A 223,755-nucleotide genomic window follows, 5' to 3' on the forward strand; every position below is an offset into this window, starting at 1 on the left:
CATGTGCGCGACGCGGGCATCAACGTGTGTTGCGGGGGGATCGTCGGGATGGGCGAATCGCGTCGCGAGCGCGCGGGGCTGATTTCGCAACTGGCGAACATGGAGCCGTATCCGGAGTCGGTGCCGATCAACAATCTCGTGCAGGTGGCGGGCACGCCGCTGACCGGCACGGAGGCGCTCGATCCGTTCGAATTCGTGCGGACGATCGCGGTCGCGCGCATCACGATGCCGAAGGCGATGGTGCGGCTGTCCGCAGGGCGCGAGCAGATGGATGAGGCGTTGCAGGCGCTTTGTTTTGCGGCGGGCGCGAATTCGATTTTCTATGGCGATCAGTTGCTCACGACGAGCAATCCGCAAGCTGAGGCGGACAGGAAGCTGATCGAGCGGCTCGGGATGCGCGCAGAGGCGGCGGGGAATGTGAACGCCGGATAAGACGTGTGCGGGGCTTGCATATCGGATGCGGGCCCCGCAAGGATCACTTCCGGTCCACCACCGCCTGATCGAACGTCCCACCATCGGCGAAATGCGTCTGCTGCGCCTTCTGCCAGCTCCCGAACATCTCATCGACGGTAAAGGTTTTCAGCGGCTTGAACTCGCTCGCATGCTTCGCGAGCACTTCCGCATTACGCGGACGCAAGTGATGCCGCGCGATGATCTCCTGAGCCTGCGGCGTATAGAGGAAGTCGAGATAAGCCTGCGCCTCCTTGCGCGTGCCGCGCTTGTCCACCACCTTGTCGACGATGGAGACCGGCGGCTCCGCCAGCAAGCTCGCCGACGGATACACCGCATCGAAATCCTTCGCGCCCGCGCCGCTTCCAATCAGGCCGACTTCGTTCTCGAACGTCACCAGCACGTCGCCGATGCCGCGCTGCGTGAACGTCGTCGTCGCGCCGCGTCCGCCGGTATCGAGCACGGGCACGTTCCTGAAAACGGCCTTCTCGAAGTCCTGCGCCTGTGCATCGGTCGCGCCCTGCCGCTTCTTGTATCCCCACGCGGCGAGATAGGTATAGCGGCCATTGCCCGATGTCTTCGGATTCGCGATGATCGCCTGCACGCCGGGCCGCGCCAGATCGCTCCAGTCCTTGATGTTCTTCGGGTTGCCCTTGCGCACGAGAAAGACCATCGTCGTCGTGTAGGGCGAACTGCCGTTCGGCAGGCGCGTGCGCCAGTTCGCGGGCACGAGCTGGCCGCGCTCGGCGAGCAGATCGATATCGTTCGGCTGGTTCATCGTGACGACATCGGCCTGAAGACCCTGCATCACCGACAACGCCTGCGCGCTCGATGCCCCGTGCGACTGCCGCACCGACACCGTCTCGCCCGTGCGCTTCCTGTAATCGGCGACGAAGGCCGCGTCGATATCCTTGTACAGCTCGCGCGTCACGTCGTAGGACACGTTGAGCAAGGTGGTCTCCGCGTGCGCGATGCCCGCCGCCATGCACCACGCCGCGCCCGCCGCGAGCGCGAGCTTCCTGAATGCCGCCATGTGACTCCCCGAAAGAACGGTTGCAATAAAGACGCGAAAGGCCGCGCGAAGGCGGCCATCGAGTGTATCGGACGGTGGGCGGCGCACGTCATCCATACGCGTGTTCGCGCAGGAACAGGTCTTCCGCGCCAAACTCCGCAGGCGGCGCCCAGTGCGCGAGCGTATCGACGAGATACTTCGCGTGCGGCCACGGCCCATAGCCCGCCGACGTGTTGATATGCCCGGCATCGCCCAGATTGACGAACGCGCTGCCCAACTGACGGGCGAGATCGCGTGCGTCGTCGAGCGGCATCCACGGATCGGTTTCGCTGCCGACGAGGATCGACGGCACCGCAAGCCGCATCGGCTCGAAGCGCCCGGCGAGGCGAAACTTCGCCGGACTCGCGGGCGCGACGAACAGCACGCCGACGACCTTTGTCCCCAGGCTTCCACGCAACAGCGCATGCGCCGTCGCGAGACAGCCGAAGCTGTGCGCCGCCAGCACGACGGGGCGGCGCATTTCATCGAGCCGCGCTTCGACCGCGCTCGCCCACGTGTCGAGATGCGGCGCGTCCCAATCCGCCTGCTCGACGCGCGCCGCCTCCACGTACTGCCGCTCCAGCCAGCTCTGCCAGTGCGCGCCCTCGCTGCCATGCAGCCCCGGCACGGTGACGAGCATCGGCCGCCTGAAGGGTTCGTCGATCGTGTTCATGCGTGTTCCGCCCGCAGCGTTCTGTCCATGCGCCATTGTCCCGTGATGCATCGCATGCGCGAACGATTCAATCGTCATTTCCATATGCGCGATGCGAACGCCGCCTGTATCCGCACGTAGAATGTCCCAAAACATCACACGGAGGCCGTATGTCCGATCTGCCCGACGAATCCGCCGACCGCTTCGAGCACGCGGATCATTCGCGAACACAGCGCACGCTGCAACCGTTCCATCTCGCCTTTCCCGTCACGAGCCTCGATAACGCGCGCGCGTTCTATGGCGAACTGCTCGGCTGCCCGGAAGGCCGCAGCTCGCCCGACTGGGTCGACTTCGATTTCTTCGGTCATCAACTGGTCGCGCATCTTTCGCCGGACGAGGCGCGGCCAGCCGCCCGGAACGCCGTCGATGGCGACGACGTTCCCGTGCGCCATTTCGGCGTCGTGCTCTCGATGAGCGACTGGCACGCGCTCGCCGAGCGTCTGAAGGGCGTCGGGACGAAGTTCATCATCGAGCCGCATGTCCGCTTCAAGGGCCAACCCGGCGAGCAGGCGACCATGTTTTTCCTCGACCCGTGCGGCAACGCGCTGGAGTTCAAGGCATTCAACGACATCGGCCAGCTCTTCGCCAAATGAGCCGCATGAAAATCATCTTCTACGAACAGAACACCGACATCGAAGCATGGCTGCGCGGCTTCGCCCGCGAGTTGCCGGACGCCGACCTTCGCGCATGGGAACCGGGCGATACCGCGCCCGCCGATTACGCGATCGTCTGGCGCGCGCCGCGCGAGTTGTTCGCGAACCGGCCGGATCTCAAGGCCGTGTTCAACCTCGGCGCGGGCGTCGACGCGATCCTCGATGTCGAGCGCAAGGAACCCGGCACGCTGCCGCCCAACGCGATGCTCGTGCGTCTCGAAGACACGGGAATGGCGCAACAGATGGTCGAATACGCGACCTATGCGGTGCTGCGCTACATGCGCCGCTTCGACGAGTACGAAGCGCTGCAACGCGAAGGCCGCTGGGAAAAGCTCACGCAACACGCGCGCAAGGATTTCACGGTCGGCGTGCTGGGCCTCGGCGTGCTCGGCGCGGAAGTGGCGCAGGGTCTTCGGCGGCTCGGCGTGCCCGTGCGAGGCTATAGCCGCACGCCGAAGGACATCGAAGGCGTCTCGGTATACGCGGGCCGCGATCAGCTCGACGCGTTTCTCGACGGCACGCGCGTCATCATCAATCTGCTGCCGCATACGCCGGACACCGAAGGCATCCTGAACGCGCGCGCGTTCGGCAAGCTGGCGCGCGGCGCCTATCTGGTGAACGTGGCGCGCGGTCCGCATCTCGTCGATGCCGATCTCATCGATGCACTCGACAGCGGCCAGCTCGCCGGCGCGATGCTCGATGTGTTCCATGTCGAACCGCTGCCGAAGGAGCATCCGTTCTGGCGGCATCCGCGCATCGGCGTGACGCCGCACATAGCGGCGGAAACGCTGCGCGAAGAGAGCATCGTGCAGATTGCCGCGAAGATTCGAGCACTCGCACGCGGCGAGACGATAAGCGGCGTGGTGGATTACAAGCGCGGCTATTGAGCGCGAGCCAGAACATTCGAAGGAGACAAGCATGATCCCATCCAGAGTAAAGATCGTCGAAGTCGGGCCGCGCGATGGCCTGCAAAACGAAAAGACGTTCGTGCCCACGGAAACGAAAATCGAGCTGGTGAACCGCCTCGCGCGCGCGGGCATCGTCAACGTGGAGTCGACCTCGTTCGTATCGCCGAAATGGGTGCCGCAAATGGCCGACGCCGCCGCGCTTCTCGCCGGCATCGAGCGCAGGCCGGGCACGATCTACTCCGTGCTCACGCCGAACATGCGCGGCTTCGAAGGCGCGCTCGAAGCGAAGGCCGACGAGATCGTGATCTTCGGCGCGGCCAGCGAAGCGTTCTCGCAGAAGAACATCAATTGCAGCATCGCCGAAAGCATCGCGCGGTTCGAGCCGGTCGCCAAAGCGGCGAAAGACGCGGGCATGCGCCTGCGCGCCAGCATTTCGTGCGCGCTCGGCTGCCCATATCAGGGTGAAGTGAGCGTCGAATCCGTGGTCGATGTCGTCGAGCGCATGAAGGCGCTCGGCTGCGATGAAATCGACATCGCCGATACCATCGGCGTCGCCACGCCCACGCGCACGCGCGAAGTGATCGCGGCGGCGTCGAAGGTGTTTCCGCGCGAACGGCTCTCCGGGCACTTTCACGATACCTACGGCCAGGCCATCGGCAACATCTATGCGGCGCTGCTGGAAGGCATCGAGATTTTTCATGCGTCGGTCGCGGGGCTCGGCGGCTGTCCGTATGCAAAAGGCGCGACCGGCAATGTCGCGACCGAGGACGTCGTGTATCTGATGAACGGACTCGGGATCGAAACCGGCGTGAATCTGGACGAACTCGTGGACATCGGCGACTTCATTTCGCGAGCGATCGGCAAGCCGAGCGCATCGCGTGCGGGCAAGGCGCTGCTCGCGAAGAAGGGCGGCGTGGAAGCATGTGCATGAAAGGACAACAACGATGATCGAACCGACAGAACTCGACGCCCTGCCCGATTCCGCGCGCCGCGTGGCGCTGCTGCTGAAAGAACGCGGCCATCCGCATCCGGTCGTGATGCTGCCGGAGACCGGGAAGACATCGGCGGAAGCGGCGGCCGGCCTCGGCTGCGCCATCGCGCAGATCGCCAAGTCCATTCTCTTCCGACGCCGCGAGGACGACGCGCCCCTGCTGGTGATCGCGAGCGGCGCGAATCGCGTGGACGAGAAGAAGGTCGCCGCGCGCGTGGGCGCACTGGCTCGCGCGGACGCGAAGTTCGTGCGCGAGAAAACGGGCTATGCGATCGGCGGCGTTTGCCCGATCGGTCACGCGGTCGAGCCGGTCACGCTGATCGACGAAGACCTTCTCGCGCTCGACAGTCTGTGGGCTGCGGCCGGCCATCCGCATGCGGTGTTCAATCTGTCGCCGCGCGAACTGGTCGAACTGACGGGCGCGCCGGTCGTCGATGTCGCATTGCGCGAGACGGCGTCGTCATGAACGGCGTGGCGTCGCCTTGCGTCGATGTCTGCCGCATGAACGCGGAGACCGGCTTTTGCGATGGCTGCTTTCGCACCCTCGACGAAATCGCCGCGTGGTCAGCGTATGACGACGACGCAAAGCGCGCCGTGCTCGATCGCGTCGAAAGCCGCCGGCAGGGCGCGCGTGTCGTGATGATCGGCGAATCGTTCGAAGCGACGCTTTCGCTGCCGCCCGACTCGATCCGCCATTTCGCGACGCTCGTCGACGATCGCAATCCGCTGCATCACGACGAAGCCTACGCGCGGGCGAGTCGCTTCGGCACGCTGATCGCATCGGGCACGCAGCCGACCGCGCATCTGATGGCGATGATCGCCACGCATTTCTCCCGATACGCGCAGCCGCTGGGGCTGGAATTCGGCATCAGGCTGACGCGCGCGGTGAAAGCGAACGATGTCATCACGATGCGCTGGCAGGTCATCGAAGCGCAGTGGAAAGCGAGCTTGCGCGGCGATCTCGTGAAGCTCGCGGGCGGTGCGATGAATCAGGCGGGCGACACGGTAATGAAGGCGACGGCGACCATCGTCGTGATGCCGGCATGAAGACGCTGCCCGACTCGATGACCGTTTTCGAGCGCGGCTGGCTCTCGTCGAACAACGTGCTGTTCACGAGCGACGACAACACCGCGCTCGTCGATACCGGCTACGGCTCGCACGCGCCGCAAACGCTCGCGCTGGTGCAACGTAAGCTGGGCGCGCGCAAGCTCGACCTGATCGTGAACACGCATCTGCATTCGGACCACTGCGGCGGCAACGCGCTGCTTCAGGCGGCCTACGGCTGCGGCACGCTGATCCCATCGGGCGAAGCCGAAGCGGTTCGCGACTGGAACCGCGACGCGCTGACTTTCGACGCGACGGGGCAGAACTGCGAGCGCTTTGGCTTCACAGGCGTCATCGAAAACGGCGCGACGCTCGTGCTCGGCGGCCTGCCGTGGTCCGTGCTCGGCGCGCCCGGCCACGACCCGCATTCGCTGATGCTCTACTGCGCCGACGCGCGCGTGCTCATCAGCGCCGACGCATTGTGGGAAAACGGCTTCGGCGTGATCTTTCCGGAACTGGAAGGCGAAAGCGGCTTTGCGGAAGAACGCGCGGTGCTCGGTCTGATCGCGCGGCTCGATATCGATATCGTGATTCCCGGCCACGGCGCGCCGTTCAGCGATGTCGCGCGTGCGCTCGATGTCGCGTCGTCGCGGCTCGACTACCTGCAGGCCGATCCCGCGCGCAACGCAAAGAACGCGCTGAAGGTGCTGATCGTCTTCAAGCTGATGGAAGTGCGCGCGATGAGCTTCGACGCGCTTCTCGCGATGACGTCGAACGCCCGCGCCATGCGCGCCGCCGCGGATGCGCTCGCCGCGCCCAGCGAGCGGCGCGCGTTGATCGAGAAAGTCGTCGGGGAACTGGCGAAGGCGGGCGCGGTGACGGTCAGCGCCGGTGTCGTATCCGCGAGTTGAAGCACAAAAAAAGAAAGCCGCTTGTCAGCTACGGCAAGCGGCGAACATAGACGTGATCAACGTCGAGACCATGCTAACCCGACGCTATTACGCGTGCATCGGTGCTTTCCCTACAGAAGTTTAACGGTCAGCTAAAGACCGGATGACTGCCCGTCTTCTTTACCGGTTTCACCTCACGACGCGTCCGCTTTGAAGAACGCGAGCATCTCGTCGATCAGCATGTTGGGCTGTTCCTCGGGGATGTAATGGCCGCACGGCAACGCCTGGCCGCTCACATCGCGGGCGACGCGCCTCCATTCTTCCAGCGCGTCGAAGCATCGCTCGATCACGCCTTCCTTGCCCCACAAGACGCGCAGCGGACACGCGACCCTCGCGCCGCGTTCGAGGTCGGCGCGATCGTGCTCCAGGTCGATGCTCGCCGACGCACGATAGTCCTCGCACATCGCGTAGATGGCGCCGGGCTGCGCCAGGGCATCGCGATACGCCTGCAACGCATGCGGCGCGAACGGGGCGAGGCCGGCGTGACGATTGCCCATCACGCGATCGATATACGCGTTCGGATTGCCGCCGATCAGCAATTCCGGCAGCGGCGACGGCTGGATCAGCAAGAACCAGTGAAAGTAGGCGGTTGCGAATTCACGGTCGGTCGCTTCGTACATGGCGAGCGTCGGCGCGATGTCGAGCAGCATCAGGCGATCGACGGCATCGGGAAAGTCCATCGCCATGCGATGCGCGACTCTTGCGCCGCGATCGTGCGCGCAGACGAGGAATCGCTCGAAGCCGAAGTGACGCATCACCGCGATCTGATCGGCGGCCATTGCGCGCTTCGAATACGGCGTGTGATGCTCGTCGCTCTCAGGCTTGCCCGATGCGCCATAACCGCGCAGATCCGTTGCGATGACGGTGAAGTGGCGCGCGAGAACATCGGCGCACTTGTGCCAGATCTCGTGCGTTTGCGGGTGGCCGTGCAGCAGCAGAAGCGGCGGGCCGTCGCCGCCCTTCACGCCGGCAATGGCGACGCCCGCATCGGCGCCTTCGATCCGGAACGGCTCGTAATCGGCGAATGACATGGTGTGTTCTTGTTGTGAGGTTCGACTCATTGTAGGCGTGGCGTCAGAACTGCTTCACGTCGATGGCCGCCTTTGCCCCGAAACCGAAGAAGTCCTCGGAATTTGCGGATCGCTCGGAGACGCGTCGTGCCTATAATCGAACGATCGTTCTCAGACGGCGTCCCGGTGCATGCTTATAAGCGCCGCTTCGAGGGCCGCAAGAACATCAATCTGGAGACTCGCGCATGGCACTTCCAGCCGTCCTGCAAAACCTCGCGTTGCCGGTCATCGGCTCGCCGATGTTCATCGTCAGTTATCCCGAACTCGTGCTCGCGCAATGCAAGGCGGGCATCGTCGGATCGTTTCCCGCGTTGAATGCGCGGCCGGCCGAATTGCTCGACGAATGGCTCACGCAGATTCAGGCGTCGCTCGCGGAATACCGGGCGGCGAATCCCGATGCCGTCATCGGGCCGGTAGCGGTAAATCAGATCGTGCATCAGTCGAACGCGCGGCTCGAACACGACATGCGCGTGTGCGTCGAGCATAAGGTGCCGATCTTCATCACGAGCCTGCGTGCGCCCGTCAAGGAGATGATCGACGCGGTGCATTCCTACGGCGGCATCGTGCTGCACGACGTCATCAATCTGCGTCACGCGCAAAAGGCGCTGGAAGCCGGCGTCGATGGACTGATTCTCGTCGCGGCGGGCGCGGGCGGGCACGCGGGCACGACTTCGCCGTTTGCGCTCGTCGGCGAAGTGCGGCGCATGTTCGACGGGCCGATCGTGCTGTCGGGTTCCATCGCCAATGGCGGATCGATTCTCGCGGCTCAGGCGATGGGCGCGGACCTCGCCTACATGGGCACGCGCTTCATCGCGACCCGCGAGGCGCACGCACTCGAAAGCTACAAGCAGGCGATCGTCGATTCGAACGCGTCCGATATCGTCTATACGAACCTGTTCACGGGCGTGCACGGCAATTACATCCGCCAGAGCATCGTGAATGCGGGGCTGGACCCGGACGCGCTCCCTGAATCCGATAAAACCGCGATGAACTTCGGCGACGGTTCGAGCAAGGCAAAAGCGTGGAAGGACATCTGGGGCGCGGGCCAGGGCGTCGGCCTGATGAACGACGTGCCGAGCGTGGCCGAACTGGTCGCGCGGCTCAGGCGCGAATACGACGACACGAAAGCGCGCCTCGCGATTCGCTGACGCGTTCGTCGTCCGGACAAAAAAACACCGCGTACTCGACGCGGTGTTTTCGTTTGTGCCCGGCGTGCTTCAGAACTTCGCGCGGACGCCGACGCCGAAGGTATCGCCCGACGAGATGCCCGAGTATTTGTCGTTCAGGTAGGCCGCATAGACATCGGTGCGCTTCGAGAGCGGATAGTCGTAACCGACGGCCCAGCTCTTGTGCGTCTGGTCGAGGCCGCCGTTGCTGCGCGAGTACGCGTACGACGCCATCACCGTGCCCGGGCCGACCGGCACCGTCACACCGCCCTGCCCCGTGTTGACGTGGAACGAAGTCGGCTCGATGTCGTTCTTCGTGTACATGTACTGGGCGAAGAACTTGACGTACTTCATGTCGTACGACGCGCCCAGTTGCGCGACGCTCTGGCTCTTGAAGCCCGGCGTGACGAACGCATTCGACGTGGGCAGGTCGCCCGGCGTCGCATTGAAGTTGACGTACTGGTACACGCCGGTCGCCGCAAACGGGCCGTGGAAGTACAGGAACTGTGCGCTCCCCTTCTTCGAGCGGCCATCGCCCGCGTTGTTGCCGAACGCGTACATCGCGCTGCCCGACAGGCCGTTGAAGTCCGGCGTCGTGTACTGGACGGCGTTATTCCAGCCGGAGTCGCCCGTCACGCCCTGATCCGTCGTGTAGGTCGGAAACGTGCCCTGGCCGAGGAACACGTGCGACACCATCGGCGAGAAGACGTACGAGTCGACGAACGGGTTGAAGAGAATCGTCGAGACGAAGAGCTGCGTAGTCAGGCGGCCCGCGGTGAACGTGCCGATCGGACCTTGAATGCCGACGTACGAGTTGCGGGCGAAGAACGTGTCGCCGTCGAAGCGGCCATAACGGCCGTTCTGCGCGCGGAAGAAGCTCTCGAGGGTGAAGATCGCCTTGTAGCCGCCGCCCAGGTCTTCCGCACCCTTCATGCCCCAGTACGACGTCGACATGCCGCCGCCGCTCACGTTCCAGGCGCGGTCGCTGCCGGGAAATTTCGTTGCGCCGACCCATTCGTCGACCTGGCCGTAGAGCGATACGCTCGATTGCGCGTGAGCGGCGCCTGCCGCGAAAAAGCCGATCATCGCTGCGACGACGGTCGCCTTGACCGTTGCTTTTACCGTTTTCTGCGTCGCACGGTTGACGGTTGGCTTCATGAACTCTCCTGTCTTTGTCAAAAATTAAAAGCGTGGCGAGCGAGGGACGTTAATCGCCATCGTCTGACCGGCGTGATGGGCTTCTGAGCGAGGGCGTCGCGTGGGGAGCGGCACCATCTTTACGGACCATTTATCCGGTCAAAAATGTTTCTGGTTATCGCGGGTATAGCGGTTTCGTTACTCCGTGGCGCATCTGTCGATGACGCCGCCTGCTCTCATTCACAGTCACGCGTTACAGCGACGTGTTTTGCCGCACCGGAGCATTGAACCGGCGGGCCTGAGAACGCGATGAAAGGAGTTTGGAAACTACTGGATGCACGCAATCAGCCGAAGGCCGCATTGTCCGTGCGCGCAAAAAGGAGGGGAATGTCTGGGAGGAATTGTGACGCGTCACTGTGGCGAGATTACGTCACCGTGACACGCGTGCTGGACGCGCCAATTATTTTTAGATAACTGCGCTTGAGCCGTGATCGACGCATGGCGGCCATCGCCGCCTATGCCGCCGCGATCAGTTACGGAAGTTGGAAGTGGCCGGCGCACGGCCATCGTCGGATGGGCGGCCCTGTGAGCGCGGCACGCTGCGCTCCTGGTTGTAGCGCGTGATGTCCGCGCGTATCGACCCTGCGGCACGGAACGGCGCGGCCTGCTCGGCTTGAGGAACCGGGCGCACTTCGGCGCTGACCGGCGTGAGCCCGTCCTTCGCGGACACCGGCATGTAGCGAAGCGACTGACGGTTGGCGGGCGAATCCGCATAGGTCGCCGGCGACACCCACTCGCCGCGCGGACCGGCGAGCGCGAACGAACCCGCAACCGCCAGCGCAGCGAGCGCGGAGGAAGCCAGAAGCCGAGTGGTTTTGCGAATGCCAGTGAGCGCCATGTCGAAACTGCCTGCATCCAACACGAGTCTTCGACCGCGCATCGGCTAAAAAGCACAATCCGATTACGCGGGACGCCGGCCGCCGTTGGAGCACGCGAGACACGCATCGAGCGATGCACGGTCTCGTCGACCGGAGTATCAACAATTTATTTCGCCCGGCCGTGGCCGTCGAGCCAAAAAGTGTTATGCCGTCTCGATGGTTGTAACACCATGTTACGTCAGAGTTTTTTCACTTCGCCGTACTGAACGCTTTAGCGCTTTCTTAGGACGATACGACGGCACACCCGCGCATCCCGACGGCCCAAATGTTGCTGGCCACCGTTCGCGCTGAAACTACGTCCAAGCGGCCTATGCAAAAACAGAATCAATCGATCGATGAAATGAATTTGCCAATTCAATCGACTGCGGGCCAAAATCATGGTTTTCCCGGACGCGATGCGGGTTACGGCTGCATGCGCCGCCCGGCGATCGCCCGAGTGTGAGATTTCTGATGGCACGGCCAAAATATCTTCCCGACAATTTCACGCTGGCGCTGATCGGCACCGTCACGATCGCAAGCCTGCTGCCGTGCCGCGGCAGCGCCGCCGTCGCGTTCAACTGGATCACGAACGTCGCCATCGGGCTGCTGTTCTTCCTGCATGGCGCGAAGCTCTCGCGTGAAGCCATCGTCGCCGGCGCGATGCATTGGCGGCTTCACCTGATCGTGCTGCTCAGCACCTTCGTCATGTTCCCGCTGCTCGGTCTTGCGCTGCGGCCCGTGCTAAGTCCGCTCGTCACGCCCGCGCTGTATGGCGGCATCCTGTTCCTGTGCACCTTGCCGTCGACGGTGCAGTCGTCGATCGCTTTCACGTCGATGGCCAAGGGCAACGTCCCTGCCGCCGTGTGCAGCGCATCGGCGTCGAGCCTCCTTGGGATTTTCATCACGCCCGCGCTGGTCGGTCTGCTAGTGACCGATCACGGCGGGGCGACCGGCTCCCCGTGGCACACCGTCGGCAATATTGTGCTGCAACTGCTGGTGCCGTTCGTTGCCGGTCAATTGCTGCGCCCGGCCATCGGAAAATGGGTGGACCGCAACAAGGCCATGCTCAAGTTCGTCGATCAGGGATCGATTCTGCTCGTCGTCTATGTGGCGTTCAGCGAAGCGGTCAACGAAGGCATCTGGCATTCGATCCCGTTGTCGGCGCTGGGCGGTCTCGTCGTGGTGAACATCGTGCTGCTCGCGGTGGCGCTGCTTATCACCGCGTTCGCCGCGAAGCGCCTGGGGTTCAGCCGCGCCGATCAGATCACCATCATCTTCTGCGGCTCGAAAAAGAGCCTTGCGTCCGGCATTCCGATGGCGAAAGTCATCTTCGCCACGCACGCGGTCGGCGCCGTGGTCCTGCCGCTGATGCTGTTCCATCAGATTCAGTTGATGGTCTGCGCGGTGCTCGCGCAACGCTGGGGTTCGCGTAAGACGATGGTCGAACCGGGGCGCAACAGCAAGCAAGTCGGCGCACCCGCGCGCCGCTGAACCAGGCAGCATTTCCCTTTCCTCCGCTCCAACGAGGCCGCCGTGTGCGGCCTTTTCTCATTTGAGCGCTTCGGCATCGCGCCGTCGATTCGGCCAAATGGCATAGGCAAAAAAACCTGCTCATCGGCAGCGTTCCGCGCGATCGCCTGACGCCGTCCGACGCTTTGGCTTATGTCTTCCGGCCGAATGTCGCTCGGGAACAACCCTTGCCACACTTGACTTCATCCACGCGGACGACCGCGCTCAATCGAACATAGCTCTGGAGGATGCCTCGCATCATGCCGATTGCCTCGTCGACCGAACATCGCGCGACATCATTCGCGCGGCGCGCTTTTGCCTGCGATCGCCCCGACCGGCGTCATCCCGGCAGGAACGCGGGCGATCGATCGTACTCGACGCTCATTGCGGCATCCCGCCTGGATCTGCCCGCCGCCGCGCGATCCGCCACCGCAGTCGGGAGCGTGCCATGCCACGCGTAACGACACGCGATTCGATCACGCGCCGCGCGGACGGCAGCGCGGCGGAGCGCGTCCTGTCCGGCAGCGGCACGCCCGAAGCGACGTGGCAAGGCTGGCCGCGTCTTGCCGCGCTGCCCGAAGTCGCGCCTGCGGAACTGGTGCCTTCCGGAGGACGAGCCGTGGTCATCGCACCGCATCCGGACTACGAAGTGCTCGGTATCGGCGGACTGCTCGCACTGCTGTCGAAACTCAGCCGAAGCGTGCTGATCGTCGCGGTCACGGACGGCACCGCGAGTCATCCGCATTCCACTCAATGGTCGCCTGAAAGGCTCGCCGCCGCGCGTCCACTTGAAACCCGCGAGGCGCTGCAGCGGCTCAAGCTGCAGCAGGTTCAGGTCGCGCGGCTCGGCCTGCAAGACGGCGCCGCGGAACAGATCGAGCCGGGCTTGCTAGGCGGTCTCTCGAAGTGCCTTCAGTCCGATGACATCGTGTTCGCGCCCTGGCGCTGCGACGGCCATCCCGACCACGAAGCGGTAGGGCGCGCGGCCTGTCTCGCGGCGGATGCGCTCGGGCTGCCGTTCGTCGAAGTGCCGTTGTGCGCTTGGCACTGGGCGTCGCCCGACGACGCGCGCGTGCCGTGGAGCCGCGCCCGCCGTATCGTGCTGGACGATGCGACGCACGCCCGCAAGCTGCTGGCGGTGCAGGCGTTCAGGAGCCAGCTGGAACCCGACGCGACGGCGGGGCGCGCGCCGGTACTCGAAGCACATACATTGGCGCGCCTGACGCGACCGTTTGAAGTCGTGCTTATCTAGACCACACGCCGCTGTTTCCCCGGTTTTACTAAACAATACAAATTCTTTCAAAGCCATTTAGGACGTGGGTTTACTGGTTTTCTCTAGTCCACGGATAGCGCGTTTTCGCGATCTTTTACTATACAATCCGGCGAATCGAGCGAATCCTTTGCGTGCGATAAACAGCGCGCTTCGGCTCCAGGACAGAGAACACCACGATGGCCACTACCATCCGCGACGTCGCCCGCGCGGCAAGCGTTTCGATCGGGACGGTTTCACGCGCGCTCAAAAATCAGCCGGGCTTGTCGGAGGCCACGCGCGTGCGCGTCGTCGAAGTGGCGCAGCGGCTCGGTTACGACTCCGCGCAACTGCGCACCCGCATTCGGCGCGTCATGTTTCTGCTGCATCGTCAGCACAATAATTTCGCGGTCAGCCCGTTCTTCTCGCAAGTGCTGCACGGCTTCGAGGAGGCGTGCCGCGAGCGTCGCCTCGTGCCGTCCGTCCTTACGGCCGGGCCGACGCAGGATCTCGGGCAGCAAATGCGGCTGCACGCGCCCGACGCCATCGCGGTGGCGGGCTTCGTCGAGCCTGAACTGCTCGCGCATTTGCAGACGCTTGCGCGGCCCATCGTGCTGATTGACCTGCACGCGCCTGGCTTCCGCTCGGTGAACATCGACAACGCGAAAGGCGCGTCGATGGCGATGGCGCATCTCTTCGCGACGGGCCGCAGGCGCATCGCGTTCATCGGCGGATCGCTCGCCCATCACAGCATCGCGCAGCGGGCGCTCGGCTATCGGAAGGCGTATTTCGATGCCGGCCTGCTATTCGACCCGACGCTCGAAATCAACGCGCAAGCCGGCTTGCCCGCCGATCTCGCCGCCGCCGACGCGATGGAGCGCCTCCTCGCCGACGCGCGCGCGCGATCAAATCCGTTGCCCGACGCCGTTTTCGCCTATAACGATGCAGCGGCCCTCGCCGCGATGCGCGTCTGTCTCGCGCACGGTCTGCGCGTGCCGGAGGACATCGCGTTCGTCGGTTTCGACGACATTCCCGCCGCCGCGCACAGCACGCCGCCGCTCTCGACGGTCGCCGTCGACAAGGAAGCGCTCGGGCGACGGGGCGTGGAGTTGCTGCTCGAAGATCATCCGAACCCGCTGGCCCAGACCGATTCGCTGATGAGCGTCGAATTCATCGCTCGCGCCAGTTCGCGCCAGAAAGAGGACATCCGCACGCCATGAACCTGACCGCCTCCCCCGCCATCGCCGCTGCAAGCGAGCCGGCAGCCGATCAGCGCATCGACTTCCGCAGCCGCGACTTCCTGCTTTCGCACGTGCGCGACACGCTCGCGTTCTACGCGCCCGTCGCCCGCGATCCGTCCGGCGGCTTCTTCCACTTCTTCAAGGACGACGGCACGGTCTACGACCGCACGACGCGCCACCTCGTCAGCAGCACGCGCTTCGTCTTCAACTACGCGATGGCGTACCGGCATTTCGGCGACGCCGGTTATCTGGACGACGCGCGCCACGCCTTGCGCTTCCTGCGCGACGCGCACTGGGACGCCGAACACGAAGGCTACGACTGGGAGATCGAGTGGCGCGAAGGCCAGAAGCGCACGCTCGACGGCACACGCCATTGCTACGGCCTGGCCTTCGTGCTGCTCGCGTGCGCGCATGCCGCGATGGCCGGCATCGAAGAAGCCAGGCCGATGATCGACGAGACTTTCGCGCTGATGGAGCACCGCTTCTGGGACGCCGGCGCGGGCCTCTACGCGGACGAAGCCACGCCCGACTGGCGGCTCTCGGACTATCGCGGCCAGAACGCGAACATGCACGCGACCGAAGCGCTGCTCGCCGCTTTCGAAGCGACCGGTCACGTGCTGTATCTGGATCGCGCGGAGAAGATCGCGGGCAACATCACGCTGCGGCAGGCGCGGCTGTCGAACGGGCTGGTGTGGGAGCACTTTCATCGCGACTGGACCGTGGACTGGCATTACAACGAATCGGACAGTTCGAACATCTTTCGTCCGTGGGGTTTTCAGCCGGGGCACCAGACCGAGTGGGCGAAGCTGCTGCTGATTCTCGAGCGGCATCGCGCGCTGCCGTGGCTCGCGCCGCGCGCCATCGAACTGTTCGATGGCGGCTTTTCGCGTGCGTGGGACGACCGTCACGGCGGCCTCTACTACGGCTTCGGCCCCGACGACAGCATCTGCGATCACGACAAGTACTTCTGGGTGCAGGCCGAAAGTTTCGCGGCTGCCGCGCTGCTCGGCGCGCGCACCGGCAGCGAACGCTTCTGGGACTGTTACGACGAACTGTGGCGCTATAGCTGGGCGCACTTCGTCGATCACCGGTACGGCGCGTGGTATCGCATCCTCACGTGCGACAACCGCAAGTACAGCGACGAGAAAAGTCCAGCCGGCAAGACCGACTACCACACGATGGGCGCGTGCTACGAAGTGCTGAACGCGCTCGGCTCCCCGAAGAACAACGCACGGTGACAACGATGGCGACCGATCAAACCACTTTCCCGCAATTCGTCTCCGCCGGCGACATCCTCACGGACATGATCCGCACCGGCGAATCGAGCTGGCTGTCGCGTCCGGGCGGCGCGGGCTGGAACGTTGCGCGCGCGGTCGCGCGGCTCGGCCTGCCGACCGCCTGCGCCGGATCGCTGGGCGTCGATAACTTCTCCGACGATCTGTGGCAAGCGAGCGCCGCCGCCGGGCTCGACATGCGCTTCATGCAGCGCGTGGAACGGCCGCCGCTCCTCGCCATCGTCCACAAGACGCAGCCGCCGACCTATTACTTCATGGGCGAGAACGGCGCGGACCTCGCCTTCGATCCTTCGAAGCTGCCGCAAGGCTGGATGGAGCGCGTGAAGTGGGCGCATTTCGGCTGCATCAGCCTGGTGCGCCAGCCGCTCGGCCGCACGCTCGCGAGGCTCGCCGCGCAACTGCGCGAGCACGGCGTGAAGATCAGTTTCGATCCGAACTACCGCAACCTGATGGAGCACGGCTACGAGCCGATCCTGCGCGAGATGGCGGCGCTGGCCGATCTCATCAAGGTATCCGACGAAGATTTGCACATGCTTTTTCGCGGTCTGTCCGAAGACGACGCGCTCGCCCGCATCCGCGCGATGAATCCGCAGGCGACCGTGCTCGTCACGCGCGGCTCGTCGGAAGCGACGCTCTACGCGGGCGATCAAAGCTACAGCGCCCGGCCGCCCGCCGTGGAAGTTGCCGACACGGTCGGCGCGGGCGACGCGTCCATCGGCGGTCTGCTTTACAGCTTGATGTCGCGCCACGGCGGCTGGCCGGATCACCTGAAGTTCGCGCTGGCCGCAGGCGCGGCGGCGTGCCGTCACTCGGGCGCGCATTCGCCGACGCTTCCGGAAGTCGAGGAACTGCTGCAACGCTAGCGCAACGCGGCCGTCATACGCTTCGCATAACTGCGTGCTAGCATGAATTCGATAGTGACGTTCCGGCCTCAAGGCGAATCGATCATGGAAGACACCACGTACACGAAAGGCATCTACACGGCGACGATCGGCGTGCGCGCCATCGATGGCGGCAAGTTCCAGGGCCTCGTTTCGCTCACCCGCGACGACGGCGAAGCGGCCGACGCGACGCTCTACGAAGTCGAAGCCGCATCGGAGAACGAACACGAGGCGCTCGACGAAGCGCGGGCGCTGGCGCATCGCATCCTCGGGGAAATCGAACTGTAGAACTGCACGGTCAGTGCTGCAGGCGGAAGGCATCGGAGGGGCATCATGGCGGAGCAGGTCTTCCTTTACGGCGTCTATTCGATTCACGTGAGACCCATCGAGCTACAGGGCCCGAAATGGGACGCCGAGTACGAGATTCGCCATCTGGACCACGCCGTGAAGGCGTGGACGACCGTCGGCGGCGACGATGGCCTCTTCAATCCCGCCGATGCCGTCAAGCTGGCGCACGAGCGCGCAGTCGCCGACATCGAAGCCGGCGCGGGCATCCCGAAGCCGCGTGCGTTTCCCTAATCCGCCGCTTTCACGTGCGGCTTGAGGCCTAGCCGCTCCGCCTCCAGCCGATCGATTTTTGCGGCGCGCTCGTAGCCGTCGCGGGCGATCGCCCGTTCGACGTAATCGAAGAGCACGCCCTGCGGCTCGATGATCCGCGCGAGAAAGCCGATTTGCAGCGTGCTCGCGAGAAGCAGGTCCGCCGCCGTGAACTGCTCGCCGAGCAGCCATTCCCCTTCTTCGAGCGCGCTTTCGATCGCATGCTCGACGCGCGCCAGATCGCCCCATCCGAAGCTCACCGTATTGCCCTGTGCGCCGGTCATGCGCTCGGCCATGGCGGGTTCGAGACATGAGCCGGTGAAGAACATCCATTGCAGAAAACGGCCGCGCGCCGGATCGGCGAGCGGCACGCCTAGCTGCGATTGCGGATAACGGTCCGCGAGATACAGCAGCACCGCGCCGGATTCCGCCACGCGCACGGCGCCGTCTTCGAGCGCGGGCAGCTTCGCCATCGGGTTGACGCGGCAGAACGCGCTGTCGTTCTGCGCGCCCGCGCGGATATTCACGCGCACGAGTTCATACGGCACGCGCATTTCTTCGAGCATCCACAGCGCGCGAAAGGCGCGGGTCTTCGGCCAGTAGAAGAGCTTCATCGCCGTCCTTTTCCGTCATCGGTCGAGCCAATCAGGTTAGTCCCAAACGGTGCGGCCACGCATACGAACCGGCTCCGGGTTTACGCGAAGCGCCGCCGTTTCGAGAAGAATTTTCTCGCTTATCCCGAAAATCATCTCGTTACGTTTCCATGCGTGCGAGATTGAAGCGAGTGCGCAAAAACATTTCGATATCGTCGGCCAAGAATGGCGTATCGCCTCTATCCCAAAAAAGAGACACGCCCATGAACGCACGCGTCCCCGCCGATGCTCTCTCCACCCCGCACGTTCCCGCGCTTTCCGACTACCAGCTGAGCAACAACCTGAGCGCCACGAGCGGGCGCATCTTTCTGACGGGAACGCAGGCGCTCGTGCGCCTCGTGCTGATGCAGCGCGCCCTCGACCGGGCCGCGAATCTCAACACGGCGGGCTTCGTCAGCGGCTATCGCGGCTCGCCGCTCGGCATGGTCGATCAGCAATTGTGGAAAGCGAAGAAACTGCTCGCGTCGCATGACGTGCGCTTCCTTCCCGCGATCAACGAGGAACTCGGCGGCACCGCCGTGCTCGGCACGCAGCGCGTGGAAAGCGATCCGGAACGCACGGTCGATGGCGTCTTCGCGATGTGGTACGGCAAGGGGCCGGGCGTCGACCGCGCCGGCGATGCGCTGAAGCACGGCAACGCCTACGGCTCGTCGCCGCATGGCGGCGTGCTCGTCGTCGCGGGCGATGACCACGGCTGCGTGTCGTCGTCGATGCCGCATCAGAGCGATCAGGCGATGATCGCGTGGCACATGCCGGTGGTGAATCCGTCGAACATCGCGGACATGCTTGAATTCGGGCTTTACGGCTGGGCGCTGTCGCGCTTCTCCGGCGCGTGGGTCGGCTTCAAGGCGATTTCGGAGACGGTCGAATCCGGCTCGACGGTCGATCTCGACGCAGTACAGACCGTCTGGAAAGCGCCGGACGATTTCGCCGCGCCCGCCGGCGGCCTGCACAACCGCTGGCCCGACTTGCCGAGCCTGACGATCGAAGCGCGGCTGCACGCCAAGCTCGACGCGGTGCGCCATTTCGCGCGAACGAACAGCATCGACAAATGGATCGCGCCGAGTCCGCAGGCGAACGTCGGCATCGTGACGTGCGGCAAGGCGCATCTGGATCTGATGGAAGCGCTGCGCCGCCTCGAACTCACCGTCGATGATCTCGAGGCCGCCGGCGTGCGCATCTACAAGGTCGGGCTGTCGTTTCCGCTCGAAACGACGCGGCTCGACGCGTTCGTCGACGGGCTTTCGGAAGTGCTCGTGATCGAAGAGAAAGGCCCGGTCATCGAGCAGCAGATCAAGGATCACCTCTACAACCGCGCGTCGGGCGCGCGGCCTGCCGTCATCGGCAAGGCGACGCAGGACGGCGCGCCGCTGCTTTCCGCGCTCGGCGAGTTGCGGCCGTCGCGCGTGCTGCCCGTGTTCGCGCAATGGCTCGCGCGCCACAAGCCCGCGCTCGATCGCCGCGAAAAAGTGGTCGATCTCGTCGCGCCGCAAATCCTCTCCAATATCGCCGATGCCGTGAAGCGCACGCCCTATTTCTGCTCGGGCTGCCCGCACAACACGTCGACGAAAGTGCCGGAAGGGTCGGTCGCGCAGGCGGGCATCGGCTGTCACTTCATGGCGTCGTGGATGGAGCGCGACACCACCGGCCTCATTCAGATGGGCGGCGAAGGCGTCGACTGGGCGTCGCACGCGATGTTCACGAAGACCCCGCACGTCTTCCAGAACCTCGGCGACGGCACCTATTTCCATTCGGGCATTCTCGCGATCCGTCAGGCCGTGGCCGCAAAAGCGAACATCACGTACAAGATTCTCTATAACGATGCCGTCGCGATGACGGGCGGCCAGCCGGTCGACGGCAGCATCTCCGTGCCGCAGATCGCGCGGCAAGTGGAAGCGGAAGGCATTGCGCTGCTCGTCGTGGTCAGCGACGAACCCGAGAAGTACGACGGTCATCACGATCAGTTTCCGAACGGCACGACGTTCCATCACCGCAGCGAACTGGATGCCGTCCAGCGCCGTCTGCGCGACACGCCCGGCGTGACCGTGCTCATCTACGATCAAACCTGCGCCGCCGAAAAGCGCCGCCGCCGCAAGAAAGGCGAGTTCCCCGATCCGGACAAGCGGCTGTTTATCAACGAAGCCGTCTGCGAAGGCTGCGGCGATTGCGGCGTGCAATCGAACTGTCTTTCCGTCGAACCGGTGGAAACGGAACTGGGCAGAAAGCGGCGCATCGATCAGTCGTCCTGCAACAAGGACTATTCCTGCGTGAACGGCTTTTGCCCGAGCTTCGTCACGCTCGAAGGCGCCAGGCTGAAGAAGGCCGAAGGCCACGCGTTCGATCCCGCCGAACTGGCTCGCCGCGTCGATGCGCTGCCGATGCCGCGCGCCCATCTCGATCACGCGCCCTACGACATTCTGGTGACGGGCGTCGGCGGCACGGGCGTCGTGACAGTCGGCGCGCTGATCAGCATGGCGGCGCATCTGGAGGGCAAGAGCGCGTCCGTGCTCGATTTCATGGGCTTCGCGCAGAAAGGCGGATCGGTGCTGTCGTTCGTGCGCTTCGCCGCGACCGATGCGCTGCTGAATCAGGTTCGCATCGACACGCAGCAGGCCGACCTGCTGCTCGCCTGCGATATGGTCGTCGGCGCGAGCCCCGAAGCGTTGCAGACGGTGCGGCACGATCGCACGAAGATCGTCGTGAACACGCACGCGATCCCGAACGCGACCTTCGTGCAGAACCCCGACGCGAATCTCCACGCCGACGCGCTCATCGACAAGATGCGCCACGCCGCAGGACCGAACGCCGCCGACGCGCTGCGCACCTGCGATGCGCAATCGCTCGCGGCGCGCTTTCTCGGCGATACCATCGGCGCGAACATTCTGATGCTCGGCTTCGCGTGGCAACTCGGGCTCGTGCCGGTGTCGCACGGCGCGTTGATGCGCGCGCTGGAGTTGAACAACGTCGCGGTATCGGCGAACAAGCTGGCGTTCGCGATCGGCCGGCTCGCAGCAGTGGACATGAGCGCGCTCGATTCGCTGGCGGCATCCGCGCAGCCGAAGCGCGTCGCGATGGACCGGATGCCGCTCGCGGACCTCATCCGCGATCGCGAGGAACGGCTGCTGGCGTATGGCGGTGCGAAATACGTGAAGCGGTATCGTTCGTTGGTCGACAAGGCATCCGCGAATGCAGACGTGCAGCCCGCCGTCGCGATCACGTTCTACAAGCTGCTCGCGGTGAAGGACGAGTACGAAGTCGCGCGCCTGCACGCGGACCCGGCGTTCCGCGCCGCGCTCGCTGCGCAATTCGAAGGCACGGCCGGCGACGACTACACGGTGAAGTTCAACCTCGCGCCGCCGGTTCTGGCACGGGGCGGCGTGCCGAAGAAGAAGACCTTCGGCCAGTGGATGTGGCCCGTGTTCGGCGGATTGTCGAAGGTGCGGGCGCTGCGCGGCACGGCGCTCGATCCGTTCGGCAAGACGCTGGAACGCCGCATGGAACGGCAGTTGGCGAACGACTACGAAATCACGATGCAACGCGCGCTCGCGACACTCGACGCCCACGACGCGAAAGACGTGCAGGCACTTGCTGCGCTGTTCGAGCGCGTGCGCGGCTACGGTCACGTGAAGCTCGCGAATCTCGCGATGGTCAAGCGCAGCGAGCGCGATATCGTCGCGCGCCTCGGCATCGAAGCGGCGACGGGCGATGCGGTGCGCGCCGCCATCGACACGATGAAGGGCGCATCGTCGCTGAAGGGGATTCCCGTCGTCGTCGCGAAGTGATCAGTCGTCCTCGGGCAGCCAGTCGATGTCGCCGCACAGGACGCAGCGCTTGCCGCCCGAGCGCGTTTCGACGGAAAGCGTGACGCACGGCATCGCTTCGTTGATCGACAAATAAGGCTTCGTCACGTGTACGCGCTCGGGATCGCCGAGCGCCGCGCGAAAGTAAGGACGACGCAGCCAGTTCGCGCCCTGCGCATCGACGAGCGGCAGAAAGCGCGCCTCGTGGGCCGCGCGATCCGCGCGCAACACGACGTTGCGGCCCGACTGCCGGCCGTTTTGATCGAGCAGGAAGCAGCGTGCGGCGTTATCGAGCGCCAGAAAATTCCAGCAGACTTCATCGAGTGGCTCGCCTGCTGCAAGCCGCTCCGCCGCCCGTTCGAATGCCCGGACGTAGGGCTGAAGCCGCGTCGCGTCGCGCCGCTCGCGCGCTTCGGTTTGCAGGCGATACCGCTCGGTGAGATCGCTGATGATGGTCTGCGCGTGCGCGCCATCCGTGAGACCGGGATGCGGCCGCGCGAAGAAGAAGCCCTGAACGAAGTCCGCGCCGCTCGCGAGCGCAAGCTGCGCTTCGTGCTCGGTTTCGACGCCTTCGATCAGCACGAGCTTGCCCGCTTCGTGCAGCAGCGAGACGATGCCCGACAGCACCGCCTCCATGTTGCGCCGCTGCTTGACCGTGCGTTTGGAAAGCGGCGCGTGGACGTTGTGTCCGGCGTGCGAGAGCATCACGCGATCGAGCTTGACGATATCCGGATCGAGCTGCCAGATGCGTTCGATGTTCGTATGACCCGCGCCGAAATCATCGAGTGCGATGAGAAAGCCGTGATCGCGGAACTGCTGCACCGCCTGCGCGAGACGCTCGATATCCTCGGCGCTCTGCTCCAGCACTTCGAGCACGACGCGCCGCGGCTCGATATGCAGGCGCTTCAGGTTCGCGAGCAGCGCGGCCGCGTGATAGGGCTCGGTCAGCGCGCCGGGATGCACGTTGAGGAAGAGCCATTCGGTTTCCGCGCCGAGCATCTTGAAGTTCTCGAGATGCAGCGCCTGCGCGAGCCGGTCGATCTGCAGCGCTTCGCCGACGCGCGCCGCCTGTCCGAAAACATCGACGGGCGATACCGGTCGATCCAGCGCATCGTGCGCGCGCAGCAGCCCTTCATAGCCGACCGCGCGCATGTGCGACAGGCTCAAGACCGGCTGGAACACGCTCGACAGTGTCCACTCGCCGTGCTCGACGGAATAGCGGTCGAGTCCCGACATCACGCCCAGCTCGAAGCTGCGCGGGGAGATCGTCGTCTTTTCGGGATTGGCGATCACCATGTCGATGCCCCTGCCATAACCCGCGCAACCGCGATCCATCGCACTGGCCCCGCGCCAGTCCCGCTCGATGTGTCTTTCATGAACAGCCCTCGGTAATGAAGCCCGGAGTCTTGGGTAGCCCGGAGTCTTGGGGTCTGTCGATAAAGCAATGTCCATGCGCGCGACGCCATCGTATTTGTCGGCGTTTTTCGCTTCCTGTGCACCTTCAGCAGGCGAATCCCGCACTTCGACGCACCGCACCGGTGCGCCTCGCAAAATGCCGTCGCCGGCGCGAACGGCTACACTTTTGCGTCACCCTGTCCTTAGAAAGGAAACCGGACGCCGCGCGCGTCCGGCATTTCCCATTGCCTGCATGGAAATCGTCTTTACCGTCCTCATCCTGCTGATGATCGTCGCGCTGTCGGGCGTCGGCCTGTCGCTGCTGCCCGTCAAGCTGCCGCTTCCGCTGATTCAGATCGCCATCGGCGCGATGCTCGCGTGGCCCGGCTTCGGGCTGCATGTCACGTTCGATCCCGAGCTGTTCATGCTGCTGTTCATTCCGCCGCTGCTGTTCGCGGACGGCTGGCGCATTCCGAAGCGTGAGCTGTACATGCAGCGCCGCGCGATCCTGATGCTCGCGCTCGGACTCGTGTTCATCACCGTGGGCGCGCTCGGCTATTTTCTCCACTGGATGATTCCGGAGATGCCGCTGCCCGTCGCGTTCGCGCTCGCGGCCGTGCTCTCGCCAACCGATGCGGTTGCGCTGACGGGCATCGCCGGGCGCAATCGCATTCCGGCGAACCTGATGCATATCCTCGAAGGCGAAGCATTGATGAACGACGCATCCGGTCTCGTCGCGCTGAAGTTCGCCATCGCCGCCGCGCTCACCGGCATGTTCTCGCTGCGCGAGGCGGCGGTGAGCTTCGTGATGATCGCGGCGGGCGGACTCGTGATCGGCGCGGCGATCAGCTATGCCGTCACCGAAATCCCGGCGCGCATCCTCAAGTTCTCCGACGACGACGACCCCGCCGCCGGCGTCATCCTCACCGTGCTGATCCCGTTCGCCGCCTATGTGATCGCCGAGCGCGCGGGCTGCTCGGGGATTCTCGCGGCGGTATCGGCGGGCATGATGATGAACATCCAGAGTCTGCGCGCCAGCATTCCGAGCGCGGTGCGCGTGCGCATGACGAGCACGTGGACGATGATCGAGTTCGTCTTCAACGGCATGGTGTTCCTGCTGCTCGGGCTGCAGTTGCCGCACATCATCGGACAGGCGCTGGTCGAGGCGCATCACGACGGCAACGCACGCGTGGGCCTGCTGATCGGCTACGTGCTCGCGACCGTCATCGCGCTCTATGCGCTGCGCTTCCTGTGGGTGTATTGCCTGCGCTGGTTCGCGAGCCGCAGCGCGGCGAAGTCGGGACTCGAAAGCGCCGCGCCCGGCATCCGCACGCTTGGGATGACGACCATCGGCGGCGTGCGCGGCGCGGTGACGCTCGCGGGCGTGCTGTCCCTGCCCGTCACGCTCGATAACGGCGCACCGCTCGCCGGGCGCGATCTTGCGATTTTCATCGCGTCGTCGGTGATTCTGGTGTCGTTGCTGGTGGCGGTCGTCGGCTTGCCGGTCATGCTGCGCGGGACGAAGCGAGAGCGCAATCCGCACGCCGCCGAGGAACGCATGGCGCGCCTGCGCGCGGCGCAAGCGGCGATCCGCGCCATCGACAATACGCACGACGTGCTCATCGAAGAGATGGACGAAGCGGCGTCCGCCCGTTGCGCCGATACGACCGCACGCGTGATGAGCATATACCGGCGCCGGCTGGCATCGCTCGGCGACGACGAAGCGCCGCGCGCGGCGGCGAAACGAAGCGAAATGGTGGAAACGCGGCTGAAGATGGCGGCGCTGCGGGCCGAGCGCGCGGAGCTGCTGCGTTTGCGCTCGGAACAGACGATCAACGACGAAACGCTGAACAAGCTGATGCGGGAGCTCGACTTGTCGGAGACGGCGATCGTGAACCGCAAGCGCGGAATGGCGGGGTGATTCGCCGGAAGCCCGAGCGGTTCGGGCTTCCTTGTCGTCATCGGCTCAAACGACGCCCGAGCCGCGACGGCGCAGCAGCGCGTAGAAGATGATCGCGCCGAACGTCGCCGTCCCGATGCCGCCGAGCGCGAAGCCGCCCAGCTTGAGCGTGAAGTCGCCCGCGCCGAGCACGAGCGTGACAGCCGCGACGATCAGATTGCGGTTATCCGAGAAGTCCACCTTGTTGACGACCCAGATGCGCGCGCCCGTCACCGCGATCAGACCGAACACGACGATCGACACGCCGCCGAGCACCGGCCCCGGGATGGTCTGAATGACCGCGCCGAACTTCGGCGAGAAGCCGAGCACGATGGCGAACAGCGCCGCGATCACGAAAACGAGCGTCGAATAGATCTTCGTGACCGCCATCACGCCGATGTTCTCCGCGTAAGTCGTCACGCCCGTGCCGCCCGCGAAGCCCGACACGATGGTCGCGAGGCCATCGCCGATGAAGGCGCGGCCGATGTACTTGTCGAGGCTGCGTCCGGTCATCGCGCCGACGGCCTTGATGTGGCCCAGATTCTCCGCAACCAGAATGATCGCGATGGGCGCGAGCAGGGTCATCGCTTGCGCATCGAAAACCGGCGCCGTGAAATGCGGCAGGCCGAACCAGGCGGCGTTGGAAACGATCGAGAAGTCGATCGGCTTGCCCATGCCCATGCCGTTCGTCAGCACCGCATAGACGATGTACGCGATCGCGAGGCCGATCAGGATGAGCAGCCGCTGCGCCATGCCCCGCGCGAACACCGCGACGCCGCCCACGCACAGCACGGTGACGAGCGCCATCCAGGAATCGAAGTTGCTGCCGCTCACGCCCTTGACCGCGATCGGCGCGAGATTCAGTCCGATCACGCAGACGATCGATCCGGTGACGACCGGCGGCATCAGCGTTTCGATCCATTTCGTGCCGACCGCCGCAACGATCAGCCCGATGATCGCGTAAGCCACGCCGCACGCGATGATCCCGCCGAGCGCGACCGCGATGTTCATGTTCGGCCCGTGTCCGCCGTAGCCGGTAATCGCGATCACCAGACCGATGAACGCAAAGCTCGAACCGAGATAACTCGGCACGCGCCCGCCGACGAGCACGAAAAACAGCAGCGTGCCGATGCCCGACATGAAAATGCACAGATTCGGATCGAAGCCCATGAGCAGCGGCGCGAGAACGGTCGAGCCGAACATCGCGACGACGTGCTGCACGCCCATCGCGATCATTTGCGGCCAGGGCAGCCGTTCGTCGGGCGCGACGACGCGGCCGCCTTGCGCATCCGGCTGGACCGGCCAGCGCGGGAAATATGAATCGGACATGGCAACGCTCCTTCTCGGCGATCTTGGACAGGCGCGAGTGTACGGAGTGGGTCGGGCAGTGGCAAGCGAAGCGAAATTACGCGTCGCTTACGGGACGATGCGAGATTTTGAGGTGGGTTCGGCGGGGAGCGCGTGCTCTCGTTTCCAGCCAATGCGCCATCTAGCTGACTGGAAGCAAGCAGTTAGGAACCTTCTTAGTTTTAGGAAAAGTCGTATGTAACGGTTCGAGCGCGCCGCGTATGCTGACCGTGTGCGTATCCCCGTGTATATGCACGAAGTCGTTGCAACTCTCCGATTACCGCCCTCGTTCCCCGGCTTGGGCGGTTTTTTTTGCGCCGAGCTTTTCTCGCGCGGCGCGCGTCGGCAAAGGCGCTTACTGACGCACTGGCTTCTTGGCCAGCTTGCGCTGCAACGTCCGCCGATGCATGTTGAGCGCGCGCGCCGTCGCCGAAATATTGCCGTTGTTCTCCGCGAGCGCGCGCTGAATGTGCTCCCATTCCAGCCGCGCGACCGACAGCAGCGTCGGATTCTCGATCGCTTCCTCGGCCGTCAGCTCGCTCGCTTCTTCATGCAGCGCCGCCAGAATCGATTCGACGTTCGCCGGCTTCGCGAGGTAATTGTCCGCGCCGTCCTTCACCGCCTGAACCGCTGTCGCAATGCTCGCATATCCCGTCAGCACGAGAATGCGGGCGTCCGGTTGCAAATCGCGCAGCGGCGCGACGAGCCGCAAGCCGGAATCGTTGCCGAGATGAAGATCGACGGTGATCTGCCCGAACTTGTGCTGATTGGCGAGCTTCACCGCTTCGTCGGCGTTGTGCGCCTGATGCGGGGTGTAGCCGCGCCGTGTCAGACCGCGCGCCAGGATGCCCGCGAAAACCTCGTCGTCGTCGATGATCAGGAAGTTGGTGTCGCTCATTTTGGTTTCTCCTTGTTGACCGCAACCGGCGCTTCAGCGCTTGTGCGGTCCCTTGCAATGTTTCAATTTCCGCAAGCGGTTCACGTCGCGCCGCTCGATTCCGTCCGCGCGGCCTGACCCGATCCCGCGACCGCCCCGCGATCCGGCAGCCGCAGCACGGCGCGCGTGCCAGGTGGCTCGTCCGCGACCAGTTCGATCGATCCGTCGAGCCGCGCCGCCGCCGCAAACGCCAGATAGAGCCCGACGCCATGACCGCCCTGCGTACTGTCGACGGGGCCCGCGCCCAGCGAAGCGCGCAGCGCGGGCGGAATGCCGGGACCGCGATCGCACACCTCGAAGCGCACGACGCGCGCGCCGTCGACCTTCTCGGCCACCGCTTGCAGCGACACGAACTCGTTGCTCGCACGCGCGGCGTTGTCGAGAAGAATGGTGAGAATCTGGCCGACGGCGACGGCATCGTCGATCGACGTGCCCGCCGGTGTCTCGCCGACCTGTCTGAACTTCACGTGCGGATGACGCAGCCGCCATTGCTCGATGAAGCTCGCGAGCCATTCGTCGAGCGCCTGCCGGCTCGATGGCCCGCTCGCGCGGCTGCGCAGACGCGCGAGCGCCGACGTGCACAGCCCCATCTGCTGCTCGAGCAGTTCGAAATCGGCGGCATACGGAGCGAGGTTGCGGTCGTGCGCGGCGGCGTCGCGAAGCTCTTCGGAAAGCATCGCGATAGTGGAAAGCGGCGTGCCCATCTCATGCGCGACGGTCGCCGCCTGCACACCGAGCGCGACCGCGCGTTCGTCACGCAAATGGCGCTGCTGGGCATCGGCGAGCGCGGAGTCGCGCAGGCGCAGTCCGCGTGACATGCGGGCCACGAACCAGCCGATCAGCCCGACGCTCACCATGAAGTTGACCCACAGGCCGGTGCGGAAATAATCGAAGAGATTGGCCGGATTCTCGATGTTGAGCGGCACGTAGTTGTAGCTCAGCAGCGCGTAACACGCGACGGCGAAAAGCGCGAGGCAGGTCATCATCGTCCACGGCAGGATGGCCGCGGCGATCGCGAGCGACGGCAAGTACAGCGTCACGAACGGATTCGTTGCGCCGCCGGAGAGAAAGAGCAGCGCGGAGAGCGCGCCGAGATCCACGCACATCTGGCCGAACAGCTCGAGATTCGTCTCGGGCCGCGCCCGCGTCACGCGCAGCCACGTCAGCCCGTTGAAAAGCATTTCGAGCATGATGACGAGCAGCATTGCGGGCAACGGGAGCTTCGCGCCGTAAAAAATCTGCACGACGGCGATGGTCGACAACTGGCCGATGATCGCGAGCGAGCGAAGCCAGAAAAGATGGCCCAGGTTGACGCGTCCGGTATTGGTTATGCGGTGCATGTTCCGTCGATTGCGTGCCGCGCAGCGCAAGCGCCTGCCGGCGTTTCGTGTTCCATGCGGCATTATCCCGCTTGCGCGCACCCCGAAACCGCCGATGGCGCGATTTGTCGCACTTTGCGCGGCGCAGGCGCGGCTAATCGGAGCCAGCGGCGCGCGTCTCGTCGATCAGCGCAAGGAGGCACGCGCGGCACAGGCACGGCTCGCCGGGCCGCAGGCGATCGAGCGGCAGCGCGGGGAGCGCTGCGCACCAGCAGGCGGCGTCGCCCGCGAGCGAACCGCATCGGAACGGCGCGCCGCATCGTGCGCAGACGAGCGCGCCGTCGACAGCCGGTTCGCGTGTGGATTCGATGTTCGTCATGATGACGTGTTGATGACAGCCAGAAACATCACCGATGATTGCACGCCGGACGCCGTGCCGGAAAGCATGGTGGCGTCGCGGGAAAACCATCCTGTTGCGCTGCGTCAGTCCTGTACAATTCGGCGTGTTTAAACGCTCTTCGCCTCGACTGCCGCCATGTCCGACCTTCCCGACCTCACGCAGATCGCGCCTACCCTGAAGGCTGAAATTCTGGCCGAGGCGCTGCCTTATATCCGTCAGTATCACGGCAAGACGGTCGTGATCAAATACGGCGGCAATGCAATGACCGAGGAGCGCCTGAAGCAAGGCTTCGCGCGCGACGTGATTCTGCTGAAACTGGTCGGCATCAATCCGGTCATCGTCCACGGCGGCGGCCCGCAGATCGACCAGGCGCTCAAGAAGATCGGCAAGCAAGGCACGTTCATCCAGGGCATGCGCGTCACCGACGAAGAGACGATGGAAGTTGTCGAATGGGTGCTCGGCGGCGAAGTGCAGCAGGACATCGTCACGCTCATCAATCATTTCGGCGGCCAGGCGGTCGGGCTGACCGGCAAGGACGGCGGCCTGATCCACGCGCGCAAGCTGATGATGCCGGACCGCGACAACCCCGGCCAGTTCATCGACATCGGGCAAGTGGGCGAAGTGGAATCGATCAATCCGGCTGTCGTGAAGGCGCTGCAGGACGACGCGTTCATTCCCGTCATTTCGCCGATCGGCTTCGGTGAAGACGGCCTGTCGTACAACATCAACGCGGATCTGGTCGCGGGCAAGCTGGCCGTCGTGCTGAACGCGGAAAAGCTCGTCATGATGACGAACATTCCCGGCGTAATGGACAAGGAAGGCAACCTGCTGACCGACCTCTCCGCGCGCGAAATCGACGCCCTCTTCGCCGACGGCACCATCTCCGGCGGCATGTTGCCGAAGATTTCCTCGGCGCTCGATGCCGCAAAGAGCGGCGTGCGCTCGGTGCACATCATCGACGGGCGCATCGAGCATTCGGTGCTGCTCGAGATTCTGACCGAGCAGCCGTTCGGCACGATGATCCGCTCGCACTGAGCCTCGCGCTTATTTATCGACGCTACCGACGCCCGCTGCCACGCGGGCGTTTCTTTTGATGCCACCGACAATGCGCCCCCATTCGCGCCGCCCGTCCCGCCGCCGTCCCGCCAAAACGCGCGGCCCCGTCTGGCTCTTCGACCTCGACAACACGCTGCATCACGCGTCGCATCAGGTCTTCCCGGCGATCAATCGCGCGATGACGCAGTACATCATCGATCGCGTCGGCGTGGATATCGACGAGGCAAACCGGCTGCGCGTCGGCTATACGGTGCGTTACGGCGCGGCGCTGCTCGGGCTCGTGAAGCATCACGGCGTCGATCCCGCCGACTTCCTGCACGTCGTCCATACGTTCTCCGATCTTCCGTCGATGCTGCGCGCCGAACGCGGCATCAAGCGCATGCTGCACGCATTGCCGGGCCGCAAGATCGTGCTGACCAACGGGCCGTCCGTGTATGCGCGGGCGGTGCTCGCGGAACTGGGCATCGAGAAGCTGTTCGAGCGCGTGATCGCCATCGAGGACATGCGTGAAGGCGACCGCTGGCGCGCCAAGCCGGATGCGCCGATGCTTCGCCAGGCGATGCGCCGCGCGCACGTGCGCCTGGCCGACGCCATTCTCGTCGAGGATACGCGCGGACATCTCAAGAGCTATCGGCGGCTCGGCATTCGGACGGTCTGGATCGTCGGGCACCTGCCGGCGGCGCGAACGTCGAGCGGCGCGGTGTCCGTTCGCATGCCGGGCGCGGGGCGGCCGCATTACGTGGATCGCACGGTGCAGTCGGTTCGCGCGCTGGCGCTCGGCCTGCGCGGGCGGGCGCTCGGGCGGCCTGCTGCGAAGCCGTAAAGCGGGTGCCGGGGCCGCTTCGTTCGAGGTCCGAACGGGCATCGCGCGCGCCGCCGCCATTGACGGCTTTATGACATTTTCCGCTATACTCACCGCTCATCTGAATTGAACAACGCGCCGATTTGCTGACTCGATTGCGGGCGCGCGAACCCAGGGCCAAAGCCCGGCGGTTCACTACAAATGCGGCTAAAGAGGTCGTCAGCCGCGCCCATGTTCCGCGCACAGCCGACACCGTTTAGCCGCTTCGTCAAAGGCGGAATGAATGGAATCGATCGGCATCGTCAGTCCCCAATCCTTGCACTTCACCGAGCCGCTCGTCTTGCAGAGCGGCAGTTCGCTCGGCGACTACGAACTCGTCGTGGAAACGTATGGCGAGCTCAACGCCGCCCGCTCGAACGCGGTGCTCGTGTGCCACGCGCTCAACGCATCGCATCATGTTGCGGGCGTTTATGCGGACGATCCGAAGAACGTCGGCTGGTGGGACAACATGGTCGGCCCCGGCAAACCGCTCGATACGAATCGCTTCTTCGTGATCGGCGTGAACAACTTCGGCTCATGCTTCGGCTCGACCGGTCCGATGAGCATCGACCGCACAACCGGCAAGCCCTACGGCAAGAGCTTTCCCGTCGTGACCGTCGAAGACTGGGTGCATGCGCAGGCGCGCGTGGCCGACCGCTTCGGCATCGAACGATTCGCCGCCGTCATGGGCGGCAGTCTCGGCGGCATGCAGGCGCTCGCGTGGAGCATCATGTATCCCGAGCGGCTCGGGCACTGCATCGTCATTGCATCTACGCCGAAGCTGTCGGCGCAGAACATCGCGTTCAACGAAACGGCGCGCTCGGCGATTCTCTCCGATCCCGACTTCCACGGCGGCGACTATTACGCGCATGGCGTGAAGCCGCGTCGCGGCCTGCGCGTCGCGCGGATGATCGGCCACATCACGTATCTCTCCGACGACGACATGGCCGTCAAATTCGGCCGCGCGCTGCGCCGTGCCGAAGGCGCGCTCGATGCGTACAACTTCAACTTCGACGTGGAGTTCGAAGTGGAGTCGTATCTGCGCTATCAGGCCGACAAGTTCGCCGAATACTTCGATGCCAACACCTACTTGCTCATCACCCGCGCGCTGGATTACTTCGATCCCGCCAAGTCCCACGACGGCGATCTGACCCGAACGCTCGCCAGCACGAAGGCGAAGTATCTGATCGCGAGCTTCACGACCGACTGGCGTTTCGCGCCCGCGCGCTCGCGCGAGATCGTTAAGGCGCTGCTCGACAACAAGCGCACGGTGAGCTACGCGGAAATCGACGCGCCGCACGGCCACGACGCCTTCCTGCTCGACGACGCGCGCTATCACAACCTGATGCGCGCCTACTACGAACGCATCGCCACGGAGGTCGGCGCATGAACCAGAACACTCTCGATTCTCTCGCGCTGCGCTCGGACTTTCGCGCCATCGCGCGCTGGGTGGAACCGCGCTCGACGGTGCTCGATCTCGGCTGCGGCGACGGCTCGCTGCTCTCGCTGCTCGGCGAAGAGCTGGAAGTGCACGGCTACGGCATCGAGATCAACGGCGCCGGCGTGCTCGCGTGTGCACAGAAAGGCGTGAACGTGATCCAGCAGAATCTCGAAGACGGCTTGCGCCTCTTCGAAGACGACAGCTTCGATTTCGCGATCCTCTCGCAGACGCTGCAGACGATTCACCAGACCGCCGCGATCTTGCGGGAAACGGTGCGCGTCGGGCGCGAGTGCATCGTCTCGTTTCCGAACTTCGGCTACTGGCCGCATCGACTGGCCGTCATTCAGGGGCGCATGCCGGTGTCGAAAGCACTGCCGTATCAATGGCATAACACGCCGAACGTGCGCGTGTTGACCATCAAGGATTTCGAGGCGCTCGCGCCCGAAGTGGGCATCGAGATTCTGGATCGGGTGGTGCTGCACGGCGGGCAGTCCATCCGTTGGGGCGCGAACTGGCGTGGTAGTCTTGCGGTCTATCGCGTGAAGCGCCGGTGATTCGTCCCGGCTTCATCGCATCGACAACGCCTTTTCATCATCGACATGCCCGACACGCCACACGAGGCGCCCGCTCTTACCGCTCACGAAGATCATCCCGGCTGGCGCGCGTTCCTGAACACGCGCATTCTGATTTGCGTCGTTCTCGGTTTCACGTCCGGCCTGCCGCTCTTCACGCTCGTCAACCTGATTCAGGCGTGGCTCACGACCGAGCACATCAACGTCAAGCAGATCGGCCTGTTCGCCCTGATCGGACTTCCCTATACGTGGAAGTTCGTCTGGGCGCCGCTGATGGACCGCTACGTTCCGCATCTGCCGTTCTGGCGGCCGGGCCGGCGGCGCGGCTGGATGCTGTTCATGCAGGTGCTCGTGGCGCTCGCGATCGGCGCGTTCGGCTTCTTCTCGCCTGCGCAGAACCTTTGGACGGTGGCGGGCATCGCCCTGTTGCTCGCGATCTTCAGCGCGAGTCAGGATATCGCCATCGACGCGTATCGGCGCGAATTGCTCGCCGATACCGAGCAAGGTCTCGGCAACGCGGTCCACGTCAATGCGTACAAGGTCGCGGGCCTCGTACCGGGCTCGCTGGCGCTGATTCTCGCGGGTTTCCTGCCGTGGAAAACGGTTTTCATCGTCACGGCGCTGTTCATGCTGCCCGGCATCGTCATGACGTTGTTCATCAAGGAACCGGAGATTCACGGCGCGCCGCCGAAGAACCTGCGCGACGCGATCATCGAGCCGTTCCATGAGTTCGTGACGCGCGATGGCTGGCGCAACGCGCTACTCGTGCTTAGCTTCATCTTCCTTTACAAGCTCGGCGACACCATGGCGACCGCGCTCGCCACGAAGTTCTTCCTCGATGTCGGCTTCACGATGAAGCAGATCGGCGTGATCGCGAAGACGGTCGCGTTCTGGACAAGCATCGCGGGCGGGATCGTCGGCGGGGTGTTTCTCGTCAAAATCGGCATTGCGCGCGGGCTGTGGATTTTCGGCGTGCTGCAGATCGTCGCGACCATCGGATTCGCATGGCTGGCGAAGATCGGGCCTTCGCCGCTCGCGCTCGGCGTGCTGTATGGCTTCGAGACGTTCGCGACGGGCCTGACGCTCGCGACGTTCACCGCCTATATCGCGAGCACGACCGACCCGCGCTACACCGCGACGCAGTTCGCGCTCTTTACGAGCCTTGCGGCGGTGCCGCGCACGGTGGCGGCGTCGGCGAGCGGGTTTATCGTCGCGCAGACGGGCTGGTTCGAGTACTTCCTCGTCTGCGTCGCGCTGTCGATTCCGGGCATGTTACTGTTGCCGTTGATCGCGCCCTGGAGATCAAAACGATGACGGTGCGGAGATTCGCCAATCGTGCGCTGACCGGCGTGCTGGCTGCGGCGTCGCTCACGTCGATTGCGTCGCTGACACCGCTCGTCGCGCGGGCACAGGACGAGGATCGCGCGCCGCCCGCCTACACCGCACCAAACAGCCAGGTCCGCTTCGGCAACACGGCGCTGTTTCGCAACCTGATTCCCCCCGCGACGCTCGAGTCGCAGTCCGCCGACGAATACGCGCAGATCATCCACGAGGCGGAGCGCAACAAATTGCTGCTCGGCAACGACAACCCGCTCGCGAAGCGCGTGCACGATATCGTGAATCACGAGGTCCCGTTCGCCTTGAAGTGGAACGACCGCTCCAAGGCGTGGAAGTGGGAAACGCACGTCGTGAAGTCGAACGAAATTCGGATGTATTGTCTGCCGGGCGGCAAGATCGTCGTGTATAGCGGATTGATCGAGAAGCTGCGCCTGAACGACAACGAAATCGGCATGATGATCGGCCACGAGATTGCTCACGCGCTGCGCGAACATGCGCGCGAGCGGCTCGGACGGCAGCAGGCCGCACAGCTCACCGCAGGCACGATGCCGCAGCTTTTCGGCTTCGCGGATGTCGGCTCGGCGCCGCTCGGCATCGGCGATCAATTGCTCGCCATGCGCTACTCCCCCGCCGACGAAACCGAAGCCGATGTGATCGGCAGCGAGATCGCGTCGCGCGCAGGCTACGACCCGCGCGCCGCCGTCACGCTGTGGAACAAGGTCGATACGGCCACGCGCCGCGCGGACAACGGCTTCATCTGGATGCATCCGTACGGCCCGGATCGCCGGCAGGATCTGCTGAAACGCATGCCCGACATGATGCCGCTCTACGCAAAGGCGATCGGCAAGAACATCGATCAGTTGCCGACTTATGCGGGCATGGGCCGGTTCAAGAAGACGGGCCGCTAGCGCGCTTATTTCTTCGCGAGTTTCCAGTCGTAATCGACGGTCAGCGGCGCGTGATCGCTGAACTTGATATCGCGGAACACGGAAGTGCTCTTTGCGGTCGCGGCGACTTCCTTCGTCGCGATCTGATAATCGATTCGCCACCCGACGTTCTTCGCATACGCCTGACCGCGATTGCTCCACCACGTGTACTGCTCGGGACGCGTGTCGAGCGTGCGGAAAACATCGACGTAGCCGACTTCATCGAATAGTTTCGTGAGCCACTCGCGCTCTTCGGGCAGGCAACCGGAGTTCTTCTGATTGCTCTTCCAGTTCTTGATGTCGATTTCCTTGTGCACGATGTTCACGTCGCCGCACACGATGACTTCGCGCTCCTTCGACAGTTCCGCCAGATGCGGCATGAACTCGTCCATGAAACGATACTTCGCCTGCTGACGTTCTTCACCGCTCGAACCGGATGGCACGTACACCGAAATAACGGACAGCTTGCCGAAGCGCGCTTCCACATAGCGGCCTTCGGGATCGAATTCGTCACTGCCGAAACCGATGATCACATCGTCCGGTTCATGGCGCGTGTAGACGCCCGCGCCGCTGTAGCCCTTTTTGACCGCGTGCTGAAAGTAGCCCTGAAAGCCGTGCGGCGCGAGAAATTCCGGTGTCAGATCGTCTTGTGAGCATTTGATTTCCTGCACGCAGACGACATCCGATTTTTGCTCGCCGAACCAGTCGAAGAAGCCTTTTTTGGCGGCCGAACGAATGCCGTTCAGATTAGCGGTGATGACGCGAAACATATGCTTCCTTGTTATTGATGTCCTGATTATTCGACTTTGATGCCCTTCAGCGATTCCTTCGCCGGCGGGAATTCCAGCTTCATGCCCTGCATGGTGCGCAGAAGCAGTTCGGCAACCATCACATTGCGATGCGTCTTCGAATTGCCGGGAATGACGTACCACGGCGCATAGTCCGTCGATGTCGCACCGAGCGCGACGGCATACGCGTGCTGGTAATGGTCCCAGAGCTTGCGGGCGTCGAGATCGGAGACATCGAATTTCCAGTGCTTCGTCGGATCGTCGATGCGCGCTTGCAGGCGCTCGCGCTGTTCGTCCTTCGAAATATGCAGAAAGCATTTGACGATGGTCGTGCCCGTGTCCGCCATCAGCGCCTCGAAATCGCGGATATGGCGATAGCGCCGCTCGCATTCGTCGGCGTCGATTTGCTTCAGCACGCGCGGCACGAGGACGTCTTCGTAGTGACTGCGATTGAAGATGGCGAATTCGCCGGCCATCGGCGCTTGCGCGTGGACACGCCAGAGGAAGTCGTGCGCGGCCTCGCGTTCGGACGGCGCGCGAAACGGCACGATGCGCAGGCCGAGCGGATCGACGTCGTGGAAAACCGCGCGGACCGTGCCGTCCTTGCCGCTCGTGTCCATGCCTTGCAGAACGAGCAGCACCCGTTGATGCCGCTGCGCATGCAATCGCTCCTGCAGGTCGTCGAGTTGCGCGCCGATTTCGGCCAGACGCGCGCGGTCGCCGTCTTTGGTGCCGGTGGAGAAGGGCTTGGCGGAGGGATCGACTGAGCTTAGATCGAATGGCTTGAGCTTCTTGCCGCCGTCGAAGAACGGGACGCGAAAGTCGTCGAGGTCGGTGTTCTTTGCCATGTCTCTGTTCGCCTTTTCGGTGGTATGGGTTTGCCTGGCGGCGCAGAAAGCGCGCCAAGTTTCGCCCACGCACCCGAGCAAGCGTCCGCCGATAGTCGGAGGAAAGACGCATCCGCACCGGCGAAATTGTAGCAGTGACATTTTTTCTCGATGCTTGCGGGCAGCGCTTCGGCTTGTCGTAGCCTATCCGCCAGTCCAATCCAGATAACGATAAGGATGGCAGACGATGAAGGATCTTACAGGGCGGGATGATCGTTCGAGCTTGAGGGTAGAACTCACGCAAGCGCGCACGCTCGGCTTTTGCTGCGTTGCGCTTCCCGCAGATGGCCACTACGGCACGCCCTTTCTCGTACCGACGCGCCTGCATGCGAAGACGGTGGGCGGTGGCTACACCTGTAGCTGGCCTTGTGTATCGTCCAGTGCATGGTGATTCGATTTCAGGCCGTCACCTACAGACCTTGATGCCGCGGCAAGACAGCCGCGGTTATGTGGCATCTCGAACTCGACGATTGGTGTATCGAGCGGCAGTATTAGGCGCAGAGGTCGCGTCAACAAGTGTCAATATCGCTAAGGATGACCGATTAATCATCACTGAACCCTTGCGATACCGACAGCAGCGCCCGGCCCTTCAGGGCCCAAGCGCTGCGCCAACCTCACCTCCAGCGTGCCGCCAAAACCGCTCCCTCACACGCTCACGACAACTTCTTCTTCAAAAGCTCGTTGACCTGCTGCGGATTCGCCTTGCCCTTGGTCGCCTTCATCGCTTGCCCGATCAGCGCGTTGAACGCCTTCTCCTTGCCTGCGCGGAACTCATCCACGGATTTCTGATTCGCGGCGAGCACTTCGTCGATGATCGCCTCGAGCGCGCCCGTATCGGAAATCTGCTTCAGCCCCTTTGCCTCGATGATCCGGTCCGCCGCGCCCTCGTCCGTCGCCTTCTCTTCCCAGATCGACTGGAAGATGTCCTTCGCGATCTTGTTCGAGATGGTGCCGTCCGCGATACGCTGCAGGATCAACGCCAGTTGCGCAGCCGACACCGGCGACTCGCTGATATCGAGCGATTCGCGGTTCAGTTGAGCGGAGACATCGCCCATCAGCCAGTTCGCCGCGATCTTCGCCTGATTCGCACCCGCCCGCGCGACCACGGCCTCGAAGTAAGCCGCCATCGCCTTCGATGAGGTGAGCACGCCCGCGTCGTACGGCGTCAGGCCATACGTTTCGACGAAACGCTTCTGCATGTCGGCGGGCAGTTCGGGCATATCGCCCTTCACGCTGTCGATCCACGCCGAATCGATGACGAGCGGCATCAGATCGGGATCGGGAAAATAGCGGTAATCGTGCGCGTCTTCCTTGCTGCGCATCGAACGGGTTTCGCGCTTGTCCGGATCGTACAGACGCGTTTCCTGCACGACGGTGCCGCCATCTTCGATCAACTCGATCTGGCGGCGCACTTCGTACTGAATCGCCTCTTCGAGAAAGCGGAACGAGTTCAGGTTCTTGATTTCGGCGCGCGTGCCGAACTCCTTCTGGCCGACCGGGCGCACCGACACGTTCGCATCGCAGCGGAACGAGCCTTCCTGCATGTTGCCGTCACAGATGCCGAGCCACACGACCAGCCCATGCAGCGCCTTTGCATACGCGACCGCTTCGGCCGCGCTGCGCATTTCCGGCTCGGTGACGATCTCGAGCAGCGGCGTGCCCGCGCGATTCAAGTCGATGCCCGTCATCCCCGCGAAGTCTTCGTGCAGTGACTTCCCGGCGTCCTCTTCGAGGTGCGCGCGCGTCAGGTTGACGGTCTTCTCGTACGCTTCCTTGCCGGCCTTCTCGTTCGCCGGAACCTGAATCGTGATCTGACCGCCCTGCACGACCGGAATCTCGTACTGGCTGATCTGATAGCCCTTCGGCAGATCAGGATAGAAGTAGTTCTTGCGCGCAAAGATGCTGCGCGGCGCGATGTGCGCGCCGATCGCAAGGCCGAAACGGATGGCACGCTCGACCGCGCCACGGTTCATCACGGGCAGGACGCCGGGCAACGCGAGATCGACGGGGCATGCCTGCGTGTTGGGCGCCGCGCCGAACTGCGTCGGTGCGCCGGAAAAAATCTTGGAGACGGTGGACAACTGCGCGTGCGTTTCCAGACCGATGACGACTTCCCACTGCATGTTCACACTCCCGATGCCGATGGTGCCTTGCGGTGCCAGTCGGTCGCGCGCTGGAACGCGTCGGCGACCTGGAGCATCCGGGCTTCGTTGAAATAGTTGCCGATAATCTGCAAGCCGACCGGGCGATTCCCGTTCGCGCCCGCGCCGAAGCCGCACGGCACGCTCATGCCAGGCAGACCGGCGAGGCTGACCGACAGCGTGTAGATGTCGGCGAGATACATTTGCACGGGATCATCGGTCTTCTCGCCGAGGTTCCACGCGACCGATGGCGCGACCGGTCCCATGATGACGTCGCACTGCCTGAACGCTTCCTGAAAGTCGCGCGCGATGATGCGGCGAATTTTCTGCGCCTGCAGATAGTAAGCGTCGTAGTAGCCATGCGAGAGCACGTAGGTGCCGACGAGAATCCGGCGCTTCACTTCCGGCCCGAAGCCTTCGGCGCGCGACTTCTTGTACATGTCCAGCAGATCGGTGTAGTGCGCGGCGCGATGCCCGTAGCGCACGCCGTCGAAGCGCGACAGATTCGACGATGCCTCTGCCGGCGCGATAACGTAGTACACCGGGATCGAAAGCTCGGTCTTCGGCAACGATACTTCGACGAGCGTCGCGCCGAGCGTTTCGTAGGCTTTCAGCGCGGCTTCGATGCTGGCGCGCACGTCGTCGGCGAGGCCCGCGCCGAAGTATTCCTTCGGCAGCCCGATGCGCAGGCCGGCGAGCGGCTTCGCGGCGTCATCGCTCCAGTTCTTGCCCAGATAGCGCGTGTAGTCTTCGTTCTCGCGTTGCAGGCTGGTCGAGTCGCGCTCGTCGAAGCCGGCCATCGCGTTGAGCAGGACCGCGCAGTCGGCGGCGCTTTGCGCCATCGGACCGCCCTGATCCAGAGACGACGCGAATGCGATCATCCCGTAGCGGGACACGCGGCCGTACGTCGGCTTGATGCCGGTGATGCCGGTGAACGACGCGGGCTGGCGGATCGAGCCGCCCGTGTCCGTGCCGGTCGCGGCGGGCGCGAGACGCGCAGCCACCGCCGCCGCCGATCCCCCTGACGAGCCGCCTGGCACCGCGCTCGCATCCCACGGATTTTTTACCGCGCCAAAGTATGAATTCTCGTTGGACGAACCCATCGCGAATTCGTCCATATTGGTCTTGCCGAGGCACACCATGCCGGCGCGCTTCAGTCGATCGACGACGGTCGCGTCGAACGGGCTCGCGTAGTTCTCCAGCATGTGGGACCCGGCCGTGGACGTCCAGCCGCGCGTGACGAACACGTCCTTATGCGCGATCGGCAGGCCGGTCAGCGCACCCGCGCTCCCCTGCGCAATGAGCGCGTCGGCGGCACGCGCCTGTTCGAGCGTGAGTTCGCGATCGACGCCGATAAACGCGTTGAGATCCTTCGCGGCCTCGATGCGTTGCAGATACGACTGGGCCAGCTCGACGGCGGAGATTTCCTTCGAGTCGAGCGCGGCGCGCAGTTCGGTCAAGCTTTTCTGATGCATTGCAGTTCCCTGATGAGCGCGGCGGCGTCGAGCCGCGCGCAATATCGATGTTCGACGCGCGTTCCAGCGATGCTTATTCGATCACCTTCGGCACCAGATACAGCCCGTCCTGCACCGCGGGCGCGGAACGCTGGAACTCTTCGCGCTCGACCGGCTCTGAGACTGCGTCGTCGCGCAGTCGCAGCGCGACTTCCTCGATCGCGTCGATAGGATGCGCGAGCGGCTCGATGCCGGCGGTATCCACAGCCTGCATTTGTTCGACGAGCCCGAAGAAGTTGTTGAGCCGCGCAAGCGTCGGTTCGGCCTCGTCGTCGGGCAATTCGAGCCGCGCCAGATGCGCGATGCGTTTTACGTCGGTCAGGGTCAAAGACATGAGATCACCGGAGAAAAACATGAACAACTCACACGCCGAAAACGTTCGCTGCAACAGACAGTTACAGTCCGGGCGGAAAGCCATCAAAACGGGGCCAAGGATGGCAAAAAGTGCCGTCCTTTTCCTATAGAAACCCCCAAATTATAAGGTATCATTACACGTTCGACTCACATCCGGATCGACCTGTCAGCGGCTTTCTCCTTGCGGCAATGCTTTGCGAGAAACGTTTGCGTGACACGTTCAATTCCGCGGTAGATTTCTGCTCGGATTTGTCCTCACGGCGGGCCTTATCGCCGTCCCGGCAAACCGTTATTTTTTCCGCTGCCGTCCCCGGCGCTCCTAGCGAGGCACGGCTACCCAGCGAGACAGGATTTTTGAATGTTCGGCTTTTTGCGCAGCTATTTTTCCAACGACTTGGCGATTGACCTTGGTACCGCCAACACGCTGATTTACATGCGCGGCAAAGGCATCGTCCTCGACGAGCCGTCAGTCGTCTCCATCCGCCAGGAAGGCGGCCCGAACGGCAAGAAGACCATTCAGGCTGTCGGCAAGGAAGCAAAGCAGATGCTCGGCAAGGTGCCGGGCAACATCGAAGCCATCCGCCCGATGAAAGACGGCGTCATCGCCGACTTCACCGTCACGGAGCAGATGATCAAGCAGTTCATCAAGACTGCACATGAATCGCGCATGTTCTCGCCGTCGCCGCGCATCATCATCTGCGTGCCGTGCGGTTCCACTCAGGTCGAGCGCCGCGCCATCAAGGAAGCGGCACACGGCGCGGGGGCATCGCAGGTCTATCTGATCGAAGAGCCGATGGCCGCTGCAATCGGCGCGGGCCTGCCGGTTTCGGAAGCAACGGGCTCGATGGTCGTCGACATCGGCGGCGGCACGACCGAAGTCGGCGTCATCTCGCTGGGCGGCATCGTGTACAAGGGTTCGGTGCGCGTCGGCGGCGACAAGTTCGACGAAGCCATCGTCAACTACATCCGCCGCAACTACGGCATGCTGATCGGCGAGCAAACGGCCGAAGCCATCAAGAAGGAAATCGGCTCCGCGTTCCCCGGCTCCGAAGTGAAGGAAATGGAAGTCAAGGGCCGCAACCTGTCCGAAGGCATTCCGCGCAGCTTCACCATTTCAAGCAACGAAATCCTCGAAGCGCTGACCGATCCGCTGAACCAGATCGTGTCGTCGGTGAAGATCGCGCTGGAACAGACGCCTCCGGAACTTGGCGCGGACATCGCGGAACGCGGCATGATGCTGACCGGCGGCGGCGCACTGCTGCGTGACCTCGACCGCTTGCTCGCGGAAGAAACCGGCCTGCCGGTGCTCGTCGCCGAAGATCCGCTGACTTGCGTCGTGCGCGGCTCGGGCATGGCGTTGGAGCGCATGGACAAGCTGGGCAGCATCTTCTCCTACGAGTGACCTTTTGTCTTCGGCGTCCTTGAATCAACGCGACGCTGAGACGACACTCACAACATCCGCGTAACGCAACGCGCGCACGGCCCGGCATCCGCCCGGGCCGTTGTCGAAATAGCGCAGGGCAGGTCCCGCTACCAGCGACAAAGCCTGCAGCATCGATCCACCCCGCTCACGCCCTCGGCGCCGACCATGGAATACAGTCCGCCGCCACTGTTCAAGCAAGGCCCTTCCGCGCTCGCGCGCCTGATCTTTTTCGTGGTGCTGGCCATTGCACTGCTCGTGTCGGATGCCCGCTTCAGTACGCTCGAGATCGTGCGCGGGATGTTAGGCGCCGGCCTCTACCCGTTGCAGCGAGCGGCGCTCGTGCCACGGGACATCTTCATGGGCGCGGCCGATCTCGCCGTGACCAGCGCAAGCCTGCGCAGCGAAAACCGCAAGCTCGCTGACAAGAATCTCGAACTGTCCGTGAAGGCCGGGGATGCGTCGCAATTGACGATCGAAAACGCGCATCTGCGAGCGCTCCTGAACCTGCAGGGCCGCGCGACGACGCAAACCACGCCCGCCGAAATTCAATACGACACCCGCGATCCTTTCACGCAGAAGGTCGTGATCGGCAAGGGTTCGCAGCATGGCATTCAGGACGGCGCTCCGGTCGTCGATGAAGAAGGCGTCATCGGCCAGGTCACGCGCGTCTTTCCGCTGCAATCCGAGGTCTCGCTTCTCACCGACAAGGACCAGGCCGTCCCCGTGCAGATTGCGCGCACGGGTTTGCGCAGCGTCATCTATGGCACGCCGAAGGGCGACACGCTCGATCTGCGTTTCGTGCCGATCAGCGCGGACGTGCAAGTCGGCGATCAACTCGTGACGAGCGGACTCGACGGCGTCTATCCGCCGGGGCTCGCGGTCGCCAAGGTGCTGCGCGTCGACAAGCAGGCGGATACGGCATTCGCACGCGTCGTATGCGTGCCGGTCGCCGCGGTGCGCGGCGCGCGCGAGTTGCTCGTTCTGCACTACAACCTGAACGTGCCCCCGAATCCGGTGGAAGTCGAAGCTGCGGCGGCCGCAAAGGAAGCAAAGGAAAACAAGGGCAAAAAGAAGTCCGCGCCCAAGGCGGCTGCGGCCGCAGGGGCGAGCGGCGCATCGGCGGCGGTGGCCGCTTCATCGGCGGCAGCGGCGGCGGCAAGCGGCGCGTCCGCTGCGGCGCCGGCTGCATCGCCCGCAGCGAAACCCGCTGCACCCAAGCCCGCATCCGGTGCTGCGGCGCCACAACGCACCAGAAAGGCGCACGCGCCGAAGCCCGCTTCATCGGGAGCCGCGCGATGAATCGCCCGCAATACATCCTTCAGCCGGTCAATCCGTACTTCATCACGTTCAGCCTCGCTGCGGCGTTCCTGCTGAATCTGGTGCCCTGGGGCCGGCTCGTCGGCGTGCCTGACTTCGTCGCGCTCGTGCTGCTGTTCTGGAACGTCCAGCAGCCGCGCAAGGTCGGAATGGGCATCGCGTTTCTGCTCGGCATCCTGATGGACGTTCACAGCGCGAACCTCCTCGGCGAGCATGCGCTGGCGTACACGCTGCTCTCCTACGGCGCGATCACCATTCACCGGCGCGTGTTGTGGATGTCGCTGCCCGTGCAGATGCTCGTCGTCGCGCCGCTGCTCGTCGGCGCGCATCTCGTGCCGTTCGTGATCCGCCTGATGACGGGCGCCGCGTTTCCCGGCTGGAGCTATCTGATCAACGGATTCGTCGAAGCGCTGCTCTGGCCGATCGCGAGTTTCCTGCTGCTGATGCCGCAACGGCGTGCAGCCGATCCCGACGACACGCGCCCCATCTGAGCGTCACCGCGCGTCGAGCGGCGCATGAACGCCCGCGCGCGGACTACACTTGAATCGCGATACATCGCGAAAACTTCGCGAAACCTGCATGACCGAAATCAAGAACACCGAGCAACAGTTGTCGAAGTTCCGCCTGCGCGTCGCGGCGGCGGGGCTATTCGTGTTCGTCTGCTTCGGGCTGATCGGCCTGCGCTTTCTCTATCTGCAAGTCTGGCACTTCAGCAAATATTCGCTGCAGGCGAACGAAAACCGCATCTCCGTTGCGCCGATCGTGCCGAACCGCGGCATCATCACCGATCGCAACGGCATCGTGCTTGCGAAGAACTATTCGGCGTACACGCTCGAAATCACGCCGTCGAAGATCAACGGCACGCTCGATGAAGTCATCGACAATATCTCGCAAGTCATTCCCGTCGATTCGCGCGACCGCCGGCGTTTCAAGAAGCTGCTCGAAGACTCGAAGAATTTCGAGAGCCTGCCGATCCGCACGCGCCTGACCGACGAGGAAGTCGCCCGTTTCACGGCGCAACGCTTCCGCTTTCCGGGCGTCGAAGTTCGCGCGCGCCTGTTCCGCCAATATCCGCTCGGGACGACGGCGGCGCACGTGATCGGCTACATCGGCCGCATTTCTCAACGCGACCAGGAACGCATCGACGACGCCAGCGACGCCAACGACGCCGCCTCGGATCACTACGATCCGCGTCTGGACGCGAACAACTACAAGGGCACGGATTACGTCGGCAAGATCGGCGTCGAGCAAAGTTACGAGACGGAGCTGCACGGCCTGACCGGTTTCGAGGAAGTGGAAGTCACGGCGGGCGGGCGCCCGGTGCGAACGATGTCGCGCACGCAGGCGACGCCGGGCAACAACCTCGTGCTGTCGCTCGATATCGGTTTGCAGCAGGTGGCCGAGCAGGCGTTCGCGGGCAAGCGCGGCGCGCTCGTCGCGATCGAGCCATCGACCGGCGACGTCCTCGCGTTCGTCTCCGCGCCGAGCTTCGATCCGAATTCCTTCGTCGATGGCATCGACCAGCAGACGTGGGACGCGCTCAACAATTCGCCGGATCATCCGCTGTTGAACCGTCCGTTGCACGGCACGTATCCGCCGGGCTCCACCTATAAGCCGTTCATGGCGCTCGCGGCGCTCACCCTCCACAAGCGCACGCCGGGCTGGGGATTCCAGGATCCAGGCTACTTCACGTTCGGCGGGCACACGTTCCGCAACGACGTGCGTTCGGGCCAGGGCTGGGTCGACATGAACCGCGCGATCGTCGTGTCGAACGACACGTACTTCTACATGCTGGCGCGCGATCTCGGCGTGAACGCAATGGCCGGCTTCATGAAACCGTGGGGCTTCGGGCAGATTACCGGCATCGATATCGCGGGCGAGGCGCGCGGCATCCTGCCGTCGACGGAATGGAAGCGCAAGGCGTACAAGAAGCCGGAGCAGCAGCGCTGGTACGAAGGCGAAACGATCAGCCTCGGCATCGGTCAGGGCTATAACTCGTTCACGATCCTGCAACTCGCGCACGCCACGTCGACGCTCGCAAACAACGGCATCGTGATGAAACCGCACCTGGTGCGCGATATCGAAAATCCCCTGACCAAGGCGGAGCGGACGGTAGTGCGCGATCCGAGCGACAAGATTCCGGTGCGCCAGCAAGACGTCGATTTCATCAAGCGCGCGATGGAAGGCGTGATCACCAACGGCACCGCGGCCAAGGTGTTCGCCGGCGCGCCTTATCTGGCGGCGGGCAAGACCGGCACTGCGCAGGTTTACTCTCTGCAAGGGGCGAACTACAGGGGCCACGCGACCGCCGAACACCTGCGCGACCACGCGCTGTTCATCGCGTTTGCACCCGCCGAGCAGCCGAAGATCGCGCTCGCGCTGATCGTCGAAAACGGCGGCTGGGGCGCGGAATCGGCCGGCCCGATCGCGCGCAAGGTGCTTGACTATTATTTGATCGACCGAATGAAGCCAGGCGCCGAAGCGGCCGCCGTGGCCGCCGCCGCGTCCGCGACGGAAGATGCGGGACTGCCCGTGATCGGCGGCACGCAACCGCCGGCTGCGGCCGCGTTGCCGGCATCAGTCGCGAACCAGTCGCCGGCGTTTTCGCCTTCGGCGGCGTCTAATCCAGCCGTCGCCAAGGCGGCTTCCGCTCCGGCGATTGCGGCGTCTTCGCCGTCCGCCGCGAAGCCCAAAGCGGCGTCGGCGCCATCGGCTGCGCTGCCTGCGTCGTCGGCGACGCCTGCGCCCGCTCGCAAGCGCGGACAGAAGAACGCACCGGCCGACCCCGCACCGACGATGGCGCGCAGTCCCGGAAACGACGGCGTGCGCACTTTCGTGCCGACCGGCGGCATCGACGAATAAAGGAAATCGGCATGCAACTGCATATGCAATTCGACAAGCACGCGTGGATCGAGCGTGCGAAGCGCACGTTCGCGGGCTTCGATCGTCCGCTTGCGCTGATCGTTTTTCTGCTGCTATGCGTCGGTATCGTCACGCTGTACAGCGCGAGTCTCGACATGCCGGGACGCGTGGAAGACCAGCTGCGCAACATCATGCTGACGTTCGGCCTGATGTGGGTGCTCGCGAATATCCCGCCGCCCACGCTGATGCGCTTCGCCGTGCCGCTTTACACCGTCGGCGTGGCGCTGCTGGTGGCCGTCGCAGCGTTCGGGCTGACGCGCAAGGGCGCGAAACGCTGGCTCAACGTCGGCGTCGTGATTCAGCCTTCCGAGATCATGAAAATCGCAATGCCGCTGATGCTCGCGTGGTACTACCAGCGGCGCGAGGGCAACATTCGCTGGTGGGACTACATCGTCGGCTTTGTGATTCTGATGCTGCCCGTCGCCCTCATCGCGAAGCAGCCGGACCTCGGCACCGCGGTGCTCGTGTTCGCGGCGGGCGTGTTCGTCATTTACTTCGCGGGGCTGAGTTTCAAGCTGATCGTGCCGGTGCTCGCGGCGGCGGTGATCGTGGTGGCGAGCATCGCGGTGTTTCAGGACCGCATCTGCCAGCCGGAAGTCAACTGGCCGATGCTGCACGATTATCAGAAGCATCGCGTCTGCACGCTGCTCGATCCGACGTCCGATCCGCTCGGCAAAGGCTTCCACACGATTCAGGCGGTGATCGCCATCGGGTCCGGCGGCACGCTCGGCAAGGGCTGGCTGAAGGGCACGCAAGCGCACCTCGAATTCATTCCCGAAAAGCATACGGACTTTATCTTCGCCGTGTTCTCGGAGGAGTTTGGGCTTGCGGGCGGGCTCGTGCTGCTCTTTCTCTATATGGCGCTGATTGCACGCGGCCTGTTCATCGCGGCGAACGGCGCAACCTTTTTCGGTCGATTATTGGCCGGATCGCTCACGCTCGCATTCTTCACGTACGCGTTCGTCAATATCGGCATGGTGAGCGGGATTTTGCCGGTCGTCGGTGTGCCGCTGCCGTTCATGAGTTATGGCGGCACCGCGCTGACCACGCTCGGCGTTGCAGTTGGGCTCATCATGAGTGTCGCGCGACAGAAGCGCTTGATGCAGAGCTGATCCGAGCCGCTCGAAAGCCGCTTACTGCGGCTTCTGCCGCTCCAGCTCCGCGCTCAGTTGCTGATACTTCAGCTTGGCCGCCGGATCGCCCTGAGCGGCCGCCGCCGCGTAGTACGCACGCGCGACATTGAGATTGCGTTCGACGCCGTCGCCGCCGCGCTCGTAGAACGAGCCCGCGACGTACTGCGCCGTCATGTCGCCGCCCTGCGCGGCTTTCTTGTACCAGGCGAACGCCTGCGTGTTATCTCGTGCGGTGCCGCGTCCATCGAGAAACTGATTCGCCAGCGCGAGTTCCGCCTGCACGTGTCCCTGGCTCGCGGCGCGGAGGAACCATCGGTGCGCCTCAGCCGGATCCTTCTCGACGAACTCGCCGTCGTCGTACATCTTGCCGTAGACGTATTGCGCGTGCGTCATGTTGGCGTCCGCCGCGCGACGCAGCCACTTCTTGCCTTCGTCGACATCGGCGGGGCCGCCTTCCCCATTGAGCAGCATCATCGCGTAATTGAATTCCGCGAGGCGGCTGCCCTTCTCCGCCGCGCGACGAAACTCCGAGCGCGCGGCGACGAAATTCCCCGCGTTGTAGTCCGCGACAGCGTTCTGCGTTGCGAGGTCCGTCGCCTTCGGCGCGCCCTGCGCGTGCGCGCCGCCGCATACCAGACACAGCGCCGCCGATGCCGCCGCCACGCCGCCACGCCATGCGCGCTTCATGCTCTTGCCTCCTGCAACGCCTGCCGTGTCGCCTTCAGCAGCCACATGACATCCGCTGCGATCGACACGAGCTTGATGCCCGCCTGCGCGTATTGCCGCGCGCTCGCCACATCGAGCGCGAAAATGCCGCTGGCGATACCGGCGCGTTTCGCCGCATCCGCGATTCGTTCGATGGCCGCGTGCACGTCCGGATGCTTCGCGTCGCCGAGATGGCCGAGACTCGCGGCCAGATCCGCCGGGCCGATGAACAGGCAATCGACGCCCGGCGTCGCGGCAATCTCATCGACGGCTTCGAGCGCCGCCACCGATTCGATCTGCACAATCGTCGCCACTTGCGCGTTCGCGCCGGCCACGTAGTCGCGCCGCATACCGTATGCCGCCGCGCGCACCGCGCCCGCGACGCCGCGCAGACCGTCGAGCTGCGCCTCGGTCGGATATTGCGTGAGCCGCACAACGCGCGCGGCATCGTCGGCCGATTGCACGTTCGGGAACATCAGCGTGCGCGCGCCTGCATCGAGCACGCGCTTGACGAGCCAGCCTTCGGCGAACGGCACGCGCACGATCGGCTCCGTCGGCAGATGCGCCGCCGCGATCGCGCGAAGCTGCTCGACGACATCGCGGCTATCGTTCGGCGAATGCTCCATGTCGATGCACAGCCAGTCGAAGCCCGCGTGCGCGAGCGCTTCGGCGGCATCGGCGCTGCAAAGCGACAGCCACAGGCCGAACAGCGGACCGGGTTCGCCGAGGCGCTGCTTGAGGGGATTGGTGAAGGTGCTCATCGCGCGGCTCCGTGTGAGGCGCGTGCGCGCGATGCGAGGAACGACTGGAAGGATGACGGCATGCTCGCGCTCCATTTATTGTCGACCGGCGTGGGCCGGATGCAGGAGGATGCGGTCGCCTGCGTGGGCGACTCACCGCGCGATCATACCGTGTTCGCGTGCTTACTCGCGTTCGACGTCGGCCCAGCAATTAGGCGTCTCGTAGAGGCGCAGGCGCTTGAGCTTCAGATTGACGCCGTAATGCGCGTCGTACACATCGGCCAGAATGCGGAACGCCACGGCCGCCATGTTTTCGACGGTGGGAATGCGGTCGAAGACAACGGTCTTGTGATCCGCCAGAGACTGCAGGAATTCGCGCACTTTCGCGTCGCCTTCATAGACGATGAACGCGTGATCCCACTTGTTGACGAGGTGCTCCATCGCCAGCGACTTCACGTCGGCGAAGTCCATCACCATGCCGCGATCGGGCGCGCCTTCGACATCGACGAGGTCGCCTTGCAACGTGATCTCGAGCACGTAACGATGCCCATGGAGGTTGCGGCACTGGCTGCGGTGGTCGGGGATGCGGTGGCCCGCATCGAATTCGAGTTTTCGGGTAATCGTCTGCACGTCGGCTCGATCGTCTATCAGGGGATATTCAGATATTTGTGCGTCTGCATCGACAGGCGCCATTTCGGATGCCGCTTGCACCAGTCGACCGCGAGCTTCGTGTTGATGTCGCGGGACGGGCCGTCCATCGGCTGCACGAGGAAATACTCGAAGTCGAGCTTTTCGTACTCGGCAAGGCGCTGGTTGTCCTGCGGCACCACCACTTTCAACTCGTTGCCCTTCGTGACGACGAGCGGCGCGTCCGCCTTCGGGCTCACGCAAATCCAGTCGATGCTGTCGAGCACCGGCATCGAACCGTTCGTTTCGATCGCCATTTCGAAGCCGGCTTCGTGCAGCGCGTCCACGAATGGCTGGTCGATTTGCAGCATCGGCTCGCCGCCCGTGCAGACGACGAACTTGTGCGCCTGACCTTCGGGCCAAAGCGATGCGATCATCGCGACGAGTTCCGCCGGCGTCCGGTATTTGCCGCCGTTCTCGCCATCGGTGCCGACGAAATCCGTATCGCAGAAGCGGCAGACCGCATCCGCGCGGTCTTCCTCGCGTCCCGACCACAGGTTGCAGCCGGCGAAGCGGCAGAACACAGCGGGGCGTCCGGCATTGGCGCCTTCGCCCTGCAGCGTGTAGAAGATTTCCTTTACTGCGTACGTCATGACTGCTTAAACCGGTTCGGTGGTGACTTGCTCGCCCGCACGATACGCCTCGTATCCACGCTTGCGCAGTTTGCATGCCGGGCACTGGCCGCAGCCGTAGCCCCATTCGTGCAGTTCGGCGCGCTCGCCGACATAGCAGGTATGCGTTTCGACGCGGATCAGTTCGACGAGCGTCGCGCCGCCCAGCGTTTCCGCGAGACGCCATGTATCGGCTTTATCGAGCCACATGAGCGGCGTTTCGAGCGCATAGCGCGTTTCCATGCCGAGGTTCAGCGCGACTTGCAGCGCTTTCATGGTGTCGTCGCGGCAATCGGGATAGCCGGAAAAATCCGTCTCGCACATGCCGCCGACGAGCACCTTCAGCCCGCGCCGATATGCGACCGCAGCCGCGATCGTCACGAACAGCAGATTGCGCCCCGGCACGAAGGTATTCGGCAAGCCGTTCGCAGTCGACTGAATCTCGATCTCGCGGGTCATCGCGGTATCGCTGATCGCGCCGAGCACGGACAAGTCGATCATGTGGTCCTCGCCCAGACGGCCGGCCCAATGCGGAAACTTGCTCACGACCTCTTCGCGGAATCCGCTGCGGCACTCCAGTTCGACGCGATGCCGCTGGCCGTAATCGAAGCCGAGCGTCTCGACGGTCCGATAGCGTTCGAGCGCCCAAGCGAGGCACGTGGCCGAATCCTGGCCACCGGAAAACAGCACGAGGGCGCTGTCCTTCGCGTCTATCCGAGTCACCGTGAAAACTCCGTGTATGAGATGAGCCTGGCGCGTCGCGCGGGCGGCACGGCCGGCATCCGCAATGTGAGAATCCAGTATAGGCCGGCGGGCTTCTGTCGAGCGCGCGCGCCCTTTATGACTCCGATAAGCGGATCGGCGGAAGATTCGCCGCCCGTTCGCGCGGCGTTCGAGCGCCATTCGGAGCATCGAAAAGAAAAGGACTTGCGGTCCGAGGACGAGGCAAGTCCTTAATTCGGCGCGAATTTTAGCATGGCGGCACATTGTTCGCCGAGCTGCGGACGCGTGATGCCAATGCACTCGCGACCGGCCAGCCAGCCAGCTAAATTTAGGCACCTGCAAATGAAAAAGCCCGAGAGCGATGAACTCTCGGGCTTCTTGCATTCTGGTGGCCTGGGACGGAATCGAACCATCGACACGCGGATTTTCAATCCGCTGCTCTACCAACTGAGCTACCGGGCCAACGAAGAGGTGAAACTATAGCAAAGCGCCGCGTGATGCTCAAGCCCTTTTCCCAAGATTTTGTTTATCTCATTGGAATCGGCTTGCTAGCGCGGCTCAAACCTCGTTCTTGTTCTTTCCGAGATCGACGCCCAGCTGCTTGAGCTTGCGATACAAATGCGTGCGCTCCAGCCCCGTCTTTTCCGCGACGCGCGTCATGCTGCCGTTCTCGCGCGCAAGGTGATATTCGAAGTACGCGCGCTCGAACGCATCGCGCGCATCGCGCAGCGGGATGTCGAACGAGATCGATGCCGTCTGCCCCGCGTGCCCCGGCGCCGCGCCGCCCGCGCCGGCATCGCCGGACGACGCGTTCAGCGCGGAAGCGCTCGGCAACGCAGCCGCGATCGGCACGTTCGACACGCCCGCATTCATCGCCGGCTTCAGCGCAGCGGCGGCGGCCGGCGCGGCCGTGCCATGCGCCAGCCCTTGCTCGACCGCCTTCAGCAGCTTCTGCAGCGCAATGGGTTTTTCCAGAAAGTTGAGCGCGCCGATCTTCGTCGCCTCGACCGCCGTGTCGATGGTCGCGTGACCCGACATCATGATGACCGGCATCGTGAGCTTGCCCTGCGCGGCCCACTCCTTCAGAAGCGTGACGCCGTCGGTGTCGGGCATCCAGATGTCGAGCAGGACGAGGTCGGGCGTCTGCTGCAGGCGGTACTCGCGCGCGTGCTGCGCGTTCTCCGCCACGTCCACCACGTGGCCCTCGTCGCTCAGGATCTCGGAGAGCAGTTCCCGGATCCCCATTTCATCGTCTACCACCAGGATGGTTGCCATTTAAGCTGCCCTTGTCTGCACTGTTGCTTTTGTCGTTCCGTGTTTCGCGGCGGTCGCGGAGGAAGGCGTCGCACCATCGGCGGCGGTTTCGTCCGCGAGTTGAAGGAACAGAATCGAGACTTGCGCGCCTTCCACGACGTCGCCCGTCCTGGACCGGTTTCGAATGTCGATGCGCGCGCCGTGCTCGTCGACGATCTTCTTCACCGTTGCAAGTCCCAGACCCGTGCCCTTCGCCTTCGTCGTCACGTAAGGCTCGAAAGCGCGCGACAGAATGCGCGCCGGAAAGCCCGCGCCGTTATCGGATACCGTGAGCCGAACCGCAACGCGCGCATGCCCCGACGCATCCGGTTCGCCATATTCTACTGTCCTCGTTTCAAGCAGCACGCGCGGCTCGGGTACTTCAGCGACGGCGTCCTGCGCGTTCTGCAGCAGGTTATGGATGACCTGCCGAATCTGCGTCGCGTCGCCGCGTATGACCGGCAGTTTCGCGAGATCGACCTTGATCGGGCTCTTGCCTTCCTCGATGCCGTATAGCGTCAGCACTTCGCCGACCAGATCGTTCAACTGCAAGGTCGCGAGCACCGCCGGCGGCGTGCGCGCGTACTCGCGGAAGTCGTCGACCATGCGCTTCATCGCCTGAACCTGATTGACGATGGTCGTCGATGCGCGCTTGAGCACGTCCGCGTCCTGCGGCGCGAGCTTGTCCGCGAGCTTCATCTGCAGGCGCTCGGCGGAAAGCTGAATGGGCGTGAGCGGATTCTTGATCTCGTGCGCGAGACGCCGCGCCACTTCGCCCCATGCGACAGAACGCTGCGCGGAGATGACGTCCGAGATATCGTCGAACACGACGACATAGCCGGTCGTTTCGGCGTCTTCAGTATCGCTTTCGGTGCTCACCAGCAATTGCGTGCCGCGCACGAGCAAAGTCAGCGGATCGTTCTCGCCCGGCACCGTCACCGCGACCTGCTGCTGCCAGTGCCCGCGATCCCCCGCCGGATGACCGCTGCCGACCGCCGCCGCGTCGCGCTCGGCGAATGCTTTCTTCACCATCGCGCCGAAATCGGCGAGTACGTCGATGCTGTCGAGCGGCTGATTGATGAGCGCGCCGAACGGCTGGCGGAAGATGCGCGCCGCGCCGCGATTGGCCGTCGTCAGCCGGAATTGCCGGTCGAACACGAAGACGCCCGCCGTCAGGTTCGCGAGAATGCTTTCGAGATACGCCTTCGAATGTTCCAGCGCGATGCGGTTGTTCTCGACCGCCGCCCGCGCTTCGGATAGCTGGCGCGTCATTGCGTTGAAAGACTGCGTGAGAAAGCCTAGCTCGTCGCGCGAATTGATCTCGCGTTTAGGCGTGTAATCGCCTTCGGCCACTTCCTTCGTGCCCTGCGCGAGCAGGAACAACGGCCGCGCAAGCTGATTGCCGAGCGCGAGCGCGAGCATCATCGCGATGAACGTCGCCAGGAAGAGCGCGAGCGTCAGCGTGCCGATATACATCTTCCGCAAGCCGGTGCGCCCGAGCCGCTTCTCCTGGTACTCGCGATACGCGCGCTGAACCGCATCCGCATTGCGCGCGAGCTCCTGGCTCACGGGCTGTTCGATCTGCAGGAAGCGATCGACGTGCTGGAATTCCGTAGTCGTCGTCGGGTCGGGAATCTTGGTGATGACGCGCAGACGAAGCGCGCCCTTCGGCCCGTTCGATGACGGATCGCCGTCTATCTCGCCTTCTATCGCGCCGAACGGACGATCCTGCGCCGCCTTCAGCATTGCGCCGTTGGGTTCGTTCGTCGGCAGCAGCGCATAGATGTTGCCCGAAGCCTGCGCGATGGTCCGCAAGCCGGGCACGCGCAGCGACCCGCCGCCCGCGTTGAGGTCCTCGCGATTGTATTGATCGCGCGGACGCTCGAACACGACGGCATCCTGCACGCCGTATTGATCGCGCAGACGCAGAAGCGAGAGTGTGAGGCTCGACGGATCGGCGCTTGCCAGCTGATCGCTCATCTGACGGCCGCGGTTCTTGAAATCGGCGAGCGAAGTTTCGAGCATGCCGCGCCCGAGCGTCAGGCCGGACGTGAGCGCGGTCTCGACGTTCACATCGAACCAGGATTCGATGCTTCGCGACACGAACTGATACGACACGACGTAGATGATCGCGCCCGGCAGCACGCCGACGAGCGCGAAGATCAGCGCGAGCTTGGCGAGCAGCCGCGTGCCGAAGCGCCCCTGCCTCACGCGCGACACGATGATCAGCGTGAGGCCGATGACGATCAGCATGAACACGCAGGCTACCACCACGTTCGCGGCATACAGCCAGCCGTAGTAGCGGTCGAAGAACTCCGTATTCGCGCTCGCGAGCGCGAGCATCACGAGCAGCAGAACCGCCGTGAGCGCAACTGTCGAAACTAGCAGCCGAACGACAAGACTCTTCATGTCCGTGCGGCCGCGTCGAAATCTATTTCGCACGTTCCGCCGCCGTAAAAGTGAATCGCTTCCAGTCCGAGGAAAGGTTCCAGTCGCGGTTATTGACCGCGTCGATCTGGAACGGCTTGGGCATCAGCGCGATGTCGAGCTGCATCCGCACCGATGCGTTATACGTTTCTCCGCTATGCACCTGATTGCGGTCGATTACATGCCACGACGCGACATGCTTGATGACCGCCAACGCTTCGTTGAGCGATGCAAAGCGCAACTGCAGGCCGCCCGTCGACACGCGGTATTCGTTCGTCAGCGGTTGATACGACAGGCGGATGCTTTGCGACACGTTGACCGGCTCTTCGTCGAACCAGTACCAGCGCGGCCGCGACAGCGCGAAGTCGATGGTGAAGTAGAGCGGCACGCTGCGATTCACGGCTTCTTCGAGACTGCTGTTGAGATCGAAGTCGAAATGCGCATCGAGACTCCAGCCGGTATTGTCCGCCTGCAACGACGCGCGCTGCACGGAGATCGTTTCGGCGAGCGCGGGTTGCACTGCGGCGAAGCTCAGCCAGAGCGCCAGCGCAGTCCAGATGACGGCCGCGAGCCGAAGCGGAAGAATGCGTTTTATCGTCACCGTTTCTGAAAGCGCGCGTAGAAGAATCCGTCGTGGTCCGCGATGACGTCCGCGTTCCGGTTCGATGGCGTGCTTCCGCCCTCTGCATCGCCCGGACCGTGGCGTTCGATGGATGTTTCGTCCGGTGACGCTTGCACCGCACTCGCGCTCGCGCGCGCCGCCGTCGGCAGCAGTTGCCCCGGCGCGTCCAATCGTACCGCATCTTCATGGGTCGCTTCAAACCAGCGGGCCTGCTCTTCGCCCTCCTCTGGGAAGATCGAGCACGTCACGTAAAGCAGTTCGCCGCCCTTTGCGACGAGCGGCCACAGCGCCGAGAGAATACGTCTTTGTTCGTCGACGAGCGCCGGGATATCCGATGGCCTGCGCAGCCAGCGAATGTCCGGATGACGCCGCACGATGCCCGACGCCGAGCACGGCACGTCCGCGAGAATGCGATCGAAGGGCGCGCCGTCGAACCAGGGCGAAGGGTCGCCGGCATCGCCGACGCGAACGTCTGCCGAGAGCTTCAGGCGCTCGAGATTCTGTCCGATGCGGCTCGCGCGGTCGGCGTCGCTTTCGAGCGCGACGAGATCGACTTGCGCAAGTTCGAGGATGTGTCCGGTCTTGCCGCCGGGCGCGGCGCACGCATCGAGCACGCGCATGCCGTCACGGGCGTCGAGCCATTGGGCCGCGAGTTGCGCACCCGCGTCCTGCACCGACACTTCGCCTTGCGCGAAGCCGGGAATGCGATCGACGGGCATCGGCGTTTTCAGGCGCACCGCGTGCAGGCCGGCCGCTTGCGCATCGATGTGCTCGGACTTCAGGCGATCGAGGTAAGCCTCGATAGTCGTGTGCCGCGCGTTCACGCGCAGCGTAAGCGGACCTTGCGCGTTGCCCGCTTCCAGAATGTGCTCCCACGCTTGCGGCTCGGCGCGCCGGACAGCGTCGATCCACCATTGCGGATAGTTCCACCGCGCGACGGGGCTCTTGATCGCCTCGTCGATGAGCGCGTCGCGTTCGCGCAGGAAGTTGCGCAGCACCGCGTTCACGAGTCCCTTCGCGAACGCGAATTCGCGACGCGCGGCGATTGCGCTCACGGCCTGATCGACGACGGTGAACGGCGCGTACGCGGCGTGCGCCTGGTCGTCGGTGAGCAGCGCGAACGCGCACGTCAGAACGTTGCCGACGTGCGGCGGCGGCGCTTTGCGGACGAGCTTGTGCAGCAGCGCATCGGCCAGCGCCAGGCGGCGCATCGTGCGATACGCGATGTCCTGAATCGCGCCGCGCGCCCCCGGATGCTTGCCTGACGCGACGACCGTCTGGATCGCGGCGGGCAGAGCCGACCCCGCGCGCACCGCGCCGACGGCATGCGCCGCGCAATCGAGCGCGAACGCGAGCGAATCGGGCGCGAGCTGCGGCGCACTCATGCGGGACGGCCCGCGCGGCGGCTGAGGCGCGGCGTCGTGCCGCCGGGAAGGCTTGTCGGTCATGTAGGGTGGGTTAGGCTTGCGCAAACGAGGATTGTAACGTGCGAGGAAACGGGCTCCGGTCGTGCGGGCAACGGGGACGGGCATCACGGATGGACGCCAGACAAAAAAAGCCGCCCCGATCACTCGGGACGGCCTTTCGAACCGCCGCTCGGTGGATTACATCCGGCCGGTGCGCGCCATCTCCATCAACCGCGCGACGCGCTCTTCGGTCGCCGGGTGCGTCGAGAACCAGTTCGCGATGCTTCCGCCCGACAGCGGATTCATGATCATCATTTGCGCCGTGGCCGGATGCGCTTCGGCCGCCGGGAACGGCACCCCCGACGCATACGCGTGGATCTTTTCCAGCGCGCTCGCGAGCGCCTGCGGATCGCCCGAAATCTGCGCGCCGCCGCGGTCCGCTTCGAATTCGCGGGCGCGGGAAATCGCCATCTGGATCAACGCACCGGCGATCGGCGCGAGAATCGCCACCGCGATGCTCGCGATCGGGTTCGAAGGACGGCCTTCGTCATCGCGTCCGCCGAAGAACATCGCGAAGTTGGCGAGCGCGGAGATTGCGCCGGCCATCGTCGCCGAAATCGTCGAGATGAGAATGTCGCGATGCTTCACGTGCGCCAGTTCGTGCGCCATCACGCCGCGCAATTCACGCTCGGACAGCACGCGCAGGATGCCGGTGGTCGCCGCCACCGCCGCGTGCTCGGGATTGCGGCCCGTGGCGAACGCGTTCGGCGCGTCTTCGTTGATCAGATAGACGCGCGGCATCGGCAATTGAGCGCGCGTGGCGAGCTCGCGCACCATGCGGTAAAACTGCGGCGCAGTGGTTTCGTCGACTTCCTGCGCGTTGTACATGCGCAGAACCATCTTGTCCGAGAACCAGTACGAGAAAAAATTCATGCCTAGCGCGATGAGCAGCGCGATCATCATGCCCTTCGATCCGCCGATCATGCCGCCGATCACGACGAAAAGGGCCGTGATCGCTGCCATCAGCATCGCGGTTTTGACCCAGTTGAACATATGCGGAACTCCTTCTCCCTAATACGAGGCGCAATTTGCGCGGTGGGCCCGGTTAGACGACGGGGCCAGCCATTGTAAGCAAAATGTTAGATAGGGTCATACGCAAATAATTCAACTATCTGTGCGATGTCGCCAGTTTGATTCCGAGGCCGACGAACGCACCGCCGACGCCGCGATCCAGCCACCTCTTCACGCCCGGCTTACCGGAGAACCGCTCGGTGACGCTGCCCGCGATCCACGCGACGAAGCTGTTCCAGACCGTGCTCATCGCGATGAACACGAGGCCGAGCGTGAGAAACGCGAGCGTCTTGTGCTGGCTGTCGGCGGCGACGAACTGCGGGAAGAAGGAGACGAAGAACAGCACCACCTTCGGATTCAGCACGTTGGTGACGAAGCCCTGCGTGAAAAGTTGCCGAAGCGACTTCGGCGCGGACTTCGCGCTGGCCTGGGCATTCGAGACGTCGCTCGTGTTTCGCGAAGATGAGCCGCACGCCCAGATAGATTAGATAAATCGCGCCCGCGATCTTGACGACGGTGAACGCCGTCGCGGATGCCGCGAGAATCGCCGTCAGCCCGAACGCGCAAGCGAGCGTATGCACGATGCAGCCCGCCGAGATGCCGAGCGCGGAGACGATGCCCGCGCCCCGGCCCTGCGCGACGCTGCGCCCGACGATGTAAGCGGTATCCGGTCCCGGCGTGACGTTGAGCAGGAAGACGGCGACGAGAAAGAACGCGAAACCGGTGATGCCAAGCATGAGAAGCCTCCAGACGGGCTTGTGATCGATCTCTTTATTCTAAGCCGCGCTTGTCGCCGTGAACGGTGAACCGCTGTCCTTTCGACAAAGGCGCGCCGGCGAGGAATTCGCGCACCGGCAGACGCTTGCCGCCGGGCTTCTGCAACTGCGTCAGCCTGAGCGCGCCGTCGCCGCACGCGACGACGACCCCTTCCGGCGATACGTCCACGATCACGCCCGGCTCGCCCGTCACGCCGCTCAGAGCCTGGGCCGCCCAGATCTTGATGGCGGCATCGTCGAGCGTGCCAACCGCACCCGGGAACGGATCGAAGGCCCGCACCTGCCGGACGAGTGCCTCCGCTGGCCGGCGCCAGTCGAGCGCCGCTTCGTGCTTGGCGATCTTTTCGGCGTACGTCGTGCCGTCGTCGGGCTGGGGTACCGACGGAAGCGAGCCGTCGCGTTCCAGGTCGCGCAATGCCGCGACGATCAGGTTCGCGCCCATTTGCGCGAGCCTGTCGTGCAGCGTGGCGGTGGTGTCGTCGGGATCGATGTTGGTGCGCGCTTCGCGGATCATCGCGCCGGTGTCGAGGCCGGCGTCCATCTGCATCAGCGTAATGCCGGTTTCCGTGTCGCCAGCTTCGATTGCGCGGTGAATCGGCGCGGCTCCGCGCCAGCGCGGCAGCAACGAAGCGTGGATGTTGATCGCGCCGCGCGGGGGAATGTCGAGCACTTCCTGCGGAAGAATCAGCCCGTAAGCGGCCACGACCATGACATCGTGCGGCGTGGCGCGCAGCAGGTCGATGGCGTCGGCCGCTTCCTGCGGATACTTGCCCGCGCGCCGCAGCGATGTCGGCTGTGCGACCGCCAATCCGTGTTCGAGCGCGAAGCGTTTGACCGGGCTCGCGGTCAGCTTCATGCCGCGTCCGGCGGGCCGGTCCGGCTGGGTCAGGACGAGCGGAACCTGAAAGCCGGCCGCATGAATGGCGGCGAGCGCGGCGGCGGCGAATTCAGGCGTGCCGGCGAAAACGACGCGCAGCGATTGAGTCATCGATGAAAGCTACCTTCAGGCGTGCCTGCAGAAAACGTGATTCCGGTGCGCCTCAGAGCGCCTTTTCCAGCTTCTTCATCTTGCCGCGAATGCGCGTCTGCTTGAGCGACGACAGATATTCGACGAACACGTGCCCCGCCAGATGATCCATCTCGTGCTGGATGCAGACCGCGAGCAGATCGTCGCAATCCAGTTCGAAGGTCTCGCCCTTTTCGTTCAGCGCCTTGACGCGAACCTTGTCGGGACGCTCGACGAAATCGTAGATGCCCGGCACCGACAGGCAGCCCTCTTCCCACTCCTTCTTGACTTCGCTAGCCCAGACGATTTCCGGGTTGATGAACACCATCAGCTGGTCGTGCGTGTCCGACACGTCGATGACGATCACGCGCTCGTGCACGTCCACTTGCGTCGCCGCGAGGCCAACGCCGGGCGCGGCATACATGGTCTCGGCCATGTCCGCGACGAGCTTTCGGATGCGGTCGTCCACCACGGCGACAGGCTTCGCCACCTTGTTCAGCCGCTTGTCCGGGTAGTTGAGTATGTTGAGCAGAGCCATGATTCGGATTGTCTACGCGCGCCGCGACGCGTGTGAAGTCGGCCATTCGGCCAGGTTGCGGATGGGTGGCGGCATGCCGAAGATATGCGGGCGAATCCACGGGATTCAACGCCGCCGGCAAGCGGCCAGACAGCGTCGCTACGGACTGCAAGCGCGGCCGGGCGACGATTCTTAATATGTACGGGATCAAAAATCTTAACATGACGACCGCTACCCTGCCGACCGATACCGCAGCTCCCGAAACCGCCGCGCCGCCGTCCGATGCCGGGGGAGAAGAACTGCGCGCGTGGTTGCGCCTCGCGCATGCGAGGGGCCTCCGTCCGCTGGCGTTGCGCACGCTGCTCGGCGCGTTCGGCGGGCCGCTGGAAGTGCTGTCTGAGAGTTTCGCCTCGATCGCACAGGTCGCCGACGAAAACGCGGCGAAAGCCGTCGTCGCGCCGCCCGGCGATATCGAAGGCGTCTCTTTCGATGACTATATTGAACGAGTGCGCGATTGGTCGTCCGAGCCCGGCAACCGGATACTCACGCTCGCAGACACGGACTATCCGCAAGCCCTGCTGACCATGCCCGATCCGCCGCCGCTGCTCTACGCGATAGGCCGGCCCGAGGTGCTCCAGGCGCGCGCCGTGGCGATCGTCGGCAGCCGGCACGCTTCGCCGCAAGGCGCGGAGGACGCGCGCCGCTTTGCGCGGTCGCTGTCGGACGCGGGGCTGGCGGTCGTGTCGGGGATGGCGCTCGGCATCGACGCCGCCGCGCATCGCGGGGCGCTCGACGGTCGCGGGGGAACGATCGCCGTCATCGGCACGGGCGCGGATCTCGTCTATCCGGCGCAGAACCATACGCTCGCGCATGAGATTGCCCGCGACGGCGCGATCGTGTCGGAATGGCCGCTCGGCACGCCTGCGCGGTCCGCGAACTTTCCGCAGCGCAACCGGCTGATCGCTGGGTTGTCGGGCGGCGTGCTGATCGTGGAAGCGGCGATGCGCTCCGGATCGCTGATCACCGCGCGGCTGGCCAACGAAATGGGGCGGGACGTCTTTGCGATTCCAGGGTCGATTCACGCGCCTCTGTCGCAGGGATGCCATCGCCTCATCAAGCAAGGGGCGAAGCTCGTCGAGTCGCCCGAAGACGTGCTCGAAGAGTTCGGTTTCCCGTCAGCGCGCAGACGCGGAAGCCATCGCACGGCGAACCCGCAGCCCGGGCCGTCCAGCGCGTCGTGGGCGTCGGCGCGGCTGCCCGAGGCTCAACCGTCCGCCGACGCCGAACGCGTGCTTGCCGCGCTCGGTCACGCGCCGGCGACGCTTGAAATTCTCGCTGCGCGGACCGATCTGCACGGAGCCGCGATTCAGGCGGCGCTGCTTCAGCTCGAACTGGCGGGCGTGGCGACCGCGCTGCCTGGCGGCCGCTATGCCCCGCTCGAACGCTCGTGAAGTCGCCTCGTGCTACATTCGCGGGAAATTAGCCCGTCACGCCCTGCCCCACGAAGGATTCTGCAAACGCCATGTCCGCGCTCAATCTCGACACCGATGCCGATCAGATCGCCGAGCGCGTCGCCGAGCCCGGCACGCTGTTCGTGGCATGCCTGTGCGCGGAGTGGTGCGGAACGTGCCGGGAGTATCGCGAAGGATTCGACAGGCTTGCCGCCGCGCATCCGGACATCTGCTTCGCGTGGATCGATATCGAGAATCATGCGGACCGTTTCGACGACCTCGATGTCGAGAATTTCCCGACCATCCTGATCGAAGATTCGATCACGACGCGCTTCTTTGGCACGGTGCTGCCGCAGGTGTCGATCGTCGAGCGGATGCTCACCGACCTGACCGCGCTGCCCAACATGGCAGGCGCACCGAAGCTGCGCCCGGCGCTTGCTACGGCGTAGACAAAACCGGGGCATTACGGGCGTCGAAACGGTCGGAAACCGCCGGTTCGGCGCGCGTCCTAATCGCAGCCGCGGCGCGCATCGCGCAAAGCCTGTGCTATAAAGCGGTCGTTATGCGGTCCAAACGGGGCCGCTGCCAGACCACAACCATATTGAGTCATGTCCAAAGCCCTGATCATCGCTGAGAAGCCCTCCGTCGCGAACGACATCGCGCGCGCGCTGGGCGGCTTCACGAAGCATGACGAGTACTACGAGAGCGACGAGTACGTTCTCTCGTCCGCGGTCGGCCACCTGCTGGAGATCGCCGCGCCCGAGGAATACGACGTCAAGCGCGGTAAATGGAGCTTCGCGAACCTGCCCGTCATTCCGCCGCATTTCGATCTGAACCCGATTGCGAAGAGCGAATCGCGGCTGAAGGTCTTGACGAAACTGCTGAAACGCAAGGACATCGACCGGCTCATCAACGCATGTGACGCGGGGCGTGAGGGCGAGCTGATTTTCCGCCTGATCGCACAGCACGCGAAGGCGAAGCAGCCCGTTCAGCGCCTCTGGCTCCAGTCGATGACGCCCGCCGCCATCCGCGAAGGCTTCGCGCATCTGCGCAGCGACGCCGACATGCAGCCGCTCGCCGACGCCGCCCGCTGCCGTTCTGAAGCTGACTGGCTCGTCGGCATCAACGGCACGCGTGCGATGACCGCGTTCAACAGCAAGGGCGGCGGTTTCTTCCTGACGACCGTTGGCCGCGTTCAGACGCCAACGTTGTCGATCGTTGTCGAACGGGAAGAAAAGATTCGCCGCTTCGTGCCGCGCGACTATTGGGAAGTGCGCGCCGAGTTCGTGGCCGCGAAGGGCATCTACGAGGGCCGCTGGTACGACCCGAAATTCAAGCGCGTCGAGAACGATCCGGAGCAGCGCGACTCGCGCCTCTGGAGTCTCGCGGCGGCGGAATCGGTGGTGGCGGCGTGTCGGGGCAAGTCCGGCATCGTCACCGAGGAATCGAAGCCGTCCACGCAAATGTCGCCGCTGCTCTTCGACCTGACGAGCCTGCAGCGCGAAGCGAACAGCCGCTTTGGCTTCTCGGCGAAGAATACGCTCGGCCTGGCGCAGGCGCTGTACGAAAAGCACAAGGTCCTGACCTACCCGCGTACCGATGCCCGTGCGCTGCCGGAAGACTATCTCGGCACGGTCAAGGACACGCTGACCATGCTGAAAGAGAGCAACAACTACCTGCCGTTCGCCAAGCAGGTGCTCGACAAGGGCTGGGTCAAGCCGAACAAGCGCATCTTCGACAATTCGAAGATCAGCGATCACTTCGCCATCATCCCGACGCTGCAGGCGCCGAAGGCGCTGTCGGAGCCGGAGCAGAAGCTGTATGACCTCGTCGTCAAGCGCTTCCTGTCGGTGTTCTTCCCGGCTGCGGAATATCTGGTGACGACGCGCATCACCGAAGTCGCGGGGCATCACTTCAAGACCGAAGGCAAGGTGCTGGTCGAACCGGGCTGGCTCCAGGTCTATGGCCGCGAGGCTGCGGGCGAAGACGGCAACCTCGTGCCGGTGCAGAAGGGCGAAAAGGTCGACGTCGACAAGGTCGCCGCGCAGGCGCTCGTGACCAAGCCGCCCGCGCGCTACAACGAAGCGTCGCTGCTCTCGGCGATGGAAGGTGCGGGCAAGCTCGTCGAAGACGAAGAACTGCGCGACGCGATGGCCGCGAAAGGTCTCGGCACGCCGGCGACGCGCGCCGCGATCATCGAAGGGTTGCTCGGCGAGAAGTACATGGTCCGCGAGGGCCGCGAACTGATCCCGACGGCCAAGGCGTTCCAGTTGATGACGCTGCTGCGCGGCCTGGGCGTCGAGGAACTGACCGCGCCGGAACTGACCGGCCAGTGGGAACACAAGCTGTCGCAGATGGAGCGCGGCAACCTGCATCGCGATGCGTTCATGCAGGAAATCGCGCGCATGACGCAGACCATCGTGAAGCGCGCGAAAGAGTACGACTCCGACACCATCCCCGGCGATTACGCGACGCTCGAAACGCCGTGCCCGAATTGCGGCGCACAGGTGAAGGAGAACTATCGCCGGTTCGCGTGTACGAAGTGCGAGTTTTCGATCTCGAAGATTCCGGGCGGACGTCAATTCGAAATTCCGGAAGTGGAAGAACTGCTGCGCGAAAAAACCATCGGCCCGCTGTCGGGTTTCCGCAGCAAGATGGGACGTCCGTTCTCGGCCATCCTGAAGCTCTCCTTCGACGACGAAATCAAGAACTTCAAGCTCGAATTCGACTTCGGCCAGGACACCGGCGGCGAAGATGGCGAGCCGCCCGACTTCTCCGAGCAGACGCCGGTCGGCGCGTGTCCGAAGTGCCAGTCGCGCGTGTTCGAGCACGGCATGAGCTATGTCTGCGAGAACTCCGTCGCGAATCCGAAGACGTGCGATTTCCGCTCGGGCAAGGTCATCCTGCAGCAGGAAATCGGGCGCGAGCAGATGGAAAAGCTGCTGAACGGCGGCCGCACGGACTTGCTGACGAACTTCAAGTCGTCACGGACCGGGCGCAACTTCAAGGCGTTCCTCGTCAAGCAGCCGGACGGCAAGATCGGCTTCGAATTCGAAAAGAAGGAAGCCAAGCCGGGCGCGAAAACGGCGGCCAAGCGCGGCGCGGCTGCCGAGCCGCAGACCGATAACGCCGACGAAGGCGATAGCGACGTCGCCGTAGCCGCAAAGACGACGCGCGCCAAAGCCGCGACGAAGACCGTCGCGGCGAAGAAAGCGCCAGCGAAGAAGGCCGCCGTCAAGAAGACTGCGGCGCGGAAGGCGGGATAACTCGCGCCGGCGCGCTAAACGCCGAAATGAGGAAGCACCAGGCCCGCGAAGCGATTCGCGGGCTTTTTTATGCCAGCGGAACGCGACGCTCGCTAAAAAGCAAAAAGCCCGGGAAACGAAATCTCCCGGGCCTTCTCATGCTGCCAGTCCAACAGAACTTAGAACGGCGATGCCGCCGGCACGCGCCCTCTCGTTCGCGACGGCTTCGACAGCTTCGGCCCCAACTCACCATCGATCGAACGCGAGCGCGGCGCGGGCGGCGGCGCTTGCGGTTCATCGGCGGATTCGTAGTGCGGCTGCGCGCCAGCCGCGACGGGCTTGCCCATGCCATCGCGGATCCATTGTTCGCCAAGCTGATGATTCGGCGTCTGGCTGAAATGCTCGACGAGGTGATCGATGAAGGTCCGCACCTTCGCCGGCAAATGCCGCCGGCTCGGATACGCGACGTTGATTTCGACCTGCGGCAACTGATAGTCGCTCAGCAGGCGCACGAGCTGGCCGCGCTTCATATCGTTGCCGATCAGATAGCTAGGCAGAATCGCGATGCCCATGCCCAGCAGCGCAAACTGCCGCAGCATCTCCGTATTGTTCGCGATGATCACGTTCGACGGCCGCACGCGCACTTCGCCCTCGGGGCCGGTAAACACGCGTTCGTCGCCCCAATATTCGGACGGCAGGCTAAGGCACGGATGTTCCAGCAGATGCTCGGGACGCGTCGGCGAGCCACGCTTTTCCAGATATGCCGGCGTCGCGCAGACGGTCATGCAGCCGGTCGTCAGCCGCCGCGTGACGACGCTCGCGCTCTTCACCTGCCTCGCGATGACGATGCCGACATCGAACCCTTCCTCCACCAGATCGACCTGGCGGTCCACGAGCGTCACATCGGGAATGACTTTCGGATAGCGCTGCGCGTAGGTCTGCAATACCGGCGCGAGATTGTGCAGCCCGAACACGACCGGCGCGACGATACGCAGTGAGCCGAGCGGCTCGTGATTGCGCGCGACGACCATCTGTTCGACATCTTCGAGTTCATCGAGAATCTGGCGCGCACGCTCGAGATAAACCTGACCCGACTCCGTGAGCGACAGACTGCGCGTGGTGCGATTGAGCAGGCGCGTGCCGAGGCGGCTTTCGAGATCCGCGACGTGCCGCGTCGCGACCGCGTTCGAGATATCCATCGCGCTCGCGGCCCTGGCAAAACTGCCGAGATCGGCCACGCGGACGAACACTCTCATCGACTGCAAATGATCCATGGGACAACTCCTGCCGCCAGGCGGCTCTCAATTCTGCTGCAAGGCAATTCAGAATTATCCTAGGACTGAGGAAATCGTGCAGAAGTTGCGGTTGGCGGTTGCCTTTTCGAAAAAATTCGTGGGCGAAGGGCGGCCGGCGGGGAAAGAGACACTCCCGCCCGCACGTTTCGAACTTTGCCCGGCGGTGTCGACCGCCGGGCGATGTGAAGCGGCCGCGAATCAGGCCGCGAGCCGCTTCTCCATGCCGGCCTTGGCTTCCGGCAGCGCGTCAGGCAGCCCTTGCTGCAGACGGGTGAACAGCTCGTCGTGCAGCGCGAGTTCGTCGCGCCACGCGGCGTCGTTGACCGAGATGACCTGCTCGAACTGGTCGCGCGTGAAGTTCAGCCCGCCCCAGTCGATGTCCTCGTAGCGCGGCGAAATGCCGAACGCGTGTTCCTCGCCGCTCGCCGTGCCTTCGATGCGGCCGACCATCCAGTTCAGCACGCGCATGTTTTCGCCGAAGCCCGGCCACACGAACTTGCCGTCGTCGCCCTTGCGGAACCAGTTCACGCAGAAGAACTTCGGCGCCTTCGCGTTGAGCGCTTCGAGGCGCTCGCCGATCTTCAGCCAGTGGCCGAAATAGTCACTCATGTTGTAGCCGCAGAACGGCAGCATCGCGAAGGGATCACGGCGCACGACGCCCTGTTGCCCCGCGGCGGCGGCCGTGGTTTCGGAGCCCATCGTCGCGGCCATGTAGACGCCTTCCTTCCAGTCGCGCGCCTCGGTGACGAGCGGCACGGTCGTCGAACGGCGTCCGCCGAAGATGAACGCATCGATCGGCACGCCCGCCGGGTTCTCCCAGTCCGGATCGATCGACGGACATTGCGATGCCGGCGCCGTGAAACGCGCGTTCGGATGCGCGGCCTTCGCGCCGGTCTCCTTGGCGAGCTCGGGCGTCCAGTCGCGACCCTGCCAGTCGATCAGATGCGCGGGCGGCGTGTCCGTCATGCCTTCCCACCAGACGTCGCCGTCGTCGGTCAGCGCGACGTTCGTGAAAATGACGTTTTCCTTGAGCGTCGCCATCGCGTTGAAGTTGGTCTTCTCGCTCGTGCCCGGCGCGACGCCGAAGTAGCCGGCTTCCGGGTTGATTGCGTACAGCCGGCCGTCCTTGCCGGGCTTGATCCACGCGATGTCGTCACCGATCGTCGTCACCTTCCAGCCGTTCAGGTCTTGTGGCGGGATCAGCATCGCGAAGTTGGTCTTGCCGCACGCCGACGGAAACGCCGCCGCGACGTGGTGCTTGCGCCCCTCGGGCGACGTGACGCCGAGAATCAGCATGTGTTCGGCGAGCCAGCCTTCGTCGCGGCCCATGGTCGACGCAATGCGCAGCGCGAAGCACTTCTTGCCGAGCAGCGCGTTGCCGCCGTAGCCCGAGCCGAAGCTCCAGATTTCCCGCGTCTTCGGAAAATGCACGATGTACTTCGTGTCGTTGCACGGCCACGGCACGTCCTTGCGGCCATCGGCGAGCGGCGCGCCGACCGAATGCACGCAGGGCACGAACTCGCCTTCCTCGCCGAGGACGTCGTACACCTCGCGGCCCATGCGCGTCATGATCCGCATGTTCGTGACGACGTACGGGCTATCGGACAACTCCACGCCGATATGCGCGATCGGCGAGCCGAGCGGGCCCATCGAGAACGGCACGACGTACATCGTGCGGCCGCGCATCGCGCCGTCGAAGAGGCCGTCGAGCGTCGAGCGCATTTCCTGCGGGTCGATCCAGTTGTTCGTGGGGCCGGCATCTTCCGGGCGCTCCGAGCAGATAAACGTTCTGTCTTCGACGCGCGCCACATCCGAGGGATCGGAGCAAGCCAGAAAGGAGTTGGGGCGTTTGGCGGGATTAAGCTTTTTCATCGTGCCGGCGGCGACCATCTGTTCGCAGAGCCGGTCGTATTCGGCTTGCGTGCCGTCGCACCAGACGACGCGATCGGGTTTTGTCAGCGCGGCGACGCGTTGAACCCATTGGATCAATCGTCGGTGCCGGACATAGGCCGGCGCCTGAACGTCGACGACGTTGTTTTTATTTTCTTCGGCTACTGCGGGCTGGTTCATCGAGTTGTCTCCGTTTCTGCAATGAAAACCGTGAGCCCTGACGCTGCATGCGAGAGGCATTGCGACCGGAACCGCCGTGCATTTCAAAAGATATTCGTCGCACGAAAGACGGTTCCCTTTGCCGATTGCGGCGTCATCGGGCCTGGTCCCTGCGACGCAGCGCCAGGCGGCTTGCGTCGCTAAGGAACAAACTGTTAAAAAGAGATACTAAGCGGCCTGTCCCCTTGCGGATTACCGTGTTTTCCGCAATGGCGCCGCATTTTTTTGTTTCTCGAGCGGGTTATTTGCTCGGAAACGAGGAAATCAAGCATAACACCGCCATGCAGCCCTGCTTTGATGCTGCGCAGTGAGATTACAGTTCCTGCGGTTTAGTGCGGCTTTCTTGGTAATTACCCGAAGTTAATCCGCTCTATTTCGCAAGCCGGACCAAAAATGCAGCATGTTCGATGCCTACAAAAAGCCAATCAATGCCCATCAAAATCGCCATTCTCGACGACTACCAGGACGCCGTAAGGAAACTCGACTGCTTCCATCTTCTCGACGATCACGAAGTGAAAGTCTTTAATAACACGGTGCGTGGACTCGGACAGTTGGCTAGCAGACTGTCGGAAGTCGATGCGCTCGTGCTGATCCGCGAACGCACGCGCATCAGTTCGCAACTCCTCGATAAATGCCCGAAGCTGCGCATGATCAGCCAGACGGGCCGCGCGGGCGGCGGTCATATTGATATCGACGCATGTACGGAACGCGGCATCGCCGTCCTGGAAGGCACCGGATCGCCGGTCGCGCCGGCCGAACTGACGTGGGCGCTCATCATGGCGGCGCAGCGTCGCATTCCGCAATACGTCGCGAACCTGAAGCAGGGCGCGTGGCAGCAGTCGGGGCTGAAGACGTCGGCGCTGCCGCCGAACTTCGGCCTCGGGCAGGTGCTGCGCGGGCAGACGCTCGGCATCTGGGGCTACGGCAAGATCGGCCAGTTGGTGGCGGGCTACGGCAAGGCGTTCGGCATGAACGTGCTCGTGCACGGCCGCCAGCACTCGCTGGCGGCGGCGCGCGAGGATGGCTTCGCCGTTGCGGAAACCCGCGAAGCACTTTTCGAGCAGAGCGACGTGCTCACCGTACATTTGCGTATGAACGACGAGACGCGCGGCATCGTCCGGACGGAAGATCTGATGCGCATGAAGCCGACCGCGCTCTTCGTCAACACGAGCCGCGCCGAGCTGCTCGAAGAGAACGCGCTGTTGAACTCGCTGCATCACAATCGGCCGGGGATGGTCGCGGTCGATGTCTACGAGAGCGAGCCGATCCTGCAGGGCTACGGCCTGTTGCGCATGGAAAACGTGATCTGCACGCCGCACATCGGCTATGTGGAACGCGAGAGCTACGAGCTTTACTTCAGCGCGGCGTTCAGCAACATCCTCGCCTTCGATGCCGGCGATACGTCGAGCGTGTCGAATCCCGAAGCGCTGCAGCACGCGCGCCGCCGCTGAGCGGTCGATGCGTCAGGCCGTCGATACGTCGATCGACGGCTCGCAGCGCACCGGAAAATTCACCGAGTTCGCGATGAAGCAGAAGCGGTGCGCCTCTTCATGCAGGCGCGTCGCGAGCGCCGTGTCGCCGCCCGCGCCGATGGTCACGCGCGGCCGCAGCAGCACATCGGCGAAACGGCCGCTTCCGTTCGCGTCCTCCTGCATGATGCCGATGGCCCCGTCGACATAGCCGGTCACGACGATCTTGTTGACCGCGCACAAGTGCAGATACCACAGCATGTGACACGAGGACAGCGACGCCACGAACAGTTCCTCCGGATTGTGGCGCGTGGGATCGCCGCGAAAAGCGGGATCGCTCGATGCCTCGATCGCGGCCTTGCCCGCGACGCGTACGACGTGGTCGCGCGAGTAGGCGTCGTAGGCGGAGGTGCCGGAACCGCGATTGCCCGTCCATGCGACGGTGAGTTCGTAAGTGTGCTGCTTCGGCATGGCGCGCTCCTTTTGCCTCGCTAGGCAATGTGCGATGCGGCATCCATCAGATGCGGAAGGCGCTCGAGAAAGTCTTCGCCGTCCGCGCGGCCCAGATCATAAGCATGCTGCATCTGGGACGGGCTCGTATAGTCCCAGCTCGATATCGGCACCTTGCGCGACGGCTGCACGTAGATGCGCCGCTGCTCGCCGTGCGGCACGACGAACGTGCGCTCGCGTGAATACAGCCGCGTGACCATGACGAGCACCGTTCCCGGCGATGCATCGAGCGCGGAGACCGGTACGTTGTCGACCATGCCGCCATCGAGCACGGGGCGGCCGTTGCGTCGGAGGATCGGCGTGAAAGGCGGCGTACTCGACGATTGCAGGATCAGGTCCGCGAGGTCTTCGATGCTCGCGCATTCCTGCGCCCTCACGAACTCGGGATGGAAGCCGAGCGCCTGACCGAGTGTCGGATGCAGTGTCTTGCGCACGTACTTCTCGATGTTGTACGCGATCAGCCCGGCCGCGACGGCGCTGCGCGCGCCGAGCCAGCGCGGAAGATGCGACACGCCGATCCGTATCTCCGGCGCGGAAGCGAGTTCATGGAAACGCTCCGAGAAGATGTCGAGCAGTGCCTGGCGATAGATGCGGTAGTGCGGGAAGACGGACTGCCCGCGCAGCAGGTTGCCCCAGTAGGCGTTCTTCGTGTTGCCGCGCAGGGCTTGCGCGTAGTAGTTCATGACCCAGCGCGCGTCGTTGGTGTAGAGCATGCACGCGGTGGCCGCGCCCGCCGAGATGCCCGCGATGATGCGCGGCTTGAGCCTCAATTCCGGCTGGATGACGTCCCAAAAACCGGCTTGCCACCAGCAGCGGTTGCCGCCGCCGGCGAATACGACCTGATCGAACATTTATTTGCTGACGAGTGCGTAGGTTGTCGTGGCGTGGGCGGCGAGTTCGCCGTTGGCGTCGTGCATGTCGATTTCGCCGAACACGAGATTGCGGCCCCGGCGCATGACGCGCGCCGTGACCAGCACGTCGCCGGTTTTGACCGGACGCATGAACGTGGTGTTGAGCGAGACGGTGGTCATTGGCGAGAAGCCGCCCATGGTGTGCGAGATGGCGACGACCATCGCGGTATCGGCGGCAGCCATGAAGACCTGACCGCAGATGACGCCGCCCGCGTGCCGCAAATGATCCGAGTACGGCAGACGCAAGGTGACGCGGTCATCGCCTAACGATTCGGGCGCGAGCGACAACTCACGGACCCACGGCGCGAGGATGTCGTTGAGCAACGCGCGGATGGCGGCTTCGTCCATTTCTTTTGGCTTTGTGCGGTTGGGGGACGCGTCATGATACCGGCTCGGGGCTTGTGCCCTGCGGTCCGCGCGGCGTTCGCCAGCGTAAATTTTCTGCGATAGACGCTTGCGCTTTTCGAAATACTCCCGCTATAATTTCGCTTCTGTTGGGGGCGTTAGCTCAGTTGGTAGAGCAGCGGACTCTTAATCCGTAGGTCGAGTGTTCGAGTCACTCACGCCCCACCAAAGAATTCGAAAGGCCGGTTCAGCGAAAGCTAACCGGCCTTTTTCTTTGCCCTGCGCGTCTCCACACTTCGACTGCGCGAAACCGTCCCGCTCGACGGCACATTGTCCCCGGGCCTTTGTTTGTCGGCACACCGCCCCGCGCCAAGATTGCCAGGCCCGTTCGAACCTGCTCGCCCCGTCGAATCGCTTAGCGATCGCTTGCTTCTCCGTCCTGCGGAGACAACAGAGTTAAGCAACCGTGCGACATCTCCCAATGACTCCAAAGCGACGCTAGACCTGCGCTCGTGCAACGAACTCTGGAAGGGAACGGCGACGGCAAACGGCATTGAAACGCGCTTCAACGTCGGCATTCTCGTTCAATGCGTCGCGAAGCAGATCACGAATACGCTGACCGAAAAATTCTTCGATGACGCCGGCCGCCCGAGCCAGCGGCTGCTCGCGACAGGCGGCAAGACCATGCTGCCGCACTGCCCGCCCCCGTCCAACTTCGACGCCGACCAAACCGCCCGCAGGCGTCTCTCGCCCCCCTTGCCTCAAATCACCTCCGCTCCCCTCTTCTCCAACAATTCCCGCAGCACGGACCGATGGCATCGTGCCTCGTTTTCGCAGTAACACCCGACCGACAGATTTGTCGTATGCGACAGCGCGGCCAGCAGATCCAGCGATTTGCTCGCGTCCGGCTCCGCCATCGCCGCCTTGAACTTCTTCACGAAGTCGCGCCAGTCCTTGTCGCTTTCCGCATGCAGCGCCTGGGCCACCAACTCGGCCGACGGCGACAGATTCGGATACCACACGTCATAGAAATCGCGGCTCGCGAACTCGGACTTGGGCACGCCGCGCGGCGGACGGCGAACCGTGCCGATACGCAAGCCTTCGTCGTCCGCGCGCGGTGAGCCGAGCCGCACGATTCGAATCGCCATACCTTGTCTCCTTGGAATTTTCTTGGGCACAGCATAGCCGCCGCCAATACCGCGAGACCACAGCGGCACAGCCGTCGTTTTATCCAATTGCGTTAAATCTGTAAAAAGTCGCGCCAAAAAAGGGCACGACGCCCAAATGACGGGCATTCTCCTCGACTCCGCTAAAATATCGGGTTTTCCCGAAGGAAGGCGCACGCGAGCGCCGAAAGGAGACTTATCGCAATGTCGTTGTTCCGCAAGAAAAACATCGAGCACATGCTGGCTGGCGCGCACAGCACGTCTCTCAAGAAAACGCTCGGTGCCCTCGATCTGACCTTCCTCGGCATCGGAGCGATCATCGGCACCGGCATCTTCGTGCTCACCGGCACGGGCGCCGTGCAAGCCGGTCCGGCGCTCATGGTGTCGTTCCTCGTCGCAGCGATCGCCTGCTGTTTCGCCGCCCTCGCCTACGCCGAGTTCTCATCGACGATTCCCGTCGCCGGCTCCATCTACACCTACTCCTACGCGACGCTCGGCGAGCTCGCGGCCTGGATCATCGGCTGGGATCTGATGCTGGAGTACGGGCTCGCCACGTCCGCGGTGTCAGTCGGATGGTCGGGCTATCTGCAATCGCTGCTTTCCGGCTTCGGCATCAGCCTGCCAACCGTGCTGACCGCCGCGCCCGGCGCGTTGCCCGGCCACGTCACGTACTTCAACCTGCCCGCGTTCCTCGTGATGATGGTCATCACGTGGCTGCTGTCGATCGGCGTGAAGGAATCCACGCGGATCAACAACGTCATGGTCGCGATCAAGGTGACCGTCGTCCTGCTGGTGATCGCGGTCGGCGTGTTCCACGTCACGCCGGCGAACTGGCATCCGTTCATGCCGAACGGCTGGTCGGGCGTGTTCGGCGCGGCGGCGGTGATGTTCTTCGCGTTCATCGGCTTCGACTCGGTGTCGTCGGCGGCGGAAGAAGTGAAGAATCCGAAACGCGATCTGCCCATCGGCATCATTTCGTCGCTGGCCGTCTGCGCCGTGCTGTACGTGGCGGTGGCGGCGGTCGTGACCGGCATCGTGCCGGCGGCGCAGTTCGCAAGCATTTCGCATCCGGTGTCGTATGCGTTGCAAGTGGCCGGACAAAACTGGGTCGCGGGTTTCATCGATCTCGGTGCAGTGCTCGGCATGCTCACCGTCATTCTGGTGATGAGCTACGGCCAGACGCGCATCATCTATGCGATGTCGCGCGACGGTCTGCTGCCCGCGAAGCTGTCGAGCGTGCATCCGCGTTATGCGACGCCGTTCTTCACGACGTGGCTCGTCGGCATCTTCTTCGGGCTGATCGGCGCGCTGGTGCCGCTCAACGTGCTGGCCGAGCTGATCAACATCGGCACGCTCGCGGCATTCTCGATGGTCTCCATCGCCGTGCTGATCCTGCGCCGCACGCATCCCGACCTGCCGCGCGCGTTCCGCTGCCCGGGCGTGCCGGTGGTGCCGATTCTCGCGGTGGCGTCGTGCCTGTTCCTGATGTTCAATCTGGCAAAGGCGACGTGGATCGCGTTCGTCGTGTGGCTGCTGATCGGCCTGGTGATCTACTTCGTCTACTCGCGCCATCGTTCGGCGCTGGGCCGCGCGGCCGAGCGCGCGCCGGCGCCGAAGCGCGAAACCGTGACGCACTGAACGGCTCGCGCTATCGATGAACAACGCCGCCCCACGGGGCGGCGTTTTGCATTTCAGGGCGCCGGCCCCGCGACGAAACCGGTGAATGCACGGGCGTGCGCCTAATAGCGAGGCCCGTCGATTTGTGCTTTACTCGCCGTGACACACAACACGAATTCCCAGCTGGACGCTTAGCCCAAGCCAGGTTCAGGACGTGATGAGGTGCATGGCGCGAGCGGCGTGAGGCGGGTCCATCCCCCGGCAATATCGTGCATGGGACCGGAAAGGCGCGAACGAGCGCCCACTCCGGCCAATAAGGAGACAGCAATGCCGCTCAGCATCAGTCTGACGGTCAACGGGAAACCGGTGACCGCAAACGTCGAACCGCATCTTCTGCTCGTCCAGTTTCTCCGCGAACATCTCAGGCTCACCGGCACACACGTCGGCTGCGACACGGCGCAGTGCGGCGCGTGCACCGTGCATCTCGATGGCCGTGCGATCAAGTCCTGCAACATCCTCGCCGCTCAGGCCGATGGCCTCGAAGTGACGACCATCGAAGGCATGTCGAAAGACGGCCAGCTTCATCCGATGCAGGCGGCGTTCAAGGAATGTCACGGCCTGCAATGCGGCTTCTGCACGCCGGGCATGGTGATGACCGCGAGCGCGCTCGCCGCCGATTCGCCCGATCTCTCCGAAGACGAAGTGCGCGAACAGCTCGACGGCAATCTGTGCCGCTGCACCGGCTATCACAACATCGTGAAAGCGGTCCTCGAAGGCGCACAAAACATGAAGGCGCGCGCCTGACGCGACGTCCCTTTCTGACCGATGAATCGCGCCTGGACAGGAGACCGCGATGAACGCACCTGAACAACAGAAACTGATCGGCGCTGGCGTCAAGCGCAAGGAAGACTATCGCTTCCTGACGGGCGCCGGCCAGTACACCGACGACGTCGTCCTGCCGCAGCAAAGCTACGGCGTGTTCCTTCGCTCGCCGCACGCGCACGCGCGCATCCGCTCGATCGACATCGACGCGGCGAAGGCGTCGCCCGGCGTCATCGCCATTTTTACGGGCAAAGACCTTGCGGCTGACAACGTCGGCGGCCTGCCGTGCGGATGGCTCATCCACAGCACCGATGGCTCGCCGATGCACGAGCCGCCGCACCCCGTCATCGCGCACGACAAGGCGCTGCACGTGGGCGATCAGGTCGCGCTCGTCGTCGCGGAATCGCTGAAGGAAGCGAAAGACGCGGTCGAGCTGATCGCCGTGGACTACGAAGAATTGCCCGCCGTGGTCGATACCGCGAGCGCCGCCGATCCCGGCAAGCCGCTCGTCCATGACGCCGTGCCGGGCAACGTCTGCTACAACTGGGGCCACGGCGACAAGGCGCGCACCGACGCCGCTTTCGCGCAGGCCGCACACGTGACGACGCTCGATATCGTCAATCAGCGCCTCGTGCCGAACGCCATCGAGCCGCGCGCCGTCAACGCGAGCTACTCGAAGCACGACGACAGCTACACGGTGTACGTCGCGAATCAGAATCCGCACGTCGAACGATTGCTGATGGCGGCGTTCGTGCTGTCGCTGCCGGAATCGAAGCTGCGCGTGATTGCGCCGGATGTCGGTGGCGGCTTCGGCTCCAAAATCTTTCTCTATCCTGAGGACGTCGCGCTGACGTGGGCATCGAAGAAAGTGGGGCGTCCCATCAAGTGGGCAGCGGAGCGTTCCGAAGCCTTCCTTTCCGACGCTCATGGCCGCGATCACGTCACCAAGGCCGAACTCGCACTCGACAAGGACGGCAAGTTTCTCGGGATGCGCGTTCACACGACCGCCAACATGGGCGCGTACCTGTCGACGTTCGCGTCGTCGATTCCAACCATCCTCTACGCGACGCTGCTCGCCGGCCAGTACGCGACGCCCGCGATCTACGCCGAAGTGAAGGCGGTCTTCACGAACACCGTTCCCGTCGATGCCTACCGCGGCGCGGGCCGTCCCGAAGCGACGTATGTCGTCGAGCGGCTCGTCGAGACGGCGGCGCGCGAGATGAACATCGATCCGGTCGAATTGCGCCGCCGCAACTTCATCCGCGAATTTCCGTACGCGACGCCGGTCGGTCTCACCTACGACACCGGCGATTACGACGCCATCCTCGACCGCGCGCTGGAACTGGCCGATGTCGCGGGTTTCGAGAAGCGCCGCGAGGAATCGAAGCAGCAGGGCAAGCTGCGCGGCATCGGCTATTCGTGCTACATCGAGGCGTGCGGGCTTGCGCCGTCGAATGTCGCGGGTGCGCTCGGGGCGCGCGCCGGTCTCTTCGAAGCAGGCGAAGTGCGCGTGCATCCGACCGGCTCCGTCACCGTATTCACCGGCTCGCACAGTCACGGACAGGGGCACGAAACCACTTTCGCGCAGGTCGTGGCCGACCGGCTCGGCATCGCGATCGAAAACGTCGAGATCATTCATGGCGACACGGGGCGCATTCCGTTCGGCATGGGCACGTATGGATCGCGGTCGCTGGCGGTCGGCGGTTCGGCCATCGTGAAGGCGCTCGACAAGATCGAAGCCAAGGCGAAGAAGATCGCCGCGCATCTGCTCGAAGCATCGCCGCAGGACGTCGAATTCAACAACGGCGTTTTCCGTGTCGCGGGCACGGACAGAACGAAGACGTTCGCGGACGTATCGCTCGCCGCCTATGTGCCGCACAACTTCCCGCTCGAAACGATGGAGCCGGGCCTCAACGAGAACGCGTTCTACGATCCGACCAACTTCACGTATCCGTCCGGCGCGTATGTCTGCGAAGTGGAGGTCGATCGCGACACCGGCGAGACGCGCATCCAGAAGTTCACCGCCGTCGACGACTTCGGCAACGTGATCAACCCGATGATCGTCGAAGGACAAGTGCACGGCGGGCTCGGCCAGGGCATCGGACAGGCGATGCTCGAACGTTGCGTGTACGACAAGGACAGCGGCCAGTTGCTTTCCGGCTCCTTCATGGACTACGCGATGCCGCACGCCATCGACTTGCCGAGCTTCAATGTGGAGACCGCGAAGGGCACGCCCTGCACGCATAACCCGCTCGGCGTGAAGGGCTGCGGCGAAGCAGGCGCAATCGGCTCGCCACCCGCCGTCATCAACGCGATTCTCGATGCGCTCGCGCCGCTCGGCGTGAAGGACCTGCAAATGCCCGCCACGCCGCATCGCGTATGGACCGCGATGCACGCCGCTCAACCCGCTTGAGGATGACCGCCATGTACACCTTCGACTATCAACGGCCGAACGAAGCGCAAGCAGCGGTCGCCGCGCTTTCCGGCGACAGCGACGCCAAATTTCTCGCGGGCGGCCAGAGCCTGTTGCCGACCATGCGCCTGCGGCTGGCGCAGCCGTCCGCGCTGGTCGATGTCACGCGCATCGCGTCGATGAAAACCGTCACGCTCGATGCCGGCAAGCTGACCATCGGCGGGGCGATGTGCCACGCGCAGGTCGCATCGAACGCGGACGTGAAGCAGGCGCTGCCGGGCCTGGCCGATCTCGCGAGCCGCATCGGCGACAGACAGGTTCGCGAACGCGGGACCATCGGCGGTTCGCTCGCCAACGACGATCCCGCCGCGTGCTATCCGTCCGCCGTGCTCGGGCTGAACGCGACGATCGTGACGGACCGCCGCCGCATCGCCGCCGACGACTTCTTCATCGGCATGTACGAGACCGCGCTCGAACCGGACGAACTGATCACCGCCGTCGAGTTTCCGCTGGCCGAGCGCGCGGGCTACGAGAAGTTTCGCAATCCCGCGTCGCACTTCGCGCTCGTCGGCGTGTTCGTCGCGAAGCATGCGGACGGCGTGCGCGTCGGCGTGACGGGCGCGGCGCCGTCCGCGTTCCGGGCGAAGGAGCTGGAAGCGGCGTTGTCGAAGGACTTCTCGGTGGCGTCGGCGCGCAGCGTGACCCTTTCCGCCGACGGCCTCAACGACGACATGCACGCCAGCGCGGCGTATCGCGCGCATCTGATTCCGGTGCTGGCGGGCCGCGCGATCGAACGCGCGATGTCGTTCGGAACGTGATGCAGAGCGAGCCCGATTCGATCGACGACACGCTCGCGCGCCTGCGCGAGCATCAATACTTCGCGAGCCGCGAGCTTGCGACGGCCCTCTTTCTCGCGCTGAAGATGCAGCGGCCGCTGTTTCTCGAAGGCGAGCCGGGCGTCGGCAAGACGGAACTCGCGAAGGCGGCGGCGGGCATCTGCGGCACGACGCTTTTGCGCCTGCAATGCTACGAAGGGCTCGACACGGCCAGCGCGCTCTACGAGTGGGACTATCCGCGGCAGATCATGGCGCTGCGGCTCGCGGAGGCATCGGGTGACACGCCGTCGAACGATTCGCTGTATCGCGGCGAATTTCTGCTGAAGCGTCCACTGTTGCAGGCGCTGCTGCCCGATCCCGATAACGCCGCCGCGCGCCGCGTGCTGCTGATCGATGAAATCGACCGCGCCGACGAGCCGTTCGAGGCGTTTCTGCTCGAACTGCTGTCGGACTTTCAGGTGTCGATTCCGGAGTACGGCACGGTGCGCGCGGCAAGGCCGCCGCTCGTCGTGATGACGTCGAACCGCACGCGCGAAGTCCACGATGCGCTGAAACGGCGTTGTCTGTATCAGTGGATCGGCTATCCGGAGCGCGATGTCGAACTGGCGATCGTCGCGGCGCGCGCCCCGGAAGCGAGCCGCGCGTTGCAGGCGCGGGCCGTCGCGTTCGTCCACGAATTGCGGACGATGGACCTGTTCAAGGCGCCGGGCGTCGCGGAGACCATCGACTGGTGCCGGGCGCTCGCGGCGCTGTCGGTGTCGGAACTGGATCCGCAATCGGTGCAGGACACGCTCGGCGTGCTGCTCAAATATCAGGACGATCTCGCGCGCATGGACGCAGCGACGCTCGCGCAGTGCTTGTCGACGGCCGCGAAGGCGTGACGATGGAGACGCTCTCGCGCAACGTCGTTCATTTCGTGCGGCTGCTGCGGGGCGCGGGACTCGGCATGTCACCGGCGCAAGCGGTCGATGCAATCGACGCGCTGCGGTTCATCGACTTGCGCCGTCGCGACGACGTGCGCGCGACGCTCGCGTGCCTTCTGGTCCACGCGAGCGACGAGCGCGATATTTTCGATGCCGCCTTCGATCTTTTCTGGCGCGATCCGGACTGGGAAGGCAAGCTGCGCGCGCTGTTGCTGCCGAAGGTCGAAAGCGGCGCGCCGCCGCCCAAGCGCAATAACCGTCTCGCGGATGCGCTGGCGGCGCGCTCCGAGGCGAAGCGTCCACCAGCGTCCGAAGCGGAGCCCGAACAGACTCATGCGCGCATGAGCTTCAGTGCGCAAGAACGCCTGAGCCATCGCGATTTCGACACCCTCACCGCCGACGAATGGCGTGCGCTGCGGCATCGGATTCGCGCGCATCGTGTGCCGCTCGCGACGGAGCCGACGCGCAGGCTCAAGGCGGCATCGCGCGGCACGCACGCCGATCTGCGCGCGAGCGCGCGTCAGGCTGTCCGCGCGGGCGGCGACTGGACCGCGTGGAAGTATCGCGCGGTGGTGGAGCGCCGGCCGCCGCTCGTTCTGCTGCTCGACATTTCCGGTTCGATGAGCGCGTATTCCCGCGCCGTGCTGTACTTCTGTCATGCGCTGCTGCAATCGCGCGAGCGTCTGCAAGTGTTCCTGTTCGGCACGCGCCTGACGAACGCGACGCGTACGCTGCGCGAGCGCGATCCCGATGTCGCGATTACGACGCTCGGCGAGCAGGTCGCGGACTGGTCGGGCGGCACGCGCATCGGCGCGGCGCTGGCCGAGTTCAACCGGCGATGGGCGCGCCGCGTGCTCGCGGGCCGCGCGACGGTATTGCTCGTCACCGATGGACTGGACCACGAAGCGATCGACGTGCTCGATGCGGAGATGGCGCGGCTCAGGCGCTTCGCGCATCGGCTGGTGTGGCTCAATCCGCTTCTGCGATACACCGGCTTCACGCCCCGCGCGCGAGGCGTGCGCGCAATCCTGCCGCACGTCGATGCGATGCTCGCGGCTCATAACCTCGACAGCCTCGCCGCTGTCGGACGGGAACTGACCGCGCTATCTGCGCGCGGCGCCCGCACGCATGGAGAACACACGCGATGGAACTGACCGAAACTCACGTGTTGCCGGTGCCGCAGACGCGCGCGTGGGAAGCGCTCAACGACACGGCGATACTGAAGGCCTGCATCCCCGGCTGCGACAGCATCGAAGCGGACGGTGAAAATGCCTATGCCGTCGGGATGACTGCCGCCGTCGGCCCTGTCAAGGCACGCTTCAAGGGACGCATGCAACTGACGGACATCGACGCGCCGCACACCTACACAATCGTCTTTGAAGGCCAAGGCGGCGCGGCGGGCTTCAGCAAGGGCAACGCGAAAGTGAACCTCGAGCCCGGCGACGAAGCCGACACGACGAAGCTGACCTACAGCGCCAACGCGCAAGTGGGCGGCAAGCTGGCGCAAATCGGCTCGCGCCTCGTGGATGGAGCAGCGCGTAAGATTGCAGCTGAATTCTTCAAGCGATTCGGCGCGCAGCTTGAGGGCGGGCAGGAATCGAACGAAGTACAGGATGCATCCGCCGCTGAGGAAGCCGGCGGAGAGAAGGAAGAGAAAGGGAAGAAATCATGGACAGCGTGGATCTCGAAGTCCTGAAACACAGCGCGCAATGGCTCGAACAGGGCAAGCGCGTGCTGCTCGTCACGGTCGTTAAAACGTGGGGTTCGTCGCCGCGGCCGGAGGGCGCGATGCTCGCGGTGCGCGACGATGGACACGTCGTCGGCTCGGTATCGGGCGGCTGTATCGAGGACGATCTGATCGAGCGCGTGCGGCAAAGCGGCATCGATCAGACGAAGCCGGAAGCGGTGAAGTACGGCATTAGCGCGGAAGAAGCGCATCGCTTTGGCCTGCCGTGCGGCGGCACGATTCAGCTCGTGCTGGAACCGCTCACGCGCGAAAGCGGCATTGCGGAACTGTGTGCGGCGGTCGAGAGCGGGCGGCTCGTCGCGCGCACGCTCGACATGGCGACGGGCGTGGCGCGGCTCGAACCCGCGCGCGCCACCGATGGCGTCGCGTTCGACGGAGCGACGCTGCTGACCATCCACGGTCCGCGTTATCGCATGCTGGTGATCGGCGCGGGGCAGTTGTCGCGCTATCTGTGCAGCATCGCGGTCGGGCTGGACTACCACGTGACGGTGTGCGATCCGCGCGTCGAGTACACGGACGAATGGGACGTACCGGGCACGACCATCGTGCGGACCATGCCCGACGACACGGTGATGGACATGAAGCTCGACGAGCGCTCTGCGGTCATCGCGCTGACGCACGATCCGAAGCTCGACGACCTCGCCTTGATGGAAGCGCTGAAGACGCCTGCGTTCTACGTGGGCGCGCTGGGATCGCGTCGCAATAACGCGGCGCGGCGAGAACGCCTGAAGGAATTCGATCTCAACGACGCCGAACTCGCGCGGCTGCACGGGCCGGTCGGGATTTATATCGGCAGCAGGACGCCGCCGGAAATCGCCGTGTCGATCCTCGCGGAAGTCACCGCCGCGAAGAACGGCGTGTCGCTGCCTGAACTGCTGCGCGTCGAGGGCGCAAAGGCGGCGCGCGAAGTCGCCGGAACCGGCGAAGCCTGCGGCGTTTGATTACAAAGGCCTGACGCTTCCGGCTCTACAATTGTCGTTCTCATTTGCGCGTCTGGCGACCGGTTCGCCGGACTCTCCGCACGCCGTTTCCCTCATCCATCATTCACGAATGCCCGGCAAATTTCTGACCGGCGATGGCGGACGCGCAGCCGCGCCGCACGCCGGCGCCACGCGCGAACGTCGCGCCATGAGCCAGCGCGCGTTGCGCATTTGGTCGATCGTGCATCGCTGGACGAGTCTCGTCTGCACGGCCTTCATGCTGTTGCTCTGTCTGACGGGCCTGCCGCTCGTGTTCGGCCACGAACTCGATCTGTTGACGGGCGACGCGGTCGAAGCGCCGACGCTGCCCGCATCGCAGGCGAACAGGCGCGCGAGCTACGACGCGGTGCTCCGCGCCGCGCTAAACGAACATCCGGCTCACGTGCCGCAGTACATGATCTGGGAGCCGGACGAGCCGCTACTGCCCGTTGTCGTCACCGCCCCGCGCGCCGACACACCGCCCGACGACACGCTCAGCACAACCGTCGATGCCCGCACCGCGCAGCCGCTCGGCATGCCGCCGGGTAAGGGATCGCTGAAATTCGTGCTGCTGAAGCTGCACGTCGACATGTTCGCCGGGCTGTTCGGCAAGCTCTTTCTCGGTGCGATGGGCGTGGTGTTTCTCGCGGCGATCGTATCGGGCGTCGTCGTGTACTTGCCGTTCTTGCGCAAGGTCGGACTGGGGCGCGTGCGGCTGGCAAAGAAGCGGCGCATCGTCTGGCTCGACTGGCATAACGCCATCGGCATGCTGACGCTCGCGTGGGCGCTGCTGGTCGGCACGACCGGCTCCATCAACACGCTCGCCGATCTCATGCTCGAGGCGTGGCGCAACGATCAGCTCGCGCAGATGATCGCCCCGTATCAGGGACAGCCGCCGCTCGTGGCGCGCGCATCCGTCGACGATGCCGTTCAGACCGCGCAACGCGTCGCGCCGGACATGATTCCGTCGTTCGTCGCGTTTCCGGGCACGCGCTTCAGCAGCCCGCATCACTATGCGGTGTGGATGCGCGGCGACGGCATCCTGACCACGCGCATTCTTCGCCCCGTGCTCGTCGATGCATCCATCGGCGCGCTCACCGATTCGCGCGAACTGCCGTGGTATCTGAAGGTGCTGCTAGGCTCGCAGCCGCTGCATTTCGGCGATTTTGGCGGCATGCCGCTCAAGATTTTCTGGGCCGCCTTCGACGTGTTGACCGTGGTCGTGCTCGGAAGCGGCCTCTATCTGTGGCTGACGCGGCATAACCCGCGAAAGGGCCGCGCGTCGGCGGCGCGCTGACCTACATCAAGCCGCACACGATCATCGCGATGAGCGAGACGGTGACGATCGCCGCGCCGGCCGTCTTGCGCTTGTTCAGTTCGGTCCAAAGCAGCACGCCGGTCAACGAGAGCAGGATCAGGCTGCCGGCGAGCGTATCGATGAGCAACACCCAGCCGACGCTCAAGCCAACGCCCTTGTGCAGGTTCGTCATCATCGCGAGGAAGGTGTTTTCGGTCCGCTTCACCGACACGAAGTTGTTGCCGACCCAGTACTCCGCCATCACACTGCTGCCCGGCGTCGAGACCATCACCGACCATTGCTCGGGCTGCATCGTGCTCTTGTCGCCCCAGCCAACGGGGTGCGCCGGCTCGCGGCGCGTGCGGCCGAGGTTGCCGTCGATCTTCAGTTCCTGCTTGACCCACACGCCCATGTCGCGCGGCGACTTGAACCCGCCCGCCGGCAACGCAAGCTGCATCTGCGATACCTGTGGCTCGCCGGTCGAGATGCGCAGCGGCGGTGCGCGGTGATTCAGCAGAAAGCCGGTCACGCCGAAAAGCAGGCCGAGAATCGCGCCCCACAGACCGACCCAGCCGTGAACCTTGCGGAGCCACTTGAGAAACGTCGAGCGGCGCGAGCGGTTCTTGCGTACCACTTGCTCGGCTTCATCGATCAGGCGTTGATGCGGGCGGTATTGGGCCGAGCCGCTCGTCGGCTGGGGATTGAGGGTGTCAGGCGCGTTCAAGCGTCTCTCCGAATCGGACGGTTCCTAGGCAAAGCCGCGCCCCGATCGCGCATCAGACGCTGCGATCAACCATAGACGGGCAAATGAGAATTGTTATCATTACACGCATACATGCCTAGCACAATCCTTTGCGATTGCCTGACGACCGGCTTTATTTACGAAAAATTTCAAACGGGCCACAGCGGGCCTTCCTGCATCGCGCCGACCTGCTCGCGCAGTTCGAGGATGCGGTCTTCCCAGTAACGCTGCGTGTTGAACCACGGGAACGCGGCGGGAAAAGCCGGATCGTTCCAGCGCCGCGCGAGCCAGGCGGCGTAATGAATCAGGCGCAGCGTCCGCAGCGCTTCGATCAGATGCAGTTCGCGCTGATCGAACTCCCGGAAGTCTTCATAGCCCGCGAGCAGATCGGCGAGCGCGCTCGATGCTTCCGCGCGTCCGGCGGGCAGCAGCAGCCAGAGATCCTGGATCGCGGGGCCCATGCGGCTGTCGTCGAAATCGACGAAATGCGGGCCCGCGTCGGTCCACAGCACATTGCTCGGATGACAATCGCCATGCAAGCGCAACTGGCCGATATCTCCGGCGCGCTCGAAACAGTGCGCGACGCCTTCCAGCGCCATCGATACGACGCGCTCATAGGCCTCGCGAACATTGTCGGGGACGAAGCGATGGGTCAGCAAGAACTCGCGCGGCTCGTAGCCGAACGTCTGGATGTCGAGCGTCGGACGCTCGCGATACGGCTCGATCGCGCCGACCGCGTGAATGCGCCCGATGAAGCGCCCGAGCCATTCCAGCGTGTCGCGGCGGTCGAGATCGGGCGCGCGCCCGCCGCGCCGCTCGAAGACGGAGAAGCGAAAGCCGTCGAACTCGTGGAGCGTCGTACCTTCGAACACGCGCGCCGGCACCGCCGGAATCTCACGCGCGACGAGGCTCGCAACGAATGCATGCTCTTCGAGAATGGCTTCGTTCGACCAACGATTCGGGCGATAAAACTTCGCGATCACCGGCGGGCCGTCTTCGACGCCGACCTGATACACGCGGTTCTCGTAGCTGTTGAGCGGCAACAGGCGCCCGTCGGTGCGCGCGCCGGCGGGCATCAGCAGACCATCGACGGCGTCGAGCACGCGCTCGGGCGTGAGGCCGGCGAAGGGAGGGGCGTCTTCGGCGGACGCGTCGGCGGAGTCGGAATGAAGTGAGTTCATCCCGACATTGTGCCGCGCCTTGCAGCGGCCGGCACGCGACGATTCGTCAGCCGACGTGCGGCATCCTCAATGGACGACCGTGTTCGACGGGCGCACGACATCGCCCGTATCGATCAGGTCTTCGAGAAAGAACGGCTCGGTATTGAGCAACTGAGTGACGCCGGGTTCGCCTGCGTACCAGGCGACCATCGCCATGTCGCCGAGAATGCGCATGACGATGCCGCGCGCGCCCTGAGGCACGGCAATATGCACGGAGCGGACAATCGAACCGATTTGCATGATGAATCCCCGTTTACGTGCCGGCGATCAACAGATGATACGCCGGCCAAGTGTTGCACCCGCACAGGCTTTCAACGGCTCGTGCACCGACAATCGCCGCGTCTTTGTTGCGTGAAGCGCGACTTGCGCGGCTTTCATGAACGATTGTGCGCTTACTTTAGCGCATGGCGGCGCGCGAATGCGATGCCCTTCGCCGTGAATTGTTGCCTGACGCAGATACCGCAAGCGTCAGTCCTGTGTTGCGGCATGCCAAATGCACCGCTGCATCCGGCAAAACCCTAGGGAACGGCGTATCGTTACGCGTTTGATGTTTTAAGCGGAGACTTACCCGTGAGTGCCCCAGCCGACGACGCAACGGCCTACCTCGAACGCGGCTCGCGCGCTTACTGGCGCGCGTCGCTTGCGCTGCTCTTCGCCGGCTACGCGACGTTCTCGCTGCTCTACTGCGTGCAGCCGCTGCTCCCCGAATTCACGCGATCGTTCGGCGTCACTCCGGCGGTGAGTGCGCTGGCGGTTTCCGTCAGTACAGCGGCGCTCGCTGTCGCGATCTTCATCGCCGGATTCGTGTCTGAAAGCTGGAGCCGGCATCGGCTCATGACGCTGTCGCTGCTTGCGTCGTCCGTGCTCACGGTCATCGCCGCCTTGCTGCCGAACTGGCACGCGCTCTTGATCGTGCGCGCGCTCGAAGGCTTCGCGCTCGGCGGCGTCCCGGCGGTCGCAATGGCCTATCTCGCGGAAGAAGTGCATCCCGAAGGGCTCGGCCTCGCGATGGGCCTTTATGTCGGCGGGACCGCGATCGGCGGCATGGCGGGGCGCGTGATCAGCGGCGTGCTTGCGGACTTTTTCGGCTGGCGCGTGGCGATCGGCGGCATCGGCCTGCTTGGACTGCTCGCGACGCTCGCGTTTCGCTCGCTGCTGCCGCCGTCGCGGCGATTCAAGCCACGGCGCGGCGTCGGGTTCCATCATCATCGGCGCTCGCTTGCAGGGCATTTGCGGCATCGCGGATTGCCGTTTCTGTTTCTCACCGGCTTCGTGCTGATGGGCAGCTTCGTCACGCTCTATAACTACGTCGGGTATCGGCTGCTTGGCGCGCCGTTCAGCCTGAATCAGACGGAGATCGGCGCGATCTTCACCGTCTATTTGACGGGCGTGGTCGCGTCGCCGTGGTCCGGCAAAATGGCCGATGTCTTCGGACGCGGCCGCGTGCTGATGGCGAGCGTGCTGCTGATGATGATCGGCATCGCGCTGACGGTGTCGATGTCGCTGCCGGTGATCATCGGCGGTATCGCGTGTCTGACGTTCGGCTTCTTCGCCGGGCACTCGGTGGCGAGCGGCTGGGTCGGACGGCTCGCCGCGCAGGCGAAAGGACAGGCTGCGGCACTCTATCTCCTCGCGTATTACCTGGGATCGAGCCTGATCGGATCGTACGGCGGGCACTTCTGGACCGCGTTCGGATGGCCGGGCGTTGCCGGCTTGATCGGAGGGCTGCTGCTAGTCGGGCTGGCGGCCGCCGCTTATCTGAACGGACGCGAGCGCGCTGCGCAAGCCGAATGAAATCCAAGAAAACTTAGGGTTTTTCCGCGTCTGCTTAATTGCGCCCCCGCGCGGGCCTTGTGGCGCAAGGCCGCACGCGCCGGAGTTCGCGTTCGGCCCGCCCTCGCTCGCCGACGAGCCGTCTCCCGCAGCCTATACTCGAATCGTCGATGCGACGCTCGTCAAAAGCGCATCGAGATCGAAAAAAGCAGGACGATGGGAGACGCACCATGACGTATTTCACGATCGGCGATTTCATTCTGGTCATCCCGATGGCGCTCGCGGGCGCGCTGTTTCTCGGGGCCATTCCATGCGCTTCGCACTTCAAGAACAACGTGCTCCGAGCGTTCGGCGCGCTCGTCGGCGTGCTCGTCGCGTTCCTGCTCGTCGAGGGATTACCGGCGCTCATATGACGATGACGTCGCCACCGCGACGTCATCGAGCGCAAGCGGTTCTTACAGATGTTCGCCGAGGAACGCCAGCGTGCGTCCGTGCGCGAACGCGGATGCCTTCGCGTTATACGACGCGCGCTCGCCGCAGTTGAAGCCGTGATCGGCGCCGGGGTAGACATGGACTTCGGCATCCGCGCGGCCCGCGAAGCGGTGACGCACGGCGTCGACGGCATCGGCGGGAATATGGGCGTCGAGTTCGCCGTAGTGGAACTGGATCGGCGCCTTGACCTGATCGGCCTTGTCGAGCTGATTCTGGATGCCGCCGCCGTAGTAAGCCACCGCCACGTCCACCGAGCCTTCCGCCGCAGCGAGATACGCCAGGCGTCCACCGAAGCAGTAGCCGATCGCAGCCACTTTGCCGCTCACCTCCGGCAACGCGCGCAACGCCCTGGCGGCTGCGCCGACATCGGCGACGGCTGAGTCGAGATTGGTCTTTTGCAGCAGTTCCAGCGCCTTGTCGCGATCCGCGCCTTCATAGCCGAGTTCGACGCGCGGCTGCGTGCGCCAGAACACATCGGGTGCGAGCGCGATATAACCATCGGCTGCATATTGGTCAGCGACGCTGCGAATGTGCGAATTCACGCCGAAGATCTCCTGCAGGATGATGACGGCAGGTCCGGTCCCGGTCTTCGGCAGCGCGAGATAGCCCTGGAAGCTGCCGCCGTCGGCGGGAATGTCGATCCATCGGGAAGTCACGGTAACGGTCACGTCGAAGCTCCTTGTTTGCTTGGTGAAAAACGCAGGCGAGTGAGTGTGCCAGCTTTCCCTTTCAGTCGCCTGAGCGTGCCCTGGCATACGCTTTGACACGCGCGCCCATTTTTAGAGGCTCATACCTAAACGCATCGTGAATACGGCCTTTCAAAACAGGCTAATGGCGATAAGGCGGCGGATTATCAGCGCATGAGCAGCGAACTTGAAGAACGCGTGAAGCCGGGCCGCGCGATGCCCCGGAAACCCGCGCGGACAGTGCTTTCGCGCGAGATCGCCACCACAAAGTCGCGGGCTTCTCAACTAGCCGTTAATCGGTAGTCACACCACTATCTTAAAAAACTTCCCTAAATTAATTTGACAACCCTACACTTGCGCGCAGTGCGGATGGCGGCCGCCACGAACGGCCTGCCAGAAGGACTTGCCAAGTGCATGACGATGCATCCGGCGTGGTCGTCCACGGGACTGAGCGATCGTGATGAAAGACGGGGCACAGGGCGATTACGTTGTCGTTGTTTTGGACCGAAACTGGAGACTTACATGAACACCAAGCTTCACAAAGTGTTGCCGATCAGCGCCGCAGCCGTGCTGTTCGCTACGTTGGCAACGTCCGCAGCAGCCGACCAGGTCGTCAAGATCGGTCACGTCGCACCGCTGACCGGCGGTATCGCTCACCTGGGCAAGGACAACGAAAACGGCGCGCGGCTGGCAGTTGAAGAGATCAACGCAAAGGGTCTCACCATCGACGGTCAGAAGATCACGCTGCAACTCGACCCGCAAGACGATGCAGCCGACCCGCGTACCGCTACGCAAGTCGCGCAGAAGCTCGTCGATGACAAGGTCGTCGCGGTCGTCGGTCACCTGAACTCCGGCACGTCCATCCCGGCATCGAAGATTTACAGCGACGCGGGCATCGTCCAGATTTCCCCGTCGGCAACGAACCCGGCCTACACGCAGCAAGGCTTCAAGACGACGTTCCGCGTCGTCGCGACCGATGCGCAACAAGGCCCGGCGCTCGCCAACTACGCGGCGAAGAGCCTGAAGGTGAAGACGGTCGCCGTGGTCGACGATTCGACCGCCTACGGCCAGGGTCTCGCGAACGAGTTCGAGAAGACCGCAAAGTCGCTGGGCCTCAAGGTGGTGTCGCATGACGCGACGAACGACAAGGCCGTCGACTTCCGCGCAATTCTCACGAAGATCAAGGGCGAAAACCCCGACGCCGTGATGTACGGCGGCATGGACGCGACCGGCGGCCCGTTCGCCAAGCAGGCGAAGCAGCTCGGCCTGCGCGCGAAGGTGCTCGCGGGTGACGGCGTCTGCACGGAAAAGCTGGCTGACCTGGCCGGCGATGCAACCGACAATATCGTGTGCTCGGAAGCAGGCATGGCGCTCGAAAAGATGGAAGGCGGTCAGGCTTTCGCGGGCAAGTTCCAGAAGCGCTTTGGCCAGCCGATCCAGATTTACGCGCCGTTCACGTATGACGCGGTGTACATCATCGTCGACGCGATGAAGCGCGCGAACTCGGCTGACCCGGCGAAGATTCTCGCCGCGATGCCGAACACGGACTACAAGGGCGTGATCGGCCAGACGAGCTTCGACTCGAAGGGCGACTTGAAGCACGGCGTGATCTCGCTGTACGACTACAGGAAGGGCAAGAAGACGCTGCTCGACGTGGTCAAGATGTAATCACGGCAGGACACTCGTCCTGAAGAACGCGCGGACCTTTCGGGTCCGCGCGTTTTTTTATATCTTCAGCCGCCTGAGGATGCGCGGGCCGATCAGCGCGACCGCCGCGCAACATGCGGCGACGATGCACAGCCCGATCGGCAGCGAACTGACCTGCGCGACGCCGCCGATCAGCACCGGCCCCAGCAGCAAGCCGAAATACGCGAGCCCGGCGACCTGTGCGAGGCCTTCTGCCGCCGTCACGCCTTCGACGCGCGCAGCCGCCGCGAACAGCACGGGCATCATGTTCGCGAGACCGAGGCCCATCAGCGTGAAGCCGGTCATCGTGACGATGGCGTTTGGGAAGACGAGCGCCATCACCATGCCGATGAACGCGAGCCCCGCGCTGCTGAAGACGAGCTGCGGCGCGCCGAAACGCGCGCGCACCGCATCGCCGCCGAAGCGCCCGGCCGCCATGCCGCCCGAGAACGCGGCGTAGGCGGCGCTGGAAAGCGAATGCGTGGCGAGGACGACATCGCGCATATAGACGGTGGCCCAGTCGTACATCGCGCCTTCCGCGATCAATGCGATCAGCGCGAGCCCGCCCAGCGCCCACAACGCGCCCGAGCGCCAGCGGTTCGACGACGACGCCTTCGCGTGGTCTTCGTGATGCGGCACGTGAGGCAGCACCGAGGGCATCGACGCGAGCAAGACGACGACGCTGGCCCCCGACGCCAGCGCGAGATGCGCCGCCGGCGCGAAGCCATGCGCAATCAGCGCGCCGCCGATCGCCGCGCCCGCCATCCCGCCGATGCTGAACATGCCGTGCAGCGACGACATGATCGGCCGCGCGAGCGCTTCTTCGACGGCGCTTGCTTCGGCGTTCATCGCGACGTCGAGCGTTGCCATGCCGCAGCCGAACACGGCGAGCACGATCAGCAGCATCCAGAAACTCGGCACGACGAGAATCAGCGCGCCGCACACGGTCATCGTGACGCCGCCCGCCATGCAGGCCGTGCGCGTGCCGGCGCGGGCGATCCATGACGCGGTGGTGAGCATCGCGAAAATCGAGCCGCCCGCGACGGCGAACAGCGCGAGCGACAGCATGCCCGGGCTGAGCGTGAACTTGTCGCGCACGGTGGGAACGTGCACGCCCCAAGAGGCGTACATCATTCCGGCGATGAAGAAGACGGCCATCGTCGCGTAACGGGCGCGCTGGCGCGTTGCGGGAGGCAGGCTGCGATGCAGCGCGAGAGACGGATTGGACTCGCGGGCGGAAGAAGCGGTAGTCGAGTCGGACACGGAAAGGCCGTTGAAAAAGGAGGCGAGATGCCGGAGGTTGCAATGGCGCGACGCCGGAGAACCGGACATGATGCCGTCCGGCGCGCAAGCTTACGATTCTATCGAACGGCCAGGAGACACGCTCGCGGGCGGTGCATTACCATTTTCGGAAGCTCATTTCGGAAGCCATCGCATGCACATCCCGCCGCAAGCCCCGCTGCACTTGATTCATCGCGTATCGGAGGGCACGCTCGCCACGCATTCCCGCGAGCCGAGCGGCTTTCCCTACCCGACCGCGCTGCCGTTCGCGCCGACCGCGCGCCATGCGCCGATGCTGCTCATCAGCCGTCTGGCCGAGCACACCCGCAATCTTCACGCCGATGCCCGCGCCGGTTTTCTCGTCGCCCATGCAACGGATGGTCGTGTGCTGGAAGGCCAGCGGCTGACCTTGCTCGGCACGTTCGCGCCGGCGGCGGAAAGCGAGCACGAAGAACTGGCGCAGCGCTATCTGCGATATCACCCGGACGCCGACCGATATCTTCATTTGGGCGATTTCGCGTTTTGGGTAATGAAGCCGGAGCGAATGCGCTTCATTGGCGGTTTCGGCGCGATGGGCTGGCTCGATGGCGATGACATCGATCCGCTAGAGCCGATTGCTGCCGCCGATGAGTCTTCGTTATGCGCCTTTTTCGATGCCTATGCGCGCCGCCCCACTAATCTGGAATTATTAGGGATTGATCGCTACGGTTGCGATTTGCTTCGTGATGGCGTCCGCAATCGTTTCACCTTCGATAAACCCAAGCTCACAGCGGACGATTTAAAAGCAGCGGTTATCGATTGCTTCGAGCGTCAGACGTGAACACGGGGACGGAATATGCCCTTTTGGGTGCGATGTTAGGCCGGCGGGAATGCGGTTGGCTAACAAGTTGCCATTTGATGGGAATTTTCTCGACCCGCGACTATGGGTACTTTCATTTCATGACATCAGAAGAGTCCGTCAAAGTCCCAAATTTCAAGCATCAGCGATAGCTCGAAAGCCGCGCAATCCGGCAAATGTTACGAGCCAATACATCTAAACGCATTAATGTCAATGCGACGCTCCGTCATAATCGGTTCTGTGTTAATCTCCGGATCAACCCGAGGCTTTACCGATAACTGACAGAGCGAGCGCCTGACTCGCAAGACAGCACACCACTCAAGGAATTGCCATGCCTTCATACAAGGAACTCCTCGCACAACGCGAGTCTCTCGAACGTCAGATCGAAGAAGCAAAGTCGCGCGAATACGCCGAAGTGCTTAATGAGATCAAGCAGAAGATGGCTGATTATGGCATCACGCTTCAGGAATTGGCCGGGGGTCGCGGCGGCAAATCCACCAAGGCATCGTCGCGTGGCCGTTCGGGTGTCGCCCCTAAATATCGCGACCCGGAAAGCGGCAGCACGTGGTCCGGCCGTGGCAAGCCGCCGAAGTGGATCGCGGGCCAGGATCGCGATACTTTCCTGATCGGCAAATAAGCCGCGTCAGACGTAAAGAAGCAGAAAAGGTCGCGCAAATGCGCGACCTTTTTCTTTGCGACCCGGAATCCGTCGTTAGCTGCACGTTATAAGCTGCTGATTCGTAACGAGCGCGGCGTCGGGTGCCGCGCGATGGCATCGCGCCGCGCTGGTAAAATCAAACCTCGATGACACGAGGTGGATTACATGTCACTTTCAGTGGCGGATGCGGCGGAAAAGCAGGCGGTTGCCGTGCGGACTACGTGGACAAGTATCCTGCTTAATAGCGGCTTGACCGCAGGCCAGCTAGTCGTGGGCGTAATTGCGCACTCGCAGGCGTTGATTGCCGACGGCGTGCATTCCTTGGCCGATATCGTGTCGGATTTTGTCGTGCTTGTTGCGAACCGGAAGGCCGCCGCCGTTCCGGATATCGATCACAACTACGGCCATAGCCGGTATGAAACCGTTGCTTCGCTTTTCCTCGGTGGATTGCTGATTGTCGTTGGCGCGGGAATGTTATGGCGCGCCGGAACGCGCATCATGCATCTTCACGATATTCCTCCAGTGCACGCAAGCGCGCTGGCGGTGGCCATTATCGTACTGCTTTCGAAGGAAGCGCTTTTCCGATATATGCTTCGCGCCGCTGAACGCGTCCGTTCCGCAATGCTCGTCGCGAATGCGTGGCACGCCCGTTCGGATGCGGCTTCTTCGCTCGTGGTTGCGCTCGGCATCATCGGCAGTCTCGCCGGTTTTCGCATTCTCGATCCTATTGCGGCGGCGCTCGTCGGTTTCATGATCGGCAAAATGGGCTGGAGCTTCGCCTGGGATGCGCTGCAAGACCTCTCGGATCGCGCACTCGATGAAGCCACCACCGCTGATTTACGCAGCATGTTGCTAGATACGCCCGGCGTTCGCGATGTGCATGATCTGCGCACCCGCAAAATGGGCGACCTCGCAATCGTGGATGCGCATATTCTCGTCGATCCGCTCATTACCGTTTCGGAAGGCCATTTCATTGCAGAATCCGCGAGGGCGCATATTCTCACGGACCCCCGCGTGATCGACGCGCTGATTCACGTCGATCCCGAAAGCGATGCCGCGAATCCGCTACCCGGCAAATATCCACTGCGCTCGGCAGTCGCGGAGGCCGTGCGTGCGGCATTCGCCGTCCCGGGCTTATCCGTCGATGCACTCAATCTGCATTACCTGAAGCGCGGCTTCGATGTCGAAATCCTGTTGCCGCCTGCCAAGTCGGGCGACACGGAATCGCGGCTTGCGAGCGTCGACCTCGACGCGCTCAGGCAGACCTTGGGCGCACGCGAGATTCGCGTGGCTCAGTCGATGACGCGGGCCGCGCAAAGAACGGCCAAACACGCCGCCGATTAACGCCCGTATCTATTCAGAGCGGCAGTTGCGTATCGAACTTAATTTCCCGCAACACGACGCTCGTACGAACCTGCGCCACCGCCGGAATCTTGAAAATGCGGTCGTGCAGAAAAGCGTCGTACGCCTTGATATCGGGCGCGACTATCTTGAGGATGTAATCCGATTCGCCCGTCGTGCTGTAGCACTCCGTCACTTCGGGGCACGTGGCGATCTCGCGTTCGAATTGTTCGACGCCGCCTTCCGTATGCCGCGTCAGGTGAATATGCGCGAGCGCGCAGACATGCAGGCCGAGTTTCTCACGATCCAGCAGCGCGGTATAACGCTGGATGACGCCGGACTGCTCCATGTCCTTGATTCGTCGCCAGCAAGGCGTGCTGGACAGGCCGACCTGATCGGAAATTTCCTGAACGGAGCGCCGGGCGTCTAGTTGCAGAAGACGCAGGATTTTTTGTGAGAATGTATCGAGAGTCAACTGCGCCTCCGTTCGGTCGCGATTTGACTCTCATAGTAGAGGCGCCAGAAAAGAAAGGCAATGCAACGCCAGTGCAATGAGGTAGTTTCCCCTACTCACTGACTAGACGGCGCGTTTTTACCTTTCGCATTATCACCTGTGGGCGACGTCGCATTTTCGTCGGTACTTTGCGACGTTCTCGTTGCCGCCGCCTCTTGCGATGCCCGCAATTCCGCCAGCATATTGCAGAACAGCGCGCCTTGCTCGATGGCATCGTCGAGCGCGACGTGCGTGTGCGGCAATTCATCGAACCAGTGCTTGGGCAGGCGCGGCTTGATGGCTTTGCGATACGGCAGGCCCGTCATGGCGAACGCCAGCGTCTTGATATCCAGCGCGGACCACGAGAACGGGCATCGCTCGGCAAAGCGCATCATGTACCAAAACATATAGGTAAAGTCGAAGCCCGCCGGGTACGCGACGAACACCGGCTTGCCCGGCAACGCCTCGACCCATTCAACATAGTTGACGAGCGCGGCCTCCGGCTTTTGCAGGTCGACGCGACATGCCGCCCACGCTTCCGGCTGCGTTTTCCACCAGGCGGCCTGCACGGGGTGCGGCGCGGCGCCTTCCAGCGTTTCGAGATTCGCGGAGAACGTAGCGATGAGCTGCTTGTCCGCCGTGTATGCCGCTGATGCAAAACTCAGCATCGAATGCGGGCCGGGGATGGGACCGTCGGCTTCGACATCGGTGCTCACGTAGATTTCGGGGATCGCGTTCATGCTGCGACTCCATCGCGGACGAACGGGTTGCTGCGACGCTCTTCTCCGAAAGTCGACGCCGGGCCGTGGCCGGGCACGAACGTGACATCGTCGCCGAGCGGCCAGAGCTTCTCGCGGATCGAGCGGACCAACTCCGCGTGATTGCCACGCGGAAAGTCCGTGCGGCCGATGGAGCCCGAGAACAGCACATCGCCGACAAAGGCGAGCCGATGCGCCCTGCTGAAGAACACGACGTGCCCCGGCGTATGTCCGGGACAGAAGAAGACGTCCATCTCTTCATCGCCGAAGCGAACGGTGTCGCCGTCCTCGAGCCAACGTTCGGGCGTGAACGCTTCGGCATTCGAGAATCCGAACCGTTGCGTCTGGGCGGGCAACTGATCGATCCAGAACGCGTCTTCCTTGTGAGGCCCTTCTATTTGTATTCCGTAGTGATCTGCTAGCGCCTTGGCCCCGCCGCAATGATCGAGATGGCCGTGCGTCAGAAGGATCTTCTCGACGGTGACGCCGTGCTGCTCCACTTCCGCGATGATCCGCTCGATGTCCCCGCCCGGATCGACGACAGCGGCGCGCCGCGTCGCTTCACAGATGACGATGGAGCAGTTCTGCTGAAATGGCGTCACGGGAACAAGAATGACTTTCATGGGTCTGTCGATGAGGCTGACGCGCGTGTAAAAACGCTCATTGTACCGGGGGTGGGATGACGCCGACGAAGGCGCGTGTAAACCCGCTAACTGGCCCAAAATACGGAAATTCTTACGCTCATAGTCAGAATCAATGACGATTTCCACAGTCCGGCCGACTGAACCCCGATTTTTTTGTATAATGCCTTCACTTGCGCATGGTTTCATCATGCCGTCAACGGGTGATCGTTGAAACGCCAGTGCGTTTTTTACAATCACCATCAGTACGCTGTTAGGGGCCAAAAGCCTCGCAACTGCAACTCAACGCACCTTCTCGTAGGTGCACACGTCTTGTCCAGCCGGGCGCCGCGCGTCCGTCAGATGGCCTTTGCGCTGTCACGCTGGATGGGGCCTACGCCGCCGTTCCTGCGCTGTCTCGGGTGAGACGCGCACGAGTGTGATGCCACGTTCGATGGCGGCATGTGGGGTCTGGTCAGGCTGCCGGGGACAGGTTGCGCCAGACGTGAACGATAACCGGGCGTTTGCGGCGAACTTGCGCCGCATCCGGGCATCAGTCCGCCGTTCGATTGATCGAGCGGCGCGCTGTCATGCACGGCGAAGCCTATGGCTGCCTTGCGCGCGCTCAACAGCGCGGCGCGGCGGCCACTTACCGTTGGAACACGTCTATGGATGTTCGATACATTCGACATATTGCAAGCCTGTTAGCCGTTGGCGTGCTGGCCGGTTGCGCCGCGCCGGGATCGGGCGATGTTGCCTCGTCGACGCCCGCATCGTCTTATCATCAGACGGCAGGTTCTTTCAGCACGAGCGATGCCCGCTCCGCCGATACGCCCCTCGCCTTCGACTCCAAGCTGAACGCGCTGCCGGCCCAGGATGCCGACAAGGGCCGTTCGCTGGCGGACGCCGAGCCGATCACGGCCGGACCGGACGTCGGCAATTTCGAGCAAAAGGGCAAGGCTTCGTGGTATGGCCGGCTGTTCCACGGCCGCAAGACCGCGAGCGGCGAGAAGTTCAACATGAACGCGATGACCGCCGCGCATCGCACGTTGCCGCTGGCGTCGTGGGTGCGGGTGACGAACGAGTCGAATCACAAGACCGTCGTCGTCAAGATCAACGATCGCGGTCCGTACGTGGGCAATCGCGTGATCGATCTGTCGTATGCGGCCGCGTCGGCGCTCGGCATGCGCGGCGTCGGAACGCAGAAGGTGAAGATCGAAGGACTCACGCAGCAGGAGGCGCGCGCCGCCCGCGAACAGTCCCAATCGCTCGCCGACGACAGCGTGAACTGAACGCTCACCGTCCGTCTGCGATACAGCAAAGGGCCGTCCATCGACAGCCCTTTGCTTTTCTACTCTTCTTCCCGCTGTTTGCTGAGCCGCAACGCACGATCGTAGAGCATGTTGCGCGACGCTCCCGTCAGCGTCGACGCAATGCGCGCCGCGCTCTTCACCGATAGTTCTTCCAGCAACGTGGCGAGCAGCGCATCGTGCGCGTCGTCCGCTTCCTCGAGTTCCGGCGCGCCTTCGACGACGAGCACGAATTCGCCGCGCTGACGGTTCGCATCGCCTTCGAGCCACGTTGGCCCTTCGGCCAGGGTGCAGCGATGCAGGCTCTCATGTAACTTCGTCAACTCGCGTGCGATGAGCAGTTGCCGGTCGCCGCCGAGCACTTCTGCGAGCGCGCGCGTCGTTTCGACGATGCGATGCGGCGCTTCATAGAACACCAGCGCCATCCGATGATTCGCGAGCGTCCGAAGCTGCGCCGCGCGTTGCTTCGGCTTGGCGGGCAGAAAGCCGACGAACGTAAAGCCGGCGACCCACGCGCCGGCCGCGCTCAACGCCGTGACGACCGCGCTTGCGCCCGGCAGTGGAATGACCGGGAAGCCGGCTGCGCGAACGGCATCGACGAGGCGCGCGCCCGGATCGGAGATGCCGGGCGTGCCCGCATCCGACACGCACGCGAGGCGCTCGCCGCTGCGTAAATGCTCGATGACGCGCTCGGCCGCGCTGCGCTCGTTGTGCTCGTGCACTGCGATCAGCGGCTTCGCGATGCCGTAGCGCGCGAGCAGTTGCGCGGTGTTGCGCGTGTCTTCGGCGGCGATGCGATCGACGAGCCCGAGCACGTGGAGCGCGCGCACGGTGATATCGGCGGCATTGCCGATCGGCGTCGCGACGACATAGAGCGCGCCCGTCGGATACTGCTGCCCGTCGGCTAATTCGGAGATCTGAAGCATGTGCGCGGACGTGCAGGGTAAAGGACCACATTCTGCCACGCGCGCGGGTTACAACTTTAGCGGGAAGCTCATGTCCAAAACGCTCGGCGATGCGTTCGAAGTACGCGCGCTCGAATATCTTCAACGGCAGCGCATGCGCCTCGTTGCGCGCAATGTGCGATGCCGCGGCGGCGAGATCGATCTCGTGATGCTCGATGAACGCGGCGCGCTGATCTTCGTCGAAGTGCGTTCGCGCAAGAGCGCGCGCTTCGCGGATGCGGCAGCGAGCGTCGGTATGACGAAGCGCACGCGGCTCGTGCGTGCCGCGCAGCACTATCTGACGACGTGGCGCGGCGCGCTGCCGGCATGCCGCTTCGATGTCGTCGCTTTCGATGCGGGCCGTATCCGCTGGCTGCGTGACGCCTTTCGCGCCGACGAGTCCTGAGCCACGGTCGGCCGCATGGTGCATGCGGTAAACTGCGCACACTCGATGCGGGCGCGCGCCTCGCGTCCTCGTCCCATGCAACGAATGCCGCATCGCGGCCGATTAACCGAGAGTCGATGTCAGTCGAACGCATCCAACAGCAATTCCGCGACAGCGCCGCGCTCACACTCGAAGCACTGGATTCGCTCGCGGTTCCGATCGCGGCCGCGGTCGATACGCTCTTCAGCGCGCTCGCCAACGGTTCGAAGATCCTCGTCTGCGGCAATGGCGGTTCGGCTGCCGACGCACAACGCTTCGCCTCGTCGCTGATCGGCCGGTTCGAACGTGAGCGTCCGGGCTTGCCGGCCATCGCGCTGACGACGGACTCATCGATACTGACCGCCATCGGCAACGACTACGCGTTCGAGCAGATCTTCTCGAACCAGGTGCGCGCGCTCGGCCAGGCGGGCGACGTGTTGCTGGCGATCAGCACATCGGGCAATTCGGTCAACGTGCTCGCGGCGGTTCAGGAAGCGCATGAGCGAGAGATGATCGTGATCGCGCTGACCGGCAACGGCGGCGGCGTGATGTCCGAGGTGCTCGTCGATACCGACATTCATATTTGCGTGCCGTCCGAGCGGACCGCGCGCATCCAGGAAATCCATCTGCTGACCATCCATTGCCTGTGCGACGGCATCGACGCGATGCTGCTGGGCGAAGACTGAATCTCAAAAGGGGAACGGATTTGAAGAAGAAGACACGCGTGAAGGCGGCGCTGGCGAATGCCACGCTGATGGTGAGCCTGTTGTCCGGCGTCGCGCTGACGCTGCAAGGCTGTGCGCTTGCTGTCGTCGGGGCGGCTGCGGGCGGCACGCTCATCGCCACGGATCGCCGTACGCTGGGCGCGCAGACCGAAGATCGCGAGATTCAGGTGAAGGCGCTTTCGCGCATCAAGGACAACGTGTCGGATCAGGCGCACGTCAACGTGACGGTGTTCAACCGTCGCGTGTTGCTGACGGGTGAAGTGCCCGACGACGCATCGAAGCAGCGGGCTGAAGCCGTCGTGCGCGATATCAACAACGTGGGCGGCATCGTCAATGAGCTGGCCGTGCAGCCGGCGAGCACGTACTCGTCGCGCGCCAACGATTCGTACCTCGAAGGCCGCGTGAAGACTGCGATGGTCGGCGAGAAGGATCTGTCGGCGAACTACTACAAGGTGGTGTGCGAGCGCAGCGTCGTTTATCTGATGGGCCTCGTCACACAGGATGAGGGCGCGCATGGCGCCGACGTTACCGCGCGCGTGCCGGGCGTCGAGCAGGTGGTGAAGGTCTTCCAGTACATCAAGCCGGATGAAGCGAAGGCGCTCGAAGCGGCGGCTGCATCGGGCGCGAGCGCGCCTGCTGCAACGTCGTCCTCAACGGATGCGACGGTGGGTACGGTGCCGGATTCGTCAGTGACCGCGCGGCCGCTGGATCAGCAATCGCCCGCACCGGTCAAGAACTCGGACGTGCATCCGGGCGGTTCTTCGAGCAAGTGATAGGTGTCGATGATGTTTGAAGAAAGGGTTGCAAGCGGCGCGCTCGTCGTGGCGTTGTCGTGTTTGGGCGTGTCGATGTCGATGTCGGCGTTCGCGGCGGATCCTCCGGCGCCGACTGAAAATGCGATCGCCATTGCGCGCAGCAATGCGTGCATGGGCTGTCATGCCGTGGATCGCAAGCTGGTGGGGCCGTCGTTTCAGCAGGTCGCGCAGAAGTACAAAGGCGATGCGCAGGCGTCTGCGAAGCTGGCGAAGAAAGTGAAGGACGGCGGCGCGGGCGTATGGGGTTCGATTCCGATGCCCTCGCATCCCGCGATGAACGACGGGGATGTGAAGGCCGTCGTTGCGTGGGTGCTGGCGGGGGCGCCGCAGAAGTAGCGTGGTTCTGTGGGCCTTCGGCCTTTGGGCGCTTGATTGGCGCGCAGGGGGCTGTGGTACAATTTCGCTTCGTTGGGGGGGTAGCTCAGCTGGGAGAGCGTCGCGTTCGCAATGCGAAGGTCGAGGGTTCGATCCCCTTCCTCTCCACCACGAATCAAAAGGGCTTGGCTTCGCGCCAGGCCCTTTCCATTTGCGGCCTCCCCATCATCGCGCGAGGGCAACATGCACTTCAGCATCCGCGAAATCGATCACGTCGTGATCCGCTGCATCGATCTCGACAACATGATCCGCTTCTACCAATCTGCCCTTCACTGCCCCATCGAGAAAGAGCAGCGCGATATCGGCCTCGTGCAGATGCGCGCCGGCCGTTCGCTGATTGATCTACTCGCCGAAGGCGCATCAATCGATCGCCCCGAAAACGGGCAGCCCGGCGTCGGCCGCAACATGGATCATTTGTGCCTGCGCGTCGAGCCATTCGACGCCAACGCCCTGCGCGCTCACTTCGAGCAACACGGCGCGCGCATCGGCGAACAAGCGCGACGCTATGGCGCCGAAGGCTTCGGCCCGTCGCTCTATGTGTTCGATCCCGAAGGCAATATGATCGAGCTAAAAGGGCCGCCCGAAGCCTGACTTCACGCTTCCGGCGCCTTCAGCACGTTGCAGCGGATAGCGACCGGATCGACCGTCGCGCTTCCCAACGATGCCTCTCCGTCCTGCACCATGAGCTGGAGCCGCATCGTCCGTTCGGCCAGCTTGCCAAGCGCGTCCGCGACGCCATCCGCGAGCGACCACACCGTCACGTTGCGCAGGCGCTCGACCTTGCCCTTCACGCCTTGCCACCAGATATCCGCGGTCTTGCCCGCATAGGCGATGATCACCACGCGCTCCGAGCGCCCGCTCGCCTTCGCGATGCGCCTTTCGTCCGGTTGACCGGCTTCGATCCACAACTGGATCTGGCCCGTGAGATCCTTCTGCCAGAGATCGGGCTCGTCGGTATCGGAGAGGCCCTTGCAGAATTCGAGCCGCTCGCTCGCGAACAGGCCGAACGCCGCGACACGCACCATCATGCGTTCGTCAGTCTCGGACGGATGACGCGCGATGGTCAGGGAATGATCGCCGTAATAATGGCGATCCATGTCGGCGATCTGAAGATCGGCCTTATAGATAGTGGATTTGAGAGCCATGCAGCATTGACGCCAGTGCTTTCGCCCGGCGAATGAGTTGAGTGGGAGCGGCACGGCGGAGCGAGGCACCGCACATCGGACGCAAGCGAGTCCGACATTGTGCGGCGAAACGATGCGGAAATGGAAGCCCGAGCGACCGGCATCGGGCGCGACGCGACAGCCGGCGAGATTCGAGATCGCCGGCTAATCGGTGATTGAATTAGAACCGCTTATTGATCGATGAATCGATCCGCGGTCCACATGCCCTGAGTGTCGTTATTCGCGGCATTGACGAATTCAACGTCATGGCCGACGACGCGTAAAACCCGGAAATGCGAATTAACCGGAGTCGATATGCACTCGTAGCCTTCGAAGAACTGCTGCATCTGTTGATGTTCGCCGGCTCTCGCGTGCTTGTCGGCTGAATCGAATTTGTCTTTGGACAGGCAGCCATAAGAATCAGGCCGGAACTTGAACGTCTGTTGAGCCTGAACCACGCTGTCCTGGGCTTGCACGGCGGAAACGACAGCAAACAAGCCCATCGCGACGAAGAGAGCATTGGCGCATTTCTTCATGTACTCGGCCTCCAAACGAAACCATCGACATTAGCTACGTATTTAAAAGCGGAATGACCGCAAAAACGATGCTAGACGAGCGCGAGAAACTTGCAAGCATATGTTGTGTGCGAGCGCAACACGGCGAAATGTCGCATGTCTTATCCGGTCATTCGGTGTCGGACTTCGAATGACCGAATGCCATTTAATGCTAACGCTCGAAAAAGAATAACTTCGAATGGCTGTTTTGTGTGGTGTTTTCCCCTGCAGACGATTTTGTGCGCCGCACTTAACTTCGCCGCTCGGGCGCAACGACTCAGCTAGACGAGCATCCGTACGCGCGCAAGCTGGCCGAACGGCCTATTGCCATGAGTCGCCGTTCGTGGATAAATCGACTCTCCTAGCAGGAGACCTCAGGAGAAAACATGACTTTCGCTCAATGGCTGCCGTTCGCCATCGCATCGGCGATTCTGGTGGCGATTCCCGGACCGACCGTACTGCTCGTCGTATCGTACGCGCTCGGTCACGGCCGCAAATATGCGCTCGCGACGACGATGGGCGTCGCGCTTGGCGATCTCACCGCGATGACCGCGTCGATGCTGGGGCTCGGCGTGCTGCTCGCGGCATCGGCTGAGCTGTTCGCGGTCGTCAAATGGATCGGCGCGGCGTATTTGATCTATCTCGGCTTCAAGCTGTGGCGGGCGCCGGCCGTCGATCCGGATGCCGTCACGACCGGCAACGACCTGCACACCGGGCGCATCATGGCGCACGCCTACGCCGTGACCACGCTCAACCCGAAGAGCATCATCTTCTTCGTCGCGTTCGTGCCGCAATTCATCGATCCACACGCGGCCAGCGTCTCGCAAATCGCTATCTTCGAAGCGACGTTCGTCGGTCTCGCCGCCGCCAACGCACTGGGTTACGCGCTTCTCGCATCGGGCGCGCGGCGCGCCATCCGCAAGCCGTCCGTCCAGCGAGCGGTCAACCGGACCGGCGGCGCCTTGCTGATGGGAGCGGGCGTCTTTGCAGCCGCATGGAAGAAAGCCGCATGAATCAAGTCGACGACTGGGCCGCGAGCGCCCGGCAACTTTACTTTGCCCTGCTCGGCGACTGGAATCGCCAGGACGCCGCAAGCATGGCCGCGCGCTTCACGGAGCGCGGCAGCCTGATCGGCTTCGATGGCAGCGCAATCGACGGGCGCGCGTGCATCGAGGCGCATCTCACGCCGATCTTCGCCGCGCATCCGACGCCGGTCTTCGTCGCGAAGGTGCGTGAGGTGAGGCGTCTGGCTGCGGGCCAGACGCTACTGCTGCGCGCCGTCGCCGGAATGTGGCCGCGTGGTGCAACCTCGCTCGATACCCGGCTGAACGCGATGCAGACGCTCGTGCTGTCACTTTGCGACGGCGCGTATCGCATCGAGATGTTCCAGAACACGCCGGCCGCTTTCCACGGACGGCCGGATGAGGTCGAGAAGCTCAGCGCGGAACTGCGCGCGCTTGGGAAGCCCGAAGGCGCGTAATCACTTGCCGATGCAAAACCGGCTGAAAATCACGCCCAGCAGATCGTCCGATGTGAATTCGCCGGTGATCGCGTTGAGGCTGTCTTGCGCGAGACGCAGTTCTTCGGCAAAAAGGTCCAATACCTGCGACTGCTGATTCGCGTGGCCGGCGGCGAGCGCCAAGTGATCGCGCGCCTCCCGCAGTGCGATCAAGTGGCGTTCGCGCGCAAGGTAGACGCTTTCCGCGCCCGCTTGCCAGCCCGCGATCTTCAGCAACTCGCCTCGCAGCAGCGCGATGCCGTCAGCGGTCTTCGCCGACAGGTTGATTTCGCGAGCGTGGTCGCCGCCCTCGCGTACGCCGGCGGGCGTGCCTTCGAGGTCCGTCTTGTTCCACACGCGCACGACCGGCACGCCCTGGGGAAATCGCGCGGCGATAACCTTGTCTTCGGGCGTGATCGCGGCACGCGCATCGAGCAGATGAAGCACGACGTCGGCGCGTTCGATTTCCCCCCACGTCCGCTCGATGCCGATACGCTCCACTTCGTCCTCGGTCTCGCGCAACCCGGCCGTGTCGATGATGTGCAGCGGAATGCCTTCGACCTGGATGGTCTGCGCGACCTTATCGCGCGTCGTGCCCGCGATCGGCGTGACGATGGCCAGTTCCGCGCCCGCGAGCGCATTCAAAAGCGACGATTTGCCGACGTTCGGTTGTCCCGCGAGCACCACCGACATGCCTTCGCGCAACAGTGCGCCCTGCCGTGCCTCGCTCAGCACGACGTCGAGCCGCTGCCGGATGTGCGCGAGCTTGCCGCGTGCGTCGGCGGCTTCCAGGAAGTCGATTTCCTCTTCAGGGAAGTCGAGCGTGGCTTCGACCAGCATCCGCAGTGTGATGACGTCTTCCACGAGCGCGTGAATCTCGCGCGAGAACGCGCCTTCGAGCGACCGGCCGGCCGAGCGTGCGGCCGCTTCGGTGCTCGCTTCGATCAGATCGGCGACGGCTTCGGCCTGCGCCAGATCGAGCTTGTCATTCAGGAAAGCGCGACGGGTGAATTCGCCCGGCTCCGCGAACCGAAGTCCGAAGCCGCGGCCCGCTTCGATCGCGCGCTGCAGCACGAGCTGCAAAACGATCGGGCCGCCGTGGCCCTGTAATTCCAGCACGTGTTCGCCGGTGTATGAGTGCGGCGCCGGGAAGTACAGCGCGATGCCGCGATCGAGCGCTTCTCCGTTCCCGTCGATGAACGGCACATAGCTGGCGTGGCGCGGCGCGAGTGCCTGTCCGCATAGCGCGAGCATCGCTTGCTGGGCGGCAGCTTCCCCCGCCCGCCCGAACGACAGCCGCACGACGCCGATCCCTCCACGCCCCGGTGCGGTGGCGATTGCGACGATGGGGTCGGTGTCGTTGCTCAACATAGTGGCTTGCCGGACGTGATGGTGGACTGCCGGCATTGTATCGCGCGGGTTCACCTTCCTCTTTTTAGGACGATTCTTGCGTTATCTTAAATGAGATACGCGTTTGCGTCGGAATAGAGCGAATTGAGCAGTCCGAGAGAAGCTGAGCGGCAGGCCGCACGCGGCCTACCGCCCGCTTAAGCTTGCTTCCAGGCAACTTTCGTCAGCGCGTGCATAAGATAAAAACCGTCCGAGCTTCGCCATATATCGCCCGCATGGTTGACTACATGGCAGCGATTGCCTTGCACAATCGAAAGCATGCCTACACCACAAGAAAAAGCCGATTTCTCGGAACGACTCAAGTTCTCGATGGCTCGCTCACCCGAGAGAATGCGCGGCGCCACTGATCTCTCGAACAAGTTCAATTTGCGTTTTCAGGGCGACCCGGTTTCGCCGCAGACCGCGCACAAGTGGCTTACCGGACGTTCGATCCCCACCGTCGACAAGTTGCAGACGCTCGCAGATTGGCTGAAGGTCGACCTGCACTGGCTGCACTACGGCCCGCCGCCGAGCGGCAGCACGCAAACGACGCCGAAGCCGCTTGCACGCGACGAGAAATATCCGGCATCGGAGGAGACGCTGGAGCTGGCGTCGAAGATCGAGGCGCTATCGCCGCATCATCGGTATCTGCTCGAGGAACTCATCGATCAGTTTTATGGGGCGATGAAGCGGTAGCTTTCGTCGGCTGCGATAGATCTCCTACTCGCAGATGCAAAAACGCCCGGCCAGGCCGGGCGTTTCTACGTTCGAGTCAAAGCAGAATCAGGCCGCCTTCTTCTTGCGCTGACCCATCATCCGCGTGATGTAGTACTGCTGCGCGATCGACAGCACGTTGTTCACAACGTAGTACAGCACGAGACCCGCCGGGAAGAAGAAGAACATGACCGAGAAGGCGATCGGCATGAACATCATCATCTTGGCCTGGACGGGGTCCGGCGGCGTCGGGTTCAGCTTCGTCTGCAGGAACATCGAGACAGCCATCAGCACCGGCAAGATGAAATACGGGTCTTGCTGCGACAGATCGTGAATCCAGCCGATCCACGGCGCGCCGCGCATTTCCACCGACGACAGCAGCACCCAGTACAGCGAAATGAACACCGGAATCTGCACGACCACCGGCAGGCAGCCGCCGAACGGATTCACCTTCTCCGTCTTGTACAGCTCCATCAGTTGCGCGTTCATCTTCTGCGGATCGCTCTTGAAGCGTTCGCGAATCTGCTGCATGCGCGGCGTGATTTCCTTCATGCGCGCCATCGACTTATAGCTCGCCGCCGACAGCGGGAAGAACACCGCCTTGATCAGCAGCGTCAGCAGCACGATCGCCCAGCCCCAGTTGCCGACGTAGCTGTGAATCTTCTCCAGCAGCCAGAACAGCGGCTTGGCGATGATCGTCACCATGCCGTAGTCCTTCACCAGCTCGAGTCCCGGCGCGATGCCTTCCAGCATGCGCTCTTCCTCCGGACCGGCGAAGAGGCGGGCATCGACGTCCACGCTCTGTCCCGGCGCGATCGTCGGCACCGGCTGCTGCACGCCGACGCGGTACAGCACCGGATCGATCTTCTGCACGTAGATATCGCGCTGCGCGCCTTCCTTCGGAATCCACGCGGACGCGAAGTAATGCTGCACCATCGCGATCCAGCCATTGTTCGCGGACGGCACGAAGTCGGCCTTGTTTTTGTCGATGTCGGAGAAGTCGATCTTCTGGAAGTGCTTCGCTTCCGTATAGACCGCCGGCCCGATGAACGTGTGCGAGAAGCGCGGCGTTTCCACCGGCGTGTTGTCGCGCACCAGCTCCATATAGAGCTTCGGCGTGACCGGCGTGCTGCCGACGTTCTCGATCTTCGTATCGACGTTGATCACATAGCTTCCGCGCGTGAACGTGTAGGTCTTCACGACCTTCACGCCACCCTTCACCGGCGATTCAAACGCGAGCGTCAGCGTCTTGGCATCGCCCGACAGCGAGGTCTGGCCGGGCACCGGCGTGAAGACATCGTTGTGATTCGGGAAGTCGCCGCCGAGCAAGCCCGTGCGCGCGAGATACGTGTGGTTCGGCGTGTGATCGAACAGCGTGATGTAGAGGTCGGGCTGCTTGCCGTCGCCTTCCTTCAGGAGCGACAGCTTCGACAGCGTGCCGCCGCGCGTGTCGATCTCACCCGAATACACGTCGGTCGTGAACTTGACCAGTTGCGATGCCGCCGTGGCGGGCGGCGTTGCCGTGCCAGGAGCGGCGCCGGCCGGCGCGTTAGGCAGTTCGGACGGCTGCGTGCCCGGCGTGGCCGAGCCCGGTGCCGGATTGCTGGCGGTCTTGGCCGGCTGCGTCGCGCTCGGGAAGAACATCGACGGGCGCCCGTGGTCGCGCTGCCAGTTGTCGAACAGCATGACAACTGACACGAAGAAGATGACCCATAGGACGGTGCGTTTGATATCCATGCGTTGTCTCAGTGTCGATCGATAAGCGCCTCAGGCGCCGTTTAGTGGTGAATGCTTTTTTTGAGCGGCTTCCACCGCCGGTTCCCGAGCCGCGGGGCCAGCCGGTGGCGGATCGTGCGGGTCGGGATAGTCGTTGCGTCCGGCGGGCGGCGGCACGAGATCGATGCCGCCTGCCGAGAAAGGATGGCAGCGGCAAAGCCTTCTCGCGGCCAGATACGTGCCACGCGCGGCGCCATGATACTGGATTGCCTCGCGCGCGTAGTCGGAACAGGAAGGGTAAAAGCGGCACCGGTTGCCGAGCAGAGGGCTCACAGCAACCTTGTAGAAGCGCAACAACGCGATGAGTGCCGTTTGCATAAGCTTCGCGCCGCGCATCATGTCCGCCGTGACGGCCGGACCTGACGAAGCCTGCGCTTCATGACCCCGAAGGGCCGGATGAGTCGTCGACGGCGGACGCGCTCGGCGGCCCCGCCACGGATTCCGCCGCACGGCGCGCGGCTTCGCGCACCGCACGGTCGAACAATGCTTCCAGTTCCCCGCGGCATAACGCATGAAGCGGCGGCGAACTGGCGCTCGGCATCGCCTTGCGGTCGATCTTCGCGTGCAGCCGCACGAGAATGTCGAATCCGCGCAGCTGTTCGCGTCGCAGACGAAACGCCTCGCGCGCGAGCCGCTTGATCAGGTTACGCGTGACGGCGCGCGGCGCCTGCTTCTTGCCGATGACGAGACCCAGCCGCGCCTCGCCGCCCGTGGGCTTGCCGTACAGAACGAAGTGCGGCGAGCGCCGCCAGGGGCGCAAACGAAAAACGGATGAGAACTCATCCGTTTTCAGCAGCCTTGCGGCCTTGGGGAACGCGGCGTGCGCCGGCAACTGAACGATGTCCTGTTTCAAGACTTCTGTGCGGCGCTCGGCATGCGGCTCGCCATCCTGCGCTGCGTCCGGTTCCGGACGCGACCCGGCTGCGAGCAGCACCGTCTCTATTAGACTGCCAGGCGCTTGCGGCCCTTCGCGCGGCGAGCGTTGATGACCTTGCGGCCGCCAGCGGTCTTCATGCGAACGCGGAAGCCATGGGTGCGCTTGCGGCGCGTCACGGAAGGTTGGTAAGTACGTTTCATGGTGCTCTCACTTGAGTTGATTGACCGCGCGGGCTTGGCTCCAGTGTGGTCACTGCAAGCGCGATGGCCGGAGGTTCCAGGAATTCTGTTTTCGCGGAACCCGCTATTTAAACCGTTTTCCTATTGACCGTCAATACTTTAGCGCCGATTAACGCCCCATCGACCGTCTCGAACGGCTCCTGGTCGCGCTGATTTGACCCTGTGGATAACTCGCGCGTCCAGCTGGTTTGGCGTTAGAATCTCGCCTTACTCCCAAATATCCGCCCGCTGCTTCGGCCCGCCGTTCGCCCGCAAACCCTTGCGGCGTAAGCCTCCGGAGCATGCCTGCTTGGCCGTGCCGGGACTTGCCGCAATCTTGGGCAAGCATGGCCGCAGGTGCGCGCAGCAACCATAACGACCGCATTCGATGAACGATTTCTGGGAACATTGTTCCGCATTGCTGGAGCGCGAGCTCACGCCCCAGCAGTACGTCACGTGGATCAAGCCGCTAACCCCGGTCGACTTCGATGCCGACGCGAGCACCCTGCGCATCGCCGCTCCGAACCGCTTCAAGCTCGACTGGGTGAAGAGCCAGTTCTCGGGCCGCATCGCCGATGCGGCGCGCGAGTTCTTCAGCGCACCCATCGACGTTCAGTTCGTTCTTGATCCAAAAGCCACCGCGCGCAGCGCGATCGGCGGCGGCCCGAATGCGGCGCCGCGTCCGAGCGTGGCCGCGCCCCGTCCGCCGGCGCCGTCCGCGCCATCGCCGGCCCAGCAGGCGCCGACCGTCGTCGCGCACGCAAACGCCGCCGCGCACGTCAATGCGCTCGCGGCCGAGGCCGCGCAGCAGGCGCAGTCGATGCACGAAGACCAGGCCGACCTCGACCTCCCGAGCCTCGACGCCAACGAAGCCGCCGCTGGCCGGCGCACGTGGCGGCCGGGCGGCGCGGCATCGGCGGGCAGTGAAAACGATTCCGCGTTCGAGCGCTCGAAGCTCAATCCGGTTCTCACGTTCGACAACTTCGTGACCGGCAAGGCGAACCAGCTTGCCCGCGCGGCGGCCATTCAGGTCGCCGACAACCCCGGCATCTCGTACAACCCGCTTTTCCTGTACGGCGGCGTAGGCCTCGGCAAGACGCACCTGATCCACGCCATCGGCAATCAGTTGTTGATGGACAAGGCCGGCGCGCGCATCCGCTACATTCACGCGGAGCAGTACGTGTCCGACGTGGTGAAGGCGTACCAGCGCAAGGCGTTCGACGACTTCAAGCGTTACTACCACTCGCTCGATCTGCTGCTCATCGACGATATTCAGTTCTTCTCGGGCAAGTCGCGCACGCAGGAAGAGTTCTTCTACGCATTCGAGGCGCTGGTCGCCAACAAGGCGCAGGTCATCATCACGAGCGATACGTATCCGAAGGAAATTTCCGGCATCGACGATCGCCTGATTTCCCGCTTCGACTCCGGGCTGACGGTCGCGATCGAGCCGCCGGAACTGGAAATGCGCGTCGCGATCCTGATGCGCAAGGCGTTCTCCGAAGGCGTGAGCCTGTCGGAAGACGTGGCGTTCTTCGTCGCCAAGCATCTGCGCTCGAATGTCCGCGAACTCGAAGGCGCGCTGCGCAAGATCCTCGCGTATTCGAAGTTCCACGGCCGCGAAATCACCATCGAGCTGACGCGTGAAGCGCTGAAAGACCTGTTGACGGTGCAGAACCGGCAGATTTCGGTGGAGAACATCCAGAAGACCGTCGCCGATTTCTACAACATCAAGGTCGCCGACATGTATTCGAAGAAGCGGCCGGCCAATATCGCGCGCCCGCGCCAGATCGCGATGTATCTGGCGAAGGAACTGACGCAGAAAAGCCTGCCGGAAATCGGCGAGCTGTTCGGCGGTCGCGATCACACGACGGTGCTGCACGCGGTGCGCAAGATCGCCGCCGAGCGCGGAAACGACGCCCAGCTGAATCACGAACTGCACGTGCTCGAGCAGACGCTCAAGGGCTGAGCCCGGGCGATGCCCGCCTGAAGAACGCACGCCTTCAAAAGCACGCGCCGCGGACCTGTTTATTGGCGAAAACGCCCCTATTTTTAGGGAGTGGTTCCGTTTTAAGGCACAATACAGGTTTGCCGTCCGTGGCCCGGGCGGTTCTCAAGCGCAAGCTCGCGAGTGACCGGCGGGGGGCCGGCAACGCGTGTTACGAGGTTGTCCGGCGGTGCAGTGAGAAGCAGCGGTGGCGAACCGCGGGACAGGCCGTCACATCAATGAAGGAACTCTATGCAACTGGTCAAGACCGAACGAGATAATCTTCTAAGGCCGCTGCAAACCGTGAGCGGTATCGTAGAACGCCGCCACACGTTGCCTATCCTCGCGAATCTGCTCATCACCAAGAACGGCGGGGATGTGTCGTTCCTCTCGACCGACCTCGAACTTCAGATCACCACCCGCGCGGATTTCGGCGTCGGCGGCGATCAAATCGCGACCACCGTCGCCGCGCGCAAGCTGCTCGACATCCTGCGCGCGATGCCCCCGGGCGAAGTCGCGCTCGACCTGTCCGACAAGCGCCTCACGGTGCGCTCGGGCAAGAGCCGCTTCGCGCTGCAGACGCTCGCCGCAGACGAATTTCCCACGGTCAACCAGGCTACTGACTTCGGCGCGAGCCTGTCGGTTCCCCAGAAGACGTTCCGCCAGTTGCTCGGCATGGTGTATTTCGCGATGGCCCAGCAGGACATCCGCTACTACCTGAACGGCATGCTGCTCGTGGTGGATGGCGACCAGCTCATGGCAGTCGCAACGGATGGCCACCGCCTTGCGTTCTCGTCGATGAAAATCGAAGGCGGCGCGTTCCCGCGTCAGGAAGTCATCATCCCGCGCAAGACCATTCTGGAACTGCAGCGTTTGCTGGAAGACATCGACGACACGCTCAAGATCGATATCGCCGCGACGCAGGTCAAGTTCACCTTCGGTCAGGTGGAACTGGTGTCGAAGCTGGTCGAAGGCAAGTTCCCCGACTTCCAGCGCGTCATTCCGAAGTCGCACAAGAACACGTTCGAAATCGGCCGCGAAGAATTGCAGCGTTCGCTGCAGCGCGCGGCCATTCTGACCTCCGACAAGTTCAAGGGCGTGCGCTGCCTGATCGAGCCGGGCCAGCTCAAGATCATGTCGACCAACGCGGATCAGGAAGAGGCGCAGGAAGAACTCGAGATCGCTTATCAGGGCGATACCGTCGATATCGGATTCAACGTCACGTACCTGCTCGACGTGCTCGCGAATCTGAAGGTCGACACGCTGCAAGTCGCGCTTGGCGACGCCAACTCCAGCGCGCTCATCACGATTCCCGAGAACGAGGAATTCAAGTACGTGGTGATGCCGATGCGCATCTGACGCACGCGGATACCGATGACACTCCAAGGGGCGGCGCGCCCCTTTGGCGTTTTTAAGGTGTTTTGAAAAGTTCGAGCAGTAACCGAAGCAGTGACGCAGAACCGGAAGAAATCCATGACTGAAAACACAAATTCGCAGCCCGACAACAGCTACGGCGCATCGTCCATTCAGATCCTCGAAGGTCTGGAAGCCGTGCGCAAGCGCCCTGGCATGTATATCGGCGATACGTCGGATGGCACCGGTCTGCATCACCTCGTCTTCGAAGTGCTGGACAACTCCATCGACGAGGCGCTCGCGGGCTATTGCGACGACATCCACGTGACGATTCACGCGGACAACTCCATTTCCGTGACGGACAACGGCCGCGGCGTGCCCACGGGCCTGAAGCGCGACGACAAGCACGATCCGAAGCGCAGCGCCGCTGAAATCGTGATGACGGAACTGCACGCCGGCGGCAAGTTCGACCAGAACAGCTACAAGGTGTCGGGCGGCCTGCACGGCGTGGGCGTGTCGTGCGTGAACGCGCTGTCCGAATGGCTGCGCCTCACGGTGCGCCGCGATGGCAAGAAGCATTTCATGGAGTTCTCGCGCGGCGTCGTGCAGAACCGTGAGATCGTCGAGGAAGACGGCGTGCAATATTCGCCGATGCCCGTTGTCGGCGAAACCGAAAACCGCGGCACCGAAGTGCATTTTCTGGCGGACGCGACGATTTTCGGCAATGTCGAATTCCACTACGACATTCTCGCCAAGCGCATGCGCGAGCTGTCGTTCTTGAATAACGGCGTGCGTATCCGCCTGACGGATCTGCGCACGGGCAAGGAAGACGATTTCGCGTTCGCGGGCGGCGTGAAGGGCTTCGTCGAATACATCAACAAGCAAAAGCAGGTGCTGCATCCGACCGTATTCTATTCGACGGGCGAGCGCGACAACGTGTCGGTCGAAGTGGCGATGCAGTGGAACGACAGCTTCAACGAAAGCGTGCTCTGCTTCACGAACAACATTCCGCAGCGCGATGGCGGGACGCACCTGACCGGCCTGCGCGCCGCGATGACGCGCGTCATCAACAAGTACATCGTGGACAACGAGATTGCGAAGAAGGCGAAGGTCGAGACGACCGGCGACGACATGCGCGAGGGGTTGTCGTGCGTGCTGTCGGTGAAGGTGCCCGAGCCGAAGTTCAGCTCGCAGACGAAGGACAAGCTGGTGTCGTCGGAAGTGCGGGCGCCGGTGGAGGAAATCGTCGCGAAGGCGCTGGAAGATTACCTGCAGGAAACGCCGAACGACGCGAAGATCATCACGAGCAAGATCGTCGATGCCGCGCGGGCGCGCGATGCTGCCCGCAAGGCCCGAGAGATGACGCGACGCAAGGGCGTGCTGGATGGCATCGGTTTGCCGGGCAAACTCGCGGATTGCCAGGAGAAGGATCCGGCGAAGTCGGAGATTTATATCGTCGAGGGTGACTCGGCGGGCGGATCGGCGAAACAGGGCCGCGACCGCAAATTCCAGGCGATTTTGCCGTTGCGCGGCAAGGTGTTGAACGTGGAGAAGGCGCGCTTCGACAAGCTGATTTCGTCGGAGCAGATCGTGACGCTGGTGACGGCGCTGGGCTGTGGCATCGGCAAGGACGACTACAACCTCGACAAGCTGCGTTATCACCGCATCATCATCATGACGGATGCGGACGTGGACGGCGCGCACATCCGCACGCTGCTGCTGACGTTCTTCTATCGGCAGATGCCGGAGATCGTCGAGCGCGGCTATATCTATATCGCGCAGCCGCCGCTGTACAAGATCAAGGCGGGCAAGGACGAGCGGTATATGAAGGACGCGCACGAGCTCAACCAGCATATGCTGAAGCTTGCGCTGAACGGATCTGAACTGATTCCGAGCGAAGGCGCGGAAGGCATCAGCGGCGATGCGCTCGGTGAACTCGCGCGCGCGTATTTGCTGGCGCAAGCGGTGGTGGATCGACTGAGCCGCATTTACGATGCAGCCGCGCTCGAAGCGGTGATGGATGGTGTCGTGATCGATCTGTCGTCCCAGGAACAGGCGGAGGCATCGGCGAAGCGGCTGGAGGAACGGCTGCGTGCCGATCCGCTGAAGCCGGAAGTCAGCGTCGAAGCGGCTTACGATCAGGTGCGCGAGGTGCGCTCGCTGCATATCAAGCGGCGTCATCACGGCAACGTAAAGGTCTCTGTGCTTGATGAGGACCTTCAATTGACGGCGGATTACAAGCAACTCGTATCGACGGCTGATACGTTCAAGGGCTTGATCGGCGAAGGCGCGGTGATCAAGCGCGGCGAGCGGTCGATGGCTGTGTCCGATTTCAAGAGCGCGATGAAATGGCTGATCGCGGATGCAGAACGCAACGTCTCGAAGCAGCGGTATAAGGGATTGGGTGAGATGAATCCGGAGCAGCTTTGGGAAACGACGATGGATCCTAGCGTCCGGCGATTGCTGCGCGTGCAGATCGAAGATGCGATTGCTGCGGATGGCATCTTCACTACGCTCATGGGCGATGATGTCGAGCCGCGTCGGGCGTTTATCGAGAGTAATGCGTTGCGGGCGGGGAATATTGATGTTTGAGGGGTAACTCCCTCCCTCGCCTCAAACGCGCCATGCAAGAAATCAGTCCGCCCAGCATCCTTCAACGCTTCCATGCGTTGAAGGTCTGGCAGCGTGGCGACGAACGTGCGCCTCATAAGCCCTGCTCACCCTCGCCGAGGACCGGCGCGTGCTCGTCTCCGAGGAAGCCCACGGCAGCAGGCAATTCGCGCAGATACTGTTGAGACACCACGGCGGCCAACTGAACGCTCCGGTGCAACGGGACCATCATCCGTCGCACTCGTTCGTCGCATGGCATCGCGATCAAGTCTTTAGAGGACGTCCGCGGCCGCTCTGATGCCCGCCCCGCATCGCCACCCGCGTACACTCTCGCTTTAACCCACTCCATCGCGCCACGCGACCTCATCATGTTCACCTGCCGAAACCAGTCCTGCGGCGCAGACTGGAAGCTCTCTGACGTCAACGTACACAACGAAGGCCAAGGCCTGCTTTTCCGCTGCCCGATGTGCGGCGCGCGCAACTACGTAACCCGCCACCAGACAAAGGATGGCGAAACCACGTACGAGCAAGTCACCGAAATCCCGCCCAACGGCAAGCGTTGACACCATGACGACCGATATATCCTTCGCCAGCCTGCCGCTCTCGCCCGCGATGCAGGCGAATCTCCAGCAACTCGGCTACACGTCGATGACGCCGATTCAGGCCGCCAGCCTGCCGCACGCGCTCGCGGGTCACGACCTCATCGCGCAGGCCAAGACGGGCAGCGGCAAGACCGCCGCCTTCACCCTGCCGCTGCTGGCGCGGCTCGACGTCGGCCAGTTCGCGGTGCAAGCCATCGTGCTGTGCCCGACACGTGAACTCGCCGATCAGGTCACGCAGGAAATCCGCCGCCTCGCGCGTGCAGAAGAAAACATCAAAGTGCTGACGCTGTGCGGCGGCACGCCGATGCGTCCACAAGTCGCGAGCCTCGAACACGGCGCGCATATCGTCGTGGGGACGCCCGGGCGCATCATGGACCATCTGCAGCGAGAGACGCTTTCGCTCGATGCAGTCCGCACGCTCGTCCTCGATGAAGCCGATCGCATGCTCGACATGGGCTTCTTCGACGACATCGCATCGGTGGCGCGGCAATGTCCGAAGGATCGGCAGACGCTGCTGTTCTCGGCGACGTATCCGGAAGGTATCGTCAAACTGAGTCAGCAGTTCCTGCGCAATCCGCGGGAGATCAAGCTCACCGAGCAACACAGCAACGCGAAGATCAAGCAGCGCTTCTATCAGGTCGAGGAAGACCAACGGTTGCACGCGGTCGGTTTGCTGCTCGATCACTATCGCCCGGTCAGCACGCTCGCGTTCTGCAACACGAAGCAGCAATGCCGCGATCTGCTCGACGTGCTGCTCGCGCAGGGCTTCGAGGCGCTCACGCTGCATGGCGAGCTCGAACAGCGCGAACGCGATCAGGTGCTCGTGCAGTTCGCGAATCGCAGTTGCTCGGTGCTCGTCGCAACGGATGTCGCGGCGCGCGGGCTCGACATCGCGCAACTCGAGGCGGTGATCAACGTCGATGTGACGCCGGACCCCGAGGTGCACGTGCATCGCATCGGCCGAACCGGGCGCGCGGGCGAGGAAGGCTGGGCGCTGTCGCTGGCAAGCATGGACGAGATGGGCCGCGTCGGGGCAATCGAAGAGGCGCAGCGGGCGGAAGTGGAGTGGCATCCGCTCGCGGAGCTGACATCGGCGGAACCCGGGCACCTGAAGCCGCCGATGGCGACGCTGCAGATTCTGGGCGGCCGCAAGGACAAGATCCGCCCCGGCGACGTGCTCGGCGCGCTCACCGGCGAAGCGGGCTTCAAAGGCGACCAGATCGGCAAGATCAACGTGATGGATATGGTGACTTACGTCGCAGTGGAGCGCGGCGTCGCGGACGATGCGGTGCGTAAGCTGAGTGCCGGGAAACTCAAGGGGCGGAAGGTAAAGGTGCGGCGGATGTAACCCGGGCGGCAGCGTGGATTCGTTCTCGAAGAGCGACTTACGATTCGCGCTCGCCGGCCAACCGCCCCTCAAGCCGCAATGGCCGGATTCATGTCGACGAGCCGGTTGCTCATCACGTAATACGTCAGTTCAGCGTTGTTCGCGAGCTTCATCTTGTCGAGGAGACGCGCGCGATAAACGCTGACCGTCTTGACCGACAGTGAGAGCGCGTGCGCGATGTCCGTCAGCCGCTTGCCCGATGCGAGCATGCAAAGCGTTTGAAACTCGCGGTCTGAAAGCGTTTCGTGCGGCTGCCGCTCCGTATCGAGCGAAACGTAGTTGGCAAGCGCTTCCGCCATTTCCGGGCTGATGTATTTCCGGCCCGCGGCGACTTGCTGCACCGCGCGAATCATCAGCGCGGGATCGGCGGTTTTCGACAGATAGCCCGACGCGCCGGCCTTTAGCGCACGCACCGCATACTGGTCTTCGCGATACATCGAGAACATGAGCACTGGAACCGCATGCTTCAGGCGCTTGAGGCGTTTGAGCACGTCGAGACCGGTGATGTCCGGCAAGGAGATGTCGAGCAGCACGACGTCGTAAGGCTCGCGCGCCGCCAGCGCGAGCGCGTCCGCGCCCGTTGCCGCTTCGCGGACCTCCGATGCGATCCCGCGCTCCAGCAGCAATTGCGCGACACCGCGCCGCACGATGGCGTGGTCGTCGGCGAGCAGGACTTTGAGCGTCATCGACAGGTTCAGGCGTTGACGGAGCGCGGCATCGAACGCGGCGCGACGGTCCACGGCAGGCGCGCGCGTACGGACGTGCCGCCCGCTTTCGACGAAGCAATCAGCAGGGCGCCGCCCAGCGCCTCGCAGCGCTCGCGCATGCCCTCGATCCCCAAGCGCCCCGTCTTGCGACGCGCGGCGGGCGTCATGCCGACGCCATCGTCTTCGACGACGAGCGTCAGCGCGTCCGCATCGGCGGTGAGCGTTACGCTCGCGTGCGTCGCTTTCGCGTGGCGTGCGACGTTCGAGAGCGCCTCCTGCGCGATGCGATAAAGCGCAAGGGCTGCGTCGCCGGGAACGCTTTTTTCAACCAAACAAGAGTAATCGACGCGAAGTGAAGACGCCGTTCGAAATCCGGCGGTCAATCGGCGAAGCGAAGCGGATAGCCCGTCGGCCAAGGCAGGCTCATGCAAACGCTCCACGATGCGATGGCTCGCGTCCGCAGCCTCCATCAGGCATTCGCGCGCCTGACGAAGCGCTTCCGCGCAAACGGCGGGGGCATCGGTCGGGAGGAAATATTCGGCGCGGGCGATAGCGAGATTCGCGGCTGTCAGTATCGCGCCGGTTTCATCGTGCAGATCTCGGGCGATGCTGCGGCGGGCGTGCTCGTCGGCGGCAGCGAGTCTCGCACTCAGATCGCGGACGCGCTCGCTCAGCAATTGCAGCTCGCGATCGCTGCGCAACGTGGCTTCGAAAAGCGCGGAGAACGGCGAGTGCGACGACGAAGCCCCGCGCAATTCCGCGCGGGGCGTTGGGCGCTCATCGTGCGTCGACGAAGCCAACGTGTTCATTCTTTCCTCGCTTTGAGCGCAACTGACGCTACGTCCTCGGCAAACGCACGAGCCGGCGTAACGAAATTTACACTCTGCAACATGGAAGGCGGCGAAGCAGGCAATCGGCTTCGCTCAAGGTGATTGCATCATATCTCAAAATTATGATCAATCGCAGGCGCGGCAAGGTCTGCGGCGATACACCTCATGTCGTTTCGCAACATCGGCGCATGGGATCTGTAGGAACTTGTCCTACGCGACTTGTAACAAGCAGATGCCTGGGGCGAAAAAAAACCGGAGCGCGAAGCTCCGGTTTCCGTACTGCACTAAGACGTCGCAGTCGATCAGCCGACGAACGCCTTCTCCACGACGTAATGCCCCGGATGGTTGTTGCTGCCTTCCTGGAAACCCATCGAGTCGAGCAACTGGCGCGTGTCGCGCAGCATGTGCGGGCTGCCGCAAAGCATCACGCGGTCGTTTTCGATCGAGAACGGCTCCACGCCGATATCCGCGAACAGCTTCTTCGTTTCGATCAGATCCGTGATCCGGCCGCGGTTCGCGAACTCTTCGCGCGTCACCGTCGGGTAGTACACGAGTTTTTCTGAAACGATCTCGCCGATATGCTCGTGCGCCGGCAAGTGCTCGGTGATGAAGTCCTTATACGCGAGCTCGTCGACGAAACGGCAGGTGTGCGTGAGCACGATCTTGTCGAAGCGGTCGTAGACGTCGGGGTCCTTGATGATCGACATGAACGGCGCGAGCCCCGTGCCGGTGGACAGCAGCCACAGCGTCTTGCCGGGCAGCAGGTTGTCCGCGACGAGCGTGCCCGTCGGCTTCTTGCCGATCAGCACGGAATCGCCCACTTTCAAATGCTGAAGGCGCGAAGTCAGCGGGCCGTCCGGCACCTTGATGCTCAAGAATTCCAGATGCTCTTCGTAGTTCGCGCTCGCGAGGCTGTAGGCGCGCAGAAGCGGCTTGCCGTCGACTTCGAGGCCCACCATCGCGAACTGGCCGTTCTCAAAGCGGAACGAGGCGTCGCGGGTGCAGGTGAAACTGAAAAGCGTGTCGGTCCAGTGATGGACGCTCAGAACGGTTTGAGAGTTAAGGTTGCTCATGGCTTCTTGGACTAGGCGAAAACGATGACGCTCACGGGCTGGACGTCAGAAGGGCGCTACGCTCGATGCTGCGCGAAAGGACGAATCGAATGGCTCGACGGTCCGCGATTCCATGCTGTCTGCCTTCGACGGCCGCGCATTTGCAGAGGCGCAATCGGCTATTTTAACCTGATAGCCGATGCGCGTCCCGAGGCCGCTCGTGGCACGGCTGCGGCGAAGAAGCACAACTCCGCCGGGCCGGCCACATGCCCATTCATTGCTGATCGGCAATAAACGGCCGGGAGCACGCATCATAGCAACCGACGCCGCGCCTATCCCGAAATACCCTTCCGGCAGAAGGCGGCAGGGTCGCCGTTCAGACTCGCTGATCCGTCGACGGCTTTTCCCACAGGTTGATGCCGCCTTCCTGCGCGTGCTGGTCGATTTCCGCCAGTTCTTCTGCACTGAACTCAAGGTTCTTCAACGCGCCGACGTTCTCGACGACCTGTTCCGCACGGCTCGCGCCGATCAGCACCGACGTCACGCGCCCGTCGCGCAACGCCCACGCGAGCGCCATCTGAGCGAGGCTCTGGCCGCGCCGCTGCGCCAGTTCGTTGAGCTTGCGGACATGGGCGAGGTTCGCATCGCTCAGATGTTCCTGCTTCAGCGATCCGCCGCCCGGCTTGTTGACGCGCGCATCCTGCGGCACGCCGTTCAGATACTTGCTCGTCAGCAAGCCTTGCGCGAGCGGCGTGAACGCGATGCTGCCCGCGCCGACATCATCGAGCGTGTCGAGCAGTTCGTGCTCGATCCAGCGATTTAGCATGTTGTACGACGGCTGATGGATCAGCAGCGGCACCTTGTGCTCGGCCAGCAGTTTCGCCATTTCGCGCGTTTTCGCGGCGGAATACGACGAAATCCCGACATACAGCGCCTTGCCCGAATGCACGGCCGTCGCCAGGGCGCCTGCGGTTTCTTCGAGCGGCGTGTCGGCATCGAAACGATGCGAATAGAAAATATCGACGTAATCGAGGCCCATGCGCTTCAGGCTCTGATCGAGGCTCGCGAGCACGTACTTGCGCGATCCGCCGCCCTGACCGTACGGACCGGGCCACATGTCCCAGCCCGCTTTCGACGAAATCAGCAGTTCGTCGCGATACGGCCGGAAGTCGTCCTTGAACAGGCGGCCGAAGTTCGACTCCGCGCTGCCGTACGGCGGGCCGTAGTTATTCGCTAGATCGAAGTGCGTGATGCCGTGGTCGAACGCTGCGCGCAGGATTTCGCGCTGCGTCGACAGCGGCGTCGTGTCGCCGAAGTTGTGCCAGAGACCCAGCGACAACGCCGGCAGTTTCAGTCCGCTCTTGCCGCATGTGCGGTATTGCATCTGCGTGTAGCGCTCTGAAGCTGCTTCGTAAGCCATGACGGATTTCCTTTGCGAGTTGCGGAATTGAACTAACTTTGACAAGCGTAAGCGGCCGATGTCCGGAAGCTTGCGATACGCTCGCGGGTCCGGTCAAAGCCGACAATGGTAAGCCAAACGGCGCGGGCGCGAGCGAGGCGCTGCGGCCGTCCCGCCATCCGGGAATCATTCACATGCAATTAAGGAGAGTCTCGTGGACCCAATCGACAAACTGCGTCCCGCCTACGATTTCATGCTCACGCTCGGGCTGACTTACGGCGTCAACATCCTGATGGCGATTCTGATCGTCGCTATCGGCTGGTGGATTTCGAACGCCGTCTCGAACGCGCTGCGGCGCACGCTGAGCCGCACGAATGTCGATGCGACGCTTACGCCGGTGCTCGCGAGCCTCGCAATGTGGGCGATACGCGTCGTCGCGATCGTCGCTGCGCTCGGCAAGTTCGGCATCGCGGCGGCGAGCATTCTGACGGTGCTGGGCGCGGCGGGACTGGCCATCGGCCTGGCGCTGCAGGGCACGCTGCAAAACATCGCGGCGGGGCTGATGCTTCTGCTGCTGCGGCCCTTCCGTGTGGGCGATTACATCGAGGGCATCGGCGTGACGGCGGGAACGGTCAACGAAATTGGCCTCTTCACGACGCGTCTCACGAAGGCCGACGGCATCGTCATGTATGTGCCCAACAGCATCATCTGGGCGAATCCCGTGACGAACTACAGCGCGAACGAACGCCGCCGCGTCGTGCTCAACTTCCTCGTGCAGCATGGACAGGACGTCGAGCGCGTGCTCGCCGAACTGCGCCGGATGGTGGCTCAGGATGCGCGCATCGTCCAGGAAGGCGCGTCGGCGCCGTGGATCGCCGTCACGGATTACACGGATACCGGCGTCAAGTTCAACGTGGGCGTATGGACGAGCGCCGCCGATCATCCCGGCGTCCAGGCGGACCTGCTGCGTCAGATTCAGCCGCTGACGCGCGTGCCCGTCGCCGCGTGACTGGACGCGTTCGGGCGCGCCTTGTAAGCTGGCGCGCCCCATCCCGAAAAGAACGAGGACACGTATGACCCGGGCGATTTCTGTTGCGTTGCTGATCGGCGGCGTCGTGCTGCTTTACTTCGGCGGTCAGTCGTTCCATTCGCTGAGCAACGATGTATCGCGATTCTTCACCGGTTCGCCGACGAACAAGACGATCTGGCTGATCGCGGGCGGCATCGTCGCGTCGCTGGCGGGTCTGATCGGCCTCGCGTTGCCGTCGAAGCGCTGAAACCGGCGCGTCAGATCAGCGCGACTTCCGGCTTCGACGCCGAGCGCGTGCCCGGCAGCGGAGCGTTGCTGGCGCCGCGATACGTGTAGACGAGCGAGAACTTCACCTGCTCGGTCAGGTTCTTGCCCGCCGAATGCAGCGTATTGCAGTGAAAGAACACGACATCGCCCTTTTTGAGCGCCGGTGAAAACGCCGTGCGAATCAGCGCGGTGTTCTCCGGCAGGTCCGCGCGGAAAAACTTTGCCTCGTCGAAACGGTCCGACGTGAACGCCAGCCGATGCGATCGCGGCACGAACCAGAGCGCGCCGTTATCGACGGTTTCGTCGCCGAGCGCGACCCACGCGGACACCAGGTCGTCGCGCTCGAACGCCCAGTAACGCACATCGCGATGCCAGCCCGTCAGGCTGCCGTACGCGGGGTGCTTCGTCATCACGCAGTTGTGATGCGCGCGCGAAAGATACGGCGTCTCGCCGAAATAAAGCTCCATCCAGCCGCGCACTTCCGGCGACGTCGCGAATTCCGCGAAAAACGCGTGGCGCGCGTACGCGTCGAGCAGACGTCGCACGGTTTGCCCGCCCGGCGCATGCCTGGATTGCGGCGCGCCGGGATACCGCAGGTCGGCTTCGTATTCCACGGGCGCGGCAGCTTCAGCCAGTTGCCGTTGGGCGACTTCGCGCATCTCGTCGCAACGCGCGTCGGGCACGAGCCCGTTCACGATGACGAAGCCCGTCTCGCGCAACTCCTGCACTTGCTCTTTCTTCGATTTCAGCGACGTTTGTTCAAACATGTTCGTTCAGCCTAAGCGCGGCGAGCGCATCGCCTCATGCCGCCAGCGCGATACCCGAAATTGGGGCGAATACGAACATTGTAAGTCGGACGCGGCGCGACAGCCCGTGCAGTCGGGCCTTTCATTCGCCATTTGAAGCGTTCGCTTTACTATTCGGCAGGGAAAACGTGGACTTAACGCAGTAATAAAGCTCTTGTACATTGACTGCATCGATTCGGTGCAACTTCGCATCCAAGGTCGAATCGAAGCCTTGAACACTAATCTGAGACAACTATCGTCAAGTTTGCGATCGACCTCGAACACGCAAACGGACGCTCTGCCGACATGACCCAACGTATCGCTACTGGCCTTCGACGCGTCGCATCGAGCGCCGCGCGGCCCGCCCGGCGCGGCGTGACCCGCGCGTTGCGCCATCATTCCGCGCGCACGCAGGCGCTCGCGGAGCAAATCAGGAGCGTGCATCCTGTCGACGGCATCCGCTCCTGGTTTCGCGGATTCTTCTTCAGCATCCGCGTGCGCGCGGCTTCGCGCAGCGTTTCGCTTAAGACGCTGCTGCGGCGTCCGATGCAACTGCGCGCTCCGACGCCCAAGCCGAAGAGCACTACGCTGACGAGCCGCCGGCCGCGTCGCGTGTCGGCGAGCAGCGCCGGCTGGTACGACTTCGCGGTGCGCTGAAAGCCGTACGCGGCTTTACGAACGGCAATAAAAAAACCGGCAGGCGCAACGCCTGCCGGTTTTTTATTGTCGGCCCCGCGCCAGCTTCACGCCACGCGCGCGACCGGTTCGGTGCCTGCTGCTTCAGCCAGCACGAGCGCCTTGTCCGTGGCTTCCCACGAGAATTCCGGCTCTTCGCGGCCGAAGTGGCCATAAGCCGCCGACTTCTCGTAGATCGGGCGCAGCAGGTCCAGCATCTGGATGATGCCCTTCGGACGCAGGTCGAAGTGTTCCAGCACGAGCTTGGTGATCTCCGCATCCGACACGCGGCCGGTGCCGAATGTGTTGACCATGACGGAAGTCGGGCGCGCCACGCCGATCGCATACGACACCTGAATCAGCGCACGCGAAGCCAGCCCCGCCGCGACGATGTTCTTTGCCACATAGCGGCCCGCGTAAGCCGCCGAGCGGTCGACCTTCGACGGGTCCTTGCCCGAGAATGCGCCGCCGCCGTGCGGAGCCGCGCCGCCGTACGTATCGACGATGATCTTGCGGCCCGTCAGACCGCAATCGCCTTGCGGACCGCCGATCACGAACCGGCCCGTCGGGTTCACCAGGAACTTGATGTCGCCCTTGATGAGTTCCTTCGGCAGCGTCGGCTTGATGACTTCTTCGATCACCGCTTCGCGCAGTTGCGTAAGGTCGATGTCCGGCGAGTGCTGCGTGGACAGCACGACGGTATCGATAGAGTGCGGCTTGCCGTCGACATAACGCACGGTGACTTGCGACTTCGCATCCGGTCGCAGCCAGGGCAGACGGCCATCGCGGCGCAGGTTCGCCTGGCGCTCGACCAGACGGTGCGAAAGGTGGATCGGCAGCGGCATGAGTTCGGGCGTTTCGTCGCATGCATAGCCGAACATCAGGCCCTGGTCGCCGGCGCCTTGATCGAGGTTGTCGTCGTGCGCCTTGTTCACGCCTTGCGCGATGTCCGGCGATTGCTTGTCATAAGCGACGAGCACCGCGCAGCCGCGATAGTCGATGCCGTAATCGGTGTTGTCGTAGCCGATGCGCTTGATGGTGTCGCGCGCAATCTGGATGTAATCGACGTTGGCGCTGGTCGTGATTTCGCCCGCGAGGACGACGAGACCCGTATTGCAGAGCGTTTCCGCTGCGACGCGCGAGTATTTGTCCTGCGACAAGATGGCGTCGAGGATGGCGTCGGAGATTTGGTCGGCGACCTTGTCCGGGTGGCCTTCGGAAACGGATTCGGAAGTAAAGAGATAGTCGTTCGACACGCTTCAGACTCCAATTGAGTACGGTTGAGATTCACGTAGCCGGCTTCTTTTGGAGTCTGAAGCGGCGACGCTTTAGCGGATGTCCTTTCTCCGGCTTCTGCCCGATCTGATCAGGCTTCGGCCGGCTTCGCCCCGCAAGTTGTCCATTAACTCGGCGAAGGTCTTATTATACCGGTTTCCCGTGTTTTCACAGAGCCGAACGCTTGTTGTCATTCGCCCCGCGTCAATATTCCGCTCCACGCTGCCGCCCCTCTGTTCGCTGGGGCACGTCATGCTAGGGCGCATCGGTGTATCGCTTGCCATTGGCTTTCTCAAGTTTCTGGCGATCATTCCTTATGGCGTCACCGCCCGTTTCGGCGACGGCCTCGGCTGGCTGCTCTATCAGATTCCCAGCCGCCGCCGGCGCATCGTGCATACGAATCTGAAACTCTGCTTCCCCGAATGGACGCCAGAGCGTCGCGAGGAAGTTGCGCAGAAGCATTTCCGCCATGCTATCCGCAGCTACGTCGAGCGCAGCGTGCAATGGTTCGGCTCCGCAAAGAAGCTCGAAAAGCTGGTCGAAGTCGATAGCGCCATCGATCTCACCGATCCCGATCTGCCGCCGACGCTGTTCCTCGGTCTGCACTTCGTCGGCATCGAGGCGGGATCGATCTTTCTGAACTACTCGCTGCATCGGCGGTGCGGATCGCTTTATCAGCCGTTTTCGAATCCGCAGATCGAAGCGGTAGCGAAAGCGCAGCGCGCGCGCTTCGGCGCCGACATGGCGAGCCGCGCGGACAGCGCGCGCGTCGTGCTGCGCTGGCTGCGCGACCGCAAGCCCGTGATGCTCGGCGCGGACATGGATTACGGCATGCGCAACTCGACGTTCGTGCCGTTCTTCGGCATACCGACGTGTACGCTCACCGCCGTCGGCCGGCTCGCGAAGACGGGGAAGGCGCAAGTCGTGCCGTTCATCGGCGAAGTGTTGCCGAACTACAAGGGTTATCGGCTGAAGGTATTCGAGCCGTGGCAGAACTACCCGACCGGCGACGACGTCGCGGACGCGCGCCGCATGAACGAATTTCTCGAAGAGCAGATTCCGCGCATTCCGGAACAGTATTACTGGGTCCACAAGCGTTTCAAGACGCGGCCGCCCGGCGAGCCCGGCTTTTATTGAGCGCCGACACGGCGTCGAACGGCGCTGCATCGCTCACATACAATAGCGGCCATGAAACTCAAGTTCACCAAGATGCAGGGCGCGGGCAACGACTTCGTCGTGCTCGACGGCTACTCGCAGACGCTCGATCCGAGCCCCGCGCAAGTGCGCGCGCTCGCCGACCGTCATTTCGGCGTGGGCGCGGACCAGTTGCTGCTCGTCGAAAAGCCGACTATCGAAGGCGTCGATTTCAAATATCGCATCTTCAATTGCGATGGCGGCGAAGTCGAGCATTGCGGCAATGGCGCGCGCTGCTTCGTGAAGTTCGTGCGCGATCGCGGCCTCACCGATGCGTCGACCATTCGCGTGCAGGTTCAGAAAGGCGTCATCACACTGACGATGCAGGAAGACGGTGAAGTCATCGTCGACATGAGCACGCCGGTATTCGATCCGCCCGACGTGCCGTTCGACGCGCACGGTCTCGAAGGCCGCCGCGAAGGCAAGGACACGCTCTGGCCGATCGACGTGGCCGGCGAAACGCGCTGGATCTCCGCCGTGTCGATGGGCAACCCGCACGCGGTGCAGGTCGTGGAGGATGTCGAAGCGTATCCCGTGCTGACGGAAGGCCCGCTCGTCGAGCGCCACGCGCGCTTTCCGAAGCGCGTCAACGCGGGCTTCATGCAGATCGTCGATCGCCATTCGGTCAAGCTGCGCGTCTACGAGCGCGGCGCGGGCGAAACGCTCGCGTGCGGCACCGGCGCGTGCGCGGCGGTGGCGGCAGGCATCCGCCGCGGTCTGCTCGATTCGCCGGTGCGCGTCGAAACGCACGGCGGCACGCTGACGATCCGCTGGGACGGCGCGCGCGACGAATCCGCCGCGCTCTTCATGGCCGGCCCCGCGACCACGGTGTTCGAAGGTGAAATCGAGCTTCCCGGCATCGGCTGAGCCGGACCACGCATTTATTTGTATCAGGCAAACATGAATCCACGCGAAGTCGCCGACTATCTGATCGAGAACCCCGATTTTTTCGTCGAGCACGCTGAACTGCTCGGCACCATCCGGCTGTCGAACCCGCATGGCAAGGCCGCTGTGTCGCTGCAGGAACGGCAGATGGAAATGCTGCGCGACAAGAACAAGCAACTCGAACGGCGTCTCGCCGAACTGCTGCGCTACGGCCACGAAAACGACAGCATTTCAACGAAGTTCAACCGCTGGACCACGCGCGTGATCGGTCAGCGCGATCCGCACGCATTGCCGGCCACCATCAGCGGCGGCCTGTGCGAAGTCTTCGACGTGCCGCACGCCGCACTGCGCGTGTGGGATGTCGATGAAGCGTACCGCCAGGCCGATTTCGCGCGTCACGTCGGCGAGGAAGTGCGCATTTTCGCGCACAGTCTGGATGCGCCTTACTGCGGCGCGAACAGCGGTTTCGCGGCGGCGCAGTGGCTGGGCGCGGCGAATTCGGCATCGGCAACGAGCGGCGCGGCGGGCGGCGCATCCGCCGAGCGCGGCGTTCAGTCGGTTGCGCTACTCGCGTTGCGCGATCCGCAAGCCGGTCCGGATGCGCCCGCGTTCGGCCTGCTCGTCATGGGATCGCCCGATGCCCGCCGTTTCCACGACGGCATGGCCACCGATTTCCTCACGCAGATCGGCGTGCTGGCCAGCGCGGCGCTGAGCCGTCTGCTGCCGAACTGAGCCACTCATGACCGACGCCGCCGACAACGCGCCAAGCGATCCGATCGCCGCCTATCTGGCGATGCTCGAGCACGAGCGGCGTCTGTCCGAACACACGCTGCGCGGCTACACGTACGAACTCGGCGAACTTCGCGCGATCGCGAAAGGCCGCCCGCTCGAAACGCTGGTCGCGGCGGACATGCGCGGCGCGGTCGTTCGGGCGCACGCGGCGGGCCTGTCGTCGCGCTCGATTGCGCATCGGTTGTCGGCCTGGCGCGCGTTCTATCGATGGCTGGCCGAGCGTGTGCCGATGCCCGCAAATCCGGTCGCGACCGTGCGCGCGCCCAAGCGCGAGAAGATGCTGCCGAAGGCGCTTTCCGTCGATGACGCCATGACGCTGATGGACGCGCCGCAAGCCGGCACGCCCGAAGCGCTGCGCGATCACGCAATCCTGGAACTCTTTTATTCGTCGGGATTGCGGCTCGCGGAGCTCGTCGGGCTGGATGTTCAGTTCGTCGAGAAAGACGGCTATCGGTCGGCGGGCTGGCTCGATCTCGCGCACGAAGAAGTGACCGTGCTCGGCAAGGGCGGTCGCCGGCGTTCGGTGCCGGTCGGCCGCAAGGCGATCGACGCACTGCGCGCGTGGATCGAGGTCCGCGATCAGTTCATCCGGCTCGATCCGCATCCGCTCTTTCTGTCGGTGCGCGGCAATCGCATGTCGCCGGGCGTCGTGCGCGAGCGCGTCAAGCGCATGGCGTTGATGGCCGGCATCCCGACGAACGTTCATCCGCACGTGCTGCGCCATTCGTTCGCCACGCACGTGCTGCAGTCGAGCGGCGATCTGCGCGCGGTGCAGGAACTGCTCGGCCATGCGAGCATCACCGCGACGCAGGTTTATACGTCGCTCGATTTTCAGCATCTCGCCCGCGTCTACGACTCGGCGCATCCGCGCGCAAAGAAGCGCGACTAACTTCGAGCGCGCCTTGCGCGCTCTCATCTACGCAATGAATACCATCACGCTCAAACCGGCGAAGGACAAGTCGCTTGTTCGCCGCCATCCGTGGATTTACGCGAACGCCATCGCGCGCGTCGACGGCAATCCCGCGCCCGGAGCGACCGTCACCGTGCGCGCCGCCGACGGCCGTTTTCTCGCGCGGGCATCGTACAGTCCGCATTCGCAGATCCGTGCGCGCGTCTGGACCTTCGACGAAGCCGAGCCCGTCGATCACGCTTTCTTCAAGCGTCGCGTGCAGCGCGCGGTCGCGCATCGGCAAGCGATGATTCGCGATACCGGCGCGACGCGTCTCGTCTTCGGCGAAGCGGACGGCTTGCCGGGACTGATCGTCGATTACTACGTCGCGGATCAGGGCGCGCATTCGCAACTCGTCTGCCAGTTCATGGCGACGGGCGTCGAAGCGTGGAAGGACGCGATCGTGCAGGCGCTCATCGCGGCGACCGGCTGCCCGAACGTCTATGAGCGCTCGGACGTGTCGATCCGCCAAAAGGAAGGGCTGGAGCAAATCACGGGCGTGCTCGCCGGCGATCCGCCGCCCGAGACGCTCATCACGAACGAATGCGGCGTGCGTTATCACGTCGACGTGCGCAACGGTCACAAGACAGGCTTCTACGTCGACCAGCGCGATAACCGCGTGCTCGTGCAGCAGAACGCGCAAGGCCGCGAAGTGCTCAACTGCTTCTGCTACACGGGCGGTTTCTCGCTGGCCGCGCTGAAAGGCGGGGCGACGCGCGTGGTCTCGGTCGATTCATCGGGCGAAGCGCTCGCCCTGGCGCGGGAGAACGTAAAGGCCAACGGTTTCGATGCGGACAAAGCCGAATGGCTCGACGCCGACGCCTTCAAGACGCTGCGCCGTCTCTACGACGAAGGCCAGCGCTTCGACCTGATCGTGCTCGACCCGCCGAAGTTCGCGCCGTCGCGCGAAACCGTCGATCGCGCCGCGCGGGCCTACAAGGACATCAACCTGAGCGGCTTCAAGCTGCTGCGTCCGGGCGGCCTGCTCTTCACCTATTCGTGCTCCGGCGCGATCCATTCGGAGCTGTTTCAGAAGATCGTCGCGGGCGCCGCCGCCGATGCCCGCGTCGATGCGCGCATCCTCAAGCGGTTGGGCGCGGGCGTCGATCATCCGCTGCTGACGGCGTTTCCCGAAGGCGAGTACCTGAAAGGGCTGCTGTTGCAAATCGCGTGAACGGCCTTATTTGAGCGCGATGGCAGGCGCAGCATCGGCTTGACGAATATGTTTCAATAGGCGATTCGACGCGATTCCCGAACACTGACAAGGAAACAGGCGACAACATGATTCCCGTAACCATCCTGACCGGCTTCCTCGGCAGCGGAAAGACGACGCTGCTCAAGCGCATTTTGAACGAGAAGCACGGCATGAAGATCGCCGTGATCGAGAACGAGTTCGGCGAAGAGAACATCGACAACGAAATTCTCGTGCAGGACACGAACGAGCAGATCATTCAGATGAGCAACGGCTGCATCTGCTGCACGATTCGCGGCGATCTGGCGCGTGCGCTCGAAGACCTGGCGAACCGCAAGAAGGCCGGCACGCTCGACTTCGATCGCGTGGTGATCGAAACCACCGGCCTCGCGAATCCGGGCCCGGTCGCGCAGACGTTCTTCATGGATAACACTGTCGCCGACGAATTCCTGCTCGACGCGATCATCACGCTCGTCGATGCCAAGCACGCGAACGCGCAGCTCGATCAACAAGAAGTGGTGCAGCGCCAGGTCGGCTTCGCGGATCGCCTGTTCATCACGAAGTCCGATCTCGTCGACGCAGACGCGCTCGAGGCGCTGAAGCATCGCCTGCTGCACATGAACCCGCGCGCCGCGATCAAGGTCGTCAATTTCGGCGAAGCGGACATCAAGGAAATCTTCGATCTGCGCGGCTTCAATCTGAACTCGAAGCTGGAGATCGATCCGGACTTCCTCGCGGAAGACGATCACGATCACGATCACGCGCACGACCACGATCACGATCACGACCATGCGACGTGCGGTCACGATCACAGCCACGATCACGAGCATCACCACCATCATCATCACGCGCATCACGATGACAAGATCAAGTCGTTCGTGTATCGCAGCGACAAGCCGTTCGATCCGAACCGTCTCGAAGACTTCCTCGGCGGCATTCTGCAGATCTACGGCGAACGGCTTCTGCGCTACAAGGGCGTGCTGTATATGAAGGGCGTGGATCGCAAGGTCGTGTTTCAGGGCGTCCATCAGATGATGGGCAGCGACCTCGCGGGCAAGTGGCTTCCGGTCGAGAAGAAGAACAGCAAGATGGTGTTCATCGGTATCGAACTGCCGAAGGACCTCATCACCGACGGCCTCGACGCCTGTCTCGTGAAGTGATGCGCAATGGATGCGTGTCCGGCACGCATCTGGCTTGCACGTGCGACGGCGCCTCACGGCGCAACGCATGAAACGATGAAACGCCGCCGTGAATTTTCGCGTGCGGCGTTTTTCGTGATGCTTTTCTTTCGCGATGTGTAATCACCCCCACGAACGGACATCGCTTTTTGCACGTTCAGGCGTTATATTTTTGAGATTCCGACAATTTTTGACAGGGTTTTCCGTAGGTTTAGTCGGAAATTGCGGTTCAGTTACAATACAGCCCCACTGGAGAAGGGCAGATCCGATCGGCGCGCGTCGCAAGCGCTTTACCGTCGGGTTTCAGAAGAAGGGATGTCCCGAGGGACGATGTCTCGACTGGCCGGGGAGGGCCGGTCAGGCGGAGCGCCAGGCGGGCCGCGAGTTGCCGGAGTGCAGCTACGGAGCAGCATCCAATATCGGTTTCCAGAGGAGTTCGGTCCCGCATCGAGTGTCGCGTGATGCCAAAACGCTGCAGGCATGCGGGTAACGCAAGTGCGGGCGTCGCGAAGACATCGCCCTACATTGAAGAAGCAAGCAGATGACAACGAAACTCTTGACCGAAGCCGAAATCCTGAAGATGAGCGAGAAGGACTACATGAACGAGGAACAACTCGCCTTCTTCAAGAACCGGCTCGAGCAGTTGCAAGCGGACATTCTCAAGAATGCCGGCCAGACGACGGAAAATCTGCGGGAAACGGTGATCGTGCCGGATCCGGCGGACCGCGCAACCATCGAGGAAGAGCATGCACTGGAACTGCGCACGCGCGACCGTGAGCGCAAGCTTCTGAAGAAGGTGCAGCAATCGCTCGCGCGCATCGAATCCGGCGATTACGGCTGGTGCGAGGAAACGGGCGAGCCGATCGGCATTCCGCGCCTGATCGCGCGTCCGACCGCCACGCTCTCGCTCGAAGCGCAAGAACGGCGCGAACTGCGCCAGAAGCTCTTCGGCGACTGAAGCGCGCGCCGCATGCGGCGAGATCGCGGGGTCGCCCCGCGACGGGGGAATCGCCGCCGCGAGAAATGGCTGTTCATCCCGCAGCCACTTGAAAAGGCACACGATCGACGTGTGCCTTTTTGCTTATCCGGCGCCGTCATCACGCTGCGCTCGCACACTTGATAAATCGCGCCACGCCCTAAGATAAACAAAACGTGCCTGCTCAAAGCAAGGCGCGCGCGCGGCGCCGTACGCCTCTCGCCTCATCGGCCGGCGGAACCCCGCGCCGTGCACTCCATCGAATTCTCGACTGCGTGGCGGCTCGACAGTCTTCGCGAAGCCGCCCGCGTTCTTCTGTTTTCTTAAGGAACGCACATGGAACAATTTCACGGCACGACCATCGTCTCCGTGCGGCGCGGCGGCAAAGTCGCGTTGGGCGGCGATGGTCAGGTGACGCTCGGCAACATCGTCATGAAGGGCGGCGCCAGGAAAGTGCGCCGCATCTATGGCGGCAAGGTGCTGGTCGGATTCGCCGGCGGCACCGCCGACGCGTTCTCGCTGCTCGACCGCTTCGAAGCCAAGCTCGAAAAGCATCAGGGCAATCTCACGCGCGCCGCCGTCGAACTCGCCAAGGACTGGCGCACCGACCGCATGCTGCGCCGGCTCGAAGCCATGCTCATTACCGCAGACAAGGACGCGACGCTCGTCATCACCGGCAACGGCGACGTGCTCGATCCCGAAAACGGCATCTGCGCGATCGGTTCCGGCGGCGCCTACGCCCAGGCCGCCGCGCAGGCGCTCGCGGAAAACACCGAACTCGCGCCGCGCGACATCGTCGAGAAAGCGCTGACGATCGCCGGCGATATGTGCATCTATACCAATCACAATCGCGTCATCGAGACGATCGAATAAAGGACCCCCGCGATGACCACCATGACTCCCTCCGAAATCGTCTCCGAACTCGACAAACACATCATCGGGCAGGGACGCGCGAAGAAAGCCGTCGCCGTCGCGCTGCGCAACCGCTGGCGCCGTCAGCAGGTCGCGGAGCCGCTGCGTCAGGAAATCACGCCGAAGAACATTCTGATGATCGGGCCGACGGGCGTCGGCAAGACTGAAATTGCGCGACGTCTCGCGAAACTCGCGGACGCGCCGTTCATCAAGATCGAAGCGACCAAGTTCACTGAAGTCGGCTACGTGGGCCGCGATGTCGACAGTATCGTGCGCGATCTGATCGAGATTTCGGTGAAGCAGACGCGTGAATCGGAAATGAAGAAGGTTCGCACGAAGGCCGAGGATCGCGCCGAAGACCGCATCCTCGACATTCTGCTGCCGACGGCGCGGCCGGTCGGTTTCGGCGCGGCGGAAACTTCGAACGAAGGCGACAACACCACGCGTCAGACCTTCCGCAAGCGTCTGCGCGAAGGCGCGCTGGACGACAAGGAAATCGAGCTCGACGTGGAAATGCCGCAAGCCGGCATGGACATCATGGGGCCGCCGGGCATGGAGGACATGACCGAGCAGATTCGCTCGATGTTCGCGAACATCGGCGGCGGCAAAAAGACTCGTCGGAAAGTGAAGGTCAAGGAAGCGCTCAAGCTCCTGACCGACGAGGAAGCCGGCAAGATGCTCAACGACGAAGAGGTCAAGAGCCGGGCGGTTCAGAATGTCGAGCAGAACGGCATCGTGTTTCTGGATGAAATCGACAAGATCGCGTCGCGCAGCGAAGTCGGCGGGGCGGAAGTGTCGCGTGCGGGCGTGCAGCGGGATTTGCTGCCGCTCGTCGAAGGCACGACGATCAACACGAAGTACGGGATGATCAAGACGGATCACATTCTGTTCATCGCGAGCGGCGCGTTCCATCTCGCGAAGCCGAGCGACCTCATTCCCGAATTGCAGGGCCGTTTCCCGATCCGCGTCGAACTCGATTCGCTTTCGGTGCAGGACTTCGAATCGATTCTGAATTCGACCGATGCCAGCCTCGTCAAGCAGTACAAGGCGCTGCTCGCAACTGAAGAGGTCGAACTCGATTTCGACGACGACGGCATCCGCCGGCTTGCCGAGATCGCGTACTCGGTCAACGAAAAGACGGAGAACATCGGCGCGCGACGGCTTTATACGGTCATCGAAAAGTTGCTGGAAGAAGTGTCGTTCGCGGCGGGCAACCACACGGGCCAGCCGGTGAAGATCGATGCGGCTTACGTCGATCGTGCGCTGGGCGAAGTGGCGCAGGACGAGGACTTGTCGCGGTACGTGCTGTAACGCGAATCGCCGACGAGCAAACCGGGCCGCGCGCCCGGTTTTTTTACGCCGGCGCTACACGGACCGCAAAAGCGACAGGCGAAAAAAAACCCGCCTGGTCGGCGGGTTGAATCCATATCAGGAGGAGACATGGAGGAGACAGTTCCAATCATACACAGCGTGTTGATGCGACGCAATAGTTTTTCTAGTAAAAACCCCTATGGCGTCGATGTGTGGTATCTGTGCGTCACTTTTTGTGACGCGCTGGACGAATCGCACGATGACAGAGCAAGAAACGGCGCGTAACCTCGTCGGCGCGGCGATACAGTGGACGCGTACCCTGAAGCCGCCGAGGTTCCCATGAATACCGCCCGCATCGACCTTCCCTATCAGTCAGACGAAAGCCGCTGGCAAGCCGTCGCCGAGCGCGACACCCGCGCCGACGGCGCATTCTTCTTCGCCGTGCGCACGACAGGCGTGTTTTGCCGGCCGTCGTGCGCGTCGCGGGCGCCGCGTCGCGAGAATGTCTCTTTCTTCACGACGACAGACGAAGCCGCCGCCGCCGGATATCGTCCGTGCAAACGCTGTCAGCCGACGAGCCTGCCGCGCGAACTCGCGATCGTCGAACGCGCATGCAAGGCGCTCGACGCCGATCCGCAGCAGCGCATGACGCTCGCGCAGCTGAGTGAAGCCGTGCACGTCAGCCCGTTCCACTTGCAAAGGCTGTTCACGCGGATCGTCGGCATTTCGCCGCGGCAGTATCAGGCGGCGCAGCGTGCCGGCGTGCTGCGCGACGCGCTGCAACGCGGCCGCGACGTGACTCGCGCGACGCACGACGCGGGCTTCTCGCCTTCGCGGCTGTACGAAGCGGCGGCGACGGAACTCGGCATGACGCCATCGGCCTATCGGCGCAAGGGCGCGGGACTCACGGTGCGCTACGTCACCGCCGATACGCCGCTCGGCGTCGTGCTGATCGCGGCGACGGACAAGGGCGTCTGCAAGATCGCTTTCGGCAATGACCGTGACGCGCTCATCGGCCAGCTTGCGGCGGATTTCGCGCAGGCCGCGCGCATCGAGGACGCCGCGCGTCTCGCGCCGTTCGTCGCGCAGATTCGCGCGTATCTTCAAGGCACGCGCGAACGTTTCGACTTGCCGCTCGACATCGGCGCAACCGCGTTTCAACAGCGCGTGTGGGACGCGCTGATGCGCATTCCGTACGGGCAGACGCGCAGCTACACGGAGATCGCGGCGTCGGTCGGATCGCCCGGCGCGGTGCGGGCGGTGGCTAACGCATGCGCATCGAACCCGGTGGCGCTGGCGATTCCGTGTCATCGCGTGATCGGGAAGGACGGTGCGATCGCCGGCTATCGGTGGGGACTGGCGCGCAAGGAAACGCTGCTCGACACCGAGCGCACGCATAAGGAAGCGGGCGAAATCGCCTGACGAGCCGTACCGAATACGCGCCCGCCGTCGTCGCGACGCGCGGGCGTTTTCTTGTCGCGAAAAGACTGCGAGACGGACGTGCAAACGGCGCACAGCCAGGCCTGTTGTCACCTCAAGCACGCGCAACATCGAAATGTTAAAGTGCCCGCTACCCGAAAATATGACCGGGCGCGAGCCGCTCGCGCTCCTCGCACAACGCTTCGATGGCAAATAAGAATTCCGCTCACCCCGCAGCCGGCGCATATCAGCGCAGGCTTGCCGCGCTTGCGTCCGGCCCGCACGCCGATGCGCTGCGCCAAGGCTTGCGCGGCATCGAGAAAGAAAGCCTGCGCGTGACGCCCAAGGGCGAGCTCGCGATGACGCCGCATCCGCGCGCGCTCGGATCGCCGCTGACGCATCCGCTCATCACGACCGACTACTCCGAGGCGCTCGTCGAGCTGATCACGCCCGCCGAAGCAGACGCTGCGCGCGCCATCGAGCGGCTCGATTCGATTCATCGCTTCGTGTACGCGCATCTCGGCGACGAGCTGCTGTGGAACAACTCGATGCCCAACGCGCTGCCGCCGGACGATCAGATTCCGATCGGACAGTACGGCACGTCGAACATCGGCAAGCTGAAGCACGTCTACCGGCAGGGGCTGTCGCTGCGCTACGGCCGAACGATGCAGTGCATCGCGGGCATCCACTACAACTATTCGCTCGACGATCAGGTCTGGCGCGCGTGGCAGGCGCTCGAACCGGCGATCACGCTGACGGAGCAGGACTTCCGCTCGCAGCGTTACTTCGCGCTGATCCGCAACTTCCGGCGCACGAGCTGGCTGCTGATGTATCTGTTCGGAGCGTCGCCGGCGCTGGACAAGCGTTTCGTCGAAGGGAAACGGCATTCGCTCGAAGCGTTCGACGCCGATACGTTCTACTTGCCGCACGCGACCAGCCTGCGCATGAGCGACCTCGGCTACACGAACAATCCCGCGCAAGCGGATTTGCTGCCGAGCTACGACAACCTCGACGCCTATCTCGACGTGCTCGCCAAAGCCGTCAGCCAGCCGTATGCGCCATACGAGGCCATCGGCACGCAGCGAGACGGCGAGTGGGTGCAGATCAACACCAACGTGTTGCAAATCGAGAACGAGTTCTACTCGACGATCCGCCCGAAACGCATCACGCGATCCGGCGAGCGGCCGCTGCATGCGCTGGCCGAACGCGGCGTGCAGTACATCGAAGTGCGTTGCCTCGACATCGATCCTTTCGCACCCGCCGGCATCTCGCTGGAAACGGCGCGTTTTCTGGACGCGTATCTGCTTTATTGCGCACTCGAAGACAGCCCGCTGATGCCGCGCGAGGAGAGTATCGAAGCGAACGACAACTTCAGCGCGATCACCAAGGAAGGACGCAAGCCCGGTCTGACGCTTCAACGCGACGGCGCGCCGGTGTCGATGCAGCAATGGGCGAATGAACTGTTCGATGCCATCGAACCGGTCGCGGCGACGCTGGACAAGCTAATCGGCACGGGCGATCACGTGCGCGCGCTCGAGGCGCTTCGTCCGCGCATCGCGGATGCGTCACTCACGCCGTCTGCCCGCGTCCTCCAGACGATGCACGACAAGCAGCAATCCTTCCACGCGTTCGCGCTCGACGTGAGCCTGCGGCACGCGGAGCACTATCGCCGGAATCCGCTGCCGGCGGACGAGGAGCGCGAGATGCAGGCGCTCGCGGCGAAGTCGCTGGAAGAGCAGGCCGCCATCGAGCGCAACGAAACCGAATCGTTCGATGCGTTCGTCGCTGCTTATCGCGACTACAAGCTCACGCGCGCCGACGCCTGAGAAGCGCAGGTGTTTCTTGCCGCACCGCTTCGGGCGACCGGAAAGAAGTTCCCGATTTGAAACAGAGGGCAACGCGCCGAACATCATCGGCGGTGGCTGGTCGAAAATCGGCTCTTTATCGATCAAACGGGGACGCGGGGGATATGCGATGAACCACAAACTGATAAGCGCGGCTGCGTCGCTCGTATTGCTTGCCGGCTGCGCCACGGATACGCACGTCAGCAGCCAGACGATGGAGCAGGCCACCGCGCCGCTCACCTGCATGAGCAAGCTCGAGTGCGACGCCTGGTGGGCGCGCGCGCAGGTCTGGGTGACGAATCACTCGGAGTACAAGCTGCAGGCCATCACGGATGCCATCATCCAGACGGCGGGACCGTCGAGCGGCAAGCGCGCGCTTGCGTATCAGATCACCAAGACGCCGAGCAACGAAGGCACAGCGACCATCGGTTTCGCCGCGCATTGCGACAGCCCGCTCGGCTGCGAGCCGAATCCGTGGGCGGCGGGCGCGGATTTCAAGAACTTCGTGCGCAACGGCGCGCCGCGCCCCGCCATGTCGACGCCGCAGGCGGTGCAAACGCCGTCTGCGCCGCAGCCCGTGCCGCTCAATCTCGACAGCCAGCCCGGCCAGTCGGTCGCGCCGCTGACGCCGCAGTAAGCGCGACGCGTCAGTGTCCCATCGACGCTGACGCGCCTTTCTTCGGACGCGTCAGCCACACCATCGCGGCCAGCACGATGAACGCATAGAAGGAAATGCGGAAGAAATCGTTCGTCGACATCATGTACGCCTGAGCCGTCACCACGCGATCCAGTTGCGCCGCCACCGCCTGCCCGGACAAGCCGAGGCCGGAGAGCGCGTTGGTGTATTCCGTCGTCGTGGATGAATACGCGGTGACGGACTCCGTCAGCACCGCGTGATGGCGGATCATGTCGTTTTCCCAGAACGTCGTGCTGACCGCCGTGCCGATCGCGCCTGACAACGTCCGCAGGAAGTTCGACAGTCCCGCCGCGCCCGCGAGCCGGTCGTCGGACACGCTGGAGAGCGTGATGGTCGTCATCGGCACGAAGAAACACGCCACGCCGATGCCCTGCACCAGCCGGGGATAAATGATGTCGTGGAACGGCGTGTCGAGCGTGAACGTCGAGTTCCAGTACGACACGAGCGCGAACACGATGAACGCGAAGCTCGCCACCACGCGCAGATTCATGCGATGCATGTTCTGGCCGATCATCGGCGACAGCACGAGCGCGAGAATGCCGACGGGCGCGGTCGCCAGCCCGGCAAGCCACGGCGTGTAGCCGAGCACGGTCTGCAACCAGAGCGGCAGCACGACGACGGAACCGAAGAACGCGAGAAAGCCGAGCGAGGTGATGAGCACGCCCATCGCGAAGTTGCGGTCGCGGAACAGCGACAGGTCGATGACCGGCTCCTTCTCGGTGATCTCCCACACGAACATGAACGCGAGCGACACGGCCGCGACGATCGCCAGCGTGACGATGAACTTCGAACTGAACCAATCGCGGTCCTTGCCGAGGTCGAGCATCATCTGGAGGCTCGCAACGCCGATCACGAGCAGCGTCAGCCCGACGCCGTCGATGCGCTGCTTCGTCGTCTTCGTCTCATGGCCGCGCAGCAGGAAGTACGCGATCGCCGCCGAGAAGATGCCGATCGGCACGTTGATATAGAAGATCCACGGCCACGTGTAGTTGTCGGTGATGTAGCCGCCCATCACGGGGCCGAAGATCGGCGCGACGATAACGGTCATCGCCCACAGGCCGAGCGCGAGGCCGCGCTTCTCCGGCGGATAGCTGCGCATGAGGATGGTCTGCGACAGCGGGACCATCGGACCGGAGACGAGGCCTTGCAGCAGCCGGAACGCGATCAGCGACTCGAAGCTGTTCGCGAAGCCGCAGAGCGCCGAGGCGACCGAGAACAGCAGCACGGAAATCGTGAACAGCTTGACCTCGCCGACGCGGCGTGCGAGCCAGCCCGTCAGCGGCACCGCAATCGCGGATGCCACCGAGTACGACGAGATGACCCACGTGCCTTCGCTCGTGGCGACACCGAGGCTGCCTGAAATCGTCGGCACCGCGACGTTGGCGATGGACGTATCCAGCACTTCCATGAACGTGCCGAGAGCGAGGCCCATCGTCAGCAACGCGAGGATGCCGCCGGCGAGCGGCGTCGGGGCGGGCGGTTGGGCGTCGTTGGCCTGGTCGGTCGCTGCGGTCGTAGACATTTTTATTCTTGCTCCGGCGTTTTGAAAGTAAGTGCCGCGTCATTCTCTGCCCAGACAGTGAAACGGGCAGCGTTAAAGCATGGTGGCCGCGTTAATCGAGCGTGCAGCCGGGGCTTGCGTCGGTTGGCGAGTTATCGATTACGCGCGACAGCATCGCGATGAGCGAATCGAGTTCCGCGCGGCTGAAACCGTGCAGTTGCTCATTGAGCACTGCGGCGCCGATCGCCGGAAGCCGCGCCGCCGCCTCGTGCCCGCGCTCGCTCAGCGCGAGTTCGACGATGCGCCGGTCAGTGTCGCTGCGTGTGCGCCGCACGAAGCCTTTCTTTTCGAGCCGGTCGAGCATGCGCGTCATCGAACCGCTGTCGTACGACATCTCGCGCGACAGTTCCAGCGGCGTGCGTGCCCGTCCGGACGCCAGACAGAGAATCACGCCGATCTGCTGCGAGGTCAGGCCGAGCGGCTTCAACGCCTGATCCGTCCGCGCCATCAGCACGTTGCGCGCCTTGGCGAGGTAATAGCCGAGGCTGGTTTCAAGCTGAATCGTGGCGGGATCGTAGAGCGGTTCGCTGTCCATTCGGTGATGACGTCGGGCGCGGCGTGCCGCGATACAACAGGTCGTAAAAAAGCAGACAGCAGTATCTTGAAAAGTAGTTGCTTAGTCAATATTATTTGATGCAACGCGTCACGCGCTTTTTGCGCCGCCCGAAACCATGTTTTGATTCCAGCCGCGTCACTACCACGACGTCAGGACCATCCGATGACCCGCCTTGCCAACACCGCCCGCCGACGCTTCGGCCAAGTCAGCAGCACGATCGCCCGAGCTTCCCGTCAGTTCGTCCCGTCGAAACTGAATGCGTGGAAGCTCGCGCTGTATCTGATCGTGTTCTTGCTGCCGGGCGGCTCGTTCGCGGTGCTCGGGATGGGGTGGTTCGAGAATCGGCATCGACGGAAAAGCGCCGATGCGGCTGCGGCCACGGTTTCCGAGCGCCGCTTGCTCGCGCCACCGGCCGCGCCGTGTCAGGGAAGCTGCGGCGCGACGGGCCGTTGAAGTAACGCGCCGTAACTCATACGTCCGTCCGCGTAACACCAGGCTTACGGTGAAGCCGTTAGGCTAACGTCTGCCCGACGCCCGCCGCGCCCGACCGCGCGGGCGTTCCGTTACCATCTCGGCTCACCGCGTTCGCCGCACCGGATGAAACGCCGCCGACAGGATTCCTGACAAGCAGATGCCGTATCGCCCCGCCGCTTCCGCCTCGTTTTCTCTTCGCACCGTCAATCGCACTGCGCGGCAACTGCGCGTCATTGCGGTTGCTGCCGCAGTCGCCATGGCCGTCGCCGGATGCGCCGTCGGTCCCGACTATCAGCGTCCGGCCACCCCGATGCCGGCCAGCTTCAAGGAAGCGCCTCAAGGCTGGAAAGTCGCGCAGCCGTCCGATCAGTTCGACCGCGGCGAATGGTGGACCATCTATAACGACGCTTCCCTCAACGACCTCGAAGCGCGTCTGAACCAGTCGAACCAGAGCATCGCGCAATTTGCGGCTGCGTATCGGCAGGCGCGGGCCCTCGTCGGCGAGGCGAGGGCATCGTATTTCCCCACAATCGGCGCGTCGGCGTCGGCATCGCGCGCGGGGACGGGCGCGGGCAACCGTTCGACCAACAGTTCCAGCTTCGGCCAACAAGGGTCGGTCAACAACCAGTTCAGCCTCGCGCTCGACGCGACGTGGGAGCCGGACCTGTGGGGCAGCATCGGACGGACGGTGAATGCGCAGAAGGCGGGACAGCAGGGCGCCGCCGCCGATCTGGCCAACGCGCGCCTCTCCGCACAGGCCACGCTCGCGCAGACGTACTTCCAGTTGCGCTCGCTCGACGCGCAGCAAAAGCTTCTCGACGAGACCGTCGGCGCTTATCAGCAGTCGCTCAAGCTCACACAGAACCAGTATGCGCAGGGCATCGTCGCGCGCTCGGATGTGATTCAGGCGCAAACGCAGTTGCAGTCGGCGCAGGCCGCCGCAATCGATAACGGCGTCGCCCGCGCGCAGTATGAGCACGCGATAGCCGTGCTGGTCGGCGAGCCGGCATCGACGTTCTCGCTTCCCGCCATGCCGCTCGACGCCACGCCGCCCACCGTCCCGGCGGAAATGCCGTCTGCGATCCTGGAGCGGCGGCCCGATATCGCATCCGCCGAGCGCAAGGCCGCGGCGGCGAACGAGCAGATCGGCATCGAGATCGCGGCGTATTTTCCGTCCCTGACGCTGTCGGCTCAGGGCGGCTTCGAAAGTTCGGTGCTGTCGCAATTGCTGCGCGCGCCGTCGCGTTTCTGGACGCTCGGGCCGGATATCGCCGCGACGATCTTCGACGGGGGCCTGCGCGCCGCCCGCTCCGATGCGGCCCGCGCAGCCTACGATCAGAACGTCGCGACGTACCGGCAGACGGTGCTGACCGCGTTCCAGGACGTCGAGGACAACCTCGCGTCACTGCGGATTCTGGAGAAAGAGATCGTCGTGCAGCAGCAGGCGGTCGAATCCGCGCAGCAGGCGCTCGCGATCATCAACAATCAGTACAAGGCGGGCACCGTCGCGTTCATCAACGTGCTGACAGCGCAGACGACGGCGTTCACCGCCCAGCAAAAGCTCGCGAGCATCGCGGGGCAGCGAATGGTGTCGTCGGTCGGACTCGTGAAGGCGCTGGGCGGCGGCTGGGATGCCGGGCAGATGGACCGCGAGACGGGCGGCGTCGAAGCGCCTGTCGCGGTCTCGAGGGAGAAAGGCGCGCCGGGCGGCTAGTAGCGCGCGAAGGTCAGCGCGACCGTATCCGGATCGGTATGGCGGCCCAGCAGATTCAACAGGCCGGCGAGGTTCTCGCGCTGCTGCGGCTCGGCCTTCGCCGTGCCTTCGAACGAAGTCGCGCCCTGCGCGAGCATGCCTTTGCCCGTCAGCAAAAGCGGTCCCTTGGTCGTCGATAAGTCGATCGCCGCCGATGCGCCCTGCGCCTGCAACGCCACCCGATACGATCCGAGCGGCCTCACGCGCGACACGCGCGAAGCCATGTCATCGAGCGTGACGACGAACTGGCCGTAAGCGTTGTTGCCGAGCACGCGGAATTCGGTCCACGAAAGCCGCACGGTTCCATCGAAGTTCAGCGTGTTGAACGGCGCACCGAGCCCGGCGAGCAGCGTCGCGGGCACGGCCATCGCGCCCGGCGAAAGCGACGCGCCCCGCATCGTGGCGTCGACGGTCACGGGGTCGGGCATCGCTTCGGTCTGCCGCATCGTCATGTGGATGCGGCCCGTGAAGAGCGGCCAGAACGCCGTGGTCCATTCGATGCGCCCCGGCAGCAGCGTCGCGCCCGCGCCGTCGCCGCCCGCCGCGAGCATCAGTGTCGCGGAGCCGCGCCACAGGGAGCCAGCCGGGTCGACGAGATTCACATGGCCGCCCGTCGCGCGCGCGAACTGCGGCGTGATCCACGCAGCCGGCAGCATCACGAGCAGCGTCCCGGCAATCGACAACACCATCACGACGAGCCCCGGCAGCGCGAGCCGGATTCTGCGAGTCCAATAGCTCATTTGACGCCGGCCGGTTGCAGCGATGCGCTGAGATCGACCTGGCCGTCCGGCTTGAGCGCCGTCACGTGCGCCTCCGACACCTGCACCTTGAACTGCTTGCGCGCGTCGTCGAGCCACATCGTCCAGTTCGGAAACGATGCGTTCTTCAACTGAATCTGCACCGCCGCGCCGATCACCTGAACCTGCGTCGGCTGCATGCCGTTGTCCGCCAGCGACTTGGCGAGCGCATCGCGCAGCGCGCCGCCCGTCGGCGTCACGCTTTCGGCGTTGCCCGCGAGGGCGCGCGCTTCAGTGGCTTGCGCGGTCATCGTCGCGAGCTGGCGCTGCATCGCCGGCAGCGTTTGGCGCAGGCGCTCGCGGCCTTCGAAAGCCGGCGCCCACAGCACGAGATAAATCAGCGCGACGCCCAGCACGAGGCCGCCCCACAACAGCAAGGTCTTCTCGCGCGGCGTGCGCCCTTCCCAGAATTCGGAAAGCGTTCGTCCGAGTTCCGCTTTCATTGGCCGCTCCTGATGGTCCATTTGCCGGTATTGGTGTCGATTGCGCCGTTCAGCCCGTTCGCGGCGAGGCGCTTCGTCAGGTCGGGATCGACCTTCGTTTCCGGCTTGAAGGTGACTTCGAGATGCCGGTCGCGATAATCCAGCCCGGCGATGCCATTGACCGGCACCGGGCCGAGCGAACGCGCGAGGCCGTCGGCGAGGGAAAGGAAATCTGAAGGCGACAGCTCGCCCGACGCCACCCGCAAGCGGTCGAGATTGCGCGACATCTGATCGGGCGCATCGAGCACGACGGTGGTTTTCGGGAACGCGTTGAGCAGCAGTTCCGTCATCTGCGCGCTGATCGCGTCGCGCTGGCGCGCAAGCTGAAGCCACTGAACGTTGATCCCGACGATCGACACGATCACCGACGCGGCCACGAGCGCGATCGGCACGCGCAGACGCCGCATCGTAGCGCGATCGAGCCGCCACGGCTGCGCGGCGAATTCGAACTGGCAGAGGTCGAAGCGACTCGCCAGCGCCTGTCGCGCGAAGGCTTCGAACGCGAGCGGCTGCGCGTCCGCCAGCGCCACCGCGCTGCGCGACGACGCGAGGCGCGGCTCGTCGCCGGGCAGATCGGCGAGCGAGTACAGCGTGACCGGGTGATCGCCGGCGAGCGCCGCGAGCGTCGGCGCGATGGAATCGGCGGGAAGCGCCAGCCCTTCGCCGAGCGCCGCGCCTTCGCCGCGCGCAATGGCGATTTCGACGCGCGGAGCAGCCGGCGACGGCGCGCTCGCCTCGATCTCACCGATCAACGCGGGCGCGGTCGATACCACGTTGCCCAGCAATCCCGCGATGAACGGCGTGTGCGCGAACGCTTCGCCTTCGACCGCTTCGACCGCCGGGACGGGCAGGCAGCGCATCGCCGGCACGGCCTTCAGATTGCGATGCCCCGCGCTCGCGAACGCGTCGCAGACGAAGCGGAACCATCCGCGATCGATGACCGCGACCACGCGACGGCCATCCGCTAGCGCGACGGGATCGACCGCGATGTGGCAGGTCTGCGGGTCCTGAATCAATTGATCTTCAACGACGTTCGGCAACGCCTGACGCAGACGCGGCCCCTTGAGCGGCGGCACGGCGGCAGCGAGCAGCAAGGTATCGCGAGCGGCGACGATCAGCACCGTCAAGCTGGCGCGCGGCAGCAATCCGACTGCGGCGCGGCCGGCGCGCTGCGTCTCGCCGCGCTTGTCGAGCAGCAGAAACGGCAGGTCCGGCAGGTCCCACTCCTGCGAGCGCACCGCGGGATCGCGCGGCGGCAATAGAACGATCAGTGTGCTCAAAGGCCACTTCCTCTTGTCAGAAACATCGTCATCACAGCGCGTCGCGCGTGTAGACGATGCGCGTGGTGTGCGTCGTCGGATCGCGGTAGACGAGCGTCGTGCGCTCGAGCTGCGCGCGCTCATGGTCGACGCGACCGTGAATCACGAAATAGCGCGTGGTGACGTCGAGCTCGCTCGGGTCGATCGACGTCGATTTCACGCCCGCGCCGGTCAGCGCGAGCTGCACGTTGCCGGCATCGTGGAAGAACACCGTCTCGCGGCGCGCGACGAACGCCTGCGCCTGCGAGAGGCTCATACCTTCCACCACCGCCGCTACCACTTCGGCGGGCGCGGTGTTCATGTTGACGGGCGTCGTCGTCGGCAGCACGGTCACGAACTTGCGCAGCTTCGCCACCGCTTCCGCCGAGAAGCCGGGCACGTCGAGGAGCGAATCCACGCTGATCATTTGCAGCGGCGCGACGGGCGCGTTGCTGTCGGCGTCCTTCAGGCCGGGATCGTCCGTGAAGTTGCCGCCGCCCGCCGCGCCGCCGCCCTGCGCGATCGCGGCCATCGTCTGCTCCGGCGATGTCGCGAGGCTCGCGCCGTTGCCGGTCTGCGTCTGAAAGCGCGTGGCGGACCGCGCGAGTCCCGCGCGCATCTGCAACGCCACCGTCTTCGCCAGCGATCCGTTGATGCCGAGCAGCGTCAACAGCCGCTGGAACGACTGAATCTGCTGCACGTTGATGGTCAGCACGCCCGGCGCGGGCGTCGCGACCAGATTGCGCAGGTTGAACTTCGCCTGCGCATCCTCGATCGAGCCGGACAGAAACGTCTGCGCGCCTTCCTGCGCGCGCACTTCGCCGATCTGCCCGAGAAAATCGGAGAGCTTCGTCTTCGCGATCGGCACGCCCCACACGCCGCCGAGATAGGTGACCGTCGGCGAGGTATCCGCTTCCGAACGAAGGATCAGCCGCGTCCAGTCGAGCGCGCTGCGCGAAATCCATTGCGCCTGCGCGAGCAGCCGCTGATTCTCGATGCGCCGCACCTGCACCTGCTGCCGCCACAACATGCCCGAAACCAGAATGGCCGACAGCGCGACGACCAGCAGCGCGCTGATGATCGCGACGCCACGTTCCTTTGCGCTTGCGCCCGCTGTCCGCATCGTCACTCTCCGACCAGGAACACGCGTCTGATCGGCACGCTGAGATTCGGCGCGCCGACCGCCACCTGAATGCCCGACACCGCCCGCGCGAGCGGCGCATTGCCGAGTTGCGGCACCTTCAGGTTGTTGTCGTTGTCGTTGATCTGCGAGAGCACGTCGGCCATTCGCGTCGTCCAGCCTTTCTGCGGAATGTAGACGCGCGTCGCCAGCGACCCGACGCCGCCCATCAGCGGCACGGCGCTCCAGCCATCGGCGGTATCGCCCGATGACAGCGCGCGCCGCACTTCGCCGACGTTTTCGAGCGGCGGCGACGCATACCGCACGATGCGCCCGCTCGAGAGCCGATACCGCACCACCTGCAAGCGCGGCGCCGTGTTCGGCGCAAACACGCCGCGCACGATTTGCAGCGAGCCGTTGCCGAGCGACACGGCGGGCTGGCCGGCTTCGTCGTCGGTCGCGGCCTGGCGCGCGTCGATGCGCATCTGGTCGAACAGCTGCGCGACCACGCGCTCGTCTTCCATCGAATTGGTGATGGTTGCACGCGAGCGGATGATGGAATCGAGTCCGCGCCACGACAGCACCGCGATCACCGCGAGAATCGCAATCGCGATCAGCATTTCGAGCAGCGTGAAACCGCGCTGCCGCTGGCCGCTGCGTCGGGCCTCAGAGCGAGCGATTCGTTTCATTCGCCACCACCGTGACCATTTGCGCGAGATTGCCCGAGCGGCCGGGCGTCGAGACGAACATTTCGACGCGCCGGAAAATCGGGTTCGGCGTCGCGGTGACGCGCTGCGTGCAGACGAGCTTCAGGTTGCCTTGCGAGCAATCGAACGAGCGCGAGCCGATATCCGGAAACACGTGCGAAAGGCGAAGCTGCGCGAGTTCGTTGTCCGCGCTCCAGCCCGCGAGCAGCCGCCGATGCAGGTCCGCTTCACCCGTCGCGAGCGAGCCGACCGCGCGCAGCGACGCCGCAAGCGCCACCGCAATGATCGCCAGCGCGACGAGCACTTCGATCATCGTGAAGCCGGAGGTATCGCGTCGCGTTGGCATCACCGCACCTGAAAGCGGCCATTGCCGCTGCCGATGATCGTCGCGCGGCCCGCCGCCGAGACGAGCGTGATTTCCATCGGCGTATCGATGGCTTCCGTGCCGAAGATGAGGCGGCTCACCGACTTGTCGGAATCGAGAAACTGGATGGTCACGCCGGTCACGCCGCCCTCCCAGCGCCGCGCGCGCAGCAGGTCGTCGCGCAGCGGACGCCAGCCGTCCTCGGTGCGGATGTCGAAGCGAAATCCGCCTTCGGTCGGCTGCCAGGCGATGGGACGCGCGCGCACTTGCGCTTCGTCGCCCGCCGATTCGAACAGCAGCGCAAGCCGCTGCGCCTCTTCGTTCAGATCGGTGCGCGGATTGCGCGTGAGCTGCAGCGACGCGAGCGACACGAGCAAGCCGGCGATCACCAGCACGACGAGCATTTCCAGCAGCGTGAAACCTGCCTGACGACGCGCTTTGCGATGCCCGTTCACGCTGATCTCTCAACTACGCAATGGCTATTGCCACGAGCCGACGTCGGCATCGTTGCCGTCGCCGCCCGCCTTGTTGTCCGCGCCGTAGCTGAACACGTCGATCTCGCCGTGCACGCCCGGATTCAGATACTGATACTGGCCGCCCCACGGATCGGCCGGCAGACGCTCGAGATAGCCGCCGTCCTTCCAGTTGTTCGGCACGGGCTCGGTCGACGGCTTCTCGACGAGCGCGCGCAAGCCTTGCTCTTGCGTCGGATAGCGGCCGTTGTCGAGCCGGTAAAGCTTCATCGCCTGCATGACGGTGCCGATGTCCTGCTTCGCGGCGACGCGGCGCGCTTCGTCCGGACGGCTCATGATCTTCGGCACGATGAGCGCGGCGAGAATGCCGAGAATCGCGATCACGACCATGATTTCGATGAGCGTGAAACCGCGTTGACGACGCCCCTGGGCCTGGGCCCGGGTGATTTGCATGCGGCGTTGAGTCCACATTTGCATGAGTGCTACCTCGTGGTTGATTCTGGGCTTGCGCCCGCTTTGATTAAAGGACAAGCGGCTTACACATGATGGAAGCCGCCGGGCATTCTATCCATCCGCGCCCGCCGCGCCGTGACCGCAGTCAACGCGCGCATTACCGCACGTAGATCGTCGGTCCGGGCGGCATCGGCGGCAGGAAGATTTCCGACTTCGCGCCGTTGCGTTCGATGATGATCGAGCGTGGCCGCACCTCCGACAGCTTCACGCCCTGCGTGAGCGCGCTGCCGAGCGACACCGCGCGCGCCGGCTCGCCGCCGTAGCTGACGATGGCCGCCGCGCCGCCCTGCAGCGCGAGAATACCGAACAGATGCACGTCGGAATTCGCCTGACGCTCCAGTTGCCCGCCGAAAATGGTCGCGGCCTGCTCGACCGATGGCGTGCGCGTCGCGGCGGCGGCGGGCAGCGGCGCGGTCTGGCGCGAGGTCAGCGTGACGACCCAGTACGTCACCGTCACGCAAAAGAGCGCGAGGGCGGCAAGCGTGAGCAGGCGGGTTTGCAGGGCGTTCATTACTGCACCAGATTATTCAGTTCGATGATCGGCAGCATCACCGCGAGCACGATGACCAGCACCACGCCGCCCATCGCCAGGATCAGCAAGGGTTCGAGCAGGCTCGTGAGGAACATCGTGCGGCGTTCGAGTTCACGCGATTCGCCTTCGGAAGCGCGATCGAGCATCGTGGTGACGTCGCCGGTCGCTTCGCCCGAGCGGATCAGATGCACGAGCACGGGCGGAAACGTCTTCGTGTTGCCGAGCGCGCGCGATAGCGACGAGCCTTCGCGCACGCGCACGATGGCGTCGTCGACGTTATTGCGCATCGCCGTGTTGCTCAATGTTTCGCCCGCGGCCTGCAACGCACGCAGGATCGGCACGCCGGCGGCGGTCAGAATGGCGAGCGTGCTGGCGAAACGCACGGTGTTATAGCCGCGCACCAGCTTGCCGACGAGCGGCGCGGTCAGCAGCCAGCGGTCGAACGCGAGGCGCGGTCCGGGCCGCGACAGAATGCGCCGCACGAGCCACGCAAACACCGCGACCGCGATCAGCGCCGCCCACCAGTAACTGCGCACGAACGCGGACAGCGCCATCATCATCACGGTGAGGAAGGGCAGCGCCTGCTTCGTGCTGGCGAACACGTTCACCACTTGCGGCACGACGTAGCTCAACAGGAACGTGACGATGCCGAACGCGATGATCGTCACGATGCCCGGATACGTGAACGCCAGGATGATCTTCTGCTTCAGCGCATTGCGCTGCTCGATGTAATCGGCGAGACGCGACAGCACGAGCCCGAGCTTGCCGGTATGCTCGCCCGCCGCCACCAGCGCGCGATAAATCTCCGGGAAGTCCTTCGGATGCTGCGCGAGCGCGTTGGCGAAAGAATGGCCGCCGAGCACTTCGGCGCGGATCGCGGCCATCAGTTCGCGGATGTAGTCGCGCTCCGATTGCTCCGTCAGCACCGCGAGCGTTTCGCCGAGCGGCAGGCCGGCGATCAGCAGGCTCGCGAGCTGGCGCGTCAGGATGGCCTGCTCGCGCTGCGACAGCCGACGCCCCAGCGACAGGCGCTGCTGCCGCTCGCCGCGCGTGCGCGTGCCGGCGGCCTCGACGACCAGTGGCGTCAGCCCTTGCGTGCGCAACTGGCTGCGCGCGGCGCGGGCGCTGTCGGCATCGAGGACGCCGGTCTGCGTCTTGCCCGCGTGGTCGATCGCTTCGAAACGGAAAGCTGGCATACGTTACGCTCCGCCCTTAATCGCCACCGGTCACGCGCAGCACTTCTTCGAGCGATGTCACGCCCGCCGCCAGCCAGCGGTTGCCGTCCTCGCGCAGCGTGCGCATGCCTTGTGCGCGCCCGGCGGCGAGAATCTCGGCGTCGGCGGCGTTGCGATGGATCAGCGGGCGGATCTCGTCGTCGATCAGCAGCAATTCGTACACGCCGCGACGGCCCACATAACCGGACTGGCCGCATCGGTCGCAACCGACCGGATGCCAGTGCTTCACGCCGTTCTCGTCCTCGCGCTCTTCCTTGCAGACGGGACACAGCTGGCGCACGAGCCGCTGCGCGAGCACGCCCAGCAGTGACGATGCGAGCAGGTACGGTTCGACGCCCATATCGGTGAGACGCGTGACGGCGGACGCCGCATCGTTCGTGTGCAGCGTCGCGAGCACCAGGTGACCGGTCAGCGACGCCTGCACCGCGATCTGCGCGGTTTCGAGGTCGCGAATTTCCCCGATCATGATGATGTCCGGATCCTGACGAAGAATGGAGCGCAGCGCCCGCGCGAACGTCATGCCGATGCGCTCGTTCACCTGCGTCTGCCCAATGCCCGACAAGTCGTATTCGATCGGGTCTTCCACCGTCATGATGTTGGTGGTCGTCGTCTCGAGCCGCGACATCGACGCGTACAGCGTGGTCGTCTTGCCCGAGCCGGTCGGCCCGGTCACGAGCACGATGCCGTGCGGCTTGCCGATCAGTTTGTCGAAATTGACGAGCGTGTCGCGCGCCATCCCGAGCGTTTCTAGATTCAGGCGTTGCGCGTCCTTTTCGAGCAGACGCAGCACCGCGCGTTCGCCGTGGCCGGTCGGCAGCGTGGACACGCGCACATCGACCGGACGGCCGCCGACGCGCAACGTGATGCGGCCATCCTGCGGCAAACGTTTCTCGGCGATATCGAGCTGCGCCATGATCTTGATCCGCGAGATCAGCGCGCCGTGCAGCGCCTTCTTCGGACGCACGACATCACGCAACGTGCCGTCGACGCGAAACCGCACCACCGACGCGTTCTCGAACGGCTCGATATGAATATCCGACGCCTGTTCGCGCGCCGCCTGAGTCAACAGCGCGTTGATCATGCGGATGATCGGCGCGTCGTCTTCGGATTCCAGCAGGTCTTCCACTTCCGGAATGTCCTGCATCAGACGCGACAGATCGACTTCGCCTTCCACTTCGCCGACCACCTGCGCGGCGCTGCCGTCGTTGCGGGCGTAAGCGGAGTTGATCGCGGCGGCGAGTTCGTCGGCGGACTTGCGCACGATCGACAGCGCGCCGAAGTTGCGCGCGACTTCCGCGAGGGCGGCGTCGCTCGTGCGCTCGCTGATCCAGACTTCGATGTTGTCCGCGTGCTGATGCGCGAGCAGAATCTGCCCGCTTCGCGCGAAGCCGTAAGGCACGAGCCGCGCGGCAAGCGGCGACGCGGCCGTGGCGGCCCCGTGCGCTGCCGCATCGGCGATGGGGTTCGTGCTTTCGACTACCGCGTTCACCGTGTTCACGGTCGGGCTCCTGTCGGACTGCTGTCGAGCGGCCTGGCGCTCGGCGCATTGTTCGGCACCGCGTAGTTGTTCGTCGCCGCGTTGCCCGGCATGGCGTTGGTCGCCGCGTTGCCGGGCATCGCGTTCGTCGCGCCGTTGGCGGGGGCCGGATACGTGCTCTGCGGCGCCTGCTGATACGGCTGCGGCGCGGGGCCGGCGTTCGGGTCCTGCGGCAGCGTCGAACTGGGCACGCCGCGCGTCAGATTGTTCCAGTCGAGCAGATTCTGGGCCGGAGCGCCACCGCCCTCGCTCGGACCGAGCGGCTTCGGCGGCATCATCGGCACGTTCTGATCCTTGATGAGGCGGTTATCCGTGGTCGATCCGTATTGCTGCTGGCGCAAATAGTCGTAGCGCGAGTTCGCGATCTGCGTGGCCGTGCCCTGGTCGCGCACGATGACCGGACGCAGGAACACCATCAGGTTCGTTTTCGTGCGCGTCTTGCTTTCGCTGCGGAACAGGCTGCCGATGAAAGGAATGTCGCCGAGCAGCGGAATCTTGCTGTTGTTGTTGTTGTACTGGTCCTGCATCAGGCCGCCGAGCACGACGATTTCGCCGTCGTCGGCAAGAATGGTCGATTGCACCGAGCGCGTGTTGATGGTCACGCCGCCCGGATCGGTCTTGGTCGAAGCATCGACGCTCGAGTCTTCCTGATAGATCTGCATTTTGAGCACGCCGCCGTCCGTGATCTGCGGCTTCACGTGCAGCGTCACGCCGACGTCGCGCCGGTCGAACGTGTTGAACGCCGTCACCGACGTGGCCGCGTTCGCAGTCGGCGTCGCATACGAGCCCGTCACCACCGGCACGTTCTGGCCGACGACAATCTTCGCTTCCTCGTTGTCGAGCGTGATCAGATTCGGCGTGGAGAGAATGTTCGCATCCGACGACGTCGACAGCGCCTGCAACAGCCCGCCGAGACCGAACAGATTGCCGAAACGATGCAGCAGGCCGATGTTCAGGCCGTTGGCGAGCAGGCCGGTCGTCGACGTGATGGCGGAGGGATTCTGCGCGATCGCATTGCCCTGCACGGTCAGATCGAAGATGTTCGTGTTGCCGGAGCCGAAGCTCGAGCTGCCGTAAAGCGCGTTGTTGCCGCCGTTCGAGAGCAGCAGGCCTTGCCACTGAATGCCGAGGTTCGCGCCCGTCGTCGCGGAAAGCTCCACGATCAGCGCTTCGATATAGACCTGCGCGCGGCGCGCGTCGAGCTGGTCGATGACCGAGCGCAAGTTGCGATAAACCGGGTCCGCCGCCGTGATGATCAGCGAATTCGTCGCGGAATCGGCCTGGATCATGCCGCCGCCGCTGCCGGTATCGTTGCCGCTCTCGCTGTCCTTGTTCGACGAGAAGCTGCCGTCGCGATTGCCGCCCGAGCCGGACATCGGATTGTTGCCCATGCCGGAACTGCTGCTGCTGCTCATGCCGCCAGGCAGCGGCGGCATGCCGGCGGATCCCGTCGAGGTGGACGAGTTGCCGAGGCCGCTTTGTCCGAACGAGTTCGACGTATTCGAGCCCGAACTGCTCGAAGTGTTGTCCGACCCGCCGCCGCCCTTGCCGAGCATCGCGCGCAGCGTTTTCGCAAGACGCGTCGCGTCGGCGTTGCGCAGCGCGACGACGTGCATGTTTCCAGGCTCCGACGTGGGCGCATCCAGTTTCTTCGCCAGTGCCTTCGCAGCCGCGAGCCGCGCGCTGCTGGACGCGCGGAACATCAGCGAATTGGTGCGCGCGTCGGGCGTGACGGTGACCTTGAGCGTCGCGTCGGTGCTGCCGATCGTGCCGGGATCGAGCAGCTTGTTCATCTGCTCGGCGACGTCGATGGCGTTCGCGTTCTTCAGCGCGACGACATCGACTTCGCGGCCCGCCGCCGTATCGATGCCCGCGATGATGCCAGCGATGCGCCGCACGTTATCGGCGTAATCGGTCACGACGAGCGTGTTGTTCGCGGGATAGGCGGCGATCGTGTTGTTCGGCGAGATCAGCGGGCGGAGCACCGGCAGCAGGTTGTTCGCCGATTCATTGCGCAGCGTGAAGACCTGCGTGATGACCTGATCGCCGCGCGCGCCGGGCGCGTTGCCGACGTAGGTCGGCACGCCTTGCAGCTTGGCGTCGGCTTCGGGCACGACCTTCAACACGCCGTGATCCTGCACGAGCGAGAAGCCCTGCATGCGCAACGACGACTGCAGCGTCTTCAGCGCCTGCTCCTCGGGCACCGGATTCTCGGAGACGAGGTTGAGCTGCCCCTTCACACGGGGATCGACGATGATGGTTTTGCCGGTAGCAGCCCCGATCGCCTTCGCGACCTGGTCGATATCGGCGTTGACGAAATTCAACGTCACTTGCGCGTGCGCGGCTTGCGCGACGATAAGTCCCGCCGCCAGCAGTGCCGTCGCGTGGCGACGCAGTGCCATAGGTTGTCTTCTCATGGATGTGATGTCTGAGCCGGCCTACAAAAATTAACCGGCTAAGGCGGCGCCAATGATTCCGACGGCGCTGCCGACCGAGGTGCGAGCGTGTCCGCCCCACCACGATTATTTATAAAAATGTGACGATAGCAGCTTTGCGTAACGAATTTATTCCAATTCGCTGACGTAATGGCTGCAGCCGGCTGCGTGCCGAGTGATTCCCGCCGCCGTTGAAGCATTCCAGAAACTTGCCGATATACCGTCAGGCGGCTTCCGTCGACTCAGTCGAATTTGCGCGGGAGCCGAATTGTAACGCGTATACAACACTTTATTATTCATACGTTTAGCTGCGTATTGGCAACCGTCCATGGTTGCGGCCGATCCGCTTCGCGCATTGTGTCCGACCTATGTCGGCTAGCTAACTTATGGCCTCAAACGTCAGCCGGTATCATACGGGCGGTTCGGCTTGGCCGGCACGTGCCCGGCACACGGGTTTTCCCGACACCGGCCCGGCTCGAACATGGGTTTCTGGCGACGGCGCGCATGCGTCGCGTCGGCGGTATGACGTTCCGCATCGGCGGATGGAGTAGATAGACAATGAAGAGATTCCTGCGATTACCTGTGATGGCGTTCGGCGCGATGTTGGCGGCTGGCGCGGCGCATGCCGACTGCTTCGACGAAGCGGCGAAGTATCAAAAGGTGAATCCGCTCATACTGCGCGCCATCGCCTGGCAGGAATCGCACAACAAGCCCGACGCCATCAACAAGAACGCCAACGGCTCGACGGACTACGGGCTGATGCAGATCAACTCCATCCACCTGAACACGCTGTCCCAATACGGCATCTCGAGCGGCACGCTGATGGAGCCGTGCAAGAGCGTCTACGTCGCCGCGTGGCATTTGCGCCAGAAGATGAACAAGTATGGCAATTCGTGGCAGGCGGTCGGTGCTTACCATTCCGAAACACCTGCGCTGCGCGACAAATACTCGGCGCAGATCATCGAGATTCTGCGGCGCTGGAAGCTGCTGCAAGCCGCCAAGTAAATCCGGGCGTCGACGGGCCGCGGCCGCAAGCGCCGCCTTCGCTGCATTTTTGATGCAGAATCGTCGCTTCTAGGCGTCTCGACGCCCCCGCAGCCCTTCCACTGATCGCCCGCAATGAACCAGACACCCCTGCCAGTCACCGTGCTTTCGGGCTTCATCGGCGCGGGCAAGTCCACGCTCGTCGACGCGTTGCTCGCCAATCAGCAGGACGTGCGCATCGGCACGGTCGCCGGCCAGTCGCTGCACGACATGGAACAGGCAATCGTCGATCTCGCGGCCCAGCAGCGCTTCGATGCCATCGTGATCGAATCGGCGGGCGTCGATAACCCGATGGACATCGCCGAGCATCTCGCTTTCGCCGATGACGACGACTCCGCGCTCGCCGGCCGCGCGCGTCTCGATACCTTCGTGACCGTCGTCGATGTGTCGAGCCTCATGCGCGATTACGCATCGGCGGATTCGCTGGCGGAACGCGGCATCGCTATCGGCGATGAAGCGCATGACGAAGGCAAGACGGTCGTCGAAACGCTCGTCGAGCAGATTGAATTCTGCGATGTCATCGTGTTGAACAAGACTGATCTCGTCAGCGAAGCGGAACTCGACAAAGTGGCGCGGGTGCTGCGCGGTCTCAACCCGCGCGCCGTGCAGATTCGCGCTCAGTTCGGCAATGCACCGCTGGATGAGTTGCTCGACACCGGCCGCTTCGACTTCGATGCGACGGCGAGCGCGCCCGGCTGGCTCTCGATTCTCAACGGCGACGAGACATCCGAGGCCGGTGATTCAGGCGTCGGCCACTATGTGTATCGCGCGCGCCGGCCGTTTCATCCCGAACGGCTCTGGAACCTGCTGCATCAGGAATGGCCCGACGTGCTGCGAGCGAAGGGCTTCTTCTGGCTCGCGACGCGCAGTGTCGTGGGCGGATCGTTGTCGCAGGCGGGCGGAACGCTGCGTCACGGCCCGGCGGGCGTGTGGTGGGCGGCGCAGGATCGCAGCGAATGGCCGACCGATGACCCCGAGCTGGAAGCGGAGATCGTCGCGGAATGGTTCGGCGATCCCGACGACAACAGCATCGGCGACAGGCGGCAGGAGCTGGTGCTCATCGGCCTGGATCTGAATGCCGATGCGTGGCAGCGCAGGTTCGACGCATGCCTGCTGACCGACGAAGAATGGGCGCTCGGAGCGGATGGCTGGCAACGCTTCAGTGATCCGTTCCCGGCGTGGGACGTGGAAGAACACGATCATGACCATGAGCATGAGCACGGCGGCCACGATGACCACGACCACGGCCCCGGCTGCGATTGCGAAGATCACCGGCACTGAGCAAATAAAAAAACCCGCCGAAGGCGGGTTTCTAAATTCTCATGGTCTCCAGCTTATCTCCGCACATGCGGAAGAACCTGACCAACAGGCGCTGCGAGGCGCTGCGCAACTGAGCGGGAAGCGCCACACGGCAGACAGCTTACTTCTTGTTGACTGCGTCTTTGAATGCCTTGCCAGCCGTGAACTTGACCGTCTTTGCTGCCGGAATCTTGATGGATTCGCCGGTCTTCGGGTTACGGCCGGTGCGCGCTGCGCGCTTTCCCGAACCAAAGCTGCCGAAACCGATCAACTGAACCGCGTCACCTTTCGAGACAGCTTTCTTGATCACTTCGAGCAACGTGTCGAGCGTTTCGCCGGTTTGAGCCTTGCTTGCGCCGGTTTGGGCGGCTACGGCGTCGATCAATTCCTGTTTGTTCATTAAGGTTCCTTTATCAGTTTAGGTTGACACGAACAGCGCGAACGCGCCGATTATACGTGCGCAAGCCCTGCAGTCGAGTAGGGGCGGCCTTCTGGCCTGCCCGTCGGGCGAAGCGGCGCGGTTTCGCGCCGCTTCGTCTGCATTGCCTTACATCAAAGTCTCGCGCCGCCTTCAAACGCGGCGCTTCGTATGATAGCGCAGCGCAAACCCAATCAGGATAAGGGTTTCAAAGATTTACCCTTATGTAACCAGGGGTTGCCGGCGGATTTTTGGCGCGCAGTCTTCGCACGCCGGCGCACGCCCGCGGAGTACGCGTTCGAGTCGCGAACGCGCGTTGGTTTTTGCCAACGTTTAGCGTGAAAACGCTTGTCCGTATTGGGTTTGGCGCGTCCAGACGAGTCGCGGGCCATCGCGTGCGGCCCGCTCTGACTTCCGGCGATACAGTGTCATGTTTGCCCCAACACGCCGCTCGACGCATGACTCACTCTTCGCCGCTTCTCGCCTTTCACGATCTTCCCGCACGCTGGAAGAACAGGCGCATCTTCACCTTCCTCGCGGCCGATGCGCGTATCGGCAGTCAAGACGCCTTGCTTGCCGTGTGGCGTCTGTGGCGCGAATGCAGCGCGCGGAGCGAGCGTCTGCATCTGGTGGCGATCGCGCCGCTCACCGTTCACGAAAATGACGACGCGCTTTCGGCCGAACTCGGCGAAGCCTTGCCGACGCGTACGCCAGGCGTTCATCGCCTGGAATTCGATGCCGGGCGCGTCGTGCTGACGCTCGCCATCGGCGATGAAGACGAAGACCACCTGCTGTCGAAACTGTGGCTGCGCGCCGATGCCATCCACTTCGATGCGTCGCAACACGACGATCCGCGCAAGCTGTGCAAAACGCTCGCGCGCTTCGCCGCCGATGCCGCGACGCTTTCGGCTTCGGCGCCCGAGCCTGCGAAAGCGGCTTTGCTCAAAACGCTGGAAAGTTCCGGATTCGATTGCCACGCGACGCCTGACGGCATAACGGGCCGCTTCGCACCGCGCTGGCGGGTGCGCCGTCACGATCCGCCGGTCGCATGCAATGCACCCGCGCGCGACGCGATCGTGATCGGCGCGGGACTGGCGGGCTGCGCGATGACATCGGCGCTCGCGTCTCGCGGATGGCGTGTCACGCTGATCGACCGCCACTCATCGCCCGCGCGCGACGCATCCGGAAATCCGGCTGGCGTCTTTCACCCGATTGTCTGGCGCGACGACAGCGTCGCCGCCCGCCTGACGCGCGCCGGTTTTCTGCACGCGCTGCGCCGATGGTCTGGGCTCGAGGCCGTCGGCCACGACTTGCAGCGCAGCCGCGCGGGCCTGCTGCAAATCGCCGATACGCCGGACGATGCGGACGCGCTCGCCGACGCCATCGAACGATTCGGCTATCCGCGCGATTACGTCACCCCGATGACGCGCGACGAAGCATCGCGGGTAGCGGGCGTCGATGTCGCACGCGGCGGATGGTTCTTTCCGCGCGGCGGCGCCATTTCGCCGGCCGCCGTCTGCGCGGCGCAACTGGCCGCCGCCCGCGATGCGCTCACCGCGCGCATGAACACGGAAGTGGCGCGCATCGGGCACGACGGACGGGACTGGCAGGCGTTCGATGCAAGCGGCGCATTGATCGCGAAAGCGCCGGTCGTCGTGCTGGCGAACGCGCACGATGCCGCACGCCTCGCCGGCCTCTACGGCGAACCGACGCGCGGCGTGCGCGGCCAGCTTTCGCTGCTCGACGCGGGCCCGCTCGATGGGCTGCGCGTGCCGGTCATCGGCGAGGGATACGCGGTGCCGTTGAGCGACGGCCGCACGTTGATCGGCGCGACCTACGACATCGACGACACGGATCCCGGCCTGCGCGACGCGGGACACCGGGAGAACGTGGAGCGCGTCGGCCGGATGCTGCCGGCGCTTAGTGACGTATCCGCGTCGCACGGACGCGTAGCGTTTCGCTGCGTGACGAGCGATCGCATGCCGATGATCGGCCAACTCGCCGACGAAACCGCCGCTCGCCGCGACGCGCAGCGGCTGGCCGGCGCATGGCCGCTCGATTTGCCGCGCGTCGAAGGGCTGTACGGCGCGTTCGCGTTCGGCTCGCGTGGCCTCGTATGGGCGGCGCTCGCGGCGGAGCTCATCGCTTCACAGATCGACGGCGAGCCGTGGCCGATCGAACGCGAGCTGGCCGAAGCCATCGACCCGGCGCGATTCCTTCTGCGAGCGTTACGTCACGGAGCGGTCCTCGCACCGCAGTTATCCTCGTGACGCTGTGGATAACCCGGTGAATTGGGCCGAGAAGAGCTGTGAACGCGTTGTGCACGTAAACGGGACAAGCCGCAGGCACCGGTCGGACGGCCGAAAGTTGTTCCGTGTTAACGGCACGGCGCGAACATGTTTACCGCGCGGTTCTTCGGCGCGCATCTCGTTGAACCGTATCGGTAAACACGAGTTGTCCACAGAAGCGGCGGCGCCTTGTTAACTACTACTACGTATACATACAGTAAACCTGTAAACACCTGAAGACGACGCCATCGGCGGCGGAAAACTCGAAGCCCGACCGGTTGGAATTTCCACCGTGAATCGGGCAGCAGTCGCTTTTACTTCTTACGAATCATGGGATTGCAGTTCGGTCGCAGGGTCCGGCGTGTGGCACAATCGCGCTTCTTCCTGCGTCGCGCCGGTCAGCCGGCGAGCGCTTCAATGGAACGATGCTTGCGGAACGACAATCCGATCACCAAGCCGCAACGTCGTTTACCAAGTTCGGCCAGCGCTCGCGCGCGGCGCATCGCAGTGCTTTCCGAGAGCCAGGATGCGAGCAAGCCAGTCAGCTCGAGCCGGACGCGTCATCAAGTCGTACACGGCTGAACCGTGACGCCGTGTTCGGTCAAGTTCGTTTGGCCTGAATGAACCTACGCTCAGTCGTTATCGGGTAGCGCGTGTCGGCGTCTCCCGCGAGTCTCGCTGTGACGCGCGGCCCCGCGCGACCGAGCGTGTCCTCTGCTGAAGCAACGAAGGAGAAGCCCATAAGATGAATTCGGCATTTTCATTTCTTCCCGCGTGGCCGCTCGAACCCGACGCCATCCTGTGGGCCGGTCTCGCGCTGGTCACGGCGGGTCTCGCCGGAGAGTTGCTGTGGCGCGCATGGCGGCTGCCGCGCATCACGGGCTATGCGGTGATCGGCCTGATCGCGGGCAACGCCGGTCTCGGCGTCATCGACGCCAGCGCTGGCGGCTTGTCACGTCCGCTGCTCGATGTCGCGCTCGGATTGCTGCTTTTCGAACTCGGCGGACGGCTCGACCTTCGCTGGATCCGCCGCAATCCTTATCTGATTCTGTCGAGCATCGCGGAATCGACGCTGACGTTCATCCTCGTGCTGATCGCGCTGATGCTCGCCAACGTGCCGACGATGCCCTCTATCGTCATCGCCGCAATCGCGATGGCCACGTCGCCCGCGATGGTCATCCAGCTGAAAACCGAACTGCGCGCCGAAGGCCAGGTCACGCAGCGGCTGATGACGCTAACCGCGCTGAACAGCATGTACGCGGTGATCGTCGAAAAGCTCGCGGCGGGCGTGCTGCATCAGGAAATCTACGGCAACACGTTCGCGACGATTCTTCAGCCGCTGTATCTGCTGCTCGGCTCGCTGGTGCTGGCCTTTCTGCTCGCGCGCGCGTGCAACCTGCTTTACCGGCGTCTCAACGCGAACGACGAGCATTCGTTCGTCGCGCTGTTCGGCCTCGTGCTGCTGGCGATCGCGGTCGCGCACATCTTCAAGCTGTCGACGATCCTCGCGCTGCTCGCCGCGGGAATCATCGTGAAGAATGCCGACGAGCGGCCGCAGTTGTGGCCGTCGCATTTCGGATCGGCGGGATGGCTTCTCACCGTCATTCTGTTCGCGCTGACACTGACTTCGTTCCACTGGCGCGATATCGCGCTGGGCGGAGTGGCGGCGCTGGGGCTGATCGTCGCGCGTGTGATCGGCAAGCTCGTCGGCGTGATGATCTTCGCGAAGCCGAGCGGACTGAACTGGAAGCAGGGGGCGGCGCTCGGCGTCGCGCTGACGCCGATGTCGGCGCTCGCGTACTTGCTCGTCGACGACATGTACGTGCTCTATCCAGACTACGACCCGACCTTGCGCGCGATCGTCATGTGCTCGATCGTCGTGCTGCAGATCGCGACGCCCTTCGTGGTTTACCGTAGTTTGTCGGCGGTTGGCGAGCGCCGCGAGTAAGCGCGCGCGGCCGCTCATGCATTGATCAACAAGAGGCGTCATGGCACTCGAACCATTCATCAACTCCGAGCCGTTCACGTTCGGCGTGGAACTGGAGATCCAGGTCGTCAATACGCACGACTATGATCTGACACGCGCCGCGTCCGACCTGATGCGGCTCATCAAGGACGAAAAGATTCCCGGCAACATCACGCCGGAAATCACCGAAAGCATGATCGAGCTTTCGACGGGCATCTGCACGACGCACGAGCAGGCCGTCACTGATCTGCGCAAGATTCGCGACACGCTCATCGCTGCCGCCGATCAACTGAACGTCGGGCTCGCGGGCGGCGGCACGCATGCGTTCCAGCAATGGAGCGATCGGCAGATCTACGACGCGCCGCGCTTTCAGTACATCTCCGAGCTGTACGGCTATCTCGCCAAGCAGTTCACCGTGTTCGGACAGCACGTGCATATCGGTTGCCCGGACCCGAACAGCGCGTTGTTCCTGCTGCACGCGATGTCGCGCTACATTCCGCATTTCATCGCACTGTCGGCTTCGTCGCCGTACATTCAGGGCGTCGATACGGGCTTTCACTCGGCACGGCTCAATTCCGTGTTTGCGTTTCCGTTGTCGGGACGCGCGCCGTTCGTGCTTACGTGGGATAGCTTCGAAGAGTACTTCTCGAAGATGGTCAACACGGGCGTCGTCAACAGCATGAAGGACTTCTACTGGGACATTCGGCCCAAGCCCGGTTTCGGCACGATCGAAGTTCGCGTGATGGACACGCCGCTGTCCGTGGATCGCGCTGCGGCCATCGCTTGCTACATTCAGACCTTGTCGCGTTATCTGTTGCTCGACAAGCCGCTGACGCCCAGAGAAGACGATTATCTCGTCTACACGTTCAACCGCTTCGAGGCATGCCGCTTCGGACTGGAAGGCACGTGCATCCATCCGCAGACGGGCGAGCGGCGCACCATCGCGGAGGACATCCTCGCAACGCTCGACGTGCTCGCGCCGCACGCCGAAGCGCTCGGTTCTCAAGCGGCGCTTGCGCAGGTCGCCGATATCGCGCGCGGCGGCGTCAACGATGCGTCGTGGCTGCGCGGCGTATTCGACAAGGAGAAGTCCTTGCACGAGGCCGTCCGCCAGCAATGCCTGCAATGGCGCGCTTGAGACCGTAGCGCATTACCCGCTTTAGCGACAATCGAAGAAGGCTGCCCGAGTGATTCCGGGCAGCCTTTTTGTTTGAGGCATCGCTCTGTATGAAACGCGTGCATGTTGCCGGCAATTCAATTGCTCGCCGCGCGATTAGCGCAAAGCCGAATGGCATCCTTAAGGTTTCCATCCAGCGTCCGTATACCTGAGTAATAGTCGGTAACGAAACGAATCTGTTGCCGTCGGTTACTCAAACGAAAGGCCGAACATCGAGCGGTTTGCCGCAGCGTCCTTGCCGGAAGGGCTGCAACGGACTCCGAACGTGGTCTGCCGTACAGTACCGATGGTTACCGAAAATACACTCACGACGAAATAAGCCGCTTTTCCACGGGTTATCCACAGTTTTGCGTGGATAATTAAGGTGTACGTTTCGTCTCAGTCGCTTAGAATGGCGACTTTCCCGGCGGCGGGGTATAGTCGGCGAAAGAGCGCCACGGTTGGTAAAAGAAGGCGCAAAACGAAGAGGGTGGCAATGTCCCCTTTCAGGCAAAGCGAATTGGCTTGGTACGCCTGAATTTTGAGACGGCGGGGACCACGAACCGGGAGTTATCCCGACGAACGGGCAAAGTGAGTCGGGGCGGCTTTCGGGACGAGGGGTTCGCAGTTGCAGGCGAACATGCCGTCGAAACCCATAAAGCGGAAAACAAGCGAAATATTATGAGTGAAGGCGTTTACGGAGAGCAGGCGACGGGGCGGGTGACCCACGGCCTGCTGAGGCTGAGCACCGCGATGCGCAGCCAGGCTTGGGAGTGGGCGGAAGGAGCGGGGCTCACGCCGACCCAAGGTGAGATTCTCGTGCTGCTGATGCAGCGTAAAGGGCCGATGCGCCTTGGCGAGATCGCGCGTGAAACCGCGTTGACCGCCGCGACGACGAGCGATGCCGTCAGCACGCTCGAAGGCAAGGGGCTCGTCGAAAAGCGCCGCGCCATCGACGATGGCCGCGCGCTGGCGGTTCGTCTGACCGCCCGCGGCCGCACTGCCGCGAAGAAGGCGCTGCAATGGCCGGACTTTCTCTCGAAAGCAGTCGGCACCTTGCGCGAGGACGAGCAGGCGGCGTTCTATCGCTCGCTGCTGAAGACGATTCGTCAACTCGAAGCGGCGCAGCAGATTCCCGCGCACCGCATGTGTCTCTCGTGCTCGCACTTCGAGGTCAGCAAGAACCCGAAGAAGGTCCCGCATCACTGCGCGCTCCTTCAGATCGACATGGCCGACACCGACCTGCGTCTCGATTGTTCGGTATACGAAGAAGGCGATCTCGGTCAGCAGAAGAAAGTCTGGAAGGTCTTCGCGCAGATCGCCTGAGGTTAGGCAGGTAATATCGGTGGCATTCCGCGCTGTGAGGCGTCGGCGAGTCGGTTAGACTGTGCCGTCGCGCCTCGCAGCGAGGCGCGGCTCGTCCCTGGCTCTTGTTCCAGGCCACGCAGTCGACTCCTGGAAGCGCCGATGAAACATGAAGTCCTGGCGATTCGCCACGTCCATTTCGAAGACCTCGGCAGTCTGGAGCTGGTGCTCGGCGACCGGGGCCATCTTGTGCGTTATCTCGACGTCGGGCGCGGGCGCATCGCGGCGCCGAATCCGCTCGACCCGTCGTTGCTCGTCGTGCTCGGCGGCCCGATCGGCGCCTATGAAGACGCGCAGTATCCCCATCTTGCTCCGCTGCTGTCGATGCTCGAAAAGCGCATCGCAGCGGGGCTTCCCACCATCGGCATCTGTCTCGGCTCGCAACTGATCGCGCGGGCGCTCGGCGCACGCGTGTATTCGTCGGGGCGGCTGGAACTCGGCTGGTCGCCGCTTTCCCTGACGGAAGCGGGGCGCGCGTCGCCGTTGCGTCATCTGGATGCCGTGCCCGTCTTCCACTGGCACGGCGATACGTTCGAACTTCCCGAAGGCGCGACGCTGCTTGCATCGACAGAAGCGTGCGCTCATCAGGCGTTCTCGTGGGGCGAGCATGTGCTCGCGCTGCAATGCCATGCAGAAGTGCTGACGGATCGATTCGAGAACTGGCTGATCACGTATCCCGGTGATATCGCGCATGGCGGTGCAACCGTCACCGGCTTGCGCGATGCAACCGCACGGCACGGCGCGGCGCTCGAGACTGCCGCCCGCGCGATGTTCGGCGAGTGGCTCGACCGCTTTCCCGGCGCTGCGCGATCGGGCTGACGTACCGGCGCTGCACGCATAAAAGCGCGGTGATATGCTCGACCGCTCTTCTTCGCGACGGGCTTACTACATGAGCGCGCTGTTCACTCCCCGGACCCTTCGCGGTCTGCAGCTTCCCAATCGCATCGTCGTGTCGCCGATGTGCCAGTATTCCGCCGAGCGCGGCGAAGCCAGCGCATGGCACATGATCCATCTCGGCCACCTGGCGCTGTCCGGCGCGGCGATGCTTTGCATCGAGGCCACGGCCGTCGAGCCGGATGGACGCATCACGCCGGGCGACCTCGGCTTGTGGGACGACGTCACCGAAGCGGCGCTGCGGCCGGTGCTCGCGGCGATTCGCCAGTATTCGAACATCGCGGTGACGATGCAGCTCGCGCATGCAGGGCGTAAGGCATCGAGCCGCAAACCGTGGGAAGGCGGGCAGCTCATTTCCGTCGCGGATGGCGGATGGATGACGCACGCGCCATCGGCGATTGCGCATAAGCCCGACGAAACCCCGCCGCTCGCGCTCGATACGGCGGGACTGCTGCGTGTGAAGGAAGCGTTCGCGGCATCGGCGAGGCGCGCCGCGCGGCTCGGCATCGACGCGCTCGAGGTTCACGCGGCGCACGGTTATCTGCTGCATCAGTTTCTATCGCCGATTGCGAATCAGCGCACCGACCAATACGGCGGATCGCGCGAAAACCGCATGCGTTATCCGCTCGAAATCTTCGATGCCGTGCGCGCCGCGTTTCCCGGCGAAAAGCCCGTCGGCGTGCGCGTCTCGGCGACGGATTGGGTGGAAGGCGGATGGGGCATCGAAGATACGATCGCGTTCGCATCGGAACTGAAGAAGCGTGGCGTCGACTGGATCGATGTGTCGTCGGGCGGGGTATCGCCGCAACAGAAGATTCCGCTAGAACCCGGCTATCAGACGCCGTTCGCCAAAGCCGTCAAGGAAGCGACCGGCGTGACGACCATCGCGGTCGGTTTGATTACCGAGGCGAAGCACGCGGAAGAGATCATCGCGAGCGGCCAGGCCGACTTCGTTGCGATGGCGCGCGCCATGCTCTACGATCCGCGCTGGCCGTGGCACGCGGCGGCCGAACTCGGCGCGACCGTCAGCGCCCCGCCGCAGTACTGGCGCTCGCAACCGCGCGAGCAGAAGCATCTGTTCGGCGACATCTCGTTCGGCCAGCGTTGATACGACGGAGTTGAGAACCCGGCGCGCGGGAGTGTACGATACCGTCGTTACCGTTGAACGCGGCGCCTTCGAGGCCACCGCGTTTTTTTATGCCCCGGTCCGCACAAGCGTTCATCGTGCGGAAAGAAGCGGGCATGAAGCCTCCACAGAAATTCGTTACTTGGGATTCGTTCGATGAGTTCACGCAGGGTCACCGTTCGCCGCTCGGGCGTGCATGGCAAGGGCGTGTTTGCCGTGAAGCCGATCGCCGCCGGCGAGAAGGTGATGGAATACAAAGGCGAGCGCATATCGTGGAAAGAGGCGCTGCGCCGTCATCCGCACAATCCGGACGAACCGAATCACACCTTCTATTTCGCACTCGACGATGGCCGCGTGATCGACGGCAAGATCGATGGCAATAGCGCGAAGTACATCAACCATTCGTGCGCGCCGAACTGCGAAGCCGAGGAAGTCGAAGGCCGTGTGTTCATTCACGCGCTGCGCGACATCGAGCCGGATGAAGAACTCAATTACGACTACGGGCTCGTGATCGAAGGGCGGATCACCAAAAAGCTGAAGAAGGAATACGAGTGCCGCTGCGGCGCGAAGAAGTGCCGCGGCACCATGCTCGCGCTCAAGAAGAAAAAGTAAGCGCCTCGCTTATTTTTCCGCGGGGGCCGTTGCGGGCGCTTCGACGTGTTGCGCCTTCAGCGGCATCCGTACGATGAAGCGCGCGCCGCCTTCCGGCGCGTCTTCGTAATGCACGGTGCCGCCGTGCAGCGCGACGATGTCGTGCACGATCGCAAGCCCGAGTCCCGCGCCGCCTTCGACGCTCTGGCCATCGCCACGGAAGAAGCGCTTGAACAGATCGGGCTGCTGATCGGCCGGGACGCCGGGGCCGTTGTCCTCGATCACCACTTCGCCGAAACGCGCGCCGTCCGGGTTTTTCGGATCGCGCCAGTCACCGACCGTCAGCGTGATGCGCGCGCCTTCGTACCGCGCGGGCGGCACGTACTTGAGCGCGTTGTCGATGAGGTTGGCGAGCACTTCGCGCACGAGCACGACGTTGCCGCGCATCGTCATCGGATGCTCGTTTTCAGGATCGTCGATGCGCTGAAAGCCCAGATCGACCCGCGCCGCCAACGCGCGCGGCACCCATTCCGCGCCGGTTTCGAACGCGAGCGCGGCGAGATCGAAGTCCGTGAAGCGCGCCGCCTGTTCGCCCGGCTCCGCACGCGCGAGCGACAACAGCTGATTCGACAGCCGCACCGCGCGATCCGCCGATGCCCGCAGTTCCTTCACCGCTTCGACCGCCTTCGCGGGATCGCGTGAACTGAGCGCCTGCTCCGCGTGCAGCTTCACGGCCGTGAGCGGCGTGCGCAACTGATGCGCGGCATCGGCGATGAATTTGCGCTGCGCATCGAGCGCCGTCTGCAGGCGCACGAGCAGGCCGTTCATCGCGCTCGTGAGCGGACGGATTTCGCTTGGCACATGCGATTCGTCGACCGGTTCGAGCGAGACGTGCGTCTGCCGGTTCAGCGCGTCGGCGAGATCGGTGAGCGGGTTCAACTGCTGATTCACGACGCGCCACACGATCACCCAGCCGGCCAGCAGGAGAAGCAGCAGCGGCATCATGATCGCGAAGAGAAACTCGACCGCGATGCGATACCGCGACCCCACGCGCTGCGCCACTTCCACGACGATCGGATTGCCGGTCTGCTGCGGCACGCGTACTTGCGCCGCGCGAACGCTGGTGCCCTGATAGTGCGTCTCGAAGACGTATGCGTAATGGATGCGCCGCACGGAGGTGCCGGTGAGCGGAAGGTCCGGGTCGCCGGCGATTTCCTCGTCGCCCGTGCTGATGCGGTAGACGAGCTGTTCGACGGGATCAGAGAACATCGCCTGGGCGAGCGGCGGGACGGTGACGGGCGCATCGACGCCCGCGAGCTGGATCTGCTTCGAGATGGCGGTGGCGAGATCGGCGAGCGAACGATCGACGACGTGCTGCGTGTACTGCCACGCGAGCCAGTACGCGATGAGGCCGGACATCAGCGCGAGCAGCGACAGCGGCGCGGCGAGACGGCGCAGCAGGGTGCGCCGCAGGCTCGGCGGGGCGGGAGGTCGGGTGGGCGTCGATCGCGCCAGATCGAGCCAGTCTTCGCGGGCGAAACGCTGATCGCCCGCGCGCCGGGTGGGAAGTCGCAAAGCGTTCTAGGGCGAGAGTGGCCGATGCATCACGCCGCCTGCCTGATCTCCTGAAGCAGATAACCGAAGCCGCGCACCGTCACGATTTCCACGCGCGTGTTCTCGAGCTTCTTGCGCACGCGATGCACATAAACTTCGATAGCGGTATCGCCGAGATCGCCGCCGAAGTGCGTCAGATGATCCTGCAGTTGCGCCTTGCTGACGACACGGCCGTGACGCAGCAGCAGCATTTCAAGAACCGCAAATTCGCGCGGCGACAGTTCGAGCGGACGCTCGTCGTTGAAGATGCGGCGATCGACGCCGGACAGGCGCAGGCCGCCCAGCGTGACTTCGGGACGCGGCACGTCGCCGTGCGGACCGCTGCGGCGCATCACGGCGCGAATGCGCGCTTCAAGTTCCTGCGGCTCGAACGGCTTGAGCATGTAGTCGTCCGCGCCGCTGTTGAGGCCTTGCACGCGGTCGTGAAGTTCGTCGCGGGCAGTGAGAATGATGACCGGCGTATGGCGATTGCCCTGGCGAAAGCGCGAGAGCAGCGTCATGCCGTCGATACCGGGCAAGCCCAGATCGAGAATGACCAGTTCGTGGCGGTTCTGCGCGAGCGCCTGCTCGGCGAAGATGCCGTCGTGAACCATGTCGACGGTGAAACCGGATTGCTCGAGGCTGCTTTGAATGCCGCGCGCGATGGGGCGGTCGTCTTCGATCAGGAGGATTCGCATGAAGTCGCTCAGTACAATGGGTTGAAGTCGATCCGGCGCTCTGTTCCGCGCAATGCGGCGGGATAGCGCGGGCCGGCCGGATCAAAACCGTTACTTCTCATGCGGCGCCGCGCGGCTTGAGTTCGAGCGGCGCGGGCGATTGCCGTCTTCGGGCCTTGTGCGCTGCTGATTGTACCGCTTCGAACCCGCACGCCGACCCGCGTCTGAAAGGCGGTATCTTGCACCGTTCACGCAGTTTACGAGCGGTTAAAAATTGGCCTTCATCACTGAAAGATACGCCGGGATTGCGCTTACGTCTGCTTTCGGATCGCCTTGCAATGGCGCGATTCGGTCATGCATCGGACGTCCAACGGCTCGCGTCGATGTCACAGTTCGTAATACGCCTGTTACCTTGTCGGGCGCTGTAAGCCGGTATTAATCCGCGCCCGGAAGATCGTGCGTCGCGTCGCTTATCCGGGCGATGCGCTAAAGTCGCATCTCCTTTCGCTTTCGCGCACATTCGCATCATGCTGGAACTCGATCATTTCGACCTTGCCCTGCTCGATGTCCTTCAGCGCTTCGGGCGCGCCACGCATCAACAGCTCGCGGAGCAAGTGCCGCTATCGCCGTCGCAGATCGGGCGGCGCTTGCAGCGGCTGGAAGCGACGGGCGTGATCGAGGGCTATCGCGTGATGTTGCGCCCCGAGAAACTCGGCCTCGGCGTGACGGCGTTCACGAGCCTGAAGCTCAAGCATCACGGCGACACCGTCATCGAACAGTTTCAGCAGGAGATCGACGCGTTGCCCGAGGTGCTCGAATGTCACGCGACTGTCGGCGATGCGGATTATCTGCTGCGCATTGTCGCGCCGGATCTGAACGCGCTGTCGGGCTTCGTGATGAAGAAGCTGATGCGCGTGCCTGGCGTGGACAGCGTGCGCTCGAACATCGTACTGACCACGTTCAAGCGCAACGGCCCATTGCCGCTCGATCACCTTTCCGGCGACGCGGCCTGAGCGGGGTTCAGCAAGTCCACATACGCGAGCGGCACCAGGTCCGCTTGCGCCACACCAAGGCGCGCGAACATGTCGTGCGCTTCCTGATGGCCGCCGGCTTCCTCGTCGTCCTGGCCGAGCACCACTTCGAGTTCGACGAAATCGCCGAGGCCGTCCACGCGGTCCAGATGAATGCGCGTGCGTCCCACCAGATAGACATGCCGCTCCTTTGAGACGATGCCGCGCGTCGTCAGTGCCTGCGCGAGCAGCGCGTGCATGGCTTCGGCGTTCGTTACCGGACTGCGGGAGTAGTAGGAGACTTTCGGGCCATCGCGATCGTCGCGCTGATAGAAGATCAGCTCGGACGGCGTGCCGTCGTCGAACTGGCGCAGCTTGAGGCGGCCGGTCGGCACGTCGTAGAAGAAATCCTGCTGGCGAAAGACGAGCGGCGCATCGGTGGCGAGTGCGGATGCGCGTTCGCGCAGTTCGTCGAACCGGTGCGCGCGTGCCTTGATTTCGATGTTGCGTGCCATGAAGGAAGTCTCCGGTGGTGGGCGTCGCTCAGCGTACCAGTCTTATCGTGAATCTGGCGTTACACGGACCACTGAGCGTCGATGAGTTTCAGCGCAGCGGCGATCGCCGGTTCCGCGCGACGTTCGGCGAGCGCGACGAACGAGAGCTGCGTCGGCACGGTGACGCCATCGACGATGGTGAGTGCGTGCGCGTGTGCCTGCGCGAGCGCGATGGAATCGCGCGCCAGCGAAAGCCCGATGCCGGACTTCACGAGATCGAGCATCGACGGTTCCTGGTCGACTTCGGCGACTTTCACGGGCATTGCGCCGGCTTCGCGAAAGACGCGCGACAGCAGCCGGTTATGCGCGGATTCAGGCGGCGTCCAGATCCACGGCAGCCTCGCGAGAGCGGCCCAGCTGCGTTTGCCTTTGTTGACGCGGTTGTGCCATCCGGCGGGCGCGAGCACGTGATAGGAGAACGGCGTGAGGCGCACGACGTGAAAGCGTTCGCCGTCGCGCGCGCCGTCGATGGCCGGATCGCCGATGTAATAGCCGACATCGAGATCGCGAGTTCTTATGCGTTCGAGCACCCATCCGGACATGCCATGCCGAAGTGCTGTTTCGATACGCGGGTACGTTTCGACGAACTGCCGCAAGAATCCGCCGAGCCGCAGAAATTCCGGATCGAGAATGGTCCCGATACGAAGCGTGCCGCTGACTTCATGACGCAGCGCGGCAGCGGCCCGCTGAACTTCGGAGGCGGCGGCGATGGCGCGCTCGGCGTGAGGAAGGAGCGCTTCGCCGTCGCGTGTGAGGAGCAGTCCGTGCGACGTGCGTGTGAAGAGGACGACCCCGAGCATCTCCTGAAGGTTCTTGATCTGCAGGCTGACGGCCGGCTGCGTGAGGTGCAGTTGGGCGGCGGCCCGCGTGAGATTGCCTTCGCGGGCGACAGTGAGAAAAGCGCGCAGGAGGATGTAGTCCATGCGTGATATTAGCGCTACTTATATCGCAATTGAACAGAACTCATTGGATTCGAAAGAAACGTCGCACTAGTCTTCGTAGACGATCGAGCGACTGGAGAGTGATCGCTTATGCGGTCGACTACGCAGCGAGCCGGCGGAGCATTCGGCGCCGAGAAGCAACAGACCAACACGAAAAGCCGCATCGAAGACGGCAAAGCAAACAAAGGAGACAACGCAATGAACGAGCGCAAGGAAGAAGGCGCCTACGACTACATCATCGTCGGTGCAGGCACGGCCGGCTGCGTGCTGGCAAATCGCCTGACGCAAGACCCGACGATAAACGTGCTGCTGCTCGAAGCAGGCGGCAAGGACGATTACCACTGGATCCACATCCCGGTAGGCTACCTGTACTGCATAGGCAACCCGAGAACGGATTGGCTCTATAGGACGCAGAGCGAACCGGGCCTGAACGGCCGGGCGTTGTCATACCCGAGAGGAAAAGTCCTGGGCGGATGCTCGTCGATCAACGGCATGATCTACATGCGCGGCCAGCGCGAAGACTACGACGACTGGGCGCACATCACCGGCGATTCGAACTGGTCCTGGGACTCCGTGCTCCCGATCTTCAAGCGCAGCGAGGACCACTACGGCGGCGCCAGCGAATGGCACGGCAAGGGCGGCGAATGGCGCGTGGAGAAACAGCGCCTGAAGTGGAAGATCCTCGAAACGTTCTCACAGGCCGCGCAACAGACCGGCATCCCCGCCACCGATGACTTCAATCGCGGCGACAACACCGGCGTCGGCTATTTCGATGTGAACCAGCGCGGCGGCATCCGCTGGAATGCGGCGAAAGCGTTTCTGCGCGAAGCGATGAAGCGTCCCAACCTGACGACGATCACCGGCGCGCAAACGCAAAAGCTCGTGTTCGAAGGCGCACGTTGCGTCGGCGTGGCGTATCGCGGCGGCGATGTCGATTTCATCGCGCGGGCGCGTTGCGAAGTCATCCTGAGCGCGGGCGCGGTCAATTCACCGCAGATTCTCGAACTATCGGGTATCGGTAATGGCGCGCGCCTGCAACGGCTCGGCATCGATGTCGTGCGTCATCTGCGCGGCGTCGGCGAGAACCTGCAGGATCACTTGCAATTGCGCATGGCGTACAAGGTGAACGGCGCACGCACGCTCAATACCTTGTCCGCGCGATGGTGGGGCAAGCTCTTCATCGGCATGCAATACGCGCTGATGCGAAGCGGCCCGATGTCGATGGCGCCATCGCAACTCGGCGCATTCGCGAAGTCGAATCCCGATGATGCTTCGATCAGGCGGCCCGATGTCGAATATCACGTGCAGCCTTTATCGCTCGAACGCTTCGGTGAACCGTTGCATCCGTTCAACGCATTCACGGCGTCGGTCTGCAATCTGCGGCCAACGTCACGCGGCAGCGTGCATATCGAATCGCCGGATGCGCATGCCGCGCCTTTGATCGCGCCGAATTATCTGTCGACGGAGCGCGATCGCGAAGTGGCGGTCAATTCGCTGCGGCTCACGCGGCGCATCGTGAGCGCGCCAGCGTTATCGCGTCATGCGCCCGAAGAGATTTTGCCGGGCATTCAGTTTCAGACGCAGGAAGAACTCGTCGAAGCAGCGGGGAAGATCGGCACGACGATCTTTCATCCGGTCGGCACATGCCGCATGGGTGCGGACAACGATCCCGCCGCGGTCGTCGATAGCCGCTTGCGTGTGTTAGGCGTGCGTGGCTTGCGCGTGGTCGATGCATCGGTGATGCCGGTCATCACATCGGGCAACACCAATTCGCCCACGTTGATGATCGCGGAGCGCGCGAGCCAGATGATCCGCGAAGACCGCGGCGCGTTGCAGACGCAAGAAGTGATCGCGTCGGCGCTCGCATGATGTTCGCCGCAGCACGCAGCGTGCCCTGATTGCGTGCATCGGCGGCCACTTTGCGCGCCGCATGAGTTAGTGCAAATCCCAATGATTGCGCTGCATCATTGGCGCGACAATGGCCCCGGATCAGAGTGATGCTCGGCTTACCTCGTGCCCGCTTTGTGCAGCACGCAATATCGATGCAACGGCAGCACGAAGCGAACCGTACCGGAATCGAAGCAACGTTCGGGTGCGCGCGTAAAGAACAATAAGGCGCAGGCGAACCGATCGTTTAGCGCCTCACTTCGCATGGAAGGGGACATGATTCTCGGCGATACCATTCTGGAAACGCGAGGGCTCACCAAGGAATTCAAAGGCTTCACCGCCGTGAATGGCGTGAACCTGCGCGTGCGCCGCGGCTCGATCCATGCGCTCATCGGACCGAACGGCGCAGGCAAGACCACCTGCTTCAATCTGCTCACCAAGTTTCTCGAACCCACGGCGGGCCAGATCGTCTTCAACGGCGCCGACATCACCCGCGAACGGCCGGCCCATATCGCGCGGCGCGGCATCATTCGTTCGTTTCAGATTTCCGCCGTGTTCCCGCATTTGACCGTGTTGCAAAACGTGCGTATCGGCTTGCAGCGGCAACTCGGCACGTCGTTTCAGTTCTGGCGCAGCGAACGTTCGCTCGATGCGCTGAACGATCGCGCCATGGACCTGCTCACGCAAGTGGGCCTCACCGATTTCGCCGATACGAAGACCGTCGAGCTTTCCTACGGACGCAAGCGCGCGCTCGAAATCGCGACGACGCTTTCGATGGAGCCCGAACTCATGCTGCTCGACGAACCGACGCAAGGCATGGGACACGAAGACGTCGATCGCGTGACGGCGCTCATCAAGAAGGTATCGGCGGGGCGCACCATTCTGATGGTCGAGCACAACATGAACGTAATCGCCGGCATCTCCGACACCATCACCGTCCTGCAGCGCGGAGAAGTGCTCGCCGAAGGCAACTATGCGGAAGTATCGAAGAATCCGCTCGTGATGGAAGCCTACATGGGCAGCGCCGATGCGGCGCTCACCGGAGCGCACGCATGAGCACGATCGTGGAAGAGCGCCGCTCGCGCGAGGCGAACGGCGCGGCGGGCAATGCGCCTGCGCTGGAAATCGCGGGACTGCAGGCGTGGTACGGGGAATCGCACATCCTGCATGGCGTCGATCTCAAGGTGGATCGCGGCGAGGTGGTCACGCTGCTCGGGCGCAACGGCGCGGGCCGCACGACGACGCTTCGCGCGATCATGGGCCTGACCGGCCGGCGCACCGGATCGATCCGCGTCGGCGGACGCGAGACCATCGGGCTGCCGACGCACAAGATCGCGCATTACGGCATTGGCTATTGTCCGGAAGAGCGCGGCATCTTTTCGAGCTTGTCGTGCGAAGAGAATCTGCTGTTGCCGCCGCTCGTCGGCAATGCGAAAGAGGCAATGCCGCTCGACGAACTGTATTCGATGTTCCCGAACCTCAAGGAGCGGCGCGCGAGCCAGGGCACGCGCCTCTCGGGCGGCGAGCAACAGATGCTCGCCGTCGCACGCATTCTTCGCACCGGTGCGAATCTGCTTTTGCTCGACGAGATATCGGAGGGACTTGCGCCCGTCATCGTACAGACGCTCGCGCGCATGATCCTCATGCTGAAGTCGCGCGGCTACACGATCGTGATGGTCGAACAGAATTTTCGCTTCGCGGCGCCGCTCGCGGATCGCTTCTATGTGATGGAGCATGGAAACATCGTCGAGCATTTCGGCGCGGGGGAACTCGAAGCGAAGATGCCCGTGCTGCATGAACTGCTCGGGGTGTGACAGCAACACGCGTAACGCCAGCTTGACAGCAAGAACCAAAACTCACGGAGACTGGAATGAAAAAGAAGACCCTCGCGCGCCTCTCTTCTCTTTGCTTTGCGGCTGCGGCGGCGAGTGTGGCGCTGATAAGCAGCGGCGCGCAGGCCGCTGACGCCAACAGCGTCAAGATCGGCTTCGTCACTGACTTGTCGGGGCTTTACGCCGATATCGACGGACAAGGCGGCCTCGAAGCCATCCGCATGGCGATCGCCGATTTCGGCGGCAAGGTGAACGGCAAGCCGATCGAGCTCGTCTATGCCGATCACCAGAACAAGGCGGACATTGCGGCATCGCGCGCACGCGAGTGGATCGACCGTGACGGCGTGAACGCGATCATCGGCGGGACCAATTCGGCCACCGCGCTGTCCACCGCGCAAGTGGCGGCCGAGAAGAAGGTGCCGTACATCAACATCGGCGCGGGCGCGGACAACCTCACGAACGAACAGTGCTCGCCGTACACCGTCCACTACGCCTACGACACCATGGCGCTCGCGAAGGGCACCGGCTCCGCCGTGACGAAGCAGGGCGGCAAGTCGTGGTACTTCCTGACCGCCGACTACGCGTTCGGCAAGGCGCTGGAAAAGAACACGTCGGATGTCGTGAAGGCCAACGGCGGGCAGGTGCTCGGGACCGTGCGGCATCCGCTGTCGGCGTCGGATTTCTCGTCGTTCCTGCTGCAGGCGCAGGGATCGAAGGCGCAAGTGCTCGGCCTCGCGAACGCGGGCGGCGACACGATCAATTCGATCAAGGCGGCGAAGGAGTTCGGCATCACCAAGTCGATGAAGATCGCCGCGCTGCTCATCTTCCTGACGGACATTCACAGCCTCGGACTGGAAACGACGCAAGGTCTCGTCGCGACGGATAGCTGGTACTGGAACAAGGACGAGAAGACGCGCGAGTGGGCGAAGCGCTATTTCGCGAAGATGAAGAAGATGCCGACGAGCCTTCAGGCCGCCGACTATTCCGCCGTCACGACGTACCTGAAGGCGGTGCAGGCAGCAGGCGGCACCGACAGCGACAAGGTGATGGGCGAACTGAAGAAGGCGAAGATCGACGACTTCTATGCGAAGGGCTACATCCGCCAGGACGGTTCGATGATCCACGACATGTACCTGATGGAAGTGAAGAAACCTTCGGAATCCAAAGAACCGTGGGACTACTACAAGATCACGGCGACGATTCCGGGCGAGCAGGCGTTCGCCACCAAGGCTGAATCGCGCTGCGCGGCCTGGAAGTAAGCTCGCGGTGACGAGACGTGGCGGGCGGCTCGCGGGCTGCCCGTCGCCACAACGATTCTGACGGCAGGTTCAATGGAAATATTCGGCATACCGCTCGCCGCCATGATGAGCCAGTTGCTGCTCGGACTGGTGAACGGATCGTTCTACGCGATCCTGAGTCTCGGGCTCGCGGTGATCTTCGGCTTGCTCAACGTCATCAACTTCGCGCATGGCGCGCTCTTCATGCTGGGCGCGATGCTCGCGTGGATGGGCTACTCGTACTTCAACGTTCCCTATTGGGCGATGCTCGTGCTCGCGCCCGTCATCGTCGGCGTGCTCGGCGTCTTCATCGAACGTTCGATGCTGCGCTGGCTCTACAAGCTCGACCATCTCTACGGCTTGCTGCTCACGTTCGGACTCACGCTCGTGATCGAAGGCGTGTTCCGCTCCATTTACGGTTCGTCGGGGCAGCCGTATGACGTGCCATCGCTTTTGTCCGGTGCGACGAATCTCGGCTTCATGTTCCTGCCGAACTATCGTGCATGGGTCGTCGTCGCGTCGCTGATCGTGTGCTTCGCGACGTGGTTCGTCATCGAGAAGACGCGCATCGGCGCCTACTTGCGCGCGGGCACGGAGAACCCGAAGCTCGTCGAGGCGTTCGGCGTCAACGTGCCGCTGATGATTACGCTGACCTACGGCTTCGGCGTCGCGCTGGCGGCATTCGCGGGCGTGCTGGCCGCGCCGGTCATCCAGGTATCGCCGCTGATGGGGCAGTCGATGATCATCACCGTGTTCGCCGTCGTCGTGATCGGCGGAATGGGGTCGATCATGGGCTCGATTCTCACGGGCCTGCTGCTCGGCGTGATCGAAGGCTTCACGCGCGTGTTCTATCCGGAAGCGTCCGCGACGGTCGTCTTCGTCATCATGGCGCTCGTGCTGCTCGTGCGTCCGGCAGGGCTCTTCGGCAAGGAAAAATGATGCAGAGAAAAGCGCTATACGTCCTGTTGCTGATCGCCCTGGTCATCGCGCCGTTTGCGGGCGTGTATCCGGTCTTCATGATGAAAGTGCTGTGCTTCGCGCTGTTCGCGGCGGCGTTCAATCTGCTGATCGGCTATACGGGACTGCTCTCGTTCGGGCACGCGATGTTCCTGTCGAGCGCAGGCTACACAGCCGGCTACGCGATCCAGACGCTCGGCCTCACGCCGGAGCTGGGCGTGCTTGCCGGCACGGCGGTCGCGACGCTGCTCGGCCTGGTCGTCGGCCTGCTGGCGATTCGCCGTCAGGGCATCTACTTCGCGATGGTCACGCTCGCGCTCGCGCAGATGGTCTACTTCGTGTTCCTGCAAGCGCCATTCACGCACGGCGAAGACGGGCTGCAAGGCGTGCCGCGCGGCAAGCTGTTCGGCATGGTGAGCCTGAGCAGCGACGTCACGCTCTACTACATCGTGCTGCTGGTGATGCTGTTCGCGTTCGCGCTCATCGTGCGCATCGTGCATTCGCCGTTCGGGCAGGTGCTGATCGCGATCAAGGAAAACGAGCCGCGCGCCATATCGCTCGGCTACGACACCGCGCGCTACAAGCTGCTTGCGTTCGTGCTGTCGGCGGGGCTCGCGGGTCTCGCGGGCGCGACGAAGACGCTCGTGCTCGGCTTCGAAACGCTCGGCGATGCCTACTGGACGATGTCCGGCCTCGTCGTGCTGATGACGCTCGTCGGCGGCATGAGCACGATGTTCGGGCCGCTGCTGGGCGCTGCGATCATCGTCGCGCTGGAAGACCGGCTCGGCGATATCGGCACGGGCATCGCGAATCTCACGGGCGTCGCGTGGTTCCAGTCGCTCGGCGAATCGGTGACGATCGTGACAGGCGTGATCTTCATTGCGTGCGTGCTGGCGTTCCGCCGCGGCATCGTGGGGGAGATCGTCGCGCGGATTCGGCCGTTGCAGGGCTGACGCAATTTAGTTGGAATACCGAAAGGACTATGCGAATGCGAAGGCTTGATTAACGGCAATTAACGCGCCCCTTTGAGGTGCTTCCATGCACCACTAGGGTAAATGCTAGGTTGTCGCTAAACGGTCACGACATTACTATGCGTCTAGTTCTGTTGCACCCGAATTTTTGAGGTGGAGAACGAGGAGACATGAGGCACAAAGTGCCCAAATCGAAAGCGCTGTTGGATGACTCCAACAGCGCTTTTTTATTTGTCCGCCGATAATACGTATCGCGATCGCGCGATTCACCAGACAGATAATCCAGGCGGGACATCCAACAGCATGGCGGGGCGTGCGCTACGCCTCACGCAGCCTGCCGCAAGCCCTTCAAAACGCTTGCTGGGCGGCGCTTGCCTCCGCTAAACTGCATTTCCCGACCCGCTGGTCGGCGATTCGCGACATAAATAAATCCGCGGGCTTCGAAGCAAAGAATCATCCGGCAAGACTTCAATTCGAACTGACGATTTACCGGGTGCAAATCAATGAAGTGGGCATTGCGCGGTAAAGCGGTCGCTATGGCGATTGCGGGAATGGCAGCGGTTTTAAGCACGCAAGTTTGGGCGGACGTGAAAATAGGCGTCACGGTATCGGCGACAGGCCCGGCCGCATCGCTCGGTATTCCGGAGAAAAACACCTTCGCGTTATTGCCGAAGGAAGTCGCGGGACAAAAAGTGCAATACATCGTGCTCGACGACGCCACGGATTCCACGCAAGCCGTCAAGAACGCGCGCAAGCTCACGAGCGAAGGTCACGTCGATGCGCTCATCGGTTCCACCGTCGTTCCCAATTCGCTCGCGATGATCGACATCGCCGCCGAGACCAGCACCCCGATGATCTCTATGGCCGCCGCGGCCAGCATCGTCGAGCCGATGGACAGCAAGCGCGCGTGGGTCTTCAAGACGCCGCAGAACGACATCCTCATGGCGACGGCCATCGCACAGCACATGGCCAATCATGGCGTGAAGACGGTCGCCTTCATCGGCTTCTCGGACGCGTATGGCGAGAGCTGGTTCAAGGAATTCTCGAAGGCGGCGGACCTGGCGAAGGTGAAGGTCGTCGCGAACGAGCGCTTTGCACGTAACGATGCTTCGGTGACCGGCCAGGTTCTGAAGATGATGTCGCAGAACGCTGACGCGGTGCTGATCGCCGGCGCGGGTACGCCGGCTGCGCTGCCGCAGAAGACGCTCAAGGAGCGCGGATACAAGGGCAAGGTCTATCAGACGCACGGCGTCGCCAATAACGATTTTCTCCGCGTATGCGGGAAGGACTGCGAGAACACGTTCTTGCCGGCGGGTCCGTTGCTCGTGGCCGAGCAGTTGCCTGACAGCAATCCCGTCAAACAGGCCGCGCTCACCTACAAGAAGGCGTATGAAGGCGCGTACGGCGCGGGTTCGGTGTCCACGTTCGGCGGTCACGCATGGGACGCGGGCCTCATTCTTCAACGTGCGATACCCGTCGCGCTGAAGAAGGGCCAACCGGGCACGGCGGCGTTCCGCGAGGCGTTGCGCGCGGCCATCGAAGAGACGAAGAATCTGCCTGCATCGCATGGCATCTTCAACATGAGCGCGAACGATCACTCCGGGCTGGATCAGCGGGCGCGCGTGATGGTCGAGATCGTCGGCGGCAAGTGGAAGTTGTCGGCCAACTAAATAGCGATATGTGAATCGATTCTGACATCAAAGGCGCGTTGCAACGAACGCGCCTTTTTTGTTGTGCGGAAGTGGAAAGAAGAGGGCGCAAAGCCTCGCGGATGAACTGGGCGACTGTCATCGACGGTCAGGGAAAACGAGCCTAGGCATGGTGTAACGCGGTAAATAGATTGAGTGCGCTTCTGGCAGGCCGCATCGACAAATACTCGCAGCAGCACAGTCGCGTTTGGAGACGAGCAATGAAAACGAAGAAATCATGGGTTAGCAAAAGCATCGCGCTTGCCATCGCCGGCAGCGCGGTTTTCAGCACGAGTGCGGTATTTGCACAGGTGAAGATCGGCGTGACGTTATCGGCGACGGGGCCGGCGGCATCGCTTGGGATTCCCGAGAAAAATACCGTCGCGCTGTTACCGAAGGAAATCGGCGGGAAGTCGGTGCAATACATCGTGCTCGACGATGGCTCCGACACGAGCCGCGCCGTGCAGAACACGCGCAAGCTGATCGACGAGGATCACGTGGACGCGATCATCGGCTCGACGGTCACGCCGAATTCGCTCGCGATGATCGATGCGGCATCGAGCGCGAAGACACCGATGATCTCGATGGCCGCGTCCGCCGCGATCATCGCGCCGATGGACAGCAAGCGCGCGTGGGTGTTCAAGACGCCGCAAAACGACGCGCTCATGGCCGACGCGATCGCCGGCTACATGGAGAAGCACGGCGTGAAAACCGTGGGTTTCATCGGCTTCGCGGATGCCTACGGCGACGGCTGGTACAACGTCTTCAACGCGGCGGCCTCGGCGCACAAGCTGAAGATAGTCACGAACGAACGGTATAACCGCACGGATACGTCCGTCACGGGGCAAGTGCTGAAGACGATGGGCGCGAATCCGGATGCGGTGCTGATCGCGGGCGCGGGCACGCCGTCGGCGTTGCCGGCGAAGGCGTTGAAGGAGCGCGGCTACAAGGGCAAGGTTTATCAGACGCACGGCGTGGCGAACAACGACTTCCTGCGCGTGTGCGGCAAGGACTGCGAAGGTGAGATTCTGCCCGCCGGTCCGGTGCTCGTGACCGAGCAACTGCCGGACAGCAATCCGGTGAAGAAGTCGTCGGCGGCCTACAAGGACTCGTACGAGAAGGCCAATGGCGCGGGTTCGCTGTCGACCTTCGGCGGTCACGCATGGGATGCCGGTCAGATGCTCGCACGCGCGATCCCCGAGGCGCTGAAGAAGGCGCAGCCCGGCACGCCCGAATTCCGCGAAGCGCTGCGCGCCGCGCTCGAGAGCCTGAAGGATCTGCCGGTCGCGCACGGCATCATGAACACGACACCGGGCGATCACAACGGCTTCGACGACCGCGCGCGCGTGATGGTGCAGATCGTCGACGGCAAGTGGAAGCTGCTGAACGACTGAATGACGCGGGACGCAGCGATTCCTGAGCGTCCCCGTCTCCGATTTTCAAGATAGGGAAGCGGCGTGCCGATGGTGCGCCGCTTTTCCCATGTTCCACGGACGCTCACGGTCCGCAGATTTCAGGTAGCTCACAAGAGGAAGTATGGACTTATCGATTGCGGCGATTCTCGCGCAAGACGGCATCACGACGGGAGCGATCTACGCCTTGCTCGCGCTCGCCCTGGTGCTCGTGTTCTCCGTGACACGCGTCATTTTTATTCCGCAAGGCGAATTCGTCGCGTACGGCGCGCTCACGCTCGCCGCGCTTCAGACGCAGAAGCTGCCCGCGACCTGCTTTCTGCTCATCGCGATGGGCGTGGGTTGTTTCATCGCCGAGAGCGTATCGATCGCGCGGCATCCCGGGCGCTATCACCGGATCGGCCGCATGCTTGCCGTGCTCGCGGGCAAGTATCTGCTGTTTCCCGTCGCCGTGTGGGGCATCACGCAAGCCGTGTTCGCGCAGCCGCTGCCGATGATCGCGCAGATCGCGCTGACGCTGCTGATCGTCGTGCCGATGGGTCCTTTCGTCTATCGGCTCGCATATGAGCCGATCGCCGAGGCGAGCACGCTGCTGCTGCTGATCGTCGCGGTGGCGGTGCACTTCGCGATGGTCGGCCTCGGCCTCGTCATGTTCGGCGCGGAAGGCTCGCGCACGACGGCGTTTTCGGACGCCAACTTCAACATCGGCAGCGTCTCGATTTCGGGGCAAAGCCTGTGGGTCGTGGGCACGGCTGTCGTGCTGATCGCGGCGCTGTACTTCTACTTTGATCGCTCGATCTCCGGCAAGGCGCTGCGGGCAACGTCGGTGAATCGGCTGGGGGCTCGGCTCGTCGGCATCGGTACCACGCAGGCTGGGCGGCTGGCTTTCACGCTGGCGGCGGGCCTCGGCGCGCTGTGCGGCGTGCTCGTCGCGCCGATTACGACCATCTACTACGACTCGGGCTTCCTGATCGGTCTGAAGGGATTCGTCGGCGCGATCGTCGGCGGCCTGGTGAGTTATCCGCTCGCGGCGGCGGGGTCGCTGCTGGTCGGCTTGCTTGAGTCCTATTCGTCGTTCTGGGCGAGTGCTTACAAAGAGGTCATCGTCTTCACGCTGATCATTCCGGTGCTGCTGTGGCGAAGCCTGGCGAGCCCGCATTCGGACGAAGACGAGGAGTAATCGGATGACATTCCTACATCGATATCGATTTTTCTGGCTGTTTCTCGTCGTGGTCTTCGCTTTGCCGGTGCTGCCTGGCGCGGTCGCGGTGCCGGAGTACTGGATCACGCTGCTTAACTACATCGGTCTTTATTCGATCGTGGCAATCGGGCTGGTGCTGCTGACGGGCATCGGGGGCATGACGAGCTTCGGGCAGGCGGCGTTCGTGGGCGTCGGCGCATACGCCACCGCGTTCCTGACCACGCGATTCGGCGTCTCGCCCTGGATCGCGTTGATCGCGGGCGTCGTGCTCACGGCGTTTATCGCGCTGCTGCTCGGGCTGATCACGATGCGGCTATCCGGCCACTTTCTGCCGCTCGGGACCATCGCCTGGGGGCTGTCGCTGTTCTATCTGTTCGGCAACATGGAACTGCTGGGCAAATACGACGGCATCAACGGCATTCCGGTGCTCAATCTTTTCGGCTGGCAGCTCGAATCGGGGCGAAGCATCTATTACCTGATCTGGGTCGTGGTGTTGCTCGCGGTGATATCTGTTCAGAATTTGCTTAATAGTCGGCCCGGTCGCGCGATTCGCGCGCTTCGCGGCGGCGGCATCATGGCCGAGGCGATGGGCGTGAACACGGCATGGATGCGCGTCGTGATCTTTATCTATGCAGCAGTTCTTGCGGCGATTTCCGGCTTTCTTTATGCGCATCTGCAGCGCGCGGTGAACCCGACGCCGTTCGGGCTGAATCACGGCATCGAATTCCTGTTCATGGCCGTGGTAGGCGGCGTTTCGCATGTCTGGGGTGCGATTCTCGGTGCAACGATCCTCACCGTTTTGCAGGATTACCTGCAGACGCTGCTACCGAAGCTGCTTGGCGCAAATGGGAATTTCGAGATCATCGTCTTTGGCGTCGTGATGGTGCTGCTACTCCAGTACGCGCGGCAGGGCGTTTGGCCTTTCGTCGCGCGCCTTTTCCCGCGCGGTCCGCGCGCGCATGTACCCGAGCACGGGGAGGCGTTGCCGCAGCGCAGCAAACCTGTCGCGGGCGAGCCGCTTCTGACCGTCGATAAGGCTCGCAAGCAGTTCGGCGGCCTCGTCGCCGTGAACGATGTAAGTTTTGCTGTCAAAGCGGGGGAGATCATCGGCCTGATCGGTCCGAACGGCGCAGGCAAGTCAACGACCTTTAATCTCGTGACGGGCGTTCTCCAGGCCACGAGCGGCGCGATCACTTTTCACGGCGAACGCATTGACAAGCTGACGTCGCGTCAGATCGTGAAGCGCGGCATCGGGCGGACGTTTCAGCACGTCAAGATGCTGCCGGGGATGACCGTGCTCGAGAACGTTGCCATCGGCGCGCATCTGCGTGGGAAGACCGGCGTGTGGCGAAGCATCGCTCGTCTCAATGCAGCGGAGGAAGCGCGGCTAATGGCCGAAGCCGCGAAGCAGATCGTGCGCGTCGGACTGGAGAAGCATCTGTATAGCGAGGCGGGCAGCCTTGCGCTCGGCCAGCAGCGCATTCTCGAAATCGCGCGTGCGCTTTGCTGTGATCCGACGCTGTTGCTCCTCGACGAACCGGCTGCGGGCCTGCGTTATCAGGAGAAGCAGCAACTCGCGGACTTGCTCCGTAAGCTGCGCGCCGAGGGTATGAGCATTCTGCTGGTCGAACACGACATGGATTTCGTGATGAACCTGACGGATCGGCTCGTCGTAATGGAATTCGGGACGAAGATCGCAGAGGGCTTGCCTAGGGAAGTGCAGAAGGATCCAGCGGTTCTCGAAGCGTATTTGGGCGGGGTGGAATGATGAACGGACCGATTCTGGAAGTCAGCGGCTTGTCCGTGCGTTACGGGAAAGTTGAAGCGTTGCACGGCGCCAAGCTCACAGTGGGGGCGGGGCAGATCGTATCGGTCATCGGCCCCAATGGGGCGGGAAAATCGACGCTGCTCAACGCCATCATGGGGGCGCTGCCGCAGACAGGGCACGCGAAAGGGAAGGTTCAGTACGTCGGTGAAGATGTATCGGCGCTGGCTATCGAGCGTCGCGTGGCGCGTGGCATGTGCCTCGTGCCGGAGAAGCGCGAGCTTTTCTCGTCGATGGCGGTTGAGGACAATCTCGTGTTGGGCGCCTATCGAAGGAAGCGGGCTGGGGAGCGCGACTTTCTAGACCAGCTCGATCACGTCTTCGAGTTATTCCCGCGTCTCAAGGAGCGTCGCAAGCAGGCGGCGGGGACGCTGTCTGGTGGCGAACGTCAGATGCTGGCCGTTGGGCGTGCGCTGATGGGCAAGCCGCAACTGCTTATGCTTGATGAGCCGAGCTTGGGACTTGCACCGCTGATCGTTAAGGAGATATTTCACATCATCAGCGCGCTGCGACAAACCGGTGTGGCGACGCTGCTGATCGAACAGAATGCCCGAGCCGCGCTGCAGATCTCTGACTATGGATATGTGCTGGAAACAGGCGAAGTCGCGCTCGAAGGCAAGGCGGCGGAGCTTCAGCATAATCCGCAGGTCATCGAGACTTATCTGGGGTTAGCGAAAAAGGCGGTTTGAACGGTCCGATGGGCGGAACAGGGTGGCGTGTTTCACGTGAAACACGCCATTTTTTTCGCGCGGTCCAAGCGACGCGATCGAGCCGAAGCGGAAACCGATATAATTCTGCGATATTCCATCTCCAGGTTCGTGTCGTTCGCACACGAAATCCCAATGCTTTATCCCACAGAATTTGATGTGATCGTCGTTGGCGGCGGTCACGCTGGCACCGAGGCGGCCCTCGCGTCCGCACGAATGGGCTGCAAGACGCTTCTCCTGACCCACAATATCGAGACGCTCGGGCAGATGAGCTGCAATCCGTCGATTGGCGGCATCGGCAAGGGCCATCTCGTTAAGGAAGTCGACGCGCTCGGCGGCGCTATGGCCGCCGCAACGGACGAATCCGGCATCCAGTTTCGGATACTCAACTCGTCCAAGGGGCCGGCTGTGCGGGCCACGCGTGCGCAGGCCGATCGGCTGCTTTATAAGCAGGCCATTCGCCATCGGCTCGAAAACCAACCGAACCTCTGGCTGTTCCAGCAAGCGGTCGACGATCTAATGGTGGAAGGCGATCGCGTCGTCGGTGCGGTCACGCAGGTCGGCTTGCGTTTTCGTGCGCGTGCCGTGGTGCTGACAGCCGGTACGTTCCTCGACGGGAAGATTCACGTTGGCCTCAATAACTACGTCGGCGGGCGCGCGGGCGATCCGGCTGCGGTGTCTTTATCGGCGCGTCTGAAGGAGCTGAAGCTCCCGCAAGGCCGTTTGAAGACTGGCACGCCACCGAGAATTGATGGCCGCACCATCGATTTTTCGCAGCTGGAGGAGCAACCGGGCGATCTCGATCCGATCCCGGTGTTCTCGTTTCTCGGGCGCGTCGAGCAGCACCCGCGACAAGTGCCGTGCTGGGTGACGCATACCAATACACAGACACACGACATCATCCGTTCCGGGCTTGATCGTTCGCCGATGTACACCGGTGTCATCGAGGGTGTTGGGCCGCGCTACTGTCCGTCGATCGAAGACAAGATCCACCGATTCGCGTCGAAAGATGCGCATCAAATCTTTTTAGAGCCGGAAGGGCTGACAACGAACGAGTTCTACCCCAACGGTATCTCGACCAGCCTGCCGTTCGACGTTCAACTGAATCTCGTTCGATCCATGCGCGGACTGGAGCACGCTCATATCCTGCGCCCCGGCTACGCGATCGAATACGATTACTTCGATCCCCGCGCGCTTAAGGCGTCCCTTGAAACAAAGGCAATCGCTGGGCTGTTCTTCGCTGGGCAGATCAACGGGACAACCGGCTACGAGGAAGCGGCTGCACAAGGATTGTTGGCGGGCATTAACGCGGGCTTGCAGGTTCAGGGGAAGGACGCATGGTCGCCGCGTCGGGATCAGGCTTATCTCGGCGTTCTGGTGGACGACCTCGTGACGCGCGGCGTTTCTGAGCCGTATCGCATGTTCACGAGCCGCGCAGAATATCGACTCTCGCTGCGCGAAGATAACGCTGACATGCGCCTGACCGAAGTTGGGCGCGAATTGGGCGTTATCGACGATATTCGCTGGGACCAGTTCAATCGCAAGCGCGACGCTGTTTCACGTGAAACAGAACGACTGCGTTCGACTTGGGTCAACCCCAAAACCTTGGCCGCAGACGAAGCGACGGCGTTACTCGGCAAGCCTATCGACCATGAGTACAGTCTGGCCGATCTATTGCGTCGTCCCGGCGTTTCGTACGACGGCATTTGCGCGCTGCGCGAGGGGCAGTGCGGACCTGACGCACCGCTAGCCGACGATCCTGTACTGCTCGCGCAGATTAAGGAACAGATTGAGATTGGCGTGAAGTACCAAGGCTATATCGACCGCCAGGCGGACGAAATCGTTCGCAACGGCGCGCAGGAAAACACTCGCTTGCCCGAAGGCATCGACTATAGCGAGGTGCGTGGCCTTTCCTTCGAAGCGCGACAGAAGCTGTCGCAGCATAGGCCGGAGACGATCGGGCAGGCATCGCGTATATCGGGCATCACGCCAGCGGCCATTTCGCTTCTCATGGTGCATCTCAAGCGTGGCCTCGGACGGCGCGGCAAGCAAGCCGATGGTTCCGCAGCAACCACAACGGCGGCCCAATGACCGACCTGGCAACGATGTTGGACGATGGCGCTGCGCAACTGGGCGTCGCGTTGTCGGCAGGGCAGAAGCAGCAATTACTCGATTATGTTTCGCTGCTTGGAAAGTGGAACGCCGTCTACAACCTGACGGCGATCCGCGATACGAAGCAAATGCTGATTCAACACATCCTGGATTCGCTGGCCATCGTCCCGGCGATTCAGACGCGCGGTGCTTCAGCAGTATTGGATGTCGGATCGGGCGGCGGATTGCCGGGTATCGTGATCGCGATCGCGCTGCCGCACGTTCGCGTCACGCTGAACGATATCGTTCACAAAAAGACCGCGTTTCAATCGCAGGCGAAGGCGCATCTGGGTCTTTCCAACATTTCGGTCGTCACTGGCCGCGTCGAGAGTCTGTCGCCGGGCGTCGAAGTACCGGAAAAATTCGACGCAATTGTGTCGCGTGCATTCGCAGAGCTCGCGGATTTCGTTACACTTGCGCGTCATCTAGTTGCCGAGAACGGTCGCATTCTCGCGATGAAAGGCATCCGGCCGGACGCGGAAATCTCACGCTTGCCTGCCGGTGCGACCGTCGTGGGCGTCGAACGATTGATGGTGCCGATGCTGGACGCTGAACGGCACCTCATCGAAGTCGCCTTCGATGCCTGAGCGCCCGCAACGACTCAGCCATGCTGATCTTCTGACAGCGAAGAAACGAGGACACTAACGATGGCAAAAATCTTCTGCGTCGCAAATCAGAAGGGCGGCGTTGGAAAGACGACGACTGCGGTCAATCTCGCGGCCAGTCTCGCCGGGCTCGGACAGCGCGTGTTGTTGATCGACCTCGATCCGCAGGGTAACGCAACGATGGGCAGCGGCGTCGACAAAGCAGCGTGCGAGAGCACGGTGTACGAGGTGCTCGTCGATGGCGTCACTCTGCGCGAAGCGCGCGTGCGGCCCGACGCGGTCGGATATGACGTTCTCCCGGCCAACCGTGAACTGGCCGGCGCTGAAGTCGAATTGGTCGCGATGGAGAACCGCGAGCGCATTCTCCGCACCGCCATTGCCGATATAGAAGACGACTATGACTTCGTATTGATCGATTGTCCGCCGGCGCTCTCGCTGCTCACGTTGAACGCGCTGTGCGCCGCGCACGGCGTCGTCATCCCGATGCAATGCGAATACTTCGCGCTTGAAGGCCTGTCGGACCTCGTCAACACAATTAAACAAATTCACGCCAACCTGAACCGCGACCTCAAGGTAATCGGTTTGCTGCGCGTAATGTTCGACCCGCGAATCACGCTGCAGCAACAAGTGTCCGATCAGTTGAAGTCGCATTTCGGCGACAAAGTCTTCGATGTCGTGATTCCGCGCAATGTGCGCCTTGCCGAGGCGCCGAGTTACGGGCTGCCGGGTGTCGTGTTCGATAAGTCTTCGCGCGGCGCCCAGGCGTATATCCAGTTCGGCACTGAGATGATCGAGCGCGTCCGCGCGCTGCAACCCCATTCGATGCGGCAGGAAACGCCGACGGAGGAACCGAAATGAGCGCTGTGATGAAGAAGAAAGGTCTTGGCCGCGGCCTGGACGCATTGCTCGGCGGTAGCGTGGATATCACGGAAGCCGTGCGCGGGGAGGGCACGCCGACAGTTTTGTCGCTCGACAAGCTGCAAGCCGGCAAGTATCAGCCTCGCACGCGCATGGACGAAGGCGCGCTGCAGGAGCTTGCGGCCAGCATCCGCGCGCAGGGCCTGATGCAGCCGATTCTCGTGCGCTCGGTCGGCGATCAGCAGTATGAAATCATTGCGGGTGAGCGGCGGTTCCGCGCCGCGCGCCTGGCCGGGCTCGAAGAGGTGCCCGTGCTTGTGAAGAACGTGCCCGATCAGGCCGCTGCCGCGATGGCGTTGATCGAGAACATCCAGCGAGAGGATTTGAACCCGCTGGAAGAGGCGCAGGGCATTCAGCGTCTGCTCGACGAGTTCACTTTCACGCATGAGCAGGCAGCGGAAGCTGTTGGCCGCTCGCGCAGCGCGGTGTCGAATCTGCTGCGCTTGTTGAATCTCGCCACTCCTGTCCAGACGATGCTGCTCGCGGGCGATCTCGACATGGGCCACGCGCGCGCGCTGCTGGCCGTCGATGCCGCCACTCAGATTCAACTGGCGAATCACGTCGTGAACCGGCGTCTGTCCGTGCGTGAAACCGAGCGCCTCGTCGCGTCGACGTTGAAGCAGGCGCCCGCCACCAAGGCGCGTCCCGCCAACGACGGCGGCCGCGATACGCGACGCCTCGAAGAAGAACTGTCGGACCTGCTTGCGGCCAGCGTCAAGATCAAGCTGGGCGGCAGGGGCCGTGGGAAGGTCACGATCGACTTCGGCAATCTCGACGCGCTGGAAGGCATTCTCACGAAGCTGCGCGGCAGCAACGTCGAAACGCCGGCGCCGGCCGTCTGACAGCACCGCCGACCTTGTCCGAATACAACGCGAAGGGCGTTCAGCCCGATGTGCTCAGGCGCGTCTGGAGAACCGTCTGCAAGGAGCCGGTTCTCGCGATACTTGTTGCGGCGCTCGTGCTGTTGCAACTGGCGCGGCCTCGTCCGTGGATGTCGCTGCCCGGTCTCGTCGACTGGCAGACGGTGCTCACGCTGGCGGGCTTGCTCATCCTGACCAAGGCGATCGAATATTCAGGATTCCTGATGTGGGCCGCGCATCGGCTCGTACATCACATCCATGGCGAGCGCGGGCTTGCGCTGTTTCTCGTCGCGCTGGCGGCCGCTTTGTCGACCGTGCTGACGAACGATGTCGCGCTATTCGCCGTCGTGCCGCTCGCGCTGTCGCTGAACAAGCTCGCGCCGCTGCCGATGAAACGGCTCGTGATCGTGATTGCGCTGGCAGTGAACGCCGGGTCGATTCTGACGCCGCTTGGGAATCCTCAGAATCTGTTTCTCTGGCAGACGAGCGGCGTTCCGTTCGGCGCGTTCGTCTGGGCGCTCTTGCCGTTATGCGCGGCGCTGATGGCGCTGCTCGCAGCGGTCACGTTCGTGATGTTCCGCGCCACGCCGCTCGACCTGTCAGGCGATGTCGAGGCGCATTCCGTGGACCGGGTGCTGTGCGGCGTGAGCGCAGTGGCGTTCGCGGCATTCGTCGCGCTCGCGGATGCACATCACGCCGGGCCGGGGCTTGCGGCGGTCGCCGTTGGTTTCCTGTTATGGCGGCGGGAAATCGTGCTCAAGATCGACTGGCTGCTGCTGCTCATCTTCGTGCTGATGTTCATCGTGCTGCGCAGCGCGGCGGCGTTGCCGTCGGTTCACGGCGCGATTGCGCATATGGGCATTAAGTCACCTGCGCGCGCGTTCGCGGCCGGCGCGGTACTGTCGCAAGGCATCAGCAACGTGCCCGCTGCGATCGTGCTCGCCGAGTTCTCGAAGGATTGGCGGGCGCTTGCATTCGGCGTGAGCGTCGGTGGCTTCGGCCTGGCGATCGGCTCGCTTGCGAATCTCATCGCGGTTCGCCTGTCCGGCGAAAAGGCCATATGGATGCGTTTCCACGCCGTGTCGATTCCGTTCTGGATTGCCGCTGCAGTGATCGGATGGGCGCTTGTCTGATGCCTCGCGCGCATCGGCTCGATTCTGAAAATCTGCTTGCAGTCACAAGAAAAATCTCGCTTTCGAGACCGATTTTTAAGCTCCGTCTGCTTGGCTTTTGACACACCTAAACTATTGAATCCGTGACAACAATCGCTTACAATCGCCCGGATTTAACAGCTAGGCCACCTCGAAAGCGCGTCGAAAGCGCAAGGTGATTTTCCGGACTCTCGGTTCTCTCGGTTGAGGGCTCGGAGACGGCGCGAGAGCAAGCCGCGCGAGTCTTGAGCAAAACGCGAAGCAAATGCGCGAACGAAACATGCAAGTCAGCGCTCGCTCAGCCGGCGACACCAACGCCACCGGGAACCAGCCACGCAGTTCGTCGGACGACTCGTGGGAGGCCGAAGCGCAAGATAACAATATCGTTCCGCTCACGCGGGATCAGGCAGAAAAGCTGTTTGGACCCGAAGTGAGTCGTCCATCGCGTGTCACGCCGTTCAAGGTCGTGGCAGCGCAAATGGTTTTGTCCCTGGGTGCGACGCTACTGTGGTGGCTGTTTTGCAAGCCGCCGGGAGATGCTGCGCTGTCCGCCTTTCTGGGAGGAGCGATCTGCTGGCTGCCCGCCGCCTTGTTTGCGGCGCGCCTGCAAGCGAAGACAGGCGCCGAGACGATCATGAGCTGGATGATCGGCGAAGCGGTCAAGATGGGAGCGACGATTGCTATGTTCGTCGCGGTCGCGTTCTGGTACAAGAGTGCGCTGTGGCTGCCGCTGCTCGTCACGTACATCGTCGCGTTGAAGGCGTACTGGATCGCAATGGCTCTGCGGTGACGCAGCAACGTGCGGCGATGACCTCCCAGGTAAGTGCGGGACGGCAGAGCTGCCACTAGCATACATATGTGCGGAGCGTGCTCCGCACACGGGCCTTCCGCCCTGGAGCCGCAACGCGAAGCGGCGGCTCGGAGCGGCAGGCGTCGAAAGATTTTTGACAATTTGGGTGGCTTTAACGATATGGCAGCTAGCGAAGGAACGCACGCTCTGGATCCGTCCGAGTACATTGCGCACCACTTGCAGAATCTTTCCACGCACCACCAGACGTCGATCTTCGACATCCACGTCTGGAATCTGGACACGCTGTTCTGGTCCATTCTGTGTGGCCTCTTGACCATCATCATCCTCGGCCTCGCGGCGCGTAAGGCGACGTCCGGTGTTCCCGGCCGCTTCCAGTGCGCCATTGAAATGCTCGTGGAAATGGTGGAAGACCAGTCGAAGTCGATGATCCACGGCAACCGCCGCTTCATCGCTCCGCTCGCATTGACCGTGTTCGTCTGGGTCGCCCTGATGAACTCGCTCGACTTCATCCCCGTGGACTTGCCTGGCCGCGTCATCGGCTGGCTGGGTCTCGAGAACGTCGTGCCCCATCACCGCATCGTTCCGACGGCCGACCTCAACGGCACCATCGGCATTGCGCTGGGTGTGTTCATTCTGATGATCTACTACAACTTCAAGATCAAGGGCGCCGGCGGCTTCGTGCACGAACTGCTGTCCGCTCCGTTCGGCGCGCATCCGGTCTTGTGGATTCCGAACCTTGCGCTGAACATCATCGAGTTCGTGGCCAAGACTGTGTCGCTCGGCATGCGGCTGTTCGGCAACATGTACGCGGGCGAACTGCTGTTCCTGCTTATCGCATTGCTCGGCAGCATGTGGCATTTCGGCGCGGACGCCTCTGTACTTGGCTTTATCGGCCACGTGGTCGCGGGTACGGTCTGGGCGATTTTCCACATCCTGATCGTGTTTCTGCAGGCTTTCATCTTCATGATGCTGACGCTGGTGTATATCGGCCAGGCTCATGACACGCATTAACGCGGCATTGCGGCAGTTCGGAATCGCCAACGGTTCTAAGTTTCAATTTTTATAAATCAAGTTCCAAAGTCTTTAATCAAAGGAGTGATCATGCAAGCTTTCATCGCCAACATCCAGGGTCTGACCGCCGTCGGTATCGGCATCATCATCGGCCTGGGTGCAATCGGCGCCTGTATCGGTATCGGTCTGATGGGCGGCAAGTACATCGAGGCTTGCGCTCGTCAGCCTGAACTGATGAACCCGCTGCAGACCAAGATGTTCCTGTTGGCTGGTCTGATCGACGCGGCGTTCCTGATCGGCGTTGGTGTGGCAATGCTGTTTGCGTTCGCGAACCCGCTGCTCGCACGTCTCGGCTGAGGTTACTCGGAAGTGTGCGTCTGATCTTTTGGACACGACGCAAAGCGGAACGGTGAGGCGCTGATCGAGCACAACAGCCGGTTAGCGCCTTTTAACCGTTTCACTCTCCCGAAAAGCAACGTTTAAGGAAACACCGTGAATCTCAACGCAACCCTGTTTGCGCAAATGGTCGTGTTTCTGATCCTCGCGTGGTTCACGATGAAGTTCGTGTGGCCGCCGTTGATCAACGCCCTCGACGAGCGCTCGAAGAAGATTGCCGACGGCCTCGCCGCCGCCGACAAGGGCAAGGCGGAACTCGAAGCTGCGCACAAGCGCGTCGACCAGGAACTCGCCCAGGCACGCAACGACGGTCAGCAACGTATCGCTGACGCCGAAAAGCGGGCGGCTGCCGTCGCCGACGAAATCAAGGCCAACGCTCACGCGGAAGCTGCGCGCATCGTCGCCCAAGCCAAGGCGGACGCCGACCAGCAAATCGTCAAGGCTCGCGAAACACTGCGCGCCGAGGTCGCCGCGCTGGCCGTCAAGGGCGCCGAGCAAATTCTGAAGCGCGAAGTCGATCAGAAGGCTCACGCCGATCTGCTGAATCAACTCAAAACCGAGCTCTGATCATGGCCGAACTTGCAACCATCGCTCGTCCTTACGCAGAAGCGCTGTTCCGCGTGGCCGAAACCGGCGATCTCGCGGGCTGGTCCACCTTCGTCGAGGAGCTGGCACAGGTTGCGCGTCTGCCCGAAGTGGAAACGGTCGCCTCGAGCCCGAAGGTCAGCCGCGAGCAGATCACCGACTTGCTGCTCGCCGCGGTGAAGTCTCCGCTGGCTCAGAGCAGTGCTCAGGCGAAGAATTTCGTGCGCATGCTGGTGGAAAATCATCGTCTGCCGCTGCTGCCGGAAATCGCCGTCCAGTTCGACGAGCTGAAGAACGCCCGTGAAGGTGCGGCCGACGCGCATATCGTCAGCGCGTTCCCCCTCGAAGGCGCACAGTTGAACGACTTGGTCGCAAGCCTCGAACGCAAGTTCGAGCGCAAGCTGAAGCCGATCGTCGAAATCGATCAGTCGCTGATCGGCGGCGTTCGCGTAACGGTCGGCGACGAAGTGCTCGATACCTCGGTCCGCGCGCGCCTCGCCAGCATGCAGACGGCTCTGACCGCCTGACGCTTCCCGGAAGCGCCTTAGCTGGCACGCAACAGAATTGACTATCAGGAGCGAATAATGCAACTCAATCCCTCTGAGATCAGCGAGCTGATCAAGAGCCGGATCCAGGGCCTTGAAGCGAGCGCGGACGTTCGCAACCAGGGCACCGTGATCTCCGTGACCGACGGTATCGTGCGTATCCACGGCCTGTCGGACGTGATGCAGGGCGAAATGCTCGAATTCCCGGGCAACACCTTCGGCCTCGCGCTGAACCTCGAGCGCGACTCGGTCGGCGCCGTTATTCTCGGTCAGTACGAGCACATCACGGAAGGCGACATCGTCAAGACGACGGGCCGCATTCTCGAAGTGCCGGTGGGTCCGGAACTGATCGGCCGCGTGGTCGATGCACTGGGCAACCCCATCGACGGCAAGGGTCCGGTCAACGCGAAGATGACCGACGCGATCGAAAAGATCGCCCCGGGCGTGATCTGGCGTAAGTCGGTGTCGCAGCCGGTGCAGACGGGTCTCAAGTCGATCGACGCGATGGTGCCGATCGGCCGTGGCCAGCGCGAGCTGATCATCGGCGACCGTCAGTGCGGCAAGAGCGCCGTGGCTGTCGACGCCATCATCAACCAGAAGGGCAAGGACCTCTTCTGTATCTACGTTGCGATCGGCCAGAAGGCATCGTCGATCATGAACGTGGTGCGCAAGCTCGAAGAAACCGGCGCGATGGCTTACACCATCGTCGTGGCGGCTTCGGCTTCGGAATCGGCTGCGATGCAATACCTCGCACCGTACGCCGGCTGCACGATGGGCGAATACTTCCGCGACCGCGGCCAGGACGCGCTGATCGTCTATGACGACTTGACCAAGCAAGCGTGGGCGTACCGCCAGATTTCGCTGCTGCTGCGCCGTCCGCCGGGCCGTGAAGCGTATCCGGGTGACGTGTTCTATCTGCACTCGCGTCTGCTCGAGCGTGCTGCTCGCGTCTCGGAAGAGTACGTCGAGAAGTTCACCAACGGCGAAGTGAAGGGCAAGAGCGGTTCGCTGACGGCGCTGCCGGTCATCGAAACCCAGGCCGGCGACGTGACCGCATTCGTTCCGACGAACGTGATTTCGATTACCGATGGTCAGATCTTCCTGGAAACCGACCTGTTCAACGCCGGTATCCGCCCTGCGATCAACGCGGGCGTGTCGGTGTCGCGCGTCGGCGGTGCGGCTCAGACCAAGGTCGTGAAGAAGCTGTCGGGCGGTATCCGTACCGACCTCGCGCAGTATCGTGAACTGGCGGCGTTCGCGCAGTTCGCGTCGGACCTCGACGAAGCCACCCGCAAGCAGCTGGAGCGCGGCCGCCGCGTGACGGAACTGCTGAAGCAGCCGCAGTATCAGCCGCTGCAGGTGTGGGAACTGTCGGTGGCGCTGTTCGCGGCCAACAACGGCTATCTCGACGATCTGGAAGTCTCGCAAGTCCTGCCGTTCGAAAAGGGCATGCGCGAATACCTGAAGACGAGCCATGCCGATCTGATTAAGCGCATCGAAGACAACAAAGACTTGTCGAAGGACGACGAAGGCGCACTGCATGCCGCGCTGAAGGACTTCAAGAAGTCGGGCGCTTATTGATCGGGACAGAGGAGCAACGCGCGGTGTGAAAGCGCCGCGCGGCTTCGATCAAGGAGTAAGCAATGGCTGGAATGAAGGAAATTCGCGGCAAGATCAAGAGCGTGCAAAACACGCGCAAGATCACGAAAGCGATGGAAATGGTCGCCGCATCGAAGATGCGCCGCGCCCAGGAGCGCATGCGTTCCGCCCGTCCGTATGCCGACAAGGTCCGCGCAATCGCCGCGCATATGAGCGCAGCGAATCCCGAGTATCGTCACCCGTTCATGGTGACGAACGAGGGCGCGAAAACGGCCGGCCTGATCCTCGTCACGACCGACAAGGGTCTGTGCGGCGGCATGAACACGAACATCCTGCGTGCGTCGCTGGCCAAGATCAAAGAGCTGGACCAGAGCGGCGTGTCCGTCGAGGCGTCGGCTATTGGCGGCAAGGGGCTCGGCTTTTTGAACCGGCTGCGCGCCAAGGTCGTGTCGCAAGTCACGCAACTGGGCGATACGCCGCATCTGGAAAAGCTGATCGGCGCGATCAAGGTGCAGCTCGACCTGTATTCGGAAGGCAAGATCAACGCGGTGTACCTGGCGTACACGCGCTTCGTCAACACGATGAAGCAGGAAGCGGTGATCGAGCAATTGCTGCCGCTGTCGGTTGAAGACCTCAACCAGAAGAGTGCGGACGGCGAGACGCCGAAGACGTCGTGGGATTACATCTACGAGCCGGACGCTCAGACCGTGGTGGACGACCTGCTCGTGCGCTACGTCGAAGCGCTCGTGTATCAGGCGGTCGCGGAAAACATGGCGTCGGAACAGTCGGCGCGCATGGTCGCGATGAAGGCCGCGTCCGACAACGCGAAGACCGTGATCAACGAACTGCAGCTCGTCTACAACAAGAGCCGCCAGGCCGCGATTACGAAAGAATTGTCGGAAATCGTCGGCGGCGCCGCTGCGGTCTGAGCTTGACCGCGTGAAAGAACACAGTATCTAAAGGAAATGCGATGAGTACTACTGCTTTGGTAGAAGGCAAGATCGTACAGTGCATCGGCGCCGTTATCGACGTGGAATTCCCGCGTGCGCACATGCCGAGAATCTACGACGCGCTCATTCTGGAAGGCACCGAGCTGACGCTCGAAGTCCAGCAGCAGCTGGGTGACGGCGTGGTTCGCACCATCTGTCTGGGTGCATCGGACGGCTTGCGCCGCGGCACGATGGTCAAGAACACCGGCAAGCCCATCAGCGTGCCGGTCGGCAAGCCGACGCTCGGCCGCATCATGGACGTGCTCGGCCGTCCGATCGACGAAGCAGGCCCGATCGACAGCGCGAATCTGCGCTCGATCCACCAGGCTGCGCCGTCGTTCGACGAACTGTCGCCGTCGACCGAACTGCTCGAAACGGGCATCAAGGTTATCGACCTGATCTGCCCGTTCGCAAAGGGCGGCAAGGTGGGTCTGTTTGGCGGTGCAGGCGTGGGCAAGACCGTGAACATGATGGAACTCATCAACAACATCGCGAAGGAACACGGCGGTTACTCCGTGTTCGCGGGTGTGGGTGAGCGTACCCGTGAAGGGAACGACTTCTATCACGAAATGAAGGACTCGAACGTTCTGGACAAGGTCGCGCTGGTGTACGGCCAGATGAACGAGCCGCCGGGCAACCGTCTGCGCGTCGCGCTGACCGGCCTGACGATGGCCGAGCACTTCCGTGACGAAGGCCTCGACGTGCTGTTCTTCGTCGACAACATCTACCGTTTCACGCTGGCGGGTACGGAAGTGTCCGCACTGCTCGGCCGTATGCCTTCGGCAGTGGGCTATCAGCCGACGCTGGCTGAAGAAATGGGCAAGCTGCAAGAGCGCATCACGTCGACCAAGACGGGCTCGATCACGTCGGTTCAGGCCGTGTACGTCCCTGCGGACGACTTGACCGACCCGTCGCCGGCTACGACCTTCGGCCACCTGGATGCAACCGTCGTGTTGTCGCGTGACATCGCATCGCTCGGTATCTACCCCGCTGTGGATCCGCTCGATTCGACCTCGCGTCAGATCGACCCGAACGTGATCGGCGAAGAGCACTATTCGATCACGCGCGGCGTTCAGCAGACGCTGCAGCGCTACAAGGAACTGCGCGACATTATCGCGATTCTGGGCATGGACGAACTGTCGCCGGAAGACAAGCTGTCGGTCGCGCGCGCTCGTAAGATCCAGCGTTTCCTGTCGCAGCCGTTCCACGTTGCTGAAGTGTTCACGGGCTCGCCGGGCAAGTACGTGCCGCTGAAGGAAACCATTCGCGGCTTCAAGATGATCGTCGAAGGCGAGTGCGATCATCTGCCGGAGCAGGCGTTCTACATGGTCGGCACGATCGACGAAGCCTTCGAAAAGGCCAAGAAGATCCAGTAAGGTCGGGTTCTTCGGGCGGACGCCAGCCGCGTTTTCAGACGCGTGCTGACGTCCACGGATGACACTGACCCTCGGCTTGGAGTCGACATAAATGGCAACCATCAAAGTAGACGTCGTTAGCGCGGAAGAGCAAATCTTCTCGGGCCAGGCGAAGTTCGTCGCGCTGCCGGGCGAATCGGGTGAGCTGGGCATTCTGCCGGGTCACACGCCGCTCATCACGCGTATTCGTCCGGGCGCGGTTCGCATCGAGGCGGAAGACGGCTCGGAAGAGTTCGTGTTCGTGGCGGGCGGGATTCTCGAAATTCAGCCGGGCATCGTGACGGTGCTCGCGGATACCGCTATTCGCGGCGCCGATCTCGACGAAGCGAAGGCCGAGCAAGCGAAAAAGCGCGCCGAGGAAGCGTTGCAGAACAACACTTCCGAGCTCGAATACGCCACCGCGCAAGCGGAACTGGCGTATGCGACAGCTCAGATCGCAGCAATTCAGCGTCTGCGCAAGGCGCACGCGAAGCACTAAGCAGTCACGCATCGCAAGCAGTCAGAGAAAGCAGCCTTCGGGCTGCTTTTTTTACGCGCGTCGTCAGCGCAGCATGGCCGGTCGCCATGCGGTGCGGGTAACACTGAATGCCGTCACGCGCGCCCGGCGGGCACAATGGCCTTCCAATCAGCCTTCATTCGGGCGGAGACCATCGATGGCAACTGAACCGACGCAGGCCGGCGCGCAGATCGAACCGCGTGACGGGCTTTCCTATGTCCGCGGCACAACCGATATCCCCTTGAGCGACGCGACCGTATCGCGCTTTCTTCTGGACACAGTCGAGCGTTTTCCGGACCGGCCGGCTGTCGTCTTCCGCGAGCAGGGCATCCGCTGGACGTGGCGTGAGTTCGCGCGCGAAGTCGACGTGCTCGCGAGCGGCCTGCTCGCGCTCGGACTAAAAGCGGGCGATCGCGTCGGCATCTGGTCGCCGAATCGCGTGGAGTGGCTGCTGACGCAATTTGCGACGGCGCGCATGGGCGCTGTCCTCGTCAATATCAATCCGGCTTATCGGCTGGCGGAGCTCGAGTACGCGCTGAACAAGGTCGGCTGCAAAGCGATCGTCGCGGCGGAGCAGTTCAAGTCGTCGAAATATCTGGAGATGCTTCAAACGCTCGCGCCGGAACTCGCCGACGCCGAGCCCAACGCGCTGCACGCGGCACGGTTGCCTGAATTGCGCGCCGTCATCCGCATGGGCGCCGCCGTCACGCCTGGCATGCTGAACTTCGAAGACGTGATGGCGAAAGGCCGTGCCGCTGTCGACACGGCGAACCTCGACGCGCTCGAAGCGAAGCTCGCTCCGGACGACGCGATCAACATCCAGTTTACGAGCGGCACGACCGGCAATCCGAAGGGCGCGACGCTGACGCATCGGAATATCGTCAACAACGCGCGATACATCGCGATGGCGATGCGGCTGACCGAGGAAGACTCCTTGTGCATTCCGGTGCCGCTGTATCACTGCTTCGGCATGGTGCTGGCGGTGCTGGCGTGCGTTTCGACCGGCGCGGCGATGATCTTCCCCGGCGAAGCGTTCGATCCGGCCGCGACGCTCGCCGCCGTCCACGAAGAACGCTGCACCGCGCTGCATGGCGTGCCGACGATGTTCATCGCGGAACTGGATCACCCGGACTTCGCGAAATACGATCTCAGTCGCCTGCGTACGGGCATCATGGCGGGTTCGCCGTGTCCGATCGAGACGATGAAGCGCGTCGTTTCAACGATGCATCTCGCCGAAATCACGATCGCGTATGGCATGACGGAGACCAGCCCCGTGTCTTTCCAGAGCTCGACCACCGATCCGCTCGACAAGCGCACGACGACCGTCGGGCGCATTCAGCCCCATCTGGAGGTGAAGATCGTCGATCCGCTCGGAGACATCGTGCCGGTCGGCGAGACCGGCGAGCTGTGCACGCGCGGCTATTCGGTGATGAAAGGCTATTGGGGCGATGACGAAAAGACGCGCGAAGCAATCATCGACGGCTGGATGCATACCGGCGACCTCGCGACCATCGACGCCGAAGGCTACTGCAACATCGTCGGCCGCCTGAAGGACATGGTCATACGCGGTGGCGAGAATGTGTATCCGCGCGAAATCGAGGAGTTTCTCTTCCGTCACCCGAAGATTCAGTCCGTGCAGGTCTTCGGCGTGCCGGACGAAAAGTATGGCGAGGAAGTGTGCGCGTGGGTCGTCGTGCGCCCCGGCGAACAGGCGAGCGAAGAGGATATCCGCGCATTTTGCCAAGGACAAATCGCCCATTACAAGATCCCGCGATATATCCGCTTCGTCGATGAACTGCCGATGACGGTCACCGGGAAAGCGCAGAAGTTCGTGATGCGGGCACGCATGATCGACGAACTCAAGCTGGCGGAGTCCAAGACCGCATAAGCGGTTCGGCCTAGAACGACGGAAAAGACAAAGGGAGCGCGCAGGCGCTCCCTTCTGTCATGGGACAAACGTCCGCGCGACAATCGCAAACGTTTGTTCAGGCGAAAAAAAAGCGGGCCTGGAGCCCGCTAAAAACCACACGCTACGGGGTTAGCGCGAGGAGACCAGCTGTGGGAGACTTCGATTTTTAAATCGAAGAACGATCCCAACACCGATGTCCCTGGAAGAGCGCCGACCTTCGCCGACCACCCAAACGCGCGGCATTTGCACTGCGCGTTCGAATCCATCCGTGTTGAAACCGTTTGAACAGATTGTGGGCGAATTGAATCTGGATCGGCGTAACAAAGTGTTTCAGGTTGTAACCCGCGCCGGACAAGGGGCCGATAAACAATCTCGCGCGAATGCGCCTTTTGTCTTGCAAATATTCTCGGTTATTCCGCCGATTTATTCTGTCGCCGCACTTACGCGTCAAAATACCGCTTTTCGGCCCACGCGCTAAATTGCAAATCCTCAGAAAAATAGCACGTGTGCACGGAAGAAATCGATTAGAAAAAGCCTACACACTCGTTCGATTCCCATAACCAATTCTATTGGAGACTCGCATGACCATTGACGCAGCTTTGCACCGCTATTACCACGATGTCGCCGAGGCGTTTCCGCCGCTCGCACCTGACGCCGGCGCACCCGCGATACGTGAGCGGTTCAAGGCCGTGGCGCAGGCGTACGCACGCGAACGTGACAACGCTGTGACCGTCGAGGACATTGACATTGTTTTACAAGAACGGACGCTTGCGGCGCGCATTTATAGGCCGCGTCCGACGAGTGGTCCGCTGCCGCTGCTCGTCTATTTTCATGGCGGAGGCTGGGTCGTCGGCGATATCGACACGCACGACGCGCTCGTCGGCCGCCTTGCCCGCGACGCACAGTGCGCGGTGGCGAGCGTCGATTACCGCCTCGCGCCCGAGCATCCGTTTCCCGCGCCTTGCGACGACGCGCTCGATGCGCTGATCTGGTTCGCGGAGCATCGCTCGCGGCTGGGCTTCGCGACGGATCGGCTGGGCGTCGGCGGCGACAGCGCGGGCGCGCACCTGGCGGTCGTCGCGGCGCGCGGCGCGAACGAGCGCGTGGCGGGTCTCGTCGGCCTGCAACTGCTGCTTTATCCGGTCATGCGGCGGCAATTCGAGAGTCCGAGTTGCATCGCGAATGCAAACGGCCCCGGACTCACGAACGACGAGATGAAGTGGTACTGGACGCAGTTCCTGTCGGGCGTCACGCCCGGCGATCACGACGTCCGCGCCTTTCCCCTTGCCGAGCCGTTCGAGCGCACGCCGGCGCGCGCGCTGATCGTCGCGGCCGCTTACGATCCGCTCTACGACGACGCTTTCGAGCTCAAACGCTTCCTCGAAACGAACGGCGGTCCCGTCGAAGTAATCGACGCCAGGGACATGACGCACGGATTTGGGCGCCTGCATACCCAGTCCGACGCGGCGCTCGGCTGGCTGCAGAAGATTGGCGAACGCGCAGGCGCGTTGCTGCGCGCCGAGCGGTGAAAGGCTACTTCAGCCACTTGTCGACGACAGCCTGAAACTCGCCCGTCGACCGCGTCAGATGCAGCCACTGATCGACGTACTGCTGCCACGCGACATCCCCGCGCGGCAGCAGATACGCCTTCTCGCCGAACTGAAACGGCTTGTCGGGATGCACCGAGCACAGGCCGGGATTGAGCTTCTGTTGCAGCAGCGTCTCGGAGGCATCGGTGACCATCACATCGGCGTGGCCGTCGAGGATCTGCTTGAAGATCGTCACGTTGTCCGGGTACTCGATCAACTGCGAGTGTGAAAAGAACTGCTTGGCGAAGCGCTCGTTCGTGCCGCCGGGATTGACGATCGTCCGCACGCCGGGCTGATCGATCGCCGCGACGGTCTGATACTTGTCGACGTCGGCGCAACGCACGATCGGCGTCTTCCCGTCTTCCATGTACGGCGCGGTGAAGAACGCGCGCTTCTGCCGGTCTAGCGTCGTCGACACGCCGCCGACGGCGATATCGCATTTCGCGATGAAATCGTTCATCAGGTTCGACCACGACGTCTTCACGTACTCGGCCTTCACGCCGAGCGACTTCGCGAGGCTGTCCGCGAGGTCGATGTCGATGCCTTCGAATTGCCCATCCGGCTTGAGGAACGAGTACGGCTTGTAATCGCCGGTCGTGCAGACGCGCAGCGTGTGGCGCGCGAGGACATCATCGAGTCGCGAGGCGACCGGTGCGGACGCGGGCGCGGCTTGCGCGACGCTGCCCGCCTGAACCGTCTGGGCGCACGCGACGCCCGATACGAAAACCGACCACGCGACTGCACCCGCGGCGAGACTGAAGGACGTGCGTTTCATCGATGCTCCTGATTGTTGTTGTGACGACGAGGCGGCCATCGATCATAGCGAGCACGCGGTCGTCTGAGAATCATCTCGAAAAGACGCCGATCCGCGCGGATTTGCCGCCGCGCTGCTGCGGAAACGGGCAGCCGGTCCGGTAGAATGGGCGATTCTCTTCTGGCTTCAGCACCGAGCGACGTGGCACAGACTCTTCTCAACGACACCTTCCTGCGTGCGCTGCTGCGCCAGCCGACCGACTACACGCCGATCTGGCTAATGCGCCAGGCTGGCCGCTACTTGCCCGAGTACAACGCGACGCGGGCGCGCGCCGGCAGTTTCCTCGGACTCGCGAAGAATCCTGATTTCGCCACCGAAGTGACGCTGCAACCGCTCGAACGCTTTCCGCTCGACGCCGCCATTTTGTTTTCCGACATCCTGACGGTCCCCGACGCGATGGGCCTCGGCTTGAACTTCGTGCAGGGCGAAGGCCCGCGCTTCGAGCGCACCGTGCGTACGGAAGACGACGTGAAGCGCCTCGCCGTGCCGGACATCGACGCCACGTTGCGCTACGTCACCGATGCCGTGAGCCAGATTCGCCGCGCGCTGACGGACGCGCAAGGCCGCCAGAAAGTGCCGCTGATCGGCTTCTCCGGCAGTCCGTGGACGCTCGCCTGCTATATGGTCGAAGGCGGCGGCTCGGACGATCATCGAACCGTGAAGTCCATGGCTTACGCCCGGCCCGACCTGATGCATCGCATTCTCGACGTGAACGCGCAAGCGGTGACCGCGTATCTGAACGCGCAGATCGAAGCGGGCGCGCAAGCGGTGATGATCTTCGACACGTGGGGCGGTGCGCTCGCCGATGGCGCTTACCAGCGCTTCTCGCTCGACTACATTACGAAGGTCGTCGCGGGGCTGAAGCGCGAGCACGACGGCGAACGCGTGCCGGTCATCACGTTCACGAAGGGCGGCGGGCTGTGGCTCGAAGAGATCGCCGCAACGGGCGTGGACGCGGTCGGCCTCGACTGGACGGTGAACCTCGGCGTCGCGCGCGAGCGTGTCGGCGGCCGCGTGGCGCTTCAGGGCAACATCGATCCGGCCGTGCTCTTCGCGCCGCCCGAGGCAATTCGCGCCGAAGCGCGCGGCGTGCTCGACAGTTTCGGGAATTTTCCGGGCCACGTTTTCAATCTCGGCCACGGCATTTCGCAGTTCACGCCGCCGGATCACGTCGCCGAGTTGGTCGACGAAGTCCACAAGCACAGCCGCGCGATGCGCGCCGCGTGATTCCCGACCGGGCGATGCTGCGGTGCAGCGTCATCCGTAACGCCCGCCCTTCGCGGCCTGCCGGGATGTCAAGATCGACTTATGCACATTTTGTTCGTTGCGTCGCGCCATCAGACATATGAGCCGGGGCCGTCCATAAATCGGCTCTATTCGCAAGGCAAGTGACTGTTTTAAAACAACTTTACTGAGCTTTGTCCGAAATGTGGGCAGACGCACATAAGCGATCCGTGACATTGATTCCGGCGAAGCACAGCCCACTTCTCAACAAAGTTATCCACAGGCCTGTGGAAAGCACTGCAAAACCAAAAAAAATCGCTTACTTACAGGCGTTTCTGACGTTCCACTTTAACTTCGTCCCGTCCGGGCTTAGGCGGCCGTGGGACGGCCTCGCGGCGGCTGCCGACGCGCACGGCACACGATGATCGACGTATTCGTGCGCGTCGCCGTCGACCAGCCGATGCCCGTGCTGTTCGACTATCGATACGCTCTACCGCACGAACCGGCTCCCGGCATGCTCGTGCTCGTGCCATTCGGAAGACGCGAGGTCGTCGGGCTGATCTGCGAAATCGCGTCTACCAGCGATGTACCGGCCAGCAAGCTGCGCAGCGTCAGCAGAATCTGCGTCGACTGCCCGCCACTCTCGACGCAATGGATCGCGCTGGCCGGCTTCGCGGCGGATTACTACCAGCGCGGCCTCGGCGAAGTCGCATTGCCCGCACTGCCGCAAGCCTTGCGCGATGCTTCGCGCTGGGAGCGGCTTCTGGCGGTGGAGCCGCGCTTCGTTCTGCTGCCGTCCGGCCGCGCCGAAATGCACGACGCGCTGCCTGCACGCGCAACGGCGCTTCGCCGCCTCGCCGACGCCGTGGCAACAGAAACGTCCCTCGGTTTATCGGATGCACGCGCGGTCCACCCGAAAGCCGCCGCGATCCTGGACGAGTGGCTCGAGCGTGGCTGGGTCGAACGTGCAGCGCCTGAAACGCCGCAGCCGCAAGCGTCCCCGATGGGCGCAGCGCCCTTGCCCCAACTCACCGATGAACAACGCGAAGCGGTCGAAGCGATCGCTGCCGCGCAAGGCTTCGCGCCGTTCCTGCTGCACGGCGTAACGGGCAGCGGCAAGACGGAAGTCTATTTGCACGCGCTCGCCGAACTGCTCGCCGCGCGGCCGGACGCGCAAGCGCTCGTCCTCGTGCCGGAAATCAACCTGACGCCGCAGTTCGAAGCCGCCTTCCGCTCGCGCTTCGCCGCGCTTGCCGAAGGTTCCATCGTGACGATGCACAGCGGCCTGGCCGAAGGCGAGCGCGCGCGGAACTGGCTAGCGGCGCATACGGGCAGCGCGCGCATCGTGCTCGGCACGCGGCTCGCGATTCTCGCGTCGGCGCCGCAACTCGCGATGATCGTCGTCGATGAAGAACACGACCCCGCGTACAAGCAGCAAGAGGGGCTGCGCTATTCGGCGCGCGATCTGGCGGTCTATCGCGCGAAGCAACTGGATATTCCGGTGGTGCTCGGCTCCGCGACGCCATCGCTCGAAACCTGGTGGCAGGCCGAGCAGGGCCGCTACACGCGCCTGACGCTCACGCGCCGCGCCGTCGCGGAGGCCGTGCTGCCGGCGGTGCGGCTCGTCGATCTCGAAGAGGAACACCGGCGCGGGCGCGCTTCCGTCGATGGACTGTCGGGGCCGCTCATCAGCGCATTGCAATCGCGGCTCGAGCGCGGCGAGCAAAGCCTCGTCTTCCTGAATCGTCGCGGCTATGCGCCGATCCTGTCTTGCGAAGCGTGCGGCTGGGTTGCGGGCTGTCCGCGCTGCAGCGCGTATGCCGTGCTTCACAAGCCCGAGCGCGCGCTGCGTTGCCACCATTGCGGCTGGGAATCGCGCATTCCGAAGTCGTGTCCGGAATGCGGCAACGTCGATATCGCGCCAATGGGACGCGGCACGCAGCGCGTCGAGGAAACGCTCGCGAGCGTGGTGCCGGGCGCGCGGGTGTTGCGTATCGACGCCGACAGTACGCGCCGCAAAGGCAGCGCGCAGGCGCTTTTCTCCGATGTCCACGCCGGCGAAGTCGATATTCTCGTCGGCACGCAGATGATCGCGAAGGGCCACGACTTCCGCCGCGTGACGCTGGTCGGGGTGCTGAACGCGGACACCGCGCTGTTTTCCCACGACTTCCGCGCAAGCGAGCGGCTTTTCGCGCAGCTCACGCAGGTCAGCGGACGCGCGGGCCGCGCCGGTCTGCCGGGCGAAGTGCTGATTCAGACGCGCTATCCACGCCACGCGCTGTATCTGGCCTTATCCCGGCAAGACTATGTCGGCTTTGCGAACGCGACGCTCGCGGAGCGGCGCGACGCCCGCCTGCCGCCGTTCGTCTATCAGGCGATGCTGCGCGCCGAAGGCCGCACGCTCGAGGCGGCCATCGCTTTTCTCGAAGATGCCGCCGCGGCATTCGCACCGTTGCCGGGCGCGGATCGCGTGACGGTCTACGATCCGGTGCCGCTCACGATCGTGAAGGTGTTCAACGTGCATCGCGCCCAGTTGCTGCTGGAAAGCGGATCGCGGGGCGCGCTGCAGTCCGCGTTGCGCGCGTGGCAACCCATCCTGCGCACGCTCAAAGGCGTGTTGCGCTGGAACGTCGAAGTCGATCCGCTCGACGTCTGAGCGCGATCACACTCCGTTCACGCGCGACCGGTCGTTCGGCGCGGGCGCCACCTCATCGCGCGATTCATCGACCGCATCCGTGCGCGGCGATGCACCGCGAATGAACAACACGACGCAGGCCGCGAAAACGATCCAGACGCCGACAATCCACATCCAAGTGCTCATGCTGCTCTTCTCCCCGTAGCCTCAAGCCGCGCCGGCGGCGGGCCTCGGTCGTTATATCGGCTGCGGAGATGCATTTACTTAGGGCTTTATCCCAAAAAACTTGAGTTAGGGAAAGTACTAGGCAGATTCCGCCTTCCGCCAGCGGCGCGTTTCACCGCGCAAAACCTTGCCGGTAAAGAGCTCGACGGTGGTGCAACCCCGCCTAAAACGCCGGTTGCACCTTTTAAATCAGCGGGGTACGATTCGCCAACTTTTTAGTCTTTCGCCGGGTAGGCCCGACCGGCAAACGAAGGAAATATGGCGAGCACAACCCTTGGCGTGAAAGTCGACGATTTGCTGCGGTCCCGGCTGAAAGACGCCGCGACCCGACTGGAACGCACCCCGCACTGGCTCATCAAGCAGGCGATCTTCGCCTATCTCGAACGTATCGAGCACGGCCAGCTTCCGCCGGAATTGTCGGGCGCGAACGGCGCATCCGATATGACCGACGCAGCCACCGTCGACACCGATGAAGACGGCGCGCCGCATCCGTTCCTCGACTTCGCGCAAAACGTGCAGCCGCAATCGGTGCTGCGCGCGGCGATCACGGCGGCGTATCGGCGGCCGGAGCCGGAGTGCGTGCCGTTCCTGATCGGTCAGGCGCGTTTGCCCGCCAACGTCGCGGCAGAAACCGAAAAGCTCGCGACGAAGCTCGTCGAGGCGCTGCGTGCGAAGAGCACGGGCGGCGGCGTCGAAGGGCTGATCCACGAGTTCTCGCTGTCGAGTCAGGAAGGCGTGGCGCTGATGTGCCTCGCCGAAGCGCTGCTGCGCATTCCCGATCGCGCGACCCGCGACGCGCTCATCCGCGACAAGATTAGCAAGGGCGACTGGCGTTCGCACATGGGCCAGGCGCCGTCGTTGTTCGTGAACGCGGCGACGTGGGGCCTGATGATCACCGGCAAGCTCGTCACGACGAACAGCGAAGCGGGCCTGTCGTCGGCGCTGACGCGCATGATCGGCAAGGGCGGCGAGCCGCTGATCCGCAAGGGCGTCGACATGGCGATGCGCCTGATGGGCGAGCAGTTCGTCACCGGCGAGACCATCTCCGAAGCGCTCGCGAACAGCCGCAAATTCGAAGCACGCGGTTTCCGCTACTCGTACGACATGCTCGGCGAAGCCGCGACGACCGAGGAAGACGCACAGCGCTACTACGCCTCCTACGAGCAGGCGATTCACGCCATCGGCAAGGCGGCGGGCGGGCGCGGCATCTACGAAGGCCCCGGCATCTCGATCAAGCTCTCCGCGCTGCACCCGCGTTACTCGCGTTCGCAGCAGGAACGCACGATGACCGAATTGCTGCCGCGCGTGCGCGCACTGGCGCAACTCGCGCGCCGCTATGACATCGGGCTGAACATCGACGCTGAAGAGGCGGATCGTCTCGAACTGTCTCTGGATCTGCTCGAAGCCCTGTGCTTCGACCCCGAACTCGCGGGCTGGAACGGCATCGGCTTCGTGGTGCAGGGTTATCAGAAGCGCTGCCCGTTCGTGATCGACTATCTGATCGATCTCGCGCGCCGCAGCCGTCATCGTTTGATGATTCGTCTCGTGAAGGGCGCGTACTGGGATACCGAAATCAAGCGCGCACAAGTGGACGGCCTCGAAGGCTATCCGGTCTATACGCGCAAGATCTACACCGACATTTCGTATCTCGCGTGCGCGAAGAAGCTCCTCGCCGCGCCCGACGCGGTGTATCCGCAATTCGCGACGCACAACGCGTACACGCTGTCAGCCATCTATCACCTGGCGGGCCAGAACTACTATCCGGGCCAGTACGAGTTCCAGTGCCTGCACGGCATGGGCGAGCCGCTCTACGAAGAAGTCGCAGGCCGCGACAAGCTGAACCGTCCGTGCCGCGTGTACGCGCCGGTCGGCACGCACGAAACGCTGCTCGCTTATCTCGTGCGGCGGCTGCTCGAGAATGGCGCGAACACGTCGTTCGTGAACCGGATTGCGGATGAATCGATTCCGGTGAAGGATCTCGTGCAGGACCCGATCGACGAAGCGCAGAGGATCGTGCCGCTCGGCGCGCCGCACGCGAAGATTCCGCTGCCGCGTCACCTTTACGGCAACGAGCGCCTCAACTCGATGGGTCTCGATCTGTCGAATGAGCATCGGCTGGCGTCGCTGTCGTCGGCGCTGCTGGCGAGCGGCAATCATCCGTGGCAGGCCGCGCCGATGCTCGAAGGCGGTTCGCCCGCCAACGGCGTCGCCCGCGATATCCGCAATCCGTCCGATCATCGCGATGTGGTCGGGACCGTGATCGAAGCGTCGCCGGAACAGGTGAGCGCCGCGCTCGCGAACGCGGTGGCCGCCGCGCCGATCTGGCAGGCGACGCCCGTCGAAGACCGCGCCGACTGCCTTTCGCGCGCCGCCGATCTGCTCGAAGCGCAGATGCACACGCTGATGGGCCTCATCATCCGCGAGGCCGGGAAGTCGCTGCCGAACGCGATTGCTGAAATTCGCGAAGCCGTCGATTTCCTGCGCTACTACGCTTCGCAAATTCGCGCGGAGTTCTCGAACGACACGCATCGTCCGCTCGGCCCGGTGGTCTGCATCAGCCCGTGGAACTTCCCGCTCGCGATCTTCATGGGTCAAGTGGCGGCGGCGCTCGCGGCGGGCAATCCGGTCCTCGCGAAGCCGGCGGAACAGACGCCGCTGATCGCCGCGCAAGCCGTGCGTCTTCTGCGCGAGGCCGGCGTGCCGGCGGGCGCGGTGCAACTGCTGCCGGGCGACGGCGAAACCGTCGGCGCGGCGCTCGTCTCGGATGCCCGTACGCGCGCCGTCATGTTCACCGGCTCGACCGAAGTGGCGCGCCTCATCAACAAGACGCTGTCGGAGCGGCTCGATCCGGAAGGCCGTCCGATTCCACTGATCGCCGAAACGGGCGGCCAGAACGCGATGATCGTCGATTCGTCGGCGCTCGCGGAACAGGTCGTCGCGGACGTGATGCAGTCATCGTTCGATTCCGCCGGTCAACGCTGCTCCGCGCTGCGCGTGCTCTGCCTGCAGGACGATGTCGCCGATCGCACGCTCGAAATGCTGACCGGCGCGATGAAGCAGCTCGCGGTGGGCAATCCGGACCGGCTGTCGGTGGATGTCGGCCCGGTCATCGATGCCGACGCGAAGCGCAGCATCGACGCGCACATCGCCTCGATGCGCGAGAAGGGCCGCAAGGTCGTGCAACTGCCGCTGCCGGAAGGCTGTGCGCAAGGCACCTTCGTGCCGCCGACGCTGATTGAACTGGAAAGCATCGACGAACTGAAGCGCGAAGTCTTCGGACCGGTGCTGCATGTCGTGCGTTATCGCCGCGCGTCTCTTGATAAACTGCTCGACCAAATTCGTACGACGGGTTACGGACTGACGCTCGGCATCCATACGCGCATCGACGAAACCATCGCGCATGTGATCTCGCGGGCGCACGTGGGCAACATCTACGTGAACCGCAACGTGATCGGCGCGGTCGTCGGCGTGCAGCCGTTCGGCGGCGAAGGCTTGTCGGGCACGGGTCCGAAAGCGGGCGGCGCACTGTATCTGCAGCGCCTGCTGGCGAAGCGTCCGACTGGCCTGCCGAAGTCGCTGGCGAGCACGCTCGTCGTCGATCAAGTGGCTTCCGCCGACACACCTGCCGCCGCCCTGACCGCATTGCGCGACTGGGCCATCGGCGAGCGCGATCCGCAGACCGCCGCGCGTTGCGACGGCTATCTGCAGCACGTGCTGGCGGGCGCCACGGCGGTGCTGGCCGGCCCGACGGGCGAGCGCAACACGTACACGTTGAGCGCGCGCGGCACGGTGCTGTGCGTGGCGTCGACGGACAGCGGCGCACGCGCGCAGCTGGCTGCCGTGCTGGCGACGGGCAACAAGGCGCTCTTCGCGGGGCCGGCGGGCGAGCAGCTGGTGGCGTCGCTGCCGGCGTCGCTGAAGGGCCATGCAGCAGTGAGGAAAGATCCCGCAGCCGGCTTCGATGCCGTGCTGTTCGAGGGCGACAGCGATGAACTGCTGTCGCTCGTGAAGGAAATCGCCAAGCGTCCGGGGCCGATCGTATCGGTGCAGGGCGTGGCGGCGGGCACCTTTGCCGACGCGGGCCACGACGGCGAAGACTACGCGCTCGAACGTCTGCTGACGGAACGCTCGGTGAGCGTGAACACAGCGGCGGCGGGCGGCAATGCGAATTTGATGACGATCGGTTGAGACTTTCGCGGCGCTCGATTCAACAAATTCAAACAAACGGCAGCCAGCACGGCGATCCCGGCAGAAGCTGCCATCCACACTGGTACTAGGAGAAGCTATGAAGTACACGATGAACAAGCTGGCAGCAGCCCTGACGCTCGCTGGCCTGTCGCTGGCGGGGACGGCAGTTGCACAGCAAGTCGAAGACGTGAAGGTCGGTTTCGCGGGTCCGATGACCGGCGCGCAAGCGCACTACGGCAAGGACTTCGAGAACGGCATCACGCTGGCCGTCGAAGACTTCAACGCGACGAAGCCGGTGATCGGCGGCAAGCCGGTTCGCATCGTGCTGGATTCGGCGGACGATCAGGCCGACCCGCGCACGGGCACGACCGTCGCGCAGAAGCTGGTCGATGACGGCATCAAGGGCATGCTCGGTCACTTCAACTCGGGCACGACCATTCCGGCTTCGCGCATCTACGCGAACGCGGGCATTCCGCAAATCGCGATGGCCACCGCGCCGGAATACACGACGCAGGGCTTCAAGACCACGTTCCGCATGATGACGTCGGACACGCAGCAAGGTTCGGTCGCGGGCGAGTTCGCGGTGAAGAACCTGAAGGTCAAGAAGATCGCCATCGTCGATGACCGCACGGCCTACGGCCAGGGTCTTGCCGACCAGTTCGAGAAGGCGGCGAAGTCGGCGGGCGGCGCGATCGTCGATCGCGAGTTCACGAACGACAAGGCTGTCGACTTCAAGGCGATTCTGACGAAGATCAAGGCGACGAACCCGGACCTCGTCTACTACGGCGGCGCCGATTCGCAAGCCGGCCCGATGGCCAAGCAGATGAAGACGCTGGGCTTCCGCGCTCCGCTGATGGCCGGCGAAATGGTCAAGACCGACACGTTCCTGAAGATCGCGGGTGACGCGGCCGACGGCACGGTGGCATCGCTGGCTGGCCTGCCGATGAACGAAATGCCGGGCGGCGCGGCATACGAAGCGAAGTACAAGAAGCGCTTCAACGAAGAAGTGCAGACGTACTCGCCGTACGCGTATGACGGCGCGATGGCCATGTTCACCGCAATGAAGGCGGCCAACTCGACGGACCCGGCGAAGTACCTGCCGATGCTCGCGAAGACCGACATGCAAGGCGTGACGGCGAAGCATCTGTCGTATGACGCCAAGGGCGATCTGAAGAACGGCGGCATCACGCTGTACAAGGTCGTCGGCGGCAAGTGGACGACGCTGCAGAGCGTGGGCGGCAAGTAAGGCTTAGGCTTTCGCCTTGAGTGTTGGAACGGCCCGGTTCGCGCAAGCGGCCGGGCCGTTTTGCATGGAGGTGGTCGTTTGAATCTCGCGGGCAAATGCTGACCGCGCCGCCAAACGGCTATTCCAACGGCTTGTTGACCCGCTTATACCCCGTCACCATCGCGCGAATGAGTTCCTCACGCGTCCAGACGGTCATCAGCACGGCCGCCGCGATATGCACGCAAGCGAAGATCTCGATGACGAGGGAGAGCCACGTATGAATCTGCTGGGGCCAGTCTTCGCCCCAGAAGGCATCGAGCCGCATGAGCCATCCCGACACGCCGAGCGCGAGGACCACAAGCCACAGAAAGAGCGCCATCAAGCCGCCGAGCGGATTGTGCGATTGATGATGCAGCGGCCGGCCCGCCGCAAGGGAGCGGAAATATTCGCGAAGACGCGCCGGTGTCGGCCACCACGCCGAGAAGCGCGCATTCGCCGAGCCGATGAACCCCCACACGATGCGCGCGACCACGAGTCCCGCCGCGATGTACCCCAGCAGCCGATGCGTGGAATCCGTCGGCCCGAAAAGATTCCACACGACGATGCCCGCGACCGCCCAGTGCGTCAGCCGCACCCAGATGTCCCAGACCTTTACGCGCATCGACATGACAAACAGCGTGCTCAGTCGACTTCGGACTTCACGACATCCAGCGTTTTGGTGTCGTAGTAAATCTCGACTTTCTTGCCGTCCTTGTCGCGACCGTAAATTTCGTAGCAGTTGCCATCGACCTTGAACTTGCGGATCTTGTAGCCCTGCGACTCGATCTTGGCCTTCGCATCCGATTCCTTCATCCACTCGCCTTTCGGATGCGCCGTGCAGTCCGCTTTCGCGAACGCCGCACCGGAGAAGCCCAGCGCCAATGCAACCGCAAGAATCTTGAGCATCGCTAACCCCCAGTAATTTCGAGCGGATTACTCTACTGCCACCGGGGGTTAAGAGCAAGCAAATCGAAAGCTCGCGGTCAACGCTTGCCTTGCTGACGAACCTGCTCCAGCGTCGCCGCCGGCGTGCTCTGATCCTGTGGAATGCGAATCTCGATGACCGCGGGCAGCCCGGATTCCACGGCGCGATCGAACGCGGGCATGAACTGGTCGGTCGTCTCGACCCGTTCGCCGTGCGCCCCGAACGCGCGCGCATACGCGACGAAATCCGGATTGGTCAGCCCCGTCCCATGCACGCGATGCGGGTAGTGCCGCTCCTGATGCATGCGGATCGTGCCGTATTGAGCGTTGTTCACGACGACGAAAATCACTGCCAGCCGATACTGCATCGCCGTGGCGATTTCGTGGCTCGCCATCATGAAGCAGCCGTCGCCGGCGAAGGCGATCACCGTGCGATCCGGATACAGCGACTTCGCGGCGATGGCGGCGGGCACGCCGTAGCCCATCGCGCCGCTCGTCGGTGCGACCTGCGAGCGGAAGTGCCGATACGAATAGTGCCGATGCAGCCACGTTGCGTAATTCCCCGCGCCGTTCGTGAGAATGGCGTCGGCGGGCAGCCGTTCGGCGAGCGCGCGCATGATCTCGCCGAGCTGGACATCGCCCATCATCGGCCTGGGCTTGCGCCATTCGAGGTACGCGGCGTGCGCGGCCTCGGCGGCTCCCGTCCACGCGATCGCAGCGGGCGGTTCGAGCGCCGCGAGCATCGAAGCGATTTCCGGCATGCCCGACACGATCGGCAAATCCGCGCTATAGACGCGTCCCAATTCTTCCGCGCCCTGATGCACGTGGATGAGCGTCTGCTTCGTCTTCGGGATATCGAGCAGCGTGTAGCCGCCCGTCGTCGATTCGCCCATGCGCGGGCCGAGCACGAAGAGGACATCGGCGTCGCGCACGCGGGCAGCGAGCGCCGGATTGATGCCGAGGCCGACATCGCCCGCATAGTTCGGATGCTCGTTGTTCAGCGTGTCCTGAAAGCGGAAGGCGCAGCCGGCCGGCAACTGCCATCGCTCGATGAAACGCGCGAAGTCCTGCGTGGCGGCTTCCGTCCAGCCGCTGCCGCCCGCGATCACGAACGGCTTCTTCGCATGGGCGAGCAGGTCGCGCAGCCGTTCCATCTGCGCCGGCGCGGGCGATGCGGCCACCCGCTGATAACGCGGCGCGGCGGGCGCGGCATCGCAGGCTTCGGTCAGCATGTCCTCGGGCAGCGCGAGCACGACCGGCCCCGGACGCCCCGCCGTCGCGACGTGGAACGCATGACTCATGTATTCAGGCACGCGGCGCGGATCGTCGATCTGCGCGACCCACTTCGCCATCTGCCCGAACATGCGCCGATAGTCGATCTCCTGAAACGCCTCGCGATCCATGTGGTCGCGCGCGCATTGGCCGATGAGCAGGATCATCGGCGTCGAATCCTGATACGCGGTGTGCACGCCGATGGATGCGTGCGTCGCGCCCGGCCCGCGCGTGACGATCGCGACGCCGGGCCGGCCGGTCAGCTTGCCGACCGCTTCGGCCATGTTCGCCGCGCCCGCCTCGTGGCGGCACACGATGGTCTGAATCTGTTCAGTTTCGTCGTGCAGCGAATCGAGCACGGCGAGAAAGCTCTCGCCGGGCACGCAGAACACGCGCTCGACGCCGTGTTGCACGAGCGCATCGACGACGAGACGCGCGCCGGTGGTTTGAGTGGAAGCGGGGGAAACATCGGACGCCATGCGTAAAAGTCTCCTGTCGGTTCTGGTTGGCGGAAAAGCGCCCTATAGCTTACGCCGTGGTCGGCACGGCGAGCCGAATCTTTACCGCGATCTGCTCCATCAGCCGAAATACCCCTTTTTCACACCCCTTATCCAGCGATAGACGCAGGCGCTTCTTCGCAATAATGGCTTCACTGAAAGCGGACACGTCGAAACATCCGGCGACGCCCGCCTCGCAAAGATCGCAGTCATTCCTCATCGGGGGCAAGTTTGAACATCCGTAAATTCATTGGCGCGAACAGCCGCGACGCACTGCGACAGGTTCGGGAAGCGCTTGGCCCCGATGCAATCGTGCTGTCGAACCGTACGCTGGACGATGGTTCCGTGGAGATCGCCGGTTGCGCGGACAGCGATATCGCGTCGATCTCGCCGAAAGCGCAAGAGCTGGCCGCGCCCGCGACGTTCGCGAGCGCCACGCCGCGCGCCGCGCTGGCGCAGGCAGCAGCCGCTGCGGCCAAGCACGCCGCACCGAATCCCTATGCGAGCGGCGATGTGTTCTCGTCCGTGTTCGGCGCGAAGCCCGACGCCGATGCCGACGCAGCCGACGAAGCACCCGCCGACGAAGCATCCCGCACGCTGGCCGATTCGAATCCGTGGCTGATCGAGCATGCGCGACGCATCGCCGAGCAGGCCGCGACGCCGTCGAATCGGCCGCTGACGGCATCGTCGGCAATTGCACGCGGCATGGGCGTGCCGGTGCCGCCCAAAGCGCAAGCCGCCGACAAGCCGGAGACGGCGAGCTACGTGCTGCGCCAGGCCGCGCAACCGAAGGTGGACACGCCCGAGTGGGCGCGCGAAGCCGCGCAAGTCGCCGCACGCCGCGCCGCGCAGAAGATCAACGCAAGCGCGCCGCAAGCGGAAGCATCGCCGGCATCGGCTGAAGGTGCGTTCGAAGGCTTGCCCGCGAATGCGGCGGCTGTCGTCACCGAGGCGATTCGTGCGCGCATGGAGCAGGTCGTCAACGATACGGTGATGAACGAGCTGTCGTCGATGCGCTCGATGATGGAAGAACAGTTCTCCGGCCTGCTGTGGGGCGATCGCCAGCGCCGCATGCCGAGCAACGCCGCGCTGACCAAGCACCTGTTCGCCGCGGGCTTCTCCGCGCAACTCGTGCGCATGATCGTCGACAACTTGCCGGAAATGGAAAACGCCGAGCACGCGCTCGAATGGGTGCAGCAGGTGCTCGAATCGAACCTGCCGGTGATGGCGAGCGAAGACGCGCTGATGGAACGTGGCGGCGTGTTCGCGCTGATGGGCCCGACGGGCGTCGGCAAGACGACGACCACCGCGAAGCTCGCCGCGCGCTGCGTGATGCGCTTCGGCGCAAGCAAGGTCGCGCTGCTGACGACGGACAGCTACCGGATCGGCGCGCACGAGCAGTTGCGCATCTTCGGCAAGATTCTCGGCGTCTCGGTGCACGCGGTGAAGGACGCGGCCGATCTGCAACTCGCGCTTTCGGAGCTGCGCAACAAGCACATCGTGCTGATCGACACGATCGGCATGAGCCAGCGGGATCGCACGGTGTCCGATCAGATTTCGATGCTGTGCGGCGCGGGTCATCCGGTGCAGCGCCTGTTGCTGCTGAACGCGACGAGCCACGGCGACACGCTCAACGAAGTCGTGCAGGCCTACAAGAGCGCGGCCGATCAGCCGCCGCTCGCGGGCTGCATCCTGACCAAGCTCGATGAAGCGACGAACCTCGGCGGCGTGCTCGATACGGTCATCCGCTACAAGCTGCCGGTGCATTACGTATCGACCGGACAGAAGGTGCCGGAAAACCTGTACGTGGCGACCAAGCGGTTCCTGATCAAAAGCGCGTTCTGCATTCCGCGCGACGGCTCGCCGTTCGTGCCGCAGGACGAGGAAGTGCCGGCGCTGTTGTCCGCATTGTCCGCGCGTGCCGCGGCTGAACTCCATGAGGTTCGCTTTGGATAAGCTCGTGCTCGACCAGGCTGAAGGCCTGAGACGGCTCCTGACGCGTGCAGGCTCGCGCGTGGTGGCGGTCGCGGGCGGACCGGCGGGCATCGGTTGCACGTCGGCGGTGGTGAATCTCGGCGCGGCGCTGGCCGTGCATGGCAAGGATGTGCTCGTCATCGACGAGCGGCAGAACGGAACATCGGTGAGCCGCATGGCGGGGCTTTCCGGATCGCAGGCGATGAGTGCGGTGATGTCCGGCCGCCACACGTTGCAGGACGTCGTCACGCGCACGCCGCTCGGCTTTTCGCTGATCGCCGCGCCCCGCGAGGAGCGCGTGAGTCACGACGCCGCGCAGTGCCGCGGGTTGCTCGACGGACCGGCGGACATCGTGCTGATCGATACGCAACTGGATCGGCATGGCGCGCTGTCGTCGCTTGCGGCGCAGGCGCATGACTTCCTGATCGTCACGCGGGCGGCTGCGCCGGCGATCACCGAGGCGTATGCGTGCATGAAGCGTCTGCACTACGCGCATGCGATCGGACAGTTCCGCGTGCTGATCAATCACGTGCAGAACCCGGCCGACGCGGCGGTCGCGTTCGACAACCTGTCGGGCGTGGCGAGCCGGTATCTGGCGGTGGCGCTCGTGCAGGCGGGGTATGTGTCCGAGGATGCGCGCATTACTCGGGCGAGGGAGCTGTCGCGTTCGGTGGTAGAGGCGTTTCCGGCTACGGCTGCGGCGCGCGACTATCGCCAGATTGCGGCGGAGCTTCTGCACTGGCCGGTGCGTTCCACGCCGGCTGCCCGTGATGCTGAAGTTGAAAACGAAATGCAGTTTTTGGATGGCGAGTCTGACAAGGGCGGGCGGGAAGTGGCGCGAAGGGCGTCGATGTTTCCCGGCCATGCATTGAGCAGCACGGCGTCGATGTGATCAAGACAAAGGTGACCCAGATGTACAACGCCCAAGGCAAACTCTCGCAGTCCGACGTGTTGACGCGCTATGCGCCGCTCGTTCGCCGGCTGGGGCTGCAGCTCGTCGCCAAGATGCCGGCGAGCGTCGACCTCGACGATCTGATTCAGGCCGGCATGATCGGCCTGTTGGATGCGGCGAGCCGTTACAAGGAAGATCAGGGTGCGCAGTTCGAGACGTATGCGAGCCAGCGCATTCGCGGCGCGATGCTCGATGAACTGCGCGCGAACGACTGGCTGCCGCGCAGCATGCGCAAGACGTCGCGCGAAGTGGAATCGGCGGTGCACAAGGTCGAGCAGAGCCTTGGCCGTTCGGCGAGCGAGACGGAAATCGCCGAGCATATGCAGCTGCCGCTAGACGAGTATCAGTCGATGCTGCAGGACTTGCACGGCAGCCAGTTGATCTATTACGAAGACTTCGACCGCTCGGCGGACGACGAACCGTTCCTGGATCGACATTGCGTGGATCGATCGGACCCGCTGTCGGCGTTGCTCGATGACAGCCTGCGCGGCGCGTTGATCGAGGCTATCGATCGGCTGCCGGAGCGCGAGAAGCTGCTGATGAGCTTGTATTACGAGCGCGGGCTGAATCTGCGAGAGATCGGCGCGGTGATGGAAGTCAGCGAGTCGCGGGTTTGCCAGTTGCATAGCCAGGCGGTCGCGAGGCTGCGGGCGAAGTTGCGGGAGCAGGAGTGGACGGGGGTGGAGGCTTGAGGGGGCCGCGCCAAGTTTGGCAAAGATGCTAAGGGAAACCTATTCATTGATCGTCTTTTCATCCGACCAACCCACGCTTACTCCGCCAACGTCGATCAGAGGTGAGTCAAGCCAATCTGCATGCAATTCCGGCCCACGCCAGAAACGCATGCGGGGTCGCCGGGCGGCACGACGACAATTTGGGAATCGATGCTGACTTAACGCGTTGAGAGTCGTTTCCTGGTGGCGGATACAGGACGCGTAATGTCAGTGTTGGACCAGAGGTGATGAGTTCAGCTCTTGTGCCCTCAATGGTAGCCTTTGATTTCGCAGGCAAGGCCCGCCATTGAGGCCAGTGCAAATCCACCAGTGCCAGAAAGCGTTTATTTAACTTTTACGCCAGAACGCAGCAGCTACTAGGTTCACAAGTTGCCTTGTTAGAGCGTGATGCCAGTGGCCTCCGCCGCAGCGGCGGGCAACTGCACTCGACGATGCGGATCTGAGTCACGCGTTGCGAACGGGGTCGTTCGGTCATAGGGCGGCCTCTTGCAAACGCTGAGGAGCCCACACGTGCTGTACCAACGCAACCACCAGTGCGCGCGGGGCTCGCTGTTGCTCTCTCGTGAAGTTGTCGAAGGCTTTGAACGGCAATTGATGAGCGCGTTCGAGCCCTGGGCCGAGTCATTGAGAAATACAATGCGTCGCGGTTGTCTTCCACATAAACCGATAAGCGCACAGTGCTCAGATGTCTGTGTGTTTGAGCGGCACACACGTGTGATTCAGCCCACCCGGCGCGCGCTACAGGCTACCGCTCGCGCTGCGGTGGCAACCCGATCATGCCAAGCCTGTCGGCAAAGTGAAGTTTGCGGCGACTGGCCGCCGTGGCATCGGCTTTCGGACTACGCTTGCGCAGTGCGATGAACCCGGCGCGCTGCGCGACCGGCTCGGAGAAGCGTGGCAGAGCATCAAGGCCGGACTCGTGCGCGGCATTTCCATCGGCTTTCGACCGATCAAGCCGAACGGCGCGGCGACGGTTCGCATGGTATGCGATTCGTCGAATGGCAATGGCTTTAGCTGTCGTGCGTCACGATCTCGGCAAACAGTGGCGTGAGTATCACCGCATTGCCTTCGGCGGATAGTGAGCAACGGCGGATTAACGCTCCACCCCCCCCCGCATTATTCGACTCGACGGCATAGCGCCGACTATGCGCGACGGCACGGTGCGGCTCACTCCAGCAGACTGCAACCGCGCGAGACACTAGCGCCCCAATCGAAGACGTTTCAGAAGTTGATACGACTCGAATCTCCGTAGCCCGAAGTTCATTCCCTGTCAACTTTTGTCGATTTCACGATTTCGCTGATGCATCCAATTGCGCTTCTTCGTTGTGCTCGTATCCTGACAAATCAACTCAGGTGAGTAGGTCTTTTCTAACGAACCGAGACACATGCTGAAAAGCAAGCATAACGAATCATACAAAGGAGGCTGCACATGATGCGACGAATCGCCGTCGTTGGGGACCAACTCGATAACGGCGGAGAGGTTGGCTCTTACGAGGGACCGCAGTTTCTCATTCACGGGCACCAAGCCGCGCTTATAGGCGGCGAAGCTTATTGCCCGGTCTGCAAGACGACGGGATACATCGCGAAGGATGGCGGTCCGCGTCGTGTGAACTTCTTTATCAGCGAGATTGCAGCGCATGACGATGTAGTCGTGTGCGGCTGTCCAGAACATCCGCGCATCTTTGCCCAACTGGCAGGAGAGGCGTGGTACGACGATATGGCCGAGAGTCTTGGAGTGGTCGGTTCTCAAGGGTTCACGAGCGCAGACGCACCCAGAGCACAGCGTGACAGGGCGGAGGAGAATGCTGTTTTTGATCGACATTTCCAACTCGTTGATCAGGACGGTGTACCTGTTAGCCGTGCATTGTTCTATGTTCAATCTCCAACAGGGGAGATTCGCGAAATCACAACAACACCTGACGGCAAGACACCAATCATTGAAGGTCGAGATGGTAGTTCCATTAAATTGCTCCTTGTATACACAGAACAATGACATCCCCAGTAATTTCTGCGCCGCTCACGCCGAAGACAGATACTCGACCTCACGTTGTCAAACTCAAAATTTTCTGGAAAACAACGCGAAAATGGACAGCCACTGATGTAGCTGATTATCAAGCGCAGGCACCAGTACTTGCTGAACAGCTTCGCACTGAACAGTATTGGAGTAGAGACGGGAATGTCAAAACGAACCGCTTTACTTGCGAAGACTTTGCTGTCAGGCTGCTTATTCAATACGCAGCAGCTAGAGGGCTACCAATAAAGTTAGTGACGGGCGTTAGAACGTATAGAAACATGGAGGTGTACGGTCAGGCCGAACACGGAAAATATGATTCAAGCATGTATGGCTTTGCAGATATGGTGGAACTCACTTATGGCGCGCCCGACGTGCAGCGTATCAATTTGAATACCATGTCTATCTTCGATGCAGATGAGATTAGACCGGGCGATGTTTTGGCGTTAGCAAAGGATTTGAAGGGGCAAATGTCGCATGGGCTCGCTCACCATATTCAATTGGTCGTCAATTCGTCGCCTGAGACAATCCAGATTTATCAAGGAAATTCAGACGACACAATCCATCGTCCAGTTACTTGGGTGAATAAGGTGCTGGGCAGGAATGGCGCAGACCCGCAGCAATCTGCATACGCTGGATTGCCAGTCGAAATCGGCTATTTTCACAGAAATGGAAGCGGATGGGATTACAAGAATATGCAGACTGGGAACGGTAAATCTGATTATCTGAAGTATTTTGAAATCTATCGCTGGAACTTTACTGGATTCAACAATTGAGTGAAAGTCTAAAAGTTGTGTTTTCAGTGCTATCAGACGATCCGTCAGGTTTCCTATGGATCGTCGGGGTCTTAAATCTGCTGACTATCATTAGTGGGTTACGCGAAAACATTTGGCGCACGAAAATCTACAAGGCAATCGTATTTTTACAACTCCTTATTGTGCCTATCGTCGCCGTAATGGGATTTCACTATGCAACTCAGGCTCCAGCCTAGCCCTGAGGGCGAGCTGAATGGTTCTAGCGAGTTTAATTCGACCCGCTAAGATTCAATGATAGGTTTATCGCGCCCATGTGTCTCACTGTCGGCCGTTAGGCCTCTCCGGGACAGGCTGCTCCAATCTAGTTCGCATGCGGTGCGTACGGTCGCTCCGTATGCGGACTCGAGAGCGTAATCCTGCGCTGGCTCCAGTCACAAAAGCTGCTAGGAAATCTGTGCGCCGTGGCGATGCGTCCGGGCGAAGTGTATTTCGGTCGCTTCCACGCGTCGGGGTTGTAGCATCGCTGCTTGCCCCGATTCCCGGTGCAACTTATCGCTGCAGGTAACACCAACAAAGTCGGCCGCCGACAGGTTACTTATCAGCGATTTTCGCCGAAGTTGAGCAGCAGAATTTCCGTACAGTTTCCATACGCCCACGATCATGGTGTGTTGATTCTGGTGCAAGCTCTTGATAACTTGGCGCGCCCGGCTGGGATCGAACCAGCAACCCCTGCCTTCGGAGGGCAGTACTCTATCCATTGAGCTACGGGCGCATCGGCGGGAGCCTTGCTTGCGGGGTGCCGAAAGGCGACAGCAAGACTCATGCGAATCCGAGAGGATACCTGTTTTCCGGACATCCGTCCACGGCGAGCGGTTCAACGCAAAATCCAGCGCCACCGAACTGCGGGTAAACGCCCGTCACACGCCTCGCCGCCCCGCCGCCTTCCGTTAAACGTTCCGTCTATAATCGACCGTGCCTTTGACGACGCAAGGGCTAAGCGGTAGCCGTCACGCTGTCTGAACCGACTCAATCAAAAAACGGGAGACGAGACAAGCATGAGCGAAGCACCCCACGGAGCTCCGATCAGGACACCCGGCCAACTCATCGCGGCGGTCATCGCCGGGTTCGGCATCCCGGTCGCCATCATCATCCTGCTCGCCGTTTACGTCGATACCTCGACGCGCACCGGCGCCGGCACCAACATCGACGCTTCCGTGCAAGAGCGCGTCGCGCCCGCCGCGAAAGTCGATATCCGCGACGCCAACGCCCCCCGCGTCTACAAAACCGGCGAAGAAGTGTTCAAAGCCGTCTGCTCCGCCTGTCACGCGACAGGCACGGCCGGCGCACCCAAAGTCGGCGATGCCGGCGCATGGGCCCCGCGCATCAGCGAAGGCTACGACACACTGCTGCACAACGCGCTCAACGGCAAAGGCGCGATGCCTCCGCGCGGCGGCGCCAGTCCCGATGATTACAGTGACTTCGAGATCGCGCGCGCCGTCGTCTACATGGCGAACAACGGTGGCGCGAAGTTCGCGGAACCGGCGCAACCTGCACCGGGAGCGGCGGCGGGGGCATCGGCTGCGGCGTCCGCTCCGTCCGCCGCATCGGGCGCGACCGACAACGCACAGGCCGCAGCCGCACTTGCGGCGCTCGCATCGGTGCCGCAAACCGCATCCGCGCCGGCTGCGGGCGCGCAAAGCGCGGACGCCGCTCAGGCGGGCAAGGCGCTCTACGAACAGGTCTGTCAGGCGTGTCACGCGGCAGGCGTGCTGAACGCGCCCAAGTTCGGCGACAAAGCCGCCTGGGCGCCGCGCCTCAAGGAGCCGATGGAAACGGTCTACAACTACGCACTCCACGGCAAGGGCGCGATGCCGCCGAAGGGCGGATCGAACGCACCCGACGCAGATGTGAAAGCGGCCGTCGATTACATGGTGAACGCGTCGAAGTAACGTCGCGGCTAGCGGTATCGTGAACCGGCTGCTGTCGTCCGGTGCCGCAATGAAACAAGCCCTGCGCACGCTTGAAGCGTGAACTGCACCCCAAAAGTTGGACACCGATCCAACCTTTGGGGTGTTTTTCATGACGAAGTACGATGAGCGGTTTCG

General features: G+C 63.4%; 211 protein-coding genes, 4 tRNA genes and 2 pseudogenes (1 of these 217 running past the window's edge). 132 read left to right on the top strand and 85 right to left on the bottom strand.

Annotated features, from left to right (window positions below):
- A protein-coding gene (bioB, locus tag AB6804_RS08680; RefSeq protein WP_370886110.1) for a biotin synthase BioB crosses the window boundary here: on the top strand, window positions 1-432 show its end. 576 nt of this gene lie to the left of the window's left edge; 432 of the gene's 1,008 nt are visible here — the last part of the coding sequence; its start codon lies off the left edge, out of view; it ends in the stop codon at window positions 430-432.
- A gap of 43 nt (window positions 433-475) precedes the next feature.
- Here the strand turns inward: bioB and AB6804_RS08685 are convergent, their stop codons facing one another.
- The gene (locus AB6804_RS08685) at window positions 476-1,483 is read right to left on the bottom strand and encodes a sulfate ABC transporter substrate-binding protein (RefSeq protein WP_370886111.1); all 1,008 of its coding nucleotides are present in this window, start codon (window positions 1,481-1,483) and stop codon (window positions 476-478) included.
- A gap of 88 nt (window positions 1,484-1,571) precedes the next feature.
- Window positions 1,572-2,174, bottom strand: coding sequence for an alpha/beta hydrolase (locus AB6804_RS08690; protein ID WP_035967235.1), 603 nt, complete (start codon window positions 2,172-2,174; stop codon window positions 1,572-1,574).
- 149 nt (window positions 2,175-2,323) lie between these two features.
- On the opposite strand from AB6804_RS08690, the gene AB6804_RS08695 reads away from it, so the two are divergent.
- Genes AB6804_RS08695 through AB6804_RS08720 form a run of 6 tightly spaced genes read left to right on the top strand, consistent with a single transcriptional unit; the run spans window position 2,324 to window position 6,720 of the window.
- Complete coding sequence (locus tag AB6804_RS08695) at window positions 2,324-2,806, top strand: VOC family protein (RefSeq protein ID WP_370886112.1); 483 nt, start codon at window positions 2,324-2,326, stop codon at window positions 2,804-2,806.
- Window positions 2,807-2,811: 5 nt separating this feature from the next.
- Window positions 2,812-3,753, top strand: coding sequence for a 2-hydroxyacid dehydrogenase (locus AB6804_RS08700; protein ID WP_370886113.1), 942 nt, complete (start codon window positions 2,812-2,814; stop codon window positions 3,751-3,753).
- Window positions 3,754-3,784: 31 nt separating this feature from the next.
- Window positions 3,785-4,705, top strand: a complete 921-nt coding sequence (locus tag AB6804_RS08705) for a hydroxymethylglutaryl-CoA lyase (protein ID WP_035967168.1) — start codon at window positions 3,785-3,787, stop codon at window positions 4,703-4,705.
- A gap of 13 nt (window positions 4,706-4,718) precedes the next feature.
- Complete coding sequence (locus AB6804_RS08710; RefSeq protein WP_370886114.1) at window positions 4,719-5,231, top strand: YbaK/EbsC family protein; 513 nt, start codon at window positions 4,719-4,721, stop codon at window positions 5,229-5,231.
- A gap of 35 nt (window positions 5,232-5,266) precedes the next feature.
- Window positions 5,267-5,812 (top strand): DUF1289 domain-containing protein, encoded by a 546-nt coding sequence (locus tag AB6804_RS08715; protein WP_370886271.1) that lies wholly within the window; start codon window positions 5,267-5,269, stop codon window positions 5,810-5,812.
- Window positions 5,809-6,720, top strand: a complete 912-nt coding sequence (locus AB6804_RS08720; RefSeq protein ID WP_370886115.1) for an MBL fold metallo-hydrolase — start codon at window positions 5,809-5,811, stop codon at window positions 6,718-6,720. Before AB6804_RS08715 ends, AB6804_RS08720 begins: the two co-directional genes overlap by 4 nt.
- A gap of 173 nt (window positions 6,721-6,893) precedes the next feature.
- Here the strand turns inward: AB6804_RS08720 and AB6804_RS08725 are convergent, their stop codons facing one another.
- Complete coding sequence (locus AB6804_RS08725; protein ID WP_370886116.1) at window positions 6,894-7,790, bottom strand: alpha/beta fold hydrolase; 897 nt, start codon at window positions 7,788-7,790, stop codon at window positions 6,894-6,896.
- 224 nt (window positions 7,791-8,014) lie between these two features.
- Here AB6804_RS08725 and AB6804_RS08730 point away from each other — a divergent pair, with 224 nt between their 5' ends.
- Window positions 8,015-8,977 carry an NAD(P)H-dependent flavin oxidoreductase gene (locus tag AB6804_RS08730; protein WP_370886117.1) on the top strand — a complete coding sequence of 321 codons (963 nt, stop codon included), beginning with the start codon at window positions 8,015-8,017 and terminating at the stop codon, window positions 8,975-8,977.
- A 69-nt stretch (window positions 8,978-9,046) separates the two neighbouring features.
- Here the strand turns inward: AB6804_RS08730 and AB6804_RS08735 are convergent, their stop codons facing one another.
- A complete protein-coding gene (locus AB6804_RS08735; protein WP_370886118.1) occupies window positions 9,047-10,153 on the bottom strand; it encodes a porin in 1,107 nt (368 codons plus the stop codon).
- 508 nt (window positions 10,154-10,661) lie between these two features.
- Entirely contained in the window at window positions 10,662-11,030 is a 369-nt protein-coding gene (locus AB6804_RS08740; RefSeq protein WP_370886119.1) for a hypothetical protein, read from the bottom strand.
- Window positions 11,031-11,335: 305 nt separating this feature from the next.
- Here AB6804_RS08740 and AB6804_RS08745 point away from each other — a divergent pair, with 305 nt between their 5' ends.
- The 8 genes from AB6804_RS08745 (at window position 11,336) to AB6804_RS08780 (ending at window position 17,803) form a co-directional block, all read left to right on the top strand.
- On the top strand, window positions 11,336-11,512 hold the full coding sequence (locus AB6804_RS08745) for a hypothetical protein (protein ID WP_370886120.1): 177 nt from the start codon (window positions 11,336-11,338) through the stop codon (window positions 11,510-11,512).
- Between the two features lie 8 nt (window positions 11,513-11,520).
- The gene (locus AB6804_RS08750; RefSeq protein WP_370886121.1) at window positions 11,521-12,540 is read left to right on the top strand and encodes a bile acid:sodium symporter family protein; all 1,020 of its coding nucleotides are present in this window, start codon (window positions 11,521-11,523) and stop codon (window positions 12,538-12,540) included.
- 466 nt (window positions 12,541-13,006) lie between these two features.
- Window positions 13,007-13,810, top strand: a complete 804-nt coding sequence (locus AB6804_RS08755) for a PIG-L deacetylase family protein (protein WP_370886122.1) — start codon at window positions 13,007-13,009, stop codon at window positions 13,808-13,810.
- 197 nt (window positions 13,811-14,007) lie between these two features.
- Window positions 14,008-15,027 carry a LacI family DNA-binding transcriptional regulator gene (locus AB6804_RS08760; protein ID WP_370886123.1) on the top strand — a complete coding sequence of 340 codons (1,020 nt, stop codon included), beginning with the start codon at window positions 14,008-14,010 and terminating at the stop codon, window positions 15,025-15,027.
- A complete protein-coding gene (locus AB6804_RS08765) occupies window positions 15,024-16,286 on the top strand; it encodes an AGE family epimerase/isomerase (RefSeq protein WP_370886124.1) in 1,263 nt (420 codons plus the stop codon). The genes AB6804_RS08760 and AB6804_RS08765 overlap by 4 nt, the downstream gene beginning before the upstream one ends.
- 5 nt (window positions 16,287-16,291) lie before the next feature.
- Window positions 16,292-17,206 carry a carbohydrate kinase gene (locus tag AB6804_RS08770; protein WP_370886125.1) on the top strand — a complete coding sequence of 305 codons (915 nt, stop codon included), beginning with the start codon at window positions 16,292-16,294 and terminating at the stop codon, window positions 17,204-17,206.
- An 84-nt stretch (window positions 17,207-17,290) separates the two neighbouring features.
- Complete coding sequence (locus tag AB6804_RS08775) at window positions 17,291-17,512, top strand: hypothetical protein (RefSeq protein ID WP_370886126.1); 222 nt, start codon at window positions 17,291-17,293, stop codon at window positions 17,510-17,512.
- Between the two features lie 45 nt (window positions 17,513-17,557).
- Window positions 17,558-17,803 carry a hypothetical protein gene (locus AB6804_RS08780; protein WP_370886127.1) on the top strand — a complete coding sequence of 82 codons (246 nt, stop codon included), beginning with the start codon at window positions 17,558-17,560 and terminating at the stop codon, window positions 17,801-17,803.
- On the opposite strand, the gene AB6804_RS08785 is transcribed toward AB6804_RS08780, so the two are convergent.
- Entirely contained in the window at window positions 17,800-18,435 is a 636-nt protein-coding gene (locus tag AB6804_RS08785; protein ID WP_370886128.1) for a glutathione S-transferase family protein, read from the bottom strand. The two genes, AB6804_RS08780 and AB6804_RS08785, sit on opposite strands and share 4 nt — an antisense overlap.
- A 242-nt stretch (window positions 18,436-18,677) precedes the next feature.
- Between AB6804_RS08785 and AB6804_RS08790 the strand changes: the two genes are divergently transcribed.
- On the top strand, window positions 18,678-22,256 hold the full coding sequence (locus AB6804_RS08790; RefSeq protein ID WP_370886129.1) for an indolepyruvate ferredoxin oxidoreductase family protein: 3,579 nt from the start codon (window positions 18,678-18,680) through the stop codon (window positions 22,254-22,256).
- Here the strand turns inward: AB6804_RS08790 and AB6804_RS08795 are convergent, their stop codons facing one another.
- Entirely contained in the window at window positions 22,257-23,570 is a 1,314-nt protein-coding gene (locus AB6804_RS08795; protein WP_370886272.1) for an EAL domain-containing protein, read from the bottom strand. It abuts the gene before it with no gap.
- 352 nt (window positions 23,571-23,922) lie between these two features.
- Between AB6804_RS08795 and AB6804_RS08800 the strand changes: the two genes are divergently transcribed.
- Window positions 23,923-25,590 carry a Na+/H+ antiporter gene (locus AB6804_RS08800; protein WP_370886130.1) on the top strand — a complete coding sequence of 556 codons (1,668 nt, stop codon included), beginning with the start codon at window positions 23,923-23,925 and terminating at the stop codon, window positions 25,588-25,590.
- A 45-nt stretch (window positions 25,591-25,635) separates the two neighbouring features.
- On the opposite strand, the gene AB6804_RS08805 is transcribed toward AB6804_RS08800, so the two are convergent.
- From AB6804_RS08805 to AB6804_RS08820, 4 genes are all read right to left on the bottom strand, one after another.
- Complete coding sequence (locus AB6804_RS08805) at window positions 25,636-26,937, bottom strand: solute carrier family 23 protein (protein ID WP_035967198.1); 1,302 nt, start codon at window positions 26,935-26,937, stop codon at window positions 25,636-25,638.
- 373 nt (window positions 26,938-27,310) lie between these two features.
- Complete coding sequence (locus tag AB6804_RS08810) at window positions 27,311-27,853, bottom strand: response regulator transcription factor (protein WP_370886131.1); 543 nt, start codon at window positions 27,851-27,853, stop codon at window positions 27,311-27,313.
- A gap of 80 nt (window positions 27,854-27,933) precedes the next feature.
- Window positions 27,934-29,232: an ATP-binding protein gene (locus AB6804_RS08815; RefSeq protein ID WP_370886132.1), complete on the bottom strand. Its 1,299-nt coding sequence runs from the start codon at window positions 29,230-29,232 to the stop codon at window positions 27,934-27,936.
- Between the two features lie 133 nt (window positions 29,233-29,365).
- Entirely contained in the window at window positions 29,366-29,680 is a 315-nt protein-coding gene (locus AB6804_RS08820; protein WP_370886133.1) for a cysteine-rich CWC family protein, read from the bottom strand.
- A gap of 66 nt (window positions 29,681-29,746) precedes the next feature.
- Here AB6804_RS08820 and argB point away from each other — a divergent pair, with 66 nt between their 5' ends.
- From argB to AB6804_RS08850, 6 genes are all read left to right on the top strand, one after another.
- Window positions 29,747-30,646 (top strand): acetylglutamate kinase, encoded by a 900-nt coding sequence (argB, locus tag AB6804_RS08825; protein ID WP_035967206.1) that lies wholly within the window; start codon window positions 29,747-29,749, stop codon window positions 30,644-30,646.
- Window positions 30,647-30,704: 58 nt separating this feature from the next.
- A complete protein-coding gene (locus AB6804_RS08830) occupies window positions 30,705-31,490 on the top strand; it encodes a pyrimidine 5'-nucleotidase (protein WP_370886134.1) in 786 nt (261 codons plus the stop codon).
- Window positions 31,491-31,752: 262 nt separating this feature from the next.
- The gene (locus AB6804_RS08835) at window positions 31,753-32,898 is read left to right on the top strand and encodes a homoserine O-acetyltransferase (protein ID WP_244793680.1); all 1,146 of its coding nucleotides are present in this window, start codon (window positions 31,753-31,755) and stop codon (window positions 32,896-32,898) included.
- A complete protein-coding gene (gene metW, locus AB6804_RS08840; RefSeq protein WP_370886135.1) occupies window positions 32,895-33,503 on the top strand; it encodes a methionine biosynthesis protein MetW in 609 nt (202 codons plus the stop codon). The genes AB6804_RS08835 and metW overlap by 4 nt, the downstream gene beginning before the upstream one ends.
- Window positions 33,504-33,548: 45 nt before the next feature.
- Entirely contained in the window at window positions 33,549-34,835 is a 1,287-nt protein-coding gene (locus AB6804_RS08845; RefSeq protein WP_370886136.1) for an AmpG family muropeptide MFS transporter, read from the top strand.
- Complete coding sequence (locus AB6804_RS08850; RefSeq protein WP_370886137.1) at window positions 34,832-35,767, top strand: M48 family metallopeptidase; 936 nt, start codon at window positions 34,832-34,834, stop codon at window positions 35,765-35,767. The genes AB6804_RS08845 and AB6804_RS08850 overlap by 4 nt, the downstream gene beginning before the upstream one ends.
- A 5-nt stretch (window positions 35,768-35,772) precedes the next feature.
- Here the strand turns inward: AB6804_RS08850 and AB6804_RS08855 are convergent, their stop codons facing one another.
- From AB6804_RS08855 to gatC, 5 genes are all read right to left on the bottom strand, one after another.
- The gene (locus AB6804_RS08855; protein WP_370886138.1) at window positions 35,773-36,555 is read right to left on the bottom strand and encodes an exodeoxyribonuclease III; all 783 of its coding nucleotides are present in this window, start codon (window positions 36,553-36,555) and stop codon (window positions 35,773-35,775) included.
- Window positions 36,556-36,581: 26 nt separating this feature from the next.
- A complete protein-coding gene (locus AB6804_RS08860; RefSeq protein WP_370886139.1) occupies window positions 36,582-37,421 on the bottom strand; it encodes a PPK2 family polyphosphate kinase in 840 nt (279 codons plus the stop codon).
- A gap of 692 nt (window positions 37,422-38,113) precedes the next feature.
- Window positions 38,114-39,583 (bottom strand): Asp-tRNA(Asn)/Glu-tRNA(Gln) amidotransferase subunit GatB, encoded by a 1,470-nt coding sequence (gatB, locus tag AB6804_RS08865; protein WP_370886140.1) that lies wholly within the window; start codon window positions 39,581-39,583, stop codon window positions 38,114-38,116.
- Between the two features lie 2 nt (window positions 39,584-39,585).
- Entirely contained in the window at window positions 39,586-41,076 is a 1,491-nt protein-coding gene (gatA, locus tag AB6804_RS08870) for an Asp-tRNA(Asn)/Glu-tRNA(Gln) amidotransferase subunit GatA (protein WP_370886141.1), read from the bottom strand.
- 73 nt (window positions 41,077-41,149) lie between these two features.
- The gene (gene gatC, locus AB6804_RS08875; RefSeq protein WP_370886142.1) at window positions 41,150-41,449 is read right to left on the bottom strand and encodes an Asp-tRNA(Asn)/Glu-tRNA(Gln) amidotransferase subunit GatC; all 300 of its coding nucleotides are present in this window, start codon (window positions 41,447-41,449) and stop codon (window positions 41,150-41,152) included.
- Between the two features lie 378 nt (window positions 41,450-41,827).
- Here gatC and AB6804_RS08880 point away from each other — a divergent pair, with 378 nt between their 5' ends.
- The 5 genes from AB6804_RS08880 to rodA all read left to right on the top strand — a co-directional run bounded on the left by AB6804_RS08880 (window position 41,828) and on the right by rodA (window position 48,243).
- Window positions 41,828-42,871, top strand: coding sequence for a rod shape-determining protein (locus tag AB6804_RS08880; protein ID WP_004189550.1), 1,044 nt, complete (start codon window positions 41,828-41,830; stop codon window positions 42,869-42,871).
- Between the two features lie 186 nt (window positions 42,872-43,057).
- Window positions 43,058-44,191 carry a rod shape-determining protein MreC gene (gene mreC, locus AB6804_RS08885; protein ID WP_370886143.1) on the top strand — a complete coding sequence of 378 codons (1,134 nt, stop codon included), beginning with the start codon at window positions 43,058-43,060 and terminating at the stop codon, window positions 44,189-44,191.
- Window positions 44,188-44,700: a rod shape-determining protein MreD gene (mreD, locus tag AB6804_RS08890; protein WP_035968586.1), complete on the top strand. Its 513-nt coding sequence runs from the start codon at window positions 44,188-44,190 to the stop codon at window positions 44,698-44,700. Before mreC ends, mreD begins: the two co-directional genes overlap by 4 nt.
- 88 nt (window positions 44,701-44,788) lie before the next feature.
- Window positions 44,789-47,071, top strand: coding sequence for a penicillin-binding protein 2 (gene mrdA, locus AB6804_RS08895; protein WP_370886144.1), 2,283 nt, complete (start codon window positions 44,789-44,791; stop codon window positions 47,069-47,071).
- 23 nt (window positions 47,072-47,094) lie between these two features.
- Complete coding sequence (gene rodA, locus AB6804_RS08900; RefSeq protein WP_370886273.1) at window positions 47,095-48,243, top strand: rod shape-determining protein RodA; 1,149 nt, start codon at window positions 47,095-47,097, stop codon at window positions 48,241-48,243.
- Between the two features lie 21 nt (window positions 48,244-48,264).
- Here the strand turns inward: rodA and AB6804_RS08905 are convergent, their stop codons facing one another.
- The 14 genes and pseudogenes from AB6804_RS08905 to def form a co-directional block, all read right to left on the bottom strand.
- Window positions 48,265-48,951, bottom strand: a complete 687-nt coding sequence (locus tag AB6804_RS08905) for a tetratricopeptide repeat protein (protein ID WP_370886145.1) — start codon at window positions 48,949-48,951, stop codon at window positions 48,265-48,267.
- Complete coding sequence (locus AB6804_RS08910; protein ID WP_370886146.1) at window positions 48,948-49,730, bottom strand: HpcH/HpaI aldolase/citrate lyase family protein; 783 nt, start codon at window positions 49,728-49,730, stop codon at window positions 48,948-48,950. Before AB6804_RS08910 ends, AB6804_RS08905 begins: the two co-directional genes overlap by 4 nt.
- A 162-nt stretch (window positions 49,731-49,892) precedes the next feature.
- The gene (gene queD, locus AB6804_RS08915) at window positions 49,893-50,339 is read right to left on the bottom strand and encodes a 6-carboxytetrahydropterin synthase QueD (protein WP_309763617.1); all 447 of its coding nucleotides are present in this window, start codon (window positions 50,337-50,339) and stop codon (window positions 49,893-49,895) included.
- Window positions 50,340-50,356: 17 nt separating this feature from the next.
- The gene (gene queE / locus AB6804_RS08920; protein ID WP_370886147.1) at window positions 50,357-50,989 is read right to left on the bottom strand and encodes a 7-carboxy-7-deazaguanine synthase; all 633 of its coding nucleotides are present in this window, start codon (window positions 50,987-50,989) and stop codon (window positions 50,357-50,359) included.
- 6 nt (window positions 50,990-50,995) lie between these two features.
- Entirely contained in the window at window positions 50,996-51,730 is a 735-nt protein-coding gene (gene queC / locus AB6804_RS08925) for a 7-cyano-7-deazaguanine synthase QueC (protein ID WP_370886148.1), read from the bottom strand.
- A gap of 386 nt (window positions 51,731-52,116) precedes the next feature.
- Window positions 52,117-52,192: transfer RNA gene (locus AB6804_RS08930), tRNA-Phe, on the bottom strand.
- A 96-nt stretch (window positions 52,193-52,288) separates the two neighbouring features.
- On the bottom strand, window positions 52,289-53,005 hold the full coding sequence (esaR, locus tag AB6804_RS08935) for a response regulator transcription factor EsaR (protein WP_370886149.1): 717 nt from the start codon (window positions 53,003-53,005) through the stop codon (window positions 52,289-52,291).
- Window positions 53,006-55,432 (bottom strand): PAS domain-containing sensor histidine kinase, encoded by a 2,427-nt coding sequence (locus AB6804_RS08940; RefSeq protein WP_370886150.1) that lies wholly within the window; start codon window positions 55,430-55,432, stop codon window positions 53,006-53,008.
- Window positions 55,433-55,454: 22 nt separating this feature from the next.
- On the bottom strand, window positions 55,455-56,051 hold the full coding sequence (locus AB6804_RS08945) for a DUF4390 domain-containing protein (protein WP_370886151.1): 597 nt from the start codon (window positions 56,049-56,051) through the stop codon (window positions 55,455-55,457).
- Entirely contained in the window at window positions 56,048-57,520 is a 1,473-nt protein-coding gene (gene rsmB, locus AB6804_RS08950; RefSeq protein WP_370886152.1) for a 16S rRNA (cytosine(967)-C(5))-methyltransferase RsmB, read from the bottom strand. The genes AB6804_RS08945 and rsmB overlap by 4 nt, the downstream gene beginning before the upstream one ends.
- A 156-nt stretch (window positions 57,521-57,676) precedes the next feature.
- The gene (gene htpX, locus AB6804_RS08955; protein ID WP_370886153.1) at window positions 57,677-58,531 is read right to left on the bottom strand and encodes a zinc metalloprotease HtpX; all 855 of its coding nucleotides are present in this window, start codon (window positions 58,529-58,531) and stop codon (window positions 57,677-57,679) included.
- A 115-nt stretch (window positions 58,532-58,646) separates the two neighbouring features.
- A pseudogene (locus tag AB6804_RS08960) lies at window positions 58,647-59,286 on the bottom strand (LysE family translocator).
- A gap of 34 nt (window positions 59,287-59,320) precedes the next feature.
- A complete protein-coding gene (fmt, locus tag AB6804_RS08965; RefSeq protein WP_370886154.1) occupies window positions 59,321-60,313 on the bottom strand; it encodes a methionyl-tRNA formyltransferase in 993 nt (330 codons plus the stop codon).
- A gap of 52 nt (window positions 60,314-60,365) precedes the next feature.
- Window positions 60,366-60,869 (bottom strand): peptide deformylase, encoded by a 504-nt coding sequence (gene def, locus AB6804_RS08970; protein ID WP_035968561.1) that lies wholly within the window; start codon window positions 60,867-60,869, stop codon window positions 60,366-60,368.
- Between the two features lie 200 nt (window positions 60,870-61,069).
- Between def and dprA the strand changes: the two genes are divergently transcribed.
- The 3 genes from dprA (at window position 61,070) to AB6804_RS08985 (ending at window position 65,565) form a co-directional block, all read left to right on the top strand.
- Window positions 61,070-62,299, top strand: coding sequence for a DNA-processing protein DprA (dprA, locus tag AB6804_RS08975; RefSeq protein ID WP_370886155.1), 1,230 nt, complete (start codon window positions 61,070-61,072; stop codon window positions 62,297-62,299).
- A gap of 71 nt (window positions 62,300-62,370) precedes the next feature.
- Window positions 62,371-62,748, top strand: a complete 378-nt coding sequence (locus AB6804_RS08980; protein ID WP_035968560.1) for a thioredoxin family protein — start codon at window positions 62,371-62,373, stop codon at window positions 62,746-62,748.
- Between the two features lie 159 nt (window positions 62,749-62,907).
- Window positions 62,908-65,565, top strand: a complete 2,658-nt coding sequence (locus AB6804_RS08985; RefSeq protein WP_370886156.1) for a DNA topoisomerase III — start codon at window positions 62,908-62,910, stop codon at window positions 65,563-65,565.
- A 158-nt stretch (window positions 65,566-65,723) separates the two neighbouring features.
- Here the strand turns inward: AB6804_RS08985 and AB6804_RS08990 are convergent, their stop codons facing one another.
- The gene (locus AB6804_RS08990) at window positions 65,724-66,818 is read right to left on the bottom strand and encodes a LysR family transcriptional regulator (protein ID WP_370886157.1); all 1,095 of its coding nucleotides are present in this window, start codon (window positions 66,816-66,818) and stop codon (window positions 65,724-65,726) included.
- Between the two features lie 219 nt (window positions 66,819-67,037).
- A complete protein-coding gene (locus tag AB6804_RS08995; RefSeq protein WP_370886158.1) occupies window positions 67,038-68,909 on the bottom strand; it encodes a phosphoenolpyruvate carboxykinase (GTP) in 1,872 nt (623 codons plus the stop codon).
- Window positions 68,910-69,382: 473 nt separating this feature from the next.
- On the opposite strand from AB6804_RS08995, the gene AB6804_RS09000 reads away from it, so the two are divergent.
- Complete coding sequence (locus AB6804_RS09000; RefSeq protein WP_370886274.1) at window positions 69,383-70,399, top strand: D-2-hydroxyacid dehydrogenase family protein; 1,017 nt, start codon at window positions 69,383-69,385, stop codon at window positions 70,397-70,399.
- A 12-nt stretch (window positions 70,400-70,411) separates the two neighbouring features.
- Here the strand turns inward: AB6804_RS09000 and AB6804_RS09005 are convergent, their stop codons facing one another.
- Genes AB6804_RS09005 through AB6804_RS09015 form a run of 3 tightly spaced genes read right to left on the bottom strand, consistent with a single transcriptional unit; the run spans window position 70,412 to window position 72,186 of the window.
- Window positions 70,412-70,888 (bottom strand): OsmC family protein, encoded by a 477-nt coding sequence (locus AB6804_RS09005; RefSeq protein ID WP_035968552.1) that lies wholly within the window; start codon window positions 70,886-70,888, stop codon window positions 70,412-70,414.
- Between the two features lie 20 nt (window positions 70,889-70,908).
- Window positions 70,909-71,778, bottom strand: a complete 870-nt coding sequence (locus tag AB6804_RS09010; protein WP_370886159.1) for a patatin-like phospholipase family protein — start codon at window positions 71,776-71,778, stop codon at window positions 70,909-70,911.
- A complete protein-coding gene (locus AB6804_RS09015) occupies window positions 71,779-72,186 on the bottom strand; it encodes a PaaI family thioesterase (RefSeq protein WP_370886160.1) in 408 nt (135 codons plus the stop codon).
- Between the two features lie 149 nt (window positions 72,187-72,335).
- Between AB6804_RS09015 and AB6804_RS09020 the strand changes: the two genes are divergently transcribed.
- Both AB6804_RS09020 and AB6804_RS09025 read left to right on the top strand, forming a co-directional pair.
- Window positions 72,336-72,411, top strand: a tRNA-Lys gene (locus AB6804_RS09020).
- A gap of 198 nt (window positions 72,412-72,609) precedes the next feature.
- Entirely contained in the window at window positions 72,610-73,023 is a 414-nt protein-coding gene (locus tag AB6804_RS09025; RefSeq protein WP_370886275.1) for a GNA1162 family protein, read from the top strand.
- Here the strand turns inward: AB6804_RS09025 and AB6804_RS09030 are convergent.
- Entirely contained in the window at window positions 72,945-73,331 is a 387-nt protein-coding gene (locus tag AB6804_RS09030; protein ID WP_370886276.1) for a DUF488 domain-containing protein, read from the bottom strand. The genes AB6804_RS09025 and AB6804_RS09030 overlap by 79 nt on opposite strands.
- Before the next feature lie 222 nt (window positions 73,332-73,553).
- Between AB6804_RS09030 and AB6804_RS09035 the strand changes: the two genes are divergently transcribed.
- The 9 genes from AB6804_RS09035 to AB6804_RS09075 all read left to right on the top strand — a co-directional run bounded on the left by AB6804_RS09035 (window position 73,554) and on the right by AB6804_RS09075 (window position 83,963).
- The gene (locus tag AB6804_RS09035; RefSeq protein WP_370886161.1) at window positions 73,554-74,987 is read left to right on the top strand and encodes an amino acid permease; all 1,434 of its coding nucleotides are present in this window, start codon (window positions 73,554-73,556) and stop codon (window positions 74,985-74,987) included.
- A gap of 306 nt (window positions 74,988-75,293) precedes the next feature.
- A complete protein-coding gene (locus AB6804_RS09040; RefSeq protein ID WP_370886162.1) occupies window positions 75,294-75,770 on the top strand; it encodes a (2Fe-2S)-binding protein in 477 nt (158 codons plus the stop codon).
- 49 nt (window positions 75,771-75,819) lie between these two features.
- Window positions 75,820-78,201, top strand: a complete 2,382-nt coding sequence (locus AB6804_RS09045) for a xanthine dehydrogenase family protein molybdopterin-binding subunit (RefSeq protein ID WP_035968536.1) — start codon at window positions 75,820-75,822, stop codon at window positions 78,199-78,201.
- An 11-nt stretch (window positions 78,202-78,212) separates the two neighbouring features.
- Entirely contained in the window at window positions 78,213-79,019 is an 807-nt protein-coding gene (locus AB6804_RS09050; RefSeq protein ID WP_370886163.1) for a xanthine dehydrogenase family protein subunit M, read from the top strand.
- Complete coding sequence (locus AB6804_RS09055) at window positions 79,019-79,918, top strand: MoxR family ATPase (protein ID WP_035968533.1); 900 nt, start codon at window positions 79,019-79,021, stop codon at window positions 79,916-79,918. Before AB6804_RS09050 ends, AB6804_RS09055 begins: the two co-directional genes overlap by 1 nt.
- A 2-nt stretch (window positions 79,919-79,920) precedes the next feature.
- On the top strand, window positions 79,921-81,114 hold the full coding sequence (locus tag AB6804_RS09060; RefSeq protein ID WP_370886164.1) for a VWA domain-containing protein: 1,194 nt from the start codon (window positions 79,921-79,923) through the stop codon (window positions 81,112-81,114).
- Complete coding sequence (locus AB6804_RS09065) at window positions 81,105-81,656, top strand: CoxG family protein (RefSeq protein ID WP_370886165.1); 552 nt, start codon at window positions 81,105-81,107, stop codon at window positions 81,654-81,656. The genes AB6804_RS09060 and AB6804_RS09065 overlap by 10 nt, the downstream gene beginning before the upstream one ends.
- Window positions 81,629-82,648 carry an XdhC family protein gene (locus tag AB6804_RS09070; protein ID WP_370886166.1) on the top strand — a complete coding sequence of 340 codons (1,020 nt, stop codon included), beginning with the start codon at window positions 81,629-81,631 and terminating at the stop codon, window positions 82,646-82,648. Before AB6804_RS09065 ends, AB6804_RS09070 begins: the two co-directional genes overlap by 28 nt.
- Window positions 82,649-82,757: 109 nt before the next feature.
- On the top strand, window positions 82,758-83,963 hold the full coding sequence (locus AB6804_RS09075; protein ID WP_370886167.1) for a PepSY-associated TM helix domain-containing protein: 1,206 nt from the start codon (window positions 82,758-82,760) through the stop codon (window positions 83,961-83,963).
- A gap of 1 nt (window position 83,964) precedes the next feature.
- Here the strand turns inward: AB6804_RS09075 and AB6804_RS09080 are convergent, their stop codons facing one another.
- From AB6804_RS09080 to AB6804_RS09090, 3 genes are all read right to left on the bottom strand, one after another.
- Window positions 83,965-84,687: a PepSY-associated TM helix domain-containing protein gene (locus tag AB6804_RS09080; protein ID WP_370886168.1), complete on the bottom strand. Its 723-nt coding sequence runs from the start codon at window positions 84,685-84,687 to the stop codon at window positions 83,965-83,967.
- Window positions 84,688-84,854: 167 nt separating this feature from the next.
- The gene (locus AB6804_RS09085) at window positions 84,855-85,886 is read right to left on the bottom strand and encodes a serine/threonine protein kinase (RefSeq protein WP_370886169.1); all 1,032 of its coding nucleotides are present in this window, start codon (window positions 85,884-85,886) and stop codon (window positions 84,855-84,857) included.
- A 66-nt stretch (window positions 85,887-85,952) separates the two neighbouring features.
- Window positions 85,953-86,165 (bottom strand): hypothetical protein, encoded by a 213-nt coding sequence (locus AB6804_RS09090; RefSeq protein ID WP_014192763.1) that lies wholly within the window; start codon window positions 86,163-86,165, stop codon window positions 85,953-85,955.
- Window positions 86,166-86,495: 330 nt separating this feature from the next.
- Here AB6804_RS09090 and AB6804_RS09095 point away from each other — a divergent pair, with 330 nt between their 5' ends.
- Window positions 86,496-87,719, top strand: a complete 1,224-nt coding sequence (locus tag AB6804_RS09095; RefSeq protein WP_370886170.1) for an MFS transporter — start codon at window positions 86,496-86,498, stop codon at window positions 87,717-87,719.
- A gap of 209 nt (window positions 87,720-87,928) precedes the next feature.
- Window positions 87,929-88,111 carry a hypothetical protein gene (locus tag AB6804_RS09100; RefSeq protein ID WP_035968518.1) on the top strand — a complete coding sequence of 61 codons (183 nt, stop codon included), beginning with the start codon at window positions 87,929-87,931 and terminating at the stop codon, window positions 88,109-88,111.
- A 42-nt stretch (window positions 88,112-88,153) separates the two neighbouring features.
- Here AB6804_RS09100 and AB6804_RS09105 read toward each other — a convergent pair whose 3' ends face one another.
- Window positions 88,154-88,858: a dienelactone hydrolase family protein gene (locus tag AB6804_RS09105; RefSeq protein ID WP_370886171.1), complete on the bottom strand. Its 705-nt coding sequence runs from the start codon at window positions 88,856-88,858 to the stop codon at window positions 88,154-88,156.
- 540 nt (window positions 88,859-89,398) lie between these two features.
- Here AB6804_RS09105 and AB6804_RS09110 point away from each other — a divergent pair.
- Complete coding sequence (locus AB6804_RS09110) at window positions 89,399-90,544, top strand: branched-chain amino acid ABC transporter substrate-binding protein (protein WP_370886172.1); 1,146 nt, start codon at window positions 89,399-89,401, stop codon at window positions 90,542-90,544.
- 57 nt (window positions 90,545-90,601) lie between these two features.
- Here AB6804_RS09110 and AB6804_RS09115 read toward each other — a convergent pair whose 3' ends face one another.
- Window positions 90,602-91,825 (bottom strand): MFS transporter, encoded by a 1,224-nt coding sequence (locus AB6804_RS09115; RefSeq protein ID WP_370886173.1) that lies wholly within the window; start codon window positions 91,823-91,825, stop codon window positions 90,602-90,604.
- A 172-nt stretch (window positions 91,826-91,997) separates the two neighbouring features.
- Between AB6804_RS09115 and AB6804_RS09120 the strand changes: the two genes are divergently transcribed.
- From AB6804_RS09120 to AB6804_RS09130, 3 genes are all read left to right on the top strand, one after another.
- Window positions 91,998-92,663, top strand: coding sequence for a HugZ family protein (locus tag AB6804_RS09120; RefSeq protein WP_370886277.1), 666 nt, complete (start codon window positions 91,998-92,000; stop codon window positions 92,661-92,663).
- A gap of 349 nt (window positions 92,664-93,012) precedes the next feature.
- Window positions 93,013-93,318, top strand: a complete 306-nt coding sequence (locus AB6804_RS09125) for an H-NS family nucleoid-associated regulatory protein (RefSeq protein WP_244793729.1) — start codon at window positions 93,013-93,015, stop codon at window positions 93,316-93,318.
- A 186-nt stretch (window positions 93,319-93,504) separates the two neighbouring features.
- Window positions 93,505-94,683 carry a cation diffusion facilitator family transporter gene (locus AB6804_RS09130; RefSeq protein ID WP_370886174.1) on the top strand — a complete coding sequence of 393 codons (1,179 nt, stop codon included), beginning with the start codon at window positions 93,505-93,507 and terminating at the stop codon, window positions 94,681-94,683.
- A 13-nt stretch (window positions 94,684-94,696) separates the two neighbouring features.
- On the opposite strand, the gene AB6804_RS09135 is transcribed toward AB6804_RS09130, so the two are convergent.
- The 3 genes from AB6804_RS09135 to AB6804_RS09145 form a co-directional block, all read right to left on the bottom strand.
- Window positions 94,697-95,155, bottom strand: a complete 459-nt coding sequence (locus AB6804_RS09135; RefSeq protein WP_008352298.1) for an Lrp/AsnC family transcriptional regulator — start codon at window positions 95,153-95,155, stop codon at window positions 94,697-94,699.
- Between the two features lie 95 nt (window positions 95,156-95,250).
- Complete coding sequence (locus AB6804_RS09140; protein ID WP_370886175.1) at window positions 95,251-95,913, bottom strand: exonuclease; 663 nt, start codon at window positions 95,911-95,913, stop codon at window positions 95,251-95,253.
- The gene (locus AB6804_RS09145; RefSeq protein ID WP_370886176.1) at window positions 95,910-96,554 is read right to left on the bottom strand and encodes an MBL fold metallo-hydrolase; all 645 of its coding nucleotides are present in this window, start codon (window positions 96,552-96,554) and stop codon (window positions 95,910-95,912) included. Before AB6804_RS09145 ends, AB6804_RS09140 begins: the two co-directional genes overlap by 4 nt.
- A gap of 665 nt (window positions 96,555-97,219) precedes the next feature.
- Between AB6804_RS09145 and AB6804_RS09150 the strand changes: the two genes are divergently transcribed.
- Window positions 97,220-97,843 (top strand): septal ring lytic transglycosylase RlpA family protein, encoded by a 624-nt coding sequence (locus AB6804_RS09150; RefSeq protein WP_370886177.1) that lies wholly within the window; start codon window positions 97,220-97,222, stop codon window positions 97,841-97,843.
- A gap of 59 nt (window positions 97,844-97,902) precedes the next feature.
- Here AB6804_RS09150 and rsmI read toward each other — a convergent pair whose 3' ends face one another.
- Complete coding sequence (gene rsmI / locus AB6804_RS09155; protein WP_370886178.1) at window positions 97,903-98,787, bottom strand: 16S rRNA (cytidine(1402)-2'-O)-methyltransferase; 885 nt, start codon at window positions 98,785-98,787, stop codon at window positions 97,903-97,905.
- Between rsmI and AB6804_RS09160 the strand changes: the two genes are divergently transcribed.
- The 6 genes from AB6804_RS09160 (at window position 98,786) to AB6804_RS09185 (ending at window position 101,735) form a co-directional block, all read left to right on the top strand.
- A complete protein-coding gene (locus AB6804_RS09160) occupies window positions 98,786-99,211 on the top strand; it encodes a YraN family protein (RefSeq protein ID WP_370886179.1) in 426 nt (141 codons plus the stop codon). The two genes, rsmI and AB6804_RS09160, sit on opposite strands and share 2 nt — an antisense overlap.
- 116 nt (window positions 99,212-99,327) lie before the next feature.
- On the top strand, window positions 99,328-99,915 hold the full coding sequence (locus tag AB6804_RS09165) for a phosphoheptose isomerase (protein WP_370886180.1): 588 nt from the start codon (window positions 99,328-99,330) through the stop codon (window positions 99,913-99,915).
- Window positions 99,916-99,983: 68 nt separating this feature from the next.
- Complete coding sequence (locus AB6804_RS09170; protein WP_370886278.1) at window positions 99,984-100,727, top strand: BON domain-containing protein; 744 nt, start codon at window positions 99,984-99,986, stop codon at window positions 100,725-100,727.
- Between the two features lie 9 nt (window positions 100,728-100,736).
- Window positions 100,737-101,105 carry a c-type cytochrome gene (locus AB6804_RS09175; protein WP_370886181.1) on the top strand — a complete coding sequence of 123 codons (369 nt, stop codon included), beginning with the start codon at window positions 100,737-100,739 and terminating at the stop codon, window positions 101,103-101,105.
- A 74-nt stretch (window positions 101,106-101,179) separates the two neighbouring features.
- A tRNA-Ala gene (locus tag AB6804_RS09180) sits at window positions 101,180-101,255 on the top strand.
- 72 nt (window positions 101,256-101,327) lie between these two features.
- Window positions 101,328-101,735: a VOC family protein gene (locus AB6804_RS09185; RefSeq protein ID WP_370886182.1), complete on the top strand. Its 408-nt coding sequence runs from the start codon at window positions 101,328-101,330 to the stop codon at window positions 101,733-101,735.
- A 2-nt stretch (window positions 101,736-101,737) separates the two neighbouring features.
- Here AB6804_RS09185 and AB6804_RS09190 read toward each other — a convergent pair whose 3' ends face one another.
- Window positions 101,738-102,289 (bottom strand): YaeQ family protein, encoded by a 552-nt coding sequence (locus AB6804_RS09190; RefSeq protein WP_370886183.1) that lies wholly within the window; start codon window positions 102,287-102,289, stop codon window positions 101,738-101,740.
- 209 nt (window positions 102,290-102,498) lie between these two features.
- Window positions 102,499-102,843 (bottom strand): surface attachment protein Sap1, encoded by a 345-nt coding sequence (gene sap1, locus AB6804_RS09195; RefSeq protein ID WP_370886184.1) that lies wholly within the window; start codon window positions 102,841-102,843, stop codon window positions 102,499-102,501.
- 404 nt (window positions 102,844-103,247) lie between these two features.
- Between sap1 and AB6804_RS09200 the strand changes: the two genes are divergently transcribed.
- Both AB6804_RS09200 and AB6804_RS09205 read left to right on the top strand, forming a co-directional pair.
- Entirely contained in the window at window positions 103,248-103,874 is a 627-nt protein-coding gene (locus AB6804_RS09200; RefSeq protein WP_370886185.1) for a LysE family translocator, read from the top strand.
- On the top strand, window positions 103,871-104,341 hold the full coding sequence (locus AB6804_RS09205) for an SgcJ/EcaC family oxidoreductase (protein WP_370886186.1): 471 nt from the start codon (window positions 103,871-103,873) through the stop codon (window positions 104,339-104,341). The genes AB6804_RS09200 and AB6804_RS09205 overlap by 4 nt, the downstream gene beginning before the upstream one ends.
- On the opposite strand, the gene mnmE is transcribed toward AB6804_RS09205, so the two are convergent.
- Window positions 104,342-105,730, bottom strand: a complete 1,389-nt coding sequence (gene mnmE / locus AB6804_RS09210; RefSeq protein WP_370886187.1) for a tRNA uridine-5-carboxymethylaminomethyl(34) synthesis GTPase MnmE — start codon at window positions 105,728-105,730, stop codon at window positions 104,342-104,344. It abuts the gene before it with no gap.
- A 297-nt stretch (window positions 105,731-106,027) separates the two neighbouring features.
- On the opposite strand from mnmE, the gene AB6804_RS09215 reads away from it, so the two are divergent.
- Window positions 106,028-106,444 carry a helix-turn-helix transcriptional regulator gene (locus tag AB6804_RS09215; RefSeq protein WP_035962002.1) on the top strand — a complete coding sequence of 139 codons (417 nt, stop codon included), beginning with the start codon at window positions 106,028-106,030 and terminating at the stop codon, window positions 106,442-106,444.
- A gap of 87 nt (window positions 106,445-106,531) precedes the next feature.
- On the opposite strand, the gene yidC is transcribed toward AB6804_RS09215, so the two are convergent.
- The 4 genes from yidC to rpmH form a co-directional block, all read right to left on the bottom strand.
- On the bottom strand, window positions 106,532-108,199 hold the full coding sequence (yidC, locus tag AB6804_RS09220) for a membrane protein insertase YidC (RefSeq protein ID WP_370886188.1): 1,668 nt from the start codon (window positions 108,197-108,199) through the stop codon (window positions 106,532-106,534).
- A gap of 30 nt (window positions 108,200-108,229) precedes the next feature.
- The gene (gene yidD / locus AB6804_RS09225; RefSeq protein WP_370886279.1) at window positions 108,230-108,556 is read right to left on the bottom strand and encodes a membrane protein insertion efficiency factor YidD; all 327 of its coding nucleotides are present in this window, start codon (window positions 108,554-108,556) and stop codon (window positions 108,230-108,232) included.
- Window positions 108,557-108,614: 58 nt separating this feature from the next.
- The gene (rnpA, locus tag AB6804_RS09230; RefSeq protein ID WP_370886280.1) at window positions 108,615-109,091 is read right to left on the bottom strand and encodes a ribonuclease P protein component; all 477 of its coding nucleotides are present in this window, start codon (window positions 109,089-109,091) and stop codon (window positions 108,615-108,617) included.
- Window positions 109,092-109,180: 89 nt separating this feature from the next.
- Window positions 109,181-109,315, bottom strand: coding sequence for a 50S ribosomal protein L34 (gene rpmH, locus AB6804_RS09235; RefSeq protein WP_006998755.1), 135 nt, complete (start codon window positions 109,313-109,315; stop codon window positions 109,181-109,183).
- Window positions 109,316-109,721: 406 nt separating this feature from the next.
- On the opposite strand from rpmH, the gene dnaA reads away from it, so the two are divergent.
- From dnaA to dbpA, 6 genes and pseudogenes are all read left to right on the top strand, one after another.
- The gene (dnaA, locus tag AB6804_RS09240; protein WP_035962008.1) at window positions 109,722-111,299 is read left to right on the top strand and encodes a chromosomal replication initiator protein DnaA; all 1,578 of its coding nucleotides are present in this window, start codon (window positions 109,722-109,724) and stop codon (window positions 111,297-111,299) included.
- A gap of 270 nt (window positions 111,300-111,569) precedes the next feature.
- Window positions 111,570-112,676 (top strand): DNA polymerase III subunit beta, encoded by a 1,107-nt coding sequence (dnaN, locus tag AB6804_RS09245; protein ID WP_370886189.1) that lies wholly within the window; start codon window positions 111,570-111,572, stop codon window positions 112,674-112,676.
- 114 nt (window positions 112,677-112,790) lie between these two features.
- Entirely contained in the window at window positions 112,791-115,262 is a 2,472-nt protein-coding gene (gene gyrB / locus AB6804_RS09250) for a DNA topoisomerase (ATP-hydrolyzing) subunit B (RefSeq protein ID WP_370886190.1), read from the top strand.
- Between the two features lie 127 nt (window positions 115,263-115,389).
- Window positions 115,390-115,578 (top strand): annotated as a pseudogene (locus AB6804_RS09255) (restriction endonuclease); the annotation flags it as partial.
- Window positions 115,579-115,648: 70 nt separating this feature from the next.
- Complete coding sequence (locus AB6804_RS09260) at window positions 115,649-115,843, top strand: hypothetical protein (RefSeq protein WP_370886191.1); 195 nt, start codon at window positions 115,649-115,651, stop codon at window positions 115,841-115,843.
- Between the two features lie 4 nt (window positions 115,844-115,847).
- Window positions 115,848-117,230 carry an ATP-dependent RNA helicase DbpA gene (gene dbpA, locus AB6804_RS09265; RefSeq protein WP_370886192.1) on the top strand — a complete coding sequence of 461 codons (1,383 nt, stop codon included), beginning with the start codon at window positions 115,848-115,850 and terminating at the stop codon, window positions 117,228-117,230.
- A 68-nt stretch (window positions 117,231-117,298) separates the two neighbouring features.
- Here the strand turns inward: dbpA and AB6804_RS09270 are convergent, their stop codons facing one another.
- From AB6804_RS09270 to mgrA, 4 genes are all read right to left on the bottom strand, one after another.
- Window positions 117,299-117,955, bottom strand: a complete 657-nt coding sequence (locus AB6804_RS09270; protein WP_370886193.1) for a response regulator — start codon at window positions 117,953-117,955, stop codon at window positions 117,299-117,301.
- Between the two features lie 8 nt (window positions 117,956-117,963).
- Window positions 117,964-118,785, bottom strand: a complete 822-nt coding sequence (locus tag AB6804_RS09275; protein WP_370886194.1) for a sensor histidine kinase — start codon at window positions 118,783-118,785, stop codon at window positions 117,964-117,966.
- Window positions 118,786-119,108: 323 nt separating this feature from the next.
- The gene (locus AB6804_RS09280; protein WP_370886195.1) at window positions 119,109-119,879 is read right to left on the bottom strand and encodes a ferredoxin--NADP reductase; all 771 of its coding nucleotides are present in this window, start codon (window positions 119,877-119,879) and stop codon (window positions 119,109-119,111) included.
- Window positions 119,880-120,234: 355 nt separating this feature from the next.
- Window positions 120,235-121,278: an L-glyceraldehyde 3-phosphate reductase gene (gene mgrA, locus AB6804_RS09285; RefSeq protein WP_035962020.1), complete on the bottom strand. Its 1,044-nt coding sequence runs from the start codon at window positions 121,276-121,278 to the stop codon at window positions 120,235-120,237.
- A gap of 193 nt (window positions 121,279-121,471) precedes the next feature.
- Between mgrA and AB6804_RS09290 the strand changes: the two genes are divergently transcribed.
- Together AB6804_RS09290 and AB6804_RS09295 are read left to right on the top strand one after the other, a co-directional pair.
- The gene (locus tag AB6804_RS09290) at window positions 121,472-122,266 is read left to right on the top strand and encodes a mechanosensitive ion channel family protein (protein ID WP_370886196.1); all 795 of its coding nucleotides are present in this window, start codon (window positions 121,472-121,474) and stop codon (window positions 122,264-122,266) included.
- A gap of 64 nt (window positions 122,267-122,330) precedes the next feature.
- Window positions 122,331-122,534, top strand: coding sequence for a DUF3185 family protein (locus AB6804_RS09295; protein WP_035962024.1), 204 nt, complete (start codon window positions 122,331-122,333; stop codon window positions 122,532-122,534).
- Between the two features lie 10 nt (window positions 122,535-122,544).
- Here AB6804_RS09295 and AB6804_RS09300 read toward each other — a convergent pair whose 3' ends face one another.
- Window positions 122,545-123,321, bottom strand: a complete 777-nt coding sequence (locus AB6804_RS09300) for a phytanoyl-CoA dioxygenase family protein (protein ID WP_370886197.1) — start codon at window positions 123,319-123,321, stop codon at window positions 122,545-122,547.
- 324 nt (window positions 123,322-123,645) lie between these two features.
- Here AB6804_RS09300 and AB6804_RS09305 point away from each other — a divergent pair, with 324 nt between their 5' ends.
- Complete coding sequence (locus AB6804_RS09305; RefSeq protein ID WP_370886198.1) at window positions 123,646-123,996, top strand: hypothetical protein; 351 nt, start codon at window positions 123,646-123,648, stop codon at window positions 123,994-123,996.
- Window positions 123,997-124,082: 86 nt separating this feature from the next.
- Here the strand turns inward: AB6804_RS09305 and metK are convergent, their stop codons facing one another.
- Window positions 124,083-125,270, bottom strand: coding sequence for a methionine adenosyltransferase (metK, locus tag AB6804_RS09310; RefSeq protein WP_035962031.1), 1,188 nt, complete (start codon window positions 125,268-125,270; stop codon window positions 124,083-124,085).
- Window positions 125,271-125,541: 271 nt separating this feature from the next.
- Between metK and AB6804_RS09315 the strand changes: the two genes are divergently transcribed.
- The 12 genes from AB6804_RS09315 to AB6804_RS09370 all read left to right on the top strand — a co-directional run bounded on the left by AB6804_RS09315 (window position 125,542) and on the right by AB6804_RS09370 (window position 138,578).
- A complete protein-coding gene (locus AB6804_RS09315; RefSeq protein WP_370886199.1) occupies window positions 125,542-126,426 on the top strand; it encodes a lipid A biosynthesis lauroyl acyltransferase in 885 nt (294 codons plus the stop codon).
- A gap of 51 nt (window positions 126,427-126,477) precedes the next feature.
- Window positions 126,478-127,350 (top strand): diaminopimelate epimerase, encoded by an 873-nt coding sequence (dapF, locus tag AB6804_RS09320; protein ID WP_370886200.1) that lies wholly within the window; start codon window positions 126,478-126,480, stop codon window positions 127,348-127,350.
- 33 nt (window positions 127,351-127,383) lie between these two features.
- A complete protein-coding gene (locus AB6804_RS09325; RefSeq protein ID WP_370886201.1) occupies window positions 127,384-128,100 on the top strand; it encodes a DUF484 family protein in 717 nt (238 codons plus the stop codon).
- A 7-nt stretch (window positions 128,101-128,107) separates the two neighbouring features.
- Entirely contained in the window at window positions 128,108-129,049 is a 942-nt protein-coding gene (xerC, locus tag AB6804_RS09330; protein ID WP_370886202.1) for a tyrosine recombinase XerC, read from the top strand.
- A gap of 34 nt (window positions 129,050-129,083) precedes the next feature.
- Window positions 129,084-130,283, top strand: a complete 1,200-nt coding sequence (locus AB6804_RS09335) for a class I SAM-dependent rRNA methyltransferase (protein ID WP_370886281.1) — start codon at window positions 129,084-129,086, stop codon at window positions 130,281-130,283.
- A 107-nt stretch (window positions 130,284-130,390) separates the two neighbouring features.
- Window positions 130,391-131,461: a GTP-binding protein gene (locus tag AB6804_RS09340; RefSeq protein ID WP_370886203.1), complete on the top strand. Its 1,071-nt coding sequence runs from the start codon at window positions 130,391-130,393 to the stop codon at window positions 131,459-131,461.
- 559 nt (window positions 131,462-132,020) lie between these two features.
- Window positions 132,021-132,437, top strand: a complete 417-nt coding sequence (dksA, locus tag AB6804_RS09345) for an RNA polymerase-binding protein DksA (protein ID WP_035962045.1) — start codon at window positions 132,021-132,023, stop codon at window positions 132,435-132,437.
- Window positions 132,438-132,791: 354 nt separating this feature from the next.
- On the top strand, window positions 132,792-133,328 hold the full coding sequence (gene hslV, locus AB6804_RS09350; RefSeq protein WP_035962047.1) for an ATP-dependent protease subunit HslV: 537 nt from the start codon (window positions 132,792-132,794) through the stop codon (window positions 133,326-133,328).
- 12 nt (window positions 133,329-133,340) lie between these two features.
- Window positions 133,341-134,678 (top strand): ATP-dependent protease ATPase subunit HslU, encoded by a 1,338-nt coding sequence (hslU, locus tag AB6804_RS09355; RefSeq protein ID WP_370886204.1) that lies wholly within the window; start codon window positions 133,341-133,343, stop codon window positions 134,676-134,678.
- A 339-nt stretch (window positions 134,679-135,017) separates the two neighbouring features.
- Entirely contained in the window at window positions 135,018-136,100 is a 1,083-nt protein-coding gene (gene ada / locus AB6804_RS09360) for a bifunctional DNA-binding transcriptional regulator/O6-methylguanine-DNA methyltransferase Ada (protein ID WP_370886205.1), read from the top strand.
- Window positions 136,101-136,303: 203 nt separating this feature from the next.
- On the top strand, window positions 136,304-137,923 hold the full coding sequence (gene gshA / locus AB6804_RS09365; RefSeq protein ID WP_370886206.1) for a glutamate--cysteine ligase: 1,620 nt from the start codon (window positions 136,304-136,306) through the stop codon (window positions 137,921-137,923).
- A 148-nt stretch (window positions 137,924-138,071) separates the two neighbouring features.
- A complete protein-coding gene (locus tag AB6804_RS09370) occupies window positions 138,072-138,578 on the top strand; it encodes a hypothetical protein (RefSeq protein WP_370886207.1) in 507 nt (168 codons plus the stop codon).
- Window positions 138,579-138,588: 10 nt separating this feature from the next.
- Here the strand turns inward: AB6804_RS09370 and AB6804_RS09375 are convergent, their stop codons facing one another.
- A complete protein-coding gene (locus tag AB6804_RS09375) occupies window positions 138,589-140,160 on the bottom strand; it encodes a DHA2 family efflux MFS transporter permease subunit (protein ID WP_370886208.1) in 1,572 nt (523 codons plus the stop codon).
- A gap of 91 nt (window positions 140,161-140,251) precedes the next feature.
- Entirely contained in the window at window positions 140,252-140,734 is a 483-nt protein-coding gene (locus AB6804_RS09380) for a MarR family winged helix-turn-helix transcriptional regulator (RefSeq protein WP_370886209.1), read from the bottom strand.
- Window positions 140,735-140,917: 183 nt separating this feature from the next.
- On the opposite strand from AB6804_RS09380, the gene AB6804_RS09385 reads away from it, so the two are divergent.
- Together AB6804_RS09385 and AB6804_RS09390 are read left to right on the top strand one after the other, a co-directional pair.
- Window positions 140,918-141,208 (top strand): hypothetical protein, encoded by a 291-nt coding sequence (locus AB6804_RS09385; RefSeq protein ID WP_370886210.1) that lies wholly within the window; start codon window positions 140,918-140,920, stop codon window positions 141,206-141,208.
- Window positions 141,209-141,386: 178 nt separating this feature from the next.
- Window positions 141,387-142,943, top strand: coding sequence for an efflux transporter outer membrane subunit (locus AB6804_RS09390; protein ID WP_370886211.1), 1,557 nt, complete (start codon window positions 141,387-141,389; stop codon window positions 142,941-142,943).
- On the opposite strand, the gene AB6804_RS09395 is transcribed toward AB6804_RS09390, so the two are convergent.
- The 12 genes from AB6804_RS09395 to gspD all read right to left on the bottom strand — a co-directional run bounded on the left by AB6804_RS09395 (window position 142,940) and on the right by gspD (window position 154,442).
- Complete coding sequence (locus tag AB6804_RS09395) at window positions 142,940-143,722, bottom strand: type II secretion system protein N (protein WP_370886212.1); 783 nt, start codon at window positions 143,720-143,722, stop codon at window positions 142,940-142,942. The genes AB6804_RS09390 and AB6804_RS09395 overlap by 4 nt on opposite strands.
- Entirely contained in the window at window positions 143,719-144,222 is a 504-nt protein-coding gene (gspM, locus tag AB6804_RS09400; protein WP_370886213.1) for a type II secretion system protein GspM, read from the bottom strand. The genes AB6804_RS09395 and gspM overlap by 4 nt, the downstream gene beginning before the upstream one ends.
- Window positions 144,219-145,541, bottom strand: a complete 1,323-nt coding sequence (gene gspL / locus AB6804_RS09405) for a type II secretion system protein GspL (RefSeq protein WP_370886214.1) — start codon at window positions 145,539-145,541, stop codon at window positions 144,219-144,221. Before gspL ends, gspM begins: the two co-directional genes overlap by 4 nt.
- 31 nt (window positions 145,542-145,572) lie before the next feature.
- Window positions 145,573-146,682: a type II secretion system minor pseudopilin GspK gene (gspK, locus tag AB6804_RS09410; RefSeq protein ID WP_370886215.1), complete on the bottom strand. Its 1,110-nt coding sequence runs from the start codon at window positions 146,680-146,682 to the stop codon at window positions 145,573-145,575.
- A gap of 2 nt (window positions 146,683-146,684) precedes the next feature.
- Complete coding sequence (locus AB6804_RS09415) at window positions 146,685-147,368, bottom strand: type II secretion system protein J (RefSeq protein ID WP_370886216.1); 684 nt, start codon at window positions 147,366-147,368, stop codon at window positions 146,685-146,687.
- The gene (gspI, locus tag AB6804_RS09420) at window positions 147,346-147,732 is read right to left on the bottom strand and encodes a type II secretion system minor pseudopilin GspI (RefSeq protein ID WP_370886217.1); all 387 of its coding nucleotides are present in this window, start codon (window positions 147,730-147,732) and stop codon (window positions 147,346-147,348) included. The genes AB6804_RS09415 and gspI overlap by 23 nt, the downstream gene beginning before the upstream one ends.
- Window positions 147,732-148,205: a GspH/FimT family pseudopilin gene (locus tag AB6804_RS09425; protein ID WP_370886218.1), complete on the bottom strand. Its 474-nt coding sequence runs from the start codon at window positions 148,203-148,205 to the stop codon at window positions 147,732-147,734. The genes gspI and AB6804_RS09425 overlap by 1 nt, the downstream gene beginning before the upstream one ends.
- Before the next feature lie 24 nt (window positions 148,206-148,229).
- Window positions 148,230-148,700 (bottom strand): type II secretion system major pseudopilin GspG, encoded by a 471-nt coding sequence (gene gspG, locus AB6804_RS09430; protein WP_280519414.1) that lies wholly within the window; start codon window positions 148,698-148,700, stop codon window positions 148,230-148,232.
- 133 nt (window positions 148,701-148,833) lie between these two features.
- Window positions 148,834-149,247: a type II secretion system protein N gene (locus tag AB6804_RS09435; RefSeq protein ID WP_035962075.1), complete on the bottom strand. Its 414-nt coding sequence runs from the start codon at window positions 149,245-149,247 to the stop codon at window positions 148,834-148,836.
- Window positions 149,247-150,464 carry a type II secretion system inner membrane protein GspF gene (gene gspF / locus AB6804_RS09440; RefSeq protein WP_370886219.1) on the bottom strand — a complete coding sequence of 406 codons (1,218 nt, stop codon included), beginning with the start codon at window positions 150,462-150,464 and terminating at the stop codon, window positions 149,247-149,249. Before gspF ends, AB6804_RS09435 begins: the two co-directional genes overlap by 1 nt.
- A gap of 16 nt (window positions 150,465-150,480) precedes the next feature.
- Window positions 150,481-152,001 (bottom strand): type II secretion system ATPase GspE, encoded by a 1,521-nt coding sequence (gene gspE, locus AB6804_RS09445; protein WP_370886220.1) that lies wholly within the window; start codon window positions 151,999-152,001, stop codon window positions 150,481-150,483.
- On the bottom strand, window positions 151,998-154,442 hold the full coding sequence (gene gspD / locus AB6804_RS09450; protein ID WP_370886221.1) for a type II secretion system secretin GspD: 2,445 nt from the start codon (window positions 154,440-154,442) through the stop codon (window positions 151,998-152,000). The genes gspE and gspD overlap by 4 nt, the downstream gene beginning before the upstream one ends.
- A gap of 591 nt (window positions 154,443-155,033) precedes the next feature.
- Here gspD and AB6804_RS09455 point away from each other — a divergent pair.
- Together AB6804_RS09455 and AB6804_RS09460 are read left to right on the top strand one after the other, a co-directional pair.
- The gene (locus tag AB6804_RS09455; protein WP_052005667.1) at window positions 155,034-155,480 is read left to right on the top strand and encodes a lytic transglycosylase domain-containing protein; all 447 of its coding nucleotides are present in this window, start codon (window positions 155,034-155,036) and stop codon (window positions 155,478-155,480) included.
- Between the two features lie 114 nt (window positions 155,481-155,594).
- Entirely contained in the window at window positions 155,595-156,800 is a 1,206-nt protein-coding gene (locus AB6804_RS09460) for a GTP-binding protein (RefSeq protein ID WP_370886222.1), read from the top strand.
- Window positions 156,801-156,939: 139 nt separating this feature from the next.
- On the opposite strand, the gene AB6804_RS09465 is transcribed toward AB6804_RS09460, so the two are convergent.
- Entirely contained in the window at window positions 156,940-157,218 is a 279-nt protein-coding gene (locus AB6804_RS09465) for an HU family DNA-binding protein (protein ID WP_035962086.1), read from the bottom strand.
- 476 nt (window positions 157,219-157,694) lie between these two features.
- On the opposite strand from AB6804_RS09465, the gene mnmC reads away from it, so the two are divergent.
- Window positions 157,695-159,506 (top strand): bifunctional tRNA (5-methylaminomethyl-2-thiouridine)(34)-methyltransferase MnmD/FAD-dependent 5-carboxymethylaminomethyl-2-thiouridine(34) oxidoreductase MnmC, encoded by a 1,812-nt coding sequence (gene mnmC, locus AB6804_RS09470; RefSeq protein WP_370886223.1) that lies wholly within the window; start codon window positions 157,695-157,697, stop codon window positions 159,504-159,506.
- A 416-nt stretch (window positions 159,507-159,922) separates the two neighbouring features.
- On the opposite strand, the gene AB6804_RS09475 is transcribed toward mnmC, so the two are convergent.
- The gene (locus AB6804_RS09475; protein WP_160174714.1) at window positions 159,923-160,060 is read right to left on the bottom strand and encodes a hypothetical protein; all 138 of its coding nucleotides are present in this window, start codon (window positions 160,058-160,060) and stop codon (window positions 159,923-159,925) included.
- 209 nt (window positions 160,061-160,269) lie between these two features.
- Between AB6804_RS09475 and AB6804_RS09480 the strand changes: the two genes are divergently transcribed.
- From AB6804_RS09480 to AB6804_RS09505, 6 genes are all read left to right on the top strand, one after another.
- Window positions 160,270-161,472, top strand: coding sequence for a cation:proton antiporter (locus tag AB6804_RS09480; RefSeq protein WP_035962089.1), 1,203 nt, complete (start codon window positions 160,270-160,272; stop codon window positions 161,470-161,472).
- A gap of 40 nt (window positions 161,473-161,512) precedes the next feature.
- The gene (locus tag AB6804_RS09485; RefSeq protein WP_035962091.1) at window positions 161,513-162,628 is read left to right on the top strand and encodes a YbdK family carboxylate-amine ligase; all 1,116 of its coding nucleotides are present in this window, start codon (window positions 161,513-161,515) and stop codon (window positions 162,626-162,628) included.
- 699 nt (window positions 162,629-163,327) lie between these two features.
- Window positions 163,328-163,972: a MarR family winged helix-turn-helix transcriptional regulator gene (locus AB6804_RS09490; RefSeq protein WP_035962093.1), complete on the top strand. Its 645-nt coding sequence runs from the start codon at window positions 163,328-163,330 to the stop codon at window positions 163,970-163,972.
- A gap of 141 nt (window positions 163,973-164,113) precedes the next feature.
- Window positions 164,114-164,830, top strand: coding sequence for a glutamine amidotransferase (locus AB6804_RS09495; RefSeq protein ID WP_244793771.1), 717 nt, complete (start codon window positions 164,114-164,116; stop codon window positions 164,828-164,830).
- Between the two features lie 70 nt (window positions 164,831-164,900).
- Window positions 164,901-166,013, top strand: a complete 1,113-nt coding sequence (locus AB6804_RS09500; RefSeq protein ID WP_370886224.1) for an NADH:flavin oxidoreductase/NADH oxidase — start codon at window positions 164,901-164,903, stop codon at window positions 166,011-166,013.
- 174 nt (window positions 166,014-166,187) lie between these two features.
- Window positions 166,188-166,643: an SET domain-containing protein gene (locus AB6804_RS09505; RefSeq protein ID WP_244793773.1), complete on the top strand. Its 456-nt coding sequence runs from the start codon at window positions 166,188-166,190 to the stop codon at window positions 166,641-166,643.
- Window positions 166,644-166,652: 9 nt separating this feature from the next.
- Here the strand turns inward: AB6804_RS09505 and AB6804_RS09510 are convergent, their stop codons facing one another.
- Window positions 166,653-168,197: a sensor histidine kinase gene (locus AB6804_RS09510; RefSeq protein ID WP_370886225.1), complete on the bottom strand. Its 1,545-nt coding sequence runs from the start codon at window positions 168,195-168,197 to the stop codon at window positions 166,653-166,655.
- 29 nt (window positions 168,198-168,226) lie between these two features.
- Complete coding sequence (locus AB6804_RS09515; RefSeq protein WP_035962098.1) at window positions 168,227-168,913, bottom strand: response regulator transcription factor; 687 nt, start codon at window positions 168,911-168,913, stop codon at window positions 168,227-168,229.
- Between the two features lie 506 nt (window positions 168,914-169,419).
- Here AB6804_RS09515 and AB6804_RS09520 point away from each other — a divergent pair.
- Window positions 169,420-169,905 (top strand): Lrp/AsnC family transcriptional regulator, encoded by a 486-nt coding sequence (locus tag AB6804_RS09520; RefSeq protein ID WP_035962102.1) that lies wholly within the window; start codon window positions 169,420-169,422, stop codon window positions 169,903-169,905.
- Here AB6804_RS09520 and AB6804_RS09525 read toward each other — a convergent pair.
- Both AB6804_RS09525 and AB6804_RS09530 read right to left on the bottom strand, forming a co-directional pair.
- Entirely contained in the window at window positions 169,881-170,417 is a 537-nt protein-coding gene (locus AB6804_RS09525) for a class IV adenylate cyclase (protein ID WP_370886226.1), read from the bottom strand. The two genes, AB6804_RS09520 and AB6804_RS09525, sit on opposite strands and share 25 nt — an antisense overlap.
- Window positions 170,418-170,476: 59 nt before the next feature.
- Window positions 170,477-171,379, bottom strand: a complete 903-nt coding sequence (locus tag AB6804_RS09530; RefSeq protein ID WP_370886227.1) for a LysR substrate-binding domain-containing protein — start codon at window positions 171,377-171,379, stop codon at window positions 170,477-170,479.
- Between the two features lie 216 nt (window positions 171,380-171,595).
- On the opposite strand from AB6804_RS09530, the gene AB6804_RS09535 reads away from it, so the two are divergent.
- From AB6804_RS09535 to AB6804_RS09675, 29 genes are all read left to right on the top strand, one after another.
- Window positions 171,596-173,266 carry a GMC family oxidoreductase gene (locus tag AB6804_RS09535; RefSeq protein ID WP_370886228.1) on the top strand — a complete coding sequence of 557 codons (1,671 nt, stop codon included), beginning with the start codon at window positions 171,596-171,598 and terminating at the stop codon, window positions 173,264-173,266.
- Between the two features lie 294 nt (window positions 173,267-173,560).
- Window positions 173,561-174,340 carry an ABC transporter ATP-binding protein gene (locus AB6804_RS09540; RefSeq protein WP_244793775.1) on the top strand — a complete coding sequence of 260 codons (780 nt, stop codon included), beginning with the start codon at window positions 173,561-173,563 and terminating at the stop codon, window positions 174,338-174,340.
- Window positions 174,337-175,098 (top strand): ABC transporter ATP-binding protein, encoded by a 762-nt coding sequence (locus AB6804_RS09545; RefSeq protein WP_035962109.1) that lies wholly within the window; start codon window positions 174,337-174,339, stop codon window positions 175,096-175,098. Before AB6804_RS09540 ends, AB6804_RS09545 begins: the two co-directional genes overlap by 4 nt.
- A gap of 56 nt (window positions 175,099-175,154) precedes the next feature.
- A complete protein-coding gene (locus tag AB6804_RS09550; RefSeq protein ID WP_370886229.1) occupies window positions 175,155-176,375 on the top strand; it encodes an ABC transporter substrate-binding protein in 1,221 nt (406 codons plus the stop codon).
- A gap of 72 nt (window positions 176,376-176,447) precedes the next feature.
- Window positions 176,448-177,332, top strand: coding sequence for a branched-chain amino acid ABC transporter permease (locus AB6804_RS09555; protein ID WP_035962113.1), 885 nt, complete (start codon window positions 176,448-176,450; stop codon window positions 177,330-177,332).
- Window positions 177,332-178,303: a branched-chain amino acid ABC transporter permease gene (locus AB6804_RS09560; protein WP_370886282.1), complete on the top strand. Its 972-nt coding sequence runs from the start codon at window positions 177,332-177,334 to the stop codon at window positions 178,301-178,303. Before AB6804_RS09555 ends, AB6804_RS09560 begins: the two co-directional genes overlap by 1 nt.
- Window positions 178,304-178,634: 331 nt before the next feature.
- Window positions 178,635-178,847, top strand: coding sequence for a hypothetical protein (locus tag AB6804_RS09565; RefSeq protein ID WP_370886230.1), 213 nt, complete (start codon window positions 178,635-178,637; stop codon window positions 178,845-178,847).
- Window positions 178,825-179,991: an ABC transporter substrate-binding protein gene (locus tag AB6804_RS09570; RefSeq protein ID WP_370886231.1), complete on the top strand. Its 1,167-nt coding sequence runs from the start codon at window positions 178,825-178,827 to the stop codon at window positions 179,989-179,991. Before AB6804_RS09565 ends, AB6804_RS09570 begins: the two co-directional genes overlap by 23 nt.
- A gap of 239 nt (window positions 179,992-180,230) precedes the next feature.
- Window positions 180,231-181,403: an ABC transporter substrate-binding protein gene (locus AB6804_RS09575; protein ID WP_370886232.1), complete on the top strand. Its 1,173-nt coding sequence runs from the start codon at window positions 180,231-180,233 to the stop codon at window positions 181,401-181,403.
- A 142-nt stretch (window positions 181,404-181,545) separates the two neighbouring features.
- Window positions 181,546-182,601 carry a branched-chain amino acid ABC transporter permease gene (locus AB6804_RS09580; protein ID WP_370886233.1) on the top strand — a complete coding sequence of 352 codons (1,056 nt, stop codon included), beginning with the start codon at window positions 181,546-181,548 and terminating at the stop codon, window positions 182,599-182,601.
- Between the two features lie 4 nt (window positions 182,602-182,605).
- Entirely contained in the window at window positions 182,606-184,390 is a 1,785-nt protein-coding gene (locus AB6804_RS09585) for an ATP-binding cassette domain-containing protein (RefSeq protein ID WP_370886234.1), read from the top strand.
- Window positions 184,387-185,136 (top strand): ABC transporter ATP-binding protein, encoded by a 750-nt coding sequence (locus AB6804_RS09590; RefSeq protein ID WP_370886235.1) that lies wholly within the window; start codon window positions 184,387-184,389, stop codon window positions 185,134-185,136. The genes AB6804_RS09585 and AB6804_RS09590 overlap by 4 nt, the downstream gene beginning before the upstream one ends.
- Before the next feature lie 153 nt (window positions 185,137-185,289).
- A complete protein-coding gene (gene mnmG, locus AB6804_RS09595) occupies window positions 185,290-187,245 on the top strand; it encodes a tRNA uridine-5-carboxymethylaminomethyl(34) synthesis enzyme MnmG (RefSeq protein WP_370886236.1) in 1,956 nt (651 codons plus the stop codon).
- Entirely contained in the window at window positions 187,242-187,892 is a 651-nt protein-coding gene (gene rsmG / locus AB6804_RS09600; protein ID WP_370886237.1) for a 16S rRNA (guanine(527)-N(7))-methyltransferase RsmG, read from the top strand. The genes mnmG and rsmG overlap by 4 nt, the downstream gene beginning before the upstream one ends.
- Before the next feature lie 60 nt (window positions 187,893-187,952).
- Complete coding sequence (locus AB6804_RS09605) at window positions 187,953-188,768, top strand: ParA family protein (RefSeq protein ID WP_370886238.1); 816 nt, start codon at window positions 187,953-187,955, stop codon at window positions 188,766-188,768.
- Window positions 188,765-189,670, top strand: a complete 906-nt coding sequence (locus tag AB6804_RS09610; RefSeq protein ID WP_370886239.1) for a ParB/RepB/Spo0J family partition protein — start codon at window positions 188,765-188,767, stop codon at window positions 189,668-189,670. The genes AB6804_RS09605 and AB6804_RS09610 overlap by 4 nt, the downstream gene beginning before the upstream one ends.
- Before the next feature lie 14 nt (window positions 189,671-189,684).
- Window positions 189,685-190,821, top strand: coding sequence for an SLC13 family permease (locus AB6804_RS09615; protein ID WP_370886240.1), 1,137 nt, complete (start codon window positions 189,685-189,687; stop codon window positions 190,819-190,821).
- 283 nt (window positions 190,822-191,104) lie between these two features.
- Window positions 191,105-191,629 (top strand): ATP synthase subunit I, encoded by a 525-nt coding sequence (locus AB6804_RS09620; protein ID WP_370886241.1) that lies wholly within the window; start codon window positions 191,105-191,107, stop codon window positions 191,627-191,629.
- 180 nt (window positions 191,630-191,809) lie between these two features.
- Complete coding sequence (gene atpB / locus AB6804_RS09625; protein WP_370886242.1) at window positions 191,810-192,661, top strand: F0F1 ATP synthase subunit A; 852 nt, start codon at window positions 191,810-191,812, stop codon at window positions 192,659-192,661.
- Between the two features lie 90 nt (window positions 192,662-192,751).
- A complete protein-coding gene (atpE, locus tag AB6804_RS09630; RefSeq protein ID WP_035962415.1) occupies window positions 192,752-193,018 on the top strand; it encodes a F0F1 ATP synthase subunit C in 267 nt (88 codons plus the stop codon).
- A gap of 135 nt (window positions 193,019-193,153) precedes the next feature.
- Window positions 193,154-193,624 carry a F0F1 ATP synthase subunit B gene (locus tag AB6804_RS09635; protein ID WP_370886243.1) on the top strand — a complete coding sequence of 157 codons (471 nt, stop codon included), beginning with the start codon at window positions 193,154-193,156 and terminating at the stop codon, window positions 193,622-193,624.
- Between the two features lie 2 nt (window positions 193,625-193,626).
- Entirely contained in the window at window positions 193,627-194,169 is a 543-nt protein-coding gene (locus AB6804_RS09640) for a F0F1 ATP synthase subunit delta (protein ID WP_370886244.1), read from the top strand.
- A 57-nt stretch (window positions 194,170-194,226) separates the two neighbouring features.
- Window positions 194,227-195,768, top strand: coding sequence for a F0F1 ATP synthase subunit alpha (atpA, locus tag AB6804_RS09645; protein ID WP_370886245.1), 1,542 nt, complete (start codon window positions 194,227-194,229; stop codon window positions 195,766-195,768).
- A gap of 62 nt (window positions 195,769-195,830) precedes the next feature.
- The gene (atpG, locus tag AB6804_RS09650; protein ID WP_370886246.1) at window positions 195,831-196,715 is read left to right on the top strand and encodes a F0F1 ATP synthase subunit gamma; all 885 of its coding nucleotides are present in this window, start codon (window positions 195,831-195,833) and stop codon (window positions 196,713-196,715) included.
- Window positions 196,716-196,756: 41 nt separating this feature from the next.
- Complete coding sequence (gene atpD, locus AB6804_RS09655; protein WP_370886247.1) at window positions 196,757-198,151, top strand: F0F1 ATP synthase subunit beta; 1,395 nt, start codon at window positions 196,757-196,759, stop codon at window positions 198,149-198,151.
- A 91-nt stretch (window positions 198,152-198,242) separates the two neighbouring features.
- Window positions 198,243-198,668 carry a F0F1 ATP synthase subunit epsilon gene (locus tag AB6804_RS09660; RefSeq protein ID WP_370886248.1) on the top strand — a complete coding sequence of 142 codons (426 nt, stop codon included), beginning with the start codon at window positions 198,243-198,245 and terminating at the stop codon, window positions 198,666-198,668.
- A 175-nt stretch (window positions 198,669-198,843) separates the two neighbouring features.
- Window positions 198,844-200,574: an AMP-binding protein gene (locus AB6804_RS09665; protein ID WP_370886249.1), complete on the top strand. Its 1,731-nt coding sequence runs from the start codon at window positions 198,844-198,846 to the stop codon at window positions 200,572-200,574.
- Between the two features lie 214 nt (window positions 200,575-200,788).
- Complete coding sequence (locus AB6804_RS09670) at window positions 200,789-201,073, top strand: hypothetical protein (RefSeq protein ID WP_370886250.1); 285 nt, start codon at window positions 200,789-200,791, stop codon at window positions 201,071-201,073.
- 103 nt (window positions 201,074-201,176) lie between these two features.
- Complete coding sequence (locus tag AB6804_RS09675) at window positions 201,177-202,124, top strand: alpha/beta hydrolase (protein WP_370886251.1); 948 nt, start codon at window positions 201,177-201,179, stop codon at window positions 202,122-202,124.
- A 4-nt stretch (window positions 202,125-202,128) separates the two neighbouring features.
- Here the strand turns inward: AB6804_RS09675 and AB6804_RS09680 are convergent, their stop codons facing one another.
- A complete protein-coding gene (locus AB6804_RS09680) occupies window positions 202,129-202,959 on the bottom strand; it encodes a transporter substrate-binding domain-containing protein (protein ID WP_370886252.1) in 831 nt (276 codons plus the stop codon).
- 180 nt (window positions 202,960-203,139) lie between these two features.
- On the opposite strand from AB6804_RS09680, the gene hemE reads away from it, so the two are divergent.
- Entirely contained in the window at window positions 203,140-204,225 is a 1,086-nt protein-coding gene (gene hemE, locus AB6804_RS09685) for a uroporphyrinogen decarboxylase (RefSeq protein WP_370886253.1), read from the top strand.
- A gap of 418 nt (window positions 204,226-204,643) precedes the next feature.
- Window positions 204,644-206,878 (top strand): primosomal protein N', encoded by a 2,235-nt coding sequence (locus tag AB6804_RS09690; RefSeq protein WP_370886254.1) that lies wholly within the window; start codon window positions 204,644-204,646, stop codon window positions 206,876-206,878.
- Between the two features lie 6 nt (window positions 206,879-206,884).
- Here AB6804_RS09690 and AB6804_RS09695 read toward each other — a convergent pair whose 3' ends face one another.
- The gene (locus AB6804_RS09695; protein WP_160174715.1) at window positions 206,885-207,043 is read right to left on the bottom strand and encodes a hypothetical protein; all 159 of its coding nucleotides are present in this window, start codon (window positions 207,041-207,043) and stop codon (window positions 206,885-206,887) included.
- A 297-nt stretch (window positions 207,044-207,340) separates the two neighbouring features.
- On the opposite strand from AB6804_RS09695, the gene putA reads away from it, so the two are divergent.
- Both putA and AB6804_RS09705 read left to right on the top strand, forming a co-directional pair.
- Window positions 207,341-211,270, top strand: a complete 3,930-nt coding sequence (putA, locus tag AB6804_RS09700; protein ID WP_370886255.1) for a trifunctional transcriptional regulator/proline dehydrogenase/L-glutamate gamma-semialdehyde dehydrogenase — start codon at window positions 207,341-207,343, stop codon at window positions 211,268-211,270.
- 97 nt (window positions 211,271-211,367) lie between these two features.
- Window positions 211,368-212,516, top strand: coding sequence for a branched-chain amino acid ABC transporter substrate-binding protein (locus AB6804_RS09705; protein ID WP_370886256.1), 1,149 nt, complete (start codon window positions 211,368-211,370; stop codon window positions 212,514-212,516).
- Window positions 212,517-212,634: 118 nt separating this feature from the next.
- On the opposite strand, the gene AB6804_RS09710 is transcribed toward AB6804_RS09705, so the two are convergent.
- The 4 genes from AB6804_RS09710 to AB6804_RS09725 all read right to left on the bottom strand — a co-directional run bounded on the left by AB6804_RS09710 (window position 212,635) and on the right by AB6804_RS09725 (window position 215,396).
- Window positions 212,635-213,156, bottom strand: coding sequence for a cytochrome b/b6 domain-containing protein (locus tag AB6804_RS09710; protein WP_370886283.1), 522 nt, complete (start codon window positions 213,154-213,156; stop codon window positions 212,635-212,637).
- A gap of 20 nt (window positions 213,157-213,176) precedes the next feature.
- Entirely contained in the window at window positions 213,177-213,440 is a 264-nt protein-coding gene (locus AB6804_RS09715; protein WP_244793795.1) for a PepSY domain-containing protein, read from the bottom strand.
- 77 nt (window positions 213,441-213,517) lie between these two features.
- Window positions 213,518-215,209: a thiamine pyrophosphate-binding protein gene (locus AB6804_RS09720; protein ID WP_370886257.1), complete on the bottom strand. Its 1,692-nt coding sequence runs from the start codon at window positions 215,207-215,209 to the stop codon at window positions 213,518-213,520.
- 49 nt (window positions 215,210-215,258) lie between these two features.
- Entirely contained in the window at window positions 215,259-215,396 is a 138-nt protein-coding gene (locus AB6804_RS09725; protein ID WP_160174716.1) for a hypothetical protein, read from the bottom strand.
- A gap of 62 nt (window positions 215,397-215,458) precedes the next feature.
- Between AB6804_RS09725 and flhF the strand changes: the two genes are divergently transcribed.
- From flhF to AB6804_RS09750, 5 genes are all read left to right on the top strand, one after another.
- Entirely contained in the window at window positions 215,459-217,183 is a 1,725-nt protein-coding gene (flhF, locus tag AB6804_RS09730) for a flagellar biosynthesis protein FlhF (RefSeq protein ID WP_370886258.1), read from the top strand.
- Entirely contained in the window at window positions 217,176-218,093 is a 918-nt protein-coding gene (locus AB6804_RS09735; protein WP_370886284.1) for a MinD/ParA family protein, read from the top strand. The genes flhF and AB6804_RS09735 overlap by 8 nt, the downstream gene beginning before the upstream one ends.
- A 20-nt stretch (window positions 218,094-218,113) precedes the next feature.
- Window positions 218,114-218,845: an RNA polymerase sigma factor FliA gene (locus tag AB6804_RS09740; RefSeq protein ID WP_370886259.1), complete on the top strand. Its 732-nt coding sequence runs from the start codon at window positions 218,114-218,116 to the stop codon at window positions 218,843-218,845.
- Between the two features lie 1,468 nt (window positions 218,846-220,313).
- Complete coding sequence (locus AB6804_RS09745) at window positions 220,314-220,877, top strand: PAAR domain-containing protein (protein WP_370886260.1); 564 nt, start codon at window positions 220,314-220,316, stop codon at window positions 220,875-220,877.
- Window positions 220,874-221,671, top strand: a complete 798-nt coding sequence (locus tag AB6804_RS09750; protein ID WP_370886261.1) for a hypothetical protein — start codon at window positions 220,874-220,876, stop codon at window positions 221,669-221,671. Before AB6804_RS09745 ends, AB6804_RS09750 begins: the two co-directional genes overlap by 4 nt.
- Window positions 221,672-222,346: 675 nt before the next feature.
- On the opposite strand, the gene AB6804_RS09755 is transcribed toward AB6804_RS09750, so the two are convergent.
- Window positions 222,347-222,422: transfer RNA gene (locus tag AB6804_RS09755), tRNA-Arg, on the bottom strand.
- A gap of 283 nt (window positions 222,423-222,705) precedes the next feature.
- Here AB6804_RS09755 and AB6804_RS09760 point away from each other — a divergent pair.
- Window positions 222,706-223,599 carry a cytochrome c5 family protein gene (locus AB6804_RS09760; RefSeq protein ID WP_370886262.1) on the top strand — a complete coding sequence of 298 codons (894 nt, stop codon included), beginning with the start codon at window positions 222,706-222,708 and terminating at the stop codon, window positions 223,597-223,599.
- Window positions 223,600-223,755: the final 156 nt, after the last annotated feature.

Source organism: Caballeronia sp. RCC_10, assembly GCF_041360715.1.
GTDB lineage: Bacteria > Pseudomonadota > Gammaproteobacteria > Burkholderiales > Burkholderiaceae > Caballeronia > Caballeronia grimmiae.

What these genes read in the sequence shown, in the direction of transcription:
- gspI (WP_370886217.1), bottom strand. Translation starts at nt 147,732, where the DNA reads ATGCCAACGCGACGCGATACCTCCGGCTTCACGATGATCGAAGTGCTC.
- AB6804_RS08760 (WP_370886123.1), top strand. Translation starts at nt 14,008, where the DNA reads ATGGCCACTACCATCCGCGACGTCGCCCGCGCGGCAAGCGTTTCGATC.
- AB6804_RS09380 (WP_370886209.1), bottom strand. Translation starts at nt 140,734, where the DNA reads ATGGACAGCGAACCGCTCTACGATCCCGCCACGATTCAGCTTGAAACC.
- mnmE (WP_370886187.1), bottom strand. Translation starts at nt 105,730, where the DNA reads ATGTTGAGCAACGACACCGACCCCATCGTCGCAATCGCCACCGCACCG.
- AB6804_RS09385 (WP_370886210.1), top strand. Translation starts at nt 140,918, where the DNA reads ATGACCCGCCTTGCCAACACCGCCCGCCGACGCTTCGGCCAAGTCAGC.
- AB6804_RS09120 (WP_370886277.1), top strand. Translation starts at nt 91,998, where the DNA reads ATGCACATCCCGCCGCAAGCCCCGCTGCACTTGATTCATCGCGTATCG.
- AB6804_RS09720 (WP_370886257.1), bottom strand. Translation starts at nt 215,209, where the DNA reads ATGGCGTCCGATGTTTCCCCCGCTTCCACTCAAACCACCGGCGCGCGT.
- AB6804_RS09305 (WP_370886198.1), top strand. Translation starts at nt 123,646, where the DNA reads ATGACCCAACGTATCGCTACTGGCCTTCGACGCGTCGCATCGAGCGCC.
- AB6804_RS08765 (WP_370886124.1), top strand. Translation starts at nt 15,024, where the DNA reads ATGAACCTGACCGCCTCCCCCGCCATCGCCGCTGCAAGCGAGCCGGCA.
- AB6804_RS08710 (WP_370886114.1), top strand. Translation starts at nt 4,719, where the DNA reads ATGATCGAACCGACAGAACTCGACGCCCTGCCCGATTCCGCGCGCCGC.
- AB6804_RS08745 (WP_370886120.1), top strand. Translation starts at nt 11,336, where the DNA reads ATGTTGCTGGCCACCGTTCGCGCTGAAACTACGTCCAAGCGGCCTATG.
- AB6804_RS09065 (WP_370886165.1), top strand. Translation starts at nt 81,105, where the DNA reads ATGGAACTGACCGAAACTCACGTGTTGCCGGTGCCGCAGACGCGCGCG.
- atpA (WP_370886245.1), top strand. Translation starts at nt 194,227, where the DNA reads ATGCAACTCAATCCCTCTGAGATCAGCGAGCTGATCAAGAGCCGGATC.
- AB6804_RS09070 (WP_370886166.1), top strand. Translation starts at nt 81,629, where the DNA reads ATGGACAGCGTGGATCTCGAAGTCCTGAAACACAGCGCGCAATGGCTC.
- AB6804_RS08720 (WP_370886115.1), top strand. Translation starts at nt 5,809, where the DNA reads ATGAAGACGCTGCCCGACTCGATGACCGTTTTCGAGCGCGGCTGGCTC.
- AB6804_RS09665 (WP_370886249.1), top strand. Translation starts at nt 198,844, where the DNA reads ATGGCAACTGAACCGACGCAGGCCGGCGCGCAGATCGAACCGCGTGAC.
- rsmB (WP_370886152.1), bottom strand. Translation starts at nt 57,520, where the DNA reads ATGACCGACAAGCCTTCCCGGCGGCACGACGCCGCGCCTCAGCCGCCG.
- AB6804_RS08725 (WP_370886116.1), bottom strand. Translation starts at nt 7,790, where the DNA reads ATGTCATTCGCCGATTACGAGCCGTTCCGGATCGAAGGCGCCGATGCG.
- AB6804_RS09660 (WP_370886248.1), top strand. Translation starts at nt 198,243, where the DNA reads ATGGCAACCATCAAAGTAGACGTCGTTAGCGCGGAAGAGCAAATCTTC.
- dapF (WP_370886200.1), top strand. Translation starts at nt 126,478, where the DNA reads ATGAAACTCAAGTTCACCAAGATGCAGGGCGCGGGCAACGACTTCGTC.
- mnmG (WP_370886236.1), top strand. Translation starts at nt 185,290, where the DNA reads ATGCTTTATCCCACAGAATTTGATGTGATCGTCGTTGGCGGCGGTCAC.
- AB6804_RS09435 (WP_035962075.1), bottom strand. Translation starts at nt 149,247, where the DNA reads ATGAACGCCCTGCAAACCCGCCTGCTCACGCTTGCCGCCCTCGCGCTC.
- def (WP_035968561.1), bottom strand. Translation starts at nt 60,869, where the DNA reads ATGGCTCTGCTCAACATACTCAACTACCCGGACAAGCGGCTGAACAAG.
- AB6804_RS09525 (WP_370886226.1), bottom strand. Translation starts at nt 170,417, where the DNA reads ATGGCACGCAACATCGAAATCAAGGCACGCGCGCACCGGTTCGACGAA.
- AB6804_RS09140 (WP_370886175.1), bottom strand. Translation starts at nt 95,913, where the DNA reads ATGAACGCGATCCCCGAAATCTACGTGAGCACCGATGTCGAAGCCGAC.
- mreC (WP_370886143.1), top strand. Translation starts at nt 43,058, where the DNA reads ATGGAATACAGTCCGCCGCCACTGTTCAAGCAAGGCCCTTCCGCGCTC.
- AB6804_RS09280 (WP_370886195.1), bottom strand. Translation starts at nt 119,879, where the DNA reads ATGAGCAACCTTAACTCTCAAACCGTTCTGAGCGTCCATCACTGGACC.
- rpmH (WP_006998755.1), bottom strand. Translation starts at nt 109,315, where the DNA reads ATGAAACGTACTTACCAACCTTCCGTGACGCGCCGCAAGCGCACCCAT.
- AB6804_RS08755 (WP_370886122.1), top strand. Translation starts at nt 13,007, where the DNA reads ATGCCACGCGTAACGACACGCGATTCGATCACGCGCCGCGCGGACGGC.
- gspM (WP_370886213.1), bottom strand. Translation starts at nt 144,222, where the DNA reads ATGAAAGCGGAACTCGGACGAACGCTTTCCGAATTCTGGGAAGGGCGC.
- AB6804_RS09040 (WP_370886162.1), top strand. Translation starts at nt 75,294, where the DNA reads ATGCCGCTCAGCATCAGTCTGACGGTCAACGGGAAACCGGTGACCGCA.
- AB6804_RS09175 (WP_370886181.1), top strand. Translation starts at nt 100,737, where the DNA reads ATGATGTTTGAAGAAAGGGTTGCAAGCGGCGCGCTCGTCGTGGCGTTG.
- AB6804_RS08775 (WP_370886126.1), top strand. Translation starts at nt 17,291, where the DNA reads ATGGAAGACACCACGTACACGAAAGGCATCTACACGGCGACGATCGGC.
- AB6804_RS09690 (WP_370886254.1), top strand. Translation starts at nt 204,644, where the DNA reads ATGATCGACGTATTCGTGCGCGTCGCCGTCGACCAGCCGATGCCCGTG.
- gspD (WP_370886221.1), bottom strand. Translation starts at nt 154,442, where the DNA reads ATGGCACTGCGTCGCCACGCGACGGCACTGCTGGCGGCGGGACTTATC.
- AB6804_RS09520 (WP_035962102.1), top strand. Translation starts at nt 169,420, where the DNA reads ATGCTGGAACTCGATCATTTCGACCTTGCCCTGCTCGATGTCCTTCAG.
- AB6804_RS09580 (WP_370886233.1), top strand. Translation starts at nt 181,546, where the DNA reads ATGGACTTATCGATTGCGGCGATTCTCGCGCAAGACGGCATCACGACG.
- mnmC (WP_370886223.1), top strand. Translation starts at nt 157,695, where the DNA reads ATGACTCACTCTTCGCCGCTTCTCGCCTTTCACGATCTTCCCGCACGC.
- AB6804_RS09190 (WP_370886183.1), bottom strand. Translation starts at nt 102,289, where the DNA reads ATGGCTCTCAAATCCACTATCTATAAGGCCGATCTTCAGATCGCCGAC.
- AB6804_RS09710 (WP_370886283.1), bottom strand. Translation starts at nt 213,156, where the DNA reads ATGCGCGTAAAGGTCTGGGACATCTGGGTGCGGCTGACGCACTGGGCG.
- yidC (WP_370886188.1), bottom strand. Translation starts at nt 108,199, where the DNA reads ATGGATATCAAACGCACCGTCCTATGGGTCATCTTCTTCGTGTCAGTT.
- AB6804_RS09185 (WP_370886182.1), top strand. Translation starts at nt 101,328, where the DNA reads ATGCACTTCAGCATCCGCGAAATCGATCACGTCGTGATCCGCTGCATC.
- AB6804_RS09760 (WP_370886262.1), top strand. Translation starts at nt 222,706, where the DNA reads ATGAGCGAAGCACCCCACGGAGCTCCGATCAGGACACCCGGCCAACTC.
- rsmI (WP_370886178.1), bottom strand. Translation starts at nt 98,787, where the DNA reads ATGCTTCAGATCTCCGAATTAGCCGACGGGCAGCAGTATCCGACGGGC.
- AB6804_RS09460 (WP_370886222.1), top strand. Translation starts at nt 155,595, where the DNA reads ATGAACCAGACACCCCTGCCAGTCACCGTGCTTTCGGGCTTCATCGGC.
- AB6804_RS09480 (WP_035962089.1), top strand. Translation starts at nt 160,270, where the DNA reads ATGAATTCGGCATTTTCATTTCTTCCCGCGTGGCCGCTCGAACCCGAC.
- AB6804_RS09505 (WP_244793773.1), top strand. Translation starts at nt 166,188, where the DNA reads ATGAGTTCACGCAGGGTCACCGTTCGCCGCTCGGGCGTGCATGGCAAG.
- AB6804_RS09260 (WP_370886191.1), top strand. Translation starts at nt 115,649, where the DNA reads ATGTTCACCTGCCGAAACCAGTCCTGCGGCGCAGACTGGAAGCTCTCT.
- AB6804_RS09170 (WP_370886278.1), top strand. Translation starts at nt 99,984, where the DNA reads ATGGTGAGCCTGTTGTCCGGCGTCGCGCTGACGCTGCAAGGCTGTGCG.
- dprA (WP_370886155.1), top strand. Translation starts at nt 61,070, where the DNA reads ATGACGACCGCTACCCTGCCGACCGATACCGCAGCTCCCGAAACCGCC.
- AB6804_RS08685 (WP_370886111.1), bottom strand. Translation starts at nt 1,483, where the DNA reads ATGGCGGCATTCAGGAAGCTCGCGCTCGCGGCGGGCGCGGCGTGGTGC.
- AB6804_RS09165 (WP_370886180.1), top strand. Translation starts at nt 99,328, where the DNA reads ATGTCAGTCGAACGCATCCAACAGCAATTCCGCGACAGCGCCGCGCTC.
- AB6804_RS09485 (WP_035962091.1), top strand. Translation starts at nt 161,513, where the DNA reads ATGGCACTCGAACCATTCATCAACTCCGAGCCGTTCACGTTCGGCGTG.
- AB6804_RS09015 (WP_370886160.1), bottom strand. Translation starts at nt 72,186, where the DNA reads ATGGACGAAGCCGCCATCCGCGCGTTGCTCAACGACATCCTCGCGCCG.
- gspK (WP_370886215.1), bottom strand. Translation starts at nt 146,682, where the DNA reads ATGCGGACAGCGGGCGCAAGCGCAAAGGAACGTGGCGTCGCGATCATC.
- AB6804_RS09060 (WP_370886164.1), top strand. Translation starts at nt 79,921, where the DNA reads ATGGAGACGCTCTCGCGCAACGTCGTTCATTTCGTGCGGCTGCTGCGG.
- AB6804_RS09130 (WP_370886174.1), top strand. Translation starts at nt 93,505, where the DNA reads ATGTCACTTTCAGTGGCGGATGCGGCGGAAAAGCAGGCGGTTGCCGTG.
- AB6804_RS09270 (WP_370886193.1), bottom strand. Translation starts at nt 117,955, where the DNA reads ATGACGCTCAAAGTCCTGCTCGCCGACGACCACGCCATCGTGCGGCGC.
- rodA (WP_370886273.1), top strand. Translation starts at nt 47,095, where the DNA reads ATGCAATTCGACAAGCACGCGTGGATCGAGCGTGCGAAGCGCACGTTC.
- AB6804_RS08810 (WP_370886131.1), bottom strand. Translation starts at nt 27,853, where the DNA reads ATGAGCGACACCAACTTCCTGATCATCGACGACGACGAGGTTTTCGCG.
- htpX (WP_370886153.1), bottom strand. Translation starts at nt 58,531, where the DNA reads ATGTTCAACTGGGTCAAAACCGCGATGCTGATGGCAGCGATCACGGCC.
- gatA (WP_370886141.1), bottom strand. Translation starts at nt 41,076, where the DNA reads ATGCATCAGAAAAGCTTGACCGAACTGCGCGCCGCGCTCGACTCGAAG.
- AB6804_RS09560 (WP_370886282.1), top strand. Translation starts at nt 177,332, where the DNA reads ATGCAGAGAAAAGCGCTATACGTCCTGTTGCTGATCGCCCTGGTCATC.
- AB6804_RS09455 (WP_052005667.1), top strand. Translation starts at nt 155,034, where the DNA reads ATGAAGAGATTCCTGCGATTACCTGTGATGGCGTTCGGCGCGATGTTG.
- AB6804_RS09550 (WP_370886229.1), top strand. Translation starts at nt 175,155, where the DNA reads ATGAAAAAGAAGACCCTCGCGCGCCTCTCTTCTCTTTGCTTTGCGGCT.
- AB6804_RS09390 (WP_370886211.1), top strand. Translation starts at nt 141,387, where the DNA reads ATGCCGTATCGCCCCGCCGCTTCCGCCTCGTTTTCTCTTCGCACCGTC.
- AB6804_RS09010 (WP_370886159.1), bottom strand. Translation starts at nt 71,778, where the DNA reads ATGTTCGATCAGGTCGTATTCGCCGGCGGCGGCAACCGCTGCTGGTGG.
- AB6804_RS08795 (WP_370886272.1), bottom strand. Translation starts at nt 23,570, where the DNA reads ATGGTGATCGCCAATCCCGAAAAGACGACGATCTCCCCGCGCAGCTTC.
- dnaA (WP_035962008.1), top strand. Translation starts at nt 109,722, where the DNA reads ATGAACGATTTCTGGGAACATTGTTCCGCATTGCTGGAGCGCGAGCTC.
- AB6804_RS09500 (WP_370886224.1), top strand. Translation starts at nt 164,901, where the DNA reads ATGAGCGCGCTGTTCACTCCCCGGACCCTTCGCGGTCTGCAGCTTCCC.
- AB6804_RS08740 (WP_370886119.1), bottom strand. Translation starts at nt 11,030, where the DNA reads ATGGCGCTCACTGGCATTCGCAAAACCACTCGGCTTCTGGCTTCCTCC.
- AB6804_RS09575 (WP_370886232.1), top strand. Translation starts at nt 180,231, where the DNA reads ATGAAAACGAAGAAATCATGGGTTAGCAAAAGCATCGCGCTTGCCATC.
- hslU (WP_370886204.1), top strand. Translation starts at nt 133,341, where the DNA reads ATGACCACCATGACTCCCTCCGAAATCGTCTCCGAACTCGACAAACAC.
- AB6804_RS09030 (WP_370886276.1), bottom strand. Translation starts at nt 73,331, where the DNA reads ATGGCGATTCGAATCGTGCGGCTCGGCTCACCGCGCGCGGACGACGAA.
- AB6804_RS09395 (WP_370886212.1), bottom strand. Translation starts at nt 143,722, where the DNA reads ATGAGCTATTGGACTCGCAGAATCCGGCTCGCGCTGCCGGGGCTCGTC.
- AB6804_RS09035 (WP_370886161.1), top strand. Translation starts at nt 73,554, where the DNA reads ATGTCGTTGTTCCGCAAGAAAAACATCGAGCACATGCTGGCTGGCGCG.
- AB6804_RS08820 (WP_370886133.1), bottom strand. Translation starts at nt 29,680, where the DNA reads ATGGTTTTCCCGCGACGCCACCATGCTTTCCGGCACGGCGTCCGGCGT.
- AB6804_RS09740 (WP_370886259.1), top strand. Translation starts at nt 218,114, where the DNA reads ATGTACAACGCCCAAGGCAAACTCTCGCAGTCCGACGTGTTGACGCGC.
- AB6804_RS09145 (WP_370886176.1), bottom strand. Translation starts at nt 96,554, where the DNA reads ATGAAAGTCATTCTTGTTCCCGTGACGCCATTTCAGCAGAACTGCTCC.
- AB6804_RS09745 (WP_370886260.1), top strand. Translation starts at nt 220,314, where the DNA reads ATGATGCGACGAATCGCCGTCGTTGGGGACCAACTCGATAACGGCGGA.
- AB6804_RS08690 (WP_035967235.1), bottom strand. Translation starts at nt 2,174, where the DNA reads ATGAACACGATCGACGAACCCTTCAGGCGGCCGATGCTCGTCACCGTG.
- AB6804_RS09150 (WP_370886177.1), top strand. Translation starts at nt 97,220, where the DNA reads ATGGATGTTCGATACATTCGACATATTGCAAGCCTGTTAGCCGTTGGC.
- xerC (WP_370886202.1), top strand. Translation starts at nt 128,108, where the DNA reads ATGACCGACGCCGCCGACAACGCGCCAAGCGATCCGATCGCCGCCTAT.
- AB6804_RS09200 (WP_370886185.1), top strand. Translation starts at nt 103,248, where the DNA reads ATGACTTTCGCTCAATGGCTGCCGTTCGCCATCGCATCGGCGATTCTG.
- AB6804_RS09555 (WP_035962113.1), top strand. Translation starts at nt 176,448, where the DNA reads ATGGAAATATTCGGCATACCGCTCGCCGCCATGATGAGCCAGTTGCTG.
- AB6804_RS09540 (WP_244793775.1), top strand. Translation starts at nt 173,561, where the DNA reads ATGATTCTCGGCGATACCATTCTGGAAACGCGAGGGCTCACCAAGGAA.
- AB6804_RS09295 (WP_035962024.1), top strand. Translation starts at nt 122,331, where the DNA reads ATGACCCGGGCGATTTCTGTTGCGTTGCTGATCGGCGGCGTCGTGCTG.
- atpB (WP_370886242.1), top strand. Translation starts at nt 191,810, where the DNA reads ATGGCAGCTAGCGAAGGAACGCACGCTCTGGATCCGTCCGAGTACATT.
- AB6804_RS09335 (WP_370886281.1), top strand. Translation starts at nt 129,084, where the DNA reads ATGAATACCATCACGCTCAAACCGGCGAAGGACAAGTCGCTTGTTCGC.
- AB6804_RS09495 (WP_244793771.1), top strand. Translation starts at nt 164,114, where the DNA reads ATGAAACATGAAGTCCTGGCGATTCGCCACGTCCATTTCGAAGACCTC.
- gspG (WP_280519414.1), bottom strand. Translation starts at nt 148,700, where the DNA reads ATGCAAATGTGGACTCAACGCCGCATGCAAATCACCCGGGCCCAGGCC.
- hslV (WP_035962047.1), top strand. Translation starts at nt 132,792, where the DNA reads ATGGAACAATTTCACGGCACGACCATCGTCTCCGTGCGGCGCGGCGGC.
- AB6804_RS08835 (WP_244793680.1), top strand. Translation starts at nt 31,753, where the DNA reads ATGGAATCGATCGGCATCGTCAGTCCCCAATCCTTGCACTTCACCGAG.
- AB6804_RS09275 (WP_370886194.1), bottom strand. Translation starts at nt 118,785, where the DNA reads ATGAACACGTTGGCTTCGTCGACGCACGATGAGCGCCCAACGCCCCGC.
- AB6804_RS09050 (WP_370886163.1), top strand. Translation starts at nt 78,213, where the DNA reads ATGTACACCTTCGACTATCAACGGCCGAACGAAGCGCAAGCAGCGGTC.
- gshA (WP_370886206.1), top strand. Translation starts at nt 136,304, where the DNA reads ATGGCAAATAAGAATTCCGCTCACCCCGCAGCCGGCGCATATCAGCGC.
- AB6804_RS08730 (WP_370886117.1), top strand. Translation starts at nt 8,015, where the DNA reads ATGGCACTTCCAGCCGTCCTGCAAAACCTCGCGTTGCCGGTCATCGGC.
- rsmG (WP_370886237.1), top strand. Translation starts at nt 187,242, where the DNA reads ATGACCGACCTGGCAACGATGTTGGACGATGGCGCTGCGCAACTGGGC.
- AB6804_RS09610 (WP_370886239.1), top strand. Translation starts at nt 188,765, where the DNA reads ATGAGCGCTGTGATGAAGAAGAAAGGTCTTGGCCGCGGCCTGGACGCA.
- atpD (WP_370886247.1), top strand. Translation starts at nt 196,757, where the DNA reads ATGAGTACTACTGCTTTGGTAGAAGGCAAGATCGTACAGTGCATCGGC.
- AB6804_RS08780 (WP_370886127.1), top strand. Translation starts at nt 17,558, where the DNA reads ATGGCGGAGCAGGTCTTCCTTTACGGCGTCTATTCGATTCACGTGAGA.
- AB6804_RS08815 (WP_370886132.1), bottom strand. Translation starts at nt 29,232, where the DNA reads ATGCACCGCATAACCAATACCGGACGCGTCAACCTGGGCCATCTTTTC.
- AB6804_RS08985 (WP_370886156.1), top strand. Translation starts at nt 62,908, where the DNA reads ATGTCCAAAGCCCTGATCATCGCTGAGAAGCCCTCCGTCGCGAACGAC.
- AB6804_RS08850 (WP_370886137.1), top strand. Translation starts at nt 34,832, where the DNA reads ATGACGGTGCGGAGATTCGCCAATCGTGCGCTGACCGGCGTGCTGGCT.
- mrdA (WP_370886144.1), top strand. Translation starts at nt 44,789, where the DNA reads ATGACCGAAATCAAGAACACCGAGCAACAGTTGTCGAAGTTCCGCCTG.
- AB6804_RS09590 (WP_370886235.1), top strand. Translation starts at nt 184,387, where the DNA reads ATGATGAACGGACCGATTCTGGAAGTCAGCGGCTTGTCCGTGCGTTAC.
- AB6804_RS09715 (WP_244793795.1), bottom strand. Translation starts at nt 213,440, where the DNA reads ATGCTCAAGATTCTTGCGGTTGCATTGGCGCTGGGCTTCTCCGGTGCG.
- AB6804_RS09570 (WP_370886231.1), top strand. Translation starts at nt 178,825, where the DNA reads ATGAAGTGGGCATTGCGCGGTAAAGCGGTCGCTATGGCGATTGCGGGA.
- AB6804_RS09640 (WP_370886244.1), top strand. Translation starts at nt 193,627, where the DNA reads ATGGCCGAACTTGCAACCATCGCTCGTCCTTACGCAGAAGCGCTGTTC.
- AB6804_RS09300 (WP_370886197.1), bottom strand. Translation starts at nt 123,321, where the DNA reads ATGTTTGAACAAACGTCGCTGAAATCGAAGAAAGAGCAAGTGCAGGAG.
- gatB (WP_370886140.1), bottom strand. Translation starts at nt 39,583, where the DNA reads ATGCAGTGGGAAGTCGTCATCGGTCTGGAAACGCACGCGCAGTTGTCC.
- dbpA (WP_370886192.1), top strand. Translation starts at nt 115,848, where the DNA reads ATGACGACCGATATATCCTTCGCCAGCCTGCCGCTCTCGCCCGCGATG.
- AB6804_RS08700 (WP_370886113.1), top strand. Translation starts at nt 2,812, where the DNA reads ATGAAAATCATCTTCTACGAACAGAACACCGACATCGAAGCATGGCTG.
- AB6804_RS08880 (WP_004189550.1), top strand. Translation starts at nt 41,828, where the DNA reads ATGTTCGGCTTTTTGCGCAGCTATTTTTCCAACGACTTGGCGATTGAC.
- AB6804_RS08705 (WP_035967168.1), top strand. Translation starts at nt 3,785, where the DNA reads ATGATCCCATCCAGAGTAAAGATCGTCGAAGTCGGGCCGCGCGATGGC.
- dnaN (WP_370886189.1), top strand. Translation starts at nt 111,570, where the DNA reads ATGCAACTGGTCAAGACCGAACGAGATAATCTTCTAAGGCCGCTGCAA.
- gspF (WP_370886219.1), bottom strand. Translation starts at nt 150,464, where the DNA reads ATGCCAGCTTTCCGTTTCGAAGCGATCGACCACGCGGGCAAGACGCAG.
- AB6804_RS09515 (WP_035962098.1), bottom strand. Translation starts at nt 168,913, where the DNA reads ATGCGAATCCTCCTGATCGAAGACGACCGCCCCATCGCGCGCGGCATT.
- ada (WP_370886205.1), top strand. Translation starts at nt 135,018, where the DNA reads ATGAATACCGCCCGCATCGACCTTCCCTATCAGTCAGACGAAAGCCGC.
- AB6804_RS08830 (WP_370886134.1), top strand. Translation starts at nt 30,705, where the DNA reads ATGCCACCGACAATGCGCCCCCATTCGCGCCGCCCGTCCCGCCGCCGT.
- AB6804_RS08910 (WP_370886146.1), bottom strand. Translation starts at nt 49,730, where the DNA reads ATGAGCACCTTCACCAATCCCCTCAAGCAGCGCCTCGGCGAACCCGGT.
- AB6804_RS09605 (WP_370886238.1), top strand. Translation starts at nt 187,953, where the DNA reads ATGGCAAAAATCTTCTGCGTCGCAAATCAGAAGGGCGGCGTTGGAAAG.
- AB6804_RS09205 (WP_370886186.1), top strand. Translation starts at nt 103,871, where the DNA reads ATGAATCAAGTCGACGACTGGGCCGCGAGCGCCCGGCAACTTTACTTT.
- AB6804_RS08940 (WP_370886150.1), bottom strand. Translation starts at nt 55,432, where the DNA reads ATGAAGAGTCTTGTCGTTCGGCTGCTAGTTTCGACAGTTGCGCTCACG.
- AB6804_RS09375 (WP_370886208.1), bottom strand. Translation starts at nt 140,160, where the DNA reads ATGTCTACGACCGCAGCGACCGACCAGGCCAACGACGCCCAACCGCCC.
- AB6804_RS08790 (WP_370886129.1), top strand. Translation starts at nt 18,678, where the DNA reads ATGAACGCACGCGTCCCCGCCGATGCTCTCTCCACCCCGCACGTTCCC.
- AB6804_RS09535 (WP_370886228.1), top strand. Translation starts at nt 171,596, where the DNA reads ATGAACGAGCGCAAGGAAGAAGGCGCCTACGACTACATCATCGTCGGT.
- sap1 (WP_370886184.1), bottom strand. Translation starts at nt 102,843, where the DNA reads ATGAAGAAATGCGCCAATGCTCTCTTCGTCGCGATGGGCTTGTTTGCT.
- putA (WP_370886255.1), top strand. Translation starts at nt 207,341, where the DNA reads ATGGCGAGCACAACCCTTGGCGTGAAAGTCGACGATTTGCTGCGGTCC.
- AB6804_RS09530 (WP_370886227.1), bottom strand. Translation starts at nt 171,379, where the DNA reads ATGGACTACATCCTCCTGCGCGCTTTTCTCACTGTCGCCCGCGAAGGC.
- AB6804_RS09340 (WP_370886203.1), top strand. Translation starts at nt 130,391, where the DNA reads ATGATTCCCGTAACCATCCTGACCGGCTTCCTCGGCAGCGGAAAGACG.
- AB6804_RS08695 (WP_370886112.1), top strand. Translation starts at nt 2,324, where the DNA reads ATGTCCGATCTGCCCGACGAATCCGCCGACCGCTTCGAGCACGCGGAT.
- AB6804_RS09100 (WP_035968518.1), top strand. Translation starts at nt 87,929, where the DNA reads ATGACGTATTTCACGATCGGCGATTTCATTCTGGTCATCCCGATGGCG.
- AB6804_RS08995 (WP_370886158.1), bottom strand. Translation starts at nt 68,909, where the DNA reads ATGAACCAGCCCGCAGTAGCCGAAGAAAATAAAAACAACGTCGTCGAC.
- AB6804_RS09315 (WP_370886199.1), top strand. Translation starts at nt 125,542, where the DNA reads ATGCTAGGGCGCATCGGTGTATCGCTTGCCATTGGCTTTCTCAAGTTT.
- AB6804_RS09695 (WP_160174715.1), bottom strand. Translation starts at nt 207,043, where the DNA reads ATGAGCACTTGGATGTGGATTGTCGGCGTCTGGATCGTTTTCGCGGCC.
- AB6804_RS08905 (WP_370886145.1), bottom strand. Translation starts at nt 48,951, where the DNA reads ATGAAGCGCGCATGGCGTGGCGGCGTGGCGGCGGCATCGGCGGCGCTG.
- esaR (WP_370886149.1), bottom strand. Translation starts at nt 53,005, where the DNA reads ATGGCAACCATCCTGGTGGTAGACGATGAAATGGGGATCCGGGAACTG.
- AB6804_RS09045 (WP_035968536.1), top strand. Translation starts at nt 75,820, where the DNA reads ATGAACGCACCTGAACAACAGAAACTGATCGGCGCTGGCGTCAAGCGC.
- AB6804_RS08750 (WP_370886121.1), top strand. Translation starts at nt 11,521, where the DNA reads ATGGCACGGCCAAAATATCTTCCCGACAATTTCACGCTGGCGCTGATC.
- argB (WP_035967206.1), top strand. Translation starts at nt 29,747, where the DNA reads ATGTCCGACCTTCCCGACCTCACGCAGATCGCGCCTACCCTGAAGGCT.
- AB6804_RS09215 (WP_035962002.1), top strand. Translation starts at nt 106,028, where the DNA reads ATGCCTACACCACAAGAAAAAGCCGATTTCTCGGAACGACTCAAGTTC.
- AB6804_RS08990 (WP_370886157.1), bottom strand. Translation starts at nt 66,818, where the DNA reads ATGGATCATTTGCAGTCGATGAGAGTGTTCGTCCGCGTGGCCGATCTC.
- fmt (WP_370886154.1), bottom strand. Translation starts at nt 60,313, where the DNA reads ATGACTCAATCGCTGCGCGTCGTTTTCGCCGGCACGCCTGAATTCGCC.
- AB6804_RS08805 (WP_035967198.1), bottom strand. Translation starts at nt 26,937, where the DNA reads ATGTCCGATTCATATTTCCCGCGCTGGCCGGTCCAGCCGGATGCGCAA.
- AB6804_RS08800 (WP_370886130.1), top strand. Translation starts at nt 23,923, where the DNA reads ATGGAAATCGTCTTTACCGTCCTCATCCTGCTGATGATCGTCGCGCTG.
- AB6804_RS08735 (WP_370886118.1), bottom strand. Translation starts at nt 10,153, where the DNA reads ATGAAGCCAACCGTCAACCGTGCGACGCAGAAAACGGTAAAAGCAACG.
- AB6804_RS09160 (WP_370886179.1), top strand. Translation starts at nt 98,786, where the DNA reads ATGTGCGCGGACGTGCAGGGTAAAGGACCACATTCTGCCACGCGCGCG.
- AB6804_RS09465 (WP_035962086.1), bottom strand. Translation starts at nt 157,218, where the DNA reads ATGAACAAACAGGAATTGATCGACGCCGTAGCCGCCCAAACCGGCGCA.
- mgrA (WP_035962020.1), bottom strand. Translation starts at nt 121,278, where the DNA reads ATGGCTTACGAAGCAGCTTCAGAGCGCTACACGCAGATGCAATACCGC.
- AB6804_RS09680 (WP_370886252.1), bottom strand. Translation starts at nt 202,959, where the DNA reads ATGAAACGCACGTCCTTCAGTCTCGCCGCGGGTGCAGTCGCGTGGTCG.
- AB6804_RS08860 (WP_370886139.1), bottom strand. Translation starts at nt 37,421, where the DNA reads ATGGCAAAGAACACCGACCTCGACGACTTTCGCGTCCCGTTCTTCGAC.
- queE (WP_370886147.1), bottom strand. Translation starts at nt 50,989, where the DNA reads ATGACGTACGCAGTAAAGGAAATCTTCTACACGCTGCAGGGCGAAGGC.
- gyrB (WP_370886190.1), top strand. Translation starts at nt 112,791, where the DNA reads ATGACTGAAAACACAAATTCGCAGCCCGACAACAGCTACGGCGCATCG.
- AB6804_RS09545 (WP_035962109.1), top strand. Translation starts at nt 174,337, where the DNA reads ATGAGCACGATCGTGGAAGAGCGCCGCTCGCGCGAGGCGAACGGCGCG.
- AB6804_RS09075 (WP_370886167.1), top strand. Translation starts at nt 82,758, where the DNA reads ATGCCCGGCAAATTTCTGACCGGCGATGGCGGACGCGCAGCCGCGCCG.
- dksA (WP_035962045.1), top strand. Translation starts at nt 132,021, where the DNA reads ATGACAACGAAACTCTTGACCGAAGCCGAAATCCTGAAGATGAGCGAG.
- AB6804_RS08845 (WP_370886136.1), top strand. Translation starts at nt 33,549, where the DNA reads ATGCCCGACACGCCACACGAGGCGCCCGCTCTTACCGCTCACGAAGAT.
- AB6804_RS09415 (WP_370886216.1), bottom strand. Translation starts at nt 147,368, where the DNA reads ATGAAACGAATCGCTCGCTCTGAGGCCCGACGCAGCGGCCAGCGGCAG.
- metW (WP_370886135.1), top strand. Translation starts at nt 32,895, where the DNA reads ATGAACCAGAACACTCTCGATTCTCTCGCGCTGCGCTCGGACTTTCGC.
- AB6804_RS09490 (WP_035962093.1), top strand. Translation starts at nt 163,328, where the DNA reads ATGAGTGAAGGCGTTTACGGAGAGCAGGCGACGGGGCGGGTGACCCAC.
- AB6804_RS09085 (WP_370886169.1), bottom strand. Translation starts at nt 85,886, where the DNA reads ATGAACTCACTTCATTCCGACTCCGCCGACGCGTCCGCCGAAGACGCC.
- AB6804_RS09620 (WP_370886241.1), top strand. Translation starts at nt 191,105, where the DNA reads ATGCGCGAACGAAACATGCAAGTCAGCGCTCGCTCAGCCGGCGACACC.
- AB6804_RS09370 (WP_370886207.1), top strand. Translation starts at nt 138,072, where the DNA reads ATGAACCACAAACTGATAAGCGCGGCTGCGTCGCTCGTATTGCTTGCC.
- AB6804_RS09110 (WP_370886172.1), top strand. Translation starts at nt 89,399, where the DNA reads ATGAACACCAAGCTTCACAAAGTGTTGCCGATCAGCGCCGCAGCCGTG.
- AB6804_RS08715 (WP_370886271.1), top strand. Translation starts at nt 5,267, where the DNA reads ATGAACGCGGAGACCGGCTTTTGCGATGGCTGCTTTCGCACCCTCGAC.
- AB6804_RS09750 (WP_370886261.1), top strand. Translation starts at nt 220,874, where the DNA reads ATGACATCCCCAGTAATTTCTGCGCCGCTCACGCCGAAGACAGATACT.
- AB6804_RS09005 (WP_035968552.1), bottom strand. Translation starts at nt 70,888, where the DNA reads ATGCCGAAGCAGCACACTTACGAACTCACCGTCGCATGGACGGGCAAT.
- AB6804_RS09675 (WP_370886251.1), top strand. Translation starts at nt 201,177, where the DNA reads ATGACCATTGACGCAGCTTTGCACCGCTATTACCACGATGTCGCCGAG.
- atpE (WP_035962415.1), top strand. Translation starts at nt 192,752, where the DNA reads ATGCAAGCTTTCATCGCCAACATCCAGGGTCTGACCGCCGTCGGTATC.
- AB6804_RS09670 (WP_370886250.1), top strand. Translation starts at nt 200,789, where the DNA reads ATGTCCCTGGAAGAGCGCCGACCTTCGCCGACCACCCAAACGCGCGGC.
- AB6804_RS09090 (WP_014192763.1), bottom strand. Translation starts at nt 86,165, where the DNA reads ATGCAAATCGGTTCGATTGTCCGCTCCGTGCATATTGCCGTGCCTCAG.
- AB6804_RS09325 (WP_370886201.1), top strand. Translation starts at nt 127,384, where the DNA reads ATGAATCCACGCGAAGTCGCCGACTATCTGATCGAGAACCCCGATTTT.
- AB6804_RS08785 (WP_370886128.1), bottom strand. Translation starts at nt 18,435, where the DNA reads ATGAAGCTCTTCTACTGGCCGAAGACCCGCGCCTTTCGCGCGCTGTGG.
- yidD (WP_370886279.1), bottom strand. Translation starts at nt 108,556, where the DNA reads ATGCAAACGGCACTCATCGCGTTGTTGCGCTTCTACAAGGTTGCTGTG.
- AB6804_RS09705 (WP_370886256.1), top strand. Translation starts at nt 211,368, where the DNA reads ATGAAGTACACGATGAACAAGCTGGCAGCAGCCCTGACGCTCGCTGGC.
- AB6804_RS09055 (WP_035968533.1), top strand. Translation starts at nt 79,019, where the DNA reads ATGCAGAGCGAGCCCGATTCGATCGACGACACGCTCGCGCGCCTGCGC.
- atpG (WP_370886246.1), top strand. Translation starts at nt 195,831, where the DNA reads ATGGCTGGAATGAAGGAAATTCGCGGCAAGATCAAGAGCGTGCAAAAC.
- gatC (WP_370886142.1), bottom strand. Translation starts at nt 41,449, where the DNA reads ATGTCTTTGACCCTGACCGACGTAAAACGCATCGCGCATCTGGCGCGG.
- AB6804_RS09125 (WP_244793729.1), top strand. Translation starts at nt 93,013, where the DNA reads ATGCCTTCATACAAGGAACTCCTCGCACAACGCGAGTCTCTCGAACGT.
- AB6804_RS08770 (WP_370886125.1), top strand. Translation starts at nt 16,292, where the DNA reads ATGGCGACCGATCAAACCACTTTCCCGCAATTCGTCTCCGCCGGCGAC.
- AB6804_RS08855 (WP_370886138.1), bottom strand. Translation starts at nt 36,555, where the DNA reads ATGTTTCGCGTCATCACCGCTAATCTGAACGGCATTCGTTCGGCCGCC.
- mreD (WP_035968586.1), top strand. Translation starts at nt 44,188, where the DNA reads ATGAATCGCCCGCAATACATCCTTCAGCCGGTCAATCCGTACTTCATC.
- AB6804_RS09585 (WP_370886234.1), top strand. Translation starts at nt 182,606, where the DNA reads ATGACATTCCTACATCGATATCGATTTTTCTGGCTGTTTCTCGTCGTG.
- AB6804_RS08980 (WP_035968560.1), top strand. Translation starts at nt 62,371, where the DNA reads ATGTCCGCGCTCAATCTCGACACCGATGCCGATCAGATCGCCGAGCGC.